This window comes from Polynucleobacter sp. AP-Kolm-20A-A1 (genome assembly GCF_018688315.1).
Classification (GTDB): Bacteria; Pseudomonadota; Gammaproteobacteria; order Burkholderiales; family Burkholderiaceae; genus Polynucleobacter.
The window spans coordinates 971,665-1,202,350 of sequence record NZ_CP061315.1; the positions used below are offsets into that span (position 1 = coordinate 971,665).

At 46.4% G+C, this 230,686-nt stretch carries 177 protein-coding genes and 7 tRNA genes (1 of these 184 cut by a window edge); 47 read left to right on the forward strand and 137 right to left on the reverse strand.

Annotation, left to right across the window (positions count from 1 at the left end; all coding sequences use genetic code 11):
* Together C2745_RS05085 and C2745_RS05090 are read left to right on the forward strand one after the other, a co-directional pair.
* Positions 1-243, forward strand: the final stretch of a protein-coding gene (locus tag C2745_RS05085; RefSeq protein ID WP_215383322.1) for an FAD-binding oxidoreductase. The gene continues 1,173 nt to the left of window position 1, outside the view; 243 of the gene's 1,416 nt are visible here — the last part of the coding sequence; its start codon lies off the left edge, out of view; it ends in the stop codon at positions 241-243.
* A gap of 89 nt (positions 244-332) precedes the next feature.
* On the forward strand, positions 333-518 hold the full coding sequence (locus tag C2745_RS05090) for a hypothetical protein (protein ID WP_015420997.1): 186 nt from the start codon (positions 333-335) through the stop codon (positions 516-518).
* 69 nt (positions 519-587) lie between these two features.
* On the opposite strand, the gene C2745_RS05095 is transcribed toward C2745_RS05090, so the two are convergent.
* From C2745_RS05095 to C2745_RS05140, 10 genes are all read right to left on the reverse strand, one after another.
* Positions 588-1,481, reverse strand: a complete 894-nt coding sequence (locus tag C2745_RS05095) for an alpha/beta fold hydrolase (RefSeq protein ID WP_215383323.1) — start codon at positions 1,479-1,481, stop codon at positions 588-590.
* 6 nt (positions 1,482-1,487) lie between these two features.
* On the reverse strand, positions 1,488-1,751 hold the full coding sequence (locus tag C2745_RS05100; protein ID WP_215385683.1) for a hypothetical protein: 264 nt from the start codon (positions 1,749-1,751) through the stop codon (positions 1,488-1,490).
* A gap of 1 nt (position 1,752) precedes the next feature.
* Positions 1,753-2,436 (reverse strand): DUF3313 domain-containing protein, encoded by a 684-nt coding sequence (locus C2745_RS05105; RefSeq protein WP_215383324.1) that lies wholly within the window; start codon positions 2,434-2,436, stop codon positions 1,753-1,755.
* A 40-nt stretch (positions 2,437-2,476) separates the two neighbouring features.
* On the reverse strand, positions 2,477-2,872 hold the full coding sequence (locus C2745_RS05110; protein ID WP_215383325.1) for a hypothetical protein: 396 nt from the start codon (positions 2,870-2,872) through the stop codon (positions 2,477-2,479).
* Between the two features lie 17 nt (positions 2,873-2,889).
* Complete coding sequence (locus tag C2745_RS05115; RefSeq protein ID WP_215383326.1) at positions 2,890-3,624, reverse strand: amino acid ABC transporter ATP-binding protein; 735 nt, start codon at positions 3,622-3,624, stop codon at positions 2,890-2,892.
* A gap of 31 nt (positions 3,625-3,655) precedes the next feature.
* On the reverse strand, positions 3,656-4,324 hold the full coding sequence (locus tag C2745_RS05120) for an amino acid ABC transporter permease (protein ID WP_215383327.1): 669 nt from the start codon (positions 4,322-4,324) through the stop codon (positions 3,656-3,658).
* A 23-nt stretch (positions 4,325-4,347) separates the two neighbouring features.
* Complete coding sequence (locus tag C2745_RS05125) at positions 4,348-5,130, reverse strand: amino acid ABC transporter permease (RefSeq protein WP_215383328.1); 783 nt, start codon at positions 5,128-5,130, stop codon at positions 4,348-4,350.
* Between the two features lie 44 nt (positions 5,131-5,174).
* Entirely contained in the window at positions 5,175-6,089 is a 915-nt protein-coding gene (locus tag C2745_RS05130; RefSeq protein ID WP_215383329.1) for an amino acid ABC transporter substrate-binding protein, read from the reverse strand.
* Between the two features lie 154 nt (positions 6,090-6,243).
* Positions 6,244-6,320, reverse strand: a tRNA-Arg gene (locus C2745_RS05135).
* Between the two features lie 35 nt (positions 6,321-6,355).
* A tRNA-Pro gene (locus C2745_RS05140) sits at positions 6,356-6,432 on the reverse strand.
* A 60-nt stretch (positions 6,433-6,492) separates the two neighbouring features.
* Here C2745_RS05140 and C2745_RS05145 point away from each other — a divergent pair.
* Positions 6,493-6,861 carry a hypothetical protein gene (locus tag C2745_RS05145; RefSeq protein ID WP_215383330.1) on the forward strand — a complete coding sequence of 123 codons (369 nt, stop codon included), beginning with the start codon at positions 6,493-6,495 and terminating at the stop codon, positions 6,859-6,861.
* A gap of 62 nt (positions 6,862-6,923) precedes the next feature.
* Positions 6,924-9,011 carry a TonB-dependent receptor gene (locus C2745_RS05150; RefSeq protein ID WP_251368291.1) on the forward strand — a complete coding sequence of 696 codons (2,088 nt, stop codon included), beginning with the start codon at positions 6,924-6,926 and terminating at the stop codon, positions 9,009-9,011.
* An 8-nt stretch (positions 9,012-9,019) separates the two neighbouring features.
* On the opposite strand, the gene glmM is transcribed toward C2745_RS05150, so the two are convergent.
* The 4 genes from glmM to C2745_RS05170 form a co-directional block, all read right to left on the reverse strand.
* Complete coding sequence (glmM, locus tag C2745_RS05155; protein ID WP_215383331.1) at positions 9,020-10,363, reverse strand: phosphoglucosamine mutase; 1,344 nt, start codon at positions 10,361-10,363, stop codon at positions 9,020-9,022.
* A gap of 17 nt (positions 10,364-10,380) precedes the next feature.
* Complete coding sequence (folP, locus tag C2745_RS05160; protein WP_371743002.1) at positions 10,381-11,256, reverse strand: dihydropteroate synthase; 876 nt, start codon at positions 11,254-11,256, stop codon at positions 10,381-10,383.
* Positions 11,257-11,281: 25 nt separating this feature from the next.
* Complete coding sequence (gene ftsH, locus C2745_RS05165; RefSeq protein WP_215383332.1) at positions 11,282-13,162, reverse strand: ATP-dependent zinc metalloprotease FtsH; 1,881 nt, start codon at positions 13,160-13,162, stop codon at positions 11,282-11,284.
* A gap of 145 nt (positions 13,163-13,307) precedes the next feature.
* Positions 13,308-13,982, reverse strand: coding sequence for an RlmE family RNA methyltransferase (locus C2745_RS05170; RefSeq protein ID WP_215383333.1), 675 nt, complete (start codon positions 13,980-13,982; stop codon positions 13,308-13,310).
* Positions 13,983-14,108: 126 nt separating this feature from the next.
* Between C2745_RS05170 and C2745_RS05175 the strand changes: the two genes are divergently transcribed.
* Entirely contained in the window at positions 14,109-14,735 is a 627-nt protein-coding gene (locus C2745_RS05175; RefSeq protein WP_215383334.1) for a YhbY family RNA-binding protein, read from the forward strand.
* Between the two features lie 26 nt (positions 14,736-14,761).
* On the opposite strand, the gene C2745_RS05180 is transcribed toward C2745_RS05175, so the two are convergent.
* The 7 genes from C2745_RS05180 to gloB form a co-directional block, all read right to left on the reverse strand.
* Positions 14,762-15,235 carry a DUF4149 domain-containing protein gene (locus tag C2745_RS05180; protein ID WP_215383335.1) on the reverse strand — a complete coding sequence of 158 codons (474 nt, stop codon included), beginning with the start codon at positions 15,233-15,235 and terminating at the stop codon, positions 14,762-14,764.
* Positions 15,235-15,711 carry a transcription elongation factor GreA gene (greA, locus tag C2745_RS05185; RefSeq protein WP_215383336.1) on the reverse strand — a complete coding sequence of 159 codons (477 nt, stop codon included), beginning with the start codon at positions 15,709-15,711 and terminating at the stop codon, positions 15,235-15,237. Before greA ends, C2745_RS05180 begins: the two co-directional genes overlap by 1 nt.
* 58 nt (positions 15,712-15,769) lie before the next feature.
* Positions 15,770-19,033: a carbamoyl-phosphate synthase large subunit gene (gene carB / locus C2745_RS05190; protein WP_215383337.1), complete on the reverse strand. Its 3,264-nt coding sequence runs from the start codon at positions 19,031-19,033 to the stop codon at positions 15,770-15,772.
* Positions 19,033-20,220 (reverse strand): glutamine-hydrolyzing carbamoyl-phosphate synthase small subunit, encoded by a 1,188-nt coding sequence (gene carA, locus C2745_RS05195; protein ID WP_215385626.1) that lies wholly within the window; start codon positions 20,218-20,220, stop codon positions 19,033-19,035. Before carA ends, carB begins: the two co-directional genes overlap by 1 nt.
* Before the next feature lie 246 nt (positions 20,221-20,466).
* Positions 20,467-22,350: a propionate--CoA ligase gene (locus C2745_RS05200; RefSeq protein ID WP_215383338.1), complete on the reverse strand. Its 1,884-nt coding sequence runs from the start codon at positions 22,348-22,350 to the stop codon at positions 20,467-20,469.
* A 34-nt stretch (positions 22,351-22,384) separates the two neighbouring features.
* Positions 22,385-23,812 carry a transglycosylase SLT domain-containing protein gene (locus C2745_RS05205; protein ID WP_215383339.1) on the reverse strand — a complete coding sequence of 476 codons (1,428 nt, stop codon included), beginning with the start codon at positions 23,810-23,812 and terminating at the stop codon, positions 22,385-22,387.
* The gene (gloB, locus tag C2745_RS05210) at positions 23,812-24,621 is read right to left on the reverse strand and encodes a hydroxyacylglutathione hydrolase (RefSeq protein WP_215383340.1); all 810 of its coding nucleotides are present in this window, start codon (positions 24,619-24,621) and stop codon (positions 23,812-23,814) included. The genes C2745_RS05205 and gloB overlap by 1 nt, the downstream gene beginning before the upstream one ends.
* Before the next feature lie 6 nt (positions 24,622-24,627).
* On the opposite strand from gloB, the gene C2745_RS05215 reads away from it, so the two are divergent.
* The 5 genes from C2745_RS05215 (at position 24,628) to dnaQ (ending at position 31,193) form a co-directional block, all read left to right on the forward strand.
* On the forward strand, positions 24,628-25,440 hold the full coding sequence (locus C2745_RS05215) for a methyltransferase domain-containing protein (protein WP_215383341.1): 813 nt from the start codon (positions 24,628-24,630) through the stop codon (positions 25,438-25,440).
* A 40-nt stretch (positions 25,441-25,480) separates the two neighbouring features.
* A complete protein-coding gene (gene rnhA, locus C2745_RS05220) occupies positions 25,481-25,918 on the forward strand; it encodes a ribonuclease HI (RefSeq protein WP_215385627.1) in 438 nt (145 codons plus the stop codon).
* A 111-nt stretch (positions 25,919-26,029) separates the two neighbouring features.
* Positions 26,030-27,391, forward strand: a complete 1,362-nt coding sequence (locus C2745_RS05225; RefSeq protein ID WP_215383342.1) for an efflux RND transporter periplasmic adaptor subunit — start codon at positions 26,030-26,032, stop codon at positions 27,389-27,391.
* The gene (locus C2745_RS05230; RefSeq protein WP_215383343.1) at positions 27,388-30,486 is read left to right on the forward strand and encodes an efflux RND transporter permease subunit; all 3,099 of its coding nucleotides are present in this window, start codon (positions 27,388-27,390) and stop codon (positions 30,484-30,486) included. The genes C2745_RS05225 and C2745_RS05230 overlap by 4 nt, the downstream gene beginning before the upstream one ends.
* On the forward strand, positions 30,486-31,193 hold the full coding sequence (dnaQ, locus tag C2745_RS05235) for a DNA polymerase III subunit epsilon (RefSeq protein ID WP_215383344.1): 708 nt from the start codon (positions 30,486-30,488) through the stop codon (positions 31,191-31,193). The genes C2745_RS05230 and dnaQ overlap by 1 nt, the downstream gene beginning before the upstream one ends.
* On the opposite strand, the gene C2745_RS05240 is transcribed toward dnaQ, so the two are convergent.
* The 3 genes from C2745_RS05240 to C2745_RS05250 all read right to left on the reverse strand — a co-directional run bounded on the left by C2745_RS05240 (position 31,190) and on the right by C2745_RS05250 (position 35,079).
* A complete protein-coding gene (locus C2745_RS05240) occupies positions 31,190-33,253 on the reverse strand; it encodes a glycosyltransferase family 41 protein (protein ID WP_215383345.1) in 2,064 nt (687 codons plus the stop codon). The two genes, dnaQ and C2745_RS05240, sit on opposite strands and share 4 nt — an antisense overlap.
* A gap of 10 nt (positions 33,254-33,263) precedes the next feature.
* Positions 33,264-34,355 carry a tartrate dehydrogenase gene (locus C2745_RS05245; protein ID WP_305848886.1) on the reverse strand — a complete coding sequence of 364 codons (1,092 nt, stop codon included), beginning with the start codon at positions 34,353-34,355 and terminating at the stop codon, positions 33,264-33,266.
* 61 nt (positions 34,356-34,416) lie between these two features.
* Positions 34,417-35,079 (reverse strand): SprT family zinc-dependent metalloprotease, encoded by a 663-nt coding sequence (locus C2745_RS05250; RefSeq protein WP_215383346.1) that lies wholly within the window; start codon positions 35,077-35,079, stop codon positions 34,417-34,419.
* A 78-nt stretch (positions 35,080-35,157) separates the two neighbouring features.
* On the opposite strand from C2745_RS05250, the gene C2745_RS05255 reads away from it, so the two are divergent.
* On the forward strand, positions 35,158-36,468 hold the full coding sequence (locus tag C2745_RS05255) for an amidase (protein WP_215383347.1): 1,311 nt from the start codon (positions 35,158-35,160) through the stop codon (positions 36,466-36,468).
* Positions 36,469-36,489: 21 nt separating this feature from the next.
* Here the strand turns inward: C2745_RS05255 and C2745_RS05260 are convergent, their stop codons facing one another.
* Positions 36,490-37,467 (reverse strand): tripartite tricarboxylate transporter substrate binding protein, encoded by a 978-nt coding sequence (locus tag C2745_RS05260; protein ID WP_215383348.1) that lies wholly within the window; start codon positions 37,465-37,467, stop codon positions 36,490-36,492.
* Between the two features lie 35 nt (positions 37,468-37,502).
* Positions 37,503-38,624: an NADH:flavin oxidoreductase/NADH oxidase gene (locus C2745_RS05265; protein WP_215383349.1), complete on the reverse strand. Its 1,122-nt coding sequence runs from the start codon at positions 38,622-38,624 to the stop codon at positions 37,503-37,505.
* A gap of 165 nt (positions 38,625-38,789) precedes the next feature.
* Here C2745_RS05265 and C2745_RS05270 point away from each other — a divergent pair, with 165 nt between their 5' ends.
* Entirely contained in the window at positions 38,790-40,310 is a 1,521-nt protein-coding gene (locus C2745_RS05270) for a CoA-acylating methylmalonate-semialdehyde dehydrogenase (RefSeq protein ID WP_215383350.1), read from the forward strand.
* 78 nt (positions 40,311-40,388) lie between these two features.
* Here the strand turns inward: C2745_RS05270 and C2745_RS05275 are convergent, their stop codons facing one another.
* The 28 genes from C2745_RS05275 to C2745_RS05410 form a co-directional block, all read right to left on the reverse strand.
* Entirely contained in the window at positions 40,389-40,850 is a 462-nt protein-coding gene (locus C2745_RS05275; RefSeq protein ID WP_251368292.1) for a DUF1178 family protein, read from the reverse strand.
* 92 nt (positions 40,851-40,942) lie between these two features.
* Positions 40,943-41,542 carry an NUDIX domain-containing protein gene (locus tag C2745_RS05280; RefSeq protein ID WP_215383352.1) on the reverse strand — a complete coding sequence of 200 codons (600 nt, stop codon included), beginning with the start codon at positions 41,540-41,542 and terminating at the stop codon, positions 40,943-40,945.
* A 115-nt stretch (positions 41,543-41,657) separates the two neighbouring features.
* Positions 41,658-43,157 (reverse strand): NADH-quinone oxidoreductase subunit NuoN, encoded by a 1,500-nt coding sequence (gene nuoN, locus C2745_RS05285; protein ID WP_215383353.1) that lies wholly within the window; start codon positions 43,155-43,157, stop codon positions 41,658-41,660.
* A 10-nt stretch (positions 43,158-43,167) separates the two neighbouring features.
* Entirely contained in the window at positions 43,168-44,634 is a 1,467-nt protein-coding gene (locus tag C2745_RS05290) for an NADH-quinone oxidoreductase subunit M (protein WP_215383354.1), read from the reverse strand.
* Between the two features lie 24 nt (positions 44,635-44,658).
* Positions 44,659-46,716, reverse strand: a complete 2,058-nt coding sequence (nuoL, locus tag C2745_RS05295; protein WP_215383355.1) for an NADH-quinone oxidoreductase subunit L — start codon at positions 46,714-46,716, stop codon at positions 44,659-44,661.
* Positions 46,717-46,718: 2 nt separating this feature from the next.
* Positions 46,719-47,027, reverse strand: a complete 309-nt coding sequence (gene nuoK, locus C2745_RS05300; protein ID WP_128113589.1) for an NADH-quinone oxidoreductase subunit NuoK — start codon at positions 47,025-47,027, stop codon at positions 46,719-46,721.
* The gene (locus C2745_RS05305; protein WP_215383356.1) at positions 47,024-47,671 is read right to left on the reverse strand and encodes an NADH-quinone oxidoreductase subunit J; all 648 of its coding nucleotides are present in this window, start codon (positions 47,669-47,671) and stop codon (positions 47,024-47,026) included. Before C2745_RS05305 ends, nuoK begins: the two co-directional genes overlap by 4 nt.
* A 20-nt stretch (positions 47,672-47,691) precedes the next feature.
* Entirely contained in the window at positions 47,692-48,183 is a 492-nt protein-coding gene (gene nuoI / locus C2745_RS05310) for an NADH-quinone oxidoreductase subunit NuoI (RefSeq protein WP_128113591.1), read from the reverse strand.
* A gap of 11 nt (positions 48,184-48,194) precedes the next feature.
* Entirely contained in the window at positions 48,195-49,268 is a 1,074-nt protein-coding gene (gene nuoH / locus C2745_RS05315) for an NADH-quinone oxidoreductase subunit NuoH (RefSeq protein ID WP_215383357.1), read from the reverse strand.
* A gap of 8 nt (positions 49,269-49,276) precedes the next feature.
* Positions 49,277-51,592, reverse strand: a complete 2,316-nt coding sequence (gene nuoG, locus C2745_RS05320) for an NADH-quinone oxidoreductase subunit NuoG (RefSeq protein ID WP_215385629.1) — start codon at positions 51,590-51,592, stop codon at positions 49,277-49,279.
* Positions 51,593-51,624: 32 nt separating this feature from the next.
* Positions 51,625-52,923, reverse strand: a complete 1,299-nt coding sequence (nuoF, locus tag C2745_RS05325) for an NADH-quinone oxidoreductase subunit NuoF (RefSeq protein WP_215383358.1) — start codon at positions 52,921-52,923, stop codon at positions 51,625-51,627.
* A complete protein-coding gene (nuoE, locus tag C2745_RS05330; RefSeq protein ID WP_215383359.1) occupies positions 52,920-53,426 on the reverse strand; it encodes an NADH-quinone oxidoreductase subunit NuoE in 507 nt (168 codons plus the stop codon). The genes nuoF and nuoE overlap by 4 nt, the downstream gene beginning before the upstream one ends.
* Before the next feature lie 23 nt (positions 53,427-53,449).
* Positions 53,450-54,703: an NADH-quinone oxidoreductase subunit D gene (locus tag C2745_RS05335; protein ID WP_215383360.1), complete on the reverse strand. Its 1,254-nt coding sequence runs from the start codon at positions 54,701-54,703 to the stop codon at positions 53,450-53,452.
* Between the two features lie 3 nt (positions 54,704-54,706).
* Positions 54,707-55,306, reverse strand: coding sequence for an NADH-quinone oxidoreductase subunit C (locus tag C2745_RS05340; protein ID WP_215383361.1), 600 nt, complete (start codon positions 55,304-55,306; stop codon positions 54,707-54,709).
* 3 nt (positions 55,307-55,309) lie between these two features.
* Positions 55,310-55,792, reverse strand: a complete 483-nt coding sequence (locus C2745_RS05345) for an NADH-quinone oxidoreductase subunit B family protein (protein ID WP_011902891.1) — start codon at positions 55,790-55,792, stop codon at positions 55,310-55,312.
* Between the two features lie 5 nt (positions 55,793-55,797).
* A complete protein-coding gene (locus tag C2745_RS05350) occupies positions 55,798-56,157 on the reverse strand; it encodes an NADH-quinone oxidoreductase subunit A (RefSeq protein WP_012357790.1) in 360 nt (119 codons plus the stop codon).
* 108 nt (positions 56,158-56,265) lie between these two features.
* Positions 56,266-56,350: transfer RNA gene (locus tag C2745_RS05355), tRNA-Leu, on the reverse strand.
* An 86-nt stretch (positions 56,351-56,436) separates the two neighbouring features.
* Positions 56,437-56,781, reverse strand: coding sequence for a preprotein translocase subunit SecG (gene secG, locus C2745_RS05360; RefSeq protein ID WP_128113598.1), 345 nt, complete (start codon positions 56,779-56,781; stop codon positions 56,437-56,439).
* A gap of 22 nt (positions 56,782-56,803) precedes the next feature.
* Positions 56,804-57,562, reverse strand: coding sequence for a triose-phosphate isomerase (gene tpiA, locus C2745_RS05365; protein WP_215383362.1), 759 nt, complete (start codon positions 57,560-57,562; stop codon positions 56,804-56,806).
* Between the two features lie 18 nt (positions 57,563-57,580).
* Positions 57,581-58,579: an NAD(P)H-quinone oxidoreductase gene (locus tag C2745_RS05370; RefSeq protein WP_215383363.1), complete on the reverse strand. Its 999-nt coding sequence runs from the start codon at positions 58,577-58,579 to the stop codon at positions 57,581-57,583.
* Between the two features lie 31 nt (positions 58,580-58,610).
* On the reverse strand, positions 58,611-60,776 hold the full coding sequence (gene pnp / locus C2745_RS05375; RefSeq protein WP_215383364.1) for a polyribonucleotide nucleotidyltransferase: 2,166 nt from the start codon (positions 60,774-60,776) through the stop codon (positions 58,611-58,613).
* Between the two features lie 267 nt (positions 60,777-61,043).
* On the reverse strand, positions 61,044-61,313 hold the full coding sequence (gene rpsO / locus C2745_RS05380; protein ID WP_068323724.1) for a 30S ribosomal protein S15: 270 nt from the start codon (positions 61,311-61,313) through the stop codon (positions 61,044-61,046).
* A 202-nt stretch (positions 61,314-61,515) separates the two neighbouring features.
* Positions 61,516-63,063, reverse strand: a complete 1,548-nt coding sequence (locus tag C2745_RS05385) for a 2-isopropylmalate synthase (protein WP_215383365.1) — start codon at positions 63,061-63,063, stop codon at positions 61,516-61,518.
* A 228-nt stretch (positions 63,064-63,291) separates the two neighbouring features.
* Positions 63,292-64,155: a CDP-diacylglycerol--serine O-phosphatidyltransferase gene (gene pssA / locus C2745_RS05390; RefSeq protein ID WP_215383366.1), complete on the reverse strand. Its 864-nt coding sequence runs from the start codon at positions 64,153-64,155 to the stop codon at positions 63,292-63,294.
* 28 nt (positions 64,156-64,183) lie between these two features.
* Complete coding sequence (locus tag C2745_RS05395; RefSeq protein ID WP_215383367.1) at positions 64,184-64,831, reverse strand: phosphatidylserine decarboxylase; 648 nt, start codon at positions 64,829-64,831, stop codon at positions 64,184-64,186.
* A gap of 60 nt (positions 64,832-64,891) precedes the next feature.
* Positions 64,892-65,908 (reverse strand): ketol-acid reductoisomerase, encoded by a 1,017-nt coding sequence (ilvC, locus tag C2745_RS05400; protein WP_068323077.1) that lies wholly within the window; start codon positions 65,906-65,908, stop codon positions 64,892-64,894.
* Between the two features lie 53 nt (positions 65,909-65,961).
* Positions 65,962-66,453 (reverse strand): acetolactate synthase small subunit, encoded by a 492-nt coding sequence (ilvN, locus tag C2745_RS05405; protein ID WP_011902903.1) that lies wholly within the window; start codon positions 66,451-66,453, stop codon positions 65,962-65,964.
* A complete protein-coding gene (locus tag C2745_RS05410; protein WP_215383368.1) occupies positions 66,453-68,240 on the reverse strand; it encodes an acetolactate synthase 3 catalytic subunit in 1,788 nt (595 codons plus the stop codon). The genes ilvN and C2745_RS05410 overlap by 1 nt, the downstream gene beginning before the upstream one ends.
* Before the next feature lie 193 nt (positions 68,241-68,433).
* Here C2745_RS05410 and C2745_RS05415 point away from each other — a divergent pair, with 193 nt between their 5' ends.
* From C2745_RS05415 to C2745_RS05430, 4 genes are read left to right on the forward strand one after another with little or no spacing between them, the layout of a single operon-like run.
* Positions 68,434-69,003, forward strand: a complete 570-nt coding sequence (locus C2745_RS05415) for an RNA polymerase sigma factor (RefSeq protein ID WP_215383369.1) — start codon at positions 68,434-68,436, stop codon at positions 69,001-69,003.
* Positions 69,000-69,461, forward strand: a complete 462-nt coding sequence (locus tag C2745_RS05420; RefSeq protein WP_215383370.1) for a DUF3619 family protein — start codon at positions 69,000-69,002, stop codon at positions 69,459-69,461. The genes C2745_RS05415 and C2745_RS05420 overlap by 4 nt, the downstream gene beginning before the upstream one ends.
* A 19-nt stretch (positions 69,462-69,480) precedes the next feature.
* The gene (locus C2745_RS05425; RefSeq protein ID WP_215383371.1) at positions 69,481-70,098 is read left to right on the forward strand and encodes a DUF3106 domain-containing protein; all 618 of its coding nucleotides are present in this window, start codon (positions 69,481-69,483) and stop codon (positions 70,096-70,098) included.
* A 26-nt stretch (positions 70,099-70,124) separates the two neighbouring features.
* Positions 70,125-70,661, forward strand: coding sequence for an RDD family protein (locus C2745_RS05430; protein ID WP_215383372.1), 537 nt, complete (start codon positions 70,125-70,127; stop codon positions 70,659-70,661).
* On the opposite strand, the gene C2745_RS05435 is transcribed toward C2745_RS05430, so the two are convergent.
* The 8 genes from C2745_RS05435 to C2745_RS05470 form a co-directional block, all read right to left on the reverse strand.
* Entirely contained in the window at positions 70,644-73,001 is a 2,358-nt protein-coding gene (locus C2745_RS05435) for an ABC transporter permease (protein WP_251368293.1), read from the reverse strand. The two genes, C2745_RS05430 and C2745_RS05435, sit on opposite strands and share 18 nt — an antisense overlap.
* 128 nt (positions 73,002-73,129) lie before the next feature.
* Entirely contained in the window at positions 73,130-73,915 is a 786-nt protein-coding gene (locus tag C2745_RS05440) for an SDR family oxidoreductase (protein WP_215383374.1), read from the reverse strand.
* 31 nt (positions 73,916-73,946) lie between these two features.
* Positions 73,947-74,945, reverse strand: coding sequence for a tripartite tricarboxylate transporter substrate binding protein BugE (locus C2745_RS05445; RefSeq protein WP_251368294.1), 999 nt, complete (start codon positions 74,943-74,945; stop codon positions 73,947-73,949).
* Positions 74,946-75,575, reverse strand: a complete 630-nt coding sequence (locus C2745_RS05450; protein ID WP_215383375.1) for a membrane integrity-associated transporter subunit PqiC — start codon at positions 75,573-75,575, stop codon at positions 74,946-74,948. It abuts the gene before it with no gap.
* Positions 75,572-76,504 (reverse strand): MlaD family protein, encoded by a 933-nt coding sequence (locus tag C2745_RS05455; RefSeq protein WP_215383376.1) that lies wholly within the window; start codon positions 76,502-76,504, stop codon positions 75,572-75,574. The genes C2745_RS05450 and C2745_RS05455 overlap by 4 nt, the downstream gene beginning before the upstream one ends.
* Entirely contained in the window at positions 76,501-77,286 is a 786-nt protein-coding gene (locus tag C2745_RS05460) for an ABC transporter ATP-binding protein (RefSeq protein WP_215383377.1), read from the reverse strand. The genes C2745_RS05455 and C2745_RS05460 overlap by 4 nt, the downstream gene beginning before the upstream one ends.
* The gene (locus C2745_RS05465) at positions 77,286-78,458 is read right to left on the reverse strand and encodes an ABC transporter permease (RefSeq protein ID WP_215383378.1); all 1,173 of its coding nucleotides are present in this window, start codon (positions 78,456-78,458) and stop codon (positions 77,286-77,288) included. Before C2745_RS05465 ends, C2745_RS05460 begins: the two co-directional genes overlap by 1 nt.
* An 89-nt stretch (positions 78,459-78,547) precedes the next feature.
* Positions 78,548-78,624: transfer RNA gene (locus C2745_RS05470), tRNA-Arg, on the reverse strand.
* 18 nt (positions 78,625-78,642) lie between these two features.
* Between C2745_RS05470 and greB the strand changes: the two genes are divergently transcribed.
* Positions 78,643-79,143 carry a transcription elongation factor GreB gene (greB, locus tag C2745_RS05475; RefSeq protein WP_215383379.1) on the forward strand — a complete coding sequence of 167 codons (501 nt, stop codon included), beginning with the start codon at positions 78,643-78,645 and terminating at the stop codon, positions 79,141-79,143.
* Positions 79,144-79,177: 34 nt separating this feature from the next.
* On the opposite strand, the gene C2745_RS05480 is transcribed toward greB, so the two are convergent.
* The 4 genes from C2745_RS05480 to C2745_RS05495 are packed head-to-tail and all read right to left on the reverse strand — an operon-like array spanning position 79,178 to position 83,416.
* On the reverse strand, positions 79,178-81,568 hold the full coding sequence (locus C2745_RS05480; protein ID WP_215383380.1) for a bifunctional (p)ppGpp synthetase/guanosine-3',5'-bis(diphosphate) 3'-pyrophosphohydrolase: 2,391 nt from the start codon (positions 81,566-81,568) through the stop codon (positions 79,178-79,180).
* A gap of 15 nt (positions 81,569-81,583) precedes the next feature.
* Positions 81,584-81,787, reverse strand: coding sequence for a DNA-directed RNA polymerase subunit omega (gene rpoZ / locus C2745_RS05485; protein WP_011902918.1), 204 nt, complete (start codon positions 81,785-81,787; stop codon positions 81,584-81,586).
* A gap of 44 nt (positions 81,788-81,831) precedes the next feature.
* Positions 81,832-82,470, reverse strand: coding sequence for a guanylate kinase (gmk, locus tag C2745_RS05490; protein ID WP_215383381.1), 639 nt, complete (start codon positions 82,468-82,470; stop codon positions 81,832-81,834).
* Positions 82,471-82,486: 16 nt separating this feature from the next.
* The gene (locus tag C2745_RS05495; protein ID WP_215383382.1) at positions 82,487-83,416 is read right to left on the reverse strand and encodes a YicC/YloC family endoribonuclease; all 930 of its coding nucleotides are present in this window, start codon (positions 83,414-83,416) and stop codon (positions 82,487-82,489) included.
* 76 nt (positions 83,417-83,492) lie between these two features.
* On the opposite strand from C2745_RS05495, the gene rph reads away from it, so the two are divergent.
* Genes rph through C2745_RS05515 form a run of 4 tightly spaced genes read left to right on the forward strand, consistent with a single transcriptional unit; the run spans position 83,493 to position 87,100 of the window.
* Positions 83,493-84,242, forward strand: coding sequence for a ribonuclease PH (rph, locus tag C2745_RS05500; RefSeq protein WP_215383383.1), 750 nt, complete (start codon positions 83,493-83,495; stop codon positions 84,240-84,242).
* 12 nt (positions 84,243-84,254) lie between these two features.
* Complete coding sequence (gene rdgB / locus C2745_RS05505; protein ID WP_215383384.1) at positions 84,255-84,845, forward strand: RdgB/HAM1 family non-canonical purine NTP pyrophosphatase; 591 nt, start codon at positions 84,255-84,257, stop codon at positions 84,843-84,845.
* Between the two features lie 11 nt (positions 84,846-84,856).
* Positions 84,857-86,044: a radical SAM family heme chaperone HemW gene (gene hemW, locus C2745_RS05510; RefSeq protein WP_215383385.1), complete on the forward strand. Its 1,188-nt coding sequence runs from the start codon at positions 84,857-84,859 to the stop codon at positions 86,042-86,044.
* 45 nt (positions 86,045-86,089) lie between these two features.
* Complete coding sequence (locus C2745_RS05515; protein WP_251368295.1) at positions 86,090-87,100, forward strand: tripartite tricarboxylate transporter substrate binding protein; 1,011 nt, start codon at positions 86,090-86,092, stop codon at positions 87,098-87,100.
* Positions 87,101-87,200: 100 nt separating this feature from the next.
* On the opposite strand, the gene C2745_RS05520 is transcribed toward C2745_RS05515, so the two are convergent.
* Positions 87,201-89,309, reverse strand: coding sequence for an alkyl/aryl-sulfatase (locus C2745_RS05520; protein ID WP_215383386.1), 2,109 nt, complete (start codon positions 89,307-89,309; stop codon positions 87,201-87,203).
* A gap of 104 nt (positions 89,310-89,413) precedes the next feature.
* Positions 89,414-90,859: a sensor histidine kinase gene (locus tag C2745_RS05525; RefSeq protein ID WP_215383387.1), complete on the reverse strand. Its 1,446-nt coding sequence runs from the start codon at positions 90,857-90,859 to the stop codon at positions 89,414-89,416.
* Between the two features lie 40 nt (positions 90,860-90,899).
* Between C2745_RS05525 and C2745_RS05530 the strand changes: the two genes are divergently transcribed.
* Positions 90,900-91,859, forward strand: coding sequence for a hypothetical protein (locus C2745_RS05530; protein ID WP_251368296.1), 960 nt, complete (start codon positions 90,900-90,902; stop codon positions 91,857-91,859).
* Between the two features lie 50 nt (positions 91,860-91,909).
* Here C2745_RS05530 and C2745_RS05535 read toward each other — a convergent pair whose 3' ends face one another.
* The 5 genes from C2745_RS05535 to C2745_RS05555 all read right to left on the reverse strand — a co-directional run bounded on the left by C2745_RS05535 (position 91,910) and on the right by C2745_RS05555 (position 96,959).
* Positions 91,910-93,022, reverse strand: coding sequence for a formylglycine-generating enzyme family protein (locus C2745_RS05535; RefSeq protein ID WP_215383388.1), 1,113 nt, complete (start codon positions 93,020-93,022; stop codon positions 91,910-91,912).
* A 4-nt stretch (positions 93,023-93,026) separates the two neighbouring features.
* The gene (locus C2745_RS05540; protein ID WP_215383389.1) at positions 93,027-93,914 is read right to left on the reverse strand and encodes a transporter; all 888 of its coding nucleotides are present in this window, start codon (positions 93,912-93,914) and stop codon (positions 93,027-93,029) included.
* Positions 93,915-94,026: 112 nt separating this feature from the next.
* The gene (locus C2745_RS05545) at positions 94,027-95,559 is read right to left on the reverse strand and encodes an arylsulfatase (protein ID WP_215383390.1); all 1,533 of its coding nucleotides are present in this window, start codon (positions 95,557-95,559) and stop codon (positions 94,027-94,029) included.
* Between the two features lie 140 nt (positions 95,560-95,699).
* Positions 95,700-95,789: transfer RNA gene (locus C2745_RS05550), tRNA-Ser, on the reverse strand.
* 33 nt (positions 95,790-95,822) lie between these two features.
* Positions 95,823-96,959 (reverse strand): NAD(P)/FAD-dependent oxidoreductase, encoded by a 1,137-nt coding sequence (locus C2745_RS05555; protein ID WP_215383391.1) that lies wholly within the window; start codon positions 96,957-96,959, stop codon positions 95,823-95,825.
* Between the two features lie 133 nt (positions 96,960-97,092).
* Here C2745_RS05555 and pgi point away from each other — a divergent pair, with 133 nt between their 5' ends.
* The gene (gene pgi / locus C2745_RS05560) at positions 97,093-98,595 is read left to right on the forward strand and encodes a glucose-6-phosphate isomerase (protein WP_251368297.1); all 1,503 of its coding nucleotides are present in this window, start codon (positions 97,093-97,095) and stop codon (positions 98,593-98,595) included.
* Between the two features lie 13 nt (positions 98,596-98,608).
* Positions 98,609-99,994, forward strand: coding sequence for a phosphomannomutase/phosphoglucomutase (locus C2745_RS05565; protein WP_215383392.1), 1,386 nt, complete (start codon positions 98,609-98,611; stop codon positions 99,992-99,994).
* Positions 99,995-100,074: 80 nt separating this feature from the next.
* On the opposite strand, the gene C2745_RS05570 is transcribed toward C2745_RS05565, so the two are convergent.
* From C2745_RS05570 to C2745_RS05590, 5 genes are all read right to left on the reverse strand, one after another.
* Positions 100,075-128,916 carry a YDG domain-containing protein gene (locus C2745_RS05570; protein ID WP_215383393.1) on the reverse strand — a complete coding sequence of 9,614 codons (28,842 nt, stop codon included), beginning with the start codon at positions 128,914-128,916 and terminating at the stop codon, positions 100,075-100,077.
* A 301-nt stretch (positions 128,917-129,217) separates the two neighbouring features.
* The gene (locus C2745_RS05575) at positions 129,218-129,808 is read right to left on the reverse strand and encodes a hypothetical protein (protein ID WP_215383394.1); all 591 of its coding nucleotides are present in this window, start codon (positions 129,806-129,808) and stop codon (positions 129,218-129,220) included.
* Between the two features lie 10 nt (positions 129,809-129,818).
* Positions 129,819-130,406 (reverse strand): hypothetical protein, encoded by a 588-nt coding sequence (locus tag C2745_RS05580; RefSeq protein WP_215383395.1) that lies wholly within the window; start codon positions 130,404-130,406, stop codon positions 129,819-129,821.
* Entirely contained in the window at positions 130,403-131,215 is an 813-nt protein-coding gene (locus C2745_RS05585; RefSeq protein ID WP_215383396.1) for a peptidylprolyl isomerase, read from the reverse strand. The genes C2745_RS05580 and C2745_RS05585 overlap by 4 nt, the downstream gene beginning before the upstream one ends.
* A gap of 68 nt (positions 131,216-131,283) precedes the next feature.
* The gene (locus tag C2745_RS05590; RefSeq protein WP_215383397.1) at positions 131,284-151,290 is read right to left on the reverse strand and encodes an MBG domain-containing protein; all 20,007 of its coding nucleotides are present in this window, start codon (positions 151,288-151,290) and stop codon (positions 131,284-131,286) included.
* A gap of 277 nt (positions 151,291-151,567) precedes the next feature.
* Here C2745_RS05590 and C2745_RS05595 point away from each other — a divergent pair, with 277 nt between their 5' ends.
* Together C2745_RS05595 and C2745_RS05600 are read left to right on the forward strand one after the other, a co-directional pair.
* Positions 151,568-153,010 carry a sensor histidine kinase gene (locus C2745_RS05595; RefSeq protein ID WP_215383398.1) on the forward strand — a complete coding sequence of 481 codons (1,443 nt, stop codon included), beginning with the start codon at positions 151,568-151,570 and terminating at the stop codon, positions 153,008-153,010.
* Between the two features lie 11 nt (positions 153,011-153,021).
* The gene (locus C2745_RS05600) at positions 153,022-153,669 is read left to right on the forward strand and encodes a response regulator transcription factor (protein ID WP_215383399.1); all 648 of its coding nucleotides are present in this window, start codon (positions 153,022-153,024) and stop codon (positions 153,667-153,669) included.
* Positions 153,670-153,696: 27 nt separating this feature from the next.
* Here the strand turns inward: C2745_RS05600 and C2745_RS05605 are convergent, their stop codons facing one another.
* The 3 genes from C2745_RS05605 to C2745_RS05615 all read right to left on the reverse strand — a co-directional run bounded on the left by C2745_RS05605 (position 153,697) and on the right by C2745_RS05615 (position 156,098).
* Positions 153,697-155,475, reverse strand: a complete 1,779-nt coding sequence (locus C2745_RS05605; protein WP_215383400.1) for a ShlB/FhaC/HecB family hemolysin secretion/activation protein — start codon at positions 155,473-155,475, stop codon at positions 153,697-153,699.
* A gap of 91 nt (positions 155,476-155,566) precedes the next feature.
* Complete coding sequence (locus tag C2745_RS05610) at positions 155,567-155,848, reverse strand: type II toxin-antitoxin system YafQ family toxin (protein WP_215383401.1); 282 nt, start codon at positions 155,846-155,848, stop codon at positions 155,567-155,569.
* On the reverse strand, positions 155,835-156,098 hold the full coding sequence (locus C2745_RS05615; RefSeq protein ID WP_215383402.1) for a type II toxin-antitoxin system RelB/DinJ family antitoxin: 264 nt from the start codon (positions 156,096-156,098) through the stop codon (positions 155,835-155,837). The genes C2745_RS05610 and C2745_RS05615 overlap by 14 nt, the downstream gene beginning before the upstream one ends.
* Positions 156,099-156,224: 126 nt before the next feature.
* Between C2745_RS05615 and nadA the strand changes: the two genes are divergently transcribed.
* Both nadA and nadC read left to right on the forward strand, forming a co-directional pair.
* Positions 156,225-157,340, forward strand: coding sequence for a quinolinate synthase NadA (gene nadA / locus C2745_RS05620; protein WP_215383403.1), 1,116 nt, complete (start codon positions 156,225-156,227; stop codon positions 157,338-157,340).
* Positions 157,341-157,371: 31 nt separating this feature from the next.
* Positions 157,372-158,226, forward strand: a complete 855-nt coding sequence (gene nadC / locus C2745_RS05625) for a carboxylating nicotinate-nucleotide diphosphorylase (RefSeq protein WP_215383404.1) — start codon at positions 157,372-157,374, stop codon at positions 158,224-158,226.
* A 6-nt stretch (positions 158,227-158,232) separates the two neighbouring features.
* On the opposite strand, the gene C2745_RS09675 is transcribed toward nadC, so the two are convergent.
* The 7 genes from C2745_RS09675 to C2745_RS05660 all read right to left on the reverse strand — a co-directional run bounded on the left by C2745_RS09675 (position 158,233) and on the right by C2745_RS05660 (position 168,452).
* The gene (locus tag C2745_RS09675; RefSeq protein WP_251368298.1) at positions 158,233-158,385 is read right to left on the reverse strand and encodes a DNA-binding transcriptional regulator; all 153 of its coding nucleotides are present in this window, start codon (positions 158,383-158,385) and stop codon (positions 158,233-158,235) included.
* Positions 158,386-158,682: 297 nt separating this feature from the next.
* Positions 158,683-160,338, reverse strand: a complete 1,656-nt coding sequence (gene nadB / locus C2745_RS05635; protein ID WP_215383405.1) for an L-aspartate oxidase — start codon at positions 160,336-160,338, stop codon at positions 158,683-158,685.
* Positions 160,339-160,458: 120 nt separating this feature from the next.
* Positions 160,459-160,758, reverse strand: coding sequence for a hypothetical protein (locus C2745_RS05640; protein WP_215383406.1), 300 nt, complete (start codon positions 160,756-160,758; stop codon positions 160,459-160,461).
* Between the two features lie 111 nt (positions 160,759-160,869).
* A complete protein-coding gene (fdhF, locus tag C2745_RS05645; protein WP_215383407.1) occupies positions 160,870-163,761 on the reverse strand; it encodes a formate dehydrogenase subunit alpha in 2,892 nt (963 codons plus the stop codon).
* A 35-nt stretch (positions 163,762-163,796) separates the two neighbouring features.
* Complete coding sequence (locus C2745_RS05650) at positions 163,797-165,599, reverse strand: NAD(P)H-dependent oxidoreductase subunit E (protein ID WP_215383408.1); 1,803 nt, start codon at positions 165,597-165,599, stop codon at positions 163,797-163,799.
* Positions 165,600-165,757: 158 nt separating this feature from the next.
* Entirely contained in the window at positions 165,758-165,982 is a 225-nt protein-coding gene (locus tag C2745_RS05655) for a hypothetical protein (RefSeq protein WP_215383409.1), read from the reverse strand.
* A 10-nt stretch (positions 165,983-165,992) separates the two neighbouring features.
* A complete protein-coding gene (locus tag C2745_RS05660) occupies positions 165,993-168,452 on the reverse strand; it encodes a DUF748 domain-containing protein (protein ID WP_215383410.1) in 2,460 nt (819 codons plus the stop codon).
* 77 nt (positions 168,453-168,529) lie between these two features.
* On the opposite strand from C2745_RS05660, the gene C2745_RS05665 reads away from it, so the two are divergent.
* Positions 168,530-169,126, forward strand: a complete 597-nt coding sequence (locus C2745_RS05665) for a DUF1080 domain-containing protein (protein WP_215383411.1) — start codon at positions 168,530-168,532, stop codon at positions 169,124-169,126.
* A 58-nt stretch (positions 169,127-169,184) separates the two neighbouring features.
* On the opposite strand, the gene C2745_RS05670 is transcribed toward C2745_RS05665, so the two are convergent.
* The 4 genes from C2745_RS05670 to acs all read right to left on the reverse strand — a co-directional run bounded on the left by C2745_RS05670 (position 169,185) and on the right by acs (position 172,560).
* A complete protein-coding gene (locus tag C2745_RS05670) occupies positions 169,185-169,487 on the reverse strand; it encodes a YciI family protein (protein WP_215383412.1) in 303 nt (100 codons plus the stop codon).
* A gap of 141 nt (positions 169,488-169,628) precedes the next feature.
* Entirely contained in the window at positions 169,629-170,201 is a 573-nt protein-coding gene (locus C2745_RS05675) for a phasin family protein (protein WP_215383413.1), read from the reverse strand.
* 234 nt (positions 170,202-170,435) lie between these two features.
* Positions 170,436-170,526 (reverse strand) — tRNA-Ser (locus tag C2745_RS05680).
* A gap of 60 nt (positions 170,527-170,586) precedes the next feature.
* A complete protein-coding gene (gene acs, locus C2745_RS05685) occupies positions 170,587-172,560 on the reverse strand; it encodes an acetate--CoA ligase (protein WP_215383414.1) in 1,974 nt (657 codons plus the stop codon).
* 187 nt (positions 172,561-172,747) lie between these two features.
* On the opposite strand from acs, the gene C2745_RS05690 reads away from it, so the two are divergent.
* The 5 genes from C2745_RS05690 to C2745_RS05710 are packed head-to-tail and all read left to right on the forward strand — an operon-like array spanning position 172,748 to position 176,902.
* Entirely contained in the window at positions 172,748-174,271 is a 1,524-nt protein-coding gene (locus C2745_RS05690; protein WP_215383415.1) for a fumarate hydratase, read from the forward strand.
* A gap of 18 nt (positions 174,272-174,289) precedes the next feature.
* On the forward strand, positions 174,290-175,105 hold the full coding sequence (murI, locus tag C2745_RS05695; RefSeq protein ID WP_215383416.1) for a glutamate racemase: 816 nt from the start codon (positions 174,290-174,292) through the stop codon (positions 175,103-175,105).
* Positions 175,105-175,788 carry an energy transducer TonB gene (locus C2745_RS05700; protein ID WP_215383417.1) on the forward strand — a complete coding sequence of 228 codons (684 nt, stop codon included), beginning with the start codon at positions 175,105-175,107 and terminating at the stop codon, positions 175,786-175,788. The genes murI and C2745_RS05700 overlap by 1 nt, the downstream gene beginning before the upstream one ends.
* A 5-nt stretch (positions 175,789-175,793) precedes the next feature.
* Entirely contained in the window at positions 175,794-176,486 is a 693-nt protein-coding gene (locus C2745_RS05705) for a MotA/TolQ/ExbB proton channel family protein (protein ID WP_215383418.1), read from the forward strand.
* Between the two features lie 2 nt (positions 176,487-176,488).
* Complete coding sequence (locus C2745_RS05710) at positions 176,489-176,902, forward strand: biopolymer transporter ExbD (RefSeq protein WP_215383419.1); 414 nt, start codon at positions 176,489-176,491, stop codon at positions 176,900-176,902.
* Between the two features lie 26 nt (positions 176,903-176,928).
* On the opposite strand, the gene C2745_RS05715 is transcribed toward C2745_RS05710, so the two are convergent.
* Together C2745_RS05715 and C2745_RS05720 are read right to left on the reverse strand one after the other, a co-directional pair.
* Positions 176,929-177,396, reverse strand: coding sequence for a hypothetical protein (locus tag C2745_RS05715; RefSeq protein WP_251368299.1), 468 nt, complete (start codon positions 177,394-177,396; stop codon positions 176,929-176,931).
* Between the two features lie 68 nt (positions 177,397-177,464).
* Positions 177,465-177,553: transfer RNA gene (locus tag C2745_RS05720), tRNA-Leu, on the reverse strand.
* 133 nt (positions 177,554-177,686) lie between these two features.
* Between C2745_RS05720 and C2745_RS05725 the strand changes: the two genes are divergently transcribed.
* The 4 genes from C2745_RS05725 (at position 177,687) to purU (ending at position 181,910) form a co-directional block, all read left to right on the forward strand.
* Entirely contained in the window at positions 177,687-180,143 is a 2,457-nt protein-coding gene (locus C2745_RS05725) for a penicillin acylase family protein (protein WP_215383420.1), read from the forward strand.
* A gap of 75 nt (positions 180,144-180,218) precedes the next feature.
* Entirely contained in the window at positions 180,219-180,632 is a 414-nt protein-coding gene (locus C2745_RS05730) for a surface-adhesin E family protein (RefSeq protein ID WP_251368300.1), read from the forward strand.
* Positions 180,607-181,005 (forward strand): hypothetical protein, encoded by a 399-nt coding sequence (locus C2745_RS05735; protein ID WP_215383421.1) that lies wholly within the window; start codon positions 180,607-180,609, stop codon positions 181,003-181,005. Before C2745_RS05730 ends, C2745_RS05735 begins: the two co-directional genes overlap by 26 nt.
* Positions 181,006-181,055: 50 nt before the next feature.
* The gene (gene purU / locus C2745_RS05740) at positions 181,056-181,910 is read left to right on the forward strand and encodes a formyltetrahydrofolate deformylase (RefSeq protein ID WP_215383422.1); all 855 of its coding nucleotides are present in this window, start codon (positions 181,056-181,058) and stop codon (positions 181,908-181,910) included.
* Between the two features lie 5 nt (positions 181,911-181,915).
* On the opposite strand, the gene soxA is transcribed toward purU, so the two are convergent.
* The 6 genes from soxA to C2745_RS05770 are packed head-to-tail and all read right to left on the reverse strand — an operon-like array spanning position 181,916 to position 186,686.
* Positions 181,916-182,701, reverse strand: coding sequence for a sulfur oxidation c-type cytochrome SoxA (gene soxA, locus C2745_RS05745; RefSeq protein ID WP_251368301.1), 786 nt, complete (start codon positions 182,699-182,701; stop codon positions 181,916-181,918).
* Positions 182,698-183,027 (reverse strand): thiosulfate oxidation carrier complex protein SoxZ, encoded by a 330-nt coding sequence (locus tag C2745_RS05750; protein ID WP_215383423.1) that lies wholly within the window; start codon positions 183,025-183,027, stop codon positions 182,698-182,700. The genes soxA and C2745_RS05750 overlap by 4 nt, the downstream gene beginning before the upstream one ends.
* Entirely contained in the window at positions 183,024-183,512 is a 489-nt protein-coding gene (locus C2745_RS05755; protein WP_215383424.1) for a SoxY-related AACIE arm protein, read from the reverse strand. The genes C2745_RS05750 and C2745_RS05755 overlap by 4 nt, the downstream gene beginning before the upstream one ends.
* A complete protein-coding gene (soxX, locus tag C2745_RS05760; RefSeq protein ID WP_215383425.1) occupies positions 183,509-183,982 on the reverse strand; it encodes a sulfur oxidation c-type cytochrome SoxX in 474 nt (157 codons plus the stop codon). The genes C2745_RS05755 and soxX overlap by 4 nt, the downstream gene beginning before the upstream one ends.
* 27 nt (positions 183,983-184,009) lie before the next feature.
* Positions 184,010-186,226 (reverse strand): xanthine dehydrogenase family protein molybdopterin-binding subunit, encoded by a 2,217-nt coding sequence (locus C2745_RS05765; protein ID WP_215383426.1) that lies wholly within the window; start codon positions 186,224-186,226, stop codon positions 184,010-184,012.
* A gap of 10 nt (positions 186,227-186,236) precedes the next feature.
* Positions 186,237-186,686: a (2Fe-2S)-binding protein gene (locus tag C2745_RS05770; protein ID WP_215383427.1), complete on the reverse strand. Its 450-nt coding sequence runs from the start codon at positions 186,684-186,686 to the stop codon at positions 186,237-186,239.
* Positions 186,687-186,809: 123 nt separating this feature from the next.
* Between C2745_RS05770 and C2745_RS05775 the strand changes: the two genes are divergently transcribed.
* Entirely contained in the window at positions 186,810-187,160 is a 351-nt protein-coding gene (locus C2745_RS05775; protein WP_215383428.1) for a CidA/LrgA family protein, read from the forward strand.
* A complete protein-coding gene (locus C2745_RS05780) occupies positions 187,153-187,881 on the forward strand; it encodes an LrgB family protein (protein ID WP_215383429.1) in 729 nt (242 codons plus the stop codon). Before C2745_RS05775 ends, C2745_RS05780 begins: the two co-directional genes overlap by 8 nt.
* A gap of 4 nt (positions 187,882-187,885) precedes the next feature.
* On the opposite strand, the gene C2745_RS05785 is transcribed toward C2745_RS05780, so the two are convergent.
* Together C2745_RS05785 and C2745_RS05790 are read right to left on the reverse strand one after the other, a co-directional pair.
* Positions 187,886-188,200, reverse strand: a complete 315-nt coding sequence (locus C2745_RS05785) for a HigA family addiction module antitoxin (RefSeq protein ID WP_215383430.1) — start codon at positions 188,198-188,200, stop codon at positions 187,886-187,888.
* Between the two features lie 24 nt (positions 188,201-188,224).
* Positions 188,225-189,595, reverse strand: coding sequence for an aspartate aminotransferase family protein (locus tag C2745_RS05790; protein WP_215383431.1), 1,371 nt, complete (start codon positions 189,593-189,595; stop codon positions 188,225-188,227).
* 66 nt (positions 189,596-189,661) lie between these two features.
* Here C2745_RS05790 and C2745_RS05795 point away from each other — a divergent pair, with 66 nt between their 5' ends.
* Positions 189,662-190,654 (forward strand): tripartite tricarboxylate transporter substrate binding protein, encoded by a 993-nt coding sequence (locus tag C2745_RS05795; protein ID WP_215383432.1) that lies wholly within the window; start codon positions 189,662-189,664, stop codon positions 190,652-190,654.
* Positions 190,655-190,676: 22 nt separating this feature from the next.
* Positions 190,677-192,266: a gamma-glutamyltransferase family protein gene (locus C2745_RS05800; RefSeq protein WP_215383433.1), complete on the forward strand. Its 1,590-nt coding sequence runs from the start codon at positions 190,677-190,679 to the stop codon at positions 192,264-192,266.
* 18 nt (positions 192,267-192,284) lie between these two features.
* Here C2745_RS05800 and C2745_RS09700 read toward each other — a convergent pair whose 3' ends face one another.
* Positions 192,285-193,619, reverse strand: coding sequence for an ATP-dependent RecD-like DNA helicase (locus C2745_RS09700; RefSeq protein WP_215383434.1), 1,335 nt, complete (start codon positions 193,617-193,619; stop codon positions 192,285-192,287).
* A 122-nt stretch (positions 193,620-193,741) separates the two neighbouring features.
* Between C2745_RS09700 and C2745_RS05810 the strand changes: the two genes are divergently transcribed.
* A complete protein-coding gene (locus tag C2745_RS05810; protein WP_215383435.1) occupies positions 193,742-194,227 on the forward strand; it encodes a surface-adhesin E family protein in 486 nt (161 codons plus the stop codon).
* Here C2745_RS05810 and C2745_RS05815 read toward each other — a convergent pair.
* From C2745_RS05815 to fliF, 27 genes are all read right to left on the reverse strand, one after another.
* Entirely contained in the window at positions 194,224-195,360 is a 1,137-nt protein-coding gene (locus C2745_RS05815) for a flagellar biosynthesis protein FlhB (protein WP_215383436.1), read from the reverse strand. The two genes, C2745_RS05810 and C2745_RS05815, sit on opposite strands and share 4 nt — an antisense overlap.
* A gap of 74 nt (positions 195,361-195,434) precedes the next feature.
* A complete protein-coding gene (locus tag C2745_RS05820; protein ID WP_215383437.1) occupies positions 195,435-195,701 on the reverse strand; it encodes a hypothetical protein in 267 nt (88 codons plus the stop codon).
* Between the two features lie 24 nt (positions 195,702-195,725).
* Positions 195,726-196,598, reverse strand: coding sequence for a flagellar motor protein MotB (locus C2745_RS05825; protein WP_215383438.1), 873 nt, complete (start codon positions 196,596-196,598; stop codon positions 195,726-195,728).
* Between the two features lie 33 nt (positions 196,599-196,631).
* Positions 196,632-197,531 carry a flagellar motor stator protein MotA gene (motA, locus tag C2745_RS05830; protein ID WP_215383439.1) on the reverse strand — a complete coding sequence of 300 codons (900 nt, stop codon included), beginning with the start codon at positions 197,529-197,531 and terminating at the stop codon, positions 196,632-196,634.
* A 17-nt stretch (positions 197,532-197,548) separates the two neighbouring features.
* Positions 197,549-198,472 (reverse strand): flagellin, encoded by a 924-nt coding sequence (locus C2745_RS05835; protein ID WP_215383440.1) that lies wholly within the window; start codon positions 198,470-198,472, stop codon positions 197,549-197,551.
* Positions 198,473-198,487: 15 nt separating this feature from the next.
* Entirely contained in the window at positions 198,488-199,990 is a 1,503-nt protein-coding gene (gene flgK / locus C2745_RS05840) for a flagellar hook-associated protein FlgK (protein WP_251368302.1), read from the reverse strand.
* A gap of 169 nt (positions 199,991-200,159) precedes the next feature.
* Positions 200,160-200,495, reverse strand: a complete 336-nt coding sequence (locus C2745_RS05845; protein WP_215383442.1) for a rod-binding protein — start codon at positions 200,493-200,495, stop codon at positions 200,160-200,162.
* A gap of 2 nt (positions 200,496-200,497) precedes the next feature.
* Positions 200,498-201,631, reverse strand: a complete 1,134-nt coding sequence (locus C2745_RS05850; RefSeq protein WP_251368303.1) for a flagellar basal body P-ring protein FlgI — start codon at positions 201,629-201,631, stop codon at positions 200,498-200,500.
* Between the two features lie 2 nt (positions 201,632-201,633).
* The gene (locus C2745_RS05855) at positions 201,634-202,341 is read right to left on the reverse strand and encodes a flagellar basal body L-ring protein FlgH (protein WP_215383443.1); all 708 of its coding nucleotides are present in this window, start codon (positions 202,339-202,341) and stop codon (positions 201,634-201,636) included.
* Positions 202,338-203,120, reverse strand: coding sequence for a flagellar basal-body rod protein FlgG (gene flgG, locus C2745_RS05860; RefSeq protein ID WP_215383444.1), 783 nt, complete (start codon positions 203,118-203,120; stop codon positions 202,338-202,340). The genes C2745_RS05855 and flgG overlap by 4 nt, the downstream gene beginning before the upstream one ends.
* A gap of 30 nt (positions 203,121-203,150) precedes the next feature.
* Entirely contained in the window at positions 203,151-203,921 is a 771-nt protein-coding gene (locus C2745_RS05865; protein ID WP_215383445.1) for a flagellar basal body rod protein FlgF, read from the reverse strand.
* 33 nt (positions 203,922-203,954) lie between these two features.
* A complete protein-coding gene (locus tag C2745_RS05870; protein ID WP_215383446.1) occupies positions 203,955-206,027 on the reverse strand; it encodes a flagellar hook-basal body complex protein in 2,073 nt (690 codons plus the stop codon).
* Between the two features lie 85 nt (positions 206,028-206,112).
* Positions 206,113-206,796 (reverse strand): flagellar hook assembly protein FlgD, encoded by a 684-nt coding sequence (locus tag C2745_RS05875; RefSeq protein ID WP_215383447.1) that lies wholly within the window; start codon positions 206,794-206,796, stop codon positions 206,113-206,115.
* Positions 206,797-206,810: 14 nt separating this feature from the next.
* Complete coding sequence (flgC, locus tag C2745_RS05880; RefSeq protein ID WP_215383448.1) at positions 206,811-207,215, reverse strand: flagellar basal body rod protein FlgC; 405 nt, start codon at positions 207,213-207,215, stop codon at positions 206,811-206,813.
* Entirely contained in the window at positions 207,212-207,625 is a 414-nt protein-coding gene (gene flgB, locus C2745_RS05885) for a flagellar basal body rod protein FlgB (protein WP_215383449.1), read from the reverse strand. The genes flgC and flgB overlap by 4 nt, the downstream gene beginning before the upstream one ends.
* A 230-nt stretch (positions 207,626-207,855) precedes the next feature.
* Positions 207,856-208,632: a flagellar biosynthetic protein FliR gene (locus tag C2745_RS05890; protein ID WP_215383450.1), complete on the reverse strand. Its 777-nt coding sequence runs from the start codon at positions 208,630-208,632 to the stop codon at positions 207,856-207,858.
* A 19-nt stretch (positions 208,633-208,651) separates the two neighbouring features.
* Positions 208,652-208,921, reverse strand: a complete 270-nt coding sequence (locus tag C2745_RS05895) for a flagellar biosynthetic protein FliQ (protein WP_215383451.1) — start codon at positions 208,919-208,921, stop codon at positions 208,652-208,654.
* Positions 208,921-209,664 (reverse strand): flagellar type III secretion system pore protein FliP, encoded by a 744-nt coding sequence (gene fliP / locus C2745_RS05900; RefSeq protein WP_215383452.1) that lies wholly within the window; start codon positions 209,662-209,664, stop codon positions 208,921-208,923. The genes C2745_RS05895 and fliP overlap by 1 nt, the downstream gene beginning before the upstream one ends.
* Positions 209,661-210,155 (reverse strand): flagellar biosynthetic protein FliO, encoded by a 495-nt coding sequence (fliO, locus tag C2745_RS05905; RefSeq protein WP_215383453.1) that lies wholly within the window; start codon positions 210,153-210,155, stop codon positions 209,661-209,663. Before fliO ends, fliP begins: the two co-directional genes overlap by 4 nt.
* Positions 210,156-210,163: 8 nt before the next feature.
* Positions 210,164-210,550 (reverse strand): flagellar motor switch protein FliN, encoded by a 387-nt coding sequence (gene fliN, locus C2745_RS05910; protein ID WP_215383454.1) that lies wholly within the window; start codon positions 210,548-210,550, stop codon positions 210,164-210,166.
* A gap of 2 nt (positions 210,551-210,552) precedes the next feature.
* On the reverse strand, positions 210,553-211,536 hold the full coding sequence (locus C2745_RS05915; protein WP_215383455.1) for a flagellar motor switch protein FliM: 984 nt from the start codon (positions 211,534-211,536) through the stop codon (positions 210,553-210,555).
* A gap of 32 nt (positions 211,537-211,568) precedes the next feature.
* Positions 211,569-213,605: a flagellar hook-length control protein FliK gene (locus C2745_RS05920; protein ID WP_215383456.1), complete on the reverse strand. Its 2,037-nt coding sequence runs from the start codon at positions 213,603-213,605 to the stop codon at positions 211,569-211,571.
* Positions 213,606-213,632: 27 nt separating this feature from the next.
* Positions 213,633-214,082, reverse strand: a complete 450-nt coding sequence (fliJ, locus tag C2745_RS05925; protein ID WP_215383457.1) for a flagellar export protein FliJ — start codon at positions 214,080-214,082, stop codon at positions 213,633-213,635.
* Positions 214,079-215,461, reverse strand: a complete 1,383-nt coding sequence (locus C2745_RS05930; RefSeq protein WP_215383458.1) for a FliI/YscN family ATPase — start codon at positions 215,459-215,461, stop codon at positions 214,079-214,081. Before C2745_RS05930 ends, fliJ begins: the two co-directional genes overlap by 4 nt.
* A 10-nt stretch (positions 215,462-215,471) precedes the next feature.
* Positions 215,472-216,188 carry a FliH/SctL family protein gene (locus C2745_RS05935; protein ID WP_215383459.1) on the reverse strand — a complete coding sequence of 239 codons (717 nt, stop codon included), beginning with the start codon at positions 216,186-216,188 and terminating at the stop codon, positions 215,472-215,474.
* 9 nt (positions 216,189-216,197) lie between these two features.
* Positions 216,198-217,286: a flagellar motor switch protein FliG gene (locus tag C2745_RS05940; RefSeq protein WP_215383460.1), complete on the reverse strand. Its 1,089-nt coding sequence runs from the start codon at positions 217,284-217,286 to the stop codon at positions 216,198-216,200.
* Complete coding sequence (gene fliF / locus C2745_RS05945) at positions 217,286-219,175, reverse strand: flagellar basal-body MS-ring/collar protein FliF (protein ID WP_215383461.1); 1,890 nt, start codon at positions 219,173-219,175, stop codon at positions 217,286-217,288. The genes C2745_RS05940 and fliF overlap by 1 nt, the downstream gene beginning before the upstream one ends.
* Before the next feature lie 161 nt (positions 219,176-219,336).
* Here fliF and C2745_RS05950 point away from each other — a divergent pair, with 161 nt between their 5' ends.
* Genes C2745_RS05950 through fliE form a run of 3 tightly spaced genes read left to right on the forward strand, consistent with a single transcriptional unit; the run spans position 219,337 to position 222,310 of the window.
* A complete protein-coding gene (locus C2745_RS05950) occupies positions 219,337-220,533 on the forward strand; it encodes a PAS domain-containing sensor histidine kinase (protein ID WP_215383462.1) in 1,197 nt (398 codons plus the stop codon).
* An 11-nt stretch (positions 220,534-220,544) separates the two neighbouring features.
* Entirely contained in the window at positions 220,545-221,951 is a 1,407-nt protein-coding gene (locus C2745_RS05955) for a sigma-54 dependent transcriptional regulator (protein ID WP_215383463.1), read from the forward strand.
* Positions 221,952-221,971: 20 nt separating this feature from the next.
* Positions 221,972-222,310, forward strand: a complete 339-nt coding sequence (gene fliE / locus C2745_RS05960; protein WP_215383464.1) for a flagellar hook-basal body complex protein FliE — start codon at positions 221,972-221,974, stop codon at positions 222,308-222,310.
* A gap of 17 nt (positions 222,311-222,327) precedes the next feature.
* Here the strand turns inward: fliE and C2745_RS05965 are convergent, their stop codons facing one another.
* The 7 genes from C2745_RS05965 to C2745_RS05995 form a co-directional block, all read right to left on the reverse strand.
* On the reverse strand, positions 222,328-222,624 hold the full coding sequence (locus tag C2745_RS05965; protein WP_215383465.1) for an EscU/YscU/HrcU family type III secretion system export apparatus switch protein: 297 nt from the start codon (positions 222,622-222,624) through the stop codon (positions 222,328-222,330).
* On the reverse strand, positions 222,621-223,592 hold the full coding sequence (locus C2745_RS05970) for a hypothetical protein (RefSeq protein ID WP_215383466.1): 972 nt from the start codon (positions 223,590-223,592) through the stop codon (positions 222,621-222,623). The genes C2745_RS05965 and C2745_RS05970 overlap by 4 nt, the downstream gene beginning before the upstream one ends.
* A 19-nt stretch (positions 223,593-223,611) precedes the next feature.
* Entirely contained in the window at positions 223,612-224,001 is a 390-nt protein-coding gene (fliS, locus tag C2745_RS05975) for a flagellar export chaperone FliS (protein WP_215383467.1), read from the reverse strand.
* An 18-nt stretch (positions 224,002-224,019) separates the two neighbouring features.
* Positions 224,020-225,414, reverse strand: a complete 1,395-nt coding sequence (fliD, locus tag C2745_RS05980; RefSeq protein WP_215383468.1) for a flagellar filament capping protein FliD — start codon at positions 225,412-225,414, stop codon at positions 224,020-224,022.
* A gap of 58 nt (positions 225,415-225,472) precedes the next feature.
* Entirely contained in the window at positions 225,473-225,892 is a 420-nt protein-coding gene (locus C2745_RS05985; protein ID WP_215383469.1) for a flagellar protein FlaG, read from the reverse strand.
* Between the two features lie 73 nt (positions 225,893-225,965).
* Entirely contained in the window at positions 225,966-227,045 is a 1,080-nt protein-coding gene (locus C2745_RS05990) for a flagellin (protein ID WP_215383470.1), read from the reverse strand.
* 41 nt (positions 227,046-227,086) lie between these two features.
* Positions 227,087-228,148 (reverse strand): flagellin, encoded by a 1,062-nt coding sequence (locus tag C2745_RS05995; protein ID WP_215383471.1) that lies wholly within the window; start codon positions 228,146-228,148, stop codon positions 227,087-227,089.
* 422 nt (positions 228,149-228,570) lie between these two features.
* Here C2745_RS05995 and flhA point away from each other — a divergent pair, with 422 nt between their 5' ends.
* Entirely contained in the window at positions 228,571-230,658 is a 2,088-nt protein-coding gene (gene flhA / locus C2745_RS06000) for a flagellar biosynthesis protein FlhA (protein WP_215383472.1), read from the forward strand.
* Positions 230,659-230,686: the final 28 nt, after the last annotated feature.

The following is a 230,686-nucleotide window of genomic DNA, read 5'->3' on the forward strand; positions in this document are numbered from 1 at the left end:
CCGCCGTTAGGAATTGATCCCAAGTCATTTAACCAGGCCAATGAAAAAGCTATACATGAGCTGGTTTACAGCCAAGTGGAGCGCTGCAAGGGTTCCATTTCGGCAGAACATGGCGTGGGACAGCTTAAATTGGATGGCTTAAGGGCTCACAAAGGTGCGGTAGCCCACGACCTCATGAGGACCCTTAAAACGGCTCTAGACCCCCAAAATATCCTCAATCCCCACAAAGTCGTCTCAATTTAATAAAAAACCCCATTTTTTATTAAATATTTTGTAATTCCTGTCATCCCCATCGATTTATCGTGCGTTGTATGGTCATGGAGGTGACAAATATGTCAACAAGACTCAAACGTTGGGCCCGTGCAATTCAACAGATCGACTTGTCTAAGAGGACGCCTGAAGTCGCTATTGGCTACTTGGATAGCAAATATCGTGATATTGCTTGGCGTTACATCCGCATTCTTGGCTTTGAGCGCACCATCAGCTTCATGGCTAGCAATAATTTCCACCCAGAATAATCCCAATAAAACCCTAAATAACTGATTTATTTAGGGTTTTTTGCTTTTATTGGGCTTTATTTAGCAAATTTAAGCAAAAAAACGCTTTGATTCGGCGATTACTACCTCAGGAAGCTCTTCAGGTATGTAATGCCCACAAGGGACTGCCATGCCGGTAACGTCAGTTGCCACCCTCTTCCAGTCCTCAATAGGTTTAAAGCACTTATTTACCAGGCCATGCTCACCCCACAGTACTCGCAAGGGGATCTGAAGCTGCTTACCTTGGTCGCGGTCTGCGCGATCATGAACTAGATCAATGCTTGCAGCGGCTCGATAATCCTCACACATTGCATGCATTCCGTCAGGTTTGCTTGCTCCAGCCAAGTACTCCGCCCATCGCTCTGGTGAAAAAATACCCGTACCTGCGTGGCGTCCCATGTGGTTCTTTAGCCAAAATTCGGGATTGGCTCCAATCATGGTTTCAGGCACAGGTTCGGGTTGAATTAAGAAGAACCAATGCCAATAACCTTTAGCAAATTCCATCGAAGTGTTTTCATACATGGTGAGGGTTGGCGATATATCCAAGACCATCAGCTTCTTAATGCTCTTAGGAAAGTCCATTGCCAATCGATGAGATACGCGGCCCCCACGATCGTGTCCAAGTAAGAAAAACTCCTCATGACCTAGCGCCTGCATCAAAGCATGCTGATCAGCAGCCATAGATCGTTTTGAATAGCTTGAATGATCCGATTTTCCATGCGGTTTCGAGGACTGGCCATACCCTCGAAGATCGGCAGCAATCACGGTAAAGGATTTAGCGAGTTCTGGTGCAACTTCGTGCCATATGGCTTTTGTCTGCGGAAAGCCATGAAGCAATAGTAATGCGGGACCAGCGCCCCCAATTTGATAGGCAATATCAATTGGGCCATCCCCCGAGGTAACGGTAGCTACCCCATTCTCAAAGCCAGGAAATATGATTGCCATAACAACTTATCTATCAGCCACTGCTTGTATTTCGGCAACGGTTAAATAACCTTTGTTACCAGAATCCAAGTAAGAAAAATGATCGTAAATACGCGGCATGCAGCCTTTTGCCTCGTCTTTGGTTAACTTGCCATCATGGTTAACATCGCACTTAGCAAAGCGCTGGGCTATTTCACGATTTTTACTTGCATCGTCTGCATAGCTAGTAAGCGAGAAAAATAGAAGGCTTAAAAAAATAGCCCCCAGTTTTGAGAAATGATTTACGGGCATTTTATTTTCCAGTGGGGGTTGGATTTGCAGAAGTTTCCATTGCAACACGAACCACTTTCTTGGCCATTTCAATGAAGGACTCAACGGAGCCTGAACCAGTTCTAAAAGATTCGCCTTGGATTGTTACCAAGCCTTCACCTAACAATTCTTTCGATTGGCTATCGGTAATCTTGCTCTCTACAAGTAAAGCAGGAGTTTTAGAGTTAACGCCGCCAGCAAAGGCTGCCGCATTCACCGCTAAACCGATTGGTGTGAAATTCCAAGGCTGCAAACTATTTACAGAGCTTTCAGCCCCGGTAATGCCAACCGTGATGCGTGCTACACCAGGACCAGGGCTGTTAACAATGCGAATATTGCCGCGAGAATTAATTGCAGCAACCATTGAATCTTGCAGTGTGATTTGCGCCTGGGAAATAGCTTCTGCGCTAATTTCTTGTGTAGCGCTTTGATTTAAATAGATTGGATCCAGAATGACCGCAGTGTAGTTGCCAGGATTTACGCCTGCCTTACGGTATCTCCAAATGCGGGCATCTGATTGGTTTGTAGCCATTGGTACCAATACCGAATAATTTGGTAAGAAGCCCGATCTTGGCATTGGCTCTGAAGCTAGCTTTGGTGTATTGCTACATGCCGCCAAAATAACGGCGGCAGAAATTGAAGCTGCTACTACGGTGAATTTGCGCATCTTAATTCCTTTAATAAAATACTAATAAGTATTGGACTAATTAATCCGGGACGGGGCATGGCAACATGCCCCCAGTTTTTTTGTGAATCTGTGGCTTGCAATCGGATGAGGATGCCGGGGTTGCAACTCTAGGTGCTGAAGTTGTAGCGGGTGCAGTTGCTTTACTGGCTGAATCACTTGTTGAAGAGGTGTTCGCAATGGTAGTGGCTGCAGCAGCTGCGATAGCGGACGAAGAAGGCCTTTGCGGCTCAAGACCAACAGAGCGATAAAACGATTTATCCGTTCCAGGGCAAGGCATAACAGATCCAGTCTTTGGATTAATCACATCCTTGCATTGAGGGTTTGCCTCAAGCCGTGCTTCCAATTTGGCAACACTACATGCACAGAGCGTCAATAAGCCAAATACGCAAATAAATGACTTAATTGACGAAAGCATTCGACTAGCCTGAATCTTTAGTGGGCTAGTATTTTGGAAAGGAAGTCTTTTGCGCGATGGGATCTTGCATCGGGATTCCCAAAGAACTCATCTTTGCTGCAATCCTCAATGATGCGACCTTGATCCATAAAGATCACACGATTGCTAACTTTTCTTGCAAAGCCCATTTCGTGAGTTACGCAGCACATGGTCATGCCTTCATTAGCTAACTTCACCATAACGTCAAGAACTTCGCCAACCATTTCTGGGTCAAGCGCTGATGTTGGCTCATCAAACAACATCACGATTGGGTCCATGCTCAATGCACGTGCAATAGCAACGCGTTGTTGCTGGCCGCCTGAGAGCTGGCCAGGAAACTTATCCTTTTGTGCCATCAAACCAACGCGCTCAAGATACTTCAGGCCATGAGCTTTAGCTTCATCAGCGGAGCGGCCCAATACTTTCATTTGGGCTAGCGTGAGATTCTCTGTAATGCTCAGATGAGGGAATAACTCAAAATGTTGAAATACCATCCCTACTCTTGCCCTTAACTTAGGAAGATTGGTTTTCGGGTCGTGCAAGCGAATGCCATCAACCGTAATTTCGCCAGCTTGAAATGGCTCTAGCGCATTGATTGTTTTGATGAGCGTTGATTTGCCGGATCCGGAGGGGCCGCAAATAACAACTACCTCACCTTTTTTGATTGAGGTGCTGCAATCAGTGAGAACCTGAAAGTCGCCATACCATTTTGAGACATTTTGAAGTTCAATCATGATGAATTGCTTGTCTAGAATTAAAGATGAATTAGCGAATAATCGCCACTTTGGACTGCACTCTTCTCACAATTTTTGAGAGCGAGAAGCAAATGATGAAATAAGTAAATGCAGCGAGGATATAAGTCTCGATTGGACGACCATAATTTTTGCCAGCAATTTCAAAACCTTTTAGTAAATCGTATGCTCCGATGGCGTAAACCAAGGAAGTATCTTGAAAAAGGATGATGGTCTGGGTCATAAATACTGGAATCATGTTTCTAAACGCTTGTGGCAAAACAATGAAGCGCATGTTTTGCCCATAAGTCATGCCAAGCGCTTGCGCTGCATAGCCCTGCCCTTTAGGCACAGACTGAATACCAGCGCGCACAATTTCAGAGAAGAATGCACCCTCAAATGCGATAAAGGTAATTGTGGCTGAGAGGTCTGCTCCAATAGGTCTTCCAATGAGCATTGGAATCAAAAGGAAGAACCATAGGATCACCATAACCAGCGGTATCGACCGCATAGTGTTGACGTAAATGGTTGCTGGATAAACCAAGCTTGGTTTTCCAGATAAACGCATCAATGCCAAGAAGGTCCCAAAAACAATTCCACCAACTGTAGCGATTACAGTGAGCTGAACACTAAAGAGCATGCCCTTTAGGATGTAATTAGTAAAAAGATCCCAATTGTAAAAACTCAGGTCTAGGCTCAGCATGTGGTCACCATTAATTTAGTCATCTAGTGGGCCGCCGCTTCAGAATTTGAAACAATGAAACCGGGAATACGTGAGCGCTTCTCAATATAGGCCATCACACGATTGATTGCGAATGCAGAAAGCGCATAAAGGAAAGTAACAGCTAAATAAATTTCAACACCATGCGCGGTTTCTTCTTGAGCCTGCATCGCAAACAAAGTAAGCTCTGGAACAGATACCGCAAATGCTACTGAAGAGTTTTTAATCAGATTCATACTCTCAGAAGTTAATGGTGGAATCACAATCCTTAAAGCCATTGGCAAAATGATGTAGCGGTAGCTTTGAAATGTTGTGAGCCCCAGCGCCGTTGCTGCAGCCCTCTGTCCCGAAGGCAGAGATTGAATACCTGCCCTAACCTGTTCTGCAATACGAGCCGAGGTAAAAAAGCCCAAGGCAATACTGACCAATAAGTAGGAGGGGAAACCCTTTAATACTGGAATAAAAGCTGGAATCACGTGATACCAAAGAAATACCTGTACCAAGATGGGGATATTTCTAAAGAGCTCTACCCAGGCTGTAGAGAGGCGCACCAAAAATCTGTTCAGAGAAGTTTCGGCTGGCAATGTGCGTAAAGTTCCCATCACGGCGCCAAGAGTAAGTGCAATGAGCAAACCAAGGCCTGCAACAGCCAAAGTCCATCCCCATGCCTTCATCAGCCAATCTAAATAACTGGGATCTGCATTTTGTCCAATACCAAGTAAAGCGGAGAAGCAGTGGTCTACCACTTCTCCGTCTAAGGTACTTTTACAAAAGATTCCTAAATCCATAAATACGATCGCATCTATATAAACCTATCTATCAGCGATTCGAATTATTTCTTGTTGTAGTCTTCTGCAGGTTTGTCGTTCAAGTTAGCCCAAGCATTTTTAGTTGCTGGAGACAACTCTAGACCTACTACGATATTTTTTGGTGGAATTGGAGACAAGAACCATTTATTCCAAAGCTTAGGCATATTGCCATTGGCGACGATTTTCGCAATCGCAGCATTCACAGCGGCCTTGAACTCAGGGTCATCCTTGCGAACCATAATAGCGATTGGCTCTGTAGCCAAAACTTCGCCAACAATTTTGTAGTCTTTAGGATTCTTAGAGTTAGCGATATTGCCTGCCAAAATAGAGCCGTCCATCACAAAGGCGTCAGCACGGCCAGACTCCAAGAGCAAGAAGCTATCAGCATGGTCCTTACCAAATACTTCATCAAAGTTCACGCCATTAGCCTTCTCGTGCTTACGCAACAATTGAACTGATGTTGTACCAGTGGTAGTCGCCACTTTCTTGCCGGCCAACTGAGAAATGGAGGTGATGCCAGAGTTTGCTTTTACAGCAATACGAACTTCTTCAACATACAAGGTGTTTGCAAAGCCAACATCTTTTGCGCGATTCACGTTATTTGTAGTTGTACCGCACTCAATATCTACTGTACCGTTTTGCACCAATGGAACGCGATTCTGAGAAGTCACTGGTTGATAGTTGATACGCAAAGTGCTCATACCGAGCTTGTCTTTAATGTCACCCAAAATCATGCGGCAAATTTCTACGTGGTAACCATCAAAGCGGCTATCGCCTGTGGTGTATGACATAGGAATAGAAGATTCACGAACGCCCATAGTTACGGCACCCGAAGATTTGATCTTATCCATGGTTTGGCTAGCGGCTTGAACATTCAATGCACCCAATAACAAACCTGCGGCTACCAAGCCTGCTTTAATTAAATTCTTGCTTTTCATATGAAATCCCCTGTCTTAGACTTTTGCTTATATTGATACAAATGTATTTATAGCAAATTTAGCAAACCTAAAGCGGTTTTAATGCACGTAAATGATGATTACCCCAATAAATTGAGGGTATAAACTTGAAAAATTAGGGTAATGGAGGGAGGTTTGGCCTGCCCAGCACGATTCGAACGTGCGACCTACGCCTTAGAAGGGCGTTGCTCTATCCAGCTGAGCTATGGGCAGATAAATGCTGGAATTTAAGCTATATAAAGAGAAAGTGGTCGGAGTACAAGGATTCGAACCTTGGACCCCCTGCTCCCAAAGCAGGTGCGCTACCAGGCTGCGCTACACTCCGACGGAATCGATATTCTACACCGAGAGCGTCATTAGAGGCAAATCCTGTAAGATTCGCCTCATGGTTGCCTATTTTTACAGCAAATTTACCAAGCAAATTCAGACTGCTCTAACAGTCTTTTTGCTGCTCTTTTGCTTGCTTGGCACCCACTGGATAGGTCTTGCTCATAGCGTTTCTCATGCAGAACTACAAAGCAAAGCCTTTGCCACCCAATCTGAAGACATCGCTGATAACGGCATCACCCATAGTTCTGATGTATGCCACCTATTTGATGCGCTTACTTTGGCAGTCTTTATGCCAAAAGACAGCTCAAACTTTCTGGATATTGCAGCACCCTCTTCCTTGGCCAGTGATTTTGAAATTTTAAGAATTCAGAAATCAAGTTATCGGCCATATCAATCGCAAGCACCTCCTACTTTCATCCTCTAAAGCTTCAGCGCTAAAAACGCGCAACTAGTTTTTGTTAACTTGCCATGGCATGGCACAACAGGATGAATATGTATTACCGCTTACCTTTCCCTCTTTATGCATTTCTATTAATCGCTCTTCTTGCTATTAATGGTGCCGCCCACTCTCAAACGCAAACTGAAGCCTTGCCTCAGTTAGATGTCACTGGTGTACGAGAAAATACTGCCTCATCATCCAATAAGGTTCTAGCTGGCGATGAATTACAAAATAAACTCTCAGGCACCCTCGGAGCTACGCTTGCTAATGAACTGGGAGTATCTGCGACAGGATATGGTTCAGGCGCCTCCAGGCCAGTTATACGAGGTCTGGACGGAGCGCGCGTGCAAATATTGCAGAACGGTTTATCTGTTGGTGATGTATCAAGCATCTCAGCAGATCATGCGGTTGCAAGCCCTATGCAAAACACGCATCAGATCGAGATACTCAGAGGTGCTTCCGCCTTGCTGTATGGGTCTGGATCCAGTGGCGGCTTAGTTAATGTAGTAAATGATCGTATTTTGACAACAATGCCAGATGCGCTATCTGGTGCATTGAATACCAGTTATGAAACAGTCAATCAGGGCAAGACGGCGAACATTGAGCTCGATGCTCCAGCTGGCCCCTTAGCATTGCATTTTGATTCAATTATCAGCAACTCTAATAACTATCAAATTCCGGGCTTTGCAGAGCAAGGCGGCCCTAATGCTAATTGGTCAATTAATCCTGGCCAACCAGTCAATATTCTTTATAGTGGAAAGCTACCATTTTCATTTAGCAATCAAAACAGCTTAGGTTTGGGAGCTTCTTATTTGCATGCAGATGGTTATACAGGCGTTTCAATGGAGCGCATGAATCATAACTACGGAATACCAACAGCTGAAGGCGGCTTCATACAGCAATCACAGAATCGTTACGACTTCGCCCATCAAACAATGAATCCCTTTGACGGCTTTAGCTCCATCAAAGTAAGCGCTGCAAATACCAATTATCAGCATACCGAATTTACCAATAGTGGCACGGCATCTACCCAATGGAACAATACTGCGACAGAGGCTCGCCTTGAGTTGGCCCATAAAGAAGTTGCCGGATCAAAGGGGATTTTAGGAGCACAAGTAACTGGCTCGACCCTCAACGCAACAGATCTATCAACCAATAGCTTTGCCATTGTTCCGCAAACCAAATCTAATTCCACGGCATTATTTTTGGTTGAAGAAGGTCGATACGGACCTTTAAAAACGAACTTAGGTCTGAGATATAACAATGCAATTCAGAATCCTAATTCCGGCACCCAATTCCCGAGCGCCAGCAGTCAAGAATTTGCTCCAAACGTATATGGACCGCCAACACTTCAAAGTCGCCAATTCAATTTAATGTCGTATTCAGCTGGCGGTATGCTTGATGTGGCAAGAGGATATGGCATTGGTTTAGCCTACACCGTTTCACAGCGAGCACCATCGGCACAAGAGCTCTACTCCTATGGCCCTCATGACTCTACCGCAACGTTTGATATCGGTAATTCCAATCTCGGCGTCGAAACTTCTCATAATTTAGAGTTGAGTCTGCAGAAAACTATGGGCTTAGTACGCAGTAAAGCGAGTATTTATCAAAACCAATTTAATAACTATATCTACGGCTATTACACTGGTTCATACAGTCAGGCTAATGAAAACTTTTCAGTTGTCCAAGCATCTCAAGCAAATTCCAGCATTCGGGGAGCGGAGGCTGAACTTACTTACAACTGGAATGAGGTTGGTATGGGGGGTAGAATTTTTGGTGATATTTCTCAGGGTGTATTTACCTCAGGAGGAAATCTACCTTTACAGCCTGCTCCCCGCCTAGGTACTGAATTGGCTTACCAACGTAACGGTTGGCTTACAAGCGCCACTTATGTATATAGCTATCAGCAAAATAGATTGGCAAATTGGGAGATAGGTCCAACACCATCCTATAACTTGCTAAATGCGAATCTTTCATATACTGAACGCATTGGTAAGGTGAATTGGACTGGGTACCTGATGATGAAAAATCTTCTCAATGAAGAAATTCGTTATGCAACTTCTCCAATGGCAGTCAGACTGTATGCACCGCAACCCGGTAGAAGTCTCATGGTTGGCGTGAGAGCCGCTTTCTAAGGATTTAACTATGCCGTTGGCACTAAGTCAGCAATACTCTTGGCTGCGCTCATTGCCATAGCACCATCTTTCGTCTCTACCATGACGCGAAGTAACGGCTCAGTCCCTGAGGCGCGAATTAACACCCTACCGATATCTTTGAGCTTATTCTCAACCAAAGAAATTTGTTCTTTGAGCGCCTCATCAGACTTCCAGTCGTATCCAGGCTTAAATCTTACATTTAGTAGCACTTGTGGAAATATGCTGACTGCATCCAAGAGCTGCGCAAGACTCTTATTAGATTGGCTCATCACAGTTAAGACCTGCAGTGCTGCGATGGTGCCGTCACCTGTGGAATGGCGATCCAAGCAAAGTAAATGACCAGAGCCTTCTCCGCCGACATGCCAGCCATTCTTTTTGAGAAGCTCTAAAACATAGCGATCGCCAACATTGGCACGCTCAAATCCAATGCCGAGCTCTTTAATGGCGTTTTCAACAGCCAGATTGGTCATCAATGTACCAACAACACCGCCAACCTTGTCGCCACGGTCAACACGATCTTTTGCCAACACATAAAGCAACTCATCGCCATTAAACAATCTGCCGGATGCATCAACCATTTGCAAGCGATCAGCATCTCCATCTAAGGCTATTCCTATATCTGCTTTTACTTCCTGAACTTTTGCAATCAAAGTCGCAGGTGCTGTGGCGCCACAGCCATCATTAATATTACGGCCGTCTGGATGAACGCCTATAGAAATTACCTCGGCACCTAATTCATGGAAAACATGTGGTGCAGTATGGTAGGCAGCGCCGTTAGCGCAATCAACCACGATCTTCAATCCCTTTAGATTTAGATGGCCAGGTACAGTTGATTTACAGAACTCAATATATCTACCTGCTGCATCATCTAAGCGAAAAGCTTTACCCAAATCTTTAGAACTTACGCAGCCGATTGGACTTTCTAGTTCTTTTTCAATAGCGAACTCAAAATCATCTGAAAATTTATCCCCTTCTGCAGAGAAAAATTTAATACCGTTATCTTGATAAGGATTGTGAGAGGCAGAAATTACCAATCCCGCAGACAAGCGTAAGGCTCTCGTGAGATAGGCAACTCCGGGCGTTGGTATAGGACCGCAAAGCATCACGTCGACGCCTGCAGCTGCAAAGCCCGCCTCCAATGCTGCTTCTAACAAATATCCTGATACGCGGGTATCTTTGCCGATCAAAACCTTGCAACGTTGGCCTGGCTTTGTATTGCGTGCTAATACCTTGCCAGCCGCATAACCCAAGCGAGTCATAAATTCTGGAACGATAGGAAATTGCCCCACCTCCCCTCGGATTCCGTCAGTGCCAAAGTATTGTTTTTTCATGGGATTAATTATAAAACTTAGGCCGACTTATCTTCATTAACGGCCTCCCATAGCTTGAGAGCATCAACTGTCTCAGCTACATCGTGAACCCGCACAATAGTAGCTCCACGATCTGCCGCCATAATGGCCGCAGCTACGCTAGGGGCCACACGATCATTGGTGTCCTTGCCGGTTATTTTGCCAATCATGGATTTGCGAGAGATGCCAGCCAATACAGGAAAGCCCAATGATGAAAATTCAGCAAAATTAGCCAACATATTGAGGTTGTGCTCCAAGCTCTTACCAAAACCAAAGCCTGGATCTATAGCAATGCGATCTTTTGTAATACCAGAAGAAATCAAGAGATCAGCCCGATCCTTTAGAAACTGTTTTACTTCAGCAATCACATTGATGTATTCGGGATTAAATTGCATCGTGAGAGGATCGCGTTGCATATGCATCAATACAATGCCGCAACTTTGGCTTTCCAGTACTGCGTCTACAGCTCCAGTTTGTCTAAGCGCCCAAATGTCATTGACGCAATCAACACCAGCTTTTAGGGCTTGGCGCATTGTTTCGGCTTTATAAGTATCTATAGAAAGTGGAACGCCACAATCTTTTAAAGCCTCAATCACTGGTAACACTCGATCAAGCTCTTCTTGAAGTGAAACCGGTTCGGCACCAGGTCTTGTGGATTCGCCGCCAATGTCAATAAGATCGACTCCATTGGCAATCATTAACTCCGCATGATGAACGGCATCTTTTGCAGTTCGATATTGGCCGCCATCTGAAAATGAATCTGGTGTGGCATTCAGGATGCCCATAACAACTGGACGACTACGTTTGGAAAAGTCAAAAAGAAAACGCCCACAACGCCATGTCGTGGGCATATCTTTCATACCTTGCTTAAGCATCAATTACTAAGCTTGGTAATAAAACTTAGGCAGTCGCAGGCGCGCTACCGGCAGCAGGACCAGGCGCTCCGCCAGCAGAGTTTCCAAACTGGGTAGCCGGTGGAGGCAGAGGTGCACGTGGTGGTCGACCTTCCATGATGTCATTTATCTGCTCCGCATCAATGGTCTCCCATTCGAGCAAAGCGGCAACCATTGCCTCAACCTTGTCGCGGTTTTGCTCCAAGATCGAACGCGCCAATGCGTATTGACTATCAATTAAGGTACGAATTTCTGCATCAACTTTTTGCTGAGTTAATTCAGAAACAGTTTTGGTGCTATTGCGACCAAAGATGCTTTCTGATTCGGTATCAACATAGACCATCGTACCTAAGCTATCACTCATGCCGTAACGCGTCACCATATCACGCGCCATTTTTGTAGCTCGCTCAAAATCATTTGAAGCGCCAGTACTCATGCTGTTGAGAAAAACTTCTTCAGCTGCACGGCCACCAAACAAAATAGCCAATTCTTCTAGCATGCGATCTTTGTAAAGATTGACGCGATCAAACTCTGGTAATTGCCATGTCACACCCAAAGCCATGCCACGCGGCATGATGGTGACCTTATGAACAGGATCGGCCTTCGGAAGAACCTTAGCAACAACCGCATGTCCAGACTCGTGATAAGCCGTATTGCGACGCTCTTCTTCACGCATGACTGCAGACTTACGCTCAGGACCCATATAGATCTTGTCTTTAGCGTCCTCAAAGTCTTTCATGTCAACTGAGCGCTTATTGCGACGAGCAGCAAACAAAGCAGCTTCGTTCACTAAATTTGCTAAGTCAGCACCAGAAAATCCAGGAGTGCCACGAGCCAAAACTGCAGCATTCACATCTGGGTCGATAGGAACTTTACGCATATGAACTTGCAAAATCTGTTCACGGCCACGAATGTCAGGCAAACCTACGTGCACCTGACGATCAAATCGTCCAGGGCGTAATAAGGCCTTATCCAAAACATCAGAACGGTTGGTTGCCGCAACAACGATTACACCGCTATTGCTTTCGAAGCCATCCATCTCAACGAGCATTTGATTGAGTGTTTGCTCGCGTTCGTCATTGCCACCGCCCATACCAGCACCGCGATGACGTCCAACGGCATCAATCTCGTCAATAAAGATAATGCAAGGAGAATTCTTCTTGGCATTTTCGAACATATCACGCACGCGTGATGCGCCAACGCCAACAAACATTTCTACGAAATCTGAACCTGAAATTGAAAAGAATGGAACCTTGGCTTCGCCTGCAATGGCACGTGCCAAAAGAGTCTTACCAGTACCTGGAGGGCCTACAAGCAATACGCCGTGCGGAATACGGCCACCCAGTTTTTGAAACTTCTGCGGGTCTTTAAGGAAATCCACTAATTCAAAGACCTCTTCCTTTGCCTCGTCACATCCAGCAACGTCAGCAAAAGTTACGGTGTTGCTATTTTCATCAATCAGACGCGCTTTGGATTTACCAAAGGAGAAAGCTCCGCCTTTGCCGCCACCTTGCATTTGGCGCATCATGAAAAACCAGAAGCCAATAATCAATAAAGTTGGGCCAAGATAGTACAAAGCTGATACCAACATATTTGGTTCATCATCTGCTTTGCCGGTTACTTGGACGCCATACTTCATGAGATCGCCAACCATCCAGATATCGCCCGGAGAAATAATGGAATATTTATTGCCATCAGCAGGCGTCACTTGCAATGTGCGACCTTGCACATCAACGCGCTTTACTTTTCCTGCTTTCGCATCATCCATGAATTGGGAATACGTGACTTGATTCTGGTCCTTGGGCTTATCAAACTGCTTAAACACAGTAAAAAGCACCAAGCCCACAATGAGCCATACACCGATTTTTTGGAACATATTGCTGTTCAAAATGAGTCCTTTTCTGGATTAACCCAGGAGTTAAAGCGAATCGCTACCTATGTATTTGATTCTACTACCACCCTTTTTCAAGGGCTAATGGGATATTTATTTAATAAAACCCTATAAATTAAGGGTTATTGAGGCGGTAGAGAGCTTATTTTGGCGGCTTTAGATTTCTGCCCAATAAGAATATCTCTGATGAACGAGCCCTGGAGGCCTTGGGCTTTCTGGAAGCGACTATCTTAAAAACCTTTTTGAAGGACTCAACAATCTGGCTATAACCACTACCATTGAAGCACTTAATCAGCAATGCACCCTCTGGTTTTAGATGGGCAACCGCAAAATCTAGCGCGATTTCCGCTAAAAAGGCCATTCTGGCTGCATCTGCCACACCCACTCCAGAAAGATTAGGAGCCATGTCAGATAGCACCAAATCTACTTTACCCTCTGCCTCCTTGGGCAATAGCGCCTCTAGAGCGGCAAGACCTTCATCCTCTCTAAAGTCCCCCTGAATAAAGCTCACATCTGCAATATCTTCCATTGGCAGAATATCAATCGCAATAATCTGTCCATCAGGCTTGCCAGATTCAATTTTGGGATTGCTTTTGCCAAGCTCGGTTAAGCGATTGCGAGCATATTGAGACCAGCTTCCTGGAGCGCTACCCAGATCCACAATGGTCATGCCCGCTTTAATGAGGTGATCCTGCTCGTCGATTTCACTGAGCTTGTAAACAGCTCGCGCGCGATAGCCCTCTTTCTGAGCCATCTTCACATAAGGATCCGTCAAATGATCCTGCAACCAACTTTTATTAAATTTATTCTTTGCCACAACTTACCCACTTTCGAGTTCCATTTTCCTGGTTTCCGCCCTCTAAAGCAAAAGGAATTGAGAAAAATACCGTCAAATTCGACCGAATAGACTGATTTTGACAACGAATGCTCTATCATCGAGCCCATGACTGCACTCATTCTTACCCCCGCACAACGTAAATCCCTTAAAGCCGATGCTCATGACTTAAGTCCTGTAGTGATGGTTGGTGGAGATGGTTTAACGCCTGCCGTAATCAAAGAAGCTAAATTGGCTATTAATCACCATGGATTAATTAAGATCCGTGTTTTTGGTGATGATCGTGAGGCTCGCGTCGCTATCTATGAAGAACTCTGCGACAAGCTAGATGCAGCGCCTGTTCAGCATATTGGTAAGTTGCTCGTTCTCTGGAAGCCAAAAGATGTAGTTGATGAAGCATTTAGCAATCTTGGTCGCTCCAGCAAGCAAACTAAGAAGACATTGCAAGCTCCGCGCACAAAACGACAACCTAATCGCACTGCGACAAAAACGGGTGTTCGTACCAGCACCTCAGAAAGATCCGATCGACGTTCTGCATCTAATGCTTCACCATTTGCGCGTGCCGCAGCAGTTAAATCTTCAACACCTAAGAAACGTGTTTTACGTTCAGAGGCTGCAGAGTCAAAAATTGGCTGGTCATCTCCTGGCTATAGAAAAGCAGTAGCTGCTCCGGCGCCAATCAAAAAACGTAAAGTTAGAATGAGCAGCACCAAGAAGAAATCATTGGGCTCTTAAGCAGAATAGCAAACAAAGGAACGCCGCTAGTCGGCGTTTTTTGTTGCCCGCCAAACCAGAGTGAGCCCAAGTAAAGCTTGAATCATAAATAAGATGCTGGATGTGCCATGGAGGCGGCCAAACAAAGATGCATGCGTAGATTCTCGCACTGACAGGCCCAAGTAAAGAGCTTGATCCCGTAGTGAATTCATCCAGGGAATGATGATAAAAGCAGCGCCAATAGTGCATGCCAACATGCCAAGTAAAATCCAGCGTGTAATGCGGTGGGAGTGTAAATTTTCTCTAACGAGGTAGTTTGCCATCACCATCAAAATGACACTCATCACAACGCCTGTATAAGCAGTAAGCTCAAAAAGTCTTGCTGCAACCATACCAGCGACCTGTCTGTCGCCAAGCGATGAGAACAGCACGGGCACCACTAGAAATCCTATTGTGATGAAGCTTCCAACCCAGAGTCCTGATAGAAGACTAAATAATCTCTGGGTACGTTCAATACGCATTAGACGTAACGTACCGCCAAGATTTCTACTTCGCGATTACCACCTGGAGCCTGAACGGCTACAACATCACCCTCTTCTTTGCTAATTAATGCGCGGGCAATTGGGGAGCTAATCGAGATCTTGTTGAGAGCGATATCTGCCTCATCGTCACCAACGATTTGATAAGTAAGCTTGGTGCCGTCTTCAAGGTCTTCCAAGTCAACAGTAGCGCCAAACACCACTCGTCCAGTCACATCAAGCGATGCAGGATCAATAATTTGGGCTGCAGAGAGCTTGCCTTCCAACTCTTGAATACGGCCCTCTATGAAACCCTGTTTTTCTTTAGCAGCGTCGTACTCAGCATTTTCAGAAAGATCGCCTTGAGCGCGAGCTTCAGAAATAGCGTTAATTACTGAAGGACGCTCTACATGCTTGAGGCGATGCAGCTCCTCCTTGAGGAGTTCTGCACCACGCTTGGTAATTGGAATTGTGCTCATGCTACTAACCTAACTTAAATTCTTGCGCGAAATTACGCATCTAAAAATGAATTTTAGATTAAATAAGTTCCCGATGTAAGTTTTGTAGTGAATAGACCTCAAGCGACTCTAGCTTGCCATTTTGCGAGGCAAGTAAGCCATCCATAACAGCCCTTGCCGCGCTAATTGTCGTGTAGTAAGTCACGCCATTAGCCTGAGCACTGGTACGAATTGATCTGGAGTCAGCAATAGCAGTCCGTGTTTCATCCACCGTAGTAAATACCAGCGAAATTTCCCCGTTCTTAATGAAATCCACAATATGCGGACGACCATCTTTTACTTTATTCACTACGCGAACCGGTAAACCAGCCGCTTCAATAGCTGCGGCCGTACCTTTGGTGGCAACCATAGGGAAGCCAAGCTGATGCAGTAGCTTTGCTACTTCGATTGCCTTTGGTTTGTCGCTATCTTTAACGGTTAAAAGCACGGTACCGCTCTTAGGTAATTTAATGCCTGCACCTAATTGGGATTTAAATAAAGCTTCGCCAAATGTTTTGCCAACACCCATGACTTCACCAGTGGATCGCATTTCAGGTCCAAGAATTGGATCAATGCCTGGGAACTTATTAAATGGGAACACCGCTTCTTTAACAGAGAAGTATGGAGGTTTGACTTCTGACTTGATGCCCTGCTGCGCCAATGTTTGACCAACCATGCAGCGAGCAGCAATCTTGGCCAACTGCAGACCGGTAGCTTTAGAAACAAATGGAACGGTACGAGATGCACGTGGGTTGACCTCAAGAACGTAGATTACGTCCTTGCCATCCACATTTTGAATGGCGAATTGAACGTTCATCAAACCAACTACGTTCAGGCCTTTAGCCATGGCAGCCGTTTGACGCTTAATCTCTTCAACTGTTGCATCGGATAATGAATATGGCGGCAACGAACATGCTGAGTCGCCTGAGTGAACGCCTGCCTGTTCAATATGTTCCATCACGCCACCAATGAACACTTTTTCACCATCGCTAATGCAGTCAACGTCACACTCAATAGCATCATTGAGGAAGCGATCCAAAAGAACTGGCGAATCATGGGAGACCTTTACAGCTTCACGCATATAACGCTCGAGATCGCGGCCATCATGAACGATCTCCATAGCTCGACCACCCAAAACATAGGAAGGCCTTACTACTAGTGGGTAACCAATTTCTTCAGCGAGCTTGAGAGCCTCTTCTTCAGCGCGAGCCGTACGGTTAGGCGGTTGACGCAAACCAAGGTCTTGCAATAATTTTTGGAAGCGTTCGCGATCTTCTGCAGCGTCGATCATGTCAGGTGAAGTTCCGATAATTGGAACGCCATTACGCTCAAGGTCTAAAGCCAATTTCAAAGGCGTTTGGCCGCCGTACTGAACAATCACACCCTTCGGCTTTTCTTTGGCAACAATCTCCAGCACATCTTCTAAAGTGAGTGGCTCAAAGTACAAGCGATCAGAAGTATCGTAGTCAGTAGAAACCGTTTCAGGATTGCAATTGACCATGATGGTTTCATAGCCATCATCACGCATTGCTAAGGCAGCATGTACACAGCAGTAATCAAACTCAATACCTTGGCCAATACGATTGGGGCCGCCGCCCAGAACCATGATCTTTTCTTTATTGGTCGGTTGCGATTCGCACTCACCATGCTCAGCTTCATAAGTTGAATACAGGTACGCAGTATTTGTTGAGAACTCAGCCGCACAGGTATCAACACGCTTATAAACAGGAACAACCTTAAGACGATGACGTGCGGCACGCACAGAAGCTGGGTCAATGCCGAGCAATTTAGCTAGGCGGCGATCTGAGAAGCCCTTTTGCTTAACAAAGCGTAACTCAGGAGCAGTCAGGCTATCAATTTTGCGCTGCTTAAGTTCCGACTCAATCGTAATCAGCTCTTCAATTTGCTCGAGGAACCAAGGATCCACTTTGGTTTCGGCATAAATCTCATCCAATCCCATGCCCATACGGAAGGCATCAGCGAGATACCAGATGCGATCTGGTCCTGGCTCGTTAATCTCATTAATGATGTCATCTAGATCCGTAGAAACTTCATCGAGACCGTCAACACCAACTTCCAGGCCACGAAGGGCTTTCTGGAAAGACTCTTGGAAAGTTCTACCAATCGCCATCACTTCACCAACGGACTTCATCTGTGTAGTTAAGCGTGAATCTGCCTGCGGGAATTTCTCAAATGCAAAGCGAGGAATCTTCGTGACGACATAGTCAATTGAAGGTTCAAATGATGCAGGTGTTGCACCACCAGTAATGTCATTCTTTAATTCATCCAAGGTGTAACCCACTGCTAGCTTGGCCGCAATCTTCGCAATTGGGAAGCCAGTTGCCTTGGATGCCAGAGCTGATGAGCGTGAAACACGTGGATTCATTTCAATCACGATCATGCGGCCATCAACTGGATTAATGGAGAACTGAACGTTAGAACCGCCGGTATCTACGCCGATCTCTCTAAGTACAGCAATCGATGCATTACGCATGATTTGATACTCTTTATCTGTCAAAGTCTGTGCAGGAGCCACGGTAATAGAGTCACCCGTATGCACACCCATTGGATCTAAGTTTTCAATAGAGCAAACGATGATGCAATTGTCATTGCGATCGCGTACCACTTCCATCTCAAACTCTTTCCAACCCAAGAGAGACTCTTCAATCAAGAGCTCGCGAGTTGGTGACAAATCTAGGCCGCGTTTACAAATCTCTTCAAACTCTTCACGGTTGTATGCAATACCACCGCCTGATCCACCCATGGTGAATGAAGGGCGAATCACTACTGGGAAGCCTGAACTACCGGTTTCCTGCTGAATGCGCTGTTGCACCTCATGCGCCTCATCCATTGAGTGAGCAATGCCCGATTTAGCGGAGCCTAGACCAATTTTGGTCATCGCCTCTTTAAATTTCTGACGATCTTCAGCCTTATCAATTGCTTCTGGCGATGCGCCAATCAATTCACAGCCGTATTTCTCTAAAACACCATGACGATGGAGGTCCAGTGCGCAATTAAGCGCAGTTTGACCGCCCATGGTTGGCAAAATCGCATCCGGTTTTTCGGTAGCAATAATGCGCTCAACTACTTCCCAAGTAATTGGCTCGATGTAAGTCACATCAGCCATTTCAGGATCAGTCATGATGGTTGCGGGATTGCTGTTCACCAAAATAACTTTGTAGCCTTCGTCACGCAAAGCTTTACAAGCTTGTGCGCCTGAGTAGTCAAACTCACAAGCCTGACCAATCACAATTGGGCCGGCACCAATAATTAAGATGCTCTTAATGTCGCTACGCTTAGGCATTATTTGCCCTCCTTCTTGCTGGCAGCATTCATGAGCTCCACAAAACGATCAAATAAATAGGCAATGTCATGAGGACCAGGTGAAGCCTCAGGATGTCCCTGGAAGCAGAGAGCCGGCCTGTCATTCCAAGCTAGGCCCTGTAAAGATCCATCGAATAAAGAAACGTGCGTTACACGAATATTGGCAGGCAAGGTATTAGCATCAACTGCAAAACCATGGTTTTGTGAAGTAATGGCTACGCGACCAGTATCCAAATCTTTTACAGGGTGATTAGCGCCGTGATGACCAAACTTCATCTTCAAAGTTTTTGCGCCAGCAGCCAGACCCATAATTTGGTGGCCCAAGCAGATGCCAAATGTTGGGACGCCCTTCTCAATAATTTCCTTGGCGGCAGCAATAGCGTAATCACAAGGACCAGGATCGCCAGGTCCATTTGAGAAAAATACGCCATCTGGATTCATGGCTAAAACTTCAGCTGCACTGGTTTGTGCAGGGACAACCGTTAGCTGGCAACCGCGCTCGGTAAGCATGCGCAAAATGTTGCGCTTTACACCAAAGTCATAAGCAACAACTTTTTTAACTGGTTTGCTGGCATCCAATGTTCTGTAAGCAGGCTTGCCGTTAGGGCCATGCAGATCCCATTCGCCCTCACGCCATTCATAAGATTTTTGGGTGGTAACAACCTTTGCAAGGTCTAATCCAGCCATTCCAGGAAAGGCCTTAGCAAGCTCTAAGGCCTTTTTACCCAAGGACTCATAGTCATCGCCAATTTTTCCGGCAACGATAGAGCCAGATTGAGCGCCCTTATCGCGCAATATTCTGGTGAGTTTGCGAGTATCAATACCAGCAATGCCTAAAACACCTGCTTTTGCGAGGTAATCATCTAGGGAGCCCTCGGAGCGGAAGTTAGATACGCGCTTTGGAAGATCTTTCACAACCAAGCCAGCAGCATGAATCTGATCAGACTCCGCATCCTGGGCATTTACGCCAACGTTACCGATATGTGGGTAAGTCAATGTCACGATTTGGCGTGAATAACTAGGATCAGTAATGATCTCTTGGTATCCAGTCAATGCGGTATTGAAAACGACTTCGCCGGTAGTTTCGCCTGGGGCGCCAATACTAAATCCGGGAAATAAGGTGCCGTCGGCTAGAGCCAACACGGCGGGAGGAAAAGAAGGAAGCAAGGGTGACAAACCATCTCCAGTCCCTGCTCCATCCGACGCTCAAAACCCTCAAAAAGACTAACCCGAGGATGTTTTTGCGGGAGGTGAGTGTCTTTAAGCGCTAGGGTATTTAATTAGTTTCGAACCTTGCAATCATACCATTTTTGCTCGTAAACCCTTGAATACCAAGCCAAATGGGGCTTTGAAAGCAAAAAGCTCCCCCAGCCACAAAGCTAGGAGAGCCTTTTGGCCAAAATTACCGGTTTTTTAGGCTTTGGCGCTTTGCTCAATAATCGTCTTGATTTGAGCCAATACAGACTGATCGTCCATAGTGCTGATGTCACCAGGATCACGTCCTTCCGCAACGGCTTGGAGCGCACGACGCACAATCTTGCCGGAGCGGGTCTTAGGCAAAGCTGTGACGATATATACACGTCCGGGTCGAGCGATCGCACCCAAAGTGGTGTCTACAGTCTTCATGCACTCTGCTTCTAAAGTGGCTGTATTTGAAGCGTCCTTAGGGATCACGAATGCAATCGCAGCCTGCCCCTTTAGTTTGTCTTCAATACCTACCACGGCAACTTCTGAAACATTTGAGTGACTAGAAATACTCTCTTCAATTTCACGTGTACCAAGACGATGCCCAGCAACGTTGATCACATCATCCGTGCGGCCCAAGATGAAGAAGTAACCGTCTTTATCTTTGATACCCCAGTCAAAGGTTGAATAAATCAATTTGCCAGGAATCGTTTCCCAATAGGTGCTGATAAAGCGCTTATCGTCACCCCAAACGGTTTGCATGCAACCCGGAGGCAATGGGCCTTCAATAGCAATCACACCTTTTTGATCTGGACCCAACTCTTCAGAGGTCGCATCATCAAGTAACTTCATGTTGTAACCAAATGAAGGAACGCCTGGTGAGCCAAACTTATGAGGCATTACTTCCACACCGCGTTGAATAGCTAGCATTGGCCAGCCTGTTTCTGTCTGCCAATAGTTATCGACAATCGGTTTATTAATGGCACCATGAATCCAACTTGCTGTTGGCTCATCCAGTGGTTCACCAGCTAAGAACAAAGCGCGCAATTTAGAAAGGTCATACTTTGTTAAGAATGCGGGATCTTGTTTTTTGAGAACGCGCACCGCAGTTGGAGCGGAGAACATGACTGAAACTTTGTACTTATCTACCAACTCCCACCAAATGCCAGCATCAGGACGCAATGGCGTACCTTCATACATGATGGTTGCCATACCCGAGAGCAAAGGCGCATAAATAATGTAGCTGTGACCAACAACCCAACCGATATCTGATGTACAGAACATGGTCTCACCGGGGTTACCGGTAAAGATGTGCTTCATTGATGCAGCAAGAGCTACCGCGTAACCACCTGTATCTCGCTGAACACCCTTAGGTTTTCCGGTTGTACCAGAGGTATACAAAATATAGGAAGGATGCGTTGCATCAACCCACTCAACCGGCACAACATCATTGAGGTGCTTTTGACGCTCACTAGCGTAATCTAAGTCGCGACCAGCTACGGTTGTGAATTCGGTTAAACCGCGATTCACAATCAATACCTTTTCAGGCTTGTACTCAGCCAATGAAATTGCTTCGTCAAGTAAAGGCTTGTAAGGAACCGCTTTACCGCCGCGTGCACCAGCTTCAGCAGTCACAATCAGCTTTGGTTTGGCATCATCAATACGTGATGCAAGACTGTGTGATGCGAAGCCACCAAACACAACAGAGTGAATGGCACCAATACGAGCGCAGGCAAGCATTGCAAAACATGCCTCGGCAATCATTGGCATGTAGATCAGTACACGATCACCCTTCTTGACGCCGTTTGCTTTATAGATAGCAGCCATACGATTGACTTCTTCGTACAACTCTTTAAATGTGTATGCCTTCTCTTGATTGGTTTCTGTGGAAACGGCTACAAGAGCGATTTGATCTGCGCGATCTTTTAGGTGGCGATCTACTGCGTTAAAGCAAAGATTCGTTAAGCCACCCTCAAACCATTTTGCAAATGGCGGGTTATCGTAATTTAGAACTTTGTTAAATGGTTTTTCCCAGTGAATCAATTGCGCTTGCTCACCCCAAAATCCGTCTGGGTCTTTAATTGAGCGTTCGTGATGTGCTTTATAGGACATGGTCAACCTAATTTCTTTAAAAAAGTTACTCAAATTACTGGCTTTTGCTCACCCCTTTACTGCCGTTATTGCTACTGGTGGTGGCTGAACTAGCATTTTTCGCAGATTTTGCAAGCCCTGTCGATGCGGATTTATGCTGAGATGCAGCATTTTTTCCGGAAGAATTACCCTTAGAGCTGCCTTTTTCAGCAGTTTTGCCGCTATTGGCTGGTGTGCACTTCACAGGCTTTGCCCCTTTTACCGGTTTTGGGCACTTGACTGCCGGAGGTTGAGGCTTTTCTAGGCTAAGGCTCGCATTCTCTGCCATTAAGGTCGAAACATCTCCTGGGCGGCGACTGGTTTTTGGCACCAAAACCGTTGATCCAGCACGAATTCTCATGCCCTTAGGAATGCCGTTGATTTCCCTTAGTGTGTCAACATCCACTCCTAAGGTTTTTGCGGCTTGATCCACACTCTCTGTTTTGGAAACCTGCACCGCAGTCCAAGACGAAAGCGGTTTGTTGTATTGCTTAAGATTTGCTTGAAAGATTTCAGCATGTGCAAACGGTAGCAAGATTTGCTGATTGGCATTACTCAATATCACGGGCTTATTAAATGAGGGGTTGAGATTTTGAAATTCATCTGCAGGTATCTCAGCCAATTTAATCACTAGAGCAACATCAATATCGCTGCCGACATCGATCGCCACAAAGTACGGGTGATTCTCAAGCTCCGGAAGGACAATTCCGTATGCTTGAGGATCAAGAACAATTTGGCGATACGCCATTAGCTTAGGCACATAATTTCGTGTCTCGCGCGGCAAAGTAAGACTTTCATAATCTACCGGTAGACCAGCAGCAGCATTGCGCTTTTGAGCCTTGGTGATATTCCCAGCGCCCCAGTTGTATGCAGCTAAAGCCAATTCCCAGCTACCGAATTGCGTATTGAGGCGCTGTAAGTAATCCAAGGCCGCATCCGTAGACTGAACGACATCTCGCCTTTCATCACGGAAAACATTCTGTGTAAGTCGAAAATCTTTACCTGTCGCGGGCATAAACTGCCATAAGCCCACTGCCTTTGCGCTAGATTTTGCATTAGTTACAAATGCGCTCTCCACAAAAGGTAGTAAAGCAATTTCTGTTGGCATATTGCGCGCATTGACTTCTTGCACGATGTAAAAAAGATAGCGTGATGATCGCTCCATAGAACGATGAACATAATCAGGGCGAGCGGCCAGCCAACGAATCTGTTCTATCTCTAAGGGCGTATTCATTGGCTCCATCTGAAAGCCATCCCGAATACGCAGCCATAAATTATCGGAGGGTGCGTAGAGCTTGCTAACGGATTGATTTTTGAGATTGACGCGCGCAGCCTTTGATGATTTTGGGTTAGACCTCGTTGGCGTGTCTGAAGACCAATCGCCTGAGCTCGCGCAACCAGAAAGAAAAACGGCAATCAATATTGCCGCAAATACTAAGCGCATTAGAAGCGATCTTTCCAAGCGCGGATGACAGCCAAAACATGTGCGGGCGTTGGTAATTGCTCTTGACCCGATATCTCTTTCGCCATTGCAATCACCTCGGGTTGATCGCAGCGCATAAATGGATTGACCTGCAGCTCTTGTCCAATGGTGGTTGGCAAGGTTGGTAACTTTTGATTGCGCAAAGCCTGGGCTCTATCAGACCAGGAAATAAGGTTCAAATTATTTGGCTCTACTGCCAATGCAAATCGAATATTAGATAAGGTGTATTCATGGGTGCAGTACACCAAAGTATTTTTGGGCAACGAAGCAAACTTACTCAATGACTCTGTCATTTGAGTTGGGGTTCCTTCGAAAAGTCGACCGCATCCCGAAGCGAATAATGTATCACCACAGAAAAGCATTGGCTCAACAACGTTCGCTTGCATATTTGCAAAGTAAGCAATATGAGTCAAGGTATGACCAGGAACTTCAAAAACTTTCAGGCTAATACGAGGGGATGCAATTTCAATCTTGTCATCCTGGATTGCAACCAATGTTCTGCCGGGTATGCCATCACCAACAGGACCATAAACAGGAATACTTGACCCCAGAACCTCAAGCAACCTCATAATGCCGCCAGTATGGTCTGCATGATGATGAGTTATTAAAATGCCAGATAAACTTAATTTGTTCTGCTCTAGATACTTCAAGACAGGCTCTGCGTCTCCTGGGTCAACAACCAATGCTGCGCTTCCATCGTGAATGCACCAGATGTAATTGTCATCAAAGGCGGGTATAGGCCAGACCTGCAATAAAGTATTCTTATCCATAGTCCGATGATACCAACCCCACTTACCCCCTCTCAGACGCCTGCACCCCCATGGAGCTCCTGGGAGAAATGGCTGCAGTCGCCACCCGGCCAATACGTTTTAGGCTGGGAGCAAAAATGCTTTGATCAGATTGTGGCCGATGTCTTTGGGTTTCATGCCGTACAAATTGGGTTACCCCAAATCAACACATTGAGTGAAAACCGGATGCCCTTGCAGGCCCTACTTTCTCACTCCAATGATGGTCGCGAACACGCACGTCGCTTTAACTGGCATTTAATAGAAGGTGAAGCCGCTGAGCTGCCCTTTGCATCAGAAAGTTTGGACTTGGTTACCCTCCCTCATGTTCTTGAATTTGCTGCTGATCCCCATCAAATATTACGTGAAGTAGATCGTGTTTTACGGCCAGAAGGTCGCTTGGTGATTTCAGGCTTTAACCCCGCAAGCTTATGGGGTGCCAGACAATATCTCAGCAGGCTAATTGGCAGCCCCTATCTGCCGCGCGATGGGCAATTTATTAGCCTAATTCGCATTAAAGATTGGCTCCAATTGCTTAATTTTTCTCTAGATCGCGGCCACTTCGGATGCTACAAATTTCCTCTCCATGGGCTGTCGTCCATGTCGCGGATGGATTTTTTAGAGCCCATGGGTAATCGTTGGTGGCCTATTTTTGGTGCAGTTTTTGTAGTTTCGGCCATAAAACGCCACAAGGGGCTTAGGCTCATAGGTCAAATCACCCCTGTTCGCGTGCCAGTGGTTCCCAATCTGAGTCCTGCTGCAGAACGCAATAAGATCAAGCAAGCCCAAGACCCAGTAAATTAGCCTTATGCCCCATTCAAAAAGCACTGACCACAACCCACAAATGCCCCATATCGTGATTTACACAGATGGCGCATGTAAAGGCAACCCTGGCCCTGGCGGTTGGGGCGCAGTACTTAGGTCAGGCGGTCATGAGAAACATATTCATGGCGGCGAAAAGCACACCACCAACAACCGCATGGAGATTAGCGCGGTGATCTTTGCTTTACGAGCCTTAAAACAACGCAGTTCTATAGAGCTATGGACCGACTCCCAGTATGTACAAAAAGGGGTTACAGAATGGCTTGAAGGCTGGAAAAAACGGGGTTGGAAGACCGCCAGCAGAGATCCTGTAAAGAATGCAGATTTATGGCAAGAATTGGACGCCCTCCTGCCCGGGCACGACATCTCCTGGCACTGGGTCAGGGGGCATAACGGCCACCCCGGGAATGAACTGGCTGATCAGCTTGCCAATAAAGGGGTTGAAGAGTTTTTGCCTTAGGGCCAATACTGCTCAGCACTACGCTTTTATGACTCTATTATGAGAGAATGCCTAAGCTGTAAATAGGCTACAAATGGCATTTAAACCATAAAAAACTAAGAAAACGAGACTGTGTCAAAAATAGAATCTTCTCTCGATAAAGCGGCTGCAAAGATAGTTGAGTTGAAAAACACTGGGAAAGCCCGTTTGTGCGCTCTTTGGCAAAAGCACTCGCCTAAATTCAATAAGCTCAATAAACTCAAACAGCTGGATTACCCAACAGTCAAAAGTTTTGCCATCAAGTTCAAGTGGCGCATTCTGCTGGTATTGATTGTTCTGTATGCAGGCTCAAAGGCGTACGATTATTTTTTCCCTGCCTCTGAAAAATCTGGCGGCCCGGTCACAATAACCTCCGTTGTTGTTGAGAAGAAAGACATCCCACTCATTATTGAAGCTACGGGAACGATTGTTTCCAATAGCATTGTGGATATCCGTCCAATGGTTACCAATACCGTTGCCAAAATTAATGTCAAGGATGGTCAAGAAGTAAAGGCTGGCGATCTACTCTTTACATTAGATGACCGTAATGACAAAGCAAATTACGAAAAACTAAAAGCATTGGCTGACGATGCTCAAAAGCAATACTTGCGCGCCAAGGAACTGGTGGCCAAAAACTTTATCTCCAAAGCGGGTCTTGAAACCTCTTTAGCGAATGCCAAATCAGCTCAGGCTGCTGCACGCTCTGCCGAGGTTCAGCTCTCCTTTGATTACATTAAGTCACCGATCGATGGTCGCGCCGGCATTGTGAATGTATTTCCTGGCTCTTTAGTTCAGGCAAGCAACGTTGTAACAACAGCCACTAGCTCTACCGCTACATCTAGCGTTGGTTCAATGGTTACCATTACCCAGCTAAACCCTATTAACGTTCAATTTGTCATCCCCGAAAAAGATATCCCCATCATGCTGGAGAACCAGCTGGATGGAGAGGCAATGACAGTTAAAGTCAATGTTGGTGATAGCGGCAAAAAAACGTATGAAGGAAAGGTGCTTGTAATAGATAACCAAGTTGACCCTTCAATTGCTGCAGTTCGAGTTAAAGCGCAAATTCCAAATGACGATAAGACATTGCTACCCGGTCAATTTGCTCGCGTCTCTCTTGTTGCCAATACATTAAAAGATGCATTAGCTATTCCATCGCAAGCCGTTGTTATTAATCCGCGCGGCAAGATGGTCTACGTCATCGACAAAGATGGCAAAGCAGCATCTAAACCAGTCAAAGTTGTTTATGAATATCAAGGCTCAACGGTAGTTACCGGAATTGATGCGGGCGATAGAGTGGTTGTAGAAGGCAAGCAAAACTTACGACCAGGAAGCAAGGTTCGGGAGGCAAAAGTAAGCCCTCCTGCAGCGTCAGCTGCTCCTAGTACCTCGCCTGCCCCCGCCACCGCTGCGGCCCCAACCCCAACAACCCCTTCAGCAACAGATAAAAAATGACGCTCTCCGAATTATGTATTCGGCGTCCCGTGATGACGGTATTGCTTTCAATAGCAACCGTTGTTGCAGGTGCTGTCGCCTATGTAAAAATTCCTGTTGCAGCCCTACCTAGTTTTAATACGCCGGTTATTTCTGTAAGTGCATCTTTACCGGGTGCCTCGCCAGAAAATATGGCCTCTGCCGTGGCGCTTCCTTTAGAAAAAGAGTTTTCAACTATTGACGGTATTACCGTTATCAGCTCCACGAACTCATTAGGCAGCACAAGCATCACCTTAGAGTTCAATAACGATCGTGATATTGATAAGGCGGCTGTGGATGTACAGGCCGCCTTATTGCGTGCACAAAAACGCTTACCGATTGAGATGACTGTTCCACCGTCATATAGGAAGATCAACCCTTCAGACACTCCAGTACTCGTAGTGCGGATGAGCTCTCCATCCATCAGCCTTTCAGATATTAACCAGTATGCGGAAAACTTAGTATCGCCAAACTTATCTACGATTAGTGGCGTTGCACAGGTTCTGGTTTATGGAGCAAAGCGTTATGCAGTTCGCGTACGTGTTCATCCCGATGCTTTAGCTAACCGCAATCTCACTGTTGATGATATTGCGATTGCAATTAATAAGGCTAACTCCAATAGTCCAGTCGGTGTTCTCGATGGTCCACGTCAAGCAATCACCATTTATGCAAATCCTCAGTTAGTTAGACCCGAAGAATTTGCAAATTTGATTGTTAGCCAAAAGAATGGCTTGCCGATCTACTTAAAAGATGTCGCTGATGTAATTGAGAGTTATGAGGATGTCAAAACCCTTGCAAGCTCAAATGGCGAACGCTCTATTGCCGTTGCCATTCTTCGTCAGCCCGGCGCGAATACTGTTGAAGTGGTTAAGGCTGTGAAGCAGCTTTTGCCGCAGCTTCAAAAGCAAATGCCAGAATCCATTCGTTTGCAGCTCTTAAATGATCGATCACTATCGATTATTGAAGCTATTCATGACGTTAATCTGACGCTTGGATTAACGGTGCTGCTCGTTGTTCTCGTGATCTTCTTATTCTTGAAGCATGTATCCGCAACGGTTATACCCTCTATCAGCCTACCAATCTCGTTAATTGGAGCATTCTTTTTGCTCTACTTTATGGGCTACAGCCTAGATAACATTTCCCTACTGGGTATTACGTTAGCCGTTGGACTTGTGGTTGATGATGCGATTGTGGTGCTTGAGAACATCATGCGCTACATCGAACAAGGCATGGATCCACTTAAAGCCTCCCTTAAGGGCAGTAAAGAGGTGGGTTTCACCATCATCTCGATCTCAATCTCGCTGGTGGCTGTATTTATTCCCCTGTTTTTTATGCCAGGTCCTATTGGACTTCTCTTTAGAGAATTTGCGGTCGTAGTTTCACTCTCTATCCTAGTGTCGGCAGTAGTTTCATTAACGGTTGTGCCAATGCTCTGCAGCCGCTTCCTACCAAAACCTGGAGAGCATGCAAAAGAATATGCTATCAATAAAAAGTTTGATCGCTTTTTTGATTGGATGCTTAAAACCTATATTCACTACCTTGACCTTGCTTTAAGAAATCGCAAAAAGGTTCTTTGGGGTGCCTTGTCTACATTCGTTATCACGGTGGTTCTTTTTGTAATGAGCCCTAAGGGATTTTTCCCAGAAGAAGATATTGGGCAAATTCTAGCTACCACTGAAGCCTCTGAAGATATCTCGTTTAGAGCGATGCTGGCACTTCAAGATCAAGCTGCCGAATTGGTTAATACCGACCCGAACGTAGCCAGCTCAATTTCCGTCATCGGTGGTGGTGCAAGCTCAGGCTACAACACGGGACGTATCTTCATCATCCTTAAACCTAAAAGTGATCGTGCAAAGATGGCGAAGATCATGGAAGGCTTGCGAACCAAATTTAAAGAAATTCCTGGCCTGCAGGTTTACATGCGCCCCGTTCAAAACCTACAACTTGGCGGAAAAAGCAGCAAGAGTCGTTATCAGTTCACCCTCCAAAGCGTTGGTTTTGAGGGTGTTAATGAGTGGGCGGACAAGCTCATGCAAAAAATGCGTGCTGATCCAATGTTTCGGGATGTTACAAGTGATTCACAGCTAAAAGGGCTAAACGTCAAGATTAATATAGACCGAGAAAAGGCTGCCAGTGCTGGCGTCAGCATTGCTGATATTAGAACAGCTCTCTACTCTACATTTGGTGAAAAGCAAGTCTCCACCATCTACACACCAGTCAATACTTATTACGTCATCCTAGAGGGTGCAGTCGAAGATCGTCAGTATGAAACCGACCTCAATAAGATTTTTGTACGCGGTCGCGCTACTGATAAGTTGATTCCCCTTTCGAGTTTGGCAAGTTTTACGAGAACCGTTGGTCCAACAGCCGTAAACCATCAAGGGCAAATTCCGGCTGTAACACTGTCATTTAACTTGGCGCCAGATGTTTTCCTTGGTGATGCCACCAAGCAAATTGAATCCTTTACCAAAGCCATTGATTTGCCACCTTCTATTATTACGAGTTATGGCGGTGATGCTGCGGTCTTTAAGGGCAATCAATCGGGGCAGCTAATTTTGATTCTCTCTGCACTGGGTGTAATTTATATTCTGCTGGGCGTTTTATACGAAAGCTATATCCACCCACTCACCATTCTTGCAGGATTGCCATCTGCCGCTATTGGCGCAATTCTTGCGCTACGTATTTTTGGCTTTGAGCTCACCATCATTGCGTCGATTGGTATTTTGCTGTTGATTGGTATTGTGAAAAAGAATGCGATCTTGATGATTGACTTCGCCTTGGATGCGCAACGAAACCAAGGGATGACTCCGGAAAAAGCCATTCGCGAAGCCTGTATTTTGCGTTTCCGCCCGATCATGATGACAACCTTTGCAGCTTTAATGGGCGCCCTTCCTATTGCTTTCGGCTTGGGTGCTGGCGCTGAGTTACGTCAGCCGCTTGGTATTAGCGTAGCTGGCGGCCTGATCTTCTCTCAATTTGTTACCTTAATCATTACCCCTGTTATTTATCTGTATTTAGACAAATATGCAGGCAATGGCCCTATGGAAATACCGCCATCTGTCTTGGAAGGAACCTAATGCGTCAAGTTATTCTCGATACCGAAACAACAGGTTTAAATCCTGCCACAGGTGACCGCATCATTGAAATTGGTTGCGTGGAAATGGTCGGCCGTCGTTTAACAGACCGAACATTTCATTACTACATCAATCCCGAGCGCGATATTGACGCTGGCGCGTTTGCTGTTCACGGTCTATCTAGAGAGTTTTTATCGGATAAACCCGTTTTTGGGAATATTGTTGAACAATTAATTGAATTTGTGGATGGCGCAGAAATTGTTATCCACAACGCTGCCTTTGACTTGGGCTTCTTGGACAATGAATTTGCCTTACTCAAGCGCCCTCCATTCAGAAATCTTGCAAGCAAAGTCACCGATACCTTGCTCGATGCGCGCCAGATGTTTCCAGGCAAACGTAACTCACTCGATGCTTTGTGTGAACGCTTTTCCATTAGCAATAAACATCGTACATTGCACGGCGCGCTATTGGATGCTCAGCTACTAGCAGAAGTCTATGTAGCAATGACTAGGGGTCAGGAAGATCTCTCGATTGATTTAATTGACTATACGGTTGGCGCAGACTCTACCGGCCATAGCAAAGCTTTGCCAGTGAACCTTAAAGTTTTGGCTGCCAGCACCGAGGATCTAGAGGCGCATGAAAAAATTCTGGCTGAGATTACCAAGTCGGCAAAAAAAGATGCCGTTTGGCAATCTGCTATCAGCGCTTAGTGCGATTTAGTAACGGCCGACAAATATAGGTCTTCTAGATCTTTTACATACTGTTTTGTATCAAACAGCGCTGTAGTGAGTCGATTGCTCTCTTGTTTTGCCTTCACCTGGCTAATCTTATCTGGATGTGAAGCTAAATCGAATGCCTTGTTGTAATACTCTTCTTTTGAGTTGACGATCATCTCATTCATGCCAAGCGCAGTAAGCATGCTTGATGCCACCCTACTTGCAAAGGTATTCCCAAGAATACTGAGCACCGGCACCCCAGCCCATAGAGCATCAGCAGCTGTTGTATGGGCATTAAAGTGTGAGGTATCCAAAAATAGGTCAGCCAATCGCAGTCTACTGAGGTGATCCTTTCTTGCTGGAACACGTATCGCAAAAATGATTCGAGATGGATCAACCCCTCTTGCAGTTACCTCTTTTTGTAAATTCTCAATAGCCTTTTCCGATGGTCTCGAAAGCCATAAAACACTATCGGGCACATCTTTTAGGAGCTTCATCCAGATATCGAAAATATCGGGAGTAATTTTGTAGGCATTATTAAAGCAAGCAAAGATGAAGCCTGACTCAGGCAATCCTTGGGATGCTCGGGTTGGCATATCCCCAAATTCTTCTCTGGATATCAATGTGTCTGCCGGGAAAAATGAATTCGGCAAGTAGGCGATCTTTTCACTGTAATAGGACTGATGCTCCGGCGGAATTGCAATCTTATCAGCTATGAGGTATTGATAAAAATCTGACCCGGAAGTACCGGCATATCCCAAATAATTCATCTGGATAGGGGCAATTTTTCTTGAGAATAGCTTTGTCCTTGCTGCTGCAGTATGCCCATTAAGATCAATTGCGATATCTAGATCCTGGGATATCGATAATTCATAAGCCTCAAAATCATTTAATCCAAAAAGATCAATCGATTTATCAAACAACTCAGTTAATCGATGCTCTACGGGGTCTCCGACTCTTTTATTTAAAAAGAATCCATAGATCTCAAAGCGCGAGCGATCATGTAACTTAAGAATATTTTCCATCAGCATCCCTACGGGGTGCGTTTTAAAGTCAGATGAGAAATAGCCAATTCGGATTTTTTGATCGCCACTACGAGCGCGGAGTTTAGGGAAACTATTATTAAATGCTGGTATTCGGATCTTGGTAAAAATTTCGGCGGCTTGTTTTTGTAACTCAAGAGTTGCACTGGTTTGCAGCATGATGAAAGGCGGAGACGCTGGCTCCATTTTTGAAGCGCTATCCAATAGCTTAGGCACTAAAAGATCTCTATTAGCCCAATCGCAAAGATTGCCATAACCATCAACAAGTTGACCAATTAAGAATGGATGACCAGGAACAAGGCTATAGGCCTTTTGATAACTCACTAAGGCCTCATCATTACGCTTTAATTCAAGTAATGCATTGGCGTGATTTGACCATGCCTCGCCATAATTTGGATCCAGTGACAAAGCTTTTTCATGCGCCAAACGCGCATCTTCATACCTACCTAAATCAAAGAATGCATTTCCATAATTTGTCCAGGTTTCTGGGTAATTAGGATTGAGTTTTAAGGCAGTTTCGTAACTCTCAATGGCCTTTCCTGTAAAGCCCAAATCTGACAATAAATTACCGCGATTAGACCAGACCAAAAAATAATCTGGACTTAATTCAATGACTTTGTCATAACAAAGTGTTGCTTGATCATATTGACGGAGCTTTGCATGGGCAGTACCCTTATCCATAAGGATTTGGGCATTATTGGGAACAATTCGATTTAATTTCTCGAATGTACCAATTGCATCCTGAAATAATCCAGCCCCATATTGAGCTCGCGCCAAGTTTGAAAGGAGCTCTGGGTTTTTTGAATCCTGTAAAGCAGCTTTAGAGAGTGGATCAATAGCCTCTAAAACTCGCCCTTGCATTGCTAGCACCAAACCAAGGACTTGAAGTGCAATCAAATCCTTCGGATTTATACGAAGAATGGATTGCGCAATACGTTCAGCTGCATCATGGCGCTGACTCTGAAACTCCGACAACATTTGTTGGAGTAAAGGGGCGTAAGGTTGCGCCATGATTAATACATCAAACGGCTGCGGCGATTGCCTTGCCTAAGTCATCTGTTTTAGCTGTTCCACCTAAGTCAGGAGTTAATGGGGAGTGTCCCGGGCCAGAGGCCAATACTTTTTCAATGGCCGAGAATATAGCGGCGCCCGCTTCGGGATAACCAAGGTGATCGAGCATCATCGCCCCACTCCAAATCTGGCCGATTGGATTGGCAATCATCTTGCCGTAAATATCGGGGGCAGATCCATGAACTGGCTCAAACAGCGATGGGAACTTACCTTCAGGATTAATACTTCCAGATGGTGCAACGGCGATCGTTCCTGTGCAAGCTGGACCTAAGTCAGAAAGAATATCGCCAAACAAGTTGCTTGCAACAACCACATCAAAGCGATCAGGGTTCATGACAAAATGGGCGGCCAAAATATCGATATGGTATTTGTCCGTTCTTACGTCGGAAAACTTTTTGGACATCGCCTCTACGCGCTCATCCCAATATGGCATCGTGATAGCAATACCATTTGATTTGGTTGCAGAAGTGAGGTGTTTCTTAGGGCGGCTCTGGGCCAAATCAAAAGCGTATTGCAAAATTCTATCTACGCCTTGACGCGTAAAGATGGATTCCTGAATCACAAACTCACGGTCAGTGTCTGGGAACATTTTTCCGCCAACGCTAGAGTATTCACCTTCTGTATTCTCACGAACTACAAAGAAATCGATATCGCCTGGTTTGCGATTTGCCAATGGGCAAGGAACGCCTGGAAGCAAACGTACCGGACGCAAGTTCACATACTGATCAAATCCGCGACGGAATTGAATTAAGCTTCCCCACAACGATACGTGGTCAGGAAGAATGTTTGGCATACCAACAGCGCCGAAGAAGATGGCGTCATACTTCATCAAGGTGTCGAACCAGTCATCCGGCATCATCTTGCCGTGCTTTAGATAGTAGTCGCAGCTCGCAAAATCAAAGTGATCGAACTGCATGCCAATATTAAATTTACGATTAGCAGCCTCTAGTGCGCGCAGACCTTCAGGCATCACTTCTTTACCAATACCATCTCCCGGTATCACAGCGATCTTTGGATTTTTAAATATTTTTTTGGCGTTCATAAAGGTATTGTCTCGAATGAATGGTTATTGTTTTGAAAATGCTATTTTACTAATATTAAAACTAGCTAATTGCCCTGCGGATCTCGTCAGGCGCTGATTTTCCGCCCTTACCTACAGATTCGCTGTCATAGTCTGTTGTGTTTTCAATCGTCTCAGGCACAGCCTCTAGCATGCGAATATTGTCCTTGGGACAAATTGGCGCGCCATAACTAGCCCACTTTTTAAGTAAAGTGACCTCATAGCCACATTGGCCGCATTTAGCCTTACTTCGACTGGCATTGCTAGGTCTAGGTGGCGGAAAAACGATAGCTTGATGTGGATACGGTCCCAGCTCCTGGCTAATCATCATGAGCTTTACCGTAAGCTCCTCCGTCGCATGAGCCATTCTTGCAGGACCTTCAAGACCAACCGTCTGCGCAATGCCTTTGAAATCCTCGCCGTGACCGCTAAAACAATCATCGACCGCATGACATAACTCGTGAACCAAGGTATCGAGCAGTTGTACAGGCTCATCTAATTTTGGGGAGATAAAGATCTCATTGACACCACCACCAGAGCGCTCCCTAGGCCAGCATTGCCCTAAGGTTGTTCTGGGGCTACTAGAGGCCGGAAAACCGCATGAAACTCTCACTGGAGGGATCGCATAACCCGCCTTTGAAAATACTGGCTCTAGGTGTCTGACAGCGTCTTCTAGCCAGGCTTCACGTACTGTGTGTTGCTTCATATTGCATCTCTTTAAATACAGGTCTAAGACATAAAACGGTAAATTGCGATCATACGCCACCATCAGTAGAATGAGCTGATGAAAGACCTAGAGAGCCTGAGCGCTACCCAAGCCATTCACGCCTTAGCCAGGAGGGAAATTAAGGCCTCAGACCTTCTTTTATCCTGTTTAGACCGCATAGGCCAAAAAGAGAGTCTGGTGAAGGCCTGGGCAAGCCTGGGTAAGGAAAACGCCCTATCCCGCGCTAAAACGCTAGATAAGGGCACTGTAAAGGGCCTATTGCATGGCCTACCTATTGGGGTCAAAGATCTTTATGACACCTATGACCTCCCAACGGCATATGGATCGCCCATATACGCAAATCACTACCCTGCTACGGATGCTGTATCCATTGCATTGATGCGGCAAGCGGGCGGAATTATTCTTGGAAAAACCAAGACCACTGAATTTGCATCCTTTAAGCCCAGCCAGACAACCAACCCCCACAATCCTTCACATACGCCCGGCGGATCATCTAGCGGCTCTGCAGCTGCAGTGGCAGATTTTATGATTCCTTTGGCTACAGGTAGCCAAACCGCTGGTTCAATTATTCGCCCCGCTTCATTTTGTGGTGTCGTTGGTTTTAAACCTAGCCTCGGAAAAATTAGCATCGCAGGTGTCAAAAGCCTGTCGATCTCTTTAGACACCATGGGATGTTTTGGCAGAACTGTTGAAGATGTTGCGCTAGGTGTAGCGGTCATGAGTGGTGATCATGCTATGGCAAAGGTTCAAGAACTACACAATAAACCGCGCATTGCCATATGCAAAACTTCATTATGGTCACTAGCAGGAAAAGAGACCGCCACTGCCTTAGCGGTTGCTCGACATGCAGCTGAATCATTATGCAAGGGTTCCGTCTTTGACTTAGTTCTGCCCAAATCTTGCAATACCATTGATCAAGTTCAAACCCGCATCATGATCTCTGAAATGTCTCGCAGCCTAGCATTTGAAAAAAATCACTATGCTAAAAAATTAAGTGTGCAACTAATGAAGCAACTCGATGATGGCGCCGAAGTTTCATATGCACAATATGCGGCTGACCTTACATCTGCCATCGACGCAAAGGCATCTATTCAGAAATTATTCAATGACGAAGTCGATATCCTAATGGCGCCAAGTGCGCTTGGTGAGGCACCTCTAATTAAAGAAGGCACCGGAGACCCCATTTTTTGTAGAGGATGGACCTTATTGGGATTGCCTTGCATCAACATCAATGTCACAAGCGGACCAAATGGTTTGCCTGTTGGAGTGCAACTGATAGCTGGCCCTGGAAAAGATCATTTATTGCTCAGCACCGCAAGAGCGTTTGCAAGGGCATTGCCTGACCCCGTTTTGCGAGATCAGGCGTAACACTTTGTCTCGAAAAAGAGATTAGTCCAAAGTAATATTTGCGGATTTAATTGCCTTGTTCCAATAAGGCAATTCTTTCTTCACAAGAGCATCGGTAGCGGCTGGAGTCAGGTAGCGCAACTCTACGCCAGCGGCATCAGCGCGCTCTTTAATTTCTGGCAAGGACAAACTTTTCTTTACAGAAGCGGTTAATTTATTCACGATTGGAGCCGGCGTACCCGCAGGCGCGAATAATGCCACCCAAGACTCTAGTTGAAATGAAGGTAAGCCGGCTTCTGCTGTTGTGGGCACATTAGGCATCCCAGGATGACGGTTTTTACCTGTCACTGCAAGACCTTTGAGCTTGCCGCTTTGAACGTGCTGCATCAATGAAGGTGGCGTACTGATAAATACCTGGACCTGTCCAGCAAGCACGTCTTGAATCGCGGGGCCAGAGCCTTTATAAGGAACGTGCACCATATCAACACCAGTAGTTTGCTTAAACATCTCGGTACCAATATGCGATACAGAACCGTTACCCTGTGAGGCGTAATTTAATTTCCCTGGGTTTGCCTTTGCATAAGCTATGAATTCTTTTAAATTATTCACTGGCACAGATGGATGAACAGCGATGACATTAGTAGAGACAGTTAATAACGCAATTGGTGAAAAATCTTTAATCGGATCCCAAGGAAGTTTATCCATTAAGGCTGGGTTTCCTACGTGATAACCAGAATAGGAAATTAATAACGTATAGCCATCAGGCTTAGCATTAGCAACATACTGATACGCAATATTGCCACTTGCACCCGGCTTGTTATCAACCACTACCGTCTGACCGATAACTCTAGATAATGGCTCGCTTAATAGTCGCGCTGAGGTATCAACCAAACCACCTGGTGGATTAGGAACTACCAAAGTAATGGGCTTATCTGGATAGGTTTGTGCGCTTAGGATTTGAGTGCACGCAGCAAAGACAAAGCCAACTACCAGCTTATGCGAAAGGTGAAGTTTTTTCATTCCAGGCTCCTGTATATTTTTTAGTTATTTGTAATTTATCTTTGCCCAACTTTAACGCTTCCAAATACAGCTTGCGCTTCTCTGGGTAGACAGCGCCAATAACGCTCATTACCAACGACAGTACCATCTAAAGCTGCGGCAGCTTCCCAGGCCCAACGTGGCTTATAAAGAAATGCTCTTGCCAATGCAATGAGATCCGCATCGCCCTGCTGCAAAATTTCTTCTGCCTGATGTGGGTCCGTAATTAATCCAACCGTCATAGTTGGCAAACCTGATTGGTCTTTCACAATCTTTGCAAAGGGAACCTGATAGTTTGGCCCAATAGCTATTTTTTGCTTAGGCGAAATACCGCCTGAAGAAATGTGCACAAAATCGCATCCGAGTGGTTTTAACTGTTTTGCAAATTGCGCAGTTTCCTCTGGGGTCCAACCACCCTCAATCCAATCGCTTGCTGAAATTCGAATGCCTAAGACGCCTTGATAGGCTTTGCGTACCGCTGCAAAGAGCTCAAGCGGAAAGCGAATGCGGTTTTCGAAGGGGCCGCCATATTCATCAGTTCTTTGATTGGCTATTGGTGATAGAAATTGATGCAATAAGTAGCCATGAGCACCATGAAGCTCTATACCATCAATACCAATTCGTTCAGTACGAATAGCTGCCATAACAAATGCATCGATGATTTCCTGTAGTTGATCTTTAGTGAGCTCGTGTGGCAAGCGTTCACCGTCAAGCTGAGGAATGGCTGAAGGCGCTAAAGTTTCCCAACCGCCTTGTTCAGCCGGCAACAACTGTCCACCATCCCAAGGGGTAGCACTTGAAGCCTTACGCCCTGCATGTGCCAATTGGATAAACACAGGTGTTGTAGGCGCCAATTTACGAGCGCGGGTTAACTTATCCTTTAAGGCGGCCTCAGTGCGGTCATCCCATAAGCCTAAACAGGCGGGTGTAATACGAGCCTCAGGGGTAACGCCTGTAGCCTCAATAATGAATAAAGCGGCCCCACCATTCAATAAATTACCCCAATGCATTAAATGCCAGTCAGTCGCCTCGCCATTATTTGCCGAATATTGGCACATTGGGGCAATCACAATACGGTTTGCCAGCTCCAAGGGGCCACGCGGAGAATTGAGGGTATAGCTTGAAAAGAGGAGGCTCATGAAATGCCTTAAAAGTCCAAAAAAGGGGTCAAAAATACGAAAATTACCGTTAAGCGATAGAATACTTAAAAAGCAGAATAAACGAGACAGCGAAGTCGTGCAGACCACCAGGTTAAGCGGCTTTTTTTGATAAATATCGATACACACTACTCAATATAAGAGACTATGAACGCACCTCAAGCCTTTGAATCTAAAGAAGATATTGGCCACTACGTTGGCGGCACTGTACTGAACCCCAAGGATGGACGCTTTGCGGACGTCTATAACCCAGCCAAAGGCGCTGTTGCCCGTCGCGTTGCCCTTGCAAGTCGCAAAGATGTCGACTCTGCTGTAGCAGTTGCTCAGAAGGCTTTTTTGACCTGGAGTCAAACTAGCCCCCTGCGCCGCGCTCGCATCATGTTCAAGTATCTCGAATTACTCAACGCTAACCGTGATGAGCTTGCCGCAATCATTACTGCTGAACATGGCAAAGTTTTTACCGACGCCCAAGGTGAGGTTACGCGTGGAATTGAAATCGTTGAATTTGCAACTGGCATTCCAGAGTTACTCAAAGGTGAATATACCGAACAAGTTTCAACTGATATTGATAACTGGGTAATGCGTCAGCCTTTAGGCGTAGTTGCAGGCATCACGCCATTTAACTTCCCCGTCATGGTTCCTATGTGGATGTTCCCAATGGCAATTGCCTGCGGCAATACTTTCATCCTCAAGCCAAGCCCTACCGACCCATCCGCATCATTGTTTATGGCCAAACTCTTAAAAGAAGCCGGTCTTCCGGATGGCGTATTTAATGTGGTGCAAGGCGATAAAGAAGCTGTTGATGCCTTGATTGAAAATCCAGATGTAAAAGCAATTAGCTTTGTTGGATCAACCCCTATTGCAAACTACATCTACGAACGTTGCGCCCATTTTGGCAAACGCTCGCAAGCATTGGGCGGCGCCAAGAATCACATGGTCATCATGCCTGATGCCGACATAGATAAAGCCATTGATGCTTTGGTGGGTGCCGCTTATGGTTCTGCCGGCGAGCGCTGCATGGCAATTTCAGTTGCAGTACTAGTAGGCGACGTTGCTGAAAAAATTATGCCTAAACTGATTGAGCGCACCAAAACACTCAAAGTTAAAAACGGCATGGAATTAGACGCTGAAATGGGCCCAATCGTTACAAAGGCTGCTTTAGAGCGCATTACCGGATACATTGATAACGGCGTTGCATCAGGAGCAAAACTCTTGGTTGATGGCCGCGGACTAAAAGTACCTGGCTGTGAAAATGGATTCTTCTTGGGCGGCACCCTATTCGATGGCGTTACTCCAGATATGAAGATCTATCTCGAAGAAATCTTTGGACCAGTTCTGTCTTGCTTACGCGTTGCCAACTTTACTGAGGCTTTGAATCTCGTGAACTCTTGTGAATACGGCAACGGTGTTGCTTGCTTTACAAGTGACGGAAACATTGCCCGCGAATTTGCTCGTCGTGTTCAAGTAGGTATGGTTGGTATTAACGTACCTATTCCTGTGCCAATGGCTTGGCACGGCTTTGGCGGCTGGAAGAAATCTCTCTTTGGCGATATGCATGCATATGGCAAAGAAGGTGTTCGCTTCTATACCAAGCAGAAGAGCGTAATGCAGCGTTGGCCTGAGAGCATTGCTAAGGGCGCAGAGTTTGTGATGCCAACCTCTAAGTGATGTTGGCTTGATACAAAAATAGCGATCTTCGGATCGCTATTTTTTTGCCCTCTTGAAGAGGCATTGATGTAAGGAGACTTATTGAAGGGTATTTTTTAAAGCCGGCATCAGAGGCATAGCCATCACTTCAATACCCTCATCCCTGAGAGCTTCCGCCTCATCCAAAGTAGTTTGACCGCGGATACTTCTCTCCGGGGATTCTTTGTAATGAATTTTTCTAGCTTCTTCAGCAAATGCAGTGCCAACATCTTCAGATTTACCCATCAAATCACGCATACCCTTGAGAAAAGCAGCTTGAACCTGAGCCTCCAGTTGAGAATGGTCATTACCCGTAAGGGCAACAACATCACCGCTGATGCTACCCATATCCGCCTTAGAAACAGTCAGTTCATTGGTGCCGCTAGATTTTGCAATATGTGGCGCTGAGGGCATGCGCGTGATTTCAGTGCTCTCACATACAGGGCAAGCAAGCATTCCACTATCTTGTTGATCAAGACAGTCCTGCTCTGAGGCAAACCATCCTTCAAAACGATGGTCCATGGGGCAAGCGAGGTTATAAACTTTCATAAAACGTATATATGGGCAAAATCATTAAATTCAATAGCCCTATTTTAATCGGGATTAACTTTCGACTATTTAATCGGGGTAGGCGTCACCAATCCACGACGATAGCGGTCCAGCCAATAGGCGGATATCGTGGTTTTTACATCGGTAATCTCACCCTCTTCGACCCAGGATATTAGCCGCTCAAGTGGGGCTGCAAATACGTCCAAAAACTCTTCATCATCCAGATGACTTTTTCCGGGAACTAAATCTTCAGCCAAATAGATATCAATCAATTCAGTTGAATATGAAATCACGGGATGAATGCGACGTATATAGCTCCACTTTCTAGCGGTATAACCAGTCTCCTCCTCGAGCTCACGTTGGGCACACAACAAATGATCCTCGCCAACCTCTAACTTTCCTGCGGGTATCTCAATGCATGCCTTAGCGATTGGATAGCGATATTGGCGCTCTAAAAGCACTCTGCCATCATCCAAGATTGCAACAATGGCCACAGCTCCTGGATGCGTTAAATACTCTCGCGTGGCTTCTTGTCCATCAGGCAATGAAACTGTATCGCGCTTCATGTGCAAAAAGATACCGCCGTAAATATCTTCTCCAGAGATACGCTCTTCTCTTAAGTGCTGGTCACCCGCCGGCAAATCTTCAAATGTTTTTTCAGCCATCAAATATCTCTTTAAAAGTAGGATGATTTATCTTATAAAAAGTAAGTGTCATTACGATGTCACAAATAATAAAGGCTCCACTTAGGAGCCTTTATATATACCGTTACCGCGGTCCTTAGGAGCCTAGTAATGTGCGACGCATTGCATCCAAGCATAGACTCATTAAGCCGGCGGGAACAATGCCAATCACCAGAACCAGAATGCTGTTTAGGCCTAGGATGCCTTTAGCAAAACCAGATCCAGAAACAGTGATCTCGTGTTCAGGCTCATCAAAATACATGACCTTCACAACACGAAGGTAGTAGAAAGCGCCAATCAAGGATGCAATCACAGCAATGATTGCCAAGAAGGTATGCTCCGCATCAACCAAAGCCTCAAGCACGCCTAATTTAGCTGCGAATCCAACAGTCGGCGGAATACCAGCCAATGAGAACATCATCACCAACCCAATAAATGCAAACCAGGGGTGCTTTTTATTAAGGCCTTTTAAGCCATCCAGCGTTTCGCAGTCATAACCCTTGCGAGATAAAACCATCAATAAACCGAACGTACCTAATGTTGTCAAAACATAGGTGATTGCATAGAACATAGATGCGCTAAATGCGTGATCATCGAATACCGACAACATACCTAATAAAACAAAGCCCATTTGTGCGATAGCTGAATAGGCCAACATACGCTTCACATTGGTTTGCGCAATCGCTGTAACGTTACCAACCACTAGAGATAGCAAAGCTAGTAATACCAACATTGGCTGCCAATCACCCATCAATGGCAATAAAGTATTTACGAGCAGGCGGAATAACAAAGCAAAAGCAGCCAACTTAGGTGCGGCAGCAATCATCAAAGTAACAGCTGTAGGAGCGCCTTGATAGACATCTGGCACCCACATATGGAAAGGTACGACACCTAGCTTAAACGCTAAGCCAGCAACAATAAACACCAAACCAAATGCCATTACCAAGTGATTTACACGTGGATCAGCAACTGCTTTGAAGATCTCAATCAGATCAAGCGAGCCAGTTACGCCATAAAGCATAGACATGCCATACAACAAGAAACCAGATGCCAAAGCGCCAAGGATGAAATACTTAATGCCGGCTTCAACGCTCTTTTCGCTGCTATGACGCATCGCTACCAAAGCGTATGTTGGCAATGCCATCAATTCCAGGCCAAGATACAAAGTTAAGAGATTGGCACCTGAAATTAAAACAAACTGACCGAGTAAAGCAAGCAACGCCAGAACAATAAAGTCAGGACGGAACAATGCGCGATCCATAAGGTATTGCTTGGAGTAAATCAAGCTAATCAATACCGCCACGCAAGAACAAGCTTTCAGCAAATTAGAGAATGGGTCTGACTGAAATAGGCCATTCATCGCCACTAGAGAGACGTCACCCATGCGTCCAATGAAGGCGAACGCCAGATAGCCCAGCAGAATGATCGAGAAAAAATATACAAATCCAACGCCGCGAGGGGTATGGAATATATCTTGTTCTACACCAGGAGTGGAAACCGCCCTCTCGCGCACATAAACACTAGCCACCAACAAAAGACAGGTGGCAACTAATAAAACGAGTTCCGGCAGGATGGCGTATAGGTCGAATGCTTGCATTTGCTTTTACTCAGAGTTTGCTAACAGCAACGTGCTGCAGCAGATTAATCACAGCAGGATGAATGATGTCGGTAAATGGTTTTGGATAAACGCCCATTCCAATCACGCAAACTGACAACACCACCATCATGAAATATTCGCGAGCATTGAGATCTTTGAGAACCTCAACATGCTTATTTGTTACGGCGCCGAAAAACACGCGCTTTACCATCCACAAGGAATACGCCGCGCCAAGTATCAGCGCTGTGGCTGCCAGGACACCGATAAAGAAATCGTAGTCAACTGCCGCCAAGATCACCATAAACTCGCCAACGAAACCAGAAGTGGCAGGCAGGCCGCAATTAGCCATCGCCATCAATACTGCAAATGCGGTAAATGCAGGCATGCGATGAACCACGCCGCCGTAATCTGCAATTTGACGTGTATGCATGCGGTCATACAAGACACCAATAGACAAGAACATTGCGCCGGCAACAAAGCCGTGTGAAATCATCTGCACAATGCCACCCTCTATTCCCAATGGGCTAAAGAGGAAGAAGCCAAGTGTTACAAAGCCCATATGCGCAACCGATGAATAAGCCACAAGCTTTTTCATATCTTTTTGCACTAAAGCTACCGCGCCAACATAGATAACGGCCACAAGCGATAGGAAGATAACAAACGGGCCTAAATACTGGCTAGCATCTGGTGCGATAGGCAATGAGAAGCGCAAGAAGCCATAGGCACCCAGCTTGAGCATGATTGCAGCCAAAACCACAGAGCCGCCTGTCGGCGCTTCAACGTGCACATCAGGCAACCATGTATGCAATGGCCACATTGGCACCTTTACAGCAAACGCCATAAAGAATGCGGCGAACAATAGGATTTGCTCTACGATATCAAGTCGTGCGTTCTGCCAAGCCAAAATGTCGAAGGTATTTGTAACGTTATACAAATACAACATAGCAACCAGTGTTAGTAATGAACCTAACAAGGTGTACAGGAAGAACTTAAATGCTGCGTAGATACGATTATGACCACCCCATACACCAATAATGATGTACATCGGGATCAATGTAGCCTCGAAGAATACATAGAACAACAAAGCGTCTAGCGCGCAAAATACGCCGATCATTAATCCAGAGAGGATCATGAATGAAGCCATGTACTGCGAAACCTTGGTATCAATAACTTCCCAAGCTGCAATCACAACAATGATGTTGATGAAAGCGGTAAGGACGATAAACCAAACAGAGATTCCGTCGATACCTAGATAGTAGTTAATGTCGTAGCGCGGAATCCAACTTACCTTCTCAACAAACTGCATACCAGCGTTGGCTATATCAAAATTGATAACCAATGGAAGCGTGGCAATGAAACCAAGAACGGCGCCAACAAGCGCTAACCAGCGAACGCCGGCAGATGGTTTCTCAGACCCATAAAACAGAATAATGAGTCCAAAGAGAATCGGGGTCCAAATTGCGTAAGAAAGAATCATAGTGGCTACTTAAGTAACAAAGGCCTAGCGAACAAAAGGCAGGTAAGCATACAAAACCCAAGCCAGCAAAATCGCCAAGCCTGCAATCATTGCAAATGCGTAGTGATAGAGATAACCGGATTGCAAATGGCGAATAACACCAGCAAAGCGGCCTACAGAGTACGCGCTGCCGTTAACAAAGAATCCATCGATAACCTTTTGATCGCCACGATGCCATAAGAAGCTGCCAATCCAGATGAGCCCCTTTGCAAATACTGCTTGATTTAACTCATCAAGGTAGTACTTGTTATCAAATAATTTCTTGATTGGCGCAAAAGTCTCTGCAACCTTTGCTGGCAATTTAGGTGCCCATAGATAACCAACTGCAGCAGTTAATACACCAAGAACGACCAACAGCAATACTGGTGATGTGAATGCATGAATCGCCATTGCTACAGGACCGTGGAACTCATCTTCCAACTCTTTCATGACTGGGTGACGAGCCAGATCAATAAAGATGGAATCGCCAAAGTATGTACCGAACAACAATGGTGAGATTGTGTAGAAACCAATGATGACTGAAGGAATGGCCAAAAGGATTAAAGGCAATGTCACCACGAATGGTGATTCGTGCGGCTTTTGACCTGGAGCCAATCCATGATGAGCGTGGTCATCGCCCTGCTCTGCATGATCATGATGGTCGTGGGCATGTGAGTCAGCATGACCCCAGCGTGCTTTTCCGTGGAATACATAGAAGTAGAGACGGAAGGAATACAAAGCAGTTACAAATACACTGGCCATCACGGCAAAGTAGGCAAATCCAGAACCTGGAATATTGCTTGCAGCAACAGCTTCGATGATGGAATCTTTTGAATAGAAACCTGAAAAGAATGGCGTTCCAACTAGAGCCAAATTACCAAGCAGCATCATGAGGCAGGTAACTGGCATATATTTCCAAAGGCCGCCCATCTTGCGCATATCTTGTTCGTGGTGCATACCCAAAATGACGCTACCTGCAGCAAGGAACAACAGGGCCTTAAAGAATGCATGGGTCATCAAATGGAAGATTGCTACTGGGTAAGCAGAAACACCCAATGCAACAGTCATATAACCCAACTGGGACAAGGTTGAGTAAGCAACTACACGCTTGATATCGTTCTGGACGATGCCAAGGAACCCCATAAAGAGCGCAGTAATAGAGCCGATAACCAAGATAAAGCTCAACGCCGCATCTGAAAGCTCAAACAGTGGAGACATGCGTGACACCATAAAGATGCCGGCGGTAACCATGGTTGCAGCGTGAATCAATGCAGAAATTGGTGTTGGGCCTTCCATCGAGTCAGGCAACCAAACGTGAAGCGGAAACTGTGCAGACTTACCCATTGCGCCAATGAACAAGCAAATACAGGCAACCGTCATGAGGTTCCAGCTGGTACCGGGCAATGTTTGCGCCGCTAAAGCAGAGTTCTGAGCAAAGATCACGTCATATTGCATTGAACCAGTGCTGGCAAGCAAAATACCGATACCCAAAATGAAGCCAAAGTCACCGACGCGGTTAACTAGGAAAGCCTTCATATTGGCAAATACCGCAGATTGACGTTCAAAGTAAAAGCCAATCAGCAAATAAGAAACTACACCCACCGCTTCCCAGCCAAAGAAAAGCTGCAAGAGGTTGTTGCTCATTACGAGCATCAGCATGGCAAAAGTAAAGAGTGAGATGTATGAGAAGAAGCGGTTATAGCCCTCTTCCCCATGCATATAGCCAATGGTGTAGATGTGAACCATCAAAGACACGAAGGTCACAACGCACATCATGGTTGCCGTTAACGGATCAATTAAAAAGCCAATATCTAAATTGAGTTCACCCAACTGCATCCAGCGATAAACGGTTCCGTTGAAATAGAAGCCATCCATTACCTGAACGAGAACATTGCATGACAAAACAAAAGCAATCGTGACGCCCAAGATGGTCACAAATTGACTGGCGCCATGTCCAATGCGGTTACCGCCTAATTTGGTGCCAAAAAAGCCAGCAATCATTGAGCCAACTAATGGCGCCAACGGAATTGCACAGAGAACAGGGATATTTAAGGTCAATTGCATGACTAGCCTTTTAGGTGGTCAAGATCTTCGGCATTAATGGTGTCTACCTTACGGAAGAGCACAACCAAAATTGCCAAACCGATAGCTGCCTCAGCAGCCGCCACAGTCAAAATAAAGAATACGAATACTTGACCTGCCATATCACCCAAATAATGAGAGAAGGCAACAAAGTTCATGTTTACCGACAAGAGCATCAACTCAATTGCCATGAGCAGAACGATGACATTCTTACGATTTAAGAAAATACCAATCACGCTGGTGGCGAACAAAATCGCACCGAGCACTAAATAATGGGCGAGAGTGATATTCATTTCTTCTCTCCTCTTGTATCTTGCTTTGCAGCCATATCTGAACCCATCTTCACAATGCGCATACGATCTGCAGCAACCACATTCACTTGCTCATGGATATTCTGAGATTTTGAGTCTTTCCGATTGCGTAATGTCAAGGCAACAGCAGCAATGATGGCCACTAACAAGATCACACCAGCCACCTCAAAGGCATAAACATAATCAACAAAGATCAACATGCCCAAAGCTTGAGTATTGTTTGCCATTACCTCTTCCGGCATTGGTTGAACTGGTGCGTTAGTACCAATAAAGCTACGAATGATGACGATGGATAACTCCAACACAATCACTGCACCCATTAAAAACGCAACGGGTAAGAATTTTTTGAAATCTCGGCGTAGATGCTCTAAATCCAAATCCAACATCATCACAACGAATAAGAAGAGAACCATTACAGCGCCGACATAAACCAAAATTAAGGCCAAGCTCAAGAATTCTGCTTTAAGGAGCATCCAGAGACCGGATGCACAGAAGAAAGCCAATACGAGGAACAGCGCAGCGTGTACTGGGTTACGTGCAGTAATCACGCGCAATGCTGAAATCACCAGCAAACCAGCGAAACCGTAAAAGAAAACTGCGAATAATGTAGATGGATCGAATGTCATATTAGTTAAGCTCGATTCGATTAACGATAAGGTGCATCAACTGCACGGTTAGCGGCGATGTCTTTTTCATACTTGTCGCCGACTGCCAAGAGCATTTCTTTAGTGAAGTACAAATCGCCGCGTTTGTCGCCGAAATACTCAAAAATATTAGTTTCTACAATCGCATCAACCGGGCATGCTTCTTCGCAAAAGCCACAGAAAATACATTTAGTCAGATCAATGTCGTAGCGACTAGTACGACGTGTTCCGTCATCACGTTCTGCTGTTTCAATTGTGATGGCATACGCTGGACATACTGCCTCGCACAATTTACAGCCAATGCAACGCTCTTCGCCATTTTCATAACGACGTAGCGCATGCAATCCACGGAAACGATTAGACAAAGGAGTCTTTTCGTCAGGGTATTGAACAGTAATTTTTGGTTTAAAGAGATAGCGACCTGTAATAGACATACCAGTCAAAATATCTTTAAGCATCAAGCTATCGAGGAATTGGGAAATTTTCTTAAACATGATTGATCAACTTATTTCCAAATATTCCATGGGGATACAACCCATGCGCCGATAACAACCACCCAGAATACGGAGATGGGGATAAAGATCTTCCAGCCCAAACGCATGATTTGGTCATAGCGATAACGCGGCAATGTGGCACGCAACCAAATAACGCATGACAAAAGGAAGAAGGTTTTGCCAAACAGCCAGAAGAAACCTGGAATGTCGCGCAAGATAGGCAAATCAACAATTGGTAGCCAACCGCCCAAGAACATGATTGACGCTACAGCAGCAATCAAAATCATATTGGCGTATTCAGCTAGGAAGAACATCGCAAAAGACATGCCTGAGTACTCAACCATGTGTCCAGCAACAATCTCAGACTCACCTTCAACCACGTCAAATGGGTGACGGTTTGTTTCAGCTACACCGGAGATGAAGTAGATCAAGAACATTGGCAACAATGGGAGCCAGTTCCATGACAAGAAATTCAAGCCCATTCCCGCAAAGAAGCCCTGCTCCTGCGAGGCAACGATAGCGCTTAAATTCAAAGATCCAGAAGTCAGTAGTACAGTAACTAATGCAAAGCCCATAGCAATCTCATAGGAGATCATCTGAGCTGAAGCGCGCATTGCGCCAAGGAATGGGTATTTAGAGTTTGAAGACCAACCAGCCAAAATCACGCCATATACACCAATGGATGAAATGGCCATGATGTAAAGAAGTCCGGCATTGACATCAGCTAAAACCATCTTGGCTTGGAAAGGAATCACTGCCCACGCTGCAAACGCAGGCATGATCACCATGATTGGGGCAATGAAATACAGCACCTTGCTAGCTTGAGCCGGAGAAATGATCTCCTTCATCAAGAGCTTTAAGGCGTCTGCAATTGGCTGCAACAAACCTAATGGGCCGACGCGATTTGGCCCAAGACGAATATGCATCCAACCGATTAATTTTCTTTCCCACAGCGTTAAGTAGGCTACGCAGCCAAACATTGGCAATACGATGATGACGATACGTACCAATGCCCAAACCAATGGCCATAAAGAACCAAAGATAGCCTCGCCTTGGGTGGTAATGAGGTTCAAGAAATTATCCATCTCGTACCTTATGCCTTGCTTACAGTTACCGGACCAAACATCGATCCTAATTTCGCACTAGCCATAGTGCCAGCAGAAATTCTGATGGCGCCTGGCGCTAGATTTGCCTCTAATGTCGCAGGCATATCAACAGACTGTGAACCCTGAGTAACGCGCACTGCATCACCCTCCTTTAAGCCCAACTCTGTAAATGTGGTTTGATTCAATCCGGCTTGGTTTCCGCGCTTCGCATCACGTGTTAATTGCAATGCAGATGAACGACGCACAATTTGATCGCCAGAATAAATATTGACGTCGGCTACGCGCTCTAAACCACTATTAGCAATTGCATTGGCACCGGCAACAGAACTTGTCAAAGGTTGATTGCTGAGTCGAGTGCAATAGTTATCACCCAACGCCTCACCAAGCACTTCTTCTGGCGCATTAAACAAGAAACCATCTAAGCCTAAAAGTCCACCAAGAACTCTAAGCACTTTCCATGCCGGACGTGAATCACCCAAAGACTTAACAGCAGGTTGAATCGTTTGTGCTCTACCTTCTAGATTAACGAAAGTAGATACTGTTTCGGTAAATGTGGAGATTGGCAAAATGACATCAGCCACTTCCATCAAGTCAGCACTCTTATAAGCACTCAAAGCGATTACTGTGTTTGCTTTAGCTAAAGCAGCACGAGCAGCTACTGGATTTGGTAAGTCGGAGTCTGGTTCAATATTCATCAGCAGCACTGCACGGCGATCGCCAGACAACACTGATTCAACACCAGAGCCATTTGCATTTACCAAAGCAGCACCAACTGCGTTACCACCAACAGGCAAGAAACCAAAACTAGCACCTGTCTGCGCAGAAATAAATTGAGCCAGCACCTGAATGTCAGAGGCTTGTGGATGGGCAATAGCAGCAGATCCAAGCAACACTGAAACTGCAGAGCCTGAGAGTAGGCTATCAGCCAGTTTTTGAGCTTGCGCTGAAACGGTAACGTTAGGCGTACCAGATGGAGCAGATACAGATTTTGCCTTCGCAATCGCTAATGCAACCTCACTTAATGTATTGAGCCATGCGCTTGGAGCGGCAGCAATGGCGCTGCTTGAGATAAGCCAATCATCGCCACCAGCATCGATCCGAAGAACCTGCAGACCCCGCTTGCTAGCAGTACGAATACGGGCTGCTAATACTGGCTGCTCTTTACGTAAGAAGCTACCAATAATTAAAACGCGATCCAACTCATTTACTTTTGCGATTGACATACCTAGCCAAGGAGCGGCTGCTGCACCCTTAATATCGGTTTGACGCAAGCGAGTCTCAACTTGACTTGAGCCAATACCACGCACTAATTTTTGCAAGAGATGCAATTCTTCCGTGCTGGAAATTGGATGCGCTAAAGCGCCGATAGATTCAGGTCCGCTTTCAGCAGAAATTGTCTTCAAAGAGTGAGCAACGTAATCCAATGCTGACTGCCAGTCAGTCTCAAGCCACTGACCGCCCTGCTTAACCATAGGTGTTGTGACGCGATCAACACTGTTTAGGCCTTCATAGGAGAAACGATCACGATCGCTAATCCAGCATTCGTTAATTGCTTCGTTCTCCAAAGCAACTACGCGCATAACCTTATTCGCTTTTGTTTGTACCGTTGTATTAGCACCCAAGCTATCGTGTGGGCTTACAGAGCGCTTACGACCGAGCTCCCAAGTGCGAGCTTCATAACGGAACGGTTTGCTTGTTAATGCGCCAACTGGACATAAATCAATCATGTTTCCAGAAAGCTCTGAATCTACAGTCTGACCTACAAAGGTTGTGATCTCAGAATGTTCACCACGGTTAATCATGCCCAATTCCATTACGCCTGCAACTTCTTGGCCAAAGCGTACGCAACGGGTGCAGTGAATACAGCGTGTCATCTCCTGCATGGAGATCAAAGGGCCTACATTTTTATGAAATACAACACGCTTCTCTTCATCGTAGCGTGAATTGGACTTACCGTAACCAACTGCCAAGTCTTGTAATTGACACTCACCACCTTGGTCGCAAATTGGGCAATCCAAAGGATGGTTAATGAGCAAGAATTCCATCACGGAGCGTTGCGCTTCTACCGCTTTAGCAGAATGCGTAAACACCTTCATACCCTGAGTAACTGGAGTTGCGCATGCAGGTAATGGTTTAGGAGCCTTCTCTACTTCAACCAAACACATGCGGCAGTTAGCGGCGATAGACAACTTCTTGTGATAGCAGAAGTGAGGAACGTAGGTGCCAAGCTTATTCGCGGCATGCATCACCATCGAACCTTGCGGAACCTCTACTGCCTTACCATCTAATTCGATCTCTACCATGCTCACTTTAAGATATCCCGTGCTCTAAATCTTTATAAAGGTTTCGCAGAATCTAAGCAGCGCTTATGTTCTACGTGATACGCAAATTCATCCATGTAATGCTTCAACATGCCACGTACTGGCATCGCAGCTGCATCACCTAAAGCGCAAATCGTACGACCCTGAATGTTGGCAGCCACGTCATTGAGCAAATCCAAGTCTTCAGGACGGCCTTGACCATGTTCAATGCGGTGAACGATGCGCCACAACCAGCCAGTACCTTCACGGCATGGTGTGCACTGACCACATGATTCTTCGTGATAGAAATAAGACAAACGCTCTAATGCACGAACCATGCAACGCGTCTCATTCATTACGATCACGGCACCTGAACCCAACATAGATCCAGCTTTAGCAATGCTGTCGTAATCCATTGTGAGTTCCATCATCTGCGCACCAGGCACAACAGGAGATGAAGATCCACCAGGAATTACTGCTTTTAATGCCTTGCCGTCACGCATGCCACCAGCAAGCTTTAACAGCTCTGCAAAAGGTGTGCCCAGCGGAATCTCATAGTTACCAGGATGAACCACGTCACCAGAAATAGAGAATATTTTTGTTCCACCGTTATTCGGTTTGCCAAGGTCTAAATAGGCCTGACCGCCGATGGCCAAAATAAATGGCACAGCAGCAAAAGTTTCGGTGTTATTAATCGTTGTTGGTTTGCCATACAAACCAAAACTTGCTGGGAAAGGTGGCTTAAAGCGTGGCTGCCCTTTTTTGCCCTCTAAGGATTCGAGCAACGCAGTTTCTTCACCGCAAATGTATGCACCCCATCCAGGTGCGGCATGCAACTGAAATGAAAAATCGCTACCAAGAATCTTGTCGCCTAAGTAACCAGCAGCACGCGCTTCTTCCAAGGCTTCTTCAAAGCGTGTGTACACCTCAAAGATTTCGCCATGAATATAGTTATAGCCCGTTGTAATGCCCATGGTGTAAGCACCAATGATCATGCCCTCAATTAAGGCATGCGGGTTGTAACGCATGATGTCGCGGTCTTTAAAAGTACCAGGCTCACCTTCGTCGCTGTTACAGACTAAATACTTTTGCCCAGGGAATTGGCGTGGCATAAAGCTCCACTTCAAGCCAGTTGGGAAGCCTGCACCACCACGACCACGCAGTGATGAAGCCTTTAATTCAGCAATGATGGCATCCGGAGCAACTTTATCGTTAATTAAACGACGGAGCTGTTGATAGCCGCCACGACTTTCATAATCTTTTAAACGCCAGTTATCTCCATTTAATCCGGCGAGGATTAAAGGTTTGATGTGGCGATCGTGCAAGCTGGTCATGCTGCTTTCCCCTCTGCACGTAACTCACTTAACAATGCATCAATTTTTTCTTTGCTCATAAAGCTGCACATGCGCTTGTCATTTACCAACATAACAGGAGAATCGCCGCAAGCACCCATGCACTCACCCTCTTTCAAGGTAAAAGTGCCGCAAGGTGTAGTTTCGTTATAGCCAATACCCAATGTTTCTTTTAAGTAAGTGGCTGCAGTTTCACCATGCGTCAACTGGCAAGGCAAATTGGTGCAAATAACCAATTTGTATTTGCCAATTGGCTTTGTGTTGTACATGTTGTAGAAAGTAGCAACTTCCTCAACAGCAATGCTAGGCATTTCCAAAATTTGCGCTACTGTGGCAATCACCTCAGGTGAAACCCAACCTACTTCAGTTTGAGCTGCAATCAAGCAAGCCATGACAGCAGATTGCTTTTGCTCTGCTGGATATTTAGCGATATTACGGCGCATGTCTGCGAGCGTTTTATCGGATAGTTGAAGAGTGGTAGTCATTAAATAATCCTTGGCCCGCTGATTTAGCGGTCAATCTCCCCAAACACAATATCTTGGGTACCAATAATAGTTACCGCGTCAGCCAGCATGTGGCCGCGTGACATCTCGTCCATTGCAGATAAATGAACAAATCCTGGCGCACGAATCTTCATGCGATACGGCTTGTTGGCACCATCTGAAATGAGGTAAATACCAAACTCGCCCTTAGGATGCTCAACAGCTGAGTAAGCCTCACCATCAGGAACGTGAATACCTTCTGTAAAGAGCTTGAAATGATGAATCAACTCTTCCATATTGGTCTTCATGTCTACGCGCTTAGGCGGAGAAACCTTGTGGTTGTCGCTCATGACTGGGCCTGGGTTCGCTTTCAACCAAGCCACGCATTGTTTAATGATGCGATTAGATTGGCGCATTTCTTCCATGCGAACTAGATAGCGGTCATAAGAGTCGCCATTTACGCCTACTGGAATATCAAAGTCCAGGCGATCATAGACTTCATATGGCTGCTTCTTACGAAGATCCCACTCAATACCAGAGCCGCGCAACATTGGGCCAGTGAAGCCAAGCTGCAAAGCGCGCTCAGGAGTCACAATACCGATATTGACTAAACGCTGTTTCCAAATACGGTTATCAGTTAAGAGATTGCAGTACTCATCAACGTTTGCATCAAAGCCATTGGCAAACTGCTCAATGAAATCAAGCAATGTACCGCTACGGTTTTCATTCAAACGCTTGATAGCTGAAGTGCTGCGAATTTTGTTCTTTGTGTACTGAGCCATCTGGTCAGGTAAATCACGATATACGCCACCTGGACGATAGTAGGCAGCATGCATACGGGCGCCAGATACTGCTTCATACATATCAAAGATGTCTTCACGATCGCGGAAGGCATAGAGGAATACTGCCATCGCACCAACGTCAAGACCATGACAGCCGATCCACAGCAGGTGATTTAATAAACGGGTTAACTCGTCATACATCACACGGATGTACTGTGCTCGCAAAGGAACATCTACCTGCAACAGCTTTTCAATTGCCATTACATAAGCATGTTCATTGGACATCATAGACACATAATCCAAACGATCCATATAAGGAACGTTCTGAATCCAAGTACGGGTCTCCGCTAATTTTTCAGTAGCACGGTGCAATAAGCCGATATGAGGATCAGCGCGCTGGATCACCTCTCCATCGAGCTCAAGCACTAAGCGCAGTACGCCGTGCGCAGCAGGATGCTGAGGGCCGAAATTGAGGGTGTAGTTCTTAATTTGTGCCATGACTTAAACCGGACCTCCGTACTGCTCTTCACGAACAATGCGTGGAGTAATTTCTCTAGCCTCAATCGTGACAGGCTGATAGACAACGCGCTTCAATTCTGGGTCGTAACGCATTTCCACATTGCCGCTGATTGGGAAATCTTTTCTAAATGGATGACCAATAAAGCCATAGTCTGTGAGGATACGACGTAGGTCGTCATGACCATCAAACAAAATGCCATAGAGGTCAAATGCCTCGCGCTCAAACCAGTTAGCTGAATTCCAAACCGGCGTGATTGAAGCCACTAATGGATAACTGTCATCTGCTGCAAATACGCGCACACGTAGGCGCCAGTTGTGCTCAATGGAGAGTAAGTGACTAACTACGCCAAAACGCTGACCGCTCCATGCGCCGTCACGGAAATCTTGATAATCCACGCCACATAAATCAATCAATTGCGCAAATGCGAGTGATGGATCATCGCGCAAGAGCAAGGCGGATTCTAAGTAGGTATCTGCATTAACAACAACAGTCACTTCACCAAGGGCGGTTTCGATTGATAGAGCGCGCTTACCTAAAACTTTTTCTAGATTGGCTACTAATTGAACTAAACGGTCTGACATGGTTTAAGCCTTCCGCGCAATCGTGCTAGTGCGAGCGATCTTTGATTGCAATTGAATGATTCCGTAGATCAATGCCTCTGCAGTTGGAGGGCAACCAGGAACATAAATATCCACCGGCACAATACGGTCGCAACCGCGCACTACTGAATAGGAGTTATGGTAATAACCGCCGCCGTTAGCACATGAGCCCATCGAGATAACCCAACGCGGCTCTGGCATTTGATCGTAAACCTTGCGTAAAGCAGGTGCCATTTTGTTACATAACGTACCAGCAACAATCATCAAGTCAGACTGACGCGGAGATGGGCGGAACACCACACCAAAACGGTCTAAGTCATAGCGGGATGCGCCAGCATGCATCATTTCCACAGCACAACAAGCCAAACCAAAGGTCATAGGCCATAAAGAACCATTGCGTGTCCAGTTAATTAACTGGTCAGCAGTAGTTGTAACAAAACCTTCTTTGAGAACGCCTTCTAATGCCATATCTATCACTCCCAGTCGAGAGCGCCCTTTTTCCAGATATATACAAATCCCACAATGAATTCCAAGAGGAAAATCACCATAGAGGCGTAGCCAAGCCAACCAATATCACGCAGAGCAACGCCCCACGGGAACAGGAATGCTGTTTCTAAATCGAATAGGATGAAGAGAATGGCAATGAGGTAATAACGCACGTCAAACTTCATACGCGCATCTTCGAAAGCTTCAAAACCACACTCATATGGTGAAAGTTTTTCAGCATCGGGCTTTGAAGGAGCCAAAATTTTTCCGAGGAACATGGGGACTAAACCGACCCCAATACCTACGAGGATGAAAAGCAGAACAGGAAAGTAATTAGCGAGATTCAAAATAGCCCTGATTCGTTTGTCTGGTAAATCCTAAAAGCAGCAAATTATTAATTATTCCACTTCATTCAGTATTGATTTAGAGCAAAAACCCTAAGCAATACTCATTTTTGGTGCCGACGGCGAGACTCGAACTCGCACAGCCTAAGCCACTACCCCCTCAAGATAGCGTGTCTACCAATTTCACCACGTCGGCATCTTGCAAAACCCATCAATTCTACTGCATTGCACAAGCTGACTACCCCATTTTTAGGGCAGATAAATCTGTAAAAACCTACTTTTTTACTTAGGAACTGCAGGTTTTGTTGGGTCCTGAACAGGCGCTACTGGAGCAGCTGGCGCTACCACCGGGGCTACTGTTCCAGACAGGACTCCAGGACTGACTTCCTTTTTATTGCCAATCCAGGTGATGCCTAGAGTGGAAATAAAGAAAACAGCTGCAAAAATAGCAGTTGCGTGGGAAAGAAAGTTGGCCGAACCACTGGCGCCAAAGAGGCTACCAGAAGAGCCTGATCCAAATGCAGCACCCATATCAGCGCCCTTACCTTGCTGCAATAACACCAGCAAAATGACAGCAACCGCTGAAATTACCTGCAATACGATTAGTAATGTCTTAAACCATTCCACAGCTTATCTCCAAATAAAAAATCTATGCCTGACAGATGGACAGAAAGTCTTGCGGGTTCAAAGATGCACCCCCAACCAATCCACCATCAATATCTGGCATGGCAAACAATTCCACAGCATTGTCCGGCTTAACACTGCCGCCGTACAAAATACCTACATGTGATGCAACATCTTCATTAAATTCCGTTAATTGCAGGCGAATAGCGCGGTGCATATCTTGCGCTACCTGAGCGCTTGCAACCTTACCAGTGCCTATTGCCCATACGGGCTCATAAGCAATCAAACAATCAGCCAAGCGATCCTGCAAAACCAAAACCTGCTTAGCAATCTGACCACAGACAATCTCTTCTGCCCTGCCAGAGTTTCTTTCGTCTGCAGTCTCGCCAACACAGATCACTGGCGTCATACCTGCGTCTAAGACCTGCAATGCCTTTGCTGCAACAGCCTCATCAACCTCGTGATGCATTTGACGACGCTCTGAATGGCCAACAATGACATAAGTGCAGCCAAGCTCTTTGAGCATTGGAGCAGCAACTTCACCGGTATAAGCACCAGAGATATGAGCTGAGGCATCTTGAGCGCCAAGGCTCAAAAATGCTAATGAATGCTCTTTAATCAACTGAGCACATTGCGATAAGTACGGGAAAGGCGGACAAACTGCAAATTTACGACCGGAAGGCATGCCACTTTCCATCCCACGGGCAACGGTTTTGATCCAGTCTTGATTGCTTGCAAGACTGCCATTCATTTTCCAGTTACCAATAATGATGAGCGGGCGCATAGTAAGTAAGCAGTCGACCTAAACCGTTAAAACAATCTTGCCTACGTGCTCTGATGACTCCATCAAACGATGTGCATCAGCAGCTTGATCAAGGGTAAATGTTTTATAAATTACCGGCTTGAGCTGGCCAGCATTGAGCAATGGCCAAACATTATCAAAGAGTTGTTTGGTGATTTGCTTCTTGAAAGAAACTGGACGCGGACGTAATGTAGAGCCTGTAATCGTAAGACGACGACGCAAAATTTGATTGGTGCTAACTTCCGCTTTTGATCCACCCTGAATTGCAATGATCACAATACGGCCATCATCTGCCAAGCAATCGATTTCACGTTGTACGTAGGCGCCCGTCACCATATCAAGGATGACGTTGACACCCTTACCATCAGTCGCTTTTTTGATCTCTTCGACGAAGTCTTGCGTCTTATAGTTAATAGCAAGATCAGCGCCTAGGGCAACGCAAGCAGCGCACTTTTCATCTGTACCAGCAGTGACAAATACCTTGTGACCTAATGCCTTTGCAATCAGAATGGCTGTCACACCGATACCACTGGAGCCGCCCTGCACTAGCAAGGTCTCACCCTTTGATAGTTCACCGCGCATGAAGACGTTGCTCCACACAGTGTAAAAAGTCTCAGGTAAAGCCGCAGCCTCTTGATCTGTAAAACCTTTTGGATATGGCAAACATTGTGCAATTGGCGCGGTACACATGTCAGCGTAGCCACCACCTTGAACCAACGCACAAACCTTATCGCCAATCTTTAAGCCAAATGCATTGTCTGCATGAGCCAAGTCACCGCCAACAATCTCACCAGCAACTTCAAGACCAGGAATATCGGATGCACCAGCAGGAACTGGATAGTGGCCCTTACGTTGTAAAACGTCTGGGCGATTAATGCCTGCCGCTAAAACCTTAATCAAAACCTCGCCAGACCCAGTGCTTGGTAAAGCAGGATCTGGACGAGTGGTTGGCACCAACATTTCTGGTGCGCCAAATTCTTTGATCTCAATTACACGCATTGAAAGCTCCGAATGATCTTGATGAAATTGCTTAAGCTGATTCGTTGGTTGGAGCAGCTTCTGCCACAACTTCAGCAGCGCCAGCCAAAGGAGCGATCGTGCCACCCTCATCAGCCATTGCAGCTTTGAGCGATAGACGCAAACGACCACGCTCATCAGCAGCTAACAACTTCACGCGAACCACTTGACCTTCCGCCAAATAATCCTTAACTTCTTTTACGCGCTCATTTGAAATTTCTGAGATGTGCAAGAGGCCATCTTTACCTGGAAGAATGTTTACCAATGCGCCGAATTCGAGCAACTTCACAACTGGGCCTTCGTAGATCTTGCCTACTTCAGCTTCAGCAGTGATACCTTCGATGCGCGCTTTAGCTTCAGCCATACCTTCGGCAGAAGTAGAAGCAATTGTTACTGTACCGTCATCTTTGATGTCGATGCTGCAACCAGTTTCTTTAGTCAACGCTTGAATTGTTGCGCCGCCCTTACCGATTACTTCACGAATCTTGTCTGGATGAATCTTGAAAGAAACCATACGTGGAGCATGTGCTGACAATTCAGTGCGAACTGAACCCATCGCTTCTTGCATTTTGCTCAAGATATGCAAACGACCTTCTTTAGCTTGCGCCAAAGCTACTTGCATAATTTCTTTAGTGATACCTTGAACTTTAATGTCCATCTGGAGAGCAGTAATACCATTTGCAGTACCCGCTACCTTAAAGTCCATATCACCTAAGTGATCTTCATCACCCAAGATATCGGTCAACACAGCAAAACGGTTGCCATCAAGGATCAAGCCCATTGCAACACCAGCAACGTGAGCTTTAACTGGAACACCAGCATCCATCATCGCCAAACAGCCACCGCAAACAGAAGCCATTGAAGATGAACCATTGGACTCAGTAATTTCTGAAACAACACGGATGCTATATGCGAAATCTTCTGGGCTTGGCAACACTGGAATCAATGCGCGCTTAGCCAAACGGCCGTGACCAATTTCACGACGCTTTGGGCTGCCTACACGGCCAGTTTCACCAGTGGCAAACGGAGGCATGTTGTAGTGGAACATGAAACGATCGCGGTACTCACCTTCGAGCGCATCAATGATTTGCTCGTCACGTGCAGTACCTAAGGTAGCTACTACGAGAGCCTGTGTTTCACCACGAGTAAACAATGCAGAACCGTGTGTACGTGGCAATACGCCGTTACGAATTTCGATTGGACGAACAGTGCGTGTATCGCGTCCATCAATACGTGGCTCGCCGTTCAAAATCTGGCTACGAACAATCTTCGCTTCGATTTCAAACATAATGTCGCTAACAGCAACAGCATCAACGTCACCTTCTTCAGATAACTTAGCCATTACTTCTTTAGAAATTTCTTTGAGCTTGTCTGAACGAGCGCCCTTTTGACGAATCTGATAAGCCTCACGCAATGGCGCTTCAGCCAATGCAGTTACCTTAGCGATAAATGGCTCGTCTTTAGGGGCAGCAGTCCAATCCCATTCAGGTTTGCCAGCTTCACGCACTAAATCATTAATTGCGTTGATCGCTGTTTGCATTTGGTCGTGACCATATACAACTGCGCCCAACATTACTTCTTCAGATAATTGATTTGCTTCTGACTCAACCATCAATACAGCCGCTTGTGTACCAGCAACGATCAAATCGAGTTCGCTAGTAGCTTGTTCTGTACGAGTTGGGTTCAAAAGGTACTGGCCGTTAGCGTAGCCAACACGTGCCGCACCAACAGGGCCAGCAAATGGGATGCCTGAAATTGCCAAAGCTGCTGAAGCAGCAATCAATGCAGGAATATCAGAAGGAACATCAGGGTTGATGGACAACACATGAACAACAACCTGAACTTCATTCAAGAAGCCTTCTGGGAACAAAGGACGTAATGGACGGTCGATCAAACGGGAGATCAATGTCTCGCCTTCAGATGGACGGCCTTCGCGACGGAAGAAGCCACCAGGGATCTTGCCTGCAGCGTAAGTCTTTTCTAGGTAATCAACAGTCAATGGGAAAAAGGATTGGCCTGGCTTTGCAGACTTAGAGGCAACAACTGTGCCCATTACTACTGTGTCATCCACGTTAACGATTACGGCACCGCCAGATTGACGAGCGATCTCGCCTGTTTCCATTGTTACTTGGTGGTTACCCCATTGAAAACTTTTTACTGCTTTTTTAAACATAGTCATTCTGATCTTCTCCAAATTGTTCACGCAAAACTCACATGAGCATTACGCTTGTCGTGGGATAAAGCAGTGTCACGACAACACTGGAGCGATTTAGGATTACAAGGGATGCCATTCCAGGGAGGCTCTGCATAAAACTCAGAAACTCATTGGAATGACACAATCCCCTACACAAATAATCTAAAAGCGCTCAAAAAACATGCCACCTTCTTAAGACTGATTCTGCGAAGAAACAACCCTAAGATAGATGGCATTGCATACCGATAAGAATTACTTACGGAGACCTAATTTCTCAATCAATGCGCGATAGCGATCCAGATCTTTGCCTTTGAGGTAATCCAAGAGGCGACGGCGACGTGAAACCATCTTCAACAAACCGCGACGGCTGTGATGGTCTTTAGCGTTAGCCTTGAAATGGGGGGTTAATTCATTGATGCGGGCTGTTAGCAATGAAACTTGAACTTCAGGGCTACCCGTATCGTTTGCGCTGCGCGCGTTTTCTTTGACGATTTCCGCCGTTTTGATATCAGCAACTGCCATTTTTAATACTCCTCACTTGCGAACACCTGAGCTTTCACCCAGTCTGTGTCGTGCGTTATTAACAAAATAAAACAAAAAAGCTTTATAAATCAAAGCCCTCGAATTGTAGCAGATCAAGCTAAGTAAAAGCCCTCCTACAAAAAAACCGCCAAAATAGCGGTTTTGATGAAATTACCCTTATAAAACAATAACTTAGATATATTTAAGGGGTCATTTGGGCATTTAACTTGGCCTGGCTGGGGTCATGAAGCTTATTTAAGGCCGATAAATAGGCCTTGGCAGAAGCTGCAATGATGTCTGGATCGGTACCAACACCATTCACAATGCGCCCCCCTTTGGCCAATCGGACAGTTACTTCACCCTGAGACTGTGTGCCTGAAGTAATTGCGTTTACGGAATACAGCAATTGCTCTGCCCCGCTTTTGGCAATACCTTCGATTGCGTTCAAACTGGCATCAACTGGGCCATTGCCCTCAGCTTCTGAGCTGATTTCTTTATCACCCATGCGGAAAGTCACACGTGACTTAGGGCGCTCCCCAGTTTCGGAATGCTGACTTAATGAAATAAATTTGTAGTGCTCGCCCTCTTCAGCCGCTGCTGAGTCTGACATGATGGCAATGATGTCTTCGTCAAAAATTTCGGATTTTTGGTCAGCCAAAGCTTTAAAGCGTGTGAATGCCTCATTCAAGTCTGCTTCAGCTTCAACAGTAATGCCCAACTCCTGCAAGCGTTGCTTAAAGGCGTTGCGACCTGATAACTTTCCTAAGACTATCTTGTTTGCAGACCAACCCACATCTTCAGCGCGCATGATTTCATAGGTGTCGCGGTTCTTTAAGATGCCATCTTGATGAATGCCAGAGGTGTGTGCAAATGCATTGGCACCAACCACTGCCTTATTGGGCTGAACCACAAAGCCAGTAATTTGTGAAACCAATTTAGATGCCGGAACAATTTGAGTGGCATCAATACCGCAGACCATATCAAAGTAATCTTTGCGCGTACGCAAAGCCATCACAATTTCTTCCAAGGCGGTATTGCCTGCACGCTCACCCAAGCCATTAATGGTGCACTCAATTTGACGGGCGCCACCAATCTTCACGCCAGCCAAGGAATTGGCTACGGCCATACCTAAGTCGTTATGACAATGTACAGACCATACGGCCTTATCTGAGTTTGGCACGCGAGTACGCAACGTCTTGATAAATTCACCGTATAACTCCGGGGTTGCATAACCAACTGTATCGGGAATATTAATAGTGCTTGCGCCCTCGTTAATGACAGCTTCAACAACCCTGCACAAGAAATCCATCTCTGAGCGGTAACCATCTTCAGCAGAGAATTCAATATCAGAAGCCAAGTTGCGAGCAAAACGAATTGAGCGTTTGGCTTGCTCCAAGACCTCTTCTGGAGACATGCGCAATTTAACCGCCATATGCAATGGGCTCGTTGCCAAGAAGGCATGGATACGCTTGGCATTAGCAGCCTGTAAAGCATCGGCAGCGCGTGTGATGTCCTTGTCATTAGCTCTTGCCAATGAACAAACAATAGAATCTTTTACCGCAGCAGCCACAGCCGAAATCGCCTGAAAGTCGCCTTCAGAGCTAGCTGCAAAGCCCGCTTCGATAACATCCACCTTTAAACGTTCAAGCTGACGTGCAATGCGTACTTTTTCGTCTTTGGTCATAGATGCACCTGGAGACTGCTCTCCATCGCGCAAGGTGGTATCGAAAATAATTACTTTGTCGCTCATCACTACTCTCCAATGTGGATACTTATTAAGTTACTGCTTAATTCAATCTCTAAAACAAAAACCCCAGCAATTTGCTGGGGCTGGTATGTGGTGGTTAATGGATTCTATTCAGTCTCATCAACTCAGGCCTTACCCGCCCCAAGCTTTAGGCTTAGCGCTAGCAGAAGAAGGCTAGAAAGAAGTGAGAAATTCATCAACATGGAATAAATATACCCGAAAAATAGCTAATTAGCTAAAACGCCGACCCCGGAGACGTTCCCAGGCCCAAATTACATAACCAGAAATCGAATACACCACAAACAAACCAAACAAGGTTAAGGGTGGATTAGAGGAAATCAGCACAAAGGTCAGGATCATGAGAACCATGACGCCAAAAGGCACTCGATAGCGTACATCCAAGGCCTTACCGCTATAGAAGCGAGCATTGGAAACCATAGTCAGGCCGGCATATACCGCGATAAAGAAGGTAATCCAGGGAATCGCTGTATCACGAACCGGAATCTTATTGTCATCGGCCAACCAAATGAAACCAGCCATCAAAGATCCTGCCGCTGGGCTTGGTAAACCTTGGAAGAATTTCTTATCAACAACGCCAGTGTTAACGTTAAAACGAGCTAAACGCAAGGCGGCGCCAGCGCAATAAGTAAAGGCGGCCAACCAGCCCCATTTACCCAAATCTTTTAAGGCCCACTCATAAGCAACCAGAGCTGGTGCCACGCCAAATGACACCATGTCAGCCAAAGAGTCGTATTGCTCGCCAAAAGCACTTTGTGTATTAGTCATGCGCGCAACGCGACCATCCATACCATCCAGAACCAAGGAAGCAAAAATTGCAATGGCAGCAATCTCAAACTGATGGTTCATCGCATTGACAATAGCGAAGAAGCCGCAGAACAATGCGGCGGTAGTAAATGCGTTTGGTAATAGATAGATGCCCTTGCTTCTTAAGCGGGGCTTTTGTGGGTGAAGCTCTTCTACTTCGTAATCAACTCCATCGCCCAACTCTTCTACCCAGTCATCATGATTGCGATCAACGCGATGACGTGAAAGGCGACTGCGATCTAAACGGCCACGACGGCGAAATGTAGTCAATGAATATCCCAGTGAATAATATTTCGAATCAATCTAAGCCAGGCACACGTGCCAAAGCGGTATTGGTTGCAAACACTTTATCCCCAACACTGACCAAAGGCTCAGCAGTTAGGGGTAAATACACATCCACCCGTGAACCAAAACGAATAAATCCATAGCGCTCACCTGCTTTGAGGCGGTCGCCAACGTGGATATAGCAAAGAATGCGACGGGCAATTAAGCCAGCCACTTGAACCAAGGTCACGGTTTGACCGTTAGCATCAATCACAACTGCGTTACGCTCATTCTCGGTAGATGCCTTGTCTAAATCCGCATTAACAAACTTACCAGGGAAATACTGCACCTCTTTAACCAAGCCATTCACTGCGCTGCGGTTCGAGTGCACATTAAAGACGTTCATGAATACGCTGATCTTGAGCGCTTCACGACCAGCATACGGATCGTTGGCTTTTTCAACCACAACAATTCGACCATCTGCCGGAGATAAAACCAAATCGCGGCCCAGAGCAGGAATACGCTGTGGATCACGGAAGAACTGCAGAACAAAGATAAAGATGATCCACAAAGGCCATGACCATGCAATGCCACCCAAATAGTGGACTAGTAAAGTCACTGCCCCCACCAGAGCTAAATACGGCCAACCTTCTTTCGCAATAATGGGGTGTGGATACATCATCTTTGTTCTGAGCCTTTTAATGAACTTCTATTAATTTGATGCGTACTTCTTAGTGATTAATTAGTTCTTGGTTTGATCCACTAACTTGTTCTTAGCAATCCAAGGCATCATGGCGCGCAATTTAGCACCCACTACTTCGATGTCATGTTCTGCATTCAAGCGACGACGTGAAATCAATGTTGGAGCACCAGCCTTGTTTTCAAGGATGAAGCTCTTAGCGTATTCACCAGTCTGGATGTCTTTCAAGCACTGACGCATTGCATTCTTAGTGTCTTCTGTAACAACACGTGGGCCAGTCACATACTCACCGTACTCAGCGTTATTAGAGATTGAGTAGTTCATGTTTGCGATACCGCCTTCGTAGATCAAGTCAACAATCAACTTGAGCTCATGTAAGCACTCGAAGTAAGCCATCTCAGGAGCGTAGCCAGCTTCAACCAAAGTTTCAAAGCCAGCCTTGATTAACTCAACTGCGCCACCGCAAAGAACAGCCTGCTCACCGAACAAGTCAGTTTCAGTTTCTTCACGGAAGTTAGTTTCGATGATGCCGGCACGACCGCCACCGTTTGCTGTAGCGTATGACAAAGCAACGTCACGTGCTGAACCAGATTTATCTTGGTAAACAGCGATCAAATGAGGAACGCCGCCGCCTTGAGCATAAGTACCACGTACTGTATGGCCAGGAGCTTTAGGAGCGATCATGATCACGTCTAAGTCAGCGCGTGGCTGAACTTGACCATAGTGAACGTTAAAGCCGTGAGCAAAAGCCAAGGCTGCGCCCTGCTTGATATTGCCATGCACTTCTTTGTTGTAAACATCAGCGATTTGCTCGTCAGGCAAAAGCATCATCACTACATCAGCGTCTTTAACTGCTTCGCCAACTTCTTTAACTGTCAAACCAGCATTCGCTGCCTTGCTCCAGGAAGCGCCATCTTTACGCAAACCAACAGTAACGTTAACGCCAGAATCTTTAAGGTTCAATGCGTGTGCGTGACCTTGTGAACCATAACCAATGATGGTGACTTTCTTGCCCTTAATGAGGGACAAATCAGCGTCTTTATCGTAAAAAACTTTCATGCTCTTTCCTTGTATTGAAAATGTAATTAATGCAGTAATCAGTTAATAAAAAATTAAACCTTGAGGATGCGTTCGCCACGACCAATTCCAGAGCCGCCCGAACGGACAGTTTCCAGAATCGATGCGCGATCGATCGAATCAATAAAGGCATCCAATTTGGCACCATCACCAGTTAACTCGATGGTGTAACTCTTGTCGGTCACATCAATGATGCGACCGCGGAAGATATCAGTAGTGCGCTTGAGTTCTTCACGTTCCTTGCCTACAGCCCGCACCTTAATCATCATGAGCTCGCGCTCAATGTGTGGGCCTTCGCTCAAATCAAACACTTTCACTACTTCAACCAAACGGTTTAAGTGCTTGGTAATTTGCTCAATAACGTCATCAGACCCAAAGGTCACGATCGTCATGCGAGATAAAGAAGGATCTTCAGTAGGCGCAACACTCAAGGTGTCGATGTTGTAACCACGAGCTGAGAAAAGACCTACTACGCGTGACAATGCGCCCGGCTCGTTCTCAATGAGTACAGAAATAATATGTCGCATTAGAGATCCTCGCTACCCAAAAGCATTTCAGTAATACCCTTGCCCGCTTGAACCATTGGCCAAACGTTTTCTTCTGGGTCGGTCTGGAAATCCATGAATACGGTGCGATCCTTTAAGCGAATTGCTTCTTTAAGGGCGCCCTCAACATCAGATTTCTTTTCAATACGCATACCAACGTGACCATAGGCCTCAGCCAACTTCACAAAGTCTGGCAATGAATCCATGTAGGAGCTGGAATAACGCTTGTTATAGGTAAGCTCTTGCCACTGACGAACCATTCCGAGGTAACGGTTGTTCAATGACACGATTTTTACCGGTGTGTCGTATTGCTTACAAGTAGATAGCTCTTGAATACACATCTGGATAGAGCCTTCACCAGTAATAGTGAAAACATCTTTCTCAGGGAAAGCCTTCTTGATGCCCATGGCGTATGGCAAGCCAACGCCCATGGTACCAAGACCACCAGAGTTAATCCAACGACGTGGTTTATCAAACTTGTAGAACTGTGCAGCCCACATTTGATGCTGACCTACGTCAGAGCAAATGAAAGCATCACCGCCGGTGAGCTCCCACAACTTTTGAACAACGTACTGCGGCTTCACAATTTGAGAAGCTTCGTCGTATTTCAGGCAATCTTTTTTGCGCCACTCATTAATCTGGTCCCACCAGGCGGCAACTTTATCGCCATTCTTGCGTGGGCCAGCAGCTTTAAGCTGAGCAGTCATCTCCACCAAAACTTCTTTGAGATTACCTACGATTGGAACGTCTACCTTAACGCGTTTAGAAATAACGGAAGGATCAATGTCAATGTGAATAATCTTGCGTGGGTGACTTGCAAAGTGTGCAGTGTTACCGATTACGCGATCATCAAAACGCGCGCCGATAGCAATCAACACATCACTGTGCTGCATTGCCATATTGGCTTCATAGGTACCGTGCATACCGAGCATACCCAAAAACTGTGGGCTTGTTCCTGGGAATCCACCTAAACCCATCAGAGTGTTAGTTACTGGATAGCCGAGCAAGTCTGCGAACTCTTTTAGCTCAGGCGCTGCATCAGACAAAATCACACCACCACCCGTATAGATGTATGGGCGCTCTGCCTCTTGCAATAAAGCAACTGCCTTACGAATCTGACCGCTATGACCCTTAACTACAGGGTTATAGGAACGCATTTCCAGAGTCTCTGGGTAAACAAATGCGCCTTTGGCCGCAGATACGTCTTTAGGAATATCAATCAACACGGGACCAGGGCGACCTGTCTGTGCAATGTGGAAAGCCTTCTTCAAAACCAATGGAAGATCTTTAACGTCTTTCACGAGGAAGTTGTGCTTCACAACTGGGCGTGTAATGCCAACGGTATCTGCTTCTTGGAAAGCATCTTCACCAATAGCGTATGTTGGTACGTTGCCGCTGATGATCACCATTGGAATGGAGTCTGTGTAAGCAGTCGCAATGCCAGTAACGGCATTAGTTACACCGGGACCAGAGGTCACCAGGGCAACACCAACCTTACCGGTTGCGCGCGCATAGCCATCTGCAGCGTGAACCGCTGCTTGCTCATGGCGAACAAGAATATGTTCAAACTTGTCCTGCTTAAAAATTTCGTCATAGATAAAGAGAACGGAGCCGCCTGGGTAACCCCAAACGAATTCAACACCCTCTTTGTGTAATGCATGCACGAGCATCTCTGCGCCAATCATTTCTGGAGGCGCTGCATCATTATTTGTATTTGTTGAGTCTTTATTAGCTTTAGTAGCTAAAAATTCGGCGCTGCTTGTATTCATTTTCTTTCGTCCTTTGCAATTTTCGGCAAAAAATTGTTTGGTCTGTTCTGTCTCCTGCTTATGGCCTGAGTTCGAACGGCGCTGCTACCGGAAAAAACCACTTCTTGAATGAGATTCTAGGTAGTAAGCCCTATATTCTATAGCAATCCCCTAAAATGAATGAATTCTTACCGATTCAGGTCTAATCCATTGCATGGCATCAGCCCAAGAACTATCTGACTTTTTGAGTAGTGTCGAGCAGCGCGCTTTTAAGCAGGCTGTCTACGCCGTGCGTGATGATGACGCCGCGCTCGATATTGTTCAGGATGCCATGATCAAATTGGCCGAAAAATATGGGGACAGACCCGCCGCTGAGCTCCCACTAGTGTTCACCAGAATTCTCCAGAACCGTATTCATGACTGGTTTAGACGCCAGAAAGTCCGAAATACCTGGGTCACCCTGTTTTCAAATATGGGCAAAAAAGCCGATGAAAACGATGATTTTGACCCCCTGGAGTCACTTTCAGCCCCTGACGATAGTGAAATTCACCAAGATGGGGCCCAAAAACTAGAACAAAGCCAGCTTTTACAGGCTTTGGAGTCAGAAATATCTAAATTACCTGTACGTCAACGAGAAGCCTTCCTGATGCGTTATTGGGATGAGCTAAGCATTACGGAAACCGCTAAAGCCATGAGTTGCAGTGAAGGAAGTGTAAAAACTCATTGTTCTAGAGCCACCCAAACCCTAGCTAAAGCATTGAAATTAAAAGGAATTACGCTGTGAAAGACTTTGATAAGCAACTAACCGACGCCCAGGCCGATCAATTTGGCCGGACCAGTGCCGCCCTGCTTTCTCAAGGCGCTCACAAGCTGCCAGCAAATATTAGAGATCGACTTCATGCAGCTCGCATGAAAGCCCTCTCTGTTAGAAAGCCTGAAAAAGCCCTGGTTCGCAAACCAATTTTTGCAGGATCTAGCGGCACTTGGACTTCTGGCTCTAATGGCGTTTGGGATACCGTTGGTTGGGTAGCCCCATTAGTGGTTTTGGTTTTTGGCCTTATTGGCATCGCTCAGTGGCAAGATGATTCCCGTATTAACGATATCGCTGAAGTGGATGCGGCATTGTTATCGGATGACGTTCCACCAGATGCCTATGCTGATAGCGGATTTATGGCCTTCCTAAAAAATGGTCCTCTATCCGATTCTGGCGATAGTGCTACTGACTCTGCGCTCAGCAAGTAATTCTTTCGACCTTCGCCGAATGCTTGCGCAAAAACGTACATATACAGCAAGTTTATTGGTGCTACTTGCTACGGCATGTTTTGCACTCAATATTTCTTCAGCCCTTGGACAGTCATCGCCGCCGCACGGCAAAGCTACTGCCATTCCTGAAAAGAAACCGGATGGCACATGGGATAGCCTAAAGCCCGCTCAACAAAAGATTCTTGCTCCGCTTGAAGATGATTGGGACTACATGCTCCCCGATAGCCGCAAGAAATGGATGCAGGTTGCTAATATTTATCCCAAGATGAGCGCTCAAGATCAAGAGCGTCTGCAGTCAAGAATGACTGGATGGTCAAACCTTTCACAAAAAGAACGTCGCATTTCCCGTGAAAATTATTTAAGCAGTCTCAAGTTCCCGGCCGAGAAAAAGGCTGAAGCTTGGAGTGCCTACCAAAAGCTCAGCGATGAGCAAAAAAAGAAGTTAGCTGAAACTGAATCAAAGAAAAAGCCTAGCGCTACAAATGCTCCAACCCTTCAGCAACATCCTATCTCTTCAAAAGCGACCTTACCGCCAGCAGCAGCAACCGTACCAAGCGCGCCAGCACCTGCCGAGAATTCAGGATCTACTGCTGAATCTGGCTCTAGCAGCAATTAATTTACCCTACAAATAAAAGCAGATTCATGACGCCTGCTGAATTAGACATTCTGCCTTCACCTCAATTTTGGCGACGCGTTTCTTGCTCGCTCTACGAACAATTGGTTTTGTTGGGCGTGATCGCCTTTACCTTCCTTGTGCCCAACTTGGCTTTAGGAATTTTATTTGGCATCTCCCTGCCGAGCTGGCTTACCTTTATTTATCTCTACGCAGTACTAGGAATTTATTTTGTTTGGTATTGGACTAAATCCGGACAAACATTGGCAATGCAAACTTGGCGTGTACGTCTTATCGGTAAAAATGGGTACACAGTCAATCGTCGCCAAGCTATTTGGCGCTATGTATATGGCTCACTTTGGATTGCTCCCTGCGTTTTATTGCAATGGGCTTTTCATTTAGAAAAGTGGCAAATTATTGAAATGCTTTTCACGGTGGCATTGTTTTTTTGGCCACTGAGTATTTACCTTGATCGCACAGCACCTCTGTTTCGTCAGAGCCTTGCAGACCGACTGGCCGGCACCCGCCTCGTAGAACTCCCTAAGAACCTAGTAACTCTCTCTTAAGCATTCGATTGCAGTAGCACTCTGAATTCTTTTCTGGGATCGATATCCAGCCGCTAGACTTGCAGCAACGCCAAAGAGCACACCCATCATCAAGGCTTGGCCAAAGGCATTGAACTCAATTTCCATGACGTAACGCCCTAGCAGCCAAGCAGCCAGCCCTGATGCTAAGCCTGCCAGCGTCCCCGATATCAAACCCACCACTAGCAACTCAAAGCGAGAGATACTTGCCAGCACAGCTCGTGAAGCACCAACCGCTTTTAGCAATGCAGCATTTCGATAGCGCTGATCTTGAGTTGCCGTCATAGCTGCCATCAGAACCAAGATTGCGGCTGATAGGGTTAGGCCAAACAACAGGCCTAAGGCAGAAGATAATTTATTCAGCACATCCTGTATTTGGCCCAAAGAAGCAGAAACATCCACCACCGTTAAGTTTGGATAGTCCTGGCTAAGTTGAAAATCCAAAGAGCCCACGCTTGGAGCTTGATAGTAGGAGGTGATCCACGATTGCGGCAATCCACTCAGTTGAGCAGGCGGCATGATGACAAAGAAGTTCACTCGCATTGAACCCCAATCCAATTTACGCAATGAAGTAATAGGTGCAGTGATCGATTCGCCTGCCACCTCAAAAGTTAGCGTATCGCCCAGCTTGAGCTTCAAGGTTTTGGCGATTCCCGTTTCCATGGAAATTTGTGGTGCATCACCCTTAATCCACTCACCAGCAAGCAGGCGATTACCCGCTGGCAATTGATCCGTATAGGAGAGATTGAATTCTCTATCCACTAAACGGCGGGCATTTTCTTCGACAAAATCGTTTGGCAAAACGTCACGCTCATTAATGGCGGTAAGGCGGCCGCGAACCATGGGATAAAAAGTAGGCGTTGAAACTCCAGCATCCTCTAGAGTCTTCAAGATTTTCTGCTTTTGATCACCTTGGACATTAATCATGAAGCGATTGGGGCTATCAACAGGAATACTTCCTTGCCAGGTACTCAACAAGTCCTGACGCAACAACAAAATGATCACCAAAGCCATCAAAGCAATTCCTAAGGCCGTAATTTGCATAACGGCATAACCGGATTGTCTAGCTTGAGCAATGATGGCAAAGCGAATAGCAAAGTTACTAGTACGCCAACGTGAAAGCAACAACAAACAAACCCAAGCAGTAGATGCAAATAGGACTATGGCCCCACTAAAACTTAAACCAGTCCAAAGTGCCAACTTCCAGTCACGAGCAGCAATGCCAATTAATGCCGCACAGGTAATAAAAGCCACTAATACCAACCAAACTTCTGCAGTTTGAAAAGAGGCGAATTCCTTACGAATAAGGCGGATAGGCGAAACCTTAATTAAACCCAATAAAGAAGGTCCTGCAAAGCCTAGCAACAGAGTCCATGCAAAGAGAACGCTCCACAATGCAGGCGCAGGTGAAATCATGGGTAAGTTAGCGATTAGCAAACCACCTAAGAGCACTATCAATAGATGTTGAACTAAGTAGCCCAATAGCAATCCAAAGATAGCCGACATCACACCGATGCAAAGCAATGTTTGCAACTGTCTTTTCAGTATCTCGAATTGAGTTGCACCAAAACATTTCAGTGCTGCGCAGGCATCTGCCTGCTTATAGGTATAGCGGCGTGCACATAAGGCAATAGCAACGGCTGCCACTATGGCTGTTAATAAAGAAAGTAAGGATAAGAATCGCTCAGCCCGCTCTAAAGTCTTGCGCATGATGGGTTGAGCATTCTCCAAAGTCTCAATGCGAATGCCGCGCAGATGCTCGGAGTCAATAAACTGAGTGGCCCAGCTTTGATAGGACGCAATCAGATCATCCGACCCAGCCAGAAGAAGTCGGTAAGTCACCCTACTTCCTAGTCCGATTAAACCTGTAGCCGGCAAATCCTCTAAGGACATCATTGCGCGTGGGGCAAAGTTCATAAAGCCAGCACCGCGATCGGTTTCTCGCTCTAAAACTCCAGCAATTACAAATTGTTTTTGACCTAGCTTGATGGTGTCGCCAAGTTTTGCTCGCAAACTTGATAGCAAAGCTGGATCAACCCAAACAGTACCCGCCTCTGGTGAGCTTATTTGCCGCGAGCTATTGGGCTGTAAAGTTACTTGTAGCGACCCACGCAAAGGATATAAAGAGCTAACTGCTTTAAGAGAAGTCAACTTGCTTTGAGATCCTGCAGTTGCCATGCTTGGAAAGACCACGGTTTGCGCAAGCGCAAGTTGCTTAGTCTTTGCCTCGCTAAGGAAGCGCTCAGGTAAAGGTTGGTCTGATGCAATCAGTAAGTCAGAGGCAAGCAATTGCCGCGCATCAAATTCAAACGCGCGTTGCATGCGATCAGCTAAAAAGCTAACCCCACTTAACGCAGTCACCGAAAGCGTTAAGGCAACCAATAGCCAGACCAGCTCCTTTGAGCGAAGGTCTTGGCTAAGGCTCCGTAAGAGCCTCGCGAAGAAGGAAATCAAATTGCCTGAATCTGGCCGCCATCAACACGCATGACGGTGCCAGTGATGAATGAAGCATTTTGGCTCGCCAAAAAGGCGGCAGCATCACCATACTCGACGGGATCTCCATAACGGCCCATCGGGATTTGATTGATTGATGCTTTTACGACGGCTTCATAACTGCTGTTTTCACGTTTTGCTTTTGCTTCATCGAGTTGACGCAGGCGATCCGTGGAAATTCTGCCAGGCATGATGATGTTGACCGTAACGCCATCAGCAGCAACTTCCGCTGCCAAGGTTTTAGACCAGGCTAGCAAGGCAGCACGCAAGGTATTGGATATCGCTAGATTTTTAATTGGGGCAATTGCGCCAGAGGTGGTACTCGTGATCACGCGACCCCACTTGCGCTCTCTCATGCCTGGGAGAACGCGATCAGTAATCGCAATAAGCGATAGAACCATGTCATTGAAAGATTTCTGCCATAAAGCAGGGTCTTGGCCAGCCGCAGGTGTTGGTGGAGGACCGCCGGTATTGTTAATCAGAATATCGACCGGACCTAATTCTTTTTCCACTTTGGAAACGAGGCCGTCAATTACGGAGGCGTCAGAAAGATCCCAGTTCAGAGCCAACGCTTTACCGCCAGCAGCCTCAATCAATTCAACTGACTTTTGCAGTCCCTCAGCACTGCGTCCAGTAACAGCTACCTTCACACCTTCACGCGCCAAAGAAACGGCCATAGCCTGGCCTAAGCCGCGACTAGACGCAATAACCAATGCAACCTTACCTCGAATACCTAAATCCATACTGCCTCCAAACGACTATTTATAGTTTTTATTAATCTAACTGCAATTTTTGTTTTGCAACAACTTCTTTATAAACGGTGTATTCCGCTTTAATTTCTTTTGCAAAAGCGTCTGGGCCATTCACGTTGATGATTGAACCAGTATCTTCAATCCGCTTTTTCACCGCAGGATCTGTAACCACCTTTTGTAATGCCGCATAGTATTTATCAACAATATCTTTAGGCATTCCAGCAGGGCCCAAGAAGCCGTAATAAGCCATGCGGTTTACTGGTGCTAAACCCACTTCAGCAAATGTCGGAACATTGGGAAGCTGAGCTAACCGTTTAGGCGCCGCAATCACAATCGGCACAAGCTTGCCATCCTTGATGAAAGGCAAAGATGAAGGCAGATTGTCAAAAATCATAGAAACTTGACCGCCTACGGTATCGGCTAGCGCTGGCCCTGCTCCACGGTAAGGAATGTGAACAATAAAAACGCCAGTTAGGCTCTTAAACAATTCTGTTTGCAAATGACCGATGCCGCCAGTGCCAGAACTTGAATAGGAGTACTTACCTGGATTAGCTTTCAGCACTTCCATGAAGGCCTTAAAGTCTTTTGCCGGAAAAGATGGATTCACAGCAATGATGTTCGGAGTAGCAGCAATATTGCTGATGGGCGTGAAATCGGTAATAGGGTCGTAACCAATCTTTGGATTGATCGCAGGATTAGCTGCTGTTGTTGATACGGTAGCCATACCAATCGTATAGCCATCCTTAGGGGCTCTCATGACTTCAAGCGCACCAACAGAACCACCGCCACCCGCTTTGTTCTCAACAATGACTGGCTGGCCTAATTGACGACCTAAAGCGTCACCAACGGCGCGAGCAATGATATCGGTACTGCCGCCAGGCGCAAATGGAACCACCAGACGAATAGGCTTAGTAGGAAAGCTTTGCGCATGCACCAAACCAAAGGCACCAACAGCAAAAGAGGTAAGCAATAATTGCGCGAACTTAAGCGGCATAGTTTTACGAATAGAAAATTTAGTCATTTACTGTCCTAAAGGCGTTGGTAAGTTTGCGGAATACTTGTAAAGCCGCTCTTCATACTCTTTAAAGATTTCTGCAAGCGCTTGTTGTTGACCCAAAACGAGGGCCTCAGGGGTATTGTCTTTGAGCACTACGCGCTTGGTATAGCGATTTGCACCAAGTAAGGGATTCCCTTTTTTACCGCCATGCTCTACCGTTAAGAAAAATTCGATGCTCACAACAGCTTCTGGTCTAACGCGATAGTCGCCATAAAACTCGTTCACAGTTGCCTGCACAGTGTAGTAAGGGAAGAAGCTATTTCCCTGCCCTACTGCAGCCGCAAAAATATTCGCCTTATTCAGCCATTGGCGTTCAGCATTGCCGATCATCTCGGCTGGAATAGTTGCGTAAACATTGTAAAAATCCTTCTCGTAACGCTGATCACTCAAGCGATAGACCAAAGACTTTCCATCAAATGGTGGCGCAACAGACACTGAGCCCACCTTTAACCAAAATTGCGTGCGAGCCTGCCTAGGTTCGCCAGTTCTGTCCGGAGAAACCATCCAACTTGTGGGGGTCACTGGGGAGCGGGTTGGCAATGAACATGCGCTCAGAACAAAAATAGCAGCAAGCAATAGGAAACGTTTAATCATTTTTGGGCTCCCGCTTGTCCTTGTGTGCCATTCATGGGCAAGGTGATTTTTTGTGGTGGCTCACCCCAAATCAGGCTTGAAGGTGATTGGCTAGCAATTCTTGAGAATTCATTAAGCTGCTCGCTAGTCTGCTTCAGATTTTCCATCGTCAAATGCGTATCACCCTGGATGCTGGTTACGGTTTGACGCAATGCGACCATCGTACCGACTAATTCGCGCATCAAAATATTCAACTCATCTTTATCGGTGACTTTGGCTATGCGCTCGAGAATGACATTCATCTCCTTAACGGAGCGCACTAAGCCTTGATTGTCTTTACCATCGCCAGCCATTAATGTATTGAGGTTACCCAATAACGCATCAAATTTCTGTTGCGTACCGCTGATGTTGAGTTGATTCATTCCGTCAATCAACTTTTGGACACCCTCAATAATTTGGTCGGCTTGATTAGGTAAAGAAGGAATGACAGGGTATTTGGGCTTCCATTCGTATGGCAATGGCGTATAGGTATTAGCAGTTGGAGTGAAGTTAAATTCAATATAGTTCACACCAGTAATGCCCTGAGATTTAACTTGGGCTCGCAAATTGTTTTTAACAAACTCTTTAATGAGATCTTCGTTAACTGTTTCGCCAACAATCTGCATCCGTACTACAACATATTGACGGCGCTCCTGAAATGGCACGTCATCTTCGTAGATGTCGCCTGATAGCCCAATCATGGTTACTTGACCAATCTTTACACCCCTGAACCTGACCGCAGCGCCAGTATCTAGGCCCGTCACAGACTGCTTAATGTAGGTTTCCACCATGAACGATTTTTTGAATAATTGACCCGAGCCAAAAATTAATATCACGGCAATCAAAACACCGATTGCTGCGAGCACAAAAACGCCTAAGCGAAAATAATTAGGATTGGAATTATTACTCATGCTGCGTCCCTAGTCGTAATGCGATTAAAGAATTGATGCACGCGTGGATCGGTGCAGGTATCACGTAATACTTTTGGATCACCTTCGGCAATGATGCCCTTAGCAGTTTTATCTAGCATGATGACCTTGTCGGCAATGGCATAAATGCTTGCCAATTCGTGCGAAACAATTACAAAGGTAATTCCCAGGTTTTTAGACAAATCCATAATGGTTTGATCTAAGTCTGCCGATGTAATAGGGTCAAGACCGGCAGATGGCTCATCCAAGAAGAGAATCTTCGGATCAAGCGCCATTGCTCTAGCAATCGCTGCCCGCTTTTGCATACCGCCGCTGATCTCACTGGGCATGTAAGTCTCATACGGCAACAAGCCCACTAAATCTAATTTGCAGCGAGCCAAGAGATCCATTTGGTTTTGCGTTAGCTGGGTGTACTCCTGCATAAACAAGGTGACGTTGTCGAGAAGATTCATCGAACCGAATAAGGCGCCCTGCTGGTACATCACTCCAAAGCTGGTCATAATCTTTTGACGCTCAGCTCCTACAGCACTAGTAATGTTTTGACCTTCAATCAACACATCACCGGATAAGGGTTGATATAAACCAAAGAGGTTTTTGAGTAGGCTAGATTTGCCACAGCCAGATCCGCCCAAAATGACAAAGATCTCGCTGTTATTCACTGTGAAGTTGAGATCCTTCATCAGTACATTGGATCCATACCCTACGGTAAGATTTTTTACATCAATGGCGCATGCGCTTGCTGGAGTGGTAACTGGTGTATTCATCAGAAACCCGTCTTGTAGGAAATAACGGCGAAGATGCCATCAACAATCACAATCATCACAATACTGCTAACCACAGCACGCGTTGCAGAGATACCTACGGCAGCTGCCCCGGTTCCTGTCTGCATACCCCTCAAGCATCCCATTGCCGAGACAACGACGCCAAACATCGTTGCCTTAACCAAGCCGGAAAGCACGTCTTCCACATCAACTGCACTAATCATGCCGTTGTAAAAGTTAATAAATGGAATGCCGTAAATTAACATCGTGAACATCGATGCGATGACGCTCACAATATCTGCAAAGAGAGTCAAGATAGGCGCAACCAAAATGCCAGCCAATACTCTTGGTACCACCAAGAATCGAATCGGACTAAGGCCGCCGGTTACCAATGCATCCACCTCACTGTTGACAGTCATCGTGCCAATCTCCGCAGCAAACGCGGCGGATGAACGGCCAGCCAATAAGATGGCGGTAATTAAAGGGCCCATCTCACGAACAATCCCAAGCGCTGCCAGGGGGCCTACAAAGGTGGTTGCCCCAAACTGCTTCATGCCGATAGCCGCCTGAAAGGACAGAATCACACCGATCAAAAAGGAAACCAAGCCAATGATTGGTAAGGCTGCAATGCCCGCCTCTACTGCGGCATTCACAAAATCACCCCAACGCACTTGTTTAATGTGACGAATAGACCAAACTAAGTCTGCTGCTAGATGCCCCGTAAATGTGATTAAGCCTTTTGCATCATCTAATAGATTTTGCGTAGCCATACCAGTGCTGACCACGAAACTTCTTTTGGGCTTTTCTACTGGAGCCGGAAATAAATTTGCAATCGGATCAAATTCTTTAAGCAATGGCTGATAGCGCGTATCAAGACCCTGCACTTCAAATTTAGCGCCAGCCTTTTGCTGCGCCTCTTGAATACCAATCAAAAATGCAATGCCGGCACCATCTAAGGAAGCAACTTGTGATGCATCAAAAACTAAGGATTTACTTTTTGCGTCGCCTTGCTTTAACCAGGCATCTTGCGATTCACGAATGTGAGACCACGTGCCACCCAATGAATAGACATTTACGGTCCCGCTCAGAGTCACTTTTGCAGTTGCGTTGTCTGGTTGGGACCAAACCGCAACCGGGGACTCGGAAACAGGGGAAATGGCTGTAGAAATGCTCATAGACAAACTATAAGGGATCTGTGTGAAAGATATAAAAAACGCCAAAAAAAGAAAAAGGGCCTAGTTTTTCAACTAGGCCCTGTATGAGATGGTGCGGCTGGCAGGAATTGAACCCACGACCCCTTGGTTCGTAGCCAAGTACTCTATCCAGCTGAGCTACAGCCGCAACAGCCATAATTATGCCATGGAAGAGAAGAACTACATCACACCCGCTGGTCACGAACGCATCAAAAGTGAGCTCCTACAGCTCCTAAACCTTGATCGGCCCGAGGTTGTAAAGGTGGTTCACTGGGCAGCCAGCAACGGCGACCGCTCTGAAAATGGTGACTATATCTATGGAAAAAAGCGCCTTCGGGAGATAGACCGGCGGATTCGCTTCCTCAATAAACGCCTGGAATTTGCTGTGGTTGTCGATAATTCAGCCCGAAAATCCGGGGAATCCGATGCTGACCAGGTCTTCTTTGGGGCTACAGTTACCTACTCCCCGCTAGACGGTCCAGAGAGCGGAAAAGAGACTGGCATCACCATTGTTGGCGTGGATGAGGTCGATCTCGATAAAGGGCATGTCAGTTGGGTTTCACCCATTGCCAAGGCGTTAATCAAAGCAAGAATTGGTGACTGCGTATTTATCCAAACGCCAACCGGCCCTTGTGAAATTGAAATCCTAGATGTTCAATATCTGTAGGGCCTTGGTGCTTTAGTTTGATTTTGGTTTGTTACTAGGTAGCTCTAGTACGGGTAACGCGCATCACATCTGGATTGGTACGCAGACTACGCATTACCTTAGAGAGATGCAAACGATCGTAGACCTGAATCGTAAATCGAATAGTGACTGAATCTTCTTTAAAACGGTCCTCCATCGACACATTCATGATGTTGGAGTCTGCGGAAGTGACGCTGCTAGCAACGCGTGCCAATACACCCTTACCCTGACGGGTATCGATTGCAAGATCTACCTCGAACTCGCGATTGACATCTTTGCCCCACTCGACCTCGACCCACTTGTCATTATCTTTAGAAAGCATACGCAAAGCGATTGGGCAATCATTAGTGTGAACCTGCAACCCCTCGCCCTTGCCTAGATAGCCGATGATGTTATCGCCAGGGATGGGATGACAGCAACTCTGAAAGTGGATGGAGTTCCCCTCGCGGCCATCCACCAGAATGGCTTGACGCTGATGGTGATTCATCTCCTGATTCGGAGCTACCCAATCAGCCGCACCAAGGCGCATTTGCTCTGAGCCGCCCTCATCGTCAATCAAAATCTTAAGACGAATTGCCAACTCTTGAGCTGAGCGACGACCTAAAGCAATATTGACGCAAGCTTCCTCGCGCGTTTTATCGCCCGTCCAATGCATCAGCTTTTCCCAAATCTCTGGGGTCAATAGCGCCGCATCAACACCTTGTTGGCGCAGGCCGTTGGCCAAGAGTCTTTCGCCTAATTGGAGGGACTCTGAATAATGCTTTGTTTTTAATGAGTGGCGTATTGAGGCGCGTGCTTTACCGGTGCGTACAAATGCCAACCAACCTGGATTCGGTTGTGAGCTAGCTGAGGTAATCACTTCAATAATGTCGCTGTTTTTTAACTCACTGCGTAATGGCAACTGCAAGCCATTAATTTTGACGGCGACACAGGTATTTCCGAGGTCACTATGAATGGAGTAAGCAAAGTCTAGAGCGGTAGCGCCTCTTGGTAGAGCGCGAATTTGTCCAGTTGGCGTAAACACATATACCGCATCCGGGAACAAATCAATCTTCACATGCTCCAAGAACTCCTGAGAGTCGCCGCTACTATCCTGAATATCAATCAAGGATTGCAACCACTGATGAGCGCGGTTTTGCACCTCACTCATATCAGGAGAGCCATCCTTATAAGCCCAGTGAGCCGCTACACCCGCCTCCGCGACCGCATGCATATCGGTTGTACGGATTTGAAACTCCACAGGAACGCCAGAAGGCCCCAACAAGGTGGTGTGCAATGACTGATAGCCATTGAGCTTAGGGATAGCAATGTAATCCTTAAACTTGCCAGGCATAGGTTTGTAAAGCGAATGCAATATGCCTAGAGCGCGATAGCACTCATCAATACTGCCGACCGTTACACGGAATGCATATACATCAAGCACCTGAGAAAAACTGAGATGCTTATTGCGCATTTTGGTGTAAATGCTGAATAAGGTCTTTTCACGCCCGCGCAAATCAACATCGAGATTGGCTTTTGCAAAAGCCATACGCGATGCTTGCAAAATCTTTTCGACCATCTCCTTGCGATTGCCACGCGCCCGTTTAACAGCGCCTTCGATAACCCGAAAACGCATGGGCATGGAATAGCGAAAGCTCAGATCTTGTAAGTCGCGATAAATAACGTTAAGGCCAAGACGATGGGCGATAGGCGCGTAAATCTCAATTGTTTCAGCAGCTACCCTACGGCGCTTGGCCATGGGTACAGCATCCAAGGTGCGCATATTGTGCGTGCGATCAGCCAGCTTGACCAAAATAACCCGCACGTCACGGGCCATTGCCATAAACATCTTGCGAAAGCTCTCAGCTTGCGCCTCTGCATGACTCTGAAACTCTAATTTATCAAGCTTAGTAAGGCCCTCAACGAGCTCAGCAACCTTGGTACCAAACTTCTCCACTAAATCGGCTTTGGTACAGCCGGTATCTTCAATCACGTCATGCAGCAATGCAGCCATGATCGATGGCGCATCAAGACGCCAAGTGGCGCAGAGCTCAGCCACCGCTACTGGATGGGTAATGTAAGGCTCACCACTATGGCGATACTGACCTAGATGTGCTGCATCTGAAAACTGAAAAGCTTTTTTAACTTGTGCAATTTCTTCTGGTTTGAGATAGCCCAGTTTAGAAATCAAACCTTCAATAGAAACAACTTGATGTTTTAAAGGTGTGCTCGGAGCCGAAGTTGGGCCGAACAAATGACGACTCGATTGCGCCAACAAAGACGCAATGATTGATTTTTTACCGCCTTGAGTATCTGAGTCTGATGGAGAGTCCAACAGATCTGCTTGGAGGTTTCCAAGCGAGGCCTCGGTGGACGAGACCCCTCCTGCTAATTCCGATGTTTTGGTTGTTCCTAAAGGGAGCTCCACACCGGAACTCCTAAATTACAAAGGAACTTTGGTCAACATGTCACGGTCAGTCACGCCAGCTGCAACTTCACGTAAGGCAACTACAGTGGCTTTGTCTCTTGACTCAACACGTGGAGAGTGACCTTGAACTAATTGGCGAGCGCGATAAGTCGCAGCCAAAACTAATTCAAAACGATTTGGGATGGTTTTAAGGCAATCTTCTACAGTAATACGGGCCATGCGGAACTCACTTAATTTAGCTTCAATACCTATAGGATAACTGATTAGACCCCGAGTCGCTTTAAAAGGGCTGGGTTTCTAGCCATACTGGGCCCTGAGCGCAGGCGGCTGGAGGCCAAAATATGCTTCAGGTCTACCAAGGCCTGATCAAAGGAGTCATTTACCACGATGTAATCAGCCTCATGGGCATGCAATAACTCTACATGGGCAGCCGCCAATCGGCGCTGAATCGTCGCCTCATCATCCTGACCACGTTTGCGTAGGCGCTCTTCTAAAGCCTCAATAGATGGCGGGAAAATAAAGATCCATTGCACCGCTGGAATAATTTTGCGTATTTGTTGTGCGCCCTGCCAATCGATCTCCAACATGACATCGCTACCTGCTTGCATTTGAGATTCGATCCAAGGTTTTGAAGTGCCATAAAAATGGCCGTGCACTTCTGCCCACTCCAAAAAGTGCCCTTGATCTCTTTCGCTAATAAACTCTTCTTTGCTAGCAAAGCGATAGTCCTTGCCATCTACTTCACCTGGCCTTGGCGCACGTGTAGTGGTGGATAAAGAAAGTTTGAGTCCAGCATCATCTTTTAGCAATGCATTCACCAGCGAAGATTTGCCTGCACCAGAAGGCGCAACAATCATCAACATGCTGCCTTGGTATGAGGGGGTCGAGATGGGGCTGGTCATTTGTAAATTGTACGGATTACTCTAAGTTTTGAACTTGTTCGCGCATCTGCTCAATTAATAGCTTGAGCTCAAGCGCTGCTTGAGTGCACTCTTCAGAAACAGATTTAGAGCTTAAGGTGTTAGCTTCACGATTGAGCTCTTGCATCAAAAAGTCTAAGCGCTTGCCTACAGGGCCTTTGCCAGCCAGTGCATTATCTACTGCCTGTAGGTGGGTTTTGAGGCGCGCAAATTCTTCGGCAACATCAATACGTACCGCATAGAGAACAACCTCTTGACGAATGCGCTCCATCAGTTCTGCGCCAGATTTAGCCTGCTCTTGTGCAGCCAACGCTTCCGATAAGCGCTCAGTCAGCTTTTCTTGATACTGGGCTACATAAACAGGCACTTTGGGTTCAATCGTTTTAACGATCTCCCGCATTTTGGTAGTGATATTGGTCAGAACGCCAATCAAGGCCTTGCCTTCTGCATGACGGCTTTCCATCAAAGCGCCCAAAGCAGCGCGACCGGCCTCTACCGTTGCGCTCATCCAGCCATCTTCTTCGCCTCTAGGCTCGGATACAACACCAGGCCAACGCAATACTTCTGCAATGCTGAGTTCTTGAGCCTTTGGAAAGGCATCCTGGGCCTTTTCTTGCAAGGTATAAAGTGCGTCTAAGCGGTCTTTATTAATTGCACCGAGGGCATGCGGATTACTCTTGGCGGCACCAGCAGCCCCGCTGTTTACGCGCCAAGCGGCCCGAAACTCAACTTTGCCTCGAGAAAGGCTTTGTGTAGCCATCTCACGCAAGGCAGGCTCCGCCCCTCGACACTCGTCCGGAAGACGAAAGCCCAAATCCAGAAAGCGGCTGTTAACAGCCCGACATTCCACCTGCAGATCAGCAACTACGCCCGCTCCTAGGGAGACTTGGCGAGAAGCGCTGCCATAACCAGTCATGCTCGATATCATATGGACATTGTAGATTCTTTATAGACGCATAGACCGAATTTCAAACCAATTGCAGCCCACCCTTAGGACTTGACCCATGAGCACCCAAACCAGCCCCTCTACAGCCAATATCAGCCGTCCCAGCGGTCGCAAACCGAAAGACTTAAGACCGGTCACTATTTCCAGGGCTTTTACCAAACATGCTGAAGGTTCTGTACTAATCGCGTTTGGCGATACCAAGGTGCTTTGTACGGCCAGTATTTTAGAAAAGGTTCCGCCACATAAAAAAGGCTCAGGTGAAGGTTGGGTTACCGCAGAGTACGGCATGCTCCCCCGCTCTACCCACACTCGAAGTGATCGCGAAGCAGCCCGCGGCAAACAATCTGGTCGCACACAAGAAATTCAGCGTCTCATTGGCCGCTCTATGCGCAGTGTTTTTGATCTGAAGATATTGGGTGAGCGCACTATTCATTTGGATTGCGACGTTTTGCAAGCAGACGGCGGTACTCGCACAGCCTCTATTACAGGCGCCTATGTTGCGGCAAGAGATGCAGTGAACCAATTACTCAAAAGTGGCACCCTAAAACAAGATCCAATTATTGATAGCGTTGCAGCAATTTCTGTTGGCATCTATCAAGGCACCCCTGTATTAGATTTAGATTATCCAGAAGACTCTTCTTGCGATACCGATATGAATGTTGTTATGACTGGCAAAGGCGGCATCATCGAAGTTCAAGGAACAGCAGAGGGCGCAGCCTTCTCTAGAGCAGAACTGAATGCCTTGATTGATCTTGCAGAGCAAGGCATTCATGAATTGACGCAGCTACAAATTGACGCATTTAAATAACCGATTCTATTGATGCAGAAAATTGTTCTCGCCTCCAACAATGCTGGCAAGCTGAAGGAATTTCAGGCGCTTTTAGCCCCACTGAATTTTCAGGTCATCACGCAAGGTGAATTAGGCATTCCGTCAGCCGAAGAGCCTCATTTAACTTTTGTAGAAAATGCCTTAGCCAAGGCACGTCACGCTAGCTCTGCTAGTGGCTTGCCCGCTCTGGCGGATGACTCCGGCATTTGCGCGCATGCCTTAGACGGAAAGCCAGGCGTGTTCTCTGCACGATTTGCAGGCGAGCCTGCAAACGATGGCGCAAATAATCAAAAGCTTGTTTCAGACTTAAATGGCCAAGCAGATCGGGGTGCGCATTATGTATGCGCCCTCGTTTTTGTAAACAGTGCAAATGATCCAGAGCCACTGATTGTGCAAACGCGCTGGCATGGGCAAATCATTACGGAGCCCAAAGGGTCTAATGGTTTTGGCTACGACCCGCACTTCTATATTCCCGAGCTCAATCTCACTGCGGCCGAACTGGATCCTGCGCAAAAGAATCTTATTAGCCATCGCGGCCAAGCTTTGCGAGAGCTTATTGTGCAATTGAAGTCACGCGCTTAAAGATTCTGATCGTGATTAACAGTAGCCCCAATACAGTCACGCTCACAGCGTTGCCGCCACTGGCCCTCTATATCCACTTCCCATGGTGTGAAAAGAAGTGTCCTTATTGTGATTTCAATTCTCATCAAATTAAAGATGGATTTGGTAAAGCGGGGTTTGATGAGCAGCGCTATATCAAAGCACTCATTACAGATTTAGAAACTGAGCTACCTAATATTTGGGGTCGGCATGTCCACAGTATTTTTATTGGCGGCGGTACACCAAGCCTACTTTCACCAGAGGGTATGGATGAATTACTTTCCGCCATTCGCGCCAGAGTGACTTTAGAGCCTGATGCTGAAATTACGATGGAGGCAAACCCAGGCTCTGTAGAGACAGATAAGCTTGTGGGCTTTGCAAAGGCAGGCATTAACCGAATCTCTTTGGGTATTCAGAGCTTTCAAGATGAACAACTTAAGGCGCTGGGTCGCATCCATAATGGCGCCGAAGCAAAACGTGCGATTGATATTGCCTTAAAACACTTTAAGTCGGTGAATTTGGACTTGATGTACGGCTTACCCAATCAAACTCTTGCAGCGGCTAAAGCCGATATAGAAATGGCGCTCTCCTTCAATACTCCACACCTGTCTTTTTATAACCTCACACTAGAACCCAATACGTACTTTGCCAGCTTTCCGCCCAAGCTACCAAATGACGATGAGATTGATGCCATCTTTGAGCAAAACTTAGCTTTACTTGAAAAAGCTGGATACAAACGTTATGAAGTTTCGGCGTATGCCAAAAAAGAACAAGAGTGCAAACACAATCTCAACTACTGGCGCTTCGGAGATTACATTGGCATTGGTGCTGGGGCGCATGGGAAGATTTCTTTCCCCGGAAAAATTACCCGCCAGGTGCGGGAGCGCCACCCAGAGACTTATATGCAGGCGATGGAAACTCAAGGCAATGCCTTAATAGAATCCAAAGAAATAAACGCGCAAGATCTCCCCTTTGAGTTCATGCTCAATACCTTGCGACTAACTGATGGTGTCGACACCCATACCTTTAGCGAGCGTACGGGCCTACCTTTAAGCGTTATTAGCAAAGGTCTTGCTGAAGCCAGTAAAAAGGGATTGCTGGATGAAAACCCCCTCAAACTCAAGGCAACTGATCAGGGTTTACGCTACCTCAATAATCTCCAAGAGATATTTCTCGGTTAAAGTAAACCGCTTAATAAATATAACAATCCGCCTCGGAGACAATTCATGATTCATCACGATTTAAAGAGCCTTATCCGCTCTCGCCTATTGGTTTGCATCGCCTTCGCAATAAGCTCCTTTTCGTTTTCACAAGCCGCTATTGCTCAAGCAAGCTGGCCAGACAAACCGATCAAACTCATCGTTGGCTTCCCCCCTGGCGGCGGCTCCGACGCTATTGCACGCGTCATTGCAATCAACCTCTCTCAAATGTGGGGCCAACAAGTTGTTATTGATAATCGCGGCGGTGCAGCTGGCACGATTGCGGCTGATCTTGTAGCCAAATCTGCTCCTGATGGCTATACATTGGGCCTAGCTCACGTCAATGCAATGTCCATCATTCCGGCTTTAGGACAAAAAATGCCCTATAACGCGAGCACAGACTTTACCCCCATCGTTCTATTAGGAATTACACCCAACATTCTGATTGCCAATGTCGATGCACCCGCTAAAAATGTAAAAGATCTTGTTGCCTACATGAAACAGAATCCAGGCAAGGTGACCTTTGGCTCTGCCGGCAATGGCAGCACACAACACCTGGCCTATGAACTCTTTATGCATATGGCTGGTACACAGGCCTTACATATCCCTTATAAAGGTAGTGGCCCTGTGTTAGTAGATCTGATGGCTGGTCACATCAACTACACCTTTGAAACCATGGGCGCAGCGACACCACACATTCAAAGCGGCAAAGTTATTCCAATGGCGCAGACCCGCACAAAACGTTCACCTGCTTACCCGAACGTACCAACCATGGAGCAATTGGGTTATGTTGGTTTTGAAGCTACCGCTTGGTACGGATTGATGGGCCCTGCTAAATTGGATCCAAAAATTGTGGACAAAATTAATGCTGACGTAAATACCGTTCTACGTAAACCTGAAATCCAAGCTAAATTGGCCGAGGTTGGCGCAGAAGACGGTGGCGGCACACCGGCAGCCTTTAGCAAATTCATCACCAAAGATCGCAATCAGTGGGCGAAGTTGGTGAAGGATGCAAAACTCCAGGTAGACCTCAATTAACTACTGAGCACTTGGTTTGCAGCACACAATAAAAAAGGACTTCTTCAAGTCCTTTTTTATTTCTTTCTCAACCTTCTTAATCAACCTTCTTAATCAACCCTTACTCTCCAGCAGTAATTGCCAATTCTTGGGCAGTAAACGGATCTTGTGGTTTTGTATTGACCGGTTTTGGTGTCTGCTTAGACTTAGTACCTGGCATTAACTCAAAATCTGGCTTAAATACAGTGAGCGCACTCTTGAGTTGGTCAAAAGCCTTGCGATCACCATCAAACTTCGCCTTACCCTCAGCCTGCAATTGCTCAAACGTTGTTTGACCGCCCATCACTCGCTCTAAATCACTGCGATTCAGAGTTATAGATAGCGTTGGATTCTTGGCTTGCTGACCCTTAATGTTAGTCAAAGCAGAGTTGCTCATCTCCACAATGAACTTTTCGCCGTTATCCGGTGTTGATAAGTTAATTGTGAAGTTCATACCGGCAGCCTTCTTGCTATCCAAGCTGATTCCCAATGAATTGAGCCATAACTCCGTGTTCATCGCTTTAATCATGTCAGGGCCATTTGATTTTGGCGATGCGCCTGTTGGCATACCGTGGCGTAGTTCATAGGCAGCACCCAAGAAGCTATTGCGCATACTGGGGCTTTCCTTTTGATAGCCAATTTGCTCAAAGATATCAGCCAGTAAGTCTTTAGCGGGAGTGTTGTCAGGCTGTGCGTAAACCAGCTTATTCACAATCTCCATTGCTTCGCGATACTTACCTTGTTTATAAAGGTCCCTACCCTTGGCGAGAATCTTTCCAGATCCACCCATCATCTCTACATATAAAGGGGCGGAATCTCTAGGCGATAACGGCGCCAAGGTTGCAGGGTTTGCATCCCAATAGCCAAGATAACGGTTAATGACGGCGCGACTGTTGTGCTCTTCTGAGCCGTGATAGCTATGAGCCGCCCATTGCTTCTTGAGGCTCTCTGGTTGCTTATAGACATTCTGAATCTCATTAATCGTGACGCCATTGTTAGCCAAATGCAAAACTTCGTTGTGTAAATGTGCATAACTATCTCTTTGGGTGCGCATTACTTCCTGAATGCGCTCATTACCCCAACGTGGCCAGCTATGCGAAGCAAACATGACTTCACTTTGCGTGCCATAACGATATAAAGCATTGTTGATGTTTTTAGACCAAGCGAGAGAGTCTCGCACCAAGGCGCCGCGCAAGGTATAGATATTGTGAATCGTCGCGGTAATATTTTCAGCAGCCCAAAATGCTTTAAATTGCGGGAAATAGGTATTCATCTCCGCAGGCGCTTCTGTACCAGGCGTGTTCTGGAACTCCATCTCCACGCCATCGACGTTCATAGTTTCGTATGGCTGAGTAATGTAAACGTTAGGCTCGATTAAACCTAGATTACCGGCTGCTGTATTTTTACCAATTGACTGGTCAACGTGACCAAATGGGCTGCGGGGCAATAAGACGCCATATTGAAAATACATGCGCCGGGTCATGGCATTGCCGGCATAGACGTTCTCAGCCACGGCATGATCCATAAAGCCAATAGGTGCAATGACTTTAACTTTGCCGCTTTTTACATCCGCTTCATCCACTACGCCGCGCACACCACCGAAGTGATCCCCATGTGAATGTGAATACACCACTGCAACCACTGGTCGCTTGCCTAATTTTTCATTTACAAGCTCAAGTGCTGCGCGTGCAGTTTCTTTGGCAGTCAATGGATCAAATACGATCCATCCAGAATTTGTTTTGATAAAGCTAATATTGGCCAAGTCAAAGCCACGAACTTGATAGATCTTTCCTGGCACCACTTCATAGAGGCCGTAGCCCATATTCAGAATGGCCTGACGTTGCAACGAAGGATGCACGCTATCAAAATCTTTACCTTGCAATAAGAACTCATAACTGCCCATATCCCAGGCAACGTTTCCAGCATCGGCCATGATGGTTTTATATGGAGGTGCAGCGATAAAGCCTTTTTTAGATTCCTCAAAATCGCGCTTATCTTCAAATGGCAATGTCTTGCGTAAACCATTCTGGAGCTCCACCGTAAAACTAGATGGCGCCTTACCCTTGGTATCAAAGTGTTTGCCCTGCATTGCGCCTGGATCAGCAATAACACCGCCCCCACCAGCAGCCATCAGAAGCCCGGAAGAAAGCAATGAAGCTGCCAATGCAATTTGAGTAAGCTTGATATTCATCTCAATATTCCTAAAAAAGTACTTAATACTTTGAATGATATGTTTGGATGCTTCAATGGCAATTAGCTTAAGAGCTAATAGATAGTTGCAACTGTAGATTAAAACTAGATTGCCTTAGATGCAATAGGAAGCTGAATGATGAACCTTGCGCCACTTGGCAGATTGGGTTCGTAATGAATCGTTCCACCATGGCGCATCACGATGTGCTTGCATAACCAAAGCCCTAAACCCATACCCTTCTTCTGACTATCAACTAAGAGTTCAAATAAATTGGCCTGAGCCTGAACAGGAACACCGTCGCCATTATCAGCAATCGACAATTCCACGCCGGACTCGGTGAAGCGCCCTTCAATCACAATTTCTTTAGCGGCCTGCTTAGAGGCTGCTAAAGCCTGGATAGCGTTATTGAGTAAATTCAACAGCACCTGCTGAATTTCGCTACGATTTGTTTGCACAACAAGGTTTGGCGGAAGTGATTGCCTTACTTTGATTTGCTTTGAAACAATCTCCGGCCTTGCAATACTCAGCACGTCATTAATTAAAAGACTTAAATCGACGTCGGCACTTTCAATGCGCTCGTCTGCAAAAACAGATCTTAGGGTGCGAATAATATTAGCTGCTCGCTCATTATCTGAAAGTAAGGTATTTAATATTTCTGCCTGGAGCTCGGGGTTCATCTGTCCATCAGTTAATTTCTTTTGCAAAAACTGAATATTTAAGCTGCTCGCCCCCAAGGGCTGATTTAATTCATGAGCAATAGAAGCTGACAAAGCCCCAGTGGCCGCCGTCTTGTTGGCCTTTAACAATGAATTAATCAAATTTTCGCGCTCTTGCAGTAGCGCCCTAATCTCTTGGTTCTCCGTTTTAGATTGAGCATTACTAACTGCTATACGCTCCGCCCAATAACCGCCGATAGCGATATAAGACAAGGTATTCATGACCAGCTGCGTAATCGTAAAGAGAATCAATATCTGAGGGATTTGCTCTACTTCACGTATGGCCAGTGAGGTAATAATGAGAATGGCCAGACGCCCCATTGCAAAAAACAACTCTCCAGTGCTGGCGAATTGCAAATACAGTAATTGCCGCGATGGAGAATTCTTTCGCTTTGTCTTTAATTCAATAATTTGCCAGGCATATAGGATGCTAGTAAGAATGCACATAAATGCAGTGCGAATTTCAAAATTGGAATGAATACGTAACAATTCAAAAGTAATTGCAAAAAGGATTGCGGAAGCTATAAAAATAATGGTGATCTTCTTAGAGATCTCTCGATTTAGAGACCCACAGAAGAGTCCTTGCAAAATGGCGGCAATATAAAAAAGCGAATTTGCAATTGTGAAATTAAATTCTGGTTTAGCAACGTCCGAAATGGTGACAATGCCCGCCCCAAAAATAATGAGCGCAAGAATGCTCGTTAACAGCGACCCCATCCAATAAGGACTAGGCCTAACGGATCCCTGGGAGCGGTAATAGTGATAAACACCCAGGAACAAGCCCGTCTGAATAATGGCCAGAATGAAAAAGTACAGGGCGATCAAGATCTTCATGGCTATATCGTAACTCGACGGACATGATTAGCTAAAATTCATGCCAATGCATTTTTATCTATCCCGACTTCTCTTTTCTTGCGCAGTGCTGATGGGCATCACCCTGGGAGAGGCTTATGCCCAATCTGCCCTCTACAATGCGGCAAATAACTACCTAAAGAAAAGAGCGGATGCCTTTATGACGATTACAGGCTATTCGTTGACGCCAGATGTCACCACTGGATCACTCTCTATACGCAATAACGGCGGAGATAACTCTGATCTACAAATGATCTCCTTAGGTGGTGGTGACCGCATTAGCGCCAATTTCCCTCTTTACCTTGAGGGAACTATGGCAATCAATCGATACAACCCAAACTTTAGTGATGGTATTGGGAATAGCTCGGTTACCGTTCCCGTCCACTGGAACAGCATCACTGGTACGGGTGGTATCGGCTGGGACTTCCCAATTACCAATGAATTGCGTTTTAGACCTATTGCCAACGTGATGCTAGGTCACTTAGAGAGCGATATATCAATTGCCTCACGAGTGCTGCAAAATCGCACCGGCGTTGATATGCAATTTTTGAATGGTGGTCGTATGAACTCATACGGCCTTGGTGGTTCGGTCATGCTGGATTATGAAAACTACAAGCCTGATCAAGAAATTGATATTGAATTGCGTTACACCAATATTCCAGTGCAATCATTTGATTCATCTACAGCGGTTAAAGGATCCGCAGATTCTCAAAGTGCTGCAATCTGGGCTCGCAGTCGCGTTCCAACACCAATCACTCTTTTGGATAGGCCATTAAGGGCGGTGTTTGAATTAGCTCACACAGAATTTCTCGGGGATCTCCGTGGTGCACTAGGCTTTAATTCACTCTCATCGGTCGGCACTGGCATTGAGTTAGATAGAAGTGCATCTGATCCGATATTCTCTAGAATTCGTTTAGTTTTTCGCTACCAATTTGGTCAGAACGTACACGGCACCTCTATAGGTTTAGCCGCAAGCTTCTAATAAAAAACCACCCGAAGGTGGTTAGCAGGGCTTCATCAGGCATAACCCATTTACGGTAAGGCGTCCTTTACCAAGCGAAATCCTAAATGCGACATTGGGCTATAAGGATCGGCACCTCGCCGAGCGCTAGGACGATAAGACTGGCAGTAGTCTTCATTACATAAGAACGAGCCTCCACGCACTACTCGTTTAGGCGCATTCGCTGGAGCGCTAGAATCATCTGGGTCATAGGAGTCGCCTGGTCCTTTTGGATCATTAATAACGCTATTGCCGAATTCTTTAGCCTGCATTGCAAAATAATCCTTGCGATACCAATCAGCAACCCATTGCCATGCATTGCCAGTCATATCAAACAGGCCATACCCATTCTGTGGATAGGTTCCAACCGCACTTGTACCAATAGCGCCACCAGCTTTTGGACTCACTACCGGAAATGCCTGTTTTTTGACATCCCAAATATTGGCTGGCAATTTACCATCCTGCTCTAACTGATCGCCCCACACATACGTCGCTTGATTCAATCCTCCGCGCGCCGCAAACTCCCACTCAGCTTCAGTAGGTATACGCTTGCCCACCCACTTTGCATAAGCCAAGACATCTTCATAGCTCACCTGCACCACTGGGTGGTCGCCCTTACCATTGATATTGCTTTGGGGGCCGGTCGGATGGCGCCAATTCGCGCCCGGAACATATGCCCACCACTGCGAGTAGTCATTGAGATTAACCTTCGCTTTGGTGCCAACAAAAACCATTGCACCTGGAACAAAAACCGAGGCTGGCGGCTTAGGTGTACCAGGTGGCAACTGCACACTAATGGTTTCCCAATCCGGAACTTGCTCTGCCGTAGTTTTGTAATTGGTAGCTTTTACAAATTGTGCAAACTGGTCATTTGTGACATGGGTAGTTTCCATCCAAAATCCAGCCACCTTCACTTTATGCGTTGGTTTCTCATTGGCCTGCGCCTTCTGATGATCGCTTCCCATCAGAAATTCACCGCCAGGAACCCAGGCCATGCCTTTAGGTCCATTTGCCCCGTCGCCCAAGATTATTTGTGGAACTGCCTGTTGAGGTTTTGCAGAAAATGTATTCCAGGCTAAATATGCACCAATTGTGATTGCCACTAGTAAAGCTGCATACAGGAAACGATAGTGAAATCTTTTCATCAAATCACTTTCCTAGAGGAATGCTGACAGTTGCAATCGTCGCATAGCCTTCGACCCGATTTTGCGCCCAGAACTCTTTATAGGCCCGAACATTAATATAGGCCTGCTTGGCCCCAATATTAAACAGATATCCGATCTGTGGACCAACAGCAGACACGCGTGATTTAAAGGCACCAACGTTATCTCCGCTGCCAGTATCTGCAGTTAATTGATAGTAAACATAACCCGCAATACCAACTTGCCAGCTTTGAGATACAAATTGTGAAATAGACCAATCCAAGTGTGAGTCAATACCGTTTTTGTAATTGGTTTGATTGTTTTGCCAGTTATACGTCGCACCAACGATGCCAGAAAACTCAAGGCCAGTGGTATTGTTTAAATAGGTATAGCCACCGCCAGCATCCATCGCCGCATGCCCGATACCGATACTAGATAAACTCGTTGGGCTATAGGTGCCAACGGGAATATCGCCAGTGATATAGGTTTTGAAATTATTATTTCCCTTATTCCAGGTCAGGCTTGCTAGCGGATAAATATCGGTACTTCCGTTACTGGTATTCGAGCGATTCAATTGCACATTTGGATTGATAACGCTAACTGATGCCGTTGTGGTGTTTGTACCAGGCCCCCAACCCAAACCAACGTAAGGTTGCCCACCAAGTACCTTTTCCTCTGCGACATATCCAAGCTGAATCAACATAAAAGATTCTCTTGCGCTCAATCCAGCATTCACACTTTGCCCATGTTGGAATGTTTTGGATTTATCTGCGCTACCGCTATAGGAGTATGGCATTGCCACCAGAGACCAGCCAGTAGCCATAGGAACGGCCGCCATACTGGCGTATTGGCCTGAGAGCCAAAATGGCACGCCGCCCTCATCGGCCTGAGCCATTATCGGCAATAGCGATAGTATTGCGAGAAAAAAGGACTCGAACAATACATGTTGAGTCCTTTTGAGTTTATTCATTCTATTTAATTCGTGAATTCAATTGAGAATAAAACTTCTATTTTCCTAATGGCTGTGAAAAATTAGTCACATTAGAAGGTGGCGGATTAGGGAATTTTTTAACAGAAGCCAAATACTCCTGAACCACTTTAAAGATTGGCTCTGCAGTCCATCCATAATTGGTCATTTGTAGATCTTCGTGTGGATCCATTTCAATGTTGTAAAACTTTGGATAGTACATCGGCGCAGCATTCGCATAGATACCGCCAACCATCTGTTGCCCAGTACCTGTTCGTGCCATGTCTTTGAAATAATATCTCCACTGCTTCCAGCGCCCAGCAACTAAATCAGGACCAATAAAGGTAAGCAAAGATTCGCGATTGCCAGTGGTACTTTTTCCATTCAGCACATCTATCTGATTAACGCCATCAATGGCGCGATCTGACGGCAGCTTTGTACCCAGAATATTGGCAAAGGTCGGCATAAAGTCCATGGTTGAGAACATGGCATACGAAGTGCTTCCTGGTGCTATATGACCAGGCCAACGAATAATGCAGAAGGTACGAACAGCACCCTCAGTAGGCTCACCGAGATCGCCGCGAAACGGACCGTTCGATCCCATGTCTGGCGCGCCCAAGCCCAGACGATCCCAATTCATAAAGTATTGGCCGGTGCCACCATTGTCAGACGCAAATACAAGAATAGTGTTGTCCTCTATATTCATTTCTTTGAGGGCATCCATTACTTGTCCAACGTGATAATCGCCTTCCATCATCTTGTCTCCATACTGGCCAATGCGAGACTTTCCAGCAAACTGCTTTGATGGGAGGTTCGGTGAATGCCCCATTGAAAATGGGAGATAAAGGAAGAATGGTTTGCCAGCTGCATTTTGCTGCTTCATGAATGCAATCGACTTATCAGTGAGCTCATTGTCAATTTCTGCACGCACTGCCATGGTGTATGGCTTCACACGCTCTAGCGGTCCATTTCCCTTTTGCTGATTAATCCACGGACCTTTGTCATATAAGGCTTTATCTGGGACATTACCAAATGAGTGTGTTTGAATCGCCATTTGCACATATGCCGCCGAATCCCATGAAGTATCAGGCGGAATTCCGTAATACTGATCAAAGCCATGAGCGCCTGGCAGGCTTTGTGAGGCCCCACCAAGATGCCACTTTCCAAAGATAGCGGTTGCGTAGCCTGCATCTTTAAATAATTGGCCCATTGTGTAGGCTTTGCTTGATAGTGTGTTTGGCGTACCTGGTTCAGCAACCAGTGATAAGCCATTACGTATAGAGTACTGCCCCGTCATCAATGCAGCGCGTGATGGTGTGCATGCAGGCTCCACCAGATATTGCGTCAACCGCAATCCACTTTTAGCCAATTCATCTGCACGTGGTGTCGGCGCACCGCGTAACTCACCGCCACCATAGGAACCCAAATCACCGTACCCGACGTTATCCGCCAGAATGAAAACAACGTTGGGTTTCTTTTGTTTGGGCTCAGAGCTTGTCTGTGCAAATACTGGTGAAGCAATAAATGAAATTGACAATATTCCAATCAGGATTTTCTTCAAGAACATCGCCATCTCCACTTTGTAATATTTTTATAATCAGCCCACACCGCTTATCTGCAAGCTGCTTTGAGGCGCTTGATTTGCCTAAGAAATCATACTGCAATCAATAACGATAACCAATAAAAAACCACCCGCAGGTGGTTAGTAGAATTTGGCGGAAGAGGTGAGATTCGAACTCACGGAGGACTTTCATCCTCGCCAGTTTTCAAGACTGGTGCATTCAACCGCTCTGCCACTCTTCCATTTCTTGAATCCGATTCGATTCAAGCCCTAGATTATAAAGAACTTTTGATTTGACCCTCTAAATACCTGGCTATGGCCAAGCTAGAAGTAAGCCCAGGGGACTCAAAGCCATATAGATTAAAGAGTCCATGCAAACCGTGTTCTTTGGGGGTGTCAAAACAGAAGTCTCCGGCCGGGGCATTTGGGGGGACAATTTTGGCCCTAACCCCAGAATAATCAGGTTGCAATGAGCCATCCTTGAGGTCTGGCCAATAGCGCCTGACTGCCTCATAAAAGCCATCTCCGCGCTTTGGATCGACCGTGTAGTCAATCTGCCCTTCCGTCTCGATATCGAGCCACTCTACGTCGGGACCAAACTTAGCCTGCCCTCCCATGTCCAATGTGAGATGAACGCCTAGCCCGCCAGGTTCTGGGATCGGATAAATCAAATGTTTGAAGGGTGACTTACCAGACAGAGAGAAATAGTTTCCTTTTGCAAAATAGGCTTTCGGAATTTGATCCTTTTCTAAGCCCTCAATTTTTTGAGCCACTGCAGGCGCACTCATACCTGCGCAATTAATCAGCAGCTTCGTTTGAATCTTCATACCATCGGGCCCGCCGATCTCTAGCTCAAATCCACCTTCTGCATTTACGCCAATAGGCTTAGCACTTAATAAAGGGGATTGATAAGCAATCATGCCGCCTGCATCTTCAAAGCCACCCAGCAATGACAACATGTAACCATGACTATCCACAATACCGGTTGAGGAAGACAGAATCGCTGCCGAGCACTGCAGATTAGGCTCTAGCGCCCTTGCCTCATCACCTGAAATCATTTTGATCTCAGGCACTCCATTGTTTTGTGCCTTATACAGAATGGCTTGCAGATCATCCATCTGAGTGGCATCACTAGCCACAATCAGTTTTCCATATGGTTGAGTAGCTACCTGGTGACTACGGCAATATTCATAAAGGAGTCGATTACCTTCGACACAGAGTTTGGCTTTGAGAGAATCTTTGGGGTAATAAATACCCGCATGAATCACTTCGCTGTTTCGGGCGCTACTAATCGTGCCAAAGGCATTCTCACGCTCTAGCAAGATGGTTTCTCGACCCTGAAGCGCCATTTCGCGAGCGACAGCAAGCCCTACCACTCCGGCCCCAATCACTACACAGTCAATTTGCTCCATGAATTTGTCTCACTTATTTACCCACTATTGTCCAATTTTTATGGGTTTTTCATTCCTTGCCTGGAATATACCGAAATCCTATCATTTTCAGTGTTTTAGGGGTTTTTCCAGCCCTTCTTGATAAAATCAAGAAATGTCTTCTAGACCCATGCAATCCCCAGACAATTTGCCCAATAGCGCGCATACAGCTGTAGACGTAGTGCTGGACACTGCCTATCAAAATATCAATGACGCGCAGTGGAGCGATTTGTTTGCTGCCGCCAGAAAATCCAAGCTAGAAGAATTCATTGCCGACATGTTTGCCGGCAAGCACATCAATTTAAGCGAAGATCGCCCAGCCCTGCACTCTGCGCTACGCAATCTTTCTAAAGCACCAGTTTTGCTCGACGGTAAAGATGTCATGCCTGCGGTAACCAAAGTCTGGCAGCGCATTGAAGCACTCTGCAATAAATGGGTTGGCGTTACCGATGTCATTCATATTGGTATCGGCGGCTCTGATTTCGGACCACGTCTGGCTATCGAAGCTTTGGCACACGTTCCCGAGATTGAAAGCCGCGGTATGCGGATGCATTTTCTTGCCAATATCGATACTGCTGAATTAGCGCGCATCCTAGATCGTGCGCAACCCAATAGCACCCGCGTCATCATTGTTTCTAAGTCGTTTACCACCCTAGAAACCACCATGAATGCCAAGGCAGTCGTTGCCTGGCTTAAAAACAGTGGCTGCACCCAAAGCCAGATTGCACGTTCTTTGTTTGCTGTTACAGCGAACGTTCCTGCCGCCAAAGAGTTTGGCGTTGAAGAGGACAACATCTTCCCATTTTGGGATTGGGTAGGTGGCCGCTACTCAGTATGGTCTGCGGTTGGCCTACCAATTGCCTTGCAATATGGCTATAAGACTTTTGAAGAATTTCTAGCCGGCGCTCATGCCATGGATTTGCATTTTAAAAATGCCCCGCTTGAGCAAAACCTGCCAGTGATCATGGCGCTTGCCCTACTGCACCAACAAGAAAAACGTGGCATCAAAGCTTATGCAGCCATTCCGTATGCGGATGCCTTAGATTGGTTTCCAAAGTGGCTACAGCAGCTGGATATGGAAAGCAACGGCAAGAGTGTTGGTCGTGACGGTAAACCCGTTAAACACTCTTCACCAGTAGTATTTGGTAGCGCAGGAAGTAATGCTCAGCATTCCTACTTTCAGCTTTTCCACCAAGGCCCTGAAGTCATCCCCATTGACTTTATTGCTGTGCGCAAACCGATGAGTGATCGGCCTGAGGCGGTGGCGCATCATCGCATCCTGCTCTCAAACTGTCTGGCTCAAGCACAGGCTTTGGCACACGGTAAGGCAGCCGCCAACCCAAATGATGTTTACCCCGGTAATCGCCCAAGCAATCTCTTATTCTTGCCTGAGCTCAATGCGTTCTACCTCGGCGCCCTTTTAGCGCTATATGAAAACCGTGCAGCCACTCTTGGCGCGCTATGGAATATCAACAGCTTTGACCAACCCGGTGTTGAATACGGCAAAGTGCTCGCTAAACCGATTGAAAAAGCCTTAGTAGGCGGGTCAGATCAAATTAGCCCAACAGATAGCATCGACGCAGTTACAGCGGCTCGCATTAATTTCTTAAATTCTTAGTTAGAAGGTTTTCATGCAACTGTCTTCATCTATTTTTAAAGCCTATGACATTCGCGGCATCATCGATGAGACGCTAGATCCTTCTATTGCCAAGCTGATTGGCCAAGCGTTTGGCACTGAAATGCGCAAGCTTGGCGAAACTGAGATTGTTATTGGTCGCGATGGACGTTTGTCTGGTCCTAGCCTGATTGAAGCCTTAACTGAAGGCTTACTCTCTACAGGCATTAATGTTATTGACTTAGGCATGGTTGCGACACCCATGGTGTACTTTGGCGCAAACCAAGTGCTCGATGGCAAGAAGCCAAAGTCAGGAATCATGATTACTGGTAGCCACAATCCACCAAACTACAACGGCTTCAAAATGGTTTTGGGTGGCGCAGCAATCTACGGCGATCAGATTCAGGCTTTACGTCAGCGCATTGAAGCCAAGAAATTTGCCTCAGGCCAAGCTAGTCGCTCAACTTTTGACATCTTCCCGATGTATCTCAAGCATATTGTGGGTGACGTGAAGTTGGCTCGTCCCATGAAGATTGCTGTGGATTGCGGTAATGGTGTTGGCGGTGCATTTGCGGGCCAACTCTTTAGAGCCTTAGGCTGCGAAGTCCAAGAATTATTCTGCGAGGTTGATGGCCATTTCCCGAACCACCATCCAGATCCAGCCCATATTGAGAACCTGCAAGATCTCATCAAGAACCTACAGACTACCGATAACGAATTAGGTCTTGCTTTTGATGGTGATGCTGACCGTTTAGGTGTAGTCACTAAAGATGGTCAAGTGATTTTCCCTGATCGTCAAATGATGCTGTTTGCCAAAGACGTTCTTTCCAGAAATCCAGGCGGTCAGATTATTTATGACGTCAAGTGCACCCGCAATCTCGCCACCTATGTAAAACAACACGGCGGCGAACCGTTGATGTGGAAAACGGGTCACTCATTAGTTAAAGCAAAGCTCAAAGAAACTGGCGCTCCTTTAGCCGGCGAAATGTCAGGCCATATCTTCTTTAAAGACCGCTGGTTTGGATTTGATGATGGGCTGTATACAGGCGCCCGCCTTTTGGAGATTTTGTCCAAAGAAAAAGATCCTAACAAAACACTTAATGACCTACCGAACGCAATCTGCACCCCTGAATTACAACTAGCCTGCGCTGAAGGTGAGCCTTTTGCTTTGCTCGAAACCATCAAAGCCAACGCTAAGTTCCCTACTTCTGAATCCATCAACACAATTGATGGTGTTCGCGTGGAATATGCCGATGGGTTTGGTCTTGCCCGCCCATCCAATACGACTCCAGTAGTGGTAATGCGTTTTGAGGCTGATAGTGAAGAGGCAATTGCCCGTATTCAGGCAGAATTTAAAGCTGTATTGTTGGCTGCTAAGCCTGGTGCGAAGCTGCCGTTTTAAATCTTCTTAATCTAACGATGAAGGTTCGATCTAAGGGCCTCTAAATGCCCCTCTTTTTATTGAGGGGCATTTTTTATTTCTTATTTGTCGCCGCAATTCATATCACCGTTGGAATCAACGGTACAGACTGCATCCACGCCATCTTTGCTAACCAATGCGTTGGCGGCAACTGATCTGCTACGCACAATCTCAGCCCTTACAGGAGCACTTACAGAGACGGCTGCTATTAAGGCGCGCTCATCCACGGTCATTTGCACTTGATCTGCGTGGAAGTCTATTGCCTCCCTGAGTGAACCAGCATCCACGATTGAAGGCGTAAATGCAATAGATGGAGGCGCCTGGTATGGATCAGGGGGTACATATCCAAGAGCATTAGCCAAGGTTGGCGCAGACCATTGATTGGGGGTGCTTCCGGTATTTGGATTATTTGCATAGTTGCTCGATCCATAGATGGCTAATGATGCAGAGTTACCGTTGTAAAGATTGAGCTGTACCTCACCATTGCTTGTGTGGGTTGGCAGAATGAAGTTGATTGCAGCTGCTGGATCCCAGACCGAGAATGCAACAACTCCACCACTTGTAGCGGCAGAAGCCGTCATACTTGCCGCGCCGTAGGTTTGACTTGAATAAGTAGCTGCACCACCAACAATGCTGATGCTGCCAACATACTGACTATTGCTGTTTGCAGGCACGGCGCTGTGGTTTATAGCTGTTTGGCTGTTCACGCTATAGAGTGGCGCAATTGCACCCACAGGCTCACCATACACAATGGCTGGCGGGCTGGATGCAGCCGAGGCAATTGAAGGTGCAATCGCAGCTACCAATAAAGTATGCGTATTCGCTATGACATCATTTACTGAACCATTAAAGACAACGCTAGGATCTTCAGAAATCAAGGTTCTGATGTACATTGGGTTTGTATTGAGGTAATCAATCGAGCTCACTAAGGCGCCGCGCTGGTATTCAAAATACTCACGATAGCCGTTAAACAAGAAACCGAGTGCCCTTGGTTTATTCAAATAAGTAGCATCACCAATCAATACGTTGCCAGTATATGTTTGTGATGCTGCAGTCAGGATATCTGCCAACACATATATCGATCTACCTGTAATCTCGATGGAGTTAAGGCGTGCAATGGAGCCAATGCTGTCGCCCAATGTAACGGTCGCGGTACCTGCATCAACTGATAACGATTGCGTCTTAGAGGCTGCCCCGTCAATGGTGCCTAGCAAGCTGATATTGGCATTTTGGGTAGCCAGGCTAATAGTATTTACGCCTACTGTGGAGGCGTTTAAACCAGCTGCGGTTGTAGCAAGCCTTAAGTCACCATAAGACTGTGCGCCTGTAGTGGTGATACTACTCAAGAGCGTCATAGAGCCTGTCGCATTAACGGCAGGTAATGTCACGCCGCTAGCTGAACCAAATAAACCGCCGTTGGACTGGATATTGCCCGCAGCAATCGCATTATTTGACCCTGCAATTAACGTTGCACCTGAATTGATGGTTGTGCCACCGGCAAATGAATTGCTTCCAGATAGGGTTACTGCGCCAGTATTCATAATCGTGACACTACCAACACCACTAATTGGCATTGCTAGAGTTGCAGCGCTTGGCAGGTTAATTGAAATATTGCCGTTATCTTCAACTGCAGATGTGACGGGCATACCTACCGCCGCATCGTAAACAACATTTTTTCCCGCTGGGATGATGACATTTGCCACGTTAGGCGTCCCTACGCCAACCAATCCAACTGGAGATTGCGTTGGCACCGCGCCAACTATAGAGGTACCGGTAGTTGTCCAGCTTGCAGGATTAGACCAATTGCCTCCATTAGGCCCTGTATAGGTAACTGAATTGAGTTGAGTAATCTCACCGTTCGCAGGTCCATTACCACCAGCTCCAGCAATATAAACAGCACCACCAGATACAACGTAGTTGGAGGCACTGGCACCAGCACCTGAGAAAGTAATGCCAACCGTGTAACCCAAATTAGCACCTACGTTCTGAGTGCTGAAGGTACCCGTAGCTAATACACTCACATTATCGCCATTGAAAAATGCTCCGGGACTTGTCGTTAAGGCCAAACCAGTCATATATACAGAACCGTCATATGGCTTGGTAATACCGGTAATACCAAGGTCATTGAAGCTTAATACCTTAGGCGTTACATTAATCAAGCCTAATACAGCAAGTCCATTGCCAAAATTAGCGCCATTCAAACTGAGACTATCAATCGCGATGCTATTTGCATTTTGATAAATTGCTCCATTGGTATTTTGATAACCAATGTTGTAACTTCCAACATTAATATTGTTGGAGCCACTCTTTATGGTATTGCTCGGGTTGAGAGTAAATTGAGCGCTGCCTCCAAGGCTATCGCTAACGCTAATAGTATTGTTGTTAATAACAGAAACCGTGAGGTTATTTGTCAACACTACCGGATTATTACTGCTGTCGTAGATCAAATAGGATGCGGTGGCAGCACTGTAGTTCGGCGCAGTGCCGTATACAGTGTTTACAGAGCCTAACTTAACCACGAGTTGATTGGCTGGCGAAACTGTGTAGTTACCTCTCTGAGTGACAATTTGATAATTTGTGGATGTCAGTCCAGATGGAAGCAATACATTGATGTGTGTTCCCACATCTTCAAAGGCAAGGTTAGCTCCTGCAGCATCGGCGACACGCGTTATGACAAGTTGCCCAGAGATAGCACCACTTGTTGCATTATCTGAATTTACAAACCCTGAATAAGCTACACCTGCATAGCCACCAACGCATCCAGAGCCACAATTCGTTGCTGAACCAACAGCATCCGTTTGGGTAATGAATTTACCGTCGTTCACAGCGGTTACTGTTAGGACCGCCTTATTCACAATCAGATTTCCAGCCGTATACGTAATGTTGTAGTTACCTGCAAAACCACCCGATCCTACTGTTGATCCTGCTGGATTGCTAATGAGAAGATTGCCGGCATAGCCCGTTGGATTAGCATTAATCAGTCCAGAAACTACTTGGCTATTGCCCCCCGCTTGGCCTGTTTGTGAGGCATTACTCAAAATGACGGCGGTTGATACATAGTCACCATTTACTAGGCCTGTAGCCGTAAGGGCTGATTGGGACAGCACCAATGGGGATCCATAGGTTGTAGTTTGATTACTTGCAGCAATGATTAAGTTCGCCTTCGTAATGCTGAGCACACCATCTGGAGCAGTAATGATGTAATTAGGATTGCTGGTAGCGGTTGCTGTAATTGGGTAGTTAGCTACGGGAGATGCTGAACCAGCCGTTCCATCAAAGGAGCGCGCTGTTGTTGTTAAAGATACCGGCGTGGAATCGCCATTGACTAATCCTTGACCAGCAATTGAATACGTAAGCACGGGTAAGGTGGATGCGCCATATACCATCGTTTTATTGTCAATTGCAATTGTCAAAGCCCTAGGCGTAATAGTCATCTGTCCGGCCACATAACTAATGGTGTAATTGCCCAGACCCACTCCGGTAGCAGAACTTGGTGTTATTGCATAAGCCAAACCGTTATTTACTGATGCTGTAACGAGACCTCCTGCGCTACTGAGGTTGACGGAATTCACCACATCTCCATTCAACAAGCCAGAGCTTGTATAGCCGACAACAGCGGAAGCCACTACCCCACCGCTGTTATAAGTAACGCTATTAGTACTTGTAGCAAGATTGCCGTAGACCTTGCTATCGTTTGCAGCAGTAATAACAAGTGGTGCAGGCGTAATCGTGACGTTCGCTGGAACATAACTAGTAATAGTGTAGTTTCCGCTTGCCGCTACACTTCCTTGACTAATGACATAGCTTGATCCGACATTAGCGGTATTGGAGGCGTTTGTGGTGAGGCTACCGGCTAAGGTGGCAGATGCATCACCCCCAACTAAACCACTATAGGTATAGGCCAAGCTTGGAACTGCGGAACCGTAAACCATGGAGGCAGCCGTAGCACGCACAGTTAATGGTGCTGGCGTAATGGTCACGCTACCAAAAGTTGGGTTAATTACGGTGTAGTTGGAAGCTAAACCCGTACCATTCGCCAAAACGAGATTGTTCAGACTTTGCAAAGCCGCAGATCCTACATTCGGGTTGGTTAAAACGGCTCCACCAGAAACAACCCCAAGAGTTTGACCCAAAATACCTGTAATAGTTAAACCAGATGCAGCTACTGCGGTGGAAGCGTCATAAACTTTTGCCGCTGAGACTGTGATTGACGCTGGAGTCACCGTAATATTGGCTGGCACATAGCTAGTTAATGCGTAGTCGCCGGAAACTGCCAAAGTTCCGCGGCTAATTAGGTAATTTGAACCTACATTGGAAGAGTTTGTCGCTGTTGTGAAGAGACTGCCACTGAAGTTTGCAGATGCATCACCGTTTACTAAGCCTGTATAGGTGTAGGCCAAACTTGGAACGCTAGATCCATAAACCATAGATGCTGCAGTAGCGCTTACTGTAATTGGCGCCGGCGTAACTGTCATCGCGCCATCAACATAAGTAATGTTGTAGTTTGCAAGTCCACTTCCTAAAGCTGCACCCGGGGTAATAGTGTATGTGTTGCCACCATTGACGCCTGCACTTGCTTGGCCACCGGAACTACTCAAAGTAACTGAGCCAATAGTGTCAGCAGTTCCAGCAATGAGACCTGAGACGACGTATCCAGAAGATGCTGAAGAGGCCCCTAAGATATTGTAGGTAACATTATTGGTCGTGGTGGAGCTGCCGTATACCTTGCTATCGTTAGAGGCAGCAATCGTTAATGGCGCCGGTGTAATTGTGACGCTTCCGAAGATTGGATTAAGCAAGGTGTAATTGGATGCCAATCCAGTGCCGTTAGCCAACACCAAATTACTAAAACTTTGTAGCGCAGCAGCACCAACGTTTGGATTTGTCAAAATTGCGCTTCCAGAACTAGCACCAAGGGTTTGGCCAGCAACACCCACAATAACTAGACCAAATGCATTTACAGAAGTATTGCCGTCATAAACCTTAGATGCTGTCACCGTGATAGGCGCCGGCGTAATATTGGCATACTGACTCAGGGTTAAACCACTAACTGTGTAATTGGTATTGCTTAGCGTCAGGCTGCTGTTATCAAATGTAGCTGCAATGTTGTTTCCTACGTTAGCCTGAGCAAAGACAGCAGATGGGGTGCCGCTTACTGTGACCGAGTCGCCCAAAATAACGCCGATTAAGGTTGGCGTTCCGGAGAATGTGGCTGCCGTAGTTGCGTCATAGACTTTGTTATTAGCGCTGATGCCACTCACGGTTAATGGAGCTGGCGTGATAACACCGTTGGCACCCGTAACCGCCCCACTAAAGGCATAGTTAGCTGCATCGGCACCACTTATAGCTAGACTATTGATGGTGTAGGACAAGCCAGTACCTGCATTAGCCGCGCCATAAACTCCTGACCCAATCAGACTAATTAAATCGCCCGATTTTGCATTGCTTGCAATGAGAGCTGTGCCAGTGATTGCATTGGTTGCGTCATATACCTTAGAGGGTGCTGAATTAGCGACATTTAAAGCTAATGGTGTAATTGAGATAGTTCCAGCTAGGCTCACTACTGGATAGCTAGTGGCATAGTTTGTGGAATACCCAGCATTAGTAACAACCGCTGTCGATGGCGTAAAGGTGTAATTGCCAACCTTTAAGAATCCACCCGCACTACTGTTTGCAGCAGTAAAGCTTGGAGGTGTCACGGTTAAGGTGTAGTTACCTTGGGCGCTGCCAACTTTATCGTCCACAGCAATCCAAGTGTTAGCGGAAGCTCCTGGAGTAACGGCGAGATTCACGATGAATGGAGCCGAGCAGTCACTTCCAATCGTGCAATAGGATGCGGTTACTGGGACGGAAGCGGTAATATTACCCGCAGTCGAAGTGCCATATGCAGTAGAGGTATTGGTCACCGTCAACAGCAACTGACCTTGAGCAATGATCGTAAAGGTAGAGGTTACAGGGGTAATCGTGTAATTAGCTGCAGTAGCACTTGGAGTCAAGGTATAGGTAGCGCCTGCAGTATTGCCTGCGGGGCGTGTCACCACCGGATTAATCAATACGTTAGGAGTATCACTACCCTTAAGACCTGACAAAGTATAGGTAAAGACAGGATCAGCCTGTCCAATAAACTTCGCCGCTGCATTGGCAGACATTGTTAGGGTTGCTGGTGTAATAACCCCATTACCGCTTATAGAAAGTGGTAATGAATAGTTTGATAAGTTTGTACTACCAGTAGCGATATAGTTCGAGTTACTCAATGTTGTCGCTACCGTAGTAGCACCAGCTACGTCCGCACTGTTATAAGTTGCGCTAGTTTGATTAATGTATGCGCCCTGCCCTGTGGCAAATCCACTCAAAACATAACTTCCAGCGTTTCCACTGCTGCCCGCAGTTAAGGTAGCAGTATTAGTAGCGTCATAAACCTTGGTTTGATTAGCAATTGATACCGTAATTGGGGCCGGTGTAATAGATACGCTGCCGGTACTCGCTGGCAAGACATAGTTGATTGCTAAACCACCATTTGTACCGTTGGCAATTTGCAAACCGGATGTAGTAAGACTGCTTACACCGAGAACATTGGCGCTATTAGCTGTTGCTGAGCCAGTCAGGACAACCGTTTGAGAACCAATGCCAGTACTTGATGAGATGGTGCTACCTGCAAAGGCGGTTGTGCCGTCATAAACCTTGGTTGCGGAAATTGTGAGTGTGATCGGAGTAATGACATAGGCATTATTGGCCGTATTTGCAAAAGCGATTGTGTAGTTGGAGTTGCTACTGCTACCCGCAAGGGTTCCTGCTGCAAGGCTATAGCTAGCCGCATTCTGAACATTAGTGTTAACGGCTCCTCCAAAACTCATGCTGCCTGTCAAAGCTACAGGAACATTGACTACTGAATCTGAGTTCTTGTATCCAGACACTGTGTAATTGCCAATTGTTTGTGAATACACCGCATTATCTAAAGCAGTACCGTTATAGGCCGTTGAAACAGCGTTTGGTGCAATGGTAAGGGTGGCTTGCCCTACGGTTAAGCTGCCTGGCACATAGGTAATTGCATAGTTAGATAATCCGGTACCAACCGCAGCACTAGGAATAATGCCGCCACTATAGGTTCCCGCATTGGTAATTGCTGAAACAGTATTAGCGGAAGCATAGGACAAAGTGACTGAGCTAATGGTATCGCCGGCCACCAAACCACTAGTTGTATATGCTGCTGTTCCCAATGCATAAGCAGTACCGTAGGCAGCATTGCTTACGTCATTGGCAGCAATTGTTAAGGCTTTCGCATCAATCGTTGCTGTATTTTGCGTGCTTCCTGATGTGCTGTTATAGGCCTGAGTAATAGCGTAATTGCTTATAACTGCAGTACCGTTGCCGATGGTGATGGCTTTTACATAATTGCTGCCATTAGCTGCTACGGTAGCGTTATTGAAGACGGCACTGCTGATAGCGGTAATCGTTTCGCCATTGACAAGACCTGTCACGGCGAAGGAAGTCGGGGTAACCGTCACACTAGCGCCATATGTGGCAGTAACTACTACACCTAATGGTGCAGGCGTGATGTTGGCAGTTAAGCCAGTCGGTTGAGTTAAGGTGTAGTTGCTAGCTGCAGGCCCACTGAGCACATTAGCTGCGGTTACTACGAGGTTATTTCCTGCGTTAGCCTGACTAAATGTTGCAGCCTGCGTCAGGGTTAAGCTAGCACCATCAGAGCCCATTACACCATTGAGCGTGCCCGCACTGAATGTAGCCACGTTATTACCGTCATAGGTCTTGTTAGCTATTGCGGCCCCAGTAATGGTTAGAGCCTTAGTTGTAATGTTTGCAGTTAAGCCCGTTGGTTGAGTCAATGTGTAGTTACCAGCTGCGGTGCCGCCGATGGAATATGCTGCAGTGACCGCTAAGCCATTGCCAACGCCTGCCTGACTAAAATCTCCAGCACTAGTCAATATGACGTTTGTGCTATCAGCGCTTATAACCCCATTCAATGTGCCAGACATTGTGGCAGTGGTTGTGGCGTCATACACCTTATTGGAAACTGCTGGGGCTGTAATGGTGAGCGCCTTTGCAGCGATATCAGCCATCAAGCCTGTTGGTTGTGTCAGCGTGTAGTTACCCGCTGCAGCACCACCGATTGAATCGGTAATAGTAATTGCGAGATTACTGCCAACGCTGGCTTGGCTGAAGTTACCAGCTTGAGTCAGCGTTACTACATCACTACCCACTTTACCGACTAAAGAACCGCCAGTGACAGTTGCAGTAGTTGTGCCGTCATAGGTTTTATTTGTTACCGAAGTGCCAGTAACGGTTAATTCTTTAGGGGTGATGTTGGCTGCAAATCCAGCTGGCTGAGTCAGGGTATAGTTGCCAGCCGCATTATTAGTCAAGCTATCAACAATCGTAACTGCAAGACCTGAGCCAACATTAGCAGAGCTAAAAGTACCCGCTTGGTTTAAACCGATTACCTCACCAGAAATTACTCCTACCAAGCTACCGCCAGATACCACTGCAGCATTGCTACCGTCATAAACTTTATTTGCTACTGTGGTACCGGTAACCGTTAATACCTTCGCAGTAATGTTGGCGCTCAATCCTGTTGGCTGTGTCAGCGTGTAGTTACCAGCTGAAGCACCAGTTAGAGAGTTGGCAATAGTGACAACCAGTGCAGTGCCCACGTTAGCCTGGCTAAATGTTCCGGCTTGCACGAGCGTTACTGTATCTCCAGAAACTTTTCCTACCAAAGTACCACCGCTTACAGTTGCAGTTGCTGTGCCATCATAAGTCTTACTTGCGACGGTTGTACCGGTAACAGTCAAAGCCTTAGCCGTAATATCGGCAGTTAAGCCTGCTGGCTGTGTCAATGTGTAGTTACCGATACTATTGTTTGTCAATACATCTGAAATAGTCACCGCTAAGCCTGAACCCACATTTGCAGAGCTGAAAGTACCAGCCTGAGTTAAACCAGTAGTGGTATCGCCAGCAATACGACCGACTAAAGTACCGCCCGTTACAGTGGCAACAGTTGTTCCGTCATACGTTTTATTGCTTACCGTAGTGCCGGTAACAGTTAATTCTTTAGGGATGATATTTGCCGTCAATCCAGTTGGCTGTGTGATGGTGTAGTTGCCAGCAGCTGAACCACTAAGAGTATCTGCTGCGGTGACCACCAAGTTATTGCCAACGTTTACCTGACTAAATGTACCAGCCTGTGTCAGGGTGAGATTGGCACTATCGGCACTCACTACACCGTTTAATGTACCGCCACTAAAGCTTGCTGCATTGGTACCATCATAGGTTTTATTAGCTACAGTTGCGCCGCTAATTGTCAGCACTGCTTTAGTAATCACGCCGTTTGTGCCAGTCACGCTAGCTGGGAATGAATAGTTTGCAGCATCTGCACCACTAAGAACAATAGTGCCGATGGTGTATGACAAGTTAGTGCCAGCATTGGCACTTGCATATGTACCAGACCCAGTGATTGTCATTTGATCGCCGGCCACAGCATTGCTTGCAGTCAAGGTCTTGCCAGTAATTGCTACGCTAGCGTCATACACCTTAGATTGCGTTGGTGCATTAATACTCAACGCCAATGGAGTAATTGAAATCGTGCCTGGCACGACGAGCACTGGATAACCAGTCGCATAGTTTGTAGAGAAACCAGGATTGGTCACTACGGTGGTTGATGGAGTAAATGTATAGCTGCCTACGTTTAAGTAGCCACCAGAACTACTATTAACCGCAGTCAATGTTGGCGGTGCAATAGTCAGCGTATAGTTGCCTTGAGTGGCGCCTGGCTTGGCATCCGTTGCAACCCATGTATTTGCTGATGAGCCAGCCACCATGTTCAAGGTAATGATAGATGCAGATAGAGAGCAATCTGCGCCAATCGTGCAATAGGATGCTGACACAGTCGCGGCAGAAGCAATATTGGCGGCCGTTAATGTGCCATACGCTCTTGATGCATTGGCAACGGTTATGAGTAGCTGACCTTGTGCCATGATCGTAAAGCTAGCTGTCACCGGGACAATGGTGTAGTTTGCCGCTGTTGCGCTAGGGGTTAATGTATAAGTAGCGCCCGCAACCTCACCCGCAGCCCGAGTAACGCTTGCATTACTTAATACGCTCGAGGTATCCGCACCCTTGAGCCCAGATAGTGAGTAGGTAAAACTCGGGTCAGACTGTCCATCGAATTTTGCTGAAGCATTAGCCGTCATCGTCAAGGTAGCTGGAGTGATTACCCCAGCAGCACTTACAGATGTTGGTAATGCATAGTTAGATAGATTCGTATTACCAGTAGCAATAAAGTTACTAGGGCTTAGTGAAGCTGTGACTGCTGTTGCGCTAGCAATGTTTGCGCTGTTATAGGTGGCATTGGCTTGATTAATATAAGCGCCCTGCCCGCTAACAAATCCAGTGAGAGTGTAACTACCAGCATTGCCACTAGTTCCAGCCGTTAAGCTAGCGGCATTGGTGCCGTCATATTCTTTGGTTTGAGATGCAATAGAAACCGTAATTGGTGCGGGTGTAATGTTGGCGGTAAATCCAGTTGGCTGAGTAAGCGTGTAGTTACCAGCTACATTATTAGTGAGTGCATCAGCAATAGTTACTGCAAGACCTGTACCTGCATTGGACTGACTAAAGCTTGCGGCCTGAGTTAATCCAACATTATCTCCAGAAATAACCCCAACTAAGCTGCCTCCAGAAATTACAGCAGCTGTTGTGCCGTCATAGACCTTATTCGCAATCGAAGTTCCAGTCACCGTAAGTGCTTTAGGCGTGATACTTGCGGTAATGCCGCCAGGTTGGGTCAAGGTGTAATTGCCAGCAGCAGAACCACTGATGCTGTCATTCATAACGATGGCAATGGCGTTACCAGCATTAGCAGAACTAAATGTTGCTGACTTTATAAAAGTCACATTAGCTGTATCAGCGGCCACTAGACCAACTAAGGTGCCCGCTGTTACGGCAGCTGATGTCGTACCGTCATAAACCTTGTCTGAAACAGTGGTTCCTGTAACGGTCAGCGCCTTTGGAGTGATATTGGCGCTTAATCCGCTTGACTGAACAATGGTGTAGTTGGCTGCAGCAGTACCTGTGATGCTATCGATCACGGTTACTGGAATGCTATTTCCCACATTAGCACTTGAGAAGTTGGCTGTTTGTGTCAATGTGACATTTGCAGCATCAGCACTAACCAAACCGACAAGTGTTCCTGTTGTTGCTACGGCAGCAGTAGTTGCGTCATACACCTTATTGCTGACTGTGATACCAGTCACGGTCAATACCTTAGGGGTGATGCTTGCAGTAAGACCAGTAGGCTGAATAATAGAATAATTGGTGGCTGATGCGCCGCTTAACGTGTCGACAGCAGTAACAGCAATTGAATTACCCACTGCGCTTTGAGCAAAGCTACCTGCCTGAGTGAGACTTACGACATCAGAACCAATTACACCAACCAACGAACCACCGGTAATCGTTGCAGCCGTCGTGCCGTCGTAGACTTTATCGGCAACAACTGAGCCGCTACCCACAGTTAGCGCTTTTGCAGTAATGGTAGCAATGTTTTTAGTGTTGCCAGCAGTCGCGTTGTAGGCAGAATTAATACTGTAGTTGCTGAGTGATGCGGTACCACCGCTGCTCACAATCGAGGTAACGTAGTTGCTGCCGTTATTGGCTACGTTCGCATTGTTTACTGTGGCGCCAGATAATCCTGTGATAGTCTGCCCTGCTACCAAGCCTGTTACTGTAAATGCACTTGGAGTGACGCTAGTAGTGCCGTTGTATTCCGCGGTAATCGTGATACCTAATGGCGCTGGAGTAACGATAGCTGTGATGCCGCTTGGCTGAACCAAGATGTAGTTTGCGGCAGATGCCCCAGTAATAGTGTCACTGATGATTACAGATGCAGTATTGCTGACATTGGCACTCGTTAGAACTGCAGATTGGACTAAATTGACTGTATCGCCTGATGTGACACCCACCAGGATTCCGCCAGTAATGGTAATAGCAGTAGTGCCGTCATACACCTTGGTCACTGCAACAGTACCAGTTACAGTCAACACCTTTTGACTTGCAGCCACTAGGGTTGCGATATTTTGACCAATACCTGATGTTGCGCTATAGGCCGGAGCAAAAGTGTAGTTAGTCGCCAGCGCTGTTCCACCCGAGATCACAATGCCGGTGACAAAGTTACTACCATTACTACCAATACTTGAGCCGCTGACAGTGACGCTGCTTAATCCAGTAATAGTTTGACCACCAATTAAGCCATTAATCGTATAAGAAATTGGGGTAATGTTATTTGTACCATTAGCCACACCTACCACCTGAATGCCCAGCATAGCTGGTGTAATGTTTGCTGTAATACCAGTTGGCTGAATTAAGCGATAGTTACTTGCTGCAACACCCGTAATGGAGTCATTCACAATAATGATGATGCCGTTACTGACGTTAGGTGATGAGAAAGTACCAGCCTGAACTAAGGTGACCTTGCCAGCGTCGCTAGCCAGAAGACCAATTAATGAACCGCCAGTTAATACTGCATTATTAGTACCGTCATAAGTTTTGTGGGCAACAGTACCATCGCTGACAGTCAAGGTCTTAGGTGTAATCGCTGCGGTAACCCCGGTAGGCTGAACCAAGGTGTAGTTACCACTAGACGCGCCAGAAATACTATCGCTTACCAATACAGTTACCGCTGAAGCCACATTAGCACTATTGAATGTACCAGCTTGCTTGAGGATTACCACATCACCACCCACTACCCCCGCCAAGGATCCACCCCAAACGTTGACACTGGTTGTGCCGTCATAGACTTTTGAATCAGCCAACGTGCCAGTGACAGTCAATGTTTTGGTAGAGAGTGTTACGGTATTTAAGCCTGTGCCTGAAGTTGTACTAGCAGCAGTGTTGAATGCATAGTTACTTGCTAGCGCTGTTCCGCTGCCAATGACAATCGAACGGACAAAGTTACTGCTATTAGCAGCGACGTTGATATTAGCTACAGTAGCGCTTGAGATAGCGCTAATAGTTTCACCATTCACCAAACCAGTAAGCGTGAATGATGTCGGGGTAACGGTGGTTGAGCCACTATATACGGCAGCTAACGTGATACCCAATGGTGCAGGAGTGATATTGGCAGTAATGCCTGTAGGCTGCGTTAATGAATAATTTGCACTAGCACTGCCGCCAATACTGTTGGTGATAGTGACTGCAATACCGGTTCCCGCATTTGCAGCAGCAAAGCTACCGGCCTTCGTTAAAGCCACATTCGCTGTATCGGCACTTAGAACACCTACCAAGGTGCCGCCAGTAACAGTGGCTGCGGTTGAACCGTCATACACCTTGTTTGAAACTGTAGTGCCAGTAACGCTTAGTGCTTTTGGCGTAATACTAGCGGTCACATTAGCTGGTTGGGTAAGAACGTAGTTTGCAGATGCGGGGCCGCTCAGACTATCACTCATTGTGACGGTGATAGCATTAGCCGCATTGCTTTGAGCAAAGCTACCCGTCTGAATTAAGTTCACATTAGCGATGTCAGCAGTAACCACACCAACCAAGGTTCCTCCAGCAATGGTGGCCGCTGTAGTGCCGTCATAAACCTTATTTGCAGCAACTGTTGCACCACCTACCGTCAAAACTTTCTGCGCAATATTGGCAGCAATGCCTGTAGGCTGAATTAATGTGTAATTACCGCTTGCAGATCCAGAAATACTATCCACCATCACCAGGGCTACATTATTGGCCGCATTTGGAGATACAAAAGTTGCGGTTTGTACCAGAGTGACATTGGCTAGGTCTACTGTTGCTACGCCAACTAAGGAGCCTCCGCTCACGGTAGCGTTCTTAGTGCCGTCATAGGTCTTAGCAGCGATAGTGATGCCTGTCACTGTCAATGCTTTTGGTGTCAGCGTGACGGCATTTTGGGTGTTGCTGCTAACCGTGTTGTAAGCAGGATTGATAGCATAGTTACCAATAGAGGCAGTGCCGCCGCCAACAGTAATTGCTGTGACATAGTTGCTGTTATTGGCCGAAACATTGATTGCATTAATCGTTGCAGCACTAATACTGCTGATAGTTTGGCTATTCACTAGGCCAGTGATAGTAAATGCTATTGGAGTCACTGTAGTAGTGCCGGTATAAACAGCATTAATAGTGACGCCTAATGGTGCTGGAGTAATAACGACCTTATTGGTCGCCGTACTTTGTGATGCATTAACTGGTACGCCGCTAGATAAAGTGCCGTTGTAGGCGCTATTAATTAAGTAATTGAGTGAAGAAAAGCTATTAATTCCGGTAGCGGTACCGGCAATTGCTGTCACGTAGGCACTTGCAGTATTGGCATTTGCAGAGCTCACTGTGACATTTGTAATCGTATCCCATGCTGCCAGACCTGTAGTGATAATGGTGGCATTCTGATTTGAATATGAAGTTGTACCGTTATAGACACCGCTGATGGTAATGCCTAATACCGTTGGCGTAATGGAGTATGTTCGTCCTGCTGGCACTACGGTAACCGCTGAACCATCCGTTGCCGATATGCTCACTGCGGTAAGAGCTGTACTAGTCTGGACTGAATTGGCATTTGTACCGTTTGAGACTGTAGTGCCCCCTACTGTTGGGCTAAACATCAGTACAGATTTAACGTATGCCAATGATGTCGTGGCCACACCAAAGCTCGCTGTAATGGAACCTGTATAGCTCACTGTCGCATTAGCTTGCAACCATGCATTTGCTGAAGTTGAGTTATATCCTGTGCCATACACAGCAGAATAATTTGCATTCAGGGTGACAGAAATTGCCAGAGTGTTAGTAAGTCTCTGGCGATAGTTAATAAAGTTGCCGCTGACATAGCCAGAGGCCTTCACCAGTGCGCCACCCAGAATGCCATAAGAGATATTCTTAGTCGCATCAGCATTGGCAGTTGTAATGCCGATCGCATTAGCAATCGTACAACCAGTAGTGCAGGCTGCATTTTCAGGAGCAGCCATAGAAATACCCACTACTCCACCAGTATTGTTGATGGTGCCGACAGCTGTAACATTGCCACCCGTAGTTGTCCCCGCAGCTATACCATCACCACCCGTAATCCGAATACCCTCTACACCAGAGTTAGTTAGGCCAGCAAGGCTAACGCTACCAATAGCATCGACCACAATACCGCCGATGGTTCCTGAATCCTGAATGAGTGCGCCCATAGTGATATTGCCACCAACACCCAAGCCGGTTAAGTAGACGCCAGCAGCACCAGTAATGGTTGCAGATGCAGCAGTGTTGATAGCCTGTTGACCGCTAGTGACTGCAGTACCAGTCATCGTTATAACGCCAAGCGTTGAGCTAGTTGCGCCAACAATTGCCGCAGCAGCGCTGCCGTAAATACCGTAATTAGTGCTCGAAATACCAGTCATGGTGATAGCACCACCAGTGGTTTTGATGGCTACTGAGTAATTAATTGCATGAGAACCGCTTGAAACACCGCTTAATGTGATGTTTCCAGTGTTGTAGATGGCGCCATTGATTGTTAAACCAGCAGAGGCTGTTGCCAAGGTACCAGAAATATTATTCGCTGTAATAAAGCCAGTAACTGGTGTGCAGCCAGTGCCAGTACAACCATAAGTGTTATCAATGAGAACATAGCCAGGCAAAGATGCTGTGGACGTTCCAATTGCGCCTGGATTTATCGCAGATCCCGCTGATTTAGCGATGTAATTAATAACCGAGCTTGCACCGGTTGTAAATGTTATGGCGCCGCCAGTGATGTTAGAAGCTTTGTTACCTCTGGTAGCGTCATAAATCACGTTGGCTATTGGTACGCCCGTATTCGCTACTAAAGCAATCGCACCAGTTTGGTTGATGACGTTGTTTGAGGTGAAGGTGATGTTGCTACTAACAGCGTTATCTGCAATGGCGCCGGTTTGGGTAATACCAGTGGTGCCCCCTCCTGCAACGTTATTAGCTGTCACTGTGAGGTTGCTACCGCCCGCATTAATGGTTACCGCACCAAGCGAGACGATTGTGCTGGCTGCGCCACCATTACCAGTGATCGTGACGTTGTTGGCTGTAATGAGGCCAGTTGCTGTTACTACGGTTGCAGTTGCAGCTGCCGTTGTTTGCAAACCAGTGATCGTCACTACTCCACCAGTGATCGCGCCAGTGTCATTGATAGCTGAACCGGTGGTGACAGTTGCGTTGATCGTAACCGCTTGGCCAGTAGCGGTAATAGCGCCTGAGCCGGTATACCCAGTGCCAGTTTGACCATTCGCAGTAATGGTAACGCCACCAGCACTAGAGGCGATGGTATTGGCGCCTTGCACAAAACCTACGCCAGTACCGTTAGCCACTGCGTTAATTGTCACACCGGTAGTGCCCGCTAAAGCACCGGCAGATAATGCGCCACCTAACGTAATCGCATTGCCGTTCACCGCTGCATTGGCTGGCGTTGTCGCTGTTGCGCAACCCAGGCAAGTGTTATCCAGCAGGATGTAACCGGGAACGCTAATCGCTGGTGGTGAGATCGTGCCACCATTAGTATTAATAATGTAGTTAATCGCTGACGTGGATCCAGCGGTAATTGTTAAGGCGCCACTACTAATAGTTGATGTCTTATTACCGGTAGTAGTGTCATAAACGATGTTTGATGCAGTACCGCTGGTATTGGCAACTAAGGTAATTGCGCCGTTTTGACTGATGTTGTTATTCGAGATAAAGCTGATGTTGGTACCACTCACTCCAGTAATAGCGCCAGACTGGTAGATGCCACCAGCAGCGCCCGGAGCAGCAATCACGTTACCGGTAACCGTGATGCTGCCACCCGTTGCGCCAGTATTAATTGTCAGAGCGGCAATCTGCGCATCATAAGCAGGCGCACCAGACGAGGTACCAGTAATCGTGATGTTATTGGCAGTGATTAAAGTAGTGCCATATACGCCATAACTAGTCGTCGTGCCTCCAGTCAAGATGACATTACTACCCGTAGAAGTCATTGCTGCTGTGTAACCAATACCTTGATTGGCGCTAGCAACACCATTAGCAGTAATAGCTCCAGCGGTATAAATCGCGTTATTAATCGTTAAACCAACAGAAGTGGTTGCTAATGAGGCTAGATTATTCGTAGTGGTATTAATAAAGCCACTTGCAGGGGTGCAGCCTGTACCGGTACAACCGAAGGTGTTGTCTATCAATACATAACCAGGCAATGTTAGGGTTGAACTACCGATCGTGCCTGGATTAATAGCTGAACCAGCAGACTTCACAATGTAGTTAATGCCTGAGGTATTGGTACCAGCACCAATCGTTAAGGCGCCAGTAGTAATGTTGGAAGCCTTAGTACCAGAGGTCGTATCGTAGGTGATGTTTGCTGCAGTACCTCCCGTATTGGCCACCAAAGCAATCGCACCGGTTTGGTTGATGATGTTATTTGAGGTGAAGGTGATATTGCTGCCAGCTGTATTGTCTGTAATAGCACCAGTTTGGGTAATACCAGTGGTGCCCCCTCCTGCAACGTTATTAGCAAGCACAGTAATATTGCTGCCGCCAGCATTAATCGTCATCGCACCTAAGGAAACAATGGTTGATGATGCCCCGCCGTTACTAACAATAGAAATCGCATTAGCAGTAATCAGGCCATTTGCCGTAATCACTGTTGATGTAGTTGTTGCATTTGTCTGAGTACCAGTGATATTGACAGTGGCTGCGGTGATTGCCCCTGAATCAGATACGCCAATACCGGTTGTTGTGATGGTCGTAATGTTGACTGCTTGACCGGTGGCAACAATCGCACCAGTACTGTAGTAGCCATAACCACCCACTTGCGCATTGGTAATAATCGTTACGCCACCAACACTGGTGGTCATGATGTTTGCGCCTTGGTTAAAGCCATTGCCAGTGCCATTAGCTACTGCATTAATGGTAATGCCAGTAGTACCCGCTAATGTTCCCGTAGTTAATGCACCACCTAAGGTAATTGCACTTCCGTTTACCGCAGCAGTAGCTGGGGTTGCTGCAGCGGCACAACCTAAACAACTGTTATCCAGGAGGATATAACCAGGGATGTTAATTGCAGGCGGAGAAAGAATGGACCCATTGCTCTTCATTATGAAGTTCACGGCAGATGTTGAGCCGCTCGCAATTGTGAAGGGGCCTGTACTGATAGTAGAGGTCTTATCACCACTAGTGGTATTGAAGATGATATTGCTTGCAGTGCCACTTGTGTTGGCTAGCAAGGACATCGCACCATTTTGGCTGATGTTGTTATTGGAGATAAAGCTGATATTGCTTCCGCTAACCCCAGAAATGGCGCCCGCTTGGTAAATACCTCCATTGGCGCCGGGTAAATTGATAGTGTTACCAGTCACGGTAATACTGCCACCAGTAGCACCAGTGTTGATGGTCAGCGGCCCAATCTGGACATCCCAGGTTGCTGCAACCGTTGACGTACCGGTAATGTAAATATTATTAGCTGCAATCAAAGATGATGCGGTGTAAACACCGTAGGTATTTGTTGTGCCGCCATTCAACGTTACTGAATTATTGGTAGATGTAATTGCTGCAGAGTATCCAATACCCTGATTAGCGCTAGCCACCCCATTTAAGGTAATTGGGCCAGTCGCATAAATCGAATTATTAATAGTCAGACCAATCAATCCTGTAGCCAGTGATCCCAGGTTATTGGTGGTCGTGTTGATAAATCCGCTCACTGGGGTGCAGTTGCTTCCAGAGCAGCCAAAGGTGTTATCAATCAACACATAACCAGGTAGGGCTACAGTACTGCCACCGATCACATTCGGATTAATGGCCGAGCCCACAGATTTAATAATGTAGTTAATAGCCGAGCTGTTCGTTCCTGTGCCCACACCAATCGATCCAGTAGTGATATTGGATGCCTTGGTTCCAGAAGTCGTATCGTAGATAACACTCGCTGCAGTACTGCCCGTGTTCGCTACCAGTGTGATTGCACCAGTTTGATTGATAACGCCATTACCCATGAACTTCAGATTTGCACCGACTGCATTAATCGTAATTGCGCCGGCCTGATAGATGCTATTGTCGGTGTTTGTGGTGACATTTCCAGTGACATACAAGTTACTACCGCCTGCAACAATCGTCATGGTATTGAGATAAACCGCTGAGCCACCACCCACTACTGAGCCTACAACATTAATCGCTTTTGCGCTTATAGAATTATTAGGGCCAAGCTCAACCCCGTTTCCGGAAATAGTTGAAATACCGGTGATATTGACTGACCCGCTATTGGCAACAATAGGGCTTGTGCCCCAAGCACCATTTAGGTTAGTAACACCCTCACCGGTTGTACTCAATCCAGACAGATTGATGTTTCCAGTATTAGATGTCAGGCCGGCAATGATCACCACCCCACCCCAACCGGCAGTGCTGCCAGCGGCTGCAGCACCATTGATGGTGATGGAATCCCTGGCATAAATAGCGCTTTGTACGTAGATGCCGTAGTTATTTGCAGTCAACGGCGCCCAACCTGAGAGCGTACTGTTGAGAAATCCACTAACAGGAGTGCAGCCTGTCCCAGTACATCCATAGGTATTATCTAAAATGACGTAGCCCGGCAATGGGATGGTGCTACTACCAATTGCCGAGGTAGTCAGTGCCGCACCTGCTGCGACTTCAATATAGTTGATTGCCGATGTTGAGCCTGCGGCAATTGTCAAAATACCAGTTGTAGAGATGGTTGATAACTTATTACCCGTTGTCACATCAAAGGTAATGTTAGCCGCTGTACCGCTAGTATTGGCAACCAGAGTGATAGAACCATTCTGATTAATATTGTTATTAGAGATAAAGCTAATGCTGCTGCCATTGGCGGTTGTAATGGCGCCCGCTTGGTAAAGTCCACCATTTGCACCAGGGGCGCCAATCACATTAGCAATCACTGTTATGCTGCCGCCAATCGATCCAGAATTAATGGTTAATGGGCCCAGATAAACGGCCCAAGCTGGCGTAGCGCTTGACTGACCTGTGACCGATATATTGTTAGCAACAATTAAGGAGCTACTTGCAAAAACGCCATAGCTAGTTGTTGTAGCTCCATTCAGGGCTACATTACCATTGGTCGAGGTCAGCGTAACTGAATACCCAATACCTTGATTGGCACTAGCTGCGCCATTGGCGGTGATCGATCCCGTCGCATAGAGGGCGTTATTAATCGTGATGCCAATAGAGCCAGTAGCAAGCGATCCTAGATTATTGGTGACAGCATTAATAAAGCCAGTAACAGGCGTGCAATTGGTACCCGTACAACCATAGGTGTTATCTAGCAAAATATAACCCGGTAGTGCCACTGTACTGCTAGCAATAACACCTGGGTTCAGAGATGATCCTGAAGATTTGGCAATGTAATTAATTGCAGAAGTGTTGGTGCCGGCCGCAATCGTGAGATTACCAGTCGTAATATTGGAGCTCTTGTTACCGCTAGTGGTGTTGTAAGTGATACTTGCAGCGGTAGACGCAGTATTGGCCACCAAGCTAATGGCGCCACCCTGATTAATGATGCCGTTCGTAATAAAGCTAATGTTGGATCCCGCTGCATTATCCGTAATTGCGCCAATCTGATAAATACCAGTATCGCTGGTTGTTACCACCGTACCTGTCACATTCAGGTTGGTACCACCAGCGACGATGGTTAAGGTATTGAGATAAACAGCGTAAACACCGCCAACTTCAGAACCGATAATCGTGATCGACTTAGCGCTGATAGAGTTATTTGGGCCTAGCTCGACACCATTACCGGTGGTCGTTGAAGTTCCAGTGATATTGACTGCACCACTATTCGCGACAATCGGACTGATTCCCCAAGAACCATTGAGGTTTGCAACACCAATACCTGTGGTGCTTGTACCAGTGATATTGATATTGCCAGTAGTTGCAGTAAGACCAGCCATCACCATGACTGCGCCACCACCAGCTGTTGAACCACCAGCATCAATTCCATTCACGGTGATTGCCGTACCACTGAGAGCCCCGTTAATAACAATACCGTTGCCAGTTGAAACCAAGGTGGCCCAGTTGGACAGATTTTTATTGAGATAGCCGGTAACGGGGATGCATGCAGACCCAGTACATCCATAGGTGTTATCTATAGTGATAGAACCTGGAACAGATACTGCTCCACTAATAGTTAGCGTACTACCCGAAGATAGTACAGAGTAATTGATGCCCGATGTTGAAGTTCCTGCAATTGCGATTGCAGCGGTATTAATTGTCGATAGCTTATTACCGTATGTAGTGTCATAAGTAATGTTGGCTGCAGTGCCACTGGTATTAGCTGTTAATCCAATTGCACCATTCTGACTAATATTGTTATTCGATATAAAGCTAATACTTGAACCATTGGCGCCGGTGATCGCACCGGATTGATAGATACCGCCTGCAGCACCCGGTGTATTGATCGCATTGCCCGTCACCGTGATGCTGCCACTAGTAAATCCACTGTTAATTGTGAGGGGACCAATTTGGACATCCCAAGTGGCGGCAGCAGAAGAAGTTCCAGTAATCGAAATAATATTGGCGGTCACCAAAGAAGATGCGCTATAGACACCATAACTATTGGTAGTGCCGCCATTAATAGTTACCTTGCCGTTCGTAGAGGTAATCCCAGCTGAGTAGCCCACACCCTGATTGGCATTTGCTACACCGTTGGCAGTAATTGCGCCGGTCGCGTAAATAGCGTTATTAATCGTAAGGCCAACAGATGTTGTGGCCAAAGAGGCTAAATTATTTGTTGTCGTGTTTATAAAGCCAGTTACTGAAGTAGTACCGCCATAAGTATTGTCAATCAGAACAGCTCCGGGCATAGTCACTGTAGAAGTGCCAATGGCTCCTGGATTGATTGCTGAACCATCTGAAATCGCTACGTAATTAATAGCAGATGTCGAGCCTGTGCCAACAGTTACTGGGCCGCCGGTAATATTGGCTGCTTTATTGCCAGTAGTCGTGTCATAGGTAACGGCGCTTGCTGTACCACTGGTATTGGCTGCTAGAAGAATTGAGCCAGATTGATTAATAACTCCATTGCTGGTGAAAGTAATATTGCTGCCACTTGCGCCATTAATGGTGCCAGAATCAGTAATTCCAGCAACACCTGGATTGGCGGTATTGATTGCTGTTAAAGAAATTGGGGCCCCTACCCCAGTTACCGTCATTACTCCAGACATGTAAATGGCGGCATTGCCGTTACCCGGCGCAGAGGTGCCTGTGATCGAGATGCCTGTTGCAGCGGTGATCAGAGCATTATCGAAAAATGCATAGTTACCAGTGGTGTTTGACCCGGTAATAGTGACTAATCCCGTAGTTGCCGTGATCACTCCATTCAAGTTCACTGCGGCATTACCAACTAACTGATAACCATTGATGGTGACATTGCCTACGCTTGTGGTAAAGGTAGCCCCAGCACCACTAGCGTATACGCCACTTCCAGTATTTGTAATGCCGAACACATTGATGTCGCCGGTTGTAGCCGTAACTGCAACGGTGGAATACATTCCATAGTTTCCGCTATATGAAACACCATAAAGATTTACACCAGCACCAGCCGTTAAAGCACCGCTCACTGTCACGCCAGTAGATGTTGTTGCCAAGGTAGAGAAATTACTAACAGTAATATATTTATCTACAGCAGTGAGCTCAGTACATGGAGACGATGCGCAACCGAAGGTGTTGTCTACTGTAATGACACCATTTACGCCAACCGTATTAACAGTCAAGGCTGCACCGACAGAAAGAATAGAGTAATTGACTAAGGAAGTACTACCGGTACCGAGCGTTAATGCTGCAGCACTTATAGAAGAAGTCTTGTTGCCTGTACGAGTGTCATAGAGAACGGTTGTTGTATTACCGCTAGTATTAGCTACTAGAGTGATCGCCCCTGATTGCGCAATCGCATTATTCGAGATAAATGAAATACTGCCGCCATTGACGTTGTCAATGATTGCACCGGACTGGGTAATGCCAGTATTGCCTCCTGCCGCGGTATTGTTTGCTGTAATGGTAATGTTTCCAGACGCAGTATTTCTGATGAAACCCGAACCACTAAGGACAAGATTGGCCGCCCCATAACCCGCTGCTGACGGGGAAGTTGCCAATGTCATTGTTAGGACAGTTCCCGTACCACCCGCTCCAGAACCATTCCATAAAGATAATAGGTTTGTAGTGCCTCCCAATACATTGGCCGCCGACCCTGCGCCCAATTGAGTGGAGTTGTATTTTGATGCAAGTTCAGTTGCGTAAACATACCCTGCACTAGAAGTTAATACCAACTGCACCATCTTGGTATAAGTCCCATCAGAAAACGCAACTAAATAGGTGGCGGTTGTTGTAGTTGAACTCTGTAAGGCGGCGGCTGTAGCGACAATTGTTCCGGGAACGGAGGTGCCTGAGAGAGCGGCTGAACTAATTACAGGAAGCACCGATCCAGTAAGAGAGCCCATGAGGCTTCCAGATGTACCAGCGGCATTAGAAATCATATTAGGGCTTGCGGTTGTACCAGCAAAATAACCAGTGCCAAGAGTCATTGCGCCAGCAGTCACAATCGTTGCTGCCGTTGTTCCTGCACCATTAATCGTGATGCCTGTTTGGGCTGTAATTGCGCCTGCGACCTGAGCCGCTTGGCCAGTAGTAGAAGTACCGTTGATCGTTACGGAACCTGTTGATGCAGTCAAAGTTCCAGCGGCGGAACTATAAACGGAGTAATTAATACCTGAGCCTGTAATGGCAATGGAGCCCTGCGATGTTGCAATGGCAGCGGTCATACTGACTGAGTAATAACCCGTCTGCGAGGCACCCATTAAGGTAATGCTCTTAGTTGCAGTGATTGCTGAATTAATGTTCACCCCAACAATTGCACCTGTTAATGTTCCGGAATTCGCATTCGTAATATAGCCAGATACAGGTGTTCCACTCGCAGCGCCGTAAGTGTTATCTAACAGCACATAACCAGGCAAAGCAACGGTAGCAGAACCAATACTGCCCGGATTAATTCCAGAGCCAGCAGATTTAACAACGTAATTAATATCACTGGTGGAGCCAGCTGCAATTGTTAAATTGCCGCCAGTGATATTGGCCGCTTTATTGCCGCTTGTAGTGTCATAAGTAACGGCGCTTGTATTGCCACTAGTATTTGCTGCTAAGTTAATGGCACCAGTTTGATTAATGATGCCATTACTGATGAATGTGATATTGCTTCCGCTGGCACCAGTAATGATGCCTGTTTCAGCAATACCAGATACGCCAGGGTTTGCAGTGTTGTTACCAATTAAAGTAATTGGTGCCCCTACTCCAGTAACCGTCAAAGCACCGCTCATACTCACTGCGGCATTACCATTTCCAGGGGCAGATGTACCGGTGATAGAAATTCCGGTTGCAGCCGTAATAAGGGAGTTATCCCAGAAGGCAAAGTTACCAGTCGTACTGGAGCCTGTAATACTTACCGAGCCTGCTGTTGCGGTAATCACGCCATTCAAATTAACTGCGGCATTACCAGCAAGCTGATAGCCGTTGAGAATAATATTGCCAGTGCTTGCGGTCAATGTAGCGCCAGCACCGCTTGCAAAAATCCCGCTTGCACTTGCTCCGCCATTGGTAATACCTAAGATATCAATATTACCTGTAGTAGCCGTTATTGCTACCGTGGAATAGACACCATGATTTCCGCTGTAGGTAACACCATCAAGATAAATGCCGGTTCCACCAGTTAACGCACCTCCAATGGTCACGCCTGTTGAGGTAGTAGCTAACGTTGAGAAATTACTTAACGTGATGTAGTTATCTACTGCGCTAAGGGTAGTACACGGAGCGGATGCACAGCCATAGGTGTTATTAATAGTAATTGTGCCGCTAACATTAACTGCACCAGTTGATAGCGCCGCACCGGCCGCAAGAATCGAGTAATTCACTGCCTTAGTGCTGCCAGCAGCCAATGTTAGAGATCCCGCTGTAATAGTGGATAACTTATTGCCAGTTCGTGTGTCATACAAAATAGTAGATGCACTAGCCGCGTTAGCTGCCAGAGTGATTGCACCAGTCTGGTTAATCACATTATTTGAAATGAAGCTGATGTTGCCGCCGCTTGCATTATCAGTAATGGTGCCAGTTTGGGTAATGCCAGTATTGGCACCTGCAACTGTATCGGTAGCTATTACAGTTAAATTAGAGCCGCCAGAAACGATTGTCATTGCCCCCAAAGAAACAATGGTGCTTGCCGTAGTTGCTGTGCCAGTAATTGCAATACTTTTTGCTGATAAGGCTCCTGCTAGTACAACGGCAGAACTTGCATTAGAAGTGGCGTTAATCGAAATTGTTCCAGCGTTAGCTGTTATTGTTCCCGCTGCAATTGAGCTAATTCCTGGATTTGTGGTGGAAGTCGTGCTGATAGATGTTGCGTTTAAGGTGACATTACCAGTTGTAGAAGTTAATGCGGATGAGATATAGATCAAACCATTACCAGAGCTGGTAATTCCATTGCTAGTGATATCGATATTACCGTAAGCAGTAATTGGCGAAGTGGTCGCATAACTTGCTACTACAAAGCCATAGTTAGCAGCGGCATTACTCTTTAATTGAAAGCTGGCATTCCCACCAATATTGAGCGCGCTTGCATTGGGCTCAAAGGAGCCGACGCCACTTGCTAAATTGTTTGATCCCGCTAGTGCAAAATCGCCTCCAGCACTACTGCCCGCCCCACCAGAAGTGGTCGTATTAATGCCGGCGTTGAGATAAATGGGTCCATTCAGAATTGCGCCTGCAGTAATCGTTGAGCCGCTGAGCGTTCCCCCAGTGGCATCCATCACAACATAACCACCTTTGGTGGTGATGCTTCCTGAAGAGCCGTTATAAATACTTGCACATGCTCCAGCTGAACAGGTTGTTAATGTATTTGTGGCATAGAAAGATTGCGCTACAACGTTAATTTTTCCGGTGCTTGTTGAATTGATTGCGCCATTGATGATGATTTGACCACTGGATAAATAGTTCAGCGTCAGATTGCCGGCACCTGTATTGGTTGTAGTGCCCGTCAAGGTGATTGACTGTGCTGTACCTGTTCTCGTGTCGTAAGTAAGACTGACGTTTACGCCGGATGCGGGGGCAAATGTTAAGTTTGATGTTTGGGTAATAGTGCCATTGGCAATAATAGTAACGCTAGTGCCAGCATTGATTTGATTCTGAATATCAGCAGCATTCACTACTGATGCTGTTGCTGTAGCCGTGTAACTAGGCAGTGTGCCACCAGAGGTTGCGGTAGCACTAATCGTGACGTTATTAGGATCCAATAGCCACATCCCCCCTCTACCCGCATTAATGCTAGATAGAAGTGTTAATGTGCTGCCGGAAGTTTCAATTAATCCGCCATTGGTGTTGCTTTGATTGCCATCCTGCTGAGCAGCATTAAGGCTAGTGTATTGATCAAGTGATACTGATAAAGCAAAAGGCAATGTGCCGTTGCTTGCATCATTGCCTATCTTGATTGCGCCACCGTTTGTAAAGCCTATTGCAGCAATAGTGCTGCTAGTAATGGTGACGTTATTGTTTGCAGAAATGCCAATGCTTCCGCCACGACCTGTAGAGCCGTTCGTTTGAATAGTGCTAGTTTGAATATTGAGGTCGCCGTTATTGGCAATGAGTGTGATGGCGCCGCCATCTGTAGTTCCGTTTGCTGCAATGCTGCCTGCTACTGTAATTTGATCACCTGAGAATGCAATTACTCCACCGGGGCCATTATTGCCATTGGCCTGCACTACGCTGCCAGCCTGAGAGTTGATGCTGGGGGCCGATGCATAAATGGAGCCACCGGTTGTCCCGTTCGCCTTGACCTCTGCTGTTGCTTGTAAGTTCAGCAAGTTGCTGCCCGTGAGATAAATCACATTGCTATTACTTTGTGTTACTGACATTGCTTGCAATGAGGTCTCGTCATTAGCGGCAGTAGCGGCATAAACCTGGTTCAGATTCTGATCTGCGTTCAGAGCAATGAGATAACTTGGCAACTCATCTGGACGCTTAGCTACGCCATTGACTGTTATTACAGTAGCACTATTAACTGGCAAGTTGGTACTGAGGTTGAGCCCACCCGACACATAAATCGCCTGTGCCAACAACTCAATTGCATTACCCAAGGAGCCTGCATTGCCTGCGAGGTTGTAGTGGCTAGTATTAATAGTGCCAGCGGCATAGATGGTCTGGGCTTGTACGGTGACCTTAGAGGCAGTGATGCTGGTGCCTACGTTTAAGTAAGCAATCGAAGAGCTGATGATCACATCTAAGTTCTGGCCGCTAATGTTGGCATTGAGGTTAAAGATGCCACTTGAGGATAGGGTCAAGGTGGTGTAGTTATTACCGCTCTTGAGGATATCTGCGCCGCTAGCAATCGTTAGGCTACCCGTACCGTTTTGAGTGCATGAGCCGATTGGGCAGGCAGTGGTATTGGCAGTTACCGCAATGGTGACATTGCTATTGGCTAGTACCGCAGAGATCAGGCTTGCAGTTGCTTGGTCAATAGTCAGATCAATCGGATCTAAGAGCCAAGTACCGGCTTTGCCGTTAGCCGCTGTAGTGAGGATTTGGGTTTGAGCAGCGATGCTCACCTGCCCTTTTGAGCTTGTCTCAATAAAGCCGCCATTACCTGATAGCGCTCCGCCCAAGGATTTGAGGATGCCCGCTACGGTGGTTTTTACTTCAGACCAGATGGCAATAGCGCCGCCATTGCCAGTCTGAGTGGCGGAGGTATCAATCAGGGCATTGGCTTCTACGGTCACACTCTTGGCCAGTTGATTGTTATTGGCTGCTTGGGTGGCATTAGCGGCAATACCGGCTGGGGTAGCGCTATTGATCTGCGTACCACCAGATACTTGGGTGCTGCCTAAGCCGATATTGACCTGGCCACCAGCGGTTGCGCCAGTAGCTGTGGTTTTAGAGTTTTGAGCAATGGTGATGTCATTGCCCACGATATTGATCTGACCGCCCTGGCCTGTTTGGCTGTTAGCTGATACGGTACCCGCTTGGGTCACAGTATTGGCTACAAGCTCAATCACCCCGCCGTTGTTTACGGCAGAACTAGCCGAGATACGGCCGGTGTTCTTAATCACGGTAGCCATGAGCTGGTTTGCTGATCCTGCTGCAATCACAACCAGGCCACCACCAACCTCTACTAGGCGCTTGTTTTCGATTAAGGCGCCATAAGCAGCCTTATCTACCGCAACGGAGATTAAGGCGTTGCCCTTAAAGTCCAGGGTAATTTGCTCACCAGAAGCCATAACTACAGTACCAGCACCTTTTCTGGCGATCAGGTAACCGTCATTGCGCACTTCGGGGGCTAGCAAGGCAATGTAACCACCATCAACATTGGTTTTGATTTTGCCTTCGTTAATCACTGCGCCAGTGCCATTACCTTTGTAAGTGGACTTACCTTCCATGAAGTCTTTATCGGCGATGTTCATGGTCGTTGCTACAACACCAGCAGCGTTTACTTGTGATCCTTTGGCAAAGGTCACACCGTTTTCATTAACGAACACTACTTGGCCATTTGCTTTGACTGAACCTTCAATCACAGAGGCATTACCACCTGTGATGCGATTTAAGGTGACTGCACTAGCGTTTGGCTGATTAAAGTTGACTGTGGCATTTTTGCCCACGTTAAAGCTGTCCCAATTGATCACCGCACGTTGTGATGTTTGGTTCACATTCATGGTCGCTGCAGTAGCAGTTTGTGATTGTGAAATGGTGGCGTTACCGGCGACGACTTGGCCGTTAGTTGGAAGTGCTAATTTTGGTAGAACTGGTACTGCAGGATTAGCAAATACTGCAGCTGAGGTCAGCAATGATGCGAGTATTGCGATTGAAGAAAAAGCGTGCGAAATTTTGCCTGCGAAATTGACTTTCGCAAAACAATTTTTCAACGATGTATTCAGAAAAAGGAGCGACCTTTCCTGATGGGCTTTTTTCAATACAAACTCAAGGTTTTTTCCGGAAGCAGAATTTTCCCAAAGCCTTATATCTATTGATATTAGCTATGGGGATAACGCTCTGAAAGCCTTGAATTTAGGGGGTCTTTTTATCCCCAAAATATGTCAGGAATGCAAAAAATGCTTACATCTAAAAATTGGGGCTATTTTGGGGTGTTTTTGATGCCATGTAGGAAAGGCTATTTTTGGTAGATTTTGCTCGCAAAAATGACTCGAAAATTGATGTGTCTACTACTTAATGAATGGAAATATTTTCACTCATTTTGACTTCTGAATTTTGTTCTTCTGTGGGTGAATTTTTTATCTGCAAAACAGCTTCACCCCACCCCGCTTGCAATCGCAATTGATCGAGCAAAACACACATGGTTTGCAATGTGTTTGGAGGTAATTTGAGGTTCAAATTTGCACCGCCTGGAAGAGCAAAATCAATCGATAAATCTGGGTCAATTTCTCCCTCTTTGAGGTCACTCATTTGCGCTAATTTTTCACCATTTTTGGTTAATGCGCAGGTGACATCTTGCACCAAAATTGGATCAAATCCCAAGGGGAAATTTAGACCGCCTTCATAACTTGGCGATGCAGATTGTTCGCTTTTGGCTGCATCCAAAATGGCTTGTTTTTCAAACTCATTGAGCGCTTTTGCAGCATCAGGTGAATATGATTGTTCTAACTTTTTTGCTAGCAAATGGGATGTCGCTGCAAGAATAAAAAGTGTGACTCTGCGTGTAAACCAGAGTCGATACTCTTCTTGATTTTGCGTATTAAATCGAAACAAAATACGGTCTTCGCTAACCAAATAGGTACCGTTAAATTGTTTGATTCCCATAAAAATTTACCTAGATAGAAATGTCTTTTGAAGGTGCTTTTTGGTTCAAATTAGGGGTACTTTTGGGTGTCATTTGAACTGGTGGAGGCGCTAATTTTGGAGTCTCTTTTTGTTCTTTTTGCTCCCTTTGTTTACTGGTGGCTGCCTCTACAAGAACCCGCTCAATGGCAGGTTTTGCACCAACCAAACTGAATCGTGTAACCGCAAAAGCGCCGGATTGGAGAGCTACAGCAAAGCCAATAGTATCCCCAACCTGGGTAGCCTTTAAGACCACCTCAAATGGACTCAGTATCTGAAAGACATTGCCGTTGATGACCGTGCATTCCATTGTCAAGGCAGTTGAAACGCTAGGGCTATTCATGAGCACGGAGTACTTTGCCCCGGGGCTACAAGCAAAGCTTTGGTGTAAATAGAAAAGGCACTGCTCGCCAGAACAAAAGGATCCAAAGGAGGTATTTGGGTCTGCAATCGTATATGCCTCATTGGTCTTGCCGCCCAGCTCAGCAATCCAGTTTTGGTAGGCTATCTTGTCCCCTGCCCAGGCGAGATTAGCCATCAGCAGCAGAAATGACAGGGCAAATGAATACATCAGCTTCATTGAATAATCTTAGCGGACTCGCGCAGTCGTTTAATGGTTTCACCCAAATATTGCTGAACAAGGGCCTGCTTTAGTTGGTTTTGGGAGGCTTCGAAAGTCGGCAGCTTGGAAGACTTAGTGTCATCCACGCGTACGATGACCCAAGCATCAGACACCCGAATAGGGGACTTACTAAAGTTTCCCTTGCTAAGGTTAGCAACGACGTTGGCTACCGGTGGCGCCAGTTGTTGAACAGAAACCCACCCCAATACACCGCCTTGGGATTTGGTGGCCGCATCAAGAGAGACTTCTTTAGCAGCCTTAGCGAATGACTCCCCCGCCTGCAATCGCCCAATCACTGCAATGGCCTCAGATTCGGTGCCGAGCACAATCTGGCTAATCTTGAATTGGGTTGCAGAGTCTGTGCCATTACCTAAGAATTGCTTTTGCTTGTTGTACTCTTCGCGCAACTGCTCCGTGGTGATGGGATTTTTGGTGAAATGGTCTTCAATCAATACCTGCAAGTAGAGATTTTGTTTTAGCTGTGTAATTTGATCTTGCAGGTCAATCTCTTTATCAAGGCCCTGCTTTACCACTTCTTGGGCTATCAGCTGGCGATTGATGAGTTCATTCCTAATGGCCTCTCTGAGCTGAGGGGTATCTTTTTGCCCTTGCGCTAGTGCCGCTCTGAGATTGATCTCATATAAGCCTTTGCTAATGGGAGCACCATTAACAGTAGCAACGAATTCAAAGCCCTTTTCTGGGGCAGCAAAAGAAAGGCTACTTACTAAAGATAGCAAACAGGCAATAATGACAAAACGGTATTTCATGAGGACTCTCAAGGGTTAGATTCCAAGGCTTGGTATTACTCAATATTACCAAGCTTGCTCAATGTAGCTTATAGAGATTGAATAGCAGCGCAGCCCTCTTCAGACTTACAGTTATTTTCTGGGCTGGTTACCGAAACCCCAGCGCCGCTAGACTGCTTGCCAATCATGAGGAGCAGATCAAAATCTTTGGGCCCGTTATATGTCATCTGTAATACACCAGCTGTAATTGCTTCAACTGGTTGGTAGATGGCCATAGTATTTGCCACAACTGGAGGCTGCCAATTAATCTCATGACGACGGCTAGCATCTCCTGTTGAATCTGAAACAAGAGACTGCGGTCCATAGGTGGTGATCTCTGCGTGCTCGATGCGACCAATATTGGTGGTGGTTTGGGCGATTGCTGGCGCATCGGCGACATTTTGATTTTGATAACCCGTTCTTACGGTCAGTCTTGCCAGCGGATTGAGGTCGCCAACATTGCCAATAAATTGGACTACTGGCATTTCTGATGCATTAGCTGGAATAGATGTAGTAATAGCCTCTACGATCAAATGATGGGTATTAGGCGCAACGTCATCTACCGTACCGTTAAAGACCACGCTTGGATCTTCTGAGAGCATGATGCGAGTCAGGCCATTGCTGCCGTTATCACCGATCAGCACACGACCCCAATATGCCTGGTTAGCAAAAGTGGTGATATCTGCTTTTGCAAGAATAGTATTGGCTTTAACGTTCAAGCTATAGATATTTGGGCCTTGGAAAAACGCGTTACTAAAGAGCACTCTTGAGCCATCAGGATTGGTAGTAGATGCGCCAACGGTGTCGTTAAATACAACCTGACCATTGAGAGCCTCGATATCCAAAGATTGCTTATTGGCAAATGAAGATGTGCCGGCCTGCAAACGACCATTAAATGTAATGTTGCCGTTATCTGATTTGAGCAACATTGGTGTGACCACGCCACCTACCGCACTACCTGCACCCAATGTAACTGTGTTGTTATAGATTTGATTGCCGAGCGTACGAATATCACTACTTAAGGTAACTGGACCATTGACAGTCAGCGCTGGAATAGTGATGGATGGGTCAAGTGCGATTGAGCCGCCATTAGAGGTGATTGATCCTGAACCCAATGCATTAGTAGAGCCAATCATTAACTTAGAAGTGTTGATGTTGGTGCCACCAGAATACGTATTGTTTCCTGAAATCGTCGTAATGCCAGCGCCAGACAGACTAATGGATCCAGAACCAGAGACTGCATTAGCAAAGTTAAAGTTATTGCCGCCAGTGAAGTTAATCACACCGCTATTACTAATAGCGCTGCCAATTTGCCCAACAGCGACGCTATCGTAGTTGACGGTGATGCCATTTGGAATAATGACGTTGGCTACGTTGCTCAAGGTTGGAATGGCGCCGCCTGCCCAGTTTGCCGCATTGGACCAGTTGCCGCCAGTTGCGCCTACATAGGTGACGCTAGAGAGCTGAGTAATCGTACCGATATTGCCAGTTACCTGGGTATTAGATAGGCTGTAGTTACCTGCATCGGCACCGCTTAAAGATAGATTAATCGATACCTGCTTATTAGCGCCAACGTTCTGGTTATTAAATTGGCCTGTCGCAGAAATCGCCACTAAATCATTTGGCAGAATCGCGCTGCTTAATTGATTGATATTCGGTGCAATTCCACTAATAGCTGCGCTACCGTTATAAACCTTGGTAATGCCTGCGATACCCAAATCGGCTGATGACAACTGTAGCGGAGTTACAGTTAAGGAGCCTACTACCATCATGGATAGGAAGTTCTGACCAGTAATGGTGGTGGCTGTATTCACTAAGTTATAGGCACCTACTGATAAATAACCAGCGCGGCTCATGACGGCATTAGCAGCTGATAATGCAAACGCTACAGAGCCGCCAGCACCATCGTTAATCGTAATGAGACCGTTATTAATTGGTGTAAGGTTCACCGCTGGTCCAGTCAACGGCAAATACTGAGCAGTAATATGGTAGCTAGGTGCGCTACCGTAGGTTACGGTTGCTGGATTGGCAAAGTTACCAGGCACACCAGAAGTCACACGAATCAACAATGTCTGGGCAGGAACGATGGTGAAGTCACCATTGGTATAGGTGATGTTGTAGTTTGGAGATGTATAGCCGCCAGGCTGCAATACACCTACGTAGTTACCTACCCCATTTTGGCTAGCATTGGTTCTGGTAATGCTCAACGAACCTACGAGGTTAGCTGGAGTCTCACCGTTTACAAAGCCATTAATGATGGCTCCTGCATAGCCAGAGGTATCGGCAATCGTTACAAACTTAGCGTCATTGGTTGCTGAAATACTCAATGCCGCTTTAGAAATCACGCTAGTGCTAGAGCTGGCCAATGAAACGTTATAGTTTGCCCCGCCATTGCCATCATTGATTACTGCTGATAGCAAGTTAACCTGTTTATTGCTTCCAGCAGTACTAGAAGCAAAGGAAACAGATGCAGATGTTACGCTATCGCCGCCTACCAACTGAGCCGACATATTTGCTAGATCGGCTGTAGTGACGTTATAGGTATAACCGCCGTCATACACCTTAGTAATCGTTGGCGCACTGAGAGAAATTGGCAAGGCTGTTACAGAAATAGTCGTATTCGCTACAGTTACCGGCTCATAGTTGGCAAATGAAGCTGCGCCTACTGGGGCTAAGCTTAAGCCATTGATATTGAGAAGACGTTGATTAGTCTGAACATGCTTGGTCGATAAGTCAGCAGAACCTGTAAGGCTGAAAGTTTCACCATTTACACCTGATGCCACAAGGTTAGCTGCATTAAAGGTTGTTGTGCCGTTATAAGCCTGAGTTCCTGTGATGGCCAGCGTAGCCTTACCGATGGTGATGCCACCATTGGTGTAAGTAATAGCGTAGTTGGTCGCTTGTGTGCCAGCTACTGGTGTGGCTACCAAGTTATCGGCGTACGCTGTGGCGCTGGCATTGGTACCTACGCCATAACCGGTGATCGTAAAGCTATTGCTATTTTTAAGACCGGATACAGTTGCTGCGCTATTGGTTTGTGCAACACCAGAGTAAGTAACGTTGCTATTAGCACCAGTAATGGTTAGTGGCGCAGCAGTAATGGCTAAGCTGCCATTAGCGTAGCTAAAGCTGTAGTTGGTTGCTGCCAGGTTATTGGCCGCTGCGCTAATCGTTGCAGTACCGACGTTAGTTGTTGCGCTAGCAGTAGTACTGATGGTTGGCGCGCCAGTAATCACGCTAGCGCTCTCCCCGTTCACATAACCGGTAATGGTGTAAGTGAGCGCTGGATTAGCATCGCCGTAGACCTTAGTCTTATTGTCTGCAGTCACCGTTAAGCCTGCTTTACCGATGGTGATGCCACCATTGGTGTAGCTAATGTTGTAGTTGGTTGCCAAGGTAGAGCCGGCAGCAGACGCTACTAAGGTATCGGCGTACGCTGTTGCGCTGGCATTAGTACCTGTTCCGTAACCAGCTACCGTAAAGCTATCGGTACCTTGCGCGCCAGTGACGGTAGCAGCGCTATTGGTTTGTGCTTGGCCGGTATAGGTTGCGCTGCTATTGGCGCCGACGACTGCTAAAGAGGCTTTAGCGATTGCTAAGGTGCCGTTCACCAGTGTGAGGTTGTAGTTGCTATCAGTACCGGTCACGGTATTGGTGTAGTTACCGTAGTTCTTACCAGTAGCACCAGAAGCAGTCACGCCAGCAAGCACTGCTGCGCTTTCATTATTAACAAGGCCTGTTGCGGTAAATCCAGAGACGCTTTGATCATTACCGTTGTAAGTCACGCTAGCGCCATTACCGGTAACCGTCGCGTTGGCTTTAGCAATCGTTAAGGCGCCATTCACTAAAGTCAGGTTGTAGTTGCTGTCAGTACCGGTAACGGTATTGGTGTAAGTTCCGGCATTAGTACCCGTAGCGCCGCTAGCAGTCACACCAGTCAAGACCGCAATGGTTTGGCTATTTACGAGACCTGTTGCAGTAAAGCCAGTCACGCTTTGGGCTTGGCCGTTGTATGTTGGGTTGGCGCTATTGGCTGTGACAGTCGCGTTCGCCTTACCGATGGTGATGCCACCATTGGTGTAAGTAATAGCGTAGTTGGTCGCTTGTGTGCCAGCTACTGGTGTGGCTACCAAGTTATCGGCGTACGCTGTGGCGCTGGCATTGGTACCTACGCCATAACCGGTGATCGTAAAGCTATTGCTATTTTTAAGACCGGATACAGTTGCTGCGCTATTGGTTTGTGCAACACCAGAGTAAGTAACGTTGCTATTAGCACCAGTAATGGTTAGTGGCGCAGCAGTAATGGCTAAGCTGCCATTAGCGTAGCTAAAGCTGTAGTTGGTTGCTGCCAGGTTATTGGCCGCTGCGCTAATCGTTGCAGTACCGACGTTAGTTGTTGCGCTAGCAGTAGTACTGATGGTTGGCGCGCCAGTAATCACGCTAGCGCTCTCCCCGTTCACATAACCGGTAATGGTGTAAGTGAGCGCTGGATTAGCATCGCCGTAGACCTTAGTCTTATTGTCTGCAGTCACCGTTAAGCCTGCTTTACCGATGGTGATGCCACCATTGGTGTAGCTAATGTTGTAGTTGGTTGCCAAGGTAGAGCCGGCAGCAGACGCTACTAAGGTATCGGCGTACGCTGTTGCGCTGGCATTCGTACCGGTGCCATAACCAGCTACCGTAAAGCTATCGGTGCCTTGCGCGCCAGTGACGGTAGCTGCGCTATTGGTTTGTGCTTGGCCGGTATAGGTTGCGCTGCTATTGGCGCCGACGACTGCTAAAGAGGCTTTAGCGATAGAGCTGGTTGAATTACTTGCGTATGTGATCGTATAGTTATTGCCGCTATTACCATCACTAATAGTTGCGCCGCTAACGTTTGCCACCTTATTAGACGTTCCTGCATTGCTATTGGCAAAAGACAGAGTTGCAGCGGTAACTGTATCGCCTGATACCCCAAGTTGTGAGCTAAGAGATGTTAAGTTTGCTGCTGTTGTTGTAAATGCAGTGGTTGCATCGTATGTCTTGCTAATGACTGGAGCAGTTAATGTCACCGCCTTTGGATTAATTGTCGCGGTAGTTGAACCAGAAATAGAGGATGTATAGTTTGCGGCATCAGCACCACTGAGAGTTCCACCGGTAATGATGAGATTTTGCAAGCCAGCGTTCTTAGTGGTAAATGCTGCAGAGACGCTAGCTACTGTTACAGCATCACCACTAATCTTGCCACTTACAGTGCCTGCATTTGTAACGGTTGCCGTTGTGCCACCGTCATAAGCCTTGTCAGAAACTGCAAAGCCAGAAATTGTTACGGCTTTTTGTGTAACCGTCAGGGTGCCATTGGTTGCAGTAGCGTTATAACCCAAAGGTGTAAGTCCGCCACCCACAATAGTGTAAGTACCAACCTTGAGAGTGCTCGAAGTAGAATATAAAGGGCTGCTAACTGAATAAGCTCCCACATCACCATTAACCAAACCGGTAGTAGTTCCAGTCAGAGCCAGTGAATCTCCATAAGTGATTGATTGACTGGTAGCAGCAATAGTGGCAACCGGTCTCTCACGATAAATTGCATACATCCCCGATGAGAGAGTTGTTGTGTAATTTGTAGTTGTCTCGTCGCTGTAGTAACGGAAGCGGCCAGAACCTGAGGTCACAAGCGATGTTAATCCTGTACTGCCAGAAACACTACCAGAGTACATGGTCACGCGACCACCAGCACCTGTAGTGAGGGCAGGCGTAGTGCTGCCAGATGTAGTTGTAATAATAATGTCACCACCAGAACTGGTTCCAGCAGCTGTGGCACTAGATGCATTAAGAATGATCGCATTACTTGCAGTACTGCTAGTGGTGATGTCTTCGCTGATTGTTAAGTTGCCACTGACCGTTGAAATGCTGATAAGGCCAGTTGCTGCGACGCCAGTCGGATTTACAACCCCTACTGTTAGCGCATTACTATCCACATAGGTAAGCGATGTGAGTGACTGGCCTGCAAGAGTGCCAATATTATTGCTGGTGTTATCCAGGGTAACGATGCCGCCAATTAGGGCCAATTTATCTGCTACGAGGTAACCACTAGCCCCATCAGTTACTGTGCCTGAAGCGTATAACCAAATCGTATTGGTGCCGGTTGCAGTTAGTGCTCCATTAATAGTAATGTTGCCACCGTATAGCTTGATCGGGCCAGCAATGCTTGTTGCCGATCCAATGGTGATGTTTTGAGTATTGGTCGATTTGCCAATCGTCAAGCCAGAGAGACTGGAGCTTAAAGTTAGCCCTGAAACCGGCCAAGTTAGCGCAGAACTAAAGCTATTGCTAATAGACTGAATAGTTAGCGCGCCTGAGCTTGCCACATTACCGGCCCAGCTTGTTGATGCCCCTGCATTGGCAATGATTGAATCTGCATTCAGGTTAATGGCACTTGTACTACTTGCCATGCTGACGCCGCCAACAGTGACTGCAGCTTGCCCCAAAGTAACCGCATTACCGGTAAGGGTTCGGCCGCCCATTGAAATTCCATAGGTTGTTGAATTGCCATAGCCATTTAGGGTGATGTCGCCAGAAGAGGCCAAGATACGAGCGTTGTTGATATCGATGCCATTACCATAGCCACCCGCGTTACCAGTTGTTGCGGATGTTCCTTTGCCGGTTAAAGTGATGCCACCACCATTCGTTGCCGCAATAGTGGTTCCAATAGCTCCAGTACCAGCGCTTCCACTGTAAAAAATCATAATTCCAGATGAATTAATTGAGCTTGATCCACTGGAGTCGCCAATAAGTTGAATCGCATTGGCAGTTGTATTTGAAGAAAAAATTGTTGTTGAGCTTGCATCGCCACCTGAATTCAGGTGGATTGCATATGCATAACCAGTGCTAGTTGCAGTTGCTACGCCTCTACCAGATAAGTAGATTGTGCCCTGACCAGAATTAATCGTGCCGGTTGCAATATTGATGCCGTCTGCATTTGATATGTTGAGGATATTGGCACCCTGACCTTGCATCAGAATATTTCCGCCGCCAGAATACATAGCCAAGCCACTTTGCGTGCTTACGCCAGATGCATAATAAGTAGTTCCGCCTATTGGCTGTGCGCCAACGCCAATAGCATAACCGCCAGGCAATCCACTGCCGTTATCTGCACCACCAGCAAAAGTAATTGCCCCGCCACCACTTAAATTGTTGGTTGTTAATCCATTGGTGGAATTAAAGGTGTTATTGGTGCTGATCTCAATACTGCCAGCAGAACCCGCAGCAGAATTTGCCCAGAACGTGATTGGTGCTTTATTTGTTTGGAATGTAAGGCCAGTTGCGGTTAATACATGTCCAGTAGCCTTTGCCATCAAACCGTTACCAAGACCAGTAATGGTGATGCCATTACTAAAGTTCACGTCGCCGTTTACGGCATTTAGCGTAATTGCCCCTGGTGTTGAAACAGTGCTAGTTACATCTATTGAGCCGTCAGTTAACGCAACGGGGCCATTAATTGAGATTGGCGAATTAATCGTAATCTTTGTAGCAGTTGGCATTGTTACACCTGCAACAGAAGCGGCGCCAATTGTTAGGCCAGTTAAGTTGTTGCCACTTACAAAATTCCACCAGCTGGTTGAAATACCTTGAGCCGAGGCAGCTGACACCGGCAAAATTGAAAGAGTTCCAGAATTGTAAAAATCAAACGCAGTACCAGCACTATTGCCATTGCTATTCGTCCACCAACTCCATTGATCAAACTTAACTGTGACATTACTGCTTGATGTAGCCACCGCAGATGCTGATGAGCCCAAAGCAGTCGTAACGGCAGCGGCTGTTGATGCTCCAATATTAAAAACGCCTGCACTAGCATTCCCAAGCCTCAATCGACCAGCTGCAGTAGTCCCTAGAATATTAATTGGGCCAGAATTAGCCAGAATGTAGTTAGTGCCACCAAAATACATGTCGTCCTGAATGCCGGCTGTATTTCTGGTGCCCTGAAGTGTTATGCCACCACCAGCACCGGTAGCCGCTATAACAGTATTGCCAGAGTTATAGAACATCAGCCCATAATTCCAGCTATTGTTAGCTGCAGTTGCTCCATTACCAATAATTTGAATCGCATTAGCTGTGGTATTGGCAGATGTAATTGTTTGTGTGTATGAGCCCGCATCAAAGACAAACAGAATGCCTGAGGTGTAATCCCCAGCATTATTAGATTGGCCTACGCCATTGAGGTAGATGGTGCCAGTTCCACTATTAATTGTGACGTTACGGTCAAATGAAATACCGCGGGCACCAGAACCACCGCCAGAACTAGAGGTCCCCGATTTACCCTTAATAGAAATATTTCCACCTGCCGTATTAAAGTTGATTGCAGCACTTGCATTAAAGCCATCAGACTGAGTTGAGGTACGGCCTTGAGCGTAACCCGTGTCAGTAACAACACCGTTTGCGTCTGTTGTAAGAGCGCCACCGCCAATAAATAAATTCCCGCCATAAGTATTAATCGTGAGCGTTTGGACATTAACGCCGCCATTGCCTGCCCCAGCAGAATCAGAGACAAGCGTTACGCCTCCATTATTAGTGCGGAATGTTTCAGTGCCCGTTACATACATTGATCCATAGGACTGAACAAAAATACTTGCACCAGCAGCGCTGGTTGTGATGTTATTGGATAAATTTACAGCCCCACTAGAATCAGTCAAGCTGATTGAACCAGCGGTTGAAGTGAGCGCTCCTGCAAGCGTTAAGCTACCGGTAGAGGCTACCGTCACACCGGTTCCAGCAGAAATAGCTCCGGCGAAATAAACACCACTTGTACCATTGGCTCGATTCGCTGAATCCGCTGTAGCAAAAGTATTATTCGTAATATCCGTTGATAAAGTAGCGCTAGCAATTGTTGCGCCTTGGAAAGTAACTGCTCCGCCAGCAGTTACTGAATTATTGGTGATAGTGGTACTACTATCAATGGCTTTGCCAGATATGGATTTCGCAGAAAATATCACGTTTCCGCCAGCGCTCATGTTGTAGCCAGCATTACTATTTAACCAAAGACCGGTGCCAGAACTAGCGTAACCAATCAGATTAATATCTCCCGAGGTAGTCGTTAGTGAGGCATAGTAGTCATTAGATAGACCGTAACCACCAGCACCGCTAATGGTGATGCTATTAGCGGCTTTGGTTGGCAAGCGCCAGAGATTACTCCAGTAGTTACTATTGTTATTCAAGCTGTTCACAAAAACACTGCCGGACTCAGATGTAACACCACGCCCTGCAGCCGTGCCACTGTCACTCACCATTGAATAAATACCTAAACCTTGAGAGCTTGTACCTGATATCGTGACATCTTGTTTAGCCATCAAGGTTATATAAGAGTCATAAAAAGCAACCCCAGCGCCGCCGAGACTCACATTATTAAAAGTATTTGCAGCGCCATAGGTATATCCAGTCATACTCAAGGAACCGTTATAGGATCTAAAGTAAGAATTAGTCGCACCCCCTACCCAGTTAATGATTCCATAGGAGCCGCCAGAGTTATTGGCACCAGCATAAGCAGCCGTACCCGTTAGAGAAAGATTGCCATATGCGTATATCTTTGGAGCAATGCTATTCAAAGCTATAAAGTAAATTCCTGAGGCGCTAGCATTCGTTGAAATTTCTTGAGCATTAATAGAGATGGCGCCACCACTCGTTGGAGCAATAGTAGTAATGGTTGATGGATTATTCACCGCATATAAGCCACCTGTCCATATGAGACCCCAGTTATAACCGGTTGCTGCATAACCTGGTTTAGCAGCGGCAAATCCACTGACAGCGTAATTTGTTGGGGTTGCAGCAATGGCCGCAGTTATATTTGTTACAGCTGTTGCAACAGCCGTATTGGCGCTACTGTAAGTGTCAGAACCACCGGTTGCATTCCAAGTATTAGTTGATAAGGTGGCGCCTTGGAACGTAATATTCCCGGCCAAGGCAACGATATTAGGATTATTATCGTATCCGCGAATGGCCTGGTCATATGCAGAGTATCCAGATACAGTGATATTGCCATTCGTTGATCTTAATACGCCGCCTGCATTTACTGTAATTGCTGGCCCAGCCACTGTGAAGTTAACGCCATAACCATTTGATTGAGCGCCATAACCAATAATGTCAATATTATTTTTTGCGCTTACAGAGCCACTGAAATCAAAGTAAATCCCGCCATAGTAACCAGCGGCTGAAATACTCACAGAGCCATTGATGGCAATGATGGGTGTACGCAAATAGATATCGTACCAAGTGGTATTAGTTTGGGTTGAAATGCCTTGAATAGTGATATTTCCGTTTGCTGATGTAACGGAACCGCCACTACCGCTATTGTTGTATACCCAAAAAGCGATGCCTCCAGAAGCACCCGTAGTCACGCTATTGATATTAATATTTCCACTTGCCAAAATCTTTACAGATAAGTCATTAAGCGTAACTCCATGACTTGTACCAATAGCATTTATATTAATAGCGCCACCAACAGACTGTAGCGTGGAACCTGAATTCAAGTTAACACTATAGTTGCCTGATGTATTGGCATAGATATTGACGTTACCATCCACGCCAAGAGTGATATTGCTATTTAAAACAAAACCGCCTAATGCATTTAACGTTAATGAGTTACCAGTTGCACTAGAAATATTACCGGCGATCGTAATAGTTTGAGTATTGACGTTAGTAGCAAGCGTTGTATTGCCATTAAGCGTACTCGCGTTAACCGTTAAAGACGTATTGTCCTTAAAGTTAGCGGATGCATTGTTAAGAACTAGGGTTGAAACAGCATTTGAAGCATTGGTTGCCGTGAGATTGACATCCTTCAAGGTCAATATGTAGGTGCTAGCAGATATTGCGCCACTCAGAGTAAAGGCACCCACCCCACTAACCGTAGAATTTGCTGTCAAGCTGATAGCATTGGAGGCGCTACTTCCGTTTGTATTGCCAAACAAAATTCCGCCGTTCAGCGTAACAGTGCCAGACGACATATTAGAACCACTTGCTCCGCCGGTATTCGCGGATAATGTGCCGGCAGTAATTGTTGTTCCACCCTTAAAGGTGTTTGCACCAGACAAAATGACGGTGCCAGTGGATGTGCCATCAGTATTAATCTTTAGAGGGTTTGCATCACATCCGCATGAAGCTGCCTCAGTAGTAGAGACAAAAGTTCCGCTGACAGTAAGAACTTTACCGGCAGCGACATTCAGAGATGTGCCACCTGATTTTGTTAAGGTCATACCGGTGGCGCTAATCGTTGAGTCAGCCGTAACGGTAATATTGGAATCCAAATTCCAGGATCCCCAAGCGGATGTTGTACCACCCCATGCCAGCGTTCCACCAGCTAACACTAAACTACCTACATTTAAATGGTAAGTATTTGCACCTAATCCAGTTAATGTACCGCCAGAGTTAAGAGTAAGCGTTAAACCGCTATGCAGTTGACTACCAATAAATCCATTATTTGCAGCAGTAGCTAGGATGGTTATTGCTCCGCCATTATTAATATTTATTGCCGATGCATTTCCTAAGCCGCCAGCAGCAGAGTTTGTTCCGGCAGTCATGCTAACTGCCTGAGCAACGTTTAATGTTCCGGTAAAGGCTTGATCACCGCTTAGTGTGACGGTATTTGATCCACTCAAATTCACTGTACCAACGCCTGCCGCTAAGTTTGAGAAAGTTTGAGCTGCAGAACTTGAGTAGGTAAAGATAGCTCCAGATGCCGTTGTAAGCGCTTGCGAATAATTACCGCTACCTAAGCTTCCTGAGCCACCAATCGCAAGAGTTCCATTGGAAACTGTTGTGGTACCGCTATAGCTATTAGCAGCTGTGAGCGTTGTAGTTCCAGAACCTGACTGCGTTACAGAGCCCGTTCCAGAAATAATATTTGCCTCTGTAATGGCATTGCTTCGGTTGTAAATTAAAGAGGCATTATTCAGAACGCCACCCGTTCCAAGTGCACCCGTTGTACTACCAGATCCAACTTGCAACGCACCCGCTGAAATCGTAGTGCCGCCGCTATAGCTATTAGCAGCAGTGAGCGTTGTAGTTCCAGAACCTGACTGCGTTACAGAGCCCGTTCCAGAAATAATATTTGCCTCTGTAATGGCATTGCTTCGGTTGTAAATTAAAGAGGCATTATTCAGAACGCCACCCGTTCCAAGTGCACCCGTTGTACTACCAGATCCAACTTGCAACGCACCCGCTGAAATCGTAACGCCACCACTAAAGTTATTTGTGTTCGTAAGGATAACGGTGTCGGATCCAATTTTGGTTAGCGCACCCGTACTGCCAATCACACCGCTTAATGTGATATTGCCATTTGAGCCGCCAACAGATGTATCCGTTGCCAAGGTAATTGCGCCGGCATAGGTGGCCGCTGTACCCGAACTATTAGTAAGCGCCCCGCCACTACTAATACCCGTACCGTTTAAAGATAATGGATTGGTATTGGTCATGGTGATGCCATTGAGATCTAAGACAGCACCACCTGTTACCGAAACAGCTGAGGATGAAGCACCTAACGCTGCAGCATTGGCAACCTTCAAGGTTCCAGCTGAAATTGTTGTGCCGCCGGTGTAGGTGTTCGCGCCTGAAAGCGTTAAGGCACCGGATCCAGCCTTGTTAACACTAATCGCCCCAGTGTCATTGCTGATAATTCCAGAGAAAGTAGTGTTGGAGTTATTTCCGCCAACTGTGAGTGTTACTGGAGTTAAAGCAGCTTGTAGCTGCGTAGCAGTCAAGTTGGTGTTGTACACCTGAACAGAGTAGATATTTCCGCTTAAGAAATAACTTACAGCATTGTTGTTATAAGAAGCACCAATTAAGGTGTTCATTAAATTCGATGCCGAACCAGCGCCGGGGGATACCGAACCAGATGATATTGAGCCCTGTGATACGCCATTAATATAGGAAGTTAAGGTTGCGCCGTCGTAAACCATAGATACCTGAACAAGCTGGTTAGCGGTAATTGCATTTGCACTAGCGAAGTCCCAGTTTGGACCCACTTCACGGTGCGCTTGAATTGTTCCATTGCCATTCAACATCAAAACGTAATCGCCTTCTCTGCCAGAATTTTGTCTACCAATGAATGCGCTAGATTGGAATGTTGGGACGCTGACCCATAAGTTCATCGTGAATCTTGATGTGCCATTGAGCAAGAGTGATTGAGAATTCCCCAAATCAAAATACTGATTGGTACCGTTCAGCGTGAAATACTTGCCGGTCGCGCTATATGTTGGGCTGCCAATAATGGTTGCATTGACAGAGCTATCAACGAGATTGTTCCAGGTAGTTCCAGAGCCAGAGTAGGAAGCAGGATTTGCCGCATCTAAGGCCAACACTAAATTGCTGTTGATGTAAGGGTTTATGGTGGAGTTAACTGAGCCAGCCCCAGAAAGAGATCCAATGGAGACTGAATATCCAGAGAGGTCTAAAACTGCGCCCGATGCAATTGTCAAATCTGTTGCAGACGGCAGCGCATTAGCAAGACCCAATCTAATCGTGCCAGCACTAATGGTTGTTGCTCCAGTGTAGGTATTTAAACCAGCCAAAGTCAGAGTGCCAAGACCAAGCTTGGTTAGCGTTGCGCCAGATCCTGACATTACGCCTGTGAGAGTTCCATAGCCGGCTACCGTAAAGCTAGCAGAAGTAGCAGGAATTAGATTTCCTGTGATTGCCATTAAGTTGGCATTTAAGGCAATCTGGTTTGCAGTGACGTTACCAGTGATATTGATATTGGAGAATTGGGTAGTACCGCTGCTGGTAATCGTTAAGTTTTTGCTAGCGCCTGCATCCGATACGTTACCAGTGATATTCACGTTTTGACTTGGGGCGGTAATTACGGCGCTATTATTTATAGTAACGGGTCCAGTTAAGTTAACACCCGCAAAAGCGTTGCCTGTGTAGTAATAACCCGCTCCATTTGACACAGCAATACCATTGGATGCCGTTGAAGAGGCAACATAGTTCGCAGAAGTTGATAACTTAAAGGCTACATACAACTCATCTCCGCCTCCATTTTCTGAGAAATACGCATAAATTGGATATGCCTTGCCAGCGACCAGTGAAGGCGTATTGCCGTTACTAGTTACACAACAGTTGAACTGGCCGGAGACATAACCAGTGGTGCTATTACTGACATTGGTGTTTGCTTGCAAGGAGGAAACCAATGACGTAATCGATTGCCCCTGAGTACCCATAAATAAGTAGAATGGGTCATCGCCAAAAGTGGAAAACGTATATACGCCCGATACCTTTGGAACAAAATATCCAGTTACTCGATATGAATACGTATCGTCGCAAGACCCAGAGTTACAAATATTGATGGTGGTGCTAGTTACAGAAGTGGTAGCACCACTAGCACCCGCCACTTCAGTTGCTTGAACGTTTTGTCTTGTGGCTGTATTAAAAGAAGTGAGGTTTGCTCCAATATAGCCATCAAATTTCTCGAATAACAGACCGTCTGATAAGCCAGTTACGGTGGTAATGTTTCCGTTAATAGTGATACCACCGCTAGCAGTAACCGTCAGATTGGTTAGAGCCTTGCTTCCGCCGACTGCTCCATTAAAGATTGCGGCACCAGAACCAGCATTAACTGTTAGCCCAAGAGGAGTTGCCACAGCATTACTATCAATCGTGCTCGCGAATTGAATCTGGCCGTTACCAGTTGATCTTAAGGTGATAGTTGAATCATCGACCCAGCTAGATGTACTCAAAAGTATTGGGGCGTAATAATCTTGATTGCCAGTTGTGGTAATGTTTTTTGCCAGGATCACGCTACCGGTATTACCACTCTTGCCTAATGTCATACTACTTAAGGTATTGCTAATGGTGACGTTTGAAAGGTCAACAGTGCTGGTGAAATTAGCTCCACTAGATTGAATCGTTAATGGACCAGTTGCGTTGATAGTCGTTGAGTTAAACGTTAAGGCATTGCCGGTGATGGTGATATTACTAGTACTACTAGCCACACTAGAGCCATTATTGCCAAATATGCCGCCAAGAATCAGTCCTGTACCGCCAGTGCCAGACAAGGAAATTGGACCGCTCGCAGCGTATAGCCAAAGACCGGAAGAATTAATTGATCCGTTTGTATTGCCACTAGTATTTGTACCAGTAATACTAATACCACCTGTGCCAGTTTCAACGGCGGTAAGGTAACCCTGATAACCCGCATATGCGCCAGTAGAGGCGGTTGTAGTTCCAGAAATTGAAATTGCCGTAGCTGAGGAATTGCTAGATTGCAAAACTGGTGTTGGGCCGCCAGACCCGCCGTAATTAAGCTCAATTCCGTGGCCCGTTCCAACGCCTTGGCCATTTAGCGTAATTGTTCCTGCACCTGCATTAATAATTTGTGTTGAGCCTGAGCTAGCACCTCGCCAAGAAATGCCAGGCGCACCATCAGCAGCTTTTCCTTGAATTAATACGTTGCCGCCACCACTATAGAGTCGAATATCATTTGAAGAAGTGCCGTATCCAAAAGCAGCAAGCTGAACCCCTGCCGGCACAGAATCTCCCCAGGATGCAGTTCCAATTGCAGCGTAGGCATAACCCGTCGGGAGACCAGTATTTATATCAAAACTGCTACCACCAGCTAGTGTAATGGCGCCGCCGCCAGAGGTTTGATTGGTTGAGCCATTTGCAGAGTTAAGTCGAGCGCCTGTTTGTAAACCAATCCATCCATCACTATTTCCATCAGAATCAGCCCAGATAGTGATGTTGCCATTATTGGTTTGTAGGGTTTTATTTTGTTCGTTATTAATGTAACTGGCGGCTTTCAGCAAAATACCAGCGCCAGCAACATTGGTTGTTAAATTGGCATTAAAGTAGATAGAACCATTATTGCTAATGAAATTAATCGGACCTGCAATTGTGAGATCTGAGGTGATATTCATAGCAGAGCTTCTTCTATAGGAATACTCACTCCATGTGCCCGCTGGTAAAACAAGATAGCCACCATAGTTATTGGAGACCGCCCCAATTGTCATGATCGGTAGCGCTGTTGAACTGCCGCCCAAGTAAGAAAAGGTTGGGTCAGAAGAAGTACTATTGCTAGAAATATTTAAACCGAAACTCGATCCAGCCGCTGCAGCGCACTGCCCGCTACATGTAGAGACATAAACTTTGGGCTGGTTAAGCTCAATATTATCCGCAGTCAGCTTTAAATTATTGGTGTAGATGTAAATTGAATAATAAGTTTCTGCAGCCACACCAAGCTTGATACCTACTTGATTGGTTGGGGTAACGCCAACAAACTCAACTGTAGGTGCCCGCAATTCAGCGCCAACCAACCGCACCCCTTCACCTACATCAGATTTACCTGCAATAAAAATCTTACCTGTTACTGATGTAGCACGCATATCAAAACTTGTAGCACTACCCCAGCCAAGTTGCATGGCACTACTTACCGTCCCAATTGCATAAATTGAAACGTTTTGAGCATAAATTTTAGAACCCGAAAACAAGGTGGCGCCAAGGGTCGATGCGCTAATAGTGTTTTTTCCAGCAGCTACAAAATTACCGCCAACACGAATATCTACAGCGGCCGTGCCAGCACCTTGCGTCCCTAAATTAATCGCTGAATAATCAGCACCATTTGGACCGCCAGAGACTGTTGTGGCGTAACAATTATTGCAAGAAGCATTCCAATTTGAAGATGTGATGGAAGTAACATTTGTACCGCCCATGTAGAGCGATCCCGTACCTGTTGATGCAGTGTAGGTAGAATTGTCTGAAGTATTTAACCAAATCTTAACGCCACCATTAACTGTGATAGCACCACCAGCCTGAAAAATTAGATCTGCATTGGTATTTGTGGTGATGCTGGCTGAGATAAAAATTGAACCAGTTGCAGTAATGGTAACTGTTGCCCCTGCCGCCAACTGACTTTGAATGGTTCCCGCATTAACGTTGGTAGCGGTGTCTCCAGAGCTAGAAGCTGTGCCGTTACCAACAATGCTCACGTTATAAGGGTCCAGCAACCACATACCACCCCGACCAGCATTAATCGTTCCGAGTAAATTTAATGTGTGTGCAGAGGTTTCAATAAATCCACCAACACCTGCCGCACTTAATGCCTGGGTACCTAAGGCTGTTCTTGTATCTAGGCTCGTATAAATAGAAAACGGCAATGTGCCATTCTTAGCATCATTGCCGATTAGGATTGTTCCGCCTTGATTAAAACCAGTTGCTTCTACTGTTGTATTTGCAAGAATGGTTTGATTAAAGGCTGCAATACCAATGCTTCCGCCACGACCAGTAGAGCCGTTCGTTTGAATGAGTGCGTTTTGTATGTTGAGGTTGCCAGCATTGCTGACGATGGTGATGGAGTCACCATCTGTGTAACCATTAGCGCTGATCAGCGCTTGGTTGATTTGAATGTCTTGATTTGATGTGAGCGTAATCGTGCCACCTGGACCAGCTTGGCCATTGGTTTGCACTACTGCTGCGTTATCAATTGTTAATGTGTTTGCTGTAACAGCAAAAGAACCACCCTGCCCATCATTACTGCTATTGGCTGCAACTGTTCCCGCTAAATAAACATCAGTGCCGTTAATAGCAATTACGCCGCCGGGGCCGTTGTTACCGTTAGCCTGGATCAGTGATCCACTTTGGGCATTAAATTGCTGTGCTGATAAGGTGATATGGCCGCCAGTTGTGCCATTAGCCAAAATTTGGGCGGAGCTATAGATAGTTAAATCATTCGCCGCGATCAAACTAATGACATTGCTCTGATTATTTTGATTGCTTTGGTTATTTTGTGTGCTTGCATTTGCATCATTGGCAGCGGTGCTCGAGTAAACAATATCGAGTGCTGTTGCAGTGATGTTGTTTGGATTATTTTGCGCAGTCAAGAACGTTGGTAAATCTTCTTTGCGAATGACGTTGCCGTTGTACGTGACTGATGCATTTGGTGTGCTGTTGCTTGGTGTTGTTGAACCAGCATTGAGTACGCCACTCACATATAAAGCTTGTGCTAACAAACTGATTGCAGAGCTTAGTGGTGAACTGCTATTACTTGCATAAGTATTGATTGTGCCATTCGCATAAATAGTTTGCGCTTGCACGGTAACTTGATTAGCAGTGATGCTTGTACCAACGTTCAAGTAAGCAATTGAACTATTGATGATCACACTTAAATTTTGTCCGGTGATGTTTGCATTGAGATTAAAAATTCCGGAAGAAGTTAATGTCAATGTTGTTGGTGTGAGACCTTGCTTGAGAATGTTTGCACCACTCGCAATGGTGAGTGCCCCACTACCCGCTTGCGTACAGCCGCCAAGGCTTGGACAGACATTGCCGTTCACAGCAATGCTCACGTTGTTGTTTGCAAGCGCAAGTGAAATCACATTCGCTGCAGATGCATCAATGATTAAATCAATTGGATCTAAGAACCATAAACCAGAGCGACCTTTTGCAGCACTTGTATCAACAACCATTTTTGGCGCGAGGTTTACTGCACCCTTAGAACTTGTCTCAACAAATCCACCGTTACCACTGAGTGCACCACCAATTGCTTTGAGTGTTCCAGCAACTGTCGTTTTAACTTGTGACCAAATCGCAATGGATCCCGCGTTACCGTTTTGTGTTGCGGAGACATCAATCACTGCGCCTGCTTTTACAGTCACTGTGTTTGCCATTTGTTTTGTGTTTGCCGCTTTTGTTGCATTACTTGCAACGACTGCTTGATTTTGTTCTGCGGTATTAGCTGACGGTACTTGTGCATTTTCTTGTGTGCCACCAGAAACTGCTGTTGCAGCCAGACCTACGTTAACTTGACCGCCACCTGCTGTGCCGGTAGCGCTAGTAGTCGATTTTTTGGTGATCTTGATGTCATTTGCTACCAAGTTCACTTGACCGCCTGTTTTACCCTCTGCCGTGGTGTTTGCTTCTACGGTGCCAGCCTGGGTGACGGTATTGGCTACCAATTCAATGACGCCGCCGTTATTTACGGCTGAAGAAGCTGAAATACGGCCAGTATTCTTAACTACGGAGCTCATGAGCTGGTTAGCAGCCCCAGCAGCAAGGACGATCAAGCCGCCATCGGTCTCAACAACCCGTTTATTAGTAATTAAGGCCTTGTAGGCCGCTTTATCTACGCTAACCCCCACCAGAGTGCGATTTCCCTGGAAATTAAGGGTAATACGCTCGCCGGCAGCCATGACTACAGTGCCCTGGCCCATAGTGGCTAGGACATAGCCCTGGTTTTGGACCTCTGGAGCCAATAAAGCGATGTAGCCGTCGGCCACATTAGTAGAAATAGTGCCCTTATTGACGATTTTGCCGGTTCCATTGCCCTGATAGGTCGATTTTCCGTCCATGAAGTCCTTATCGGCAATATTCATGGTGGAAGCGACCACCCCAGCAGCGTTTACTACGGCACCCCTGCCAAAAGTGACGCCGTTTTCATTTACCAGGATGACTTGGCCGTTGGCGCGCATCGCTCCGTTGATAACAGATGCGCTAGGACCGGTTACGCGATTGAGTGTGACTGCATTCGCGTTCGGTTGATTGAAATTGACCTGCGCGTTTTTGCCAACGTTAAAACTATCCCAGTTAATCACTGCGCGTTGTGATGTCTGATTAACGTTCATCGTTGCAGCAGTCGCAGATTGTGTTTGTGAAATCGTTGCGTTACCTGCAACAACTTTGCCACCAGTTGGAAGTGCATTTACTGCAACTTGAGAAAATGCATTTGGCATCTGGAAAGCCAAAATTAAAGTTACCGAAATGCTCTTCGCTAAGGTGGTTTTTTTAATCGCGTTTTTGAGCGAATTTTGAATCGCTTTTTTGCTCAAAATTTGTTGAATATTTTGTGCGCATTTTTTGCACAACTCAACACCATTTTTTACGGTGATTTTTTGGAATGTTGTTGCGCTGAAATTTTGCTGTAATTGGATTGAGAATTTCTTTGCAAAAATTTCTACCTTGCTAAATAGATTTTTTGTATCAACAACAATGATGTTGCGTAGTACGCTTGCATCTACTGTGTTGATCGCTGCGCGCAGCAGCTCGCAGCGCTTGCACAAGGCAGCGCTTAGGGTAGCGAGTTTTGCGATAACAGCCTGGATCACTTCGATGTCTTTTGGTTCTAGTACGCGTTTACAGAGGAATATTCCATGCGCGATTGTAGAAATTTGAGGGTTTTTTCATAATGTACTTAGGTACATAAATGGGCTAAATACACCCCCTGTTTTTGGCCGAAAATGGGCTATTTTTCGTATGGTGAATTTTTAGCGGGAATCAGGTCGTTTTTGGTGGTTAAACTGAACCCCATTAGCCGAGTTCCAAAACCCTCCAAAAAGAGCCCAATTTAGTTCTAATTTTTATCAATAGGTCCATTTAAAAAGCATGCATCCAATCAATTCTTTAGCGATCACATACCTGCTTTTTACACTCGTTTCTAGTGGCATTATTTACGGTGCATTTAGAAAAAATTTAGACAATTCTGCTAAGTATTTTTTGATTGCAGAACTCTTTATGGCGATCACTTCTGCGATCATTTTTATGCAAAATCATTCGCCCGATTGGTATAGAAGCGAAACTCTTGCAGCTGGAAATTTCTTCTCCATTGGCTCTGAAATTGCAGTGCTTTTTAGTGTCCAATCTTTGGCCAAAAATGTCGCCATTCGACGCTATATTTTTTCGCTTTTTGCACTACTCATTTACGTATTTTTAATTGAAGTAATTCGCCATTACTTCGGTTCAAAAATCATCATTCTCATTCACAACACTGTGATTGCGAGCATCTCGATTTCGATTTTTATTACGTGTAAATTTAAGAGTGATACATCACTTGCGAACAATCGTTTCATCAAATCATTTCGCTTTTTTGAAATGGGTTTAATCATTTTTTCTGTAGTGCGCGGCATAGGATATTTCGCAAACACAGTGATCGTTCCAAGAGACAATCCAAGCACTTTCGTGATCTTCATGTTTACGCTTTATGTCACCATGAGCGTATTCCGTTACATGTCTTATATTGGTCTTCGAATCACCTGGGTTGACCCCAAAAATTGGTCAATAAATCCGCTTAATCGGGACCTTGCTAAAGCCATTGAGGAAAAAGACCATCTTTTAAGGGGGTTAATCGCCTCCAACCGGGTCATAGGTATTAGCGCCCTGGCTAGCTCCCTCGCCCACCAATTAAGCCAGCCTTTAACCGCGATTTCTTTGCAGGCTGACCGCTCTAGACGCGAGCTTGCTAAAACGTCCGATAACCCGGTTTTAATGAATTCCTTAGACGAAATCAGCACCCAATCCGGTAAGCTGGCTGAATTGGTTAAAAACCTGCGCCAACTCTTTAGCTCTCGTAACTATGAGTTTCATTCCTTTAGCCTGCATAAAGCCTGTCATGAAATCCTGGATATTGTGGAGCCCACCCTCCAGTCCAAGAGAATCACCCTCACCCAGCGCATTGATACCGACCCTCTGGTACATGGTGATGCCATACAGATTCAGCAGGTATTGATTAACGTCTTTAATAATGCAATTGACGCTATCTCTACTGCCCCCGAAGGTCTTAATGGCCCTCGAGAGATTGTGCTAAGTATTGGCCAAAACGAACAGAACGCCGTTTTGCGGATTGAAGATAGTGGAACTGGTATTGATCCATCCCTGCTACCCTCGATTTTTGAGCTCTATAAGACTACCAAGCAAGGCGGCCTTGGCGTTGGTCTCTGGCTTAGCAAGACCATCATGGAACGCCATCATGGCAGCATTACAGCGGTCAATGGATCAAGCGGCGCCGTATTTGAGATTCAGATCCCTTTGGCTAAAGCCATCAGCGAATAAACTACTGATTCATGAAAAATTCTAGAGTCATTATTGTTGAAGACGAATTGGCAGTCCGCCAAGGTTTAACGGATTGGCTATCCCAGGAACACGAAGTCTCAGGCTTTGAATCGGCAGAAGCTTTTTTAGAGGCCTTAAATGACTTTGAATTTGAGGATGGTCTGCCGACCTGCATTCTGTTGGATTTCCAGATGCCGGGCATGACTGGGGTTGAACTTCAATCTAACCTCAAAATAATGAATGTGCAGTGCCCCATCATCTTTATGAGTGGCAATGCCCAGCAAAGCGATGTGATTGATGCTTGGCGTGGCGGCGCTATTGATTTTCTATTAAAGCCGTTTACAGGCGCACAGGTTGATCAGTTATTAGAAAAGCTATTTGCCAAAGCCGAACAGATTGCTAGCGCTCAAGAGCCTGTCGTTCAAGAAAAATCATTGATGCAGATTCCGATTAGCCAACGCGAAGCAGAAGTTCTTGCCTTGCTTGGCAAAGGACATCGTCAAGCAGAAGTATCAGAAATGCTAGGCATTACCTTGCGCACTGTGAAGATGCATCGCGCTAGCCTGAAGAACAAATTGGGGCTCAATACGATCGTAGAGTTAACGCGCTACTACGACGAACACATGCCTTCTATTCAATTTATTGCCAAAGGCAACTAAGCCTTTGGTCTTTTGATATCACTTGTTTTAGAAGTTGTAGCTGCCAGTGATCCAGCCTCTTGGCTGAGTCGTAGTACCGTCGGTATTCACAGGCTGGCCATAGGAGTTATAGAGCGGGTTTTGACCAACTTTCCAGGCAACCATAGCACCGAGGTTCCAACCTTCGTAATCCCACTTCACACCCAAGCCTGCACCCATAAGTGAATAGGTATTGTTAGCATTAGTAAGACCCTGCCAGCCTGGGTACATAAATTTGTACTGCTGCACTACACCGGCATCAAAAAAGGCGGATACGTTTACTTTAGGCTGTAATTCGTGGCGCACTTCCATAGTAAAGAGGCCGCCTTGGGAACCGCCAGATTGAGCTACTGGGTAGGCACGCACACCATATGGGCCACCAAGGTAAAACTGCTCAGCGGAGTTCAAGTTGGTTGAAGCAAATTGGCCTGATAGTGCTGTGTATAGGGTTGTTGAGCCATCCTCAACCAACTGTTGATTGCGGTTACCTGAAAAGGTTAACTTACTAAAGTTCGATGGCGTAATCAACTGATATACCAGGGGGTTAGAGCCCGGCACGGGATACTGGCTATAGTTAGCAATACTAGTACCCAAGATATCTAAATGGCCCAATATTGCGGTCACAGATCCACTGTTCACCGCGCCGTAACCAAAGCCATCAACAAAGTTTCCAGACATACCCGCTGAAATGTTATTGATGTTGTAAGCGCTAATCGTTGTATTAGAAATAGTATTTCTATTGTTGTAGCTCTTTACGTCGTAGTTAACAGAGCCGTTTAAGTTAGCGCCCTGACTACGAATCAAGGGATACGCGGCACTGACGCCAGTTGTCCATGCATCACCAGCGCCACCAGTAGAAGCGTAGTTGCTAACGTTCTTATATTGCAAATAGGTGCCAGCCAAACCCAGTCTGAGGCCGTTCTCAGAGCCTGGCACCGAGATTGCGCCTTGCACGTACTGTGAACCTTCAGAAAAGATGCCATTGACTGAAGCGGAGTCACCGATTCCTAAAGGGCCATTTAAGTTCAGGGCAAACACACCTTGGTTAGCACCAGTAGTGCGGCTTCCGTAGTTGTTTGCCTCTACTCTGCCCTGCACTAAGTTTGGTTGTGTTAACTGAACGCGTACATTCGTTTCGCCATCTTTATCGCCTGGTTCTAGCTGACTAGAAACCATAACACCTGGAGTTTCATTCAGAATCACAATAGCGCGCTCAAGATTATCCATATTGAGTGGATCGCCCTGAGGGTTGGCGTAAGTAATGTACTCGGCAGCGCGCTCTTTGCTAAAGCGTGTTGGTCCTTGCGGATTTTCAACAACAACTTTTCCTAGCTTGGCTTCGGTAACTAAAATCTTCACAACGCCATCGGCGATTTTTTGCGGAGGCAAAATAGCTTGAACTGTATAGCCCTTGCTGCGATATAAATTCTGAATCGCATCACACGCTCTTTGTAAATCATCAAAACTAACAGGCACTCCAACCCATGAGCGAATGGCTAACTGCACTTCTGCCTCTGGAAGAATCTTGACGCCTTCAATGGCAAATGACTTCACCGTGAAGCGCAACTCACCTTCTTTGGGTTGGGCAGGCTGAATGGGGGCTGCCTTGCCGGGTTCTGGTAACGCTAGTGGTGAAGGCAAAGGAAGCTGTTGCTCCAAGCCTTGCTGCAAGGCACCAGCATCAACCTGGGCATAAACATTTGCAGAGGAAATTAAGCTGATTGCAGCCAGCGCAATCAACGATCTTTTGTTGCGTACGAAATAGGTATTGGAGATCAAAGTAGTCATTCTTATTAAAAGCAAATCAAGCTAAGGTCTTGATAACGCGAAGATTTTAGCATTTTATGAGGGATTTTCCCATTGGCTGTGAGGGTTACAGCTACAAGCCTAGCTGGCTATGAGAGCCCAATCTAACCAAGCGTAACAAGTCCAAATTGGGTTTTTGATAAATCAATATGAGATCTGGCTTGATATGGCAATCCCGAAAATCGCTCCATTGGCCGGTAAGCGCATGATCAAAATACCTGGCAGGCAATGCCTCATCAATTACCAGGAATTCCACGGCCTCTACCAAAATAGTTGATATGGCAGCTTGATACCTTCCTTTTGCTTCTCTTTTGTAATCCCTTTTGAATTGAGTTGTACGCTCAATCCTCCGCATTCAGATCCTTCATTAAGTCCTTGGCAGAACCAAATGACATCAACTGCCTCTCACGCGCTTCACGCATGGCTGCAATGGTTTTTGCGTTAGGCATTAACGGCTCAAATGGCAATGACTTTTCTGTTGCCACTCGTATGAGCATCATTCTCAATGCATCTGAAACAGTTAAGCCCATGGCCTCGAGAACAAGACTCGCCTCTTTCTTAATGCCCTCTTCAATTCGTGCTCTTACAACTGCGTTTGCCGTCATGCTTGTCCTCCTAAATTACTGATTAATTAACTATTTACTCTTGTCATCTATTCTGTAGCTACATTGTAGCTACAGAATAGATGACAATCAAGCGACCAGATATCGCTTTGGACGCTAAAATTGCGCATGACTTCACCGATCTCCTTTGATTACCCGCAGCAAAATGCTGCTGGTGCTACCTGCACCGCTCAGGCTTGGGCCAAAACCCCTCCCCAGCTTCATGGTACTGAAAAGGCTGCCGTCATTTCCCGCATTAAACAGCTTTTGGTGGAAAAAGATGCGGCTTTGGTTGCCCACTATTACGTGGATGGTGATATTCAAGATTTAGCGCTAGAGACTGGTGGCTATGTTGCCGACTCATTAGAAATGGCGCGCTTTGGCAAAAATCATCCTGCCAAGAATTTAATTGTTGCTGGTGTTCGCTTCATGGGTGAATCTGCCAAGATCCTTAGCCCTGAGAAGCGCGTCTTCATGCCAGACTTAGATGCCACTTGTTCTTTAGATTTAGGCTGCGACGCTGCTGACTTTGCTAAATTTCGTGCGGCACATCCTGATCGTGTTGTTGTCGTCTATGCCAACACTAGCGCCGCAGTCAAAGCACAAGCGGACTGGATGGTCACGAGCTCTTGCGCTTTAGCAATCGTTCATCAACTTAAAGTTGAGGGCAAAAAAATATTGTGGGCACCGGATCGCCACCTAGGCAGATACATTCAGGAGCAAACTGGCGCAGATATGTTGCTATGGAATGGTGCTTGCATCGTTCATGATGAATTTAAAGCTGTCGAACTCGAAATGCTCAAGGCAGCACACCCTAATGCCATGATTTTGGTTCACCCAGAATCTCCGCAAGCCGTAGTAGATCTCGCTGATGTGGTCGGCTCTACTTCAGCCATGATTAAAGCGGTAGTCGAAGGCAGTGCCACCGAATATATTGTGGCTACTGATAACGGCATCTTGCATCGCATGCGCCAATTAGCACCCAATAAGAAATTGATTGAAGCCCCTACCGCGGGAAATAGCGCAACCTGTAAAAGCTGTGCGCACTGCCCTTGGATGGCCATGAATGGTTTGCAAGGAATCTTGGATTGTTTAGAAAATGCGTCTGGCGAAATCTTGATTGACGAGCCGATTCGCGTGGAAGCCTTGGGCTGCATTGAGCGCATGCTCGACTTCACTAAAAACCATCCCGATCTTTTGGCTAAAGCCCAGCATGGCTTTGTGAAAAATATTGGCGCCGCTTAGTTTTTTAATTCTTTTTTTGTGACTGATCTTCATGTTTGAATACAACGAATCACTAGAGCAAGCTCGCCAACGCAATATTCATGACGCTCTCATGGAAGATATTGGTACTGGTGACTGGACTGCAAAGCTCGTGCCTAGCAAATCTGTGAAAGCGCAACTTATCGTTCGCCAAGAAGCAGTTTTGTGTGGTGTGGATTGGTTTGAGGGTACGCTGAAAAAATTAGACCCCAATGCAAAAGTGAGCTGGAACTACATTGAAGGCGACCTCATGAAGCCTGATACCAAGGTTTGCGATATTGAAGCAGACTCTCAAGCCCTACTCTCTGCAGAGCGTACTTGCATTAACTTTTTGCAAACACTCTCATGGACAGCCAGCATTACCCGTCAGCATGTGGATGCCATTGCCGGTGCCAGCCCCAATCCCAAGGGTTGCGCTGTTTTAGATACCCGCAAGACTATTCCTGGATTACGTCAAGCCCAGAAATACGCAGTGCGTGTTGGCAGCGGTCAAAACCAACGCCTGGCTTTGTGGCACGGCATCTTAATTAAAGAAAATCACATTGCTGCAGCAGGCAGCGTCACAGCAGCACTCAAGAATGCACAAGCACTCAATGCTGGGGTAGATATTCAGATTGAAGTAGAAAACTTTGCTGAACTAGAAGAAGCCTTGGCTGCTGGCGCTAAAAGCATCTTGATCGATAACTTCAATACCGATCAAATGAAGCAAGCGGTTGCTCTAACCGGCGGACGTGCATTACTAGAAGCTTCCGGAGGCATCAACTTGGATCAAATGCGCGCTATTGCTGCTACCGGCGTTGATCGCATATCACTGGGTAAGTTAACGAAGGATGTGAATGCGGTTGATTTTTCAATGCGCATTCTGTAGTAGCCTCTAAACCAACAATACTTGAACACCCTTTGTTTCAATTAGCTGCAGTAGCTTAGCAGCCGCTCCACTTGGATGTTTGCCGGATCCCGTCGACTCCCATTTTTGAACTGTTGAGACGCTAACGTTAAGTAATGAGGCAAAAATAGATTGACTCATTCTTGCTTGATTTATCCGTATCGAGGTTACTTTTTTGGGTGTAAATAAAGGCGGCTTTCCCAAACAAAGCGCCTTCATTTTTGCAAAATCATGCTTAGTCAATAACCCATGCTCGTCTAAGTCCCGAGCTATTTCCAATAGCTCATCGAGCACTCTTTTATCTTCAGATTTTATTTTTTACTCATGGCAAATTAGCTCCTTCAGCACTCCTGCATCAACCAATTCTCTCAATCTTTTTTTATCTACTTTCTCGAGCGACCTAGCAACAATGGTTGCCGCATCTTGCTCGATATCACTCTAGGTTTCTGAGAGGTTTTCAACACCCTCTGATTGAGGGGTCAAAATAGTTGGGTAAGAAACGGCCCAAGTTCCAGGGTAATCGCGGCTGTAATGCAGGCCCCGGCTCTCTCTTCGCATGAGTGCGGAGCGTACGATTAATTCGGCACATTCAAGCAGATTACGTAGCTCGATTAGATCTCGGGTGACCTTAAAGTTAGCGTAATACTCTTGCACTTCATATCTAAGCAACTTGATTCTGTGTAGTGCGCGTTCTAAGCGGCGATTGGTTCTCACAATGCCTACATAGTTCCACATCAACGAGCGTAATTCATCCCAGTTATGCGCAATCACCACCTGCTCATCCGCATCTTCAACCTGACTCTCATCCCACAAAGGCAGATTTGGCATTACTGGAGTTTTTAATGATGAGATATCCTCTGCCGCGGCTTTACCAATCACGACACACTCTAGAAGCGAGTTGCTTGCCAATCGGTTAGCACCATGCAGGCCGGTATAAGTTGCTTCGCCTACTGCGTATAAACCTGGTAAATCGGTTCTACCCTTTAGATCAGTTACGACGCCGCCACAAGTGTAGTGAGCAGCTGGCACGACCGGAATAGGTTCTTTAGTAATATCCAAGCCCAGACTTAAGCAGCGCGCATAGATCATCGGGAAATGTTCTTTGATAAATGCTTCGCCTAAATGGGTTGCATCTAGATGTACGTAATCTAGGCCATGCTTCTTCATTTCAAAGTCGATGGCACGGGCAACGATATCGCGTGGCGCTAGCTCGTTACGATCATCGTGGTCAGGCATAAAGCGTGTGCCATTAGGTAGCTTTAATAAGCCACCCTCACCTCGCATTGCCTCAGTAATCAGAAAAGTACGATCACTGGGGTGGTACAGGCAAGTTGGATGAAACTGAATAAATTCCATATTGCCTACACGACAGCCTGCGCGCCACGCCATGGCAATGCCGTCGCCTGTAGCGGTATCAGGGTTACTTGTGTAGCGATAAACCTTACCAACGCCGCCAGTAGCCAATACTACGGACTTCGCCTGAATAGTTTCGACACGGTTGTTTTTGATGTCTAAGGCATACACACCATAACAACGATTTGGTTTAGTGCGCTGTGTTTTGGCATCTAACTGACGATTCGTAATGAGATCCAGAGCAATCCAGTGCTCCAGAATCTGAATATTTTTATGCGCTCTTGCTTTATCTAGCAAGACTTCATGAATGGCTTTACCGGTTGCATCAGCAGCATGCGCAATACGACGATGACTATGTCCACCTTCGCGGGTTAAATGCAAACCCATCGGCCCAGACTTATCTTCAGTAAAAGGTACACCCTGCTCTACTAGCCAACGAATAGCATCAGCACTTTCTTCAGCGATGTAACGCGCGGTTGATTCCACGACGAGGCCTGCACCGGCATCTAAAGTATCAGCAACGTGTGAATCAATGCTGTCATGCTCTTTATCGACTACGCCAACGATGCCGCCTTGAGCCCATGCGGTGGCTGCTTCACCTAAGCCGCGTTTAGCCATCAAGATCACTGGCTGGGTATCAGCCATATGCAGAGCTACGGTTAAGCCAGCAAGGCCCGCCCCAATAATAAGGACTGGTAGCTCAGCTTGAGCTTGGGATGGAGATGGTTTGGAACTGGCCATAGAGGGTTCATTCTAAAGGGCAAAGGGGAAACTTGTTCTGATGTGACCTTAAATCAACTTATATCGATCCAATAACCTGCGAGTATCTAAGCAAAACCAAGAAAATAACCATGTAAGACCCTACCAAACCTCTTTGCCAACAGGTTTTGCCTCAAGCCATTCATCATCTTTATTTAAACACTTCATTTCGGAATTCCAATTTGCAAGCAATCCATCTAGCTGAAATTGTGCTGCCTTAGGCTCTAACAGGGAGGCTAATGAGTCAGCAATGAAGGATGCGGGTAAATCGGGATTATCAATCGCTGCTCGGCCCACTTTTATCCAAAATTCAACTTGAGCTTGAATAGTACGGCGCTCAAACCTTGCCTCTCTCTTTGCCGCCTCATATAAATCATAATTAATTTTGACTAATCTGCTCATCAGATACCCCCATAAAGATGTTTTACTACAAAACTGGGCATCTTGAAAACAAGGTCTTTTAACAAAAAAGCTCCCATTTGGGAGCCTTCTTGTTGTTGAGTAAAGCTGGGTTTAAACAATAGCCGCCTTATTCATCTTGGGATCATTGGTGCCGTAACCCATGTACTTGGATGCCTGGCCACCCTTTGCTAGCTTGACCGCGCAGTACTTAAATTCAGGGATCTTGCCAAATGGATCTAAGGCTGGATTCGTGATTAAGTTAGCTGCAGCCTCGAAGTATGCAAACGGAATAAAGACCACTCCTCTTGGCGTGCCGTCATCCCTTCTCACGTGGATACCAACTTCGCCGCGACGAGATTGCACGGTAATGACATCACCAGCAGAAACACCTAACTGGGTCATATCTTCACCATTCATAGAGACAGTTGCCATTGGCTCAATCGCATCAAGCACAGTCGCCCGGCGCGTCATACTGCCGGTATGCCAATGCTCTAGCTGACGACCTGTGATCAACACAAATGGGTACTCAGTATCGGGACGCTCATTTGCCGGAATGATGTCAGCAGGAACGAGTTTCACCTTTCCATCAGCAGTTGCAAATTTGTCATCAAATACGATCGGACGACCTGGATCATCGAGTGACAGACATGGATAGGTCACGCTAGATTCTTTTTCTAAGCGCTCCCAAGTAATGCCATTGATAGCAGCATGCATGGCTTGACGCATTTCGTCATATACCTGCGCCACCCCAGCATCAGGGCCTTGGTAATTCCAATTCAGGCCCATACGCTTGGCGATCTCCTGAATGATCCAAAGATCCGGCTTCGCATCGCCTGGGGGATTAATTGCCTTCTTACCCATTTGGACCATGCGGTCTGTATTGCTTGCCGTACCAACCTTCTCAGGCCATGCGCTTGCTGGTAATACAACGTCAGCGAGCAATGCGGTTTCAGTCATAAAGATATCTTGCACAACCAAGTGCTCTAAAGATGCAAGCGCATGACGTGCATGATTCAAATCGGGGTCACTCATCGCAGGATTTTCACCCTCGACATACATGCCGCGAATCTTATCGGGATCACTATCGGGCGCAGTGATCTTATGCATGATCTCAACCACGGTATAGCCAGGTTTTTTGTCTAACGGTGTATCCCAGAACTTTTCAAACCAAGCATGCGCTTCTGGATTATCAACACGCTGGTAGTTCGGGAACATCATCGGGATCAAACCGGCATCACTAGCGCCCTGCACGTTGTTTTGACCACGCAATGGATGCAAGCCTGATCCAGGCTTACCGATTTGGCCTGTAATACTGACCAAGGCAATTAAGCAACGCGCATTGTCAGTACCATGTACGTGTTGGCTGACACCCATGCCCCACAAAATCATCGCTGACTTGGTGGTTGCAAACTCTCTAGCCACTTCACGCAAGGTCTCTGACGGAATACCGCAGATTGGTGCCATTGCTTCAGGGCTATAGCCTTTGATATTTTCTTTTAAAGCTTCAAAATTGCTCGCACGATTTTGAATGAAGTCTTTATCAGCCAAACCTTCTTCAATGATCGTGTAGATCATGGCGTTCAGCATTGCCACATCAGTGTCTGGCTTGAACTGCATCGTGCGCCAAGCATGCTTACTAATGTCTGTTTTACGAGGATCGCAAAGTACGATCTTGGCTCCCCGTTTAGCGGCATTCTTAAACCAGGTGGCTGCCACTGGGTGGTTAGCCGTTGGATTAGAACCAATCAACATAATTAAGCTCGAATGCTCAACGTCATTCACTTGATTACTTACTGCACCAGAGCCTACGCCCTCCAAAAGCGCTGCTACTGAGGATGCATGACAAAGACGGGTGCAATGGTCTACGTTATTGCTACCAAATCCAGTACGAACCAGTTTCTGGAACAAATACGCTTCTTCGTTACTGCCTTTTGCAGAACCAAAACCTGCCAACACTTTGAGACCATGTTGATCTTTGAGTTTCTTGAGGCCGCCACCTGCAAAATCAAGCGCCTCTTCCCAAGTTGCTTCACGGAAGATCTCTGACCAGTCCTGATCTTTTTCCAATAAAGACTCGTCTTTAGGTACACCTGGTTTGCGAATGAGTGGTTTCGTTAAGCGCTGTGGGTTATGGATGTAATCCATACCAAAGCGACCCTTTACACAAAGACGATTGTGGTTGGCTGGGCCATCACGACCTTCAACGCTAACAATTTTTTCATCTTTGACGTTATAGGTGATCTGACAACCTACGCCACAGAATGGACAAACTGAATCAACCTTGCGATCAACTGTTTGTGAACCAATCAATCCCTTAGGCATCAATGCGCCGGTTGGGCATGCTTGCACACATTCGCCACAAGCTACGCAAGTACTGTCACCCATTGGGTCATTCAGGTCAAAAACGATTTCGCTGTGGGCGCCGCGCATTGCGTAGCCGATCACATCATTGACCTGCTCTTCACGGCAAGCGCGTACACAACGATTACATTGAATACAGGCATCCAGATTAACTGCCATCGCTGGATGGGAGATATCGCTCGCAACTTTTTCACGGCGCAAGGCCTTGAGTTCTGGACGAACACTAACGTCCATACGCGCTGCCCAAGTGCTCAGCTCGCCATGTTGATTTTTTTGCTCTTCTTCTTTGCTATCGCCAACCCATTTAAAGCCTTGGTCTGGCATATCGGACAGCAACATCTCGAGCACAAGCTTTTGACTCTTTAATGCACGTTCGCTATTGGCCTTCACATCCATGCCTGGAGTAGCGCTTCTGCAGCAACTCGGAGCTAATGTACGCTCGCCATTAATTTCAACTACGCATGCACGGCAATTGCCATCTGGGCGATAGCCGTCTTTAAAGCAGAGATGCGGAATATCAATACCGTGACGTTTAGCAGCCTTCAGAATTGTTTCTCCTTCATAGGAAACAATCGTCTTGCCGTCTAGCTTGAACTCTACGGTTTGGAGTTCAAGTTCTTTTGGATTAGTTGGTGCGTTCATATTTGTCTCGTTCTTCCCTATTTTTTATAAGTGGCCTACTTCACTTCTTCTGGGAAATATTTATGAATACAACGAATTGGGTTTGGTGCTGCTTGACCAAGGCCACAGATAGAAGCATCCACCATCACGGTAGCTAAATCTTCCAAGGTCTCTTGATCCCAAGATTTGGCTTGCATTAATTGCGCGGCTTTACCGGTGCCAACACGACATGGTGTGCACTGACCGCAACTCTCATGCTCAAAGAAGTGCATGACGTTTAATGCCATGTCGCGCGCTTTATCTTTGTCACTAAACACCATCACGGCAGCAGATCCAATAAAACAACCATAGGGCTGCAAGGTATCGAAGTCGAGAGGAATGTCATTCATAGTGGCTGGCAAGATGCCGCCTGATGCGCCGCCAGGTAGATAGCCGTAGAACTTGTGACCATCTTGCATACCACCACAATACTCATCAATTAATTCTTGAATGGTGATGCCAGCTGGAGCCAATTTCACGCCAGGCTGTTTCACACGTCCGCTGACGCTAAAGCTACGCAGCCCTTTACGATCATGGCGACCAAATGAACTAAACCACTCTGGTCCACGCTGCACAATATCGCGCACCCAATAGAGAGTCTCAAAGTTGTGCTCTAAAGTTGGACGACCAAATAAACCTACCTGAGCAATGTATGGAGGGCGCATACGTGGCTCACCACGTTTACCTTCAATACTTTCAATCATGGCAGATTCTTCACCGCAGATATAGGCGCCAGCACCACGACGCAGTTCAATGTTCGGAATCGCAAACGGAGGGTTGGCCTTAAGTTTGGCAAGTTCTTTTTCTAGCAACTCACGGCAACCGTGATACTCATCACGCAAGTAGATGTAGCAAGCATCAATGCCCACTACATTGGCTGCAATTAACAAACCTTCTAAGAAGCGATGTGGATCGCGCTCAAGATAAGTACGGTCTTTAAATGTGCCTGGCTCACCTTCGTCAATATTGACGGCCATGAGCTTAGGAGCCGCTTGATCTTTCACAATGCGCCATTTACGACCTGCCGGAAATCCTGCGCCACCTAAACCACGCAAGCCAGAATTTTCCATGGCTTTGATAATGCTCTCAGCATCTTTCTTACCTTCATGAATTTCTTTTGCCAAGGCATAACCACCCTGTGCACGATAGGATTCATAACCAACATAGTCAGGAGAAAGCGCTTGATTCTCGCCTTGTGGTGAAACACCCTTCTCTGCCAATGTTGCTGGTTCAAAGTTGGCATTGTCTTTTGCCATAGGTTGAGTGGTCAGCTTGTTCTTAACGGCTGCTTGCACCTTATCAGCGGTGGCAAAGAGCACTGGGTACTGATGTACCACGGCCACCGGTGCTTGTTCACAACGGCCTACGCATGGGGCAGCAATCACTTTGACATTTGGGTTGCCTAAGATGGCTGGTAATTTCGCGAGTAAGTTTTGTGCACCGGCTAATTCACATGCGATGCCATCACATACACGCACAGTGATATCGGCTACTGGATCATTACCGCGTACCACTTCAAAGTGGTGATAGAAAGTAGCAACTTCATACACTTCTGCCATTGGCAGATTCATTTCTTTTGCCAATGCAACCAAATGACGATCATGCAATGCACGATATTCATCATTGAGCTTATGTAAATTTTCAATTAACAAATCACGACGATGCGGTGCATCACCAATTAATTGACGCACCTCTGCAAGAGAAGCGTCATCTGCTTGACGACCTTTTAACTTGCTCTTGCGTCGAATGGTTTCCCTCAAATCATCTGCTGTGGCAACAGCCACTGCCTTGATTTCTCCAGAAGGCTTTGGGTGATTCATAGTCTTTAGTCTCTAATTGTTCTTTTTCTAATACTTTTTCAAGGCGAGTCAACGACTTACCTCATCGCCAACAGGCAATTTCAACACTGATTTTGGTGTATTTCCCCCCTCAAGTCCTTGACGGCGCTCAAGGGAATAAAACCAGGGTTTACCCTAGTTTAGAGGAGTGATGGGGACGGCTTGTCGCCAGGAGGCAAGGAGTAATCGAGCTTACGTTCGTAAAGGCGCGCCTTGTAGCAGTCGTTGTAGCCAGGACTGCCGATTTGCCATCCGATTGAGGTGCAATCATCTTGCGCTGCAGACTCAATAGAGCCACAGCCAGACAGGGTTAGCGTAGCAAGAGCCATGGCAGCGAAGAGGAGGCGTAATTTTGTTGAATTCATAGGCTCAAGTCTACTTGATTCTGACCTCAACATCGAGAGGAATCCCCTCTTTTCCAGCCTCTGCAGTCTTCACGTCACCCACTTGAATGCGCTCTTTGAGGGTGGGATTAGCCTTCACCATTAAGTCGTATGCCAACTTAGCGCGATTGGTCGCCAATTCTTTTAACTCGGCATCACTTATAACTATCCCAGCGATTAATTCGTTATGTAATTGTTCGTTACGAGCCTCGCCATCTGGAAGCGTTAACAAGCGCTGTCCTAACTTGATGCGGCCGATATATTGAGCGTATGCCGCTTTTAATCCAGACTGAATGCGTGGATCAGTCAAGCTTGGTACTGGCACAGGCTCTCCCAGTGATAACTTAAACCCAGCATCTTTCAGAATGGCAGTGTCGGCTTTTGCTCTAGCAAGCGCTTGCTTGTCTTGCACAGGATCATAAGTGCCAAAAATTTCTAAACTGGAATTCGTACGCTTAGACAAGTACTCGCCAAACTTTTCAAGACGCTCTTGGTCAACTGGCAAAAAGACTACCTCGCCTGGAACTGCATTTACGCCCTCTTCACCGCCCATGCCCAATACAGCTGCTAAGGCCCTAAACGGTGCAGTAGCCACATTGGTAAGCACATTACTAATGGCCTGCCATACCAAACCGCTGGCGCTAAATTCTGGGGAGTCGACATTGCCTGCAATGCGAATCGTGACATCGATCGTGTCATCCGAATCTTCTAATAATGCAATCGCCAATCCCAGTGGTAATTTTTTACCCTGAAAGTCTGCGACCTCATCACCTAACTGCACTCTCTTAATAATGATTTGATTGCTACCGTTTAATTGGCCATCTTTCGCGCGGTAGTTCAAGTTCAGATTGAGATTGCCGCCAGTGATTTGATGGCCCGCATAAGTCATCACAGCAGGATTAAAGGTGGTGAGCGGTAAATTCCGAAAGCTCATCAAGATATCGTGATTACGACGTGGATCATCGAAAGAGGCTTGACCTTTTGCGCGCATACTTCCGGAGCCCGCCACTACACCATCCATCGCAATGGAAGTAAAGCGTCCAGGAACATTGCTGGCACCCAAGAATGTAGCATTGAACTTTTTAATGTCGACTTTAAAGTTAGGTCGCATCGCTAAATCCATGAAGTAGACCTCGCCATTTTTGAGATTGACCGTACGAATATCTAAATTAAATGTATCTTTGCTTACTTGCGTAGCGGCGACCTTTGCAGGCTCCGCCTGAGGACTTTCTGAATTCACCTCAGCCGTTTTGGTTACCTGTGGTTTTGAGAATAAGCGGCGGAAATTCGATAAACCCTGATCATTAATTTCAAAACGCAAATTCGGATGATCCAAGATCACTTCATCAATTGCGAGTGCAGTCGACTTAATGCCGGAATTTTTACTGCTCTTATATTCAAGCTGACGAATATCCGCGCTATCCCAAGTAATCAGCGGTGTTTTTTCACCCTTCTCGATGACAGACAAATTGCTTAACTGCGCATCGCCAGAAATTACTTCAGCTTCTCCGCCCAACTTGACTGCAAGATCTGCATTCAACACTCCGCTGGTACCAACTAATTCCTTATTCGCTGGCAACAAGGCAATCAATGGCGCTGTGGAGATATCGACAATCTTGACCTTACCCTCTAGGGCTTTCGATGCAGTGTTCAAATCCCAGTGAGAGCGAATATTGCCACCATCCAACTGAAGATCTAATTGAAGCCCCAGACGATTAGGGCTTGGGTTATCTAGCCCTCCGCCAATCACTACCTTATTAAAGGCGATCGTCTTGTTCATGCCAGGTATAAGCAATTGCAAGGAGCCCAGATTGAAGTCGTACTGCCCTCGTACACCTGAAACCACGCCATTTTGGTCATAGTTCGCTACGTCGAGCAATTTGATAGAGAACGGTTTGAGATCCTCTTTTAACTTTGAAGAGTCATCTATCAAACTCAGAGATCCCGCCTTTACCAAAAACTCATCTACCGAAATCTTGATAGGCTTTTTTTCCGCCTGAGGATCTTTTGGCGGAAGGTTTTTTTCTACTGCATGAATAAACTCTTGCCAATTCCATTGCACTGCTTGCTTGCTCTGTTGCCTTATTGCCGCGCGCTTCTCAACCAAGATCTTTGGCTCATCTAGCAAGATCTCATCAAAGCCCACTTCGCCCAATAGCAGCTTAGTCCACTTTAGAGTGATCGCTAGTTTCTTAAACTCCAGCAGCTTTGCGCTACCGCCTTTAGCAATATGCAAACCATCGAGCTCTATATGTAAGCGCAATGGAGAGAGGCTTAAGTCTTGATAGGCAATTTCATAACCCAGCTTGTCACCATACTCAGCCACCGCCTTTTTAACCAGCCCAGGTACAAATGCATGGCTGCCCGCCCAAAAAAGAGCCAGCATAACCATTGCGGCACCCACTAGACGTAGGCCCCATCGTTTTATCTGAGGGTTTTGGAGGGAAAGCATGTACTTGTCTTTAGCAATCGATATGGGTCACAATGAAAATTATCCCAGAACAATAAATATACCCTTTAGGAGACCCTATGAAACCAGTATTGAATAAGCTACTGTCGTCCACCCTCTTTTGTCTTTGCCTTATGGCTAATGGACCTGCAGCGTTCGCCCAAAATCAAGATGGTTTTACGAGCTTGATTGATGGAGTGAGTCTTAATGGCTGGAACATCATCGGTAGTGCTAACTGGGTAATTGGCAATGGGATGATTGAAGGCAATAAACCCAATGGATTTTTAGTGAGCGATAAGAGCTATAAAAACTTTGTGATCAAAGCAGAGTTCTGGGCAGAATCCAATACCAATAGCGGCATTTTTATTCGCTGCCAAGATCCCAACAAGGTAAGCCAATACAGCGCCTATGAAATCAATATTTGGGATACGCGCCCTGAGCAAGCATATGCAACCGGTGCGATTGTTGACGTTGCTAAGGTAAACCCCGTTCCTAAAGCTGGCGGACGTTGGAACACAATGGAGATTGTTGCCAATGGTTCCCATTTCAAGGTGAGCTTGAATGGGGTTGTTACTGTTGCCGATGCGCAGGATACTAAGTTTACCGATGGACCTATTGCACTGCAGTCCGCAGGTGGCACCATCAAATTTAGAAAGCTAGAAATTAAACCCCTTTAAAAATACGCCTGCAATGAAGAAAGCCACCCTAGGGTGGCTTTTGTTTTATCCGGGTTGCTTATGCCGGTGGAAATCCCACCTTTTGTGCCCACATATTATTAAAGACATGAATCACTGGCTTCTCATACACACCAGCCTTGGTGAAGGGCTCATCTTTTAACCAAGCATCAGCATCTGCCCTACTCGGAAAATCGATTGCCAAAAGACTGCCTACAGTTGTCTGACCATCTTCCGATGTTAGTGGGCCAGCAAAAGCCATGCGATCTGCCAACTTCGCTAAATAGGCGCGATGCTCTGGGCGCACCTGAACGCGTAGGTCTGCAGTGCCAGGACGGTCCATTAATAGAATTGCAAAAATCATTGTTATCTCCCAATGTCGTTATTTAAGTATTACTCTCGACTGCTCGTTCTTTTGCGGCATGAATGAGATATTACGGTAAAACCAATTTCCCAAAAGAAAAAACCGCCCGAAGGCGGTTTTCAATAAAGCGGTTAAAACGAATTAAGCAGCTTTACGTGTCTTAGCAGCTGGCTTAGCAACAGCATATTGACCTTGAATGTTTGCCATTGCAGCGTCAACACTCTTCTCAAAGTTAGCAAATGCGTCAGTTGCAGTTGCACGAACTTGGTCGAACTGTTGGAGTGAAGATTCGAATGCAGTTTTGAATGCAGATACAAATGCCTCAGAACCAGCAGGAGCTGTTTTAGTAGCTTCTTTAACGAACTTAACTAAGTCGTCACGTGCGTCGTCGATTGAAGCATCGATAACTTGAGCAACTTCTTTATTGCCATTGCGAACAACTTTGTTCACTTTAGCTTGGTAAGCAGCAGCGTACTTAGCAGCTTCTTGAGCAACTTCAGGCTGAGCCAATTTAGTTAATTGCTGTGGATCCTTGATTGCCAACAATTGTGTGCTTGCATCTTGTGCAGCAGCCATTGCATCTTTAGCAGCAGCTTGGTTGATTTCTGCCAACTCTTGCGCGCTTTCAACAGCAACTTGTGCCAAGTGTTTTGCGTTTTCAACTGCTTTAGCTTGAGCTTGAGCGATCTGGTCGTTTAATTGTGCTTGAAACATGATTTTTCCTAACTTAAGTAATTTGGTTAAATTTTATTGCGATGCACCATTATAAAAAGAAAAATGGTGCGCTGCAAGATATTTGTACTGCACCGCACCAAATAATTGAAAAACCGCATTTTTGAGCCAAAAATCGATATTTTAGGGCGCCATGAGCTGTTGTTATTTTGCTTGGGCCATGGGAATTAGCCTAAAAGACAATAAAAAACCACCCGAAGGTGGTTTTTGACTACTTGGCGGAAGAGGCGGGATTCGAACCCGCGGTAGGCTATTAACCTACGCACGCTTTCCAGGCGTGTGACTTAAACCGCTCATCCACCCTTCCGTACAGTCGTTGATTATACGATTGCCGAAAGGGTTTGCCTCTAAAAGCCTATTTGGCTAGTTATAGAGACTCTTTGAGCTGGTCCAAGATGTGTGGGTTTTCCAAAGTTGAAGTGTCTTGAGTAACCTCTTCGCCTTTAGCGATCACACGCAATAAGCGGCGCATGATTTTGCCGGAACGGGTTTTAGGCAAGTTATCGCCAAAACGAACGTCTTTTGGTTTAGCGATTGGGCCAATTTCTTTGCCAACCCAGTTACGCAGTTCAGTAGCAACCTTCTTCGCTTCCTCACCAGTTGGACGGCCGCCTTTGAGAACCACGAATACGCAGATTGCCTCACCGGTTAACTCATCTGGACGACCAACTACTGCCGCCTCAGCAACCAATGGGTTAGCAACTAAGCAAGATTCGATTTCCATTGTTCCCATACGGTGACCGGAAACGTTCAACACGTCATCGATACGACCAGTAATGGTGAAGTAGCCAGTATCTTTGTTACGGATTGCGCCGTCACCTGCAAGATACAAAGTACCGCCTAACTCTTCTGGGAAATAAGACTTCACGAAACGATCGGCATCATTCCAGATCGTACGAATCATAGAAGGCCATGGACGTTTAACAACCAAGATACCACCCTGACCGTTTGGAACATCTACACCAGCTTCGTCAACAATTGCTGCCTGAATACCTGGCAATGGCAATGTGCATGAACCTGGAATCATTGGTGTTGCGCCTGGCAACGGGGAGATCATGTGACCGCCAGTTTCGGTTTGCCAGAAAGTATCTGCGATTGGGCAACGTGAGCCGCCAACGTTTTCGTAGTACCACATCCATGCTTCAGGATTGATTGGCTCGCCTACAGAACCCAAGAGACGCAATGAAGATAAGTCATAGCTCTTTGGATGCACTGCTTCGTCATTGCTTGATGCTTTGATCAATGAACGAATTGCTGTTGGTGCTGTATAGAAAATAGATGCTTTGTGTTTTTGGATCATCTCCCAGAAACGGCCAGCATTTGGATAAGTTGGAACGCCTTCAAACACAATCTCAGTAGCGCCTACTGCGAGTGGGCCATAAGTAATGTATGAGTGACCTGTTACCCAACCGATGTCAGCTGTACACCAGAACACATCGTTAGGCTTAATGTCAAAAGTCCACTTCATTGTGAGAATTGCCCACAAGAGGTAGCCACCGGTTGAATGTTGTACGCCCTTTGGCTTACCAGTCGAACCAGATGTGTAAAGAATAAACAATGGGTGCTCTGCACTTACCCACTCTGGCTCACAAGTAGTTGCTTCATTAGCAACGATTTCTTGCATCCAAACATCGCGACCAGCTTGCATCGCAACATCTGTGCCGGTGCGCTTGCTTACGATCACATGCTTAACCTTAGGGCACTCTCCAGTAGAAAGCGCTTCATCGCAAATAGCCTTCAATGGCAGAGCTTTACCGCCACGGAACTGGCCATCAGCAGTGATCACTGCAACCGCGCCAACGTCCATAATGCGATCACGCAATGCTTGTGCGGAGAAGCCGCCAAACACAACAGAGTGAATTGCGCCGATACGAGCACACGCTTGCATCGCAACAATGCCTTCAATAGTCATTGCCATGTAAATGATGACGCTGTCACCAGACTTAACGCCCATTTTGCGAAGTGCATTTGCCATTTTGCAAACGCGCTCGAGCATTTCTTTGTAAGTAACTTTAGTAACCGTACCGTCATCTGCTTCAAAAATGATGGCAGTCTTGTCGCCAAGGCCTGCTTCAACTTGACGATCTAAACAGTTATAAGAGGCATTTGTTGTGCCATCTTCAAACCATTTGTAAAAAGGTGCCTTGGACTCATCCAACACTTTGGTGAATGGCTTTTTCCAATAGATATTTTCTTTAGCGAGACGACCCCAAAAGCCGTCATAATCTTTCTCAGCTTCAGCGCAAAGCTTGTTATAAGCCTCCATGCCTGGAATAGCCGCGCCCTTAACAAAATCCTCTGGTGGGTGAAATACGCGGTTTTCTTGTTTTAATGGTTCCATGCTTCTAGGCCCTCTATCTAATAATCAATAAACTAATTAAATCTACAAATGCGCGAAAATATCGCAAAATGAAGGGTGTACGCCCTCAAGACCTTAGAAGATAAGTGAAAACACCCGGGATTTGCTCTATGGCAAACCCTTAAAATAGGGCAAACCTTACTAATAATGTGGAAATAAGCCAAAAACCATGACAAATATCAAACAAAACGACCTTATTCAAAGCGTTGCGGACGCATTCCAGTTCATTTCCTACTACCACCCAAAGGACTTCATTACCGCCATGGGCAAGGCTTATGAGCTCGAACAAGGTGAAGCTGCCAAGGATGCGATCGCTCAAATTCTGACCAATAGCCGCATGTGCGCCGAAGGTCACCGCCCAATGTGTCAGGACACTGGTATTGCAGTGGTTTTCCTCAAAATCGGTATGAACGTTCAGTGGTCTGATGCCACGATGAGTGTTACTGAGATGGTGAATGAGGGTGTGCGTCGCGCTTACCTCAACCCAGACAATATGCTGCGCGCTTCAGTATTGACTGATCCTGCAGGCAAACGTAAAAACACAGGCGATAACACCCCTGCTGTTGTCCATTACGAAATCGTTCCCGGCGATGATGTTGAAGTCATTTGCGCTGCCAAAGGTGGTGGCTCAGAGAACAAGGCCAAGATGGTCATGCTCAACCCTTCTGACTCTATTGTGGATTGGGTTCTGAAAACTGTTCCGACCATGGGCGCTGGCTGGTGCCCTCCCGGCATCCTTGGCATCGGTATTGGCGGCACACCAGAAAAAGCCATGTTGATGGCTAAAGAATCTTTAATGGGTCCGGTCGACATTCAAGAGCTGATCGCTCGTGGCGCGAAGACTCGTGCTGAAGAGTTGCGCTTAGAACTCTACGAGAAAGTAAACAAGCTGGGTATTGGTGCACAAGGCCTCGGTGGTTTAGCTACTGTTCTCGATATCAAGATTATGGAATACCCAACGCACGCTGCTTCATTGCCAGTGGCGATGATTCCGAACTGTGCTGCCACCCGTCACGTGCACTTCCACTTACACGGCGATGGTCCTGCAAAATTAGAGAAGCCTTCCCTCTCTGATTGGCCAGATGTCACATGGACACCAGATACCAAGAAATCTAAACGCGTTAATTTAGATACCCTGACAGCAGCAGAAGTAGCCAGCTGGAAACCAGGTGAAACCTTATTGTTGAACGGCAAGATTTTGACTGGCCGTGATGCAGCGCATAAGCGTATTCAAGACATGCTCGCCAAAGGCGAAGAATTGCCAGTGAGCTTTAAAGACCGCGTGATCTATTACGTTGGCCCAGTAGATCCAGTTCGTGAAGAAGCGGTTGGTCCTGCAGGTCCTACTACTGCAACACGCATGGATAAGTTCACCGAGATGATGCTTGCGAAGACCGGCTTGATCTCCATGATCGGTAAAGCAGAACGTGGTCCAGTTGCGATTGAAGCAATCAAGAAACATAAGTCTGCCTACCTGATGGCTGTTGGTGGCGCCGCTTACTTAGTGTCTAAGGCAATCCAGACTTCTAAAGTGGTTGGCTTTGCTGATTTAGGCATGGAAGCGATTTATGAATTCGATGTCAAAGACATGCCGGTAACAGTTGCCGTGAACTCAGAAGGCATCTCGATGCATGAGACTGGTCCTAAAGAGTGGCAAGCCAAAATTGCTGGTATTCCAGTAAAGATTGCTTAAGAACTTACTGGCCCGACATTGGCTCTCATAGGAGTATTTGACTCTGGCGTTGGAGGCTTATCCATTTTGGATGAGTCTTTGCGCCAGCTTCCGCAGCATGATTACATCTATCTAGCGGATTCTGCCAACGCACCCTATGGCGAGAGATCGAGCGATTGGATTGCGCAGCGCAGTCTTGCTTTATGCCAATACTTAGCGAGTCAGGGTTGCGATGCCATCGTAGTCGCCTGCAATACGGCGACTGCTGAAGCGATCAAACAGATTCGTGCTGATATTTCTATTCCAGTCATCGGCGTAGAGCCGGGCATTAAACCTGCTTCCATGAAAACCCAAAATGGCATTGTGGGTGTCTTAGCCACTGAAGCTACTTTAAAGAGCGACAAGTTCAATGCGCTGTTGGCAACGCTGCCCGGCAATTGCCAGTTCATCAAGCAATCGGGTGCTGGCCTTGTTCCCTTGATTGAAGCAGGCAAGGCCGATAGTGAAGAAACATTTGAGTTATTGGCAAAACATTTAGAGCCGATTCAAGATGCGGGTTCAGATACCTTGGTGCTAGGCTGTACCCACTACCCTTTCTTGCGAAAATCTATTCGCAAATTGTTGGGTGACTCCATCAGCCTAATTGATACCAGTGATGCGGTAGTAAGGCAACTCAAAAGACAGCTGGAATCAATCAATCAGTCGGTTGATGCAACTGGCAAGGGCTCGGTTACATTTGTCAGCAGCAAAGACGGCCCTGCACTTTTAAATATGGCACAAGATCTTTTATCTGCCGATTTAAATCTGCATGCACTAGAAACAAAAGCATTGGGCGCTGTATTGGGTGGCGTGTAATGAGCGCTTTTTTAGACAAGATCTCTTCTCACCTACCGTTTAATAAAACGGAACGCATCATCATTGGTATTGTGATTTTGCTGCATGCTTTACCCGCACTAGATCTTTTGCATTGGAGTGCTCCACCCCCCAAAATGGATGACACGCGTGTCATGGCCAATTTAGTAAGCCCAGATACTGCAGGTCAAAAAGCGGCTGCTCCAGCTCCTGTTCCTCCCCCAAAGCCGAAGCAAGAGCCGAAGAAAAAGCCGCCCGAGAAGACTACTGAAAAGCCTTCGCCTACCCAAGCTCAATCAAACCCAACCCCACAAAGTCAGCAGCAAAAAAGTGAGTCTCAGACTCAAAATGCTTCTGTAGCGCCAGCAACCAGCGGCGGGGCTAGTGGCACACCCATTCAGACGGACATTGGTAAACTGGTCGTTGTATATCAGCCTGATGCGGATGCTTATTACCCTTCGTTCTCCAAGAGATCTGGCGAACAAGGAACCGTGGTTGTACGTTTGATTATTTCTGAAACAGGTGAGGTCGAGGATGTTGCTATATTGCAATCAAGCGCCTTCCCTAGACTCGATCGTGCAGCCACTGATATTGGCAGACGTTACCGCTTTAAACCTTTTTTGGTGAATGGCTCACCTCAACGAATTTCCACCAATCTCTTAATTAAATTTAATCTTAAGAATTAATCATTATGAATACACCATTTGGCATTGCAAATCTTTGGCTCGAAGGAGATGCAATTACTCGCTTTGTAGCATTGGTACTTTTAACAAGTTCGATCGTAACTTGGGTGATTTTGCTAACCCGCCTATGGGATCTGCGCAATCTACGAAAACTCAAGCCTGAACTCGAAAAGTTCTGGCACGCTACTTCTTTTGAGCAAGGCATTCAGTCATTCTCTGATCATGCCAACAACCCTTACTATCAGATTGCGAGATCAGCAACCAAGGCTTCAGCGCACCACCAAAGCCAATCAAGCAATCACCGCGAACTATTGCAAACCTTAAATTACTCTGAGTGGATGGCCAGAAGCGTTAAGAACAGTATTGATGGCATTGCAGCAGGACTTCAAAAGGGCCTCACCTTTTTAGGTTCAACCGGTGCAATTGCTCCTTTCGTTGGTCTGTTTGGTACCGTGTGGGGCATCTACCATGCCTTGATTTCCATTAGTAGCTCAGGCAGTGCTCAGATTGATCAAGTGGCTGGCCCAATTGGCGAGGCACTCATCATGACGGCCCTTGGTTTGGCAGTGGCAATTCCAGCGGTATTGGGTTTTAACGCGCTAAACCGTGCAAACAAATTATTTGTCGCTGATCTCAATCGCTTTGGTAATGACTTGTTAGCGTATTTTGTGACTGGCGCACGCGTTAACTCCGGGGAATAAGAATGTCTTTTCACATTCAAGACGACCAAGGCGATGATGGCATCATGGCCGAGATCAACATGACTCCTATGGTGGATATCATGTTGGTGCTATTGATTATCTTCATCATCACCCTGCCCGTTATCCAACAAGCAGTCAAGGTGGAATTGCCTAAGGCTAATAGCGTACGCAATGAAGTTAAGCCGGAGTCCGTGCAACTATCAATTGATGCGAATGGTCAAATCTTTTGGAATAGCACCGCGATTGATCTCAAAACCTTCGATGGCTATGCTGAGAAAGCTGCACAAAAGGATCCGCAACCTGAGATTAACTTGCGTGCAGATAAATCTGTTAAGTATGAATATGTAGCGCAAGTGCTCGCAGCCTCACGCAGAGCGGGCCTAACTAAACTTGGATTTGTAACCGAACCTAATTAAACGGATTTGGTGTTTTATTTGGTCTTTTATTTAGCTCTATAGGGCATCTTGGAAGGGAAGCATGTCTCTTCGCTGGTATGAGTGCCATTGCCGATGGTTGCCCCCAAGATACCTCCCTGTATTTTCTCGACCTTCTTAAATTTACCGGTAACTGGATCAAGTGTAATGTTTGTCACTACAGTTCCAGCCGGATATGAAACGCCCATAATTTCTTCTGGTTCAAACTTGGCTTCTATTAAGATCAAAATGTTGGGGCGCGCAAGCGTGACACTTTTAACAGTTTGTATTCCGAAACCATCCGCCTGATCCAAGTCGCGATCATCTAAAAATACTTTAGCTTTTTGGGTGCCAGAAGCGAGTGAAATTTTCATCTCGTAATCTTCGGTGTAGCCTTTTTCAGAACGCTTGCAGTTGAACTCAAGGACATCAACAGCCCACGCAGAAGCAGATGACAGAACTAAGCAAGAGCAAATGAGGCGGCGGATGAAATTCATAAGATAGAGAATAAGGTAAACCAAGGCGTGGACGCAGTGGATACAGTGCGACTTACCCGATATATTGATGGTGCCCGAGGCCGGAATCGAACCGGCACGACTTTTTTGAGTCGGCAGATTTTAAATCTGCTGTGTCTACCGATTTCACCACTCGGGCTCGCACTAGCAGATAACTGCAGCGCTAAATAAATCAAGACAAGCGAAATTTTAGCATGCAAGCCCAAATAGGCACGGGAAACCCCCATCTTGCGGCCCCAGGCTTATCCCGCCAAAACCACTAAAATATTCGAATGAAATCGACTGCCAATCCGGCCGGACTCCGCAAACTCTTGCGCCCCCTTATTTGGGTGCTGGGAATAAGCATCGTCGCCCTACTTGCAGTTGTGATTCTTTATCTTTCTTCCGCAAAATCCAACCCCTCCGGAAAGCGCATCATCAAGGGGATTGGTGACTCTGTTGTTATTACATTTGATGAGTCCGATATCCCGCACATCAAAGCCAATAGCCAAGCAGATGCGCTGTTTGCTCTTGGATATCTGCACGCCTCAGAGCGTTCCTGGCAATTAGAAATGAATCGTCGCATTGCTAGCGGTCGCCTTTCTGAAATCTTAGGTCAAGAAACCGTCAGCATTGATCGCTTCATTCGCACACTAGGAATTAAGCGTGCCGCTGAGCATCAATTTGATCGCTACCCTGTTTCAGCAAAGCGTCTCTTGCAGGCATACGCTGATGGTGTGAACGCAGGCAACGCCCAACTAGGTTGGGCACTTCCCATTGAATACTTTTTGACTGGCTCAAAACCAGGTCACTGGTCTCCTACTGATAGCGTGGCCTGGATGTTGATGATGGCTTACGACCTTGGTGGCAATTGGAATAAAGAATTGCAACGCCTTGAGCTATCTCAATTTCTGACTACCAAGCAAATTTGGGAGGTCATGCCATCTTTTGAGAACGACCCCGTCAGCAACGTCGATTTTGCAAAAATGTATCGCGAGCTAAAGGTGTTTAGCCAGACCGACAGACAACCAGTCAACCGCTCTAAAAACCTCCCCACTACTGAGCTGTCTGGCCTTGACCTTGCAGGTGCTACGGATGGCGTGGGCTCAAATAACTGGGCTTTGAGTGGCAAACTCACTGCCAGCGGCAAGCCCTTATTGGCCAATGACCCCCATTTAGGTTTATCTGCGCCAGCAATTTGGTACTTTGCCCACATCGATGCTCCTGGGCTCAATGTGATTGGTGGAACCCTTCCTGGAATTCCGGCAATTGTTTTGGGGAGAACGGATAAATTTGCGTGGAGTTTTACTAACACCAATCCCGATGTCCAAGATTTATACATCGAGCAAATTGATTCCAAAAACCCGGGGATGTATCGCGGACCCGATGGACTACTGCCATTTAAAGTGCGCCAAGAAATTATTGATGTCAAAGGATCACCCTCCATTACCTTCTTAATTAAAGAAACGCGTCATGGGCCAGTGATCTCCGACTCCTATGCAAGAGCAAAGAAAGCAATTGATACTGATCGCTATGCTCTAGCGCTTCGCTGGACTGCGCTTGATGTTGAGAATCAATCGGTTGTGGGTCTCTTAGAAATGAATCGCGCAAAAGATTTGGATTCGCTTAAATTAGCCCTGCGCAAAAACTATGCGCCTATGCAAAATGTGGTGATGGCTGATAGTGATGGAAACATTGCCTATCAAGCTGCCGGTGTAGCGCCTAAGCGCTTGCTCCACCACGGACTCTATGGTGTAGCACCAGCACCCGGATGGGAAAAGCAAAATGATTGGAATGGCTATGTTCCATTTGATCATTTGCCATCAAGTAACAACCCTGAGCAAGGGTGGATCGCTACAGCTAATCAAAGAATTATCTCTAGTAACGACCCTAACCCACTGACTGGGGACTGGGATCTTTCAGCCCGCTACGACCGAATTTCCGATTTAATTAAATCCAGAAACAGTCATGACCTGGAATATATGAAAACTATGCAGGGTGATACGCTCTCGCTAACCTCGCTCCCCCTGCTGCCGCTCTTTAAATCGAGCCAACCAAGCCATCCACTGGCAGCGCAAGCGCTTGAACTTGCCCAAAGCTTTGATGGTGACATGACGGTCAACAGTCCTGGCGCGCTCCTGTTTAATGCTTGGGCAGATCATCTCACTCGAAATCTATTCTCAAGATTGAGTTATTTATTTACCGAGAATTATGGCAACCGCAATTACCGTGGCGCACTAATTGCACAGCTTCAAAATCCGAATAGTCCTTGGTGTGATGATGCAAAAACACCGACAGTAGAAACTTGTCCCGAGTCATCGAACAAGGCTTTTGATAAAGCTTTGGAATATCTATCTAAGGAGTATGGCAACGATCCTAAGAAGTGGTCCTGGGGTCAAGCACATACAGCCACTTCAGAACATCGCCCGATTAGCAAGGTTCCCCTGCTTGGCAAACTATTTAACATCACGACGCCTTTTCCTGGCGATAGTAATACCGTGAACGTTGGAAGACTAGAGTTACTTCGCTCCAGCAATCCCTATGAAACCGTACAGGCCCCAAGCATGCGCGCGGTTTATGACTTTGCTGATCTTGAAAAATCGATCTTTATTTACCAAACAGGCCAATCTGGCTGGGTGCAAAGTACGCTATATCGCAATATGAATTCGCTTTGGGCTAGCAACCAGTACCTCCCACTGCAAATGAAGCCTGAGAACACCAAGCGCCAGCTTGAGCTCAACAACCGATAAAAGCACCTCCAGCGCCTTTTTCAGGCGCTAAAATACGGTATTCGATTGAAATCGTCGCCATTTAAGGATTCTGCAATGAAAAAAATGAAGCTTTCACTTCTCTCTATCGCATCACTCGTACTGACGTTTGCCAACCCCGCTCATGCTGAATGGAAAGAGCTAGGATCAAATGAAGTGATGGCTGTATATGTAGATATGGAAACCGTCAGCACATACGAGGAACTCACTGCAATTGTTTCGATGTTGGATTTCAAAAAACCTGGCGTGAATCCCACCAATAAAAAGCCTGTTGGCTCCATCATTGGATTGAATGAGTACAACTGCCCCGAGGTTAGCTATCGCCCCATTGCTTACAAAGAATATTCTGGCAATAAAGGGAAAGGCAAAATCGTCTCTGACGTCAGAACGCCTGATAGCAAATTTGAGCCTGTCGTTAGCGAATCATGGACGGCTGGGGTGTTTAATGTTGTTTGCAAGATTAAACAATAAATTTTCACTAAGCCTAGCTAAGCGCTGGGCTTTTGTATTTTCATTTATAGGCTTACTGCTTCTGCAAGGGTGCGTAGCGCCAATTGCAGCGATCGGCGCCAGCGGCACTGCTGTGGCAAGCTCCGCAGGCACTACAGCTGCAACTGCAGCAGTAGCAAACCCAATGACAGCAACCAGTCTTGCGTCCACGGCCGCTACTGGTAAATCCCCTTTAGAACATGCTGCCTCAGCAGCCACCAAGAAAGAATGCAGCTTTTTTAACGTCGTGGGCGCTAAGCCAATCTGCATCGACGTTGTCCTACCTCCAGTGACCGATAAAAGCACGCCACTGCTTGGCCCAAGCGACATCACCACAGAGACCGCCAAGCAATAAGCTGGAACAGTCTAAAATCAGGGTTTACACGCATTTTTGATGAATTAGCCATGACAACTGAAAACTACTACCTCACACTCACCTGCCCTAATAAGCCAGGCATTGTTGCCGCAGTATCAACCTACATCTTCGATGCAGGTGGCGACATTGAGGAGGCACAGCAATTTGATGACAAAGCATCAAAGCGTTTCTTTATGCGTGTGAGCTTTAGTTGTCCATCCGATGCCAATGCACTGAAGGCTGGATTTTTAGAAATCGCCAAGCGTTTCGAGTTGACTTGGGAATTGCGCGCCGTTAAAGATCTTAAGCGCGTACTCATCATGGCTTCCAAACTAGATCATTGCTTAGTAGATTTACTCTACCGCTGGCGCATCGGTGAATTGCCGATGATCATTTGCGGCATTGTTTCTAATCACCCGCGCGACGTATATGCCAGCATCGATTTTGCCGACATTCCTTTTTATCATCTGCCAGTAACTGCTGAGACAAAGCCTGCTCAAGAAGCAAGGCTCTTAGAAATTATTGCCGACTCTAAAGTAGACATGGTGATTTTGGCTCGCTATATGCAAATCTTGTCTGATGATCTCTCTACCAAGCTTTCTGGTCGCTGCATCAACGTTCATCACTCCTTCCTACCGAGCTTTAAGGGTGCAAAGCCTTACCACCAGGCCCATGCGCGCGGCATTAAGTTGATTGGCGCAACCGCACACTTTGTCACTAGCGATTTGGATGAAGGCCCAATCATCGAGCAAGACGTGACCCGCGTTACTCATGGCGATACTCCAGAAGATCTCGTTCGCAAAGGTAGAGATCTTGAGCGCACAGTACTCTCCAGAGCATTGCGCTACTACCTACATGATCGCGTGTTGATTAACGGCGCCACCTCAGTAGTCTTTTCAGACTAATACTCCTAAGGCCTCACTCCTGGAGATTCCATGGGGAGGCCTTTAGCACGCCACATCAGAAATAGTTCTAGCTGAGCCATTTCTGATGAACCATAGTCAAACTGCTGCGCTCTGACGCCACTCATGCAGTTGCGCAGTCTGCGCTGAACTGATCCGAGAGTCTGCCACTCCAGCCGATAGATGGGATAGGCATTCGGATGTCCCTGAGGAATAACACTTCCTCCAAGCTTAAGACCTGCCCTGTCTTCGTGACACTGAGCGCACGATAGGTTGAGCTGCCCCATTCTTTTATTGAACCATTGCTCGCCTTGATTCATCTGCGCAGCATTGGCAGCATTCTTTTGCACTGTAATCGGCATACCTTTGGACTGCATCGCAATCAGCGCCGTGAGCGATAGCAACTCTTTGCTTTCATAAGCAAGTTGAGGTGCTTTTTGGGTATTCATTCGGCAAGCGTTAATTTGCCCCTCGAGTGTCTGCAATTTTCCCTTGATCATTTTCGGAAACTGAGCCGCAACACCACGCATAGATTGCTTGACGTCACCATGACAGCTGGCGCATGCAGCATTTTTAGGGCCCAGCTTTTCTTGCCATAGCGCTTGGCCGTCGGTTACCCAGAATATCGCTGGATTAAGGCTGGCATCGTCTTGCATAGCCTTGTTCTCAGAAGACATCAGCTCATAGCTAGATTGTTTTTGCTTAGTTTGAACCTCAGCAGATAGGCTGGATGTTGCCCCTAAAATCAATAGGCTAAGAACACTCGCCGATAAATACGTGCTGATGTTTTTCACGAGACAGTGATGCGCGCCTGACTTGCTGACTCATAGCCATCGTCACCAACCCACCTACATTCAATTGAGCCTGATTCAGTAGCAATCGTTGTGAAAATGATCAAGGGGTTTGCGCCTATACCAGGATAAAAGTCCGCCTTAAAGACTTCAACGTTGTTGTAGGTGCAAGTAAAGACGCGAATAATGTCGCGAGGTATGAGCTTACCGCCTTCTGTATAACGAAAGCCTGACTCCATGTCATGCTGAGCAATCGCACGAATCTCAATAATGGATCCTTTTTTTGCTGTCGCAGGTACTGTGATCGAGGTGCGTGAAGTTTTACTCATACCATCTCCGTACAAGCAGACAGGGTCACTAAAGTTTCCGCTGAGCCACTCCAAAAACTTCCATCACTCATTTGGGCAATAGCCCAAACCGTCTGACTATCCGCCAGACGTACGCGTGTGGTGATATTTGCCGTACCTGAACGGGGCGTTAGATAAGCCGTGAAGATATTGGGCAACGGATTACCTTCTGCAATGACATGAATTGCTTTGACATAGTCATCGGCAGTCATTGGGCTATCTACACTCACCTTCAATACCACCAAGTTACCGTTTTCCACCAAGGGTGGAATGACTAACTTCACTCGCCCATCTTTGATTGGGGCATTTCCAGTGATTTTTTGGATAGCCTCAGATGCATCTTCTTTTTTAGCGAATGCAAATTGAGGAGTAAACCACGCGCCCGCAGTCAATAGAGATAACTTTCCAAGGCCCGTTAGAAAAATACGCCGACTGTTGCTTATGAAATGATTGGTGTGCTTATTCATTTTGGATTTGAATTATTCATGCTTGCTAGAAAGGCAACAACATCTTCGATCTCTTGGCCACTCAAAATAGTTTCACCTTTAAATTTGGCGGCTACTCGATACAAATGATCATCCCGGTAATAACTTGGCATGATCGTATTGGGATTAAAACGGCTGGCGTCCATAATGCGTGCACGCAGCTCGGGAACCGTATATCGCCCTGCACTCACACTTAACTCAGGAGCAAGATTGCCCTGAAAGCGCTCCTCTGGAAATGGCCCGCTATGACATAGAAGGCAAAGACCAGTTTGGCGATTAGCAACAATGGCTCGCCCACGAATAGGATCACCTGGGGTGCTAGTAAGGGGCTGCAAAACTGCGCCCCCTCCATTCACTCCTTCTGCCTGTACTCCGCTTACGGTTTGTGCACCCACTAAACTGAGATTGAGGATGCCCAGCAAAAATATTGCTGGGACATACCTCTTTCTCATGAGTAAAGTTTCAAGGCGCTTACGTCGTTAAACCAGCTTGATGCCGCTGTTCTTCAAAGGAACGGTGCGTAAACGCTTGCCGGTAGCACGATAGATCGCATTGAGCACCGCTGGTGCTGCAACCGCAATCGTTGGTTCACCAACACCACCCCAGTCTTTACCGCCACCTTGAATGATGATGGTTTCAACCTTAGGCATTTGAGAAAGGCGAATTGAATTAAAGGTGTCGAAGTTCTTTTGAACCACCGCGCCTTTTTCAATTGTGATTTCTTCTTCAAACAATGCCGACAAGCCATAAACAAATGAACCAGATACTTGGCGAGCCACTTGAGCTGGATTGACCACATAACCAGGATCAGTAGCAGCAACAATACGATGAATCTTCACTTCGTTACCATTGGTCACTGATAGCTCACAAGCTGCAGCAACATAGCTTCCGAATGAACGCATCTGCGCTACGCCACGATATACGCCTGGTGCAGCTGGCTTAGTCCAGCCGATGCCATCAGCCACAGCATTGAGCACTGCAACAGCACGTGGGAACTCTTTCATATGCTTGCGACGGAATTCAACAGCGTCCATGCCAGTAGCTTCAGCCATCTCATCCATGAATGTTTCAATAAAGATCGCATTTTGGTTGACGTTCACACCACGCCAGAAGCCTGGAGGGACATGAGTATTGCGCATTGCATGATCGATATTCAAATTAGGGAAGCTATAGGTAATACCGTGCTCACCAATTGGCTCTACACCTTGAAACGCCAACGGATCTTTACCCTTATTAGCAGCCACAACCGCAGGACGCACTGCCGCCAAAATAGACTGGCCTGATAAGCGCATATTTACAGCGGTGACATTCTTCTTATCATCAATTGCTGCAGACATTTTGCACATCATGACCGGATGGTAGCGACCCTGAGTCATATCTTCTTCACGAGTCCAAATCAATTTGATTGGCGTGCCTGGCATTTGCTTGGCAATATTGACTGCTTGAGTGGTGTAGTCCTGGAAGGCGCCACGACGACCAAAGCCGCCACCCAAGTTGACCTTGTAGACATTGCACTTCTCTGCAGGCAAACCTGATGCAGCAATTACCGCAGCCAATGAAGCCTCGCCGTCTTGCGTTGGCACCCAAGCTTCGCATGAGTCAGCCGTCCATTTTGCAGTCGCAGTTTGTGGCTCAAGCGTTGCATGATTCAAGAAGGGATAGAAATAGGTAGCTTCTAATTTTTTAGACGCACTAGACATGGCAGATTTCACATCGCCATTGCTGTTATGAACAAATGCATCATCAGCTGTTAAGCCCTCTTCCAGCATCTTCTTAATAGAAGCGCTGCTCACATTGCCGTTGGCGCCGTTGTCCCAAACAATATTCACTTGGTCTAAAGCAGTTTTGGCTTGCCAGAAAGTGTCGGCCACTACTGCTACTGCAGAGTCGCCTACTTGCACTACTTTCTTAACACCCTTCATACTCTGAGCCTTGGCTGCGTCGTAACTCTTAACCTTGCCGCCAAATACTGGAGATTCTTTGATGTTGGCAACCAACATGCCAGGCATCTTCAAATCAATTGCATAAATTTGCTTACCTGTGACCTTGTCAGCCACGCCATCAATACGGTTTACAGACTTACCAATGAGCTTCCACTCTTTTGGATCTTTCAATGGCACATCTTTTGGAACTTCCAACTGTGATGCAGCTACCGATACTTTTCCGAAAGTTGTTTTTTTGCCGGATGGTGTGTGGGTAATGACGCTGTCTTTTGCTACGCACTCTTCTACAGGTACATTCCATTGGTTAGCCGCAGCCTGAATCAACATCATGCGTGCAGCAGCGCCACCTTTGCGAACGTACTGTTCAGAGGTGCGGATACCGCGACTACCGCCAGTAGAGTAACTACCCCATGCGAGTTTGCGCTTTAAGTTTTCTGCTGGTGATGGATAGTCATAGGAAACTTTTTTCCAATCACACTGCAACTCTTCAGCAACCATTTGCGCCAAACCAGTAATTGTTCCCTGACCCATCTCTGAGCGAACAATACGAACAATGACATCATCATTTGGCTTAACTACCACCCAGATACCAATTTCAGGGGAAGCTAATGGTGTCATGGCTGTAGTGCCAGTGCCCATTGCAGCATTTGCTGAAGAAATTAAGGAAAGATCAAAGCCAATAGCCAAGCCAGTAGCAATGGCACTGGAGCCAATAACAAAATGACGGCGGGAAGTATTTGTATTTGTAGTCATGTCTTTCCCCTTATGCCTTGCTTACTGCATGAATAGCATCACGCACTTGTTGGAAGGTTCCGCAACGGCAGATATTTGTAACAGCTGCATCAATTTGCGCATCAGTTGGTTTTGGAGTGTTACGCAAGAGCGCTGTAGTCGCCATCACCATGCCAGATTGGCAGTAACCACATTGCGGCACTTGATTGTCTACCCAAGCCTTTTGCACTTTGGAGAGTTGTCCATTCTTTTCAAGACTCTCAATGGTTTCAATCTTTTTGCCTTCAGCAGCAGAAACTGGAATAGAGCAACTACGAATTGCTTGTCCTTCGAAGAGCACAGTGCAAGCACCACATTGACCTACGCCACAGCCATACTTAGTTCCGGTTAATCCGACTTGCTCACGAATTACCCAAAGCAACGGGGTGTCTGGATCGACATCCAGTTTGTATTTTTTGCCATTGACATTTAAATCTGCCATGAGTGCTCTCCTATTAAGTCTTTTTGTTCTGAGGATTCCTAAGAACCCCTTCTTTTGGTGTGTTTATCTTAACCAAGAATTCATATATTGCTATGCAGCATAAATCAGGGGCAGTAAGATCGGATGATGATCTTCGGCTTCGTACAAATCCTGTTATTTCAAAGTCTTGGGGAGCTTGTATCCAAGTTCTTGCTACCCACCCTGCCGGGGCCAGTAATTGGCCTTGTTCTCCTGGTCTTATGGCTTGTCCTACGTAAGGGCATTCAGGCTGATTTGGCAATGGTTGCCGACGGCTTTAGCCAGTATCTCGGCTTGCTGTTTGTGCCAGCAGCTGTAGGTGTAGTGCTCTTTCTGCCGCAACTTCAGGCCAACGCTTTGGCAATTATTAGCGCATTGGTTGGCAGCGTCATTCTCACGATCGCATCGGCTGCCCTAGTTGCACGCTTTTTGAGTAGGGGTCTCGATCATGACTGAGAAGCACTCTATTGTTGAAATCTGGGTTTACCTTTCTGGCAGCCCACTCTTTGCGCTCTTCATTACCCTTGCTGCATATCAGATCGGCCTGTCGATTTACAAAGCAAGCAAACAGAATCCTTTGGCCAACCCTGTTGCCATTGCCATCTTATTAGTTGCAAGCGCCATACAGCTTATTGAAATGCCCTACTCAACTTACTTTGAGGGCGCTCAATTTATTCACTTTCTCTTGGGCTCCGCAACAGTCTCTTTAGCAATCCCTATCTATCGTGGCCTAAGCAGTCTCAAGGGTAGATCCATCCCACTAATTGCTTCGCTTTGCACTGGCGGCTTGGTTTCGATTATTAGCGCTGTAGGAATTGCAACCCTGCTGGGCGCAGACTCTAGCATCACTGGCGCAATGTATCCCAAGTCCGTCACGGCACCGATTGCAATGGGTATTGCTGAACGCATTGGGGTGTCTCCAACCTTAACCGCCATCTTTGCTGTCAGCACCGGAATCTTGGGGGCTATTTTGGCGCCCTTTGTACTCAATGCTCTGGGTATGAAGCGCTGGTGGCAACGCGGTTTTGCGATTGGTATTGGCGCCCACGGTATTGGCACATCACGGGCCTTTAGCATTCATCCGGAGGCAGGTACTTATGCAAGCCTAGCAATGGGAATGAACGGGGTAATCAGTGCGGTAGCGATACCGGTGATTTATCACATATTGAATCGCTAACTTTTTATGCGGCCAACAACTCCGGAATTTGTACTTGCTTCACTTTGGGCTTAATGGTCTTTCTTGCTTTCCACAAGTCGTAAGCAGACTGTTGAGCCAGCCAAATACTGGCGCTGCCGCCATTTTCAACGCCTAACCATGCCTCGATTCTCAATGCCATCTCTGGTGAAATTGCTGCCTTTGCATTTAGCACTCGAGATAAAGCGGCCCTGGTAACCCCCAACTGCTCTGCAGCAGCGGTTACGGTAATACCAAGAGCAGGAAGAATATCGTCTCGCAACGTAAGACCTGGATGCGGAGGGTTATGCATTTTTTTCATTTTTATCATTAATGGCAGGCGTGGTTAATTCACCTTCATTGCCGCATCAATTGCATCACTCAGTGCGCTACAGAGAAACTCAACCTCTTCTGGTTTAGAGATGAATGGTGGGCCAACAGCAATGCAGTCACCTGCTACTCGCACAAGCGCACCTCTTTCAATGCAGGCTTCCAATACTTTCATTGAGCGTAGGCCTGGCTTGCCTGGAACAGGGTCTAGATCCACTGCACCAGATAAACCCATATTGCGAATATCCAGAATTCCCGATTTACCCTTCAGGGCATGCAAACCATTTTCAAGAACCGGCTCTAATGCTTTTGCGCGATTGACCAAATCATCAGATTCAAAAATATCCAAGACGGCATGTCCTGCAGCTGTAGGTATTGGATGGCCTGAGTAGGTGTAGCCATGGAAGAACTCAATAGCCTGCTCTTGCCCACCGTTCGCAATAATGCTGTCGTAGATATCACCTCTCACGATGACGCCGCCCAATGGAATTACGCCATTTGTAATAGCCTTAGCGAAAGTAATCATGTCTGGCACAACCCCAAATCGATCAGCGCCAAAGTTGGCACCCAAACGACCAAAGCCTGTAATGACTTCATCAAATATCAATAAGATGCCGTGCTTAGTACAAATCTCACGAATCTTTTGCAAGTAACCTTCGGGAGGAACAATCACTCCAGTTGATCCTTGTACAGGCTCCAAGATAACCGCAGCAATCGTATTGGCATCATGAAGCGCAACAATCTTTTCTAATTCATCAGCTAAGTGAGCGCCCCAAGTTGGTTGACCTTTTGAAAAAGCCATTTGAGAGAGATTCAAGGTATGCGGCAAGTGATCAACGCCAGGCATCATCATGCTGGCGAACATCTTGCGATTGGCAACCATGCCGCCCACTGAAATTCCACCCATGCCGACGCCGTGATAAGCGCGATCACGACCAATCATGCGCGTGCGTGAGGCATTACCCATGACACGGTGATAGCCAATAGCAATCTTCAAGGCCGTATCGACTGCTTCTGAGCCAGAATTGGTAAAGAACACCTTATCCAATCCCTTTGGCGCCATCGCCGCAATACGACTAGCCAGACGAAATGTTGCTTCACTGGCCATCTGGAATGCTGGGCAATAGTCCATGGTTTCATATTGCTTTTGAATAGCTGCACCAATACGTGGATCAGCATGCCCTAAAGGGGAGCACCAAAGGCCCGATAAACCATCAAATAACTTTCGACCCTGATCGTCAAAGTAGTAAGCTCCCTTAGCAGACTGCATGATCTTAGGATGCTGATGAAAGTAGCGATTTGGTGTGAACGGTATCCAGTAGGCTGACATATCAATTCCGCCACCGTTGACACTGCTATGTTTTGTCTCTGTTTTGCTTGTTGTCATATTTTTTAGTTTTCTTGATCTAAACCACTTACGCAATTTTCTACTACTATATAACTGATCACATTCATGGACACAAAAATGAAAGTATTTAAATCTCTATCCATTGGTTTAGTTGGCGGACTACTCTTATCCGCATCAGTTTATGCAGCCCCAGATATTGATTGGCCTAAAAAGCCTATCGTTGCCGTGGTGTCTTTTCCTGCCGGTGGCTCTACCGATATTTTTGCGCGCAGTGTGACTGCCCCGCTATCCGAAGCACTTGGGCAATCGATTGTGGTGGAGAACAAACCTGGTGCGGGCGGCATGATTGGCTTGCAAGCAGCTGCCAAGGCTGCCCCTGATGGTTACACCATCCACATTAGCGCACTTACCAATCAATCTATTTCAACAGCGCTCTTTAAAAATCCGCCTGCAGACTTACAAAAAGATTTTGCTCCTGTTGCACTCATCGGGACAATTCCACATCTCATTGTTGTGAACCCAACAGTGCCAGCAAAAAATTTGCCAGAGTTAATTGCATTCATTAAATCCAAAAAAGGCGAATTTAATTACGCCTCTCAAGGTAACGGCAGCCTTTCACATCTCGAATCCACTTTATTTATGCAGCGCATTGGCGCAACTGGCACACATATTCCCTACAAAGGTAGCAGCTTTGCTTTGCCTGACTTGATTGCTGGCAATACGCTCATGATGTTTGATAGTGTGACCGCCTCCCTGCCTCATATTCAGAGCGGCAAGCTACGCCCTATTGCTATTGCAGCAGCAGAGCGTTCCCCTTTAATGCCGAATGTGCCAACTTTAGGCCAAGATGGTATGAAGCAGTTTGATGTCGAGAACTTTTACGCCATTTACGTTCCAAAAGGAACTTCACCTGCGATCATTGCAAAGTTAGAGCGAGAAATTCGGAAGATTTTGACCAATCCAGATTTCAAAGCACGTATGGCAACCCAAGGCATCCATCCACAATTTGCAAACTCAGAGCAGTTAGGACTAATTACCGCCTCTGAAGCCAACAAATGGGAGAAGGTAGTAAAGTCAGCAAATATTAAAGTTGATTAAGCCATTAAATAGATAAGCACTTATGTTGATTTCTCCTCCCTTTGGCGGTGGCCGCGCTCCGGTACTCGCCCGCAACACGGTTGCCAGTTCCCAGCCCTTAGCTACACAAGCTGGGATAGAAGCACTACAGAATGGTGGCAATGCTGTTGATGCTGCTTTAGCAACCGCCATCACCCTCACCGTCGTAGAGCCGACCATGAATGGCTTAGGTGGCGATGGCTTTGCAATTCTCTGGGATGGCAAAAAAATACATGGCTTGAATGCTTCAGGCCGAGCTCCTGCTGCCTGGACGCCGGAATACTTTGCAGGCAAATCCGCCATGGATCTCATTGGCTGGAATACCGTCACAGTACCTGGCATGGTTGCAGGCTGGGTTGAGTTATCACGCAAGTTTGGCAAACTCCCCTTCGCACAATTATTTAAGCGTGCGATTGACTATGCGGAAAATGGCTTTCCTGTATCACCGGTAATTGCACGTCAATGGCGTGAAGCGATTCCGATTCTCAAGAATCAACCTGGTTTTAGTGAATCATTCTTGATTGATGGTAAAGCTCCGCAAGCAGGTCAAATCTGGAAGTACCCAGCGCAAGCTAAGACCCTGAAAGAAATTGCCGCCACTGAAGGCGCATCATTCTATAAAGGCCCTCTTGCTCAAAGCATGGTGGACTTTGCACAAGCTTCTGGTGGTTGCTTCACAATGCAAGACTTTGCAGACAATCAGCCCGAATGGGTTGAGCCGCTAGCCTTTGATTATGGCGACTACACCCTCCATGAAATCCCCCCTAATGGTTCAGGCATTGCCGCGCAAATTGCTTTAGGCATTTTGCAAGCAGCAAACGTCAAGCAATATCCTGCAAACTCTGCACAGCGCATTCATTTGCAAATTGAAGCAATGCGTATGGCATTTGCCGATGTCTATGCTTACGTTTCTGATGCTCGCTCTATGCAAATGCCAGTAAGCTCTTTATTAAACAGAGATTACTTAGCTAGTCGCGCAGCGATGATTGATCACAACAAGGCCGGCACTTATGGTGCCGGTGATCCGCATTCAGGTGGTACGGTGTATCTATGCGCAGCCGATGAATCCGGCATGATGATTTCATATATTCAATCGAACTTCAAAGGCTTTGGCTCCGGAGTTGTTGCCCCAGGCGGTATTGCTTTCCATAATCGCGGCATGAGCTTCCGATTGGAAGATGGACACCCCAATCAAGTAGGTCCAGGCAAGCGCCCTTTCCACACCATTCTTCCTGCATTCCTAAGTAAAGATGGCAAACCAACGATGGCATTTGGTGTGATGGGCGGCAATATGCAACCCCAGGGTCATATTCAATTTGTGATGCGCTTTGTGGATGAGTATCTCAATCCGCAGGCATGTTCTGATTCGCCACGCTGGCGTATTGATGATTTAGGCAAGCTCACCGTTGAAGCGTCGATGCCAGCAAGCGTTGTCGAAGGATTAAAAGCGCTAGGCCATGAAGTAGCCGTACAACCAGCCAGCAGCTTGGACTTTGGTAGCGCACAAGCAATTGCCAAAATTAACGATGATGCAGATTCTGCTTACATTGCTGGTAGCGATCACCGCAGGGATGGCTTAGCTGCCGGGTTTTAAACTTCTTAGCGAATGTTGCTATTGAGAATTTGGCAAACAATTTAGGTAGAAGCGCTTAATCTCCTGATCGCAACTCACATCCTTAGGCTCGATCGGCCTTTGCAGAGAAATACCTTCAATTGTTTTGCAGCGACTCAAGGCAACATAAACCTGCCCTGATGCGAATGCGCCAGATGAAAGATCGACCTTCACTTTATCCAGCGTCTTGCCCTGGCTCTTATGAATGGTTACTGCCCAAGCTAGCATGAGTGGTATCTGAACATAAGTACCAATAATGCTGGGAGAGATTTTTCCAGACATCATGTCGTGATCGTAGCGGTAGGACTCCCACTGGTGCCCCATTACTTCAACTGTATTTGAGTACGGCCCATTCTTCACCATGACCTTGACCTTGTCTGGCAGAAGCTCGCGCACCACACCTATCGTGCCATTCACCCAGCGCTTTGGAAATCCCGGATCCGTTGCTGTGAACATCACCTTAGCGCCTACTTTTAAGGCCAGGTTATTAGCAGATGGCAGATTACGTTCATCAATATTGAACTTGCCTGTGGTTTTACCGCTATAAACTTTGACATCAGCGTCAATGGCTCGCAGACCTGCGCCGTTAATTTGATCCGCTCTTGCATTGGTAGTAGTCAGGGTAATGGTTTCTTCATCTACCTCTTGGTTTGCTCTGAAACACTGAGCATTCAGAGTATCAATTGCCTCATCAACATCGTGATTGATCCGAATTCGATTTAATAGGCTTGCAAAGTGCTCGTCTTTTTGGCGAAAGATCTTAGAGAGCTCCACCATCGTTACATCTTTGCGATGCAGTGCCATTGCGCAGAAAAAATATGGGCCCTCATATCCTCGATCAGCCAATACTTGCATATCAGAGCTAGAAACCACCGGCGGCAGCTGAAATAAGTCCCCAACAAACATCACCTGAATACCGCCGAAGGGTTTACCTCTTTGCGGACCGTTCTCGCGCAAAAATAAATCCATTGCGTCCACAACGTCAGCGCGGACCATAGAAATCTCATCAATGATCAGCAAACGAATATCTTTGTAGAGGCGCTTATCCCGCAGCGGCTTAATATCTTCTTCCGGAAAAATTAAGCGTGGTGGCAGACGGAAAAAAGAATGAATTGTCACTCCCTTCACCTGAAGTGCGGCTACGCCTGTAGGCGCCACCACTACAACATTGCCTGGAATCGTGTCGCGCAAATACCCAATGAGGGTAGTTTTGCCTGTGCCAGCTTTACCACTAACAAAGATATAGGGATCGTGACGCTCAATAGCCTCTATGACCGCCTGATAGTCAGGGGTTATCTCAATTCCGGGTGCTTCAGGAGTATTGGCTGGGGTCATGAAAGATTTTGGAGGATTTGAGCCTACAAATGGGCTCAAACTACTGATTAGTGTAACGAAAACCCCATGGTCACAATGATTTAATCTAAAATGCCCATTAGCCCCAACAGACTTAATGGCCCATGAAAAAAATTCACTTCTCCCTGCTCATTGCTTTACTACTGACCAGCTTTCACGCTGCAGCAGAATGGACCGCAATCGATGAGGAAAAAGGGGCTTACTATGATGCCGCCTCATTGCAGCCTGAAGGTCAGCTTGTAAAAGTGTGGGCGCTACAAAATTACAAGAAGGCGCTTCCTCTCGGAAATAAAGTTACCCGATCCAAGAAAATCTTCTTGGAGAATAACTGCCTTAACTCTCAAGTGAGAACGCTGGCCTTTAGCTTTATGACTGAAGAAATGGGTGAAGGCTATCCTATTCCTGGCTTTCCACTCATTAGCACCAGTAGCTACGCTAAATGGCGTGCCGTCGAACCCAATAGCTTTGATCAGATCTTATTTAATAAAGTGTGTCGTCCTAGCGCGCCTTCTACTACTCAGTCACTGCAAGATGGCGAAGAAATCGTTTCTCCAGCTGTTGCGCCAGTGGACGATAAAAACCGAATTTAAGCCCTAGCCCGCTGGAACTTGGTAGGCTCTAAATCTGGAAGTGGTCCAACATCTGGTAAATCAAGGCTGCCAGCTTCTTGCTTCATCTCATAAGCCCAGGCTAATACTTTTGCCACTGCCTCAAACAATTGAAATGGAATAGCCTCGCCAATTTCTAGGCGCGAATACATTAAACGCGCCAAAGGCGGAATACGAGCAATCGGCACTTGATGGTCTTTAGCAATATCCTGAATACGCAGCGCTATATCGTCTGAGCCTTTAGCCACAACCACTGGGGCAGCCATCTTCTCCTGGTCATAACGAATCGCGACTGAATAGTGCTCTGGATTGGCCAGCACGACGTCTGCCTTTTCAATTGCCGCCATCATCCTTGAGGTAGATAGCTGTCTTTGCTTCTGACGGATCCGCGCGCGCATTTCTGGGGAGCCCTCAGACTCTTTAATCTCCTGTTTCATCTCTTCTTGAGACATACGCATTTGTTTGCGGAAATTAAACCATTGGAAAAAAGTATCTCCAAAGGCAATCAAAATCATTGGGATCAATAAAAATAGAAACCCATAAATAATTAATCGATAGGACTCCGCAAAAGCAACGTTAAGATCTTGATTGGCAATCATGGTGAGACTGCCCCACAAGCCAACCATATAAGTCAGGCCAACCGATAACAGCAAAGAGGCTTTGAAAATATTCTTCAGCAATTCGACCAGCGTATTGACAGAGAACATGCGCCCCATGCCACTAATCGGATCTAAGCGATTGCCGTTGAACTTAAATACAAAATAGGGTCTGAATGCGACCAGCGTTAATGGGGACAAGAAAGAAATCACCCACAGTGGAATCACAATCAGCAGGAGCACACCACAGAATGCTAGGAGAGAACCTGAACCCCAAAGCAAGATGTCATCCAAAATACGATTAGGATCGCCGAAGGTTAAGCCGCCCTTCACCATGCGCACCATTTGATCCATAAAGAGCGGGCCAAATGCCAAAAAAGCCATAGGCACAACTGCCAGCATGGCAAAAGTGGTTAAGTCTCTGGATTGGGGGAGCTGCCCCTCCTCACGCGCTTTCTGTAGCCGCCGCTCGGTGGGGTCTAACGACCGCTCTTCGTCCTTATCATTCTCTTCTGCCAAGCGCTTATTTCCTTGAACTCATTTCTTTGAAACAACCCGGAAATAATACCTCTAAATATTGAAACTACCGGTTTTTAGAGCTTATGGCGCTTCTTGTAGTCCTCAACCATGCTTGGGGTCACGGTAATGGAATAGCAAATAGGTGCAGAAGCACTTTTGGAGGAATAAGCACTGCGATAACCACACTGCCTACCGTCTGGATGGGTGCTATAGGGACAAGGACAGATGCCTTTGTAATTTGCGATCGATTCTTTGATGATTTCTTTGGTAATTTCATCATCACTCGGACCGCCATAAGCGAATCCAGAGAATAGCACCAGAGCAGCAAGAATAATTTTCATGATATTAAAAATTATTCAAATTTTTTAAGGCTTACTTGGTGCAGCCCCTTTTGGTGGCTCTACTTTAAAGACAATATCTTTTTCGTTTTCTGCATTCGGATTTGGAGCCTTCACCTTTGCCTTAGGTGTAAACGCAGTAATCGTAATACGGCGATTTAATGGGTTACGTGGATCATCTTTGACAAATAAATTATTGTCGGCATACCCAATCACTTCATAGATCTTGCTTTCAGACAAGCCGCCAGCAAGCAACTCACGTCTTGCAGCATTTGCACGGTCTGCAGAGAGTTCCCAGTTAGTATAGGTTGCACCTGGACGATATGCAGATCCATCCGTATGCCCTTCCACCTTAATCTTAAAGCGGGAAGATGACAGCGGCTTGCCAAGCTTTTGCAATACTTGTGCAGTAGTTGCTTCAAGCGTAGAGCTGCCCAAGACAAACATCGGCTTTTTGTTTTCAGCCAAAGTAATAGTCAGACCATCAGGCGTTTCTTCGATCAGCAGATCGTTACTATTTTTCATCAAATCAGCGTTGTCTTTGATGAATGCTTCAATTTCTCTACGGAGTTCTTTCAGGCGCTCTAGATAGGCCTTAGCTTCCTCAAGATCATCAATGATGGTTTCGTCTTTGGTATCAGACTTATCTTCACCAATGGCATTCGCAGTTGAATCGGCAACTTGATTCTTGGAGTTACCCTTAAAGTAATCCGCAATGCTGTCTTTTTGCGTCTGCGGAATCATACTCACAATCCACATAATCAAGAAGAACACCATCATCGCCGTCACGAAGTCAGCATAAGCAATCTTCCATTGACCGCCATGAGACATTTTTTGGCGCTTGCGCGCACGTCTCATGATGTAGACGATCGGTTGTGGATCTTTAGGATCTAAGGGCACAGTGGCAACTCTTAAAAATGAGAGTAAATCGGATTAGCGGTTGCCGCTACGAAGAATATCGCGGGTACGCAATTCCAAATCATCAAATGTTGGACGTTGGTCAGAGTAAAGCACCTTACGACCAAACTCTACCGCAGCAAACGGCGGGAAATCATTTAAGTATGCCAACAAGATTGCTTTTACAGATGAGAACGGACGCAACTCAACATCGGCATTGTGTTCGAGAATCTTTGCCAATGGGGTGACGATTGAGTATGAAAGCAACACACCCAAGAAAGTTCCCACCATCGCAGCAGCGATCTTTTCGCCAATAGATGGCTGGTTGATGGACTGCAAGGCAATAACTACGCCCATAATCGCAGCCACAATACCAAAAGCAGGCAAGCCGTCAGCCACGGTGTGCACCGCATCTGCAGCTACGCGCAACTCTTCCTCTAATACTTCAATCTCTTGCTCCATCAAGCTCTCAAACTGACCTAAGTTCATTGAGCCACCGAGCATCATGCGCATGTACTCAGAGATAAAGCCTGTTAAGCGTGCATCGTTTAGTACATCAGGATATTTTGCAAAGATTGGGCTGGTGTATGGAGCCTCAATATCTTCTTCAATTGACTTCATGCCATGACGATTGACTTTTTGAAGCAGCTCAAACATCAAGCAAAGCAACTCTAAGTTCATTGCCAAACCATTTGAATCTGGAACGAAAATAGTCTTCATTGAAGCGCCGATTTTCTTCAGTACCCTGCCCTTGTTTGAAGCAACCATCGCTCCAAAGGCAGCGCCAATAATGATGACAAATTCCCATGGCTGCCATAAATGATGAAGCGCATTGATTGCAACAGTTGGTGTGAGAGTCTCACCCATGGAGCTCACGCCAAGATAGCCGCCAAAAATACAGGCTAAAGCGATAAGTAAACCGATCGATAAATTCATGATGAACCTAGTAGCTGTTAAAGCTTCTCAAAAAGGGATGAAGACTGCATTTTCGCAAAAATGCTCTGGGCAGCCTGTAAAAGCGTTTGGGAACGAGCCAATCCTGCTGAAGCCTCAGCAATATCAGTGTCTAACAGGGTTGCGCGTGCATTTTCCAAGTCCGTAAGCTTACCACCCACGGAATCCTGGGCGCTACTCACCTGCTTGCTCATCAGGCCAGCCTTCACTTGGGAAGCCTTTACCTGGGTGATAGCTGCATCAAGGGCGGCCACCTGTGCTGAGGAAGGCTGATTGCCAGCCAACAGCGCATCGGAAACGTCCTTAACGGCTTGCAATACGTTTGTATATCCAGCTACAGGTTTACTAGCATCAGGAACGCCGACATTTGGGTAATGTGTTGGATCTGAAGCTAAAACATAAACACCCATGCTCTCGGACAGGCTGATGCCTTCTGCAACAGTAATGCCTGGCTCAATTTGTACTTGACCCATTGCAGTGTCGAAAGTTTGAGTAGTTGCTGGATCTTTAAGAGGCTTCAAAATTGGCTGGCCAGATGAATCACTGGCAGCGCTAAATTGCATTACTGAATCACTTAAGCTTTTTGCCTTTTGTGCCAGCGCAGCTAAGTCACTTTGACCGGAGGCACCTTGTGCCTGCACCACCACTTGCTTCAAGGAAGCCATTGCACCGTAAATAGATGACAACTGTGAAGTGATGTTATCAAGGCGATTAGTCATCAGCTCTTGATTGGTTTTAAACATGTCATATTGAGCTTTATCAAATGACAGCTTTAAACCCAAAGTCACAGCTTGTGGATTCTCAGAGGCTTGAGTGTATTTTTTTCCAGAAGAAATTTGAGTCTGGAATCTTACTGCCTCACTGGCGTGATCCTGAATGGACTGAACGCCTGCATCGAAAATTTGATTGCTACTGATTCTCATAAATATCTCTCTTTATTACGCAGCATTCATTGCTGACAACAAAGTAGCAAACATTTGATTAGCAGTTTGCATTACCTTACTTGCGGCACCATAGAGCTGCTGGAACTTAACTAAGTTAGCAGCCTCTTCATCTAAATTAACACCAGATACTGACTCTTTGCGATTTTGTAATTGTGTAGCAACCGAAATATTTGCCTTATCTTGAGCCTTCCAAGATGAGATAGTTGAAGCCACGTTGTTAGTTAGCAAAGATAATGGAGTGCTAAAGCTATTACGCGTACTCTCAATTGCGTTTGCTGCAGTTGAATCAATTGATAGGACTGTGTTTGATCCAAAATTGATATTAGAAACAAACAGAGCTGGATCCCAATCCGCGCCATTTACCACCGCAGCAATAGCGGCGTTGTAATTGGCAGACTTCTCATCAGACATATCCATTAATTGTGTTGCAGTGTAAGAACCCAAAACGGCTGGAGTGGTTGTAATCACACTTGGGCCATTAGTAGTGGTGTTCTTAAAACCAAAAATCGAGGTGATCCCTGTTGTGCCATCTTTTTGCTTAACCGCATTTACATCACGTGCAAACACCAAGGCAATTGAACTTACTTGGCGTTGGATCTTGGGTATGAAATCCGTCAGGATAGTAAATGCAGCACCTGCTTGGCCGCCAGTAAAGGCAGTTTTTGCAGCAGCTTGATATGGATTGCCGTTTACTGTTGTTAAAGATGCTCCCTCCGTTGAGAGAAAGCCAATATTGACCTTACGGCCGTCGGAATATTTTGGATCAATATTTTCAGACTGAAGTTGAACGTTGAATACACTGGCGCTCACATCAGTATTTACAAAATGGTTGGCTACTGAGCCGTCCACCAACGCCATGCCACCAATTTGGAAGGTTGCAGTGCCGTCAGTATGAATAATCGATTTTCCACCCAACAGATCTTGCAAGCGAGTCAACAAACGATCGCGCTCATCCAACACATCTGCTGCTGGAGTTGCATTACCTGGTACAGAACCACTGAGAATGTCTAGGTTAATACGCGCTAAAGCTGGAGCAACTGCATTTGCCTCATCCAAAATGGCTGTAAGGTTTGCTCTTGTGCTTGCACCTAATTGATTAATGGTATCGGTAAAGGTGCTGATACGTGTTGCCACCTGTGTTGCCTTGGCAGCAAAGTCTTGAATATTCGTTGTACTGCTCGTATTAGAGGCCAATGTTCCGGCAGCATTAAAGAAGCTGGACATCGCCTCTGCAATTGAGCTAGATGGATCCATCATGGAGGTATCCAAGCCATTTACAGTCTGGAGCAAGCTGGCTGTAAAGCTCGATTTGCTCTTCTGCTCTCTTAATTGAGCGTCTAATAAACGATCCGTGTAGCGAGTAAAGCCTTCTACAGAGAATGCGGTATTGCCAAAACTCCAAGAATTTAAGGCGCGGGTACTGATGATGCTATTGGATTGACGACGTGTAAAACCATCTACTGATGAACCAGCAACGTTCTGGGAAGTTACAGTCATGCCAGCTGAAGCTACTTCAAGAGCAGAATAAGCTGAATTGATGATTGAAATGTTGTTTACGCCCACGATATCCCTGTTTACTGAGTTTTACTTCTGTTCTACAACCAGCATCACCTCTATTGCCTTGGCTATACCTACACAGATATATACGGACATTTAGAGCAAAACTTTAGTTTTTAGCCTTTATTTTGGCGGCTACATCAGCCTGCTGTAACAGCTGTTCTGTCATTTTTTTGGCAAAGCCAAGACCATTACCCTTGGTGATCATTGCAGCGACCTGATCATCAACCATATCGGTATAGCCGGTATTGATTGACTTTTGCTTATCAGGGTCAAAACTTGAGTTACGCATCTCACGGAGCATTTGACGTACTAAAGTCGTCTCAAATCCACGTGCAGCCTCTTCTACCTTCTGGCGATAATTTGCAGCGGTAGTGGGCGTTGCCAATCTATTGGCGGTGGCGCCTAACTCCCATGGTGAAGATGAGGTAGCGACTGTTGTCATGATTAGATAACTTCGATGTCCGCTTTAAGGGCGCCAGCTGCTTTCATGGCCTGCAGAATGGCAATCAAATCTTGTGGCGTAGCACCCAACATATTTAAAGCCTTCACTACAGACTCAAGCGATGCGCTTGGGCCAGCAAATTTCAGAGCATTCTCAGAACCACGATCGACGTTGACGTTATCTACAGCAGTAGATAGTGTGGCCTCACCTGTAAACGGTGGCGGCTGACGCAGTAAACGGGATTGATCAACACGGACTTCTACGCGCAGAGATAAATTTCCATGAGCGGCAGCAAATGATCCTAAGCGAACGCCTTGGTTCATCACCACAGAACCAGTTCTGGAATTCAGAACCACTTTTGCGGAATCCGGTATCAATGGAATATCCAACTCTTGCAATGCTGCCAAGAAGTTCATACGTTGAACTGGATTTTCTGGTGTACGTACAGTAAGTGAGCGGCCATCAATCGGTACAGCAATATTGGCGCCAAAACGACGGGTAATTGCATCTGTTGTTCTCTGCATTAGAGAGAAATCACTATTTTTCAAGTTAATCTCAACAAATGTATTGTTCTCGTCAGCTGGAATACCTTTTTCAATCAAACCACCTGCAGGAATACGTCCAGCAGATAAGTGATTGTTTTGTTTGGTATTTAAGTTGGCAACGCCATGGCCTGAAATGATTAATGAACCTTGTGCTTGAGCGTAAACCTGGCCATCTGCACCGCGCATAGGTGTCATAACCAAAGTTCCACCCTTGAGACTGCGCGAGCTTCCCATCGCAGAAACGGTGACATCAATCTTTTGACCTGGTTTTGGATATGCCGGTAAATCAGCGGTCACCATTACGGCAGCAATATTACGCAACCAAGTTTGGTTGTTGTACTTGTCGGTCTCAGGAATGGTAACGCCCATCGCTGAAAGCATCTGACGAATACTTTGCAAAGTAAATGGAGTCTGAATAGTTAAGTCGCCTGTACCATCCAAACCAACTACCAAGCCATAACCAACTAATTGGTTGGTACGCTGACCAGTAAAGTCAGCGATTTCACGAATACGTTCAGCTTGGGCAAAGTTGCTACCAGCTAATTGAAGTGCCAAAACAGCAAGGGCAATGAGGATCTTTTTCATCATCATCCTTACATCGGGCCATAGCCAAAGAGGAACTTGGTCAACCAACCAGGCTCACGCACATCATCCGTTACACCACGACCACGATATTCAATACGTGCATCAGCTACTTGAGAAGAGGCAACAGTATTGTTAATCAAGTTATTTGGATTAACAGTTCCGCCAAAGCGAATAATCTCTTCTTCGAAACCAACGGCAACTTGCTTCTCACCAGCTACAACCATATTACCGTTTGAGAGAACTTCCAAAACAGTTACAGTGATAAATCCATTAAAGCTATTAGCTGCAGAACTTGCGCCCTCACCCAAATGGTTTGTAGCGCCATCCGCACCTAAGCCCAACTTACCAGTTGGGTTCATAGATACATTGTTTGCACCTGTATTAGTTACGCCTGCGTTCAGGGCAGTACCACCACTCTTCTTCGCAGAGGAGCCAGAATTTTTACTTGCGCTAGTAGTCTCGTTTAACAAGACGATCAATGTATCACCTACAGCACGTGCACGACGATCCTCGAACAATGGTCTGTAGATGCCAGTCATTGAAGTTTGAGCTGCTGGGAAAAGGCTACCAGGATTCGCTGGACGATCATCGCCAGCTGATGGGCGAACGGTCGTAGGCGTAGTCACCAAAGGTGTACGGTTAGCAGAAGAAGCGCAACCCCACAACTGGGTTAGCGCCACTAGTGAAGCAATAATGAGTAATAGTCTACGCATCATAGTTGTCCAATTTTTTGAAGCATTTGATCAGAAGCAGTAATCGCACGAGCTTGAATCTCATACAAACGTTGTGCGGCAATCATTTGCACCAATTGCTCTGCAACGTTTACGTTGGATTGCTCAAGTGTGTTTTGCATTACAGAGCCAAGACCATTAGTACCAGGCACATTGACCAATGGAGCACCAGATGCTGGTGTTTCCAAGAATAAGTTGCCGCCAGCACCGATCAAGCCATCTGGGTTGATAAAGCTTGCAACCACTAAGCTACCAGCAGTGTTAATTTTGGAGATGTCTTGTGTCGTGTACTGAACCAAACCATCTGGAGTAATAGTGATAGAAGTTGCGCCAGGAGGAATGGTGATGCCATTACCAACGGTATAGCCAGAGCTAGTCACAATAGTGCCGTTCTGGTTGGTAGTAAATCCACCGTCACGTGTATAGGCCAATGTGCCATCGGGCATTTGAACCTGAAAATAGCCGTTACCTTTGATTGCTACGTCCAATGGGTTTGCTGTAGTCAGCAAAGGGCCCTGAGTCATGATGCGCTCAGTAGCCTGTAATTTTGCACCAGAGCCTAATTGCAAGCCATCTGGAGTCATAGTTTGAGTCAAGGAATATGATCCTGGCTCACGAATAGTTTGATACATCAAGTCCTGGAACATTGGACGCAATGTTTTAAATGCGGTGGTTGACGCGTTAGCCAAGTTATTGGCAATCGTGTCCAAGTTCATCTGCTGAGCATCTAAACCCGTCTTTGCAATCCACAGTGAGCGCATCATAATGAAATCTACTTTCTTTTAATTAATTCTTTAACCGCGTGACAAAGACATCAAAGCATTTGCTGACTTTGCATTCTGATCTGCAGACTGAATAAAACGCATATTCAAGTCAAACATTCTGTTTTGTTCAATCATCTGAACCATAGCTGTGGTTGGGTTTACGTTACTCAACTCAACAGCACCCTGCTGTACACGAATACTTGTATCGGCAGCTGGTTGGATCATGCCTGGAATATCAAATAAACCGTCAGCGCTGCGTACCAATGTATTTGGATCTACCTTAACCAAACGCAATTGATCAATTTCATCAAAAGGTGTATTGGCCGCTTCATCAAAAGTGGTAATACCGATCATTTGCGAAGAGATATAGCCGTCTTGAGAAATACTTATCTGCTTAATTGAATCAGGGATATTAATTTCGTTGTCTTGACCTAATACAACGTTATCGCCAAGGCGTAAAACGCCCTTCTCATCAATATTGAAGCGACCATTTTTGGTGTAAGCAACAGAACCATCTGGACGACGCACAGCAAAAAAGCCGTCGCGCGTTTGAATAGCTACATCCAACTGATTACCAGTAGTTTGAATCGGACCCGGTGTGAAATCAGTGCCTGGCGTGGTATCCACTACAAAAGCACGTGAAGCTGCGCCCTGACCTTCAATCGGTGCAGAACGAAATGCGGCAAACATCTCACGAAACCCAGGAGTCTGGGCATTCGCGAGATTGTTAGTCGTGGTAGCCAATTGCAGCATTGCCTGCTTGGCACCCGTCATCGAAATATAAGCTGACCGATCTAACATGTTTACCTAATCTCTATATCAATATGCTATTGATTAACCAACCATACGGATGGTGTCTTGCATTGTTTGGTCAAATGCACGCAAGCTTTGTGAGTTAGCAGAGTAAACACGCTGCAACAACATCAACTTAACGAGTTCGTTTGACAAATCAACGTTTGACTGTTCAACCGCTTGAGATTTGATTGCACCAAATGAGCCTTCACCTGGGCGACCGATGCGAACACCGTTGTCACCTTCAGTACCTGAACGATAGCTAGGAGCAAACGAGTTGCCACCAGTTGGAACCAATTGCTCTGAAGCGTCAAAGTGTGCCAAAGCGATTTGGCCGGCGATCAATTTACGGCCATTACCGTAAACACCGACGATTGTGCCGTTGCCATCGATGCTAACGCTAGACAATTGTGAGCGTGGCTCGCCGTCTTGTGCACTTTGATTTACTTGGAATGATGAAGCTTGAACTTGTGTATCAGAAAGATCCAAATCAAAGATCAAAGGAATGTTAGTTCCCTGCTGTGAGCCATTGCTTACGCGAGTAGTCAATTTAGCGATTGTGCTAAATACTGGCTTGCCAGAAGCATTGTCAACAACCAATGAATCGATATTACGCCCACCGATAAAGCCCATTGTTGCAACAGTTTGATAACCACCAGCACCTTGGGTTTCTGCGGCCTGCCCTTTATTAGAAACAGTGCTTGGATCGTTGTAGTTATAGAACACACCATCAATCGCTGCATAAACTTCAACGTTTGAACGAACTGCAGTCAAGATTGAATTAGACGCAGCTTTATTTGTTGTACCTTGAACTACTACAGCTGTTCCGTCTGGAGCTGTCAAAGTCATATCAAGAGTCTTCTTGAATGTAACTGCAGCGCTAGTTAATGTAGCAGGAATTCCGCCGCTTAAAGTTGCAACTTTTGTGCCGGAATTGTATGCAGTTACAGTCAAACCGGTATCAGTAGAGCCAGTAAACAATCTTCTACCAACCAAGTCACTAGAGCCAGTTGTCAGGGTGATGGTTGTAGCTGCAGCTGCAGCAGACGCAACTGTATCAGCTGCATCTGCAGGATAGAAGCTAAATGCTGCGCTAGCCGGTACATCAAGTGCGCCACCTGCGGTAGCAATAGTTGCGATTGAATCACCTAATGCAAAGCCAGCAGTAGCAACAGTCAAGCCTGTATCGCGACCATTCATGAAAATCTTGCTTCCCAATGGAATAGCTGCCGCAGCTAATTTGCCAGCATCAAATGTCAAATTTCCGCCGTTAGTAACGGTTTGGCCTGTTACCTTACCCAATACGGTTGTGATTGCAGGAGTTTGCACTGACAAAGCAGATGTTCCTGGGATTACAACTTGAGTATCAGACAATGTATTTGGAGCTGATGCTTGACCAGGTGTGTATACGTAGCCTGTTGAATTAGATGTGATGTTCAATGCGCTATCAGTAATGCGACGATAGTAAACCTCTAATGTATGAGCAGCGCCATTGGAATCAAAAACAGTTTGAGTTGTTTTTGAGTTAAATGTATTTTGTGCTGGATCGAATGCAACACCACCCGCTTTAACGAATGCGTTTTCACGAGAATCCAAAACTGCTGCAATTTTTGATGTGTGTGTTTGTGTGCCATTAGCAAAGTCAGCAGGCATCTTCAGCTTGCCATTAGTAGTACCAAGACCGCGAATGTCGTCAGTCACTGATGTGCCATCTTTGCTTGGCTGATAGCCAGTCAAGTACATACCATTTTCATTTACGATCCAGCCATTCTTATCTACAGCAAACTGACCGTTACGGGTGTAGTTCAATGATGTTGGATCATCTGGATTGGTCAGCACGCGGAACCAACCGTCGCCACCAATAGCCATATCCAATGGGTTAGATGAATTGTTGATAGTGCCGTATGTCAAAGGACGACGCACTGCTAAGCGCTCGGAACCTAAACCAACGCGATTAACGTCAGAAGGATTAACGGCCTTGAAATACTGGTCAGCAAACACGTAGTCGCCGGCTTTGTAGCCAACGGTATTCGCATTAGCGATATTGCTACTAGTCGTATCAATAGCCAATGAGGTGTTTTGCAAGCCAGATAAGCCGATTGTGTAGTTAGCCATGTTTTAGGTTCCTTTTGATAATTTAAATATCAACTGCAATAAATGAATGAATGTTTCTGTTTTTAAGTCTGTAATTCGTTAATTCTTAAGCGATCCACTGAGCAATGTCTGTAGGCGCTACTGCTCTGCCGTCAGCCAATGTCAATAAAGCGTTTTTATTTGAATCTTTACCAATAGCTGCAACCATTGAAGCTACATAACTATCAGGAGTAAAAGTGTTACCTTCAGTGCTTAATGCGCTCAAGGCGATGTTGTATTTACCAGCCGCTACGGGTTGACCATTGCTGTCAGTGCCATCCCATGAGAAGTCAACCATGCCAGCAGAGTGAGCGCCTAAAGTTTCTTGAGCGACAACGTTGCCGTTGGCATCAGTAATTGTTGCCAACACAGAAGAAACGTCATTTGCTAGCTGTGCACCCAAGTTAATTGGTGTTTGGCCGTCAAAGCTCATTGACTTACCTGCAACCATTGCGTACTTACCAACAGATGAGGAGTAGTTCATGAAATCGCTAGACTGAATCTGTGACAACAATGAAGTCATCGTGCTCTTCATTTGGTTGATACCGTCAACCATGTTCAATTGAGCCAGCTGAGTAGTCATACTCGCTGTATCGGTTGGGTTCATTGGGTCTTGATTCTGTAACTGGGCAGTTAGCATCTTCAAGAAGTTCTGTGTCATATCCTTCGTTGAAGTAGGATCGGTCGCCGCAGCTGTTTTAGCGGTTGGATCGTACTGCTTGATCAGACTTAAGTTAGATACAGTTGCCATCGTTTTTTCCTTTATTAACGGCCTAAATCGAGTGTCTTTAACATCAACTGACGTGTGGTGTTCATCATTTCCACGTTAGCTTGATATGAACGTGATGCAGAGATCATGTTCACCATTTCTTCTACTGGGTTTACGTTTGGCATTTCTACGTAACCGCTTGCATTCGCCATTGGGTGAAATGGCTTGTATTCCATACGCAAAGGCTCTGCGCTTTCAACAATTGCAGATACCTGTACACCAACACCTTGAGCCTTCTCAATTGGTGTTGGGCTAAATAACACTTGGCGTGAGCGATATGTGCGGCCATCAGGACCAGCAACGCTCTCTGCATTGGCTACGTTAGAAGCGGTCACGTTCAAGCGCATTGCTTGAGCAACTAAACCGCTTGAACCGATATCGAATGCGCCTAATAAACTCATGAACCTTGTCCTGTAATTGCTGAGATACGAGTACGAATCTCAGAGCCTAGGAAATTCAATGTGGCTTCAGTGAAGAATGAGTTCTTCATGAACTGACTTCTTTCCACATCGGGATCAACGGTATTGCCGTCCATCGCAGGTTGTACTGCGCTACGGTATAAAACTGGGATTGCTGCATGGCCTTGAGCAACCATGTGGCCGCTATTGCTTACTGCCATTGGCAGGCTAGCGGACTGAACTTCAGCATTGAGGTTGCGTTTGAGCACTTCGCCAAAGCGAATATCCCTAGCTTTGTAGCCAGGGGTGTCTGAATTCACCAAATTAGATGCGAGCAGCTCTTGACGGTAGCTGCGCAACTTCAATGCGGCTTCGCCAAACTGGATCGGATCATATTGTGGAACCAAGCTCATTTACCTTTTACCTTCAGTTTGTTGAGACACATGTCCCAACTTCACTTCTTAGTATGCAAATGGCGTGCCAGAATTGAGAAATATTTAAATATCTATATAAATCAACAACTTAAGATATTTAAAAGAATCTATTCTGGTGGTTATTTCTAATAATTAGAGTTAAAACGGCAAAAATTGCAGGGGTCTTTGAGGGGGCTCGGTAAATAATGCCCGCCCTGCCCTGGAGCCCCTTACATGCCAGGGTTGAGGCCTTGGCGGACAAGGGCAACCGGACCCTGAAGTACTCGGATCACAATTGCTGTCATATCGGGCAGCAAAATGATGATTAATAAAAAGGCGATAGGGACGGTCACAGCAAAACCTACTGAGAATAAGTTCAACTGTGGGCTGGTTCTTCCCAAAATAGCTTGGAGCATATTGAATACGAGGTAAACAATAATCCCGGGCATGCTGATGACCATGCCAAATTGAAAGGCTTTGACCACTAGAGCAACGATTGCTTGCGCATCCCATGCACTTGGCCAAGCACCAAATGGAACCGCCTTAAAACTCGTGAGAACGATCTCAAACAAGACCAAATGAATGTTCAGAGCAAATGACAAGGCAATAGCCGTTAGGAGGAGCAACTCACCAATCAAGCCAGATGAAATGTTCGGGTCACGACCCACTGTAGAGGCAAAGCTAAAGCCAGCCAACATTGATAAGGTTTCAGAGAGCACATCAAAGGCCATCAAGCCCAGGCGTATCACGTAACCAGCCATCAGGCCAATAGCCAGCTCGGTTGCAGCTACAAAGAAAGTTACGGTAGTGCCTGAAAGCACCGCCGGATCAGGCTTAATCATCGGTGAGAGCGAGAGACCAATCACCACCGCCAAGAGCACACGCAAGCGCATTGGCATAGATCGGAAAGCAAACATCGGCGCAGAAATTAATAGTCCAAAGATGCGCAATGAGATGAGCATCACAATTGCAACGAATTGAGGAATGATGTCGGCGCTAAATTCCAAGATAGATCTCGGATCTGACTTAGTTCAGGATTGTTGGGATGCGCATGATGATCTCGCGCACGTAATCAATAAAGATCGCCAAGCTCACTGGAAACGCCACCAAGAGGACTACCGCCAAAACGAATAGCTTCGGTACAAACGATACTGAACTCTCGTTAACGGAGGTGGCTGCTTGCAAAATACCAATCACCAAACCGACGATGAGCAGCGCAATCAGGGTTGGACCTGCCAGTACAAACGCCATGCGCATGGCCTGGAAAGTCAATTCGATAATGAGACCCGTATCCATTAGAAGACCTTGTAGCTCTCAATGAGGGAGGCAGCCAGTAAGGCCCAGCCGTCCGCCAATGCAAAGATCACCAGCTTTAATGGCAACGAGAACATCATTGGTGAAATCATCACCATACCTAAGGAGGTCAAGATACTGGCTACTGCAAAGTCAATCGCAATAAATGGCAAATAAATCATGAAGCCAATTAAAAAGCCCGTCTTAATTTCAGAGATTGCGAAGGCCGGAATCAATACTGTCATCGGCACATCTTCTTTAGCTTGAATTGGCTTGTCATACAGCCTGACAAATACCGCCAAATCTTCTTGGCGAGTTTGCTTAAGCATAAATGACTTAATCGGCTTTGCACCTACCTCAACCGCTTTCTCAAAACTGATTTTTTGCTGTGTGTAAGGCAAATAGGCATCTTGATAAATGGTTTCAAAAGTCGGATTCATCACAAATAAGGTGAGGAAGAATGAGAGTCCAATCAACACCATATTGGGTGGCATGCTTTGCAAACCTAAGGCCTGGCGCAGCAAAGAGAAAACAATCAGAATGCGTGTAAAGCTAGTCATCAACATCAACGCAGCCGGCAAAATACTTAAGGCAGTTAATGCAATAACAGTTTGAACGGGGATGGAATATGTGGTTCCGCCCTTACCTGCACCGCTAGTGACTAGCGGAAGGGATTGGGCAAATACGGCTCCGGAGACCAATAACAGTAAGGCGGCGCCTAACCAGGCATAGTGACGGCGCTTCATGCTTTACCGCCTTTACGGAGTAGGTCTGAGAGCTTCTTAGCAAAGTCTGGGGAATAGCTTGTCATCTTTGGCAAGTTCGCCACTTCTGCTGCTTCTAACTCGGAAATGAGATTGATTTGATTGGGTGTGTGGCCCAGCACATACACGCGGCCTGCAACTTGCACTACTACTACACGCTCACGTGGACCCAAACCTTGGGCTGCCAAAATACGAATAGCTGAATTCGGAACATCGAGCTGTAAATTGCGTTTGACGAACCAGGCAACCAAGCCAACCAAAATGGCGGCGAGAACTAAAGTTACTAAAGTAAGCCAGATGAAACTTCCACCACCGGCATTCGGATAGGAAGATGCTCTAGAAGCATCCTGCGCAAAGACAGAAGCTGAGCTGAATAAGGTTCCAAATAATGCTATTTGGATGATGGGGAGTTTGGGAGAGACTCTGCCAAACGTACTTTTAATTAAATGCCCGTTGCCAGCCTTCTCACCCATCTAAATCCTCAGCGGTTAATTTTTCTAATGCGCTCCGCTGGGGTAACAATATCAGTTAAACGAATACCGTAACGGTCGTTCACGATTACCACCTCGCCTTGCGCGACTAGGCAACCATTGACCACCACTTCCAAAGGATCTCCTGCATGGATATCCAACTCAATCACTGAGCCCTGGGTAAGCGCCAAAAGGTTGCGTATTTGCATTTTAGCGCGACCGAGCTCAACCGTAACCTGAACTGGTACATCCATCACCAAATCGATATCGTTAGCCATTGGGGCAGTAGCTGAGGCACCGCCCAAATCATCAAAACTCGCCCGGCGGACCGCTGCGCCAGCGTTTGCAAACGCCTTCGCCAGATCGTCACCAGAGTGAGATGGGGTGTTTTCAATCATGATTATTCGCCTTTTTGTTGCATATAGAGGTCACCCCGCTCTTCGCTGCGCATCACGCTAGACTCAGAGGCTGGAGTATTTACCGGATTTTTGAGAAATTCAGCTGGATGTTGAATGGATTCAACCTTCACAGAATATTTATTGTTCTTAACGCCGTATTTGCCCTGGATCATTGGGAGCCCGTCCACATACATCGTGACAGGATCATCAATATCAATTGGAATAATCTCACCAATCGACATTCCCAGGATTTCACGAATAGTCATTTGTTTGCGAGCTAATACTGCGACCATCGATACAGAAGCTTCTTGCAATTGAGTCTCCAGTGAAGTTGCCCAATACAAATCGGTTTCACGCTTAACTTTGACTTCATTACTCCAAATCTTTTCCTTAAATGGCTCAAGGACCCAATAAGGAACGCAAAAATCTAAATGGCCTTCGTTGCCATTGACGTTAACTTTAAATTTGCTGTGAAGTACCTGCTCTTCAGGAGCAGCTAAGCGCAAGTCATCAAACTGCTCTTCATGTCTCGCAAAGCCAAAGCGGATGTCGGCTAGCGGCTTCCAGGCCTTTTCATATTCTTGTACGATCACTTCCAAAATGCGGCGTGCAATACGCATTTCTGTAATGGAAAGTTTTTTCGGATTGCTATTGTTGCTTGGCGGGAAAGTGCCATTGCCACCGAAGATGGTGTCGACTGCAACATTGAGGGTATTCATATCCAAAGACCAGCAGCCATAACCTTCAACGTGGTCAAAGCCAACCACTTGAATATTAGCTGAAGCTGGAACTGATTGAATGAACTCTTGGTAATTCTTCAGGCCAGCAAAACTGGAATTAACAACCACTGAGCTGCCCACAATATGCGTAAGCTGAATTCTCAAGCTACGTGCAAATGCCTCATGCACAATTTCGAGCGCAGGCATACGTCGCTTGTTAGCAACTTGGGCCTGACTGAAAAATACGGCTTGTTTATTTGGATTCATACACTACAAGTCTTTGCTTATTAATGATTCGATTAGGCGTATAGATTAATTCTACCGTCAGCAGCCGGAATTGCAGAACTCAATATACCGGCGGCTACATCTGCGTTTGCAGCTGCTGTTGAGCTATTACCGCCATTGCTAAAGGCAATGCCTTCGGCCATAAATTGGGGTTGGCCCGCATTATCAGAGTGCTGGCGCATATCTAAGCTTAAGGAGAGGCCCATTTGTGCCAATTGCTCTTTTAACTGTGAACTACCCTGCTCCAGGCGTGCACGGGTTGAATCGCTTGCGCCATCCACCACCACAATTGCACGACCTTGGTTATCCAAGCGCAAATCAATGCGAATGGTGCCTTGGTCTGGAGGAGTTACTTCCATCACCACGCGACCGCCACCCTCTTTGAGGACGCGCATCACTTCAGCATTTAGAGGGCCAGTTGCTAATGAGGCATTTTGTGGCTCTAACTTTACTGTCGTGGTTTGGGTTAACTTCACTTCTTGATTAAGGGTAGAGATAAAGCTGGTTTGCTTAGCATCTGTTGCATTAATGCCGTTGTTACTAGCTTGTGCCAATGAGTCGTCTTTTTCAACAACGCGAATTGAACGCTCTTGTTTTGTCACCGCAGTAGCAGCTACAAAACTTTCCGCATTTTGTGTGCGCACCTGTTTAGAGAACTCACCCTCTTCTACCGTTGGCAGATTTACTGGCTTAGGTGCAGACTGAGCTACCGCCTGATCAGCTGGCTTAGCGATGGTGGCAGCAGTATTGACTGAGGCCGCCTGATCAATTGCTGCTGTATCTGAAGATGAACTTACCGCCTGAACCGCGTTCTGTACTGCTGGTGTAGCGGCGACATTCACAGCCGTCTGAGTGCTGGTAGTGGGTAATTCAATCTTCTGAATAACCACTTGATCTAAAGGCAATTCTTGAGCGCCTGCTGAAGCATTCGCTGCAACCTGCTCTGTATTTGCCTGCACTTGTGCTGCTACTGTCGAGCTTACTTGCACCGCTTGACCAGGATTAATTTTGACTGACTCTACTCGAGCGCTGGATGTTTGAGCCTGCACTGGTGCACTGCTCACGTTCGCTGCCGCTTGATTGAGGGTTGCAGCAAATGCTTGTGCATTGCCTGAGTCCACTGGATTTTCCAGGGTGGTCTGGGCAGCTACATTGTCACTTTGGGTATTTGCAATTGTTTGTGTTGTCGCTGCATTGGCATTTGCAGCAGCCACTTGCGCCACCTCAACGGTAGACGTACCGGTATCAGCCGCAACCGCTTGAGCAACCTGAACTACTGGGGCAACTGCAACCTGCACCACGTTGGCAATAGCAATTGGATTTGCATCGACCGCAACGTCGGTAGCAACAACATCAGTTTGAGTATCTTGTGTTTGCAATGAATCTGTTAGCACAGCTACTTCTGTAGCAACAGTGGTGATAGATGGATCAACCACAGTAACTTGAGCGTCAGCGGTTACAGCAGCTGCTGCAACTGCACCAGCTTGAAGTGCTGCTGCATCAGCAGCGGCTTTTGCAATGGCTGCCTGATTTTGAGCATTGAGAGTAGCGGCGGCGATTTCCTGATTGCCAGCCTGCTGCGCAACACCATCGGCTAGAACGGCGCTTAATGCGGTATCCACTACTGCCAAGGTCTCTGAAGCGGTGGCTGCTTTAGCTTCCACTGCCAAAGCTACCTCTACCTGCCCTAAAGTGGCTTGATCAACACCTTGGGGTGCAGGAGCTTCTGATGGGGTTTGAGCATTGGCCTGAGGGGCCTCTGCCTGAGAATTTGTTTGGGGGGCGGCAATATTTGCAGCATCCTGCTGCGCCTGATCGGTCGAAGGCGGCAAATTTTGCGGCTTTTCTTCGGTTGCCTGGGTGTTTCTAGCCTCTGTTCGAGGGGTGTCCTGGGTGGGATTCTGGCTCTGCTGCTTAGCCGCTCGCAGTTCGTCCGGGAAGCTCGTAAGTCCTTGATCTGAAAGATTTTGTGAAGAATCGAGCGTAGACTGATTAGCGAAAATCAGGTTATCGCGAGACTGTAAAGCTTGGAGCGGATTCAAATTTGCCATAAATATTCCCCGTTTAGGTAAATATTACTAAGCAGATTTCGTGCCAGAATCTCCGTGAAGTCGAGAAATAATGCAATCTTCTAGTTCTAGGCGCTCGCGACGGGCCCTTTCGGCCAGTGCCTCGGCCTTTTTCCGGGCCAGCACCTTTTCGATGCCCTGAACCCTCAATTTGGACTCAATTGCCTGCTCCCGGGCATTGACCATAGCCACATTGAGCTTGGCAATCTGCCCTTCCTGCTCTTCTACACCAGCCTGCAATCTATTCCTAAAGGAGCTGGAATCTTGCATAAAGGCCACTGTTGCCCCTTTAGTGGCGGTATCAAGCATCTGCTTCTCATAGTCCTGAACATACTCAACCACCTGCTGATTAAATGCCTCACTTCTGCGAAGCTCACCATTCAAGCGTTTTAATTGATTGCCAGTACGGGTTTCGTGAGTTTTGGCAAATTGCAGAATGAGTTTTAAGACTTTGCTCATGCAGCCTCCGACACAATATTCATCAAATCACCAACAGATGTATCGAAATGAGCAACTTCAGCAATGTCTTGCTGCAAAAACTGTTGCATCTTGGGCCATAAACGAATAGCCGCATCAAAATCAGGATCGCTGCCTGGCGCATACGCTCCCATACTCAGTAAGTCACGTCCACGCATATAGCGGCTGTACAACTGCTTAAAGCGACGTGCAGCCATCAAATGCTCAGGCTTCACAACCCTTGGCATGGCGCGAGAAATGGATTTCTCAATATCAATTGCCGGGTAATGACCTGAGTCAGCTAGTTCACGAGAAAGGAAGAAGTGGCCATCTAAGACGCCGCGTGCTGTATCAGCAACGGGATCATTAATGTCATCACCTTCTAGCAGCAAGGTATAAAAAGCAGTAATGGAGCCATCCGGGCTTTTGCCATTACCAACTTTTTCTAGCAACTCTGGAATTTTTCCGAAAACGCTTGGTGGATAGCCTCTGGATACCGGGGCTTCTCCCAGGCTTAGGCCAATTTCACGCTGCGCCATTGCAAAGCGTGTGAGCGAATCCACAATTAATACGACATGTTTATTTTGATCTCTAAACCAAGTAGCAATTTCAGTTGCATACCAAGCACCTTTGGCACGCGCTAGCGGGGAAGAGTCTGCTGGTGCAGCAACTACAACAGCACGTTTTGCAGTTTCCGGGTCCAGGATGTCTTCGCAGAACTCGCGGACCTCACGACTACGTTCACCAACTAATGAAACCACAATGACATCGGCCACACAATTACGGCATAGCATTCCGAGCGTCACACTTTTGCCAACGCCAGATCCAGCAAAGATTCCGATACGTTGGCCACGGCCGATGGTGAGCATACTGTTCACACTTCTTAAGCCAGTATCCATAGGCTCATGAATCGGGTGACGCTCCATTGGATTTAATGAACGTGTATTAACAGGCTTAGCTTGCAGCTCGCCCTCACCTTTGCCATCTAGAGGTCTGCCAAAACCATCAACAATACGGCCAAGCAAGTCATTACCAATTGCTAGCGGTTTTACTGAAGAGCGAATCGTATAAACGCCATCCGCCATAAATGGTGTATTGGCTGGATAAACCAACGCACCAGGAGAGATGCCATCGATTGAATCTACGGCCATCAAATAGGTGATGCCGCCATTAAAACCAATGCACTCAGCGTCAATGAAATACTCTGAGCCCTGAGACAAGATGCAGGCGCTAGCACCGATTGGTAGAGGTAAGCCCTCTACTTCAAGAACAAAACCAGAAACCTTTTTTAAACGGCCTTCACGAATCGATTTAGGGCCAGCGCGCAAAAGATCTAACGCATTATTTAATTTGGAATGAACTTGATCAGCGCGGATCGTCATGGGTGATTACTTAGAAGTTTTCTTCGCCAGACGATGGCAGGTAATTCGGCAATCCCAGCAATGAACGTGCAATTGCTTTTCTGGCTTCAAAGCCAACATCAATACGAGCATGATCAAGCTCTGCAAATGCATGGCCTGATGGCACATCAGCATCTAGCAATAAGCTGCAAGAAAAAGGCAGGCCTGGATCTTCAACAATGCGCTTCCAAATAATGGCGTCTGCTTCAGAGATGCGCAGGTGCAAAGTTTCGCCAGGTCTAGGCAAACGCATTAAGGCTTCTTGAATAGCGGCAACAAATGGCGCACGCTCAATTTCTTCTTTGCCAGAGATACGCAATGCAACTTCATAAGCCAATTCATTGAGTGGCTGAGTAATTGCTTCAGGCAAGCCTTGTAAGGCGGCCAAAATATCCTGCAATGACTTTGTTAGAGAATCAATATCGGCTTTGGCATCGTCATACGCTTGCTTATAGCCAGCTTGTGCACCTGCAGCTTTGCCTGTTTGCAAGCCCTCTACCTCACCCTGTTGATTGCCTGTTTGAAAACCCTGGGTGTAGCCTTCCTGAAAGGCTGCAGTACGAATGGCTTCGATTTCTTCAGCGGTAGGTAGTTGCAGCGGTGGCTCAACTGGCTCACTGGCAGCAATAATTTCTGGTTCAAGACGTGGAATGACAACCGGTTCTGGCGGTTTTGGATCAAACGACGGCGGCATCCACTTAATAACCATGGGAAGCGCTTAAATAAATTCGTCTAGATGCTTACCAGACTGTAGAACAATCAATTTCTTGTCAGCCATCGCACGCGCAATACGCACCATCTCTCGTTGACGGTCTTCTACATCAGATACCTTCACAGGAGGCAAGGTGTCCAACTCATCACGAGTACGCTCAGCAGAACGCTTGGTCATATTGCTGAAAATCTTTTCGCGCAATTTAGGACTTGCGCCCTTCAAGGCAATGATCAAGATATCTTGCGGCACTTCAAGCAAGACTGTTTCAAGAGATTTGTCAGCAACATCCAAGAAGTCTTCAAAGCTAAACATTCTTTCGATGATGGCTTCTGCCAAGTCGCTGTCGTAATCACGAATGCAATCAATTGCACTCTTATTCATATCGTCAGCCATGTAATTGAGAATGTCGGCAGTAGGCGCGATACCACCGCTACCAACATCAGACTTCTTAGCGTCTGGGCCAAGCAATTGCATCATGACTTCATTGAGAACCTGAATTGCTTCAGCGTCCACTTTTTCTAACAACGCAACACGCAACATCAATTCATTGCGACGATCTTCTGGGAACATCGCCACGAATGCAGAGGTTTGCTCAGGGCGCAAGAATGTCATTAAGCTCGCCACAATCTGTGGGTGCTCGTTGCGCACTACTTCGTATAACTCTTCAGGCGTTGCAGAAGCAACAGCTTCAATGCCCGCCAAAGTGGTTGCGTTTTCTAGGCTTTCTTTGTCGCCCAAAACACCCATGATGGAACCAATATCACCGCCTACTGGCGCATGCCATGAAGTGATTTCTTTAAATTCAGATAGCACTTTTGCAGCGGTGAGCTTGTCTATGAAGCTCATGCCCGCCATACGCACAGATAGTGCCTGCACATCTTCTGGACTGAGCTTACGCAGTACTTCAGCAGAGAACTCGGGGCCTACTAGCAACAAAATCATTGCTACTTTATGCAGGTTATCAAACTCATCTACTTCACTTAATGAGTTCGCCTGGGCGCTAGATTGCTCGAGGCCACGCTTCATTGCATCACTTAAGGATGGCGTTAAATCCATCCCTTGGTGCAAACGGTATTGATTAGCAGGTGTACTCATTAGATGTTACCTCCGGCAGCTTTAGAGTCGCCGGATAGATTGTTGCGAGCCGCATCAATCTTTGCTTTCGTTTCTTGCCAGTTCTTGAGCAAGCTTGCCAATACTTGTGGGTTCGCTTTTACAAAGTCTTCGGTGTAGTTCACCAAGTTATCGTACTCAGCACGCAAGGCTTCTTCAGCAGCACGAGCATTTTCTCTCGCCTTCTCAACCTGTTGTCTAGCTTCATCTTGCTCACGTAGATTTCTCTCGCGAATGCGGGCTTGTTCCATCTGCTCCATCACATCCTCCGTAGCTTGTGCTTCCTGCTCAAGTTCCTTCACTTTCTTCGGCGCAATCAATGTGCGCATGACGGTGAGGTAAGCCAGGATTAATGCCAACAGCAAAATACCAAACTTCAAAAACTCTTTAATCAAATCTGTAAGTGATGCATCTTTATAGAAAGGAACTTTTTCAGTTACTTCCGGCGCAAATGCAATATTCGCCACGCTGACTGTATCGCCACGTTTCTCTACAAAACCAACTGCATCACGCACGATATTGTTAATTTGCTGCATTTCTTCTGGGGTATAGGGCGCTGCAGGCTCTACTACTGTGCCGTCCCTATCCAAAATTGCTGGCTTGAAGTTCACCACCACAGCAGCAGCTACGCGTTTGAGTTGACCTTTATTAGCCTTCAATACTTCAATTGCGCGATCAACTTCATAGTTGATTGTGCTGTCACGCTTACCAGAGGAATTCGCGCCCATCGTGCTAGATGGAGAAATCAATTGTTGTGCTTCGTTATCCGCAGCGAGTGGTCCACTTAATGGAGCGACTGGCTGAGGTGGCGCTTGATTGGTAAGTGCGCCAGGTACAGCACCAGTCGTAGATTGCTGACCAGTGGATTCTGAATTTTGCTGACTACGAATACTTGCTTGATTCGGTGCAGAATTTTTGCCGAATGTTTCTTGAGTCAGCGTACGCTCATCAAAGTTCAAGTCTAGCGTTACTTGTGCACGTACATTGTCTTTGCCAATCACCGGCTCAAGCAAGATACCAATACGTTTAGATAAGGCATGCTCTAACTCAGCAACATATTTAATCTGGGAAGAATCAAGGCTATCAGCACGCTGTGGTTGATGAGACAACAAGTTGCCGTCTTGATCAACGATGGATACCTGCGCTGGAGATAGTTTTGGTACGGATGAACTTACTAAATACGTGATTGCCACAACTTGCTGCGGATCCAGGAAACGCCCTGGATACATGGTTAAGACGACTGAAGCGGTAGGCTTTTCCTGGTCGCGCACAAAAGCAGTTTGCTTAGGTACTGCTAAGTGCACTCGCGCACTCTTAATAGAGCCAATAGAAGTAATGCTCTTTGAGAGCTCACCTTCTAATGCACGCTGATAGTTCACTTGCTCTACAAATTGGCTAGTACCCAACTTTTGATTTTCGAGAACTTCAAACCCTACTGTTCCAGATTTTGGCAATCCTTGGCCAGCCAGTTTTAAACGCGCATCGTATACAGAAGATTCAGGCACCATGAGTGCGCCGCCACCTTCGGTAAATTTATAAGGGATATTCATTTGCTGGAGCGAGGCAACGATAGCTGCTCCATCGGTATCAGTCAGATTTGAAAATAAGACTTTGTATTGACCACTTTTGTTTCCACTCATGGAAACACCGGCAACTGCAACAACTAAAAATAGAACAGCGCCAGCTAGACCCATTTTTTGACGCATATTTAAACTGTCAAAACGGTCTTTAATAAGATTCATTGCATTGCTAAATGAGTTTGTGCCTGCAGGAGCGCTTTTAGCAGCAGCACCAGTCGCACTTGAGCCCAAATTGACAGAGGCAGCGCCGCTATCTGGGTCTAATAATTTAGGCTCTTGTCTATCACTCAAAATAAAAACTTTATAAAAAATAAGGCGAAAAAAATGTCATCCCTAAATGCACCATCATTAGGCAGATAACATTAATGTGAAAAAGTATATATGAATGTCATAATTGTTATCTAATTATTTCTTGCCCTATTGGTGCAAAAGCCCCTAAGAATCAGTAATTTATGCCCGATCCTCAAACCGATACAACAACTCAGAAATCGCAAGGTTTAGAGGAAGCGTTCGATCTTTTTATTGAGGCATCAAAAGCTCTAGAGGCCCAACAGGCGGTGCTTCAAGGGCAACTCACCGAACTGAGTGGTCAATTGATTGCTGCTAATTCAAGGCTCTCGAGCCTTCTCAATTCATTGCCTGCAGGCGTAATTTTGGTTGAGCACGACGAGTTAATTGACTTCAATCCAGCTGCTGCACACTTCATTCCAGAGCTAACTAAGGGTATGCCCTGGAAAATCCCTGAAAATTGGAGGTCGTCTAATGGCCCTGGGGGGTATGCAAGGCGTCAGGATGATAAACAGCATTCCACTCAAATTTATGAAGTAAAGGCTGAGAGCAACGTCAGCGGCGAATATTCAAGAAGACTGGGTGATAAACAGCAAATCTTGCAAATCTTGGAAGTAAAGACGGGTGCGCGCAGCGTTATTCAGATTCAGGACATTACTAGCGCAATTGCCAATCGTGCCGAAGAGGAGCGCATTAGCCGCCTCACGGCTATGGGCAAGATGAGTGCAGGCATCGCCCACCAACTGAGAACCCCGCTCTCCACCGCCCTGCTCTATGCATCCCATCTGGCCGACCAAAACGTCGCTGACGACCAAAAGCAGCTATTTGCCGATAGATTGCGTAAGCAATTGATTAGTTTAGAGAAATTAGCCTCAAACATGCTCTTGTTCTTGAAGCAAAGGCCTCAGCAAACTAGCCCTGTAGCAGTTCATGAGGTCTTGGAAGAAGCCTGTCAGTCAGCCCAGGGCTTGAGCCAGGAGCGCAATATCGAGCTTAAATTAAGCCTGAATTCGCCAAAAACCCTCATTAATGTTGAAAAACACTCCATTATTAGCGCTTTAGTGGCTGTTTTGGAAAATGCCATCCAGGTAAGCGAACCTGGTCAATCCGTAGAAATTCACTGTCGTGACTGGCCCAATCGCACCGAAATCACGATTGAGGACCATGGTCCAGGCATTGCCGAGAACATGATGGACACCATTTTTGAGCCTTTCTCCAGCGGTAGGGTCACCGGAAACGGTCTTGGCCTGTCGATCGCCAGAAGCAATATCGAAAGCCATCGCGGCCAGATCCTGGTTCGCAACCGTCCAGAAGGCGGCGCACGCTTTACTATCAACCTTCCATCCTTAACTGAACTCTAAGAACACCAATAATGTCGATTTCCGAAGCCAGCACATCCAATCTCCCGCCAGTCCTGCTGGTCGAGGATGATGACGACTTACGGGAGGCTATCGCCATTACCCTTTCCCTAAAGGGCATTGAACACAAGATTGTGGATCGGGCTGAACTTGCCTTAAGCCTTATCCAGCCCAACTACCCCAATATCCTGATTACCGACTTTCGCCTGCCAGGCATGAATGGCATTGAGCTCCTTAGAGAAGCTCGCAAAATCCAGCCAGACCTGCCCGTAGTGGTCATGACTGCCTTCGCCGATGCCAAACTCGCAGTTGAGGCCCTTAAATCAGGGGCCCGGGACTTCTTGATTAAGCCTTTTGTGCCGGATCAGCTTGTTGAGGTGATTGGACGGTATCAAAAAGAGAGTTCCAACCCGATTGCCACCAAAAACGGCAACGTCCAGGAAATTATTGCCGTAGACCCGGCAACTCTTGCCGTTATGGCACGCTGTGAACGGGTTGGGAAGACCGATGCCACCGCTCTTTTGACCGGGGAATCGGGTGTTGGTAAAGATATTTTTGCCAAAAGAATCCATGAATTATCAAACCGGGCCAATAAGCCCTATGTAGCTATTAACTGCGCTGCCATACCGGAAACCCTGCTTGAATCCACTCTCTTTGGCCATGAAAAAGGGGCATTTACTGGGGCAACTAAGACCTCCCCAGGTAAGTTTGAGCAAGCCAATGGCGGCACCCTTTTCCTCGATGAAATCGGTGAAATGCCCCTGGAATTGCAGGCAAAGCTGCTTCGCGTACTGCAAGACAAGGTCATTGAGCGTCTAGGCAGCCGGGAGTCGATTTCTTGCGATGTCCGCATCGTAACCGCTACCAATAAGGACTTGCAGGCCAGAGTGGCTGAAGGCAAGTTCCGTGAAGACTTGTACTTCCGCATTGCGGTATTCCCAATTCGCATTCCTGGCCTACGGGAACGTGCTGGCGACGTACTGCCATTGGCTGAGTCATTTTTGCGCCGTTACGGCAAAACTATGGGTAGAACCGATTCAAGCCTTAGCAAGAGCTCCAAGGCCCTACTTCAGAGTTACAGCTGGCCTGGAAACGTCCGGGAGCTGGAAAATGCCATCCAAAGAGCCCTGCTGCTTTCCGACAATCCAGCGATTGAACCGGCCGATTTGGAGCTGGATGAAATTTCTGGCACAAAAATTGCTTTAAATCAAAGTGTTAGTAGTGCAAGTGTAGTGAATGCACCACAAACCGGCCCTGAAGGGGGTTCCGATATAAGTAGCCTGGAACGAGACCATATCTTGAAAGTCTTGGCCCAGGTAAACGGAAACCGCAAAAAGGCCGTAAGTGTATTAGGAATATCTGAAAGAGCCCTACGCTACAAGCTGAAAGCTTATAAAGATGCCGGTTTTGAATTTGAGTGAAAGTAACCTAGAATCCGATCATGAGTATTGAAAAAGTAAACGCGATGCTTGCCCAGTTGCAAGCCCTTGAACAAGCTGCAGCATTGAGCCAGGGTTCAGGCGTTAACGCACCTTCAACAAACTCAGACCCTGCTGGCGTTGATTTCAAAACTATTCTCAAGAATGCCGTTGCTGAAGTAAGCAGTGCGCAAAATACTGCTCAAGCTAAAGTTCAAGCTTTTTCTACTGGCGACTCCACGATGAGCCTAGAAGAAGTGATGGTTTCTTTGCAAAAAGCAAACATCTCCTTCCAAGGAATGTTGGCTGTTCGTAACCGTCTCATTGACGCTTACAAAGACGTAACCAACCTCCAGGTTTAATCCCTTAGTTTTAGTTCTTAGGTTTTTGTAGTGCCAGGTCTTTGGCCGGGCTGCAGATTCTCATCTAATTGATGTGCCCAAGCAATCACCTCAGCGACTGCTGCGTATAACTCTGGAGGCACTAAATCATTCAAGCGTAACTGCATTAAGAATTCCACGAGCTGTGGCTCTACACGCGTTGGTATACCTAGCTCTGCAGCCTTAGCCAGAATGGCCTCGGCTAAATAACCTTCGCCCTGCCCCACTACTCGTGGCGCAATTGAATTCATTTCATAGGCAAGCGCTACAGCTTTGGTTTGCTTATCGGGATTCATGCATCACCTTCATCCTTGCTGGCAAATGCATAGTTCACCGGAATAGCAACTTGATCTTCTAGGCGCTCACTCAAATTTTTCAACTGATCTTGAAATGCATTCTGAAAATCAGGATTCGGGCTGAGCTTGACGTTAAGCCAATCGCCGAACTGCAAGCCTACAACTTTGAATGTTCCGGTATTTGGCAAATCCATCTCAATTGAGATCTTTGAGCCACGCATAATTTGGCCCTCATTCTGAGGATCTTTTTCCCAGGCATCTTCACGCTTAATACGCGCTTGCACACCTGGCATGATTTGTCCTTGCCACAATAAATTGCCGTACAAGAGCAAACGCGCACCATCTTTTACAGCAGGATTATCAGAGCCGAGTTTGTCGAGCAACTGCGCCGCACTATCTCGCAACTTGAGATCTGCTGGGCCACCAGTGACCTTTTGACTTAGATAGGGCTCAAGCAATTGCTTAAGATCACTCGCTGCAAACATCGACGATCCCGCTAAACCTTGCAAGATTTTCTGAAAGTTTTGAGCAAGAGCTACTTGCGGAGGAAGATTATCAGGAGCATCAGTGCTAGTTGATAGATTGACTGCAGGCCATTGCGTGACAAGCTCAGTAGATTTTTTAGCAGAGCCAACATCACTTAAGATGCGCGCCAGGTCTTGAGGCAAGCCGCTCTCGTTGCCGTCAACGCCCGTATTGGCCAATAAGGCGCCTTCCAAGGTTGCCGCAGCACCAGGGTCCATGCCGGGAGTAACTACCACCCCTGGTTGAGCCAAAGGATTACGCGCAACCGTCGTGCCATCTAATAGCGCAGTTGGAATGGCTACATTAACAGCTGTACGAGGATCTACGCTAACGAGATCATTCAGAACAACTGGGCCAACTTTAGAAACTGCATCAGTCCGCAACTTATTTGCGGGTGGAGTGGCTATGTCAGGAAGCTGTGGTCCTGCGATGGGAAAGACCATTCATCCCCCTTCGCAATGTTTATGCGGGAACGTGATCAGTTAAGAGCGTATGCCAGGCATCATTAACCGGAAGCAATACGTCATAAACCTCACGAATCATGGCGGGATCTTTGGCAATACGCGCTTTCAGAATAGTCCGAATAGACCAGTCATAGAGGCGGCCAAGGTTAGCGGCGATTTCACCGCCCTTTTCAAAATCAAGGGCAGGCATCAAACCAATCTTAAAAATATCTAGCGCTTTATCCAAAGGCTCTATCGCTAATTCGCCTGCTTGCATTTGCTTTTCCGCGGTCAACAAATGATCAAGTAGCTTTTCAAACACCAGAGCAATCAAATTCTCAGGACGCGCACTCTCGACCGATGTTTGCGCGAAGATGTTTTGATAACCTTTGAGGGCTTTATTGGACATAGATAACAAAAGACCTAATTAATTACTTTTTTGATTGTTCAATGCATTAAAGGTTGCAGACAATGAAGTATTCATAGACTGTAACTGATAGAGCAAGGCGTCCAGTGCAGCATATTGAGCGCGATACTTTGCCATCTTCTCATCTTTGCGTGTTTGCAAATCTTTCACGCGATTTTCAAGAATAGATTTCTGGTCTGTGAAGCTGGCAATATCGGAATCCATCGCCCCGCCATAAAGCATGGCTGAGTCTACGTACGTTCTGGTTGGGCTTGTAGTACCCTGAGAAACCTGGTCAAAGGCACCTGCCGCTACAGCAGCATCATACATAGAAGAGTTGAACTTCATCATGCCATCGAGCTGAATCTCCAAACCAAGAGATGTCAGGCTAATTGACTTATTGTTGTTGTCTTTTAGAGTCGTGCCGGATCGAGTTAACGAAGTGGTAAATGACAATGAGATGGAATCCATCATGGATTGCAGTGCGCCATCACCATACAAGGATCCCCGCTTTGTGGGATCGCTATCGTATTTTGTCAAAGCGGTAAAAGAAGACATTAAATCGTTATAGGCCTGACCAATGTTCGACAGCATCGTTTGCGCTGAAGTAGTGTTGGCTGAGGTGATGGTGAGCGTTGACAATCCCGCAGCTTGTAATTGCAAACTGACACCAGGTATTGCACCGGTGACAGTATTGGATGTGCGGGTAAATGTCTGATTATTTACCTTGAATACGGCATCAGCACCAGCCTGCGAGCTAGTTGCAGTAACAGTCGCTCCACTGGCATTGGTTGTTTGCACCGTTACTGCATTTGCAGAGCCACCAGTTGTGGAGGTCAACACCAATGATGAGCCAGATCCTGTATCAACTACAGCAGCTCTAATCTTTGAAGTACCTGAGTTAGCATTAATCGCATCACGCAAAGCGGTCAAAGATGTCACACCAGAACCACCAAGACTAATGGTCTGACCCGTGCCATCAGTAGCTTTTAAATAAATACTATTAGTTGTTGTGAAATCGAACTTGCTAGAAACAAAGCTAGATGTATAAGCAGAAGCGATTGAAGTAACATCAACCTGATATGTACCAGCACTCGCCTCTAAGGAATTAGAAATCGATGAAGAAAGAACGGTAGTGTTACTGCTAGAAACAGACTTGTTGAGATAGCTCAACGGGTCCGTGAAATCTTGTAATGCCGCCTGAAAGATCGACATCTTCGACTTGATGGTGCCCAAGTCTGTAATCGATACCGCTTGCTTTGCAATGGTCGAATTCAGTTTATCGATTGGTGCTTGCTCTACTGAGTCAAGCTTAGTAACAATAGCGTTAACGTCAATGACAGTACCGCCACCCAGGGTCCCGCTGGATCCATTGAGTGTTGATGTTGTGGTGGAAGAAGTTGAATTAACGGCCATAATTAATTAGAGACTTTCGAATTGGTATGGCGACATTTGCAGTAAGCAAATAGAAATCTTAGGCGATGTGATCTACAAAGACACCTTGCAAACTATCCATATTATGAGCAATGCGCACTGCCTCTTCTGATGGTAACTGCATCACCATATTGCCAGCATTGTCTGTCACACGAATAATATGATATCCGGTGGCGTGATCAACTGAAATATTAAGGTTAACGCCTTTGGACTGAATAAAAGTCTGGATCGCATCAGCTGCAGCTTGCACGACCTTCTCAACTGGACGAGCACTTTCGCGAACGCTGGCGTTAGATTTTCCGGATGTATCCAAAACAATCTCAGCGGGTTTGAGAGAAACAACTTCGGATGGCTTGACAATAGGCTGCGCAGGATTAGCAGCGCTTAATCCAGGATTAGACGGTAATGCCACAGATGACTGTGGCATTACTGACTGTGGTGCGGAAGAAATTGGATTCATATGAAACCTCTTACTTGGGTCTATTAGCCTAGCCCTTAGGCTAATAGACTTTCCTTAATAAATCAACAGGTTATTACTTCAACAAGGTCAAGATGACGTTAGGCATTTGGTTTGCCTGTGCCAACATGGATGTTGCAGCTTGCTGCAAGATCTGACCACGAGTTAGGTTTGCTGTCTCAGCTGCATAGTTAGTGTCAACGATACGGCTTTGAGCGTCTGCCAAGTTATTGGACAAAGTCTGCATGTTGTCAACGATGTAGTTGAGGCGATTTTGTTGCGCACCAAGGGAAGCACGGTTAGCGATGTTATTTTGTACGGCTGTCATGATGTCACTGGAGCTAATCGAATTAACCGATGTTTGCGTAGTTGATGCCGAGGCCATAGTCTCAGTACCAGCCGGAGTACCGGAAATTGTAATAGCTGTACCTGCAGTGGCAGCAGCTGAGCTAGTTGCAAATTTCAAAGTATCGGCAGTGCCTTTAATAACATAGTAAGTGTTCCCAGATGTCAATCCAGTAATGGCGCTACCTGTATAAATAACTGCATCGCCAGTAGAAAAACCATGAGCAGTAGAAGTAACAGCATTTGCTGCAATCACGGTATTACCAATAGTTTTACTTGACGAGCTTGCTGCGGATAATCCTAGAGCTTTTATGTTCAATGCATCAATGTTTACTGTTGTGCTAACACCGTCACCAGTAGCAAAAGATTTGGTTGTATTAAAAATTGAAGATTGGCCACCCTGAAATACGGTACGAGAATTAACTTGAGCGACTTCATTAAGAAGGGTAGAAATTTCAGTATTGATTGAACCAATCTGCCCGGTAGTAGCATCACCAGTCAAAGAACCGTTTGCTTTTTCAGTTACTAATGTCAAAACACGTTGGAGCATCTTGCTCACAACATCTAATGCACCTTCAGCAGTTTGCACCATGGAGATTGCATCTTGTGTGTTCTGGATAGATTGATCAGTTACGTTCTTAGTTGCTTTTACTGCTTCAGCAACTGCATAACCAGCAGCATCATCTTTTGCGCTGTTGATACGCTTGCCAGAAGATAACTTCTGTACTGAACCAGCTAAGTCAGCTTGTGCAGTTGAGAGGCTCTTTTGTGCGTACAACGACGCCATGTTTGTATTAAGGACTGCTGGCATGTTTAGTTCTCCTGTGTATAACTAAATTTAATATTCAAAAATTACTTCAACAAGGTCAAGATGACGTTAGGCATTTGGTTTGCCTGTGCCAACATGGATGTTGCAGCTTGCTGCAAGATCTGACCACGAGTTAGGTTTGCTGTCTCAGCTGCATAGTTAGTGTCAACGATACGGCTTTGAGCGTCTGCCAAGTTATTGGACAAAGTCTGCATGTTGTCAACGATGTAGTTGAGGCGATTTTGTTGAGCACCAAGGGAAGCACGGCTAGCGATATTATTTTGCACCGCCGTCATCACAGTTCCTGTAGTTAAACCATCAACAGAAGTTTGGGTGGTGTCATTTACTTTTGTAAAGGTACCTGGCGCAGCTGTAATTGTAAGTGCAGCACCGCCGGCAGTAGCTGCGAGAGTCATAGTTGTTGCAGATCCAGCGGTCTTAACATAATAAGTCTGACCATTGGTAAGGTTAGATGCAGCACCAGTACCCTTGTAAAGAACAGCATCGCCAACTGCAAAGTTATGAGCTGCTGTTGTAGTAATTTCATTTGTCGCAATACTTGCAGTAGTGGCGGCCGCTCCATTCAAACCAAGCCCTAGGTCAACAAGGGTTAATGAATCAATGTTTACAGTTGAAGTTACGCCATCACCAGTAGCAAATGAACTTGTTGTTCCAAAGATTGAAGATTGGCCACCCTGGAACTTAGTTCTTGCTCTGATTTGATTTACTTCATTAAGAAGCGTAGAAATCTCAGAGTTAATTGAGCCCTTTTGGCCGGTTGTTGCATCACCAGTCAAAGAACCGTTTGCTTTTTCAGTTACTAATGTCAAAACACGTTGGAGCATCTTGCTCACAACATCTAATGCACCTTCAGCAGTTTGCACCATGGAGATTGCATCTTGTGTGTTCTGGATAGATTGATCAGTTACGTTCTTAGTTGCTTTTACTGCTTCAGCAACTGCATAACCAGCAGCATCATCTTTTGCGCTGTTGATACGCTTGCCAGAAGATAACTTCTGTACTGAACCAGCTAAGTCAGCTTGTGCAGTTGAGAGGCTCTTTTGTGCGTACAACGACGCCATGTTTGTATTAAGGACTGCTGGCATGTTTAGTTCTCCGTAACTTATTAATGCTTCATAAATATGTTTCTTACGTACCTAATACGGATGGCTGGGTAAATATGTTTAGGGGTATTTAGTAAATATTTACTAGAAATTTATAAGTTATTGTTTTTATTGGTTATTTTTCTTTAATTTCTTTCGATTTTTCTTCGTTTAGTCGTTTATTTGTCGATATTTCTGCGTTTATCGCCTGTTTTGGATGGGTTTAGTGGGCTCCTTTAGGGCGTACACCCTGCTTTTTTGCATGATTTATGGGGGTTTACCTAGCTTTTGGGAGCTTCAAAACCCCCTCCTTCCGTTATGATTCTTATTAGTGAAAAGTGTGTAATTTTTGTAATTAATGTTGAAAATTGCACATTTATGTTTTTTCTATATAAATCAATAACTTAAATATCTAGCCCGCATTTATGGCAGCTCTTGGCTTCTCTCTTAAACGCTTAAGCGCTAATTCCGCCCAAGCCGGTATTCCAATCCTGGTTTTGATGGTCTTGGTGATGATGCTGGTGCCTTTGCCTGCAATCGTGCTCGATATGTTGTTCACGCTCAATATCGCGATCTCGATCATGGTCTTGATCTCTGCGATCAACATCAAGAGCTTTAAAGATTTTGTAGCCTTCCCAACTATTCTGCTGCTCACCACCCTGCTACGTCTTTCTTTAAACGTAGCGTCTACGCGTATTGTGTTGATTGATGGTCACACTGGACCAGGTGCTGCAGGTAAGGTTATTGAAGCCTTCGGTAGCTTCATGATTGGCGGCAACCTCACCGTTGGTATCGTGATCTTTATCGTGATCACCATCATCAACTTTGTGGTGATCACTAAAGGCTCTGGCCGCGTTGCTGAAGTTTCTGCACGCTTTGCTTTGGATTCGATGCCTGGTAAACAAATGGCGATTGATGCGGACTTAAATGCTGGCATCATCAAGCAAGAAGAAGCGAAAGTACGCCGTGCCGAAGTAGCGCAGGAAGCAGACTTCTACGGCTCCATGGACGGTGCCTCCAAGTTCGTGCGCGGCGATGCCGTTGCCGGCATCATGATTTTGGTCATTAACTTGATCGGCGGCATCATTGTTGGCGTCATGCAATACAACATGGGCTTTGTGGATGCGTTTCATACCTTCTCCACGCTGTCTATTGGTGACGGCCTCGTTGCACAGATTCCGGCATTGGTGATTTCTACTGCAGCCGGTATCTTGGTAACCCGAGTGGCTACTGAGGATGCCTTCTCAGATCAAATCTCCAAACAATTTAGCGCAAATAGCAATGGCCTACTCGTTGCTGCAATCATTCTGGGTGTGTTGGGCTTAGTACCTGGCATGCCTCACCTTTCCTTCTTAGGTTTTGCAGGACTCTTTGGTGGTCTAGCTTGGCTTATCAATAGCCGTATCAAAGCAGAGAAAGCACGCGTTGCCACTGCGAGTGCAGCACCAGCCAATCGTGAAGAATTGAACTGGGAAGATGTTCCAGTCATCGAACCGCTCTGCTTGGAGTTGCCTTATCGCCTGATCTCTCTAGTTGAGAATGGTGACGATAGTGATTTGATTAAGCGCATTCGAGCGATTCGTAGAAAGTTCATTGGTGACACTGGCTTCTTAACCCCGTCTGTACATATTCGCGATAACTTACAGCTGCAACCAGAAACCTATCGCTTCTTACTCTACGGCGCAGAAATTGGTCGCGGCCAATGTCTGCCGGATCGCTTGTTAGCGATTCAGCCAGCTGGCGCAGAAGATATTGAAGGCATCAAGGTGGTTGATCCTACTTTTGGTATGCCTGCGATTTGGATTACCCGCAATCGTCGCGATGAAGCAATTACCAAAGGCTATACCGTAGTGGAGCCTGCAGTAGTTCTGGCCACTCACTTAGATAATTTAGTTCACAAGCACGCCAACGAACTATTAGGCCGCCAAGAAGCCCAAGAATTACTCGATCACTTCAAACTCAGCTATCCAAAACTGGTTGAGGACGTAGTACCTAAAGTGGTAAGCGTTGCGAACTTCCAAAGATTGCTACAACTCCTCCTGGAAGAAGGTGTGCCTATTAAAGACTTGCGCACCATCTTAGAAGTTGCCGGTGAAGTAGCGCCTAAAACTCCAGACCCAATTGATATGTTGCAACCAGTGCGCTATGCATTGCGTCGCATGATCGTGCAAGATGTTTACAAAGACTCCAATAACTTCTCTGTGTTGGGTATTCAGCCAGAATTTGAGCGCTTGATTGAACAAGCGATTGGTACCAATGCGATTGCACCTGATGGCGTCATTGAGCCTTCACTTGCAAGGCTGTTTGGCGAAGAGGTTATTCGTGGCATTGATGCACTAGAAGAAGCTAATCTGCCCCCAGTGATCGTTTGCAGCACACGTTGCCGCCTGACTTTTGCCAAACTAGCCAAGCGTGTTCGTCCCCAAGCAATTGTCTTGGGTATGGGTGAACTCCCCCCGACCGCAAATCTGTCTTACTTTGATGTCCTGTGCAAACAAGCCGGCAACAATTAATGAACGCATTACTTCTCATCTTCATTCC

Excerpts from the sequence above, each read along its gene's own strand:
- C2745_RS05090 (WP_015420997.1), top strand. The coding sequence starts at position 333 with ATGTCAACAAGACTCAAACGTTGGGCCCGTGCAATTCAACAGATCGAC.
- C2745_RS05095 (WP_215383323.1), bottom strand. The coding sequence starts at position 1,481 with ATGGCAATCATATTTCCTGGCTTTGAGAATGGGGTAGCTACCGTTACC.
- C2745_RS05100 (WP_215385683.1), bottom strand. The coding sequence starts at position 1,751 with ATGCCCGTAAATCATTTCTCAAAACTGGGGGCTATTTTTTTAAGCCTT.
- C2745_RS05105 (WP_215383324.1), bottom strand. The coding sequence starts at position 2,436 with ATGCGCAAATTCACCGTAGTAGCAGCTTCAATTTCTGCCGCCGTTATT.
- C2745_RS05110 (WP_215383325.1), bottom strand. The coding sequence starts at position 2,872 with ATGCTTTCGTCAATTAAGTCATTTATTTGCGTATTTGGCTTATTGACG.
- C2745_RS05115 (WP_215383326.1), bottom strand. The coding sequence starts at position 3,624 with ATGATTGAACTTCAAAATGTCTCAAAATGGTATGGCGACTTTCAGGTT.
- C2745_RS05120 (WP_215383327.1), bottom strand. The coding sequence starts at position 4,324 with ATGCTGAGCCTAGACCTGAGTTTTTACAATTGGGATCTTTTTACTAAT.
- C2745_RS05125 (WP_215383328.1), bottom strand. The coding sequence starts at position 5,130 with ATGGATTTAGGAATCTTTTGTAAAAGTACCTTAGACGGAGAAGTGGTA.
- C2745_RS05130 (WP_215383329.1), bottom strand. The coding sequence starts at position 6,089 with ATGAAAAGCAAGAATTTAATTAAAGCAGGCTTGGTAGCCGCAGGTTTG.
- C2745_RS05145 (WP_215383330.1), top strand. The coding sequence starts at position 6,493 with ATGGTTGCCTATTTTTACAGCAAATTTACCAAGCAAATTCAGACTGCT.
- C2745_RS05150 (WP_251368291.1), top strand. The coding sequence starts at position 6,924 with ATGAATATGTATTACCGCTTACCTTTCCCTCTTTATGCATTTCTATTA.
- glmM (WP_215383331.1), bottom strand. The coding sequence starts at position 10,363 with ATGAAAAAACAATACTTTGGCACTGACGGAATCCGAGGGGAGGTGGGG.
- folP (WP_371743002.1), bottom strand. The coding sequence starts at position 11,256 with ATGCTTAAGCAAGGTATGAAAGATATGCCCACGACATGGCGTTGTGGG.
- C2745_RS05175 (WP_215383334.1), top strand. The coding sequence starts at position 14,109 with ATGACTGCACTCATTCTTACCCCCGCACAACGTAAATCCCTTAAAGCC.
- C2745_RS05180 (WP_215383335.1), bottom strand. The coding sequence starts at position 15,235 with ATGCGTATTGAACGTACCCAGAGATTATTTAGTCTTCTATCAGGACTC.
- greA (WP_215383336.1), bottom strand. The coding sequence starts at position 15,711 with ATGAGCACAATTCCAATTACCAAGCGTGGTGCAGAACTCCTCAAGGAG.
- carB (WP_215383337.1), bottom strand. The coding sequence starts at position 19,033 with ATGCCTAAGCGTAGCGACATTAAGAGCATCTTAATTATTGGTGCCGGC.
- C2745_RS05200 (WP_215383338.1), bottom strand. The coding sequence starts at position 22,350 with ATGTCCTATAAAGCACATCACGAACGCTCAATTAAAGACCCAGACGGA.
- C2745_RS05205 (WP_215383339.1), bottom strand. The coding sequence starts at position 23,812 with ATGCGCTTAGTATTTGCGGCAATATTGATTGCCGTTTTTCTTTCTGGT.
- gloB (WP_215383340.1), bottom strand. The coding sequence starts at position 24,621 with ATGGATAAGAATACTTTATTGCAGGTCTGGCCTATACCCGCCTTTGAT.
- C2745_RS05215 (WP_215383341.1), top strand. The coding sequence starts at position 24,628 with ATGATACCAACCCCACTTACCCCCTCTCAGACGCCTGCACCCCCATGG.
- rnhA (WP_215385627.1), top strand. The coding sequence starts at position 25,481 with ATGCCCCATATCGTGATTTACACAGATGGCGCATGTAAAGGCAACCCT.
- C2745_RS05230 (WP_215383343.1), top strand. The coding sequence starts at position 27,388 with ATGACGCTCTCCGAATTATGTATTCGGCGTCCCGTGATGACGGTATTG.
- dnaQ (WP_215383344.1), top strand. The coding sequence starts at position 30,486 with ATGCGTCAAGTTATTCTCGATACCGAAACAACAGGTTTAAATCCTGCC.
- C2745_RS05240 (WP_215383345.1), bottom strand. The coding sequence starts at position 33,253 with ATGGCGCAACCTTACGCCCCTTTACTCCAACAAATGTTGTCGGAGTTT.
- C2745_RS05245 (WP_305848886.1), bottom strand. The coding sequence starts at position 34,355 with ATGAACGCCAAAAAAATATTTAAAAATCCAAAGATCGCTGTGATACCG.
- C2745_RS05250 (WP_215383346.1), bottom strand. The coding sequence starts at position 35,079 with ATGAAGCAACACACAGTACGTGAAGCCTGGCTAGAAGACGCTGTCAGA.
- C2745_RS05255 (WP_215383347.1), top strand. The coding sequence starts at position 35,158 with ATGAAAGACCTAGAGAGCCTGAGCGCTACCCAAGCCATTCACGCCTTA.
- C2745_RS05260 (WP_215383348.1), bottom strand. The coding sequence starts at position 37,467 with ATGAAAAAACTTCACCTTTCGCATAAGCTGGTAGTTGGCTTTGTCTTT.
- C2745_RS05265 (WP_215383349.1), bottom strand. The coding sequence starts at position 38,624 with ATGAGCCTCCTCTTTTCAAGCTATACCCTCAATTCTCCGCGTGGCCCC.
- C2745_RS05270 (WP_215383350.1), top strand. The coding sequence starts at position 38,790 with ATGAACGCACCTCAAGCCTTTGAATCTAAAGAAGATATTGGCCACTAC.
- C2745_RS05275 (WP_251368292.1), bottom strand. The coding sequence starts at position 40,850 with ATGGACCATCGTTTTGAAGGATGGTTTGCCTCAGAGCAGGACTGTCTT.
- C2745_RS05280 (WP_215383352.1), bottom strand. The coding sequence starts at position 41,542 with ATGGCTGAAAAAACATTTGAAGATTTGCCGGCGGGTGACCAGCACTTA.
- nuoN (WP_215383353.1), bottom strand. The coding sequence starts at position 43,157 with ATGCAAGCATTCGACCTATACGCCATCCTGCCGGAACTCGTTTTATTA.
- C2745_RS05290 (WP_215383354.1), bottom strand. The coding sequence starts at position 44,634 with ATGATTCTTTCTTACGCAATTTGGACCCCGATTCTCTTTGGACTCATT.
- nuoL (WP_215383355.1), bottom strand. The coding sequence starts at position 46,716 with ATGCAATTGACCTTAAATATCCCTGTTCTCTGTGCAATTCCGTTGGCG.
- nuoK (WP_128113589.1), bottom strand. The coding sequence starts at position 47,027 with ATGAATATCACTCTCGCCCATTATTTAGTGCTCGGTGCGATTTTGTTC.
- C2745_RS05305 (WP_215383356.1), bottom strand. The coding sequence starts at position 47,671 with ATGACATTCGATCCATCTACATTATTCGCAGTTTTCTTTTACGGTTTC.
- nuoI (WP_128113591.1), bottom strand. The coding sequence starts at position 48,183 with ATGTTTAAGAAAATTTCCCAATTCCTCGATAGCTTGATGCTTAAAGAT.
- nuoH (WP_215383357.1), bottom strand. The coding sequence starts at position 49,268 with ATGGATAATTTCTTGAACCTCATTACCACCCAAGGCGAGGCTATCTTT.
- nuoG (WP_215385629.1), bottom strand. The coding sequence starts at position 51,592 with ATGGTAGAGATCGAATTAGATGGTAAGGCAGTAGAGGTTCCGCAAGGT.
- nuoF (WP_215383358.1), bottom strand. The coding sequence starts at position 52,923 with ATGACCAGCTTGCACGATCGCCACATCAAACCTTTAATCCTCGCCGGA.
- nuoE (WP_215383359.1), bottom strand. The coding sequence starts at position 53,426 with ATGACTACCACTCTTCAACTATCCGATAAAACGCTCGCAGACATGCGC.
- C2745_RS05335 (WP_215383360.1), bottom strand. The coding sequence starts at position 54,703 with ATGGCACAAATTAAGAACTACACCCTCAATTTCGGCCCTCAGCATCCT.
- C2745_RS05340 (WP_215383361.1), bottom strand. The coding sequence starts at position 55,306 with ATGTCAGACCGTTTAGTTCAATTAGTAGCCAATCTAGAAAAAGTTTTA.
- C2745_RS05345 (WP_011902891.1), bottom strand. The coding sequence starts at position 55,792 with ATGGCATTAGAAGGCGTTCTCAAAGAAGGTTTTGTTACAACTACTGCT.
- tpiA (WP_215383362.1), bottom strand. The coding sequence starts at position 57,562 with ATGCGCCCGCTCATCATTATTGGTAACTGGAAAATGAATGGCAGTCTT.
- C2745_RS05370 (WP_215383363.1), bottom strand. The coding sequence starts at position 58,579 with ATGCGTGTAATTGAGATCAAAGAATTTGGCGCACCAGAAATGTTGGTG.
- pnp (WP_215383364.1), bottom strand. The coding sequence starts at position 60,776 with ATGACTATGTTTAAAAAAGCAGTAAAAAGTTTTCAATGGGGTAACCAC.
- rpsO (WP_068323724.1), bottom strand. The coding sequence starts at position 61,313 with ATGGCAGTTGCTGATATCAAAACGGCGGAAATCGTCAAAGAAAACGCG.
- C2745_RS05385 (WP_215383365.1), bottom strand. The coding sequence starts at position 63,063 with ATGAGCGACAAAGTAATTATTTTCGATACCACCTTGCGCGATGGAGAG.
- C2745_RS05395 (WP_215383367.1), bottom strand. The coding sequence starts at position 64,831 with ATGATGTATCCACACCCCATTATTGCGAAAGAAGGTTGGCCGTATTTA.
- ilvC (WP_068323077.1), bottom strand. The coding sequence starts at position 65,908 with ATGAAAGTTTTTTACGATAAAGACGCTGATTTGTCCCTCATTAAGGGC.
- ilvN (WP_011902903.1), bottom strand. The coding sequence starts at position 66,453 with ATGCGACATATTATTTCTGTACTCATTGAGAACGAGCCGGGCGCATTG.
- C2745_RS05410 (WP_215383368.1), bottom strand. The coding sequence starts at position 68,240 with ATGAATACAAGCAGCGCCGAATTTTTAGCTACTAAAGCTAATAAAGAC.
- C2745_RS05415 (WP_215383369.1), top strand. The coding sequence starts at position 68,434 with ATGGCATCAGCCCAAGAACTATCTGACTTTTTGAGTAGTGTCGAGCAG.
- C2745_RS05425 (WP_215383371.1), top strand. The coding sequence starts at position 69,481 with ATGCTTGCGCAAAAACGTACATATACAGCAAGTTTATTGGTGCTACTT.
- C2745_RS05430 (WP_215383372.1), top strand. The coding sequence starts at position 70,125 with ATGACGCCTGCTGAATTAGACATTCTGCCTTCACCTCAATTTTGGCGA.
- C2745_RS05435 (WP_251368293.1), bottom strand. The coding sequence starts at position 73,001 with ATGCAACGCGCGTTTGAATTTGATGCGCGGCAATTGCTTGCCTCTGAC.
- C2745_RS05440 (WP_215383374.1), bottom strand. The coding sequence starts at position 73,915 with ATGGATTTAGGTATTCGAGGTAAGGTTGCATTGGTTATTGCGTCTAGT.
- C2745_RS05445 (WP_251368294.1), bottom strand. The coding sequence starts at position 74,945 with ATGACTAAATTTTCTATTCGTAAAACTATGCCGCTTAAGTTCGCGCAA.
- C2745_RS05450 (WP_215383375.1), bottom strand. The coding sequence starts at position 75,575 with ATGATTAAACGTTTCCTATTGCTTGCTGCTATTTTTGTTCTGAGCGCA.
- C2745_RS05455 (WP_215383376.1), bottom strand. The coding sequence starts at position 76,504 with ATGAGTAATAATTCCAATCCTAATTATTTTCGCTTAGGCGTTTTTGTG.
- C2745_RS05460 (WP_215383377.1), bottom strand. The coding sequence starts at position 77,286 with ATGAATACACCAGTTACCACTCCAGCAAGCGCATGCGCCATTGATGTA.
- C2745_RS05465 (WP_215383378.1), bottom strand. The coding sequence starts at position 78,458 with ATGAGCATTTCTACAGCCATTTCCCCTGTTTCCGAGTCCCCGGTTGCG.
- greB (WP_215383379.1), top strand. The coding sequence starts at position 78,643 with ATGGAAGAGAAGAACTACATCACACCCGCTGGTCACGAACGCATCAAA.
- rpoZ (WP_011902918.1), bottom strand. The coding sequence starts at position 81,787 with ATGGCCCGTATTACTGTAGAAGATTGCCTTAAAACCATCCCAAATCGT.
- gmk (WP_215383381.1), bottom strand. The coding sequence starts at position 82,470 with ATGACCAGCCCCATCTCGACCCCCTCATACCAAGGCAGCATGTTGATG.
- C2745_RS05495 (WP_215383382.1), bottom strand. The coding sequence starts at position 83,416 with ATGATATCGAGCATGACTGGTTATGGCAGCGCTTCTCGCCAAGTCTCC.
- rph (WP_215383383.1), top strand. The coding sequence starts at position 83,493 with ATGAGCACCCAAACCAGCCCCTCTACAGCCAATATCAGCCGTCCCAGC.
- rdgB (WP_215383384.1), top strand. The coding sequence starts at position 84,255 with ATGCAGAAAATTGTTCTCGCCTCCAACAATGCTGGCAAGCTGAAGGAA.
- C2745_RS05515 (WP_251368295.1), top strand. The coding sequence starts at position 86,090 with ATGATTCATCACGATTTAAAGAGCCTTATCCGCTCTCGCCTATTGGTT.
- C2745_RS05520 (WP_215383386.1), bottom strand. The coding sequence starts at position 89,309 with ATGAATATCAAGCTTACTCAAATTGCATTGGCAGCTTCATTGCTTTCT.
- C2745_RS05525 (WP_215383387.1), bottom strand. The coding sequence starts at position 90,859 with ATGAAGATCTTGATCGCCCTGTACTTTTTCATTCTGGCCATTATTCAG.
- C2745_RS05530 (WP_251368296.1), top strand. The coding sequence starts at position 90,900 with ATGCCAATGCATTTTTATCTATCCCGACTTCTCTTTTCTTGCGCAGTG.
- C2745_RS05535 (WP_215383388.1), bottom strand. The coding sequence starts at position 93,022 with ATGAAAAGATTTCACTATCGTTTCCTGTATGCAGCTTTACTAGTGGCA.
- C2745_RS05540 (WP_215383389.1), bottom strand. The coding sequence starts at position 93,914 with ATGGCTCAGGCCGATGAGGGCGGCGTGCCATTTTGGCTCTCAGGCCAA.
- C2745_RS05545 (WP_215383390.1), bottom strand. The coding sequence starts at position 95,559 with ATGGCGATGTTCTTGAAGAAAATCCTGATTGGAATATTGTCAATTTCA.
- C2745_RS05555 (WP_215383391.1), bottom strand. The coding sequence starts at position 96,959 with ATGGAGCAAATTGACTGTGTAGTGATTGGGGCCGGAGTGGTAGGGCTT.
- pgi (WP_251368297.1), top strand. The coding sequence starts at position 97,093 with ATGTCTTCTAGACCCATGCAATCCCCAGACAATTTGCCCAATAGCGCG.
- C2745_RS05565 (WP_215383392.1), top strand. The coding sequence starts at position 98,609 with ATGCAACTGTCTTCATCTATTTTTAAAGCCTATGACATTCGCGGCATC.
- C2745_RS05575 (WP_215383394.1), bottom strand. The coding sequence starts at position 129,808 with ATGGGAATCAAACAATTTAACGGTACCTATTTGGTTAGCGAAGACCGT.
- C2745_RS05580 (WP_215383395.1), bottom strand. The coding sequence starts at position 130,406 with ATGAAGCTGATGTATTCATTTGCCCTGTCATTTCTGCTGCTGATGGCT.
- C2745_RS05585 (WP_215383396.1), bottom strand. The coding sequence starts at position 131,215 with ATGAAATACCGTTTTGTCATTATTGCCTGTTTGCTATCTTTAGTAAGT.
- C2745_RS05595 (WP_215383398.1), top strand. The coding sequence starts at position 151,568 with ATGCATCCAATCAATTCTTTAGCGATCACATACCTGCTTTTTACACTC.
- C2745_RS05600 (WP_215383399.1), top strand. The coding sequence starts at position 153,022 with ATGAAAAATTCTAGAGTCATTATTGTTGAAGACGAATTGGCAGTCCGC.
- C2745_RS05605 (WP_215383400.1), bottom strand. The coding sequence starts at position 155,475 with ATGACTACTTTGATCTCCAATACCTATTTCGTACGCAACAAAAGATCG.
- C2745_RS05610 (WP_215383401.1), bottom strand. The coding sequence starts at position 155,848 with ATGCGGAGGATTGAGCGTACAACTCAATTCAAAAGGGATTACAAAAGA.
- C2745_RS05615 (WP_215383402.1), bottom strand. The coding sequence starts at position 156,098 with ATGACGGCAAACGCAGTTGTAAGAGCACGAATTGAAGAGGGCATTAAG.
- nadA (WP_215383403.1), top strand. The coding sequence starts at position 156,225 with ATGACTTCACCGATCTCCTTTGATTACCCGCAGCAAAATGCTGCTGGT.
- nadC (WP_215383404.1), top strand. The coding sequence starts at position 157,372 with ATGTTTGAATACAACGAATCACTAGAGCAAGCTCGCCAACGCAATATT.
- C2745_RS09675 (WP_251368298.1), bottom strand. The coding sequence starts at position 158,385 with ATGAGTCAATCTATTTTTGCCTCATTACTTAACGTTAGCGTCTCAACA.
- nadB (WP_215383405.1), bottom strand. The coding sequence starts at position 160,338 with ATGGCCAGTTCCAAACCATCTCCATCCCAAGCTCAAGCTGAGCTACCA.
- C2745_RS05640 (WP_215383406.1), bottom strand. The coding sequence starts at position 160,758 with ATGAGCAGATTAGTCAAAATTAATTATGATTTATATGAGGCGGCAAAG.
- fdhF (WP_215383407.1), bottom strand. The coding sequence starts at position 163,761 with ATGAACGCACCAACTAATCCAAAAGAACTTGAACTCCAAACCGTAGAG.
- C2745_RS05650 (WP_215383408.1), bottom strand. The coding sequence starts at position 165,599 with ATGAATCACCCAAAGCCTTCTGGAGAAATCAAGGCAGTGGCTGTTGCC.
- C2745_RS05655 (WP_215383409.1), bottom strand. The coding sequence starts at position 165,982 with ATGAATTCAACAAAATTACGCCTCCTCTTCGCTGCCATGGCTCTTGCT.
- C2745_RS05660 (WP_215383410.1), bottom strand. The coding sequence starts at position 168,452 with ATGCTTTCCCTCCAAAACCCTCAGATAAAACGATGGGGCCTACGTCTA.
- C2745_RS05665 (WP_215383411.1), top strand. The coding sequence starts at position 168,530 with ATGAAACCAGTATTGAATAAGCTACTGTCGTCCACCCTCTTTTGTCTT.
- C2745_RS05670 (WP_215383412.1), bottom strand. The coding sequence starts at position 169,487 with ATGATTTTTGCAATTCTATTAATGGACCGTCCTGGCACTGCAGACCTA.
- C2745_RS05675 (WP_215383413.1), bottom strand. The coding sequence starts at position 170,201 with ATGTTTCAAGCACAATTAAACGACCAGATCGCTCAAGCTCAAGCTAAA.
- acs (WP_215383414.1), bottom strand. The coding sequence starts at position 172,560 with ATGGAACCATTAAAACAAGAAAACCGCGTATTTCACCCACCAGAGGAT.
- C2745_RS05690 (WP_215383415.1), top strand. The coding sequence starts at position 172,748 with ATGACAAATATCAAACAAAACGACCTTATTCAAAGCGTTGCGGACGCA.
- C2745_RS05700 (WP_215383417.1), top strand. The coding sequence starts at position 175,105 with ATGAGCGCTTTTTTAGACAAGATCTCTTCTCACCTACCGTTTAATAAA.
- C2745_RS05705 (WP_215383418.1), top strand. The coding sequence starts at position 175,794 with ATGAATACACCATTTGGCATTGCAAATCTTTGGCTCGAAGGAGATGCA.
- C2745_RS05710 (WP_215383419.1), top strand. The coding sequence starts at position 176,489 with ATGTCTTTTCACATTCAAGACGACCAAGGCGATGATGGCATCATGGCC.
- C2745_RS05715 (WP_251368299.1), bottom strand. The coding sequence starts at position 177,396 with ATGAATTTCATCCGCCGCCTCATTTGCTCTTGCTTAGTTCTGTCATCT.
- C2745_RS05725 (WP_215383420.1), top strand. The coding sequence starts at position 177,687 with ATGAAATCGACTGCCAATCCGGCCGGACTCCGCAAACTCTTGCGCCCC.
- C2745_RS05730 (WP_251368300.1), top strand. The coding sequence starts at position 180,219 with ATGAAAAAAATGAAGCTTTCACTTCTCTCTATCGCATCACTCGTACTG.
- C2745_RS05735 (WP_215383421.1), top strand. The coding sequence starts at position 180,607 with ATGTTGTTTGCAAGATTAAACAATAAATTTTCACTAAGCCTAGCTAAG.
- purU (WP_215383422.1), top strand. The coding sequence starts at position 181,056 with ATGACAACTGAAAACTACTACCTCACACTCACCTGCCCTAATAAGCCA.
- C2745_RS05750 (WP_215383423.1), bottom strand. The coding sequence starts at position 183,027 with ATGAGTAAAACTTCACGCACCTCGATCACAGTACCTGCGACAGCAAAA.
- C2745_RS05755 (WP_215383424.1), bottom strand. The coding sequence starts at position 183,512 with ATGAATAAGCACACCAATCATTTCATAAGCAACAGTCGGCGTATTTTT.
- soxX (WP_215383425.1), bottom strand. The coding sequence starts at position 183,982 with ATGAGAAAGAGGTATGTCCCAGCAATATTTTTGCTGGGCATCCTCAAT.
- C2745_RS05765 (WP_215383426.1), bottom strand. The coding sequence starts at position 186,226 with ATGACTACAAATACAAATACTTCCCGCCGTCATTTTGTTATTGGCTCC.
- C2745_RS05770 (WP_215383427.1), bottom strand. The coding sequence starts at position 186,686 with ATGGCAGATTTAAATGTCAATGGCAAAAAATACAAACTGGATGTCGAT.
- C2745_RS05775 (WP_215383428.1), top strand. The coding sequence starts at position 186,810 with ATGATGATCTTCGGCTTCGTACAAATCCTGTTATTTCAAAGTCTTGGG.
- C2745_RS05780 (WP_215383429.1), top strand. The coding sequence starts at position 187,153 with ATGACTGAGAAGCACTCTATTGTTGAAATCTGGGTTTACCTTTCTGGC.
- C2745_RS05785 (WP_215383430.1), bottom strand. The coding sequence starts at position 188,200 with ATGAAAAAAATGCATAACCCTCCGCATCCAGGTCTTACGTTGCGAGAC.
- C2745_RS05790 (WP_215383431.1), bottom strand. The coding sequence starts at position 189,595 with ATGACAACAAGCAAAACAGAGACAAAACATAGCAGTGTCAACGGTGGC.
- C2745_RS05795 (WP_215383432.1), top strand. The coding sequence starts at position 189,662 with ATGGACACAAAAATGAAAGTATTTAAATCTCTATCCATTGGTTTAGTT.
- C2745_RS05800 (WP_215383433.1), top strand. The coding sequence starts at position 190,677 with ATGTTGATTTCTCCTCCCTTTGGCGGTGGCCGCGCTCCGGTACTCGCC.
- C2745_RS09700 (WP_215383434.1), bottom strand. The coding sequence starts at position 193,619 with ATGACCCCAGCCAATACTCCTGAAGCACCCGGAATTGAGATAACCCCT.
- C2745_RS05810 (WP_215383435.1), top strand. The coding sequence starts at position 193,742 with ATGAAAAAAATTCACTTCTCCCTGCTCATTGCTTTACTACTGACCAGC.
- C2745_RS05820 (WP_215383437.1), bottom strand. The coding sequence starts at position 195,701 with ATGAAAATTATTCTTGCTGCTCTGGTGCTATTCTCTGGATTCGCTTAT.
- motA (WP_215383439.1), bottom strand. The coding sequence starts at position 197,531 with ATGAATTTATCGATCGGTTTACTTATCGCTTTAGCCTGTATTTTTGGC.
- C2745_RS05835 (WP_215383440.1), bottom strand. The coding sequence starts at position 198,472 with ATGAGAATCAGTAGCAATCAAATTTTCGATGCAGGCGTTCAGTCCATT.
- flgK (WP_251368302.1), bottom strand. The coding sequence starts at position 199,990 with ATGACTGTAACTTCCCAGAACGTTGCTGGTTCATCAGTAGATGGTTTT.
- C2745_RS05845 (WP_215383442.1), bottom strand. The coding sequence starts at position 200,495 with ATGACAACAGTCGCTACCTCATCTTCACCATGGGAGTTAGGCGCCACC.
- C2745_RS05850 (WP_251368303.1), bottom strand. The coding sequence starts at position 201,631 with ATGATGATGAAAAAGATCCTCATTGCCCTTGCTGTTTTGGCACTTCAA.
- C2745_RS05855 (WP_215383443.1), bottom strand. The coding sequence starts at position 202,341 with ATGATGCGTAGACTATTACTCATTATTGCTTCACTAGTGGCGCTAACC.
- flgG (WP_215383444.1), bottom strand. The coding sequence starts at position 203,120 with ATGATGCGCTCACTGTGGATTGCAAAGACGGGTTTAGATGCTCAGCAG.
- C2745_RS05865 (WP_215383445.1), bottom strand. The coding sequence starts at position 203,921 with ATGTTAGATCGGTCAGCTTATATTTCGATGACGGGTGCCAAGCAGGCA.
- C2745_RS05870 (WP_215383446.1), bottom strand. The coding sequence starts at position 206,027 with ATGGCTAACTACACAATCGGCTTATCTGGCTTGCAAAACACCTCATTG.
- C2745_RS05875 (WP_215383447.1), bottom strand. The coding sequence starts at position 206,796 with ATGGCAACTGTATCTAACTTAAGTCTGATCAAGCAGTACGATCCAACC.
- flgC (WP_215383448.1), bottom strand. The coding sequence starts at position 207,215 with ATGAGTTTATTAGGCGCATTCGATATCGGTTCAAGCGGTTTAGTTGCT.
- flgB (WP_215383449.1), bottom strand. The coding sequence starts at position 207,625 with ATGAGCTTGGTTCCACAATATGATCCGATCCAGTTTGGCGAAGCCGCA.
- C2745_RS05895 (WP_215383451.1), bottom strand. The coding sequence starts at position 208,921 with ATGGATACGGGTCTCATTATCGAATTGACTTTCCAGGCCATGCGCATG.
- fliP (WP_215383452.1), bottom strand. The coding sequence starts at position 209,664 with ATGAAGCGCCGTCACTATGCCTGGTTAGGCGCCGCCTTACTGTTATTG.
- fliO (WP_215383453.1), bottom strand. The coding sequence starts at position 210,155 with ATGGGTGAGAAGGCTGGCAACGGGCATTTAATTAAAAGTACGTTTGGC.
- fliN (WP_215383454.1), bottom strand. The coding sequence starts at position 210,550 with ATGATTGAAAACACCCCATCTCACTCTGGTGACGATCTGGCGAAGGCG.
- C2745_RS05915 (WP_215383455.1), bottom strand. The coding sequence starts at position 211,536 with ATGAATCCAAATAAACAAGCCGTATTTTTCAGTCAGGCCCAAGTTGCT.
- C2745_RS05920 (WP_215383456.1), bottom strand. The coding sequence starts at position 213,605 with ATGGCAAATTTGAATCCGCTCCAAGCTTTACAGTCTCGCGATAACCTG.
- fliJ (WP_215383457.1), bottom strand. The coding sequence starts at position 214,082 with ATGAGCAAAGTCTTAAAACTCATTCTGCAATTTGCCAAAACTCACGAA.
- C2745_RS05930 (WP_215383458.1), bottom strand. The coding sequence starts at position 215,461 with ATGACGATCCGCGCTGATCAAGTTCATTCCAAATTAAATAATGCGTTA.
- C2745_RS05935 (WP_215383459.1), bottom strand. The coding sequence starts at position 216,188 with ATGGTTATTAAGTGGATGCCGCCGTCGTTTGATCCAAAACCGCCAGAA.
- C2745_RS05940 (WP_215383460.1), bottom strand. The coding sequence starts at position 217,286 with ATGAGTACACCTGCTAATCAATACCGTTTGCACCAAGGGATGGATTTA.
- C2745_RS05950 (WP_215383462.1), top strand. The coding sequence starts at position 219,337 with ATGCCCGATCCTCAAACCGATACAACAACTCAGAAATCGCAAGGTTTA.
- C2745_RS05955 (WP_215383463.1), top strand. The coding sequence starts at position 220,545 with ATGTCGATTTCCGAAGCCAGCACATCCAATCTCCCGCCAGTCCTGCTG.
- fliE (WP_215383464.1), top strand. The coding sequence starts at position 221,972 with ATGAGTATTGAAAAAGTAAACGCGATGCTTGCCCAGTTGCAAGCCCTT.
- C2745_RS05965 (WP_215383465.1), bottom strand. The coding sequence starts at position 222,624 with ATGAATCCCGATAAGCAAACCAAAGCTGTAGCGCTTGCCTATGAAATG.
- C2745_RS05970 (WP_215383466.1), bottom strand. The coding sequence starts at position 223,592 with ATGGTCTTTCCCATCGCAGGACCACAGCTTCCTGACATAGCCACTCCA.
- fliS (WP_215383467.1), bottom strand. The coding sequence starts at position 224,001 with ATGTCCAATAAAGCCCTCAAAGGTTATCAAAACATCTTCGCGCAAACA.
- fliD (WP_215383468.1), bottom strand. The coding sequence starts at position 225,414 with ATGGCCGTTAATTCAACTTCTTCCACCACAACATCAACACTCAATGGA.
- C2745_RS05985 (WP_215383469.1), bottom strand. The coding sequence starts at position 225,892 with ATGAATCCAATTTCTTCCGCACCACAGTCAGTAATGCCACAGTCATCT.
- C2745_RS05990 (WP_215383470.1), bottom strand. The coding sequence starts at position 227,045 with ATGCCAGCAGTCCTTAATACAAACATGGCGTCGTTGTACGCACAAAAG.
- C2745_RS05995 (WP_215383471.1), bottom strand. The coding sequence starts at position 228,148 with ATGCCAGCAGTCCTTAATACAAACATGGCGTCGTTGTACGCACAAAAG.
- flhA (WP_215383472.1), top strand. The coding sequence starts at position 228,571 with ATGGCAGCTCTTGGCTTCTCTCTTAAACGCTTAAGCGCTAATTCCGCC.